Here is a 229,943-nt window from a genome sequence, read left to right as displayed (position 1 = left end):
ATGGGCGACGACTTCCCGCCCGAGATGCCCGCGTTCCTGAACGTGTACTTCACCGTCCCGGACTGCGACGCGGCCGTGGCGAAGACGACCGAGCGGGGCGGCGCGCTGCGGTACGGGCCGATGGACAGCCCCTTCGGCCGGTTCGCGGCGCTCTCCGACCCGCAGGGCGCGACGTTCTCCGTGATCGACGTGACGAAGACGGAAGGCGAGATGCCGGCGACGAGCCCGGCCGCCTGACCCCCGCCACGGCCCCCAGGAGCCCCCGGACCACCCCGATCCGGGGGCTCCGTACGATCCTCCGAGAACCTCTCATCTGCCATGGATAATCGCCTCAAGGGTGACAAATGCGAGCCCAGTTGGCCTAGCGTGTCGTACATGCAGTCCTACACAATCGGTCAGGCAGCACGACTTCTCGGCGTCAGCCCCGACACCGCCCGACGCTGGGCGGACGCCGGCCGGGTCGCGACCCATCGCGACGAGACCGGCCGACGGCTGATCGACGGTCGTGCGCTGGCCGCCTTCTCGATCGAGGTCGGCCAGGGCGCCGCGGGCGAGGAGGAGACCCCGTACACCTCGGCGCGCAACGCCTTCCCGGGCATCGTCACCGCGGTGAAGCTCGGCGATGTCGCGGCCCAGGTCGAGATCCAGGCGGGCCCGCACCGGCTCGTCTCCCTCCTGACCCGGGAGGCGGTCGAGGAGCTGGGCCTGGAGGTCGGCATGCAGGCGACCGCCCGGGTGAAGTCGACCAGCGTGCACATCGACCGCACCTGAGCCCTTGCGCCCGGCCGCCCCCACCGCCGGGACCGGGTCTGCTGCCGAGCGCTGCCCGCAGGCCCGTACGCCCGTACGTCCTGCCGTGGGCCCGCAGGTCCCGCACCACCGGACCACCTCTCGTACGCCCCCCACACGCCCACGCGCCCCGCGCGAACTCGTCCCTGCCCGGACGGCACCCCGCCGACCGGGCTCGCAGCCAAGGAGCCCCGCCCTCATGTCCCTCCTACTCACCCGCCGCCGTACCGCCGCCGTCCTGACGGCCGCCCTCCTCGTCCCGCTCGCCGCCTGCGGCAACGACGGATCCGGCACGGAGAAGGACAGCGCCTCCAGCGCCAAGCCCTCCGACTCCGCGCCCGCCTCCGGCGCCCCGGCCGCCGAGCTGACCGTGCTGGCCGCCGCCTCGCTGACCGACGTCTTCAAGGAGGCGGGAGCGGCGTACGAGAAGGAGAACCCGGGCACGAAGGTGAAGTTCTCCTTCGCGGGCTCCCAGGAGCTGGCCGCCCAGGTCAAGCAGGGCGCCCCCGCCGACGCCCTGGTCACCGCCGACACCAAGACGATGGACGGCCTCTCCGCCGAGACCGGCACCCCGACCGTCATCGCCAAGAACCGCCTGGTCATCGCCGTCGGTGAGGGCAACCCGGAGAAGGTCGGCAGCCTCAAGGACCTGGCCGACACCAAGCTCAAGGTGGTCCTGGCCGCCCCCGAGGTGCCGGTGGGCCGCTACAGCAAGCAGATCCTCGACGCACAGAAGATCGAGGTGAAGCCGGTCTCCCAGGAGCCCAACGTCCGCGCGGTCCTCAGCAAGGTCGAGCTGGGCGAGGCGGACGCGGGGCTCGTCTACAAGACGGACGCCGAGACCGCCCCCGACGAGGTCGACGCGATCGACATCCCGGACGCGGAGAACGCCGTCGCCTCCTACCCGGCCGCCACGCTGAAGGCGTCCAAGCACAGCGAGGCCGCCGCCGCGTTCGTCGCCTGGCTCTCCACGCCCGCCGCGCAGAAGATCCTCCAGGGCGCGGGCTTCCAGCAGCCGTAACCTGCGCTCCGGGCCGACCGCCGCGCCTCGGGCCGCACCCCGGCCCGGCGGCCCCGTAACCGCACCGCCCCACGTCCCGGCAGGCCCGTACCGTCCGACGGGCCTGCCGGGCACCCGCACCTCCAGCCGCCCCACGAGGTCACCATGAAACGACCGGCACTCCGCCGTACGCCCGGGGTCCGCGCCCCGCTCCTGCTGACGGTGCCCGCGCTGCTGGCCGTGGCGTTCCTGATGCTGCCGCTCGTCGGCATCCTGGCCCGTACCTCCTGGGGCGACCTCGGCGCGCACCTCACCGCCGAGCCGACCACCCAGGCGCTCCGCCTCTCCCTCCTCGTCTCGCTCTGGTCGCTCGGCCTCTCGCTGCTCTTCGGGGTGCCGCTGGCCTGGCTGCTGGCCCGGGTGCCGTTCCCCGGCAAGGCGTTCGTGCGCTCGCTGGTGCTGCTGCCGATGGTGCTGCCGCCCACGGTCGGCGGGGTGGCGCTGCTGCTGGCGTTCGGGCGGCGCGGTCTGCTCGGGCCGTGGCTGGAGGACACGTTCGGGATCACGCTGCCCTTCCACACCTCGGGGGCGGTGCTGGCGGCGACGTTCGTCGCGATGCCGTTCCTGGTCATCTCGCTGGAGGGCGCGCTCGGTGGTCTGCGCCCCCGGTACGAGGAGACGGCCGCTTCGCTGGGAGCCTCGCCGGTGCGGGTGTTCCTCACCGTGACCCTCCCGATGGTGGCCCCCGGGCTGATCGCCGGGGCGGCCCTCACCTGGGCGCGGGCGCTCGGGGAGTTCGGCGCCACCATCACCTTCGCCGGGAACCTCCCCGGCACCACGCAGACCCTGCCGCTCCAGGTCTATCTGCTGCTCCAGGAGTCGCCGGAGGCCGCCACCTCGGTCTCGCTGCTGCTCCTGGCCATCGCCATGGTCGTGCTCATCGCGCTGCGCGGCCGGTGGACGGGCACCCCCGGCGACCACCAGCGCGCGCGGTCCGCCCCCCGCCCGGAGGAGCCGACGTCCGCCGCCGCACCGGACGCCCTGCCGGAACCAGCCGCGTACGTACGGGACGAGGCCGCCCGGGACGCCCTCGGCAAGGCACCCGGCCACGTCCTGGAGAAGGCCCCCCGGGAGCGCTGGCCCCTGCACGCCGACGTCACCGGTTTCACCCGGCTCACCCTGGCCGCCGACCCCGGCACCACCATCGCGGTCGTCGGCCCCAACGGCGCGGGCAAGACCACCCTCCTGCGTGCCCTCCTCGGCCTCACCCCCCGCGCCCACGCCGCACTGCGCCTGGGCGACAGCGACGTCACCGCCCTCCCTCCGCACCGCCGGGGGGTCGCCTGGGTCCCCCAGGACGGGGCGCTCTTCCCGCACCTGAGCGCCCTGTCCAACACGGCGTACGGGCTCCGCGCCCATGGCGTCCCCCGTTCGGAGGCCCGGCGCGAGGCGCAGGCCTGGCTGGACCGGCTCGGCGTCGGCCACCTGGCCCACCGCAGGCCCGGCCAGCTCTCCGGGGGCCAGGCCCAGCGGGTCGCCCTGGCCCGTGCGCTGGCCGCCCGCCCGCGCCTGCTGCTGCTGGACGAACCGCTCGCCGCCCTCGACCAGACCACCCGGGCCCATGTCCGCCACACCCTGCGCCGCCACCTCGCGGACTTCGGCGGGGTCTGCCTGATCGTCACGCACGACCCGGTCGAGGCGGTCTCGCTGGCCGACCGGGTCCTGGTCCTGGACGACGGCCGGGTCCTCCAGGACGAGCCGCCCGCCGAGGTGACCCGCCACCCGCGCTCCCCCTGGGTGGCCCGCATGCTCGGCCGCAACGCCTGGCCCGGCACGGCCACCGCCGACGGCCTGGACCTGGCGGGCGGCGGCCGGCTCGTGGTCGCCGAGCCCCTCGCCCCGGGCACGGAGGCCCTCGCGGTCATCGCCCCCGAAGCCGTCTCGGTACACCGCGAGAAGCCCACCGGCTCCCCCCGCAACGTCTGGCCCGGCACGGTCCGCGAGATCGCCTCGGGCGGCAGCCGCCTCCGCCTCCTCATCACCTCCGACCGGGCGCCGGACCTGGTCGCGGAGATCACCCCGCAGGCGGCGGCCGACCTGCGCATCGCGGACGGCACGGAGGTCTGGACGGGCGTGAAGGCGACCGAGGTGACGGTGGTCCCGCTCTGACCCGCCCTGTCCCCCGAAAGCATGGCGCGGGGCCCAGCGGGAACCAGGACTCGGGAACCAGACAACTGCCGTACGCGTACTCATGTGCGACAGATCCGAGAGACGGGGCATCCATGGCACTGTTCGGCAACGCGCACACCATCGACCCGGCCACCGCCCAGCAGGACTACGAGCGGCTCCTCGGCCAGGGCGAGCAGGTGCACGCCGCGTTCCTGCTGATCCGCGACACGATCCTGTTCACCGACCGTCGGCTGATCCTCGTCGACAAGCAGGGCATCACCGGCAAGAAGACCGAGTACCACTCCGTGCCGTACCGCAGCATCACGCACTTCGCGGTGGAGACGGCCGGGACGTTCGACCTGGACGCGGAGCTGAAGATCTGGATCTCGGGCAGCTCGACCCCGCTCCAGAAGACGTTCACCAAGGGCGTCGACATCTACGAGGTGCAGGCGATACTGACCCAGTTCGTGGCGCGGTAACCGGGCCTGGGCGGCCCTCAGAAGTACGGGCGAAGCCGGGAGTTCGCCGCGTTGCCCGGGGTGGAGTCGCGCATCCGGGCCACCCGCTCGCGCAGCTCCGGCAGCAGCCCGTACAGCGCATCGCCCGGGCAGCGGGTCTCGAAGCTGTCGCGGTGGCCCGAGATGACGTTCAGCCGGGCCACCTGGCCCTCGTCGAAGCGGCTCTCGGCGTTGGTGGAGACCAGCTCGACGGTGGCGAGCGGATCGACGCCGGGCCGCAGCTTCCAGGCGGCCAGCTCGACCAGGGCGTCCATCATCGGCTCCGGCACCTCGGCGCCCGCCCCGAAATTGCCGATGGCCGCGATGCCGACGGTGTCCGCGTTGAACCCCTTGGTGTGGGCGCCGAGCACCGACCGCCCCACACCGCCCGCCCGGCCCTCGTAGATGGTGCCGCAGCGGTCGACGAGGAAGTTGTAGCCGATGTCGTCCCAGCCGTCCTTCTCGACGTGGTCGCTCTGGACGGACCGGATCAGCTCGGGGGCGTCCGCGCAGTCGTAGTCGTTGGGGTTGCCGGTGTGGTGGACGAAGACCGCCTCCGCCGCTCCCGTGTACTGCGGCTTCTCCCGGACCAGCCCTTCGTCCGCATGCCACTCCTGGCGGCTGACGACGGCGGGCTGCGGGAGCCCGCGCGGCGGCCGGGGTCCGGTGGCCAGCTCCCGGTGCTGCTCGTGGAGCGCCGGGCCGTCCCGGAAGACCAGGAGGACCAGGGGCAGCAGCAGGGCGCCCAGGACGATTCGGCGGGACCACATGGACTCCACCCTGCGCCCCGGCCTCGGCCTTCGCAGAGGAGCTGGCCGATCGGGTGACCCTCACCCCTGGGGGCTTTCCGCCCGGAATGCGCTCTTCTGAAGGTGTTCCTACGATGAGGTCCGGATCATGCGCCGCCCCCTGCGGCGAACCCGGCCGGATCGAGGAACCATGTCCCACGACGCTGTGCAGGACGGGGAGGGCGGGCGGCAGGGCGGCTCGGCGGTCGGCCTGAAGCCCAACGCCATCGGGTTCGTCGACGCTCTGGTCATCGGCCTCAACGCGACCTCCCCCGCCTACTCCCTGGCCGCCGTGATCGGCCCCATCGTGGCCCTGGTGGGGATCTACGCCCCGGGCGTCATGTTCGCCTCCTTCGTCCCGATGCTGCTGATCGCCTCGGCCTTCTACTACCTCAACAAGGTCGACCAGGACTGCGGCACGACCTTCTCCTGGGTGACCCGGGCGATGGGCCCGTGGGCGGGGTGGCTCGGCGGCTGGGCGATCACCATGACCGGGGTGCTGGTGGTCGGTTCGCTGGCCGATGTGGCGGTGAGCTTCACCCTGCTGGCGGTCGGTCTGGACAGCTGGGTCGCCAACGACTTCGTACGGCAGCTGCTCACCGTGCTGCTGATCATCGTGATGACCGGGCTCTGCGTGATCGGCACCGAGCTGTCGGCCAAGGTGCAGAACGCGCTGATCCTGGCGCAGGTGGCGTTCCTGCTGGTCTTCGTCGTGGTGGCGCTCTACCGGGTGTACGCGGGCACCACCGGCTTCGACTCCATCGAGCCGTCCCTGAGCTGGCTGGACCCGTTCGGTGCCGGTGGGGCCGCGCTGACCGGCGGGCTGCTGCTCGGGGTGTTCATCTACTGGGGCTGGGAGTCGGCGGTCAACCTCACCGAGGAGACCGAGAACTCGGCGAGCGCGCCGGGCAAGGCGGGGCTCTGGTCCACGGTGGTGCTCCTGGTGACCTATCTGTCCGTGGCCGTGGCCGTGGTCGCCTTCGCGGGCACGGCGTTCCTGGCCGAGAACGCCGAGGAGGAGGAGTTCATCTTCGCGCAGCTCGCCGGGGACGTACTGGGCGGCTGGGACTGGATCCTGCTGCTGGCCGTCGCCACCTCCGCGATCGCCTCCACCCAGACCACGATCATCCCTGCCTCCCGGACCGCCCTGTCGATGGCCCGGCGCCGGGCGCTGCCGCAGCACTTCGGTCACATCAGCCCCCGGTTCCGTACCCCTGACGTCAGTACGTGGTGGGTCGCCGCGATCGCCATCGCCTGGTACCTGGTGGTCAACCAGATCTCCACCACCGCCCTCTTCGACTCCCTCACCGCGCTCTCCCTCCTGATCGCCTTCTACTACGCGCTCACCGGCGTGGCCTGCGCCGTCTACTACCGGCGCCATCTCACCGAGAGCGTGCGGAACTTCGTCCTCATCGGGCTGGGCCCGGTGGTCGGTGCCGGGCTGCTGGCCTGGCTGCTGGTGCGGTCGGTGATGGACATGTCCGACCCGGCCAACTCCTACAGCGGCACCTCCTGGTTCGGCCTCGGCCCGCCGCTGGTCATCGGCATCGTGATCTCCCTCGTCGGCGTGATCCTCATGGTGGTGTGGCGGCTGCGGGACGCGGTGTTCTGGCAGGAGCGGCCGGGGGTCGCCGACCCGGAGCTGGTGCACGCCACGACCGCGAAGCCCGCCGACCGGAAGGAGCGCTGAGATGTCGGTCGTCCTCGGCTACGACGAGTCCCCCGGCGCCGCCCGCGCCCTGCGCATCGCGATCGAGGTGGCGGCCGCGTACGGCGAGGAGCTGGTCCTCGTCTACGGCGCCGCCGCCCCGGGTCTGCGCGACGGCGCGGAGTACCGCAGCCACTACGACGCGATCCGGCAGGCCGGCCGCGCCGGCCTGGAGCACGCGCTGACGGCCGCCGAGGAGGCGGGGGTCCCGGCCCAGGTGGAGGTGCTGGACGAGAGCCCGGCGCAGGCCCTCCTGGACGCGGCCGAGCGGCACGCGGCCCGGGTCATCGTGGTCGGCACCTGGGGCGAGAGCCCGATGCGCGGCGCCCTCCTCGGCTCGACCCCGCACAAGCTGCTGCACATGTCCCCCGTCCCGGTGCTGTGCGTCCCGACGGAGGACGCCTCCTGACCGCCGTACGCCCTCCCCCTCCCCCCCCGTCACCACGCCTCCCCCCTCACCAGACGCGCCCCTCACCACGCCTCCCCGCTCTCCGCCGCCCGGCTCGGCGCCCCCGCCCCCGTGCCGCCCTCCTCCTTCCGCAGCAGCCGGAACGCCAGCAGCGGGAACGTCAGCACCGACACCATCGCGGCGGCTACCAGCGCGGCGGCCTCCCCCGCCCCGATCACCTTCTCGTCCAGGCCGATCGCGGTGATCGCCACCACCAGCGGCAGACACGTGGAGGAGAACAGGGCCAGCGCGGACCGGGACGCGCGCCCGGTCAGGTCGCGCGGGGCCAGGAGGTACGCCGGCACGCCCCGGACCAGCAGGAAGAGCAGCAGGAACACCGGCAGGAGCAGCAGCGGGCGGCCACCGTCCAGGAGCGCGGCCAGATCGAAGTCGATGCCCGTGACGACGTAGAAGAACGGGACCAGGAAGCCGAACCCGATGGCCTCGATCTTCCCCAGGATCTCCCCGCTGCGCTCGGGCACCGCCCCCTGGAGGACCAGCCGGGTCAGCATCCCGGCGGCGAACGCGCCCAGCAGGGTGTCCAGGCCGAAGACATGGGCCAGGCCCAGCATCCCGGCGAGCAGCAGCATCACGAAGCGGACGGCGAACTGGCCGCTGCTGTGCAGGGTCAGGGCGATGATCCGGGCGAACCACGGGGGGCGGGGCCGCATCGCCCAGAACACCGCGCCCACGGTGATGACGGCGAACACCGCGAGCACCGCGCTCGCCGCCCCCGGGCTCCGCCCGCTGAACAGCAGGGCCATCGCCACGATCGGCCCGAACTCGCCGACCGACCCGAACGCCATCACCACCGACCCGAACCTCCCCTCCAGCCGCCCCGAGTCCCGCAGGATCGGCAGCACCGCCCCCAGGGCCGTACTGGTGAGCGCGGTGCCGATCACCAGGCTCCTGGCCAGGTCCGCGCCGCTGAGGAGCAGGGCCACCCCGAGCCCGGCGGCGAACGAGCAGATCCAGGCCCCGCCGGCCCGGCGCAGGGTGGAGCCCCGGACCTCCGCGAACCGGATCTCGTACCCCGCGAGGAAGATCAGCATCGAGAGGCCGAGGTCGGACAGGGCGTCGATGACCTGGTCATGGTGGGCCCAGCCGAGCACATCGGGACCGACCAGGATGCCGAGCACGATCTCGAAGATGACGACGGGAACGGACAGCCACCGCCCGGTCGCATAGCCGAGCAGCGGGGCGAGAACCGCCAGGGCCATGATCAGGACGAGGGTCCCGGGGTGCTCCATCGCTCGTGTATAGCAAGGAATGCCCCTTTATCACCCGGTATGACACCCTGCTGTCGGCACCTCTCAGTCCCGGCAGTGGGTGTCCCGGGCGGGCCGCTCGCCGGTCACCAGGAAGTCGCTGACCACCCGGTCGCCGCAGGCGTTGCCGTTGCCCAGGTACATCCCGTGCCCGCCCCTCTCGACGGTCACCATCCGGGCCCGCTCCCCGAGCGCCGCCCGCATCTTCAGGGCCCCGGCCAACGGGGTGGCCGGGTCGCGCAGGCTCTGGATCATCAGGACGTTCGACGGGCCGTCGTCGGATATCCGGGTGGGCCGCGGCTCCTGGTCGTGGGTCCAGTAGGCGCACGGGCTGATGTTGACCGGCATCCCGGCCGTCAGCGGATATCGCGCCCGGTCGGCGGCGACCCGACGGGCGTACCCGGAGTCCGGCCCCGGCCACCGCACGTCGTTGCAGACGGCCGCGACCGTCATCGACGCGTCCGCGTCCGGCAGCGGACCGGCCAGCTCGGGCGGGAGGGCCGGGCGGCCCTGCGGATCCTGGGCCGTCTTCACCAGGCGGGCCAGCGGGGCGAACGCCGCATCGCTGTACAGCGCGTTCTGGAGCGCCTGCCGCAGCAGGTTCCCGGTGAGCGGGGTGGAGGGCACGTCCGAGGCCCTGGGCCGGCTGTCCAACTCCCGTGCCAGCGCCAGGAACAGCGGCCGTACGTCCCCGGGGCGGCGGGCCAGCCGCAGTCCCTCGGCCTCCCGGGCCGGATCCGCGGCCCAGGCCGCGAAGTCGGGGAACCGCTCGGCGGCGCCCGGCGCCATGTTGGCCAGCCAGCCGTGCGCCACCCGGCCCGGGTCCGGGTCGCCGGTGCTGTCCAGGACCAGTCGGTCGACCCGGTCCGGGTGGATCTGCGCGTACACCGCGCCAACATAACTCCCGTACGAGGAGCCCCAGACCGACACCTTCCGCTCGCCCAGCACCCCGCGCAGCCGGTCCAGGTCACGGACCTCGTTCGCCGTGGTGAAGGACCGCAGCACCGGGCCGCCGTTGCGGGCGCAGAGCTCGGCCGTGCGGCGGGAGCGGTCGGCGTTCGCCGCGATCGAGCCGTCCGGCGCGGGCCAGGACCGCAGCGTCACCAGGTGCCGGTCGGCCTCGGGTAACCCGCAGCTCGCCCGGACCGAACCACCGACCCCGCGCGGGTCCAGACTGACCAGGTCGTACGCCCCCTCGGTCGCCGCCCGCAGCGCCTCGCCCTTCTGTGCCAGGCGCTGCACCCCCGAGCCGCCGGGGCCTCCGGGGAGCACCAGCAGGGTGCCGCGCCGGGCCTCCGGCCGGTCGGTGCGCAGCCGCGTGACGGCCACCGCGACCGTCCGGCCGCCGGGGTCGCGGTAGTCCAACGGCACCCGCAGCTCGGCACACTCCTGCCCTGCTGCCGGGACCCGCCCCGCGGCGTCCGGCTCACAGGGGTGCCAGGCGAGCGCGGGCGCGGCACGGCCCGCCGGGCGGCCGTGCGCGACGGGCGTCACGGCGGGGGTCAGGGTGGCGGCCATCGCGGTCGCGGAGAGGGTGAGCAGGAGAGCCGTACGAGTCCAATGCGTCATGGCACAAGCCTGGTTGACCCGAACCCCGCCGCCCATCCGGGAAGCCGGTCGACCCGAGGTGGGGCCACCCCCCATACCTCCCTGCGGCCCGCACCCGTCACCCGTTCTCCCGCGCCGGAGTGCCGGGTGGTGGAGGGAGCCGTTGAATGCGAAGTCCCGACGCCTGGACGCGGAATCCCGACGCCTCGGCCGGAGGAGCCTTCACAGCGGGGGCGGAACAGGACAGGGAGCCGTATGCCGTCGTCACAGGCCCGCACCGACCGGGAGGCCGCCCCACGCCGTGACCGGGGAGCCCTGCGCCGCACCGGCGAGTGGTGCGCCCGGCACTTCGTGACCGTCCTCGTGCTGTGGGTCGCCGCGCTCGCCGGGCTCCAGGTCCTCCAGCACGCGTACGGCGGCGACTACTCCGACGACTTCTCGCTCCCCGGCACCCAGTCGCAGGACGGCCTCGACGTCCTGAAGGCGCATGCCCCGCAGGCGGGCGGCTACAGCGCCCAAGTCGTCCTGCACGACGCCGGCAAGCCGCTCACCTCGGTCTCCGACCAGGTCGCCACGGCCGTCGCGGACCTGGAGAAGCTGCCCGACGTGCTCTCGGCGCAGAACCCGCTGCCGTCCTCCGGTTCCACCCCGCCCTCACCCCCCGACCCCAACACCGGGCCGCTCTCCACCGATCAGAAGACCGCCTACATCACCGTCCGCTTCAGCGTGCAGCCCTCCACCTTCGACCCCTCCTACCTGGACGGGGTCGACGCGGCGGTCCAGCCGCTGCGTTCGGCGGGGGTGGATGTGGAGTACGGCGGTCCGCTCGGTGAACTGGCCCGGCCCGAGCCCAGCGACCGCACCAGCGAGGCGATCGGCTTCGGGGTGGCGATCGTGGTGCTGCTGATCGGCTTCGGCAGCCTGCTCGCCGCCGTGCTGCCGCTGGTCACCGCGCTGATCTGCGCCCTGTGCGGGCTCGCGCTGCTCGGCCTGTTCGCCGCCGCCGCGACCTTCGCGACCGTCTCCCCCACGCTCGCCACGATGATCGGCATCGGCGTCGGCATCGACTACGCGCTCTTCCTGGTCACCCGCCACCGGCAGAACCTCATCGACGGCCGGGACCCGGTCACCGCCGCCGGGAACGCCGCCGCCACCAGCGGCCACGCGGTGCTGCTCTCCGGCTGCACGGTGATCATCGCGCTCTCGGGGCTCTGGGTCTCCGGGATCGGGTTCATCGGCAAACTGGGCCTGGCCGCCGCGGTCACCGTGGTCACGGCGGTGCTCGGCGCCCTCACCCTCGTACCGGCGTTCCTCGGGCTCATCGGCCGCCGCATCGACCGGGTGCGGGTACGGAGACCGGTGGCCGAGACCGTACCGGCGCGGGAGGGCTCGGAGGCGGGGGGCTGGCACCGGTACGCGCAGCGGGTGGAGCGGCGGCCGTGGTGGTTCCTGGCGGGCGGGGTGGTGCTGCTGGCGGTCCTCTCCTTCCCCGTCCTCTTCATCCAGCTCGGCCACATCGGTGACGGCGCGGACCCGAAGTCGTTCACGGACCGGCGCGCCTTCGACCTGATGTCGGACGCCTTCGGGCCCGGCTCCAACGGCCCGCTGACCCTGGTCATCGACCAGAGCAACGTGCCGTCGGCCGACCGCTCGTCCCTCGCCGACCAGGCCCAGAAGGCGCTGACCAACGTCCCGGACGCGGCCGTGATCACCCCGCTCACCGCCACATCGGACGGCGACGTGCTGACCGCCACCGCCTACTCGGTGGCCGCCCCGCAGGACGAGCGGACCACCTCCCTGGTGAACCGGCTCGTCGACGACGTCCTGCCGCAGGCCGTCTCCGGCACGGACGCGAGCACGTACGTCACCGGCACCACCGCCGCCCAGGTCGACTTCCTGGACATCGTCTCCAGCCGGCTGCCCCTGATCATCGCGGTCGTCGTGGCCCTGGCGTTCCTGGTGATCCTGGCCGTCTTCCGGGGCCTGCTCGTCGCGGTGAAGGCGGCCGTGCTCAACGTCCTGTCGATCGCGGCCTCGTACGGGGTCGTGGTGGCCGTCTTCCAGTGGGGCTGGGGCGGTCCGGCGCTGGGCGTGTCGGGGAAGGTGCCGATCGAGAGCTACGTCCCGATGATGATGTTCGCCATCGTCTTCGGGCTGAGCATGGACTACGAGATCTTCCTGCTCTCCCGCATCCACGAGGCGTGGGTGCGCACCGGCGACGCGCGGGCGAGCGTGGCGCACGCGCTGGAGATCACCGCCCGGGTCATCACCTGCGCGGCGCTGATCATGGTCAGCGTCTTCGCCGCGTTCGTGATCAGCGACAACATCGTGGTGAAGATGCTGGGCCTGGGGCTGGCCGCCAGCGTGCTCATCGACGCCACCGTCGTACGGCTGCTGCTCGTCCCGGCGGTGATGACGCTGCTGGGCCGCTCCGCCTGGTGGATCCCCGGCCCGCTGGATGGGATCCTGCCGCACCTGGACGCGGAGGGAGGCGCGGAGGGAGGCAGAGCCTCGGCCTCCCCGGCGGACGCGTCCGCGCGTTGAGGGGTCGGAAACATGCGGCGGGGCCGGGCAGTGTCTGCTGCCCGGCCCCGCTCCGCGTACGGCGCTCTGCGTCTCCCGCCGCGCCTTTGACGGACTACGCGGCCCGGTTCGCCCTGCGCTGGGCGGCGGCCGCGCGTGCCTCGCCCGTCGGCAGGTCCGGGCGGCGGCGCCGGGCCGGGGCCCCGCCGCCGCGCTTGGTGCCGCGCCCCATGAACGCGCCGCCGCCACTGCGGCCGGAGCGCTCCTTGGGCGGGGCGGTGATGACGACCGGGACGCCCGAGGGCGCCTGCGCACCGGTGATCCGGCTCAGCTCGGCCTCGCCGGAGCGGACCTGGGCGATCTGCGGGGTGATCCCGGCGTCCGCCATCAGCCGGGTCATCTCGCGGCGCTGGTTGGGCAGGACGAGCGTGACGACGCTGCCGGACTCCCCGGCGCGCGCCGTGCGGCCGCCGCGGTGCAGGTAGTCCTTGTGGTCGCTCGGCGGGTCCACGTTGACGACGAGGTCCAGGTTGTCGACGTGGATGCCCCGGGCGGCGACGTTCGTGGCGACGAGGACCGTGACGTGCCCGGTCTTGAACCGCTCCAGGGTCCGCGTGCGCTGCGGCTGGGACTTGCCGCCGTGCAGCGCGGCCGCCCGGACCCCGCTCTGCAGCAGGTGGTCGGTGAGCTTGTCGACGGCGTGCTTGGTGTCCAGGAACATGATCACGCGCCCGTCCCGGGCGGCGATCTCCGTGGTGGTGGCGTACTTGTCGGCGCCCTGGACGTAGAGCACGTGGTGCTCCATCGTCGTGACGGCACCGGCGGCCGGGTCGACGGAGTGGACGACCGGGTCGTTGAGGTAGCGCCGCACCAGCAGGTCGACGTTGCGGTCGAGGGTGGCCGAGAAGAGCATCCGCTGCCCCTCCGGGTTCACCTGGTCGAGCAGCTCGGTGACCTGCGGCATGAAGCCCATGTCGGCCATCTGGTCGGCCTCGTCGAGGACGGTGACGGTGACCCGGTCAAGCTTGCAGTCGCCGCGCTCGATGAGGTCCTTGAGCCGGCCCGGGGTGGCGACGACGACCTCGGCGCCGCCGCGCAGCGCGCTCGCCTGACGGCCGATGGACATGCCGCCCACGACGGTGGCGAGCCGCAGCTTCAACGACCGGGCGTACGGGGTCAGCGCGTCGGTGACCTGCTGGGCCAGCTCACGCGTCGGTACGAGCACGAGGGCCAGCGGGCGCTTGGCATCGGCGCGGCGCCCCTCGGTGCGGGCCAGCAGCGCCAGGCCGAACGCGAGGGTCTTGCCCGAGCCGGTCCGGCCGCGGCCGAGGACGTCCCGGCCGGCCAGTGAGTTCGGCAGGGTGGCCGCCTGGATCGGGAACGGCACGGTCATGCCCTCGGCGACGAGCGCCGCCTTGAGCGTGGCGGGCATCTCCAGCTCACCGAAGGTCTCGGCGGCGGGCAGGGCCGGGGTGACGGTCACCGGCAGGGCGAACTCGCCCTTCGGCGCGGAGCCGCGGCGCCCGGCCCCACCACCGGAGCGCCCGCCACCGCCACCGGAGTACCGGGGTCCGCCGCCGAACCCGGCGGCACGGCGCTCGCCGCCACCGGAGTGCCTCGGCGCCCCGCCGCTACGGCTGCCGGAGGAGGGGGAGCCCGAACGGGTGCGGGCGAATCGGTCGTTCGAGCGGGGGGTGCGTTCGCGGTTCATGCAGAACCTTTCCTCGATGGGGCACGTATCGAGGGATTCTTTTCAGGGGAATAAACCGTGAACGGCACCCAGAATCGCAAGAACGAGCCGATGAAATGACAAAGGGGCGCGGAGACATGCTCCGCGAGCCCCGGAAACAGCAACGAGCTGGGGCCCGCACCCCAAGGTGCGGGCCCCAGCTGCGTAGTTCCGCCCGAGCGATCGGACGGTCCCGAGTGATCAGGCGCCCGAGCGATCGGGCAGACCGGATGATCAGGCAGGGACGATGTTCTCGGCCTGCGGGCCCTTCTGGCCCTGCGTGACGTCGAAGGAGACCTTCTGGCCCTCCTGCAGCTCACGGAAGCCGGAAGCGGCGATGTTCGAGTAGTGGGCGAAGACGTCAGCGCCGCCACCGTCCTGCTCGATGAAGCCGAAGCCCTTTTCCGAGTTGAACCACTTCACGGTGCCAGTAGCCATGTCATATCTCCTTAGGGGAGGGGCAGTGCCCGTGGGCCCACACCTTGTGGACCCCACGTCGCCGCGATGATTACCCCGTCCGGAAGAGCACCGGAAAACTTGTAAGTTTTTGGGAACCACAACTGCAACTGAGATCAACAGTAGCACGGAGGTCCCGGGCCGGGACGAACGAAATATCACGCACGGCGCGGGAACAAAACAGCGTGAGGAAAAGCCTCATCGCCATTGCGTGAAATTCTGCGCCGGCGAATACAGATATGTTCCGGGCATGCCGCCAGGACTCGGGGCCCGGGGGCACCCCTCCAGGGCTCGCGGCGCCCCTCCGGGCCTCAGGGCCCGGGCGGGCGGCTCAGCGCTCGGCCCGGCCGTCGCGCAGCTCCTCGTTGAGGCGGAGCGCCTCCTCGAGCTGGTCCTCCAGGATCACGATGCGGCAGGCGGCCTCGATGGGCGTGCCACTGTCGACGAGTTCGCGGGCGCGGGCGGCGATACGCAACTGGTAGCGGGAGTAACGGCGGTGGCCGCCCTCGGACCGCAGCGGCGTGATCAGCCGGGCCTCACCGATCGCCCGCAGGAAACCCGGCGTCGCCCCGATCATCTCGGCGGCGCGCCCCATGGTGTAGGCGGGGTAATCGTCGTCGTCGAGCCGATCGATGGCGTGCGAGGGGGTCTCCGGGGGCATCTGCACCTCTTCTGTCACACATGTCTGTCACACGTGACGGAGGGCCCGGGGCGCCGTACGCCTGCGGGGTGCCCCTCTGCCGCGTACCGCTGTTTCGCCTGACTGCACAAGAAACCCTAATCGCCCGGCAAGGTCATGTCTATCGCGGCTGGGGCAGCTTTCGGCCACCGGCGGCGCCGCGATGGCCGACGCGCCGATGGAACTGACCGACTGGTCAGTTGTCGTCGGGCGGACCGCGGGGCCATAATGCAGGCGTAGCCCTTCACGCATCCCCCGTCGTGAAGGGCTACACCCCTGTCCGGGACCGGTGCGGGCGCCGGGCCGGGACCGGTGCGGGCGCCCCTGTCCGTACCGGGCGCGGGCACCCGTCCGAGCCGGGCGCAGGCACCATCCCGTACCGGGGCGCGGGCGCCATGGGTCATCACGGGCAAGGCACTCCCCTCGTGGCCCCCTGCCCGTGTTTTTTCGAGTTAACAGTGACGTAGAGTGTTTGCGCAAGCTCAGTTCCGACTCCGAGGTGAGCGTGGAGGACCGGATGGCCAAGGTCGACGGTGACGAACCCGGTGCGGAACGGAACGAACCACCCCGCCCGACCGGCCCGCCGCCCCTGAACTCGCTGCGGGAGAAAGTCGAGTACATGGTCGAGAAGACCTTCCCCGGCCAGAAGATCTCCGGCCGGGTCTTCGCGGAGCTGGTGCGGGAGCGGGGCGGCTCCCTCTCGCACAGCTACTTCTCCAACATCCTCGCCGGCAAGGTCACCCAACCGTCGGAGGAGATCCTCAAGGCCCTCGGTCTGGGGTTCGGCGTGGACTGGCGCTTCTTCAAGGAGGAGTCCGAGGTCGTCGACGACGTCGTCGCGGGGCTCCAGTTCCTGGCCAAGCGGCGGACCGGGGAGATCAGCGGGGTGGCGGGCCGGGGGCTGGACGACGAGGGGCTGCCCCCGGAGTTGCTGCAGTTCGCGCTCTCGCTGCTGGAGGACGCGGCGCGGGACACCACACGGGAGAGTCGGGACACCTCACCGAAGAGCGTGGGGGAAACCTCGCGGAACCGCCCGCAGGACACGTAGCGTCGGTGTCATGTCCCTGCGGAAGCTGCGCAAAGAGTGCGAGGCACAGCTCGCCGACCTGCCCATCCCGGTCCCGTTCTCGCTGACCGGGCTGGTCGCCAACATGGAGGCGGCGCGCGGCCGTACGATCCGGCTGCACGAGATGCCGGACCGCCTCGCCCGCGTCAACGCAGCCTGCGGGCTGCGCCTGAAGGCGGGCGCCACCAGCCTCGTCCTCTACCGCCGCAGGCCGACCGCGTACCAGACCGAACACGTCATCCTCCACGAGCTGTGCCACGAGTGGTTCGACCACGGCACGACCCTCGACGCCGAGCAACTGCGCACGCTGCTCCCGGTCTTCGACACCTCGCTGATCGCCCGGATGATCTCCCCCGAGGCCGCCGCGTCCTTCGCTGCCGGGGGCTCCACCGTGCAGGCCCGCGCGCAGTACGCGACCCATGACGAACGCATGGCCGAATTCGGTGCCTCCCTCATCCCCCGGATGGCGCGGGACCTCACCACCGATGACATGGTGGGGCGGCTGAGCGACTCCCTCTCCCGCCCGGTGGCCCACCGCCGACGCGGACTGTTCCCCCGGATCGGCCGGAGGGGGCCCTCGGACGGCGCGTGACCCCGGAGTGTGCCGCTCTCCGTGACACGTGCCACCACCGCCCCTTCCCCCCACCGGCCGTGCCCCCGACACCCGAGGACGAGACCGCTGTGACCCCCCTCGATCTCGCCGGTTACCTGATAGCCGGCCTGATGACAGCCGTTGCCCTGTGGCGTATGCCCGCTGCCCTGTGGGGAGACGAGGAGGACCGCAGACGGCGGGCCCTGTGGGGCTGCTACGCCGGATTCGCCCTCGCCCTGTGGACGAAGACCGAGGCGGTGCGCATCGGCCTCAACAACAGCGCCGTCACCGATCTCGCCGTCCTCATCAAGCACTACACCGCGACGGTGGCGATTCTGGCCATCCTCAGCTACATCGTCGCCATCTACGGCAGCTACCCGGAGGCGGGCGCCGTCCCCCGCCACGTACGGTTCGCCCGGCTCGTCCAGCAGGTCGCGGCGAAGGCCTCCGTGGCCACACTGATCCTGCTGACCGTCCTCTTCTTCACCGTCGTCGACCGCTCCGAGCCCTCGGACCGCTTCGTCTCCGACCACGCGGGCGAGTGGGGCGCCACGCTCTACATGAGCGTCTTCTACCTCTACCTCGGCGCCGCCTCCGCCGTCTGCGCCTTCCAGTGGGCGCTGGCCACCGCCGACGCCCGGCGGCGCCATCTGCGCATCGGGCTCGGGATGATGACGTTCGCGATGTTCATCGGCGTCGGCTACACCGTCAGCCGGACCCTGTTCCTCTGGATCAGCGTGGTGGACGAGCCGAGCGCGACGTTCGCCCTCCGCTTCGACCAGGTGACCGAGGCGGCGCAGCTGGTCCTCTTCGCCTTCTTCGCCCTCGGCGCGTCCGTCCCCGCCTTCAGCACCGGCGCACGCCGGGTGCGGCTCTGGCGGGCCCAGGTCCGGCTGCACGCCCTCTGGTACGAGCTGATGACCGCCTTCCCCGACCAGCCCTTCGACCCGCCCGCCTCCCTCGCCCGGGAGCTGACCCGGTTCAACGCCCCGGCCGACCTGCGCGTCGACCGCTGGGCCGCCGACATCGCGGACGCGGTGGAGAAGCTGCGCCACTACGTCCCCGACGGGCTGGTCGCCGCCGCCGGGGAGGCCGCGGGCCGGGAGACCGCCGATGCCCGCCGGTCGGCGGCGCTCGGTGACGCGTACTGGATCAGGGCCGCCCTGCTGGCCAAGGAGTCCGGCGCCCCCGCGGGCCCCGCCGCGGCGGTGGCGGCCCAGCAGGCGGCGGACCAGGACGGCGAGGTGGCCCGGCTGGAGCGGGTCGCCGCCGCCTACCGGACGGTGACGGCGGAGCGCGCCCGCGAGGTGCTCACGGCGGCGACCACACCCCGTACGGCACAGCAGGAGACCACGCCCCGCGCGGCACAGCAGCAGACGGAGCAGCCCTCATGACCAACAGCAGCACCACGGGCACCGGCAGTACCACCTGCGCCGGGGACGCCACCCCCGACGACACCACCCGCCGCACCTCCGTCGCGCGCACGGTCACCGACGTGCTGCAGCCCCGCAACGCCCTCCTCGCGGGCATGCTCGGCATCGGGCTCGCGGCAGCCGGTGAGTGGTCCGGGCTGCTCTGGGGGTTCCTCGGGGCGCTCTGCGCGGGGCTGATCCCGGCGGGGTACATCGAGTGGGAGCGCGGGCGCGGCACCTGGGGCGACCGCCATGTCGTCGACCGTACGAAACGGGCCCCGATCTTCTTCGTCATCCTCGGCTCGATCGGGGCCGGTTCGGTGGTGATGGTCCTCGGGAACGCGCCGGCCGGGATCCTCGTCGCGATGCTCGCGCTCTGGGTGATGACGATCGGGCTGCTCGCCGTCAACACGGTGTGGAAGATCTCGGTCGACTCGGCGGTGGCCTCCGCGGTGGTCTCCCTGCTCGCGGTCGTGCACTCCCCCTGGTGGCTGGCCGCGTACGCGCTGACCGTGGCCGTCTGCTGGTCACGCGTGGCCCTCGGCTACCACACGCTCGCGCAGACCGTGGCGGGCGCGGGGCTGGGGGCGGCGACGACGGTGGCGTACGCGTTCGGGGGCTGAGGAGCCACCAGGAAGGGAGCGTACGGGCCCGGCGTACGCGGACTGACGGCAAGGCACGGGAACGGCCTACGCGTACGCGGGCTGACGAAGGCTCACGCGGGGGGGGCGGGGTGCACGGCGCACCCCGCCTCCCCGCGCCTGCGCGCCCCGGCTCACACCCCCGCGCACTGCCCCGTGCGCGGCCCGCGGACCTCGTTCGGCCGTCCCGTGTTCTCCGGCGCCGGAACGTTGGCGGAGCACGCGACGGGCCCGGTCACCGTGTTGGCGGCGAGCTGGACGCCCCCGGTGTTGCCGGTCAGGACGACGGCCCCGGTCACCGCGTTGGCGGTGCAGCCCGGCCCGCCGAACCGGACGGTCCCGGTGGTACGGCTGATGACCAGCGGCCCCGTGAGGCTCGACCCGCACACCTGGACGGCGGCGGCACGGTCCGACTGGAGCGGGCCCTCCAGCGTGGAGCCGGTCAGGACGAGGGCGGCTCCGGCGCGTACGGTGACCGGCCCGCGCAGGGCGGCGCGGTCGACGCAGGTGACGCCGTCCGTGACGGTCAGCGGCCCGTTGCGTACGCCGGTGATCTTCGTGGTGCACGCGGGCGCGCGCCCCACCGTGGCCTTGTACGCGAGCGATTCGGCCAGCTTGCCCGGCTTGGCGTCCGTCAGGGGCTTGCTCAGCTTGGCGAACTCCCCGCCCGTCTCCTTCTTGCCGCCGTTCCACTCCGCGATCCGGCCCAGCTGCCCGGCGGTCTTCCCGTCGTCGACGACCGCGTCGGCGTCGAGCGCGGCCATCGACTTCGAGGCGCTCTTGACCAGGTCGAGGTAGGGCCCGGGGGAGGTGAGGTCGTACGCGGACGTGTCGTGCTTCCCGCGCAGCCAGGAGCCCCACGAGAACTCCAGGAACTCCGTGGCCCCGTCCGGGACTTCGTAACCGATGTCCCGCGTGAAGTAGACGAGGCTGCGGTACGGGTCGTCGCGGAAGTGCGTGATGCCCAGCCGGCTCGGCAGCTGGTCCACGCCCAGCGGGCGGTTGTTCTCGTCGCGCAGCCACACCTTCTTCTCGGCCGTCATCCGCTGCCAGAACGCGGCGGTGGACAGGGAGCTGAAGTTGTTGGTGCCGCGGAGCCGGACCGGCAGCCGGGCGGAGCCGTCCGGGCCCTCCAGGAAGGACGTCAGGGTGTGGTGCCCGTCGGTGAGGTAGAGCTTCCCGCCGGGGCCGATGACGGCCGTCTTCATCGGCGCGATCGACTTCTCGGTCTCCTGGCCGAGCGGCACGGTGCAGGTGAAGCTCGCCGGGTCGTCCAGCCGGGCGCCCGGGCCCACCGAGGCTGCCTCGCCCTGGCCGTTGGTCTCGCACCAGTCGTCGAAGCGCTTGTTGAAGCCGCCCGCCGCCTCGTCGCGGTCGCTGCCGTAGCGGCCCAGCTTGTAGAAGACCTGGTCGAAGCCGAGGACGGCCTGGGTGGGGTGGAGTTCGCCCAGGGTGACGTCGATCAGGTCGCCCGGCTGCGCACAGGCGCGCGGCAGCGGCCCGCTCCCGGCGCACGCCCCGGCGCTCCCCGGGGCCGCGCTCCCGGGGCCCGCGCCGCCCGGTCCCGCGGCGGCCGCCGTGCCCGTGCCCGCTCCGACGACGACCGTGCCCGCGGCCAGGACTCCGGCCAGCAGCCGGGCCCCGCGCCGGGGCAGGCCGGCAGCCTTCGATCTGTTCATGGACGACCTCTCCGTACGGGCGTTTCTTCCGCTGTCCGCGCTTCCGCCGTTCCGCGCTTGCGCTCTTCCGCGGTGACGATCGCAAGGCACGGCGACGCGGGCACGGACGGGGCGTGAACGCGCGATGACGCTGTCATGCCACGGCAACGGGGCCGCCGCCCCTCCGCGAGGGCGCAGCCGTCCGTTTGCGGGGGCGGCGGACACCCGGTTACGTGGAGGACGCCGGTCTACGTGGAGCACGCCGGTCACGGAGGACGCGACCCGGACCATCTGGAGGTACCTCCCATGGCGAAGAAGAACCGTTCCGCTCCCGCCAAGGGCCTGCGGGGCAGCAAAGCGGGGCTGGCGCTGAGCCTGGGCAGCAGCGCGCTCGCCGTCATCAGGGCGTCCAAGCAGGTACGCCGGGCCAGGAGCCGCCACGACAAGCTGAGCACCGCCGACGCGGTGGCGGGGATCCTGCCGCTGATCACCTCGGCCGCCCTGATCCTGCGGCAGCTGCGCGGCCGGAACCGGGAGAACACCCCGGAGACGGCGTGAGCGCGGAGCGGTACGCGAAGCCGTACGGGGAGCCGTACGGGGAGCAGTACGGGACGGTCACCCCGACGGCGTAACGACCGATCACTGAACCGCCCGGCCCCGGGGTACGGCTGTACCGTGCCGAACCTCGCCGAGAACACCTTCGAGATCGCCGCCGCGAGCGCCGAGGACATCGTCCTGCTGGGCGAATGGGCCCACGAGGAGTCCTGGAACCCCGGCCTCACCGACGGCCGGATCTTCTTCCCGACCGACCCCGGCGGCTTCCTGATCGGCCGCCTCGACGGCGTGCCGGTCACCTCCGTGTCCGTCGTACGGTACGGCCCCGACCACGGCTTCCTGGGCTTCTACCTGACCCGCCCCCAGCTGCGCGGCCAGGGGTACGGGCTGCGCACCTGGCAGGCCGGGACGGCCCGGCTCGCCGGCCGCACCGTCGGGCTGGACGGGGTCCCGGCCCAGCAGGACAACTACCGCCGCTCCGGCTTCCGCACCTGCTGGAGCAACGCCCGGTACGAGGGCACCCCGCCGCCGGACATCGCACCGCCCCCGGGCACCACGCTCGTCGACGCCCGTTCCGCCCCGTTCGCTCAACTCGCCGCGTACGACCGACGGTTCTTCCCGGCGCCCCGGGACGGCTTCCTGGCGTCCTGGATCACCGCCCCCGGGCGTACGGCGCTGGCGGCGGTGCGGGACGGGGAGCTGCACGGGCTCGCGGTGGTACGGGAGTGCCGCGCCGCCTCCCGTATCGGACCGCTGTACGCCGCGTCCCCGCAGGTGGCGGCGGCCCTGGTGAGCGCACTCGCGACGACGGTGCCGGACGGGCCGGTGGCCATCGACGTACCCGACCTGAACCCGGCTGCGGTACGGCTCGCGGGCGAGCTGGGGCTGACCCCGTCGTTCGACACGGCCCGGATGTACACGGGCCCGCAGCCGGTGATCGACCGGGACGGCTACTACGGCATCACCAGCCTCGAACTGGGCTGAGAATCCGGGGACTTACGAGGGCCGGCCGGTCCGCGTACGACCAACCGGCCGGTCCGCGTACGGCCCGTACCAGTGCCTACGCGGAACCGCCCGGCCTACGCGGAACCGCCCGGCTTCCGCTGCACCGGCGGATCCTCCCTGATCCGGGAGGCCAGCACCGCGATGTCGTCCTCCGCGTCCCCGCCGAACCGGTCCAGCACCCGGTCGAGCAGCTCCTCCAGGCTGCCGCCGGAGGGCAGGGTCAGCGAGGCCAGCCGGGCGACGGAGACGTCGATGTCCTCGCCCCGGCGCTCCACCAGACCGTCGGTGTACATGAAGAGCACGGTCCCCGGGCCGCAGGGCACGGAGCTGGTCCGGTAGCCGCCGAAGCCGGTGCCGAGCGGAGGCCCGGACTCCACCGGGACGATATGGGCCCGCGAGGCCCCCGGGTCGATGAAGACCGGCGGCAGATGCCCCGCGCTGGCCACCTCGCAGACCCCGCCGAACCGGTCCACGACGGCGAGCAGACAGGTGGCCGCCCGGTCGAGCCCCGACCGCTCCACCATCGTGTCGAGCCGCTCCAGGATCCGGTGCGGCGGCAGGTCCTCGGCGGCCAGCAGCCGCAGCAGCGAGCGGTAGTGGCTCATCGCCACGGCGGCCTCCACGCCGTGGCCCATCACGTCGCCCATCGCCTTGAGGTGGCGGCCGTCCTGGAGCGGTACGACGTCGAACCAGTCGCCGCCCACCAGGACGCCCCGCTCGGCCGGGAGGTAGCGGGTGGCGATCTCCACGTGCGGGTGGGGGCCGCGGGGTTCGGAGAGCAGGGAGCCCTGGAGTTCGCGGGCGATGCTGTGCTCGCGGTCGTAGCGGCGGGCGTGGTCGAGGTCGACGGCGGCGCGGCCGGCGAGTTCCCGGGCGACGACCACGTCCTGGTCGCTGAAGGCGGGCGAGCCCTCCGCCCGGACCAGGCTGAGCGTGCCGAGCTGACGGCCGCGGGCGATGAGCGGGACGATGAGCGCCTGGCGCAGTCCGAGGGCCAGGGAGGCGGCGATCCGCTGCGAGGTGAAGGCGGAGCGGGCGCTCCGGTGTTCCTCCCAGTCGTCGAGGACCGGCTCGTTCTCGGCCAGGCAGCGGGTGACGGCGGAGTCCGCTGCGAAGTCGACGTACTCCCCCGGGTGCCCGAACCGCTGCATCTGCTCGTCGAGCGGCCCCCGGCCCCGCAGCGCGGCCCGCCGCAGCCGCAGGACACCGGGTTCGGCACGGCGTACGGGATGTCCCACCTCGGGCGGGAAGACGTCGACGGCGGCCACGTCGGCGAAGGGCGGCACGACGAACTCGGCCAGCTCCCGGCAGGTGGTGTCCATGTCGAGCGTGGTGCCGATCTTCACGGCGGCCGTGGAGAGGAGGGTGACATGGCCCCGGGCCTCCTCCAGCTCCGCCCGCTGCCGGGCCACATCGCTGATCTCGACGACGATCACCATCAGCCCGCACACGTCCCCGCCGGTCTCCAGCCGGTGGTAGGTGGCGCGCCAGAACCGGGGGCCGCCGGAGGCTGCGGCCCAGGTCCGGCCGCTGATCGTCTGCTCGCGGGGTTCACCGTCGCGCAGCACGTTGCGCAGGACGGCGGCCTGGCCGCGCAGCCCGGGCAGCACCTCGGAGAAGGTGCGGCCCAGGTGGGACCCGGCCCGCAGGCCGTTGAGCCGTTCGAGGGCGGGGTTGACGTAGGTGTAGCGGAGGTTCGCGTCGAGTACGGCCACTCCCGCGGGGTTCCCGTCGAGCAGGGCGGCCACGGTCGCGGGGTCGAAGGACGACGGCATACCGTCGCCGCACGCTTCGGCCTGCAAGGGGGTCTCCTCCGCCGTAGATCGGCCTCCGGATCTCCATCGTGAGCGGCCGCACCCGGCACCGCATCCGCAGCACGGCGGCCCACCCGCCCGGGGTGTACAGGCCCCCCGGGGACGCGGACCTCAAGGGCTCGGCCGGCCTCAGGGGCTCGGCTGGAGTCCGGCCGGGCCCCGCCGGGGGCGCAGCCGGTCGAGGTCGAGGGTCCCCTCGGTGGGCTCGGCGGTCGGCGGCAGGCCGAGGGCGGCGGTGACGGGCTCCGGCAGACTGCCGGTACCCAGCAATCCGGTGACCAGGGTGGTCGTGAGGCGGTGCCAGGCCGGGGCGCGCCGGATCATCGCGTGGTCGCCGCCCCGGACGGTGACCATGCAGGTACGGGCCCCGGCGCGGCGGGCCCGGGTGGTGAGGGACTGGGTGGCCTGGGGGCTGGTGATCCGGTCCCGGCTGCTGTGGACGAGGACGACGTCACGGCCCGCGAGCTGGGTCACCGGGTCGCCCGGCGGGCACCAGGGGGCGAGGCCGACGACTCCGCGTACGAGGGGGTGCCCGGCGGCGAGCAGGGCGGCACGGGCGCCCATGGAGTGGCCGAGCAGCACCACCGGCACACCGCCGGCTTCCCCGGACCCCCCGGCCTCCTCGCCGAGGGCGTCGAGCGCGGCCAGGGCGTCGTGGAGGGCGTCGGCACGGGACCCGTTCCACCCCCGGTGGGCGTACCGCACCTGCCGTACGAGGACGCCCGCACCGCTCTCCGGGCCGCTCTCCGGTGCGCTTTCCGGTGCGCGGGTGGCGCGGCGCAGGGCGCGGACGAAGGGGCGCATCCGGGTGCCGGGGAGGTTCAGGAGGCCGGGAGGCGGCGGCTCCGTACCGTTCTCGTAGCCCCCGTGCAGGACGAGAACCGCTGCCGACAGGGATCGTGGGGCCACACGTACCTCCAGGTCCGGGTGAGGGGCGGGAGAAGGGCCGGGCGCCCCGCCCCGTACGTATTCGGTCTTACGTATTCGGTGCGGACCCCGTTCCGGATGGGCCGAACGTGTCAACGGGCGGAAAGTGCCGTTCACTGTACGGGCAACGCCCCCACCCTCGTACGCACCACGAACGCACAAGAAGGAGTCGTCATGGCGGCAGGACCTCCCCTCTCCACCCCGGCACCGGACTTCACGCTCCCCGGCGGTGTCCTGTCCGGGGACACCTTCGACCGCGCCGACTACACCCTCTCCGCCGCCCGCGGCCGGGCCCTGGTGCTGGCGTTCTACCCCGGGGACAACACCACGGTCTGCACGAAGCAGCTGTGCTCGTACTCCTCGGGCATGGAGACCTTCGAGGGGCTCGACGCGGAGGTCTGGGGCATCAGTCCACAGGGTGTGGACAGCCATGAGTCGTTCGCACGCATGTACGGGCTCCGGATGCCGCTGCTGGCGGACGAGGGCCGGGAGATCGCCAGGGCGTACGGAGTCGCCGCCCCCGGCATCGGCGTACGGCGGGCGGTCTTCCTCATCGGCCCCGACGGCGTCCTGCGCTGGAAGCACGTGGCGTTGCTGGGTGCGACCTTCCAGTCGCTTTCCACCCTTGCTGATCAGTTGTCCGGCATCAAAACCGCGTAAAGATTGCCGGGTTCCGGCAGTGCTACGAACCGGACATCTATGGGATCATCCAGCCAGTTCGACGGAAATAGCCGGGGGAAGTCGAAGAGCAGGGGAGTGATCAGGTGACCTTCTTTCTCGGTCTCGGCATTGCGGGGATCGTCCTGCTGGCCCTGTCCCTGATCTTCGGCGGCGTCCTCGAAGGGCTGCTGGACGGGGTGCTCGACGGCCTCTTCGACGGGCTGCTCTCGCTCCCGGTGATCGCCGGGTTCATCTCGATGCTCGGCTTCGGCGGGGCGATCGTGCTCGGCACCACGGGCGCCGGGCCGGTCGTGGCCACCGCCGTCGGCCTCGGGGCCGGGGTCGTCGCGGGCTGGCTGACGTGGAAACTCAGCAAGGCCCTGATGCGGGACCAGACCTCGTCCACCCCGCGCGGAGGCGACCTCGTCGGCACGTCCGGGACGGTCGTGACGGCCATCCCGGCCGGCGGCTACGGCGAGGTGATGCTGCGGCTGGCGGGCCAGCCCGTCAAGTACGCGGCGAAATCCCCGGAGCCCGTCGTCCGGGGCACCGAGGTCTGGGTGGAGGCGGAGCTGTCGACGACGTCGGTGGCGGTCCGCCCGGTGGACCGCTGAGGCCACCCGCCCACCGCACCCCTTTCAACTCAACGAACCGACCACCCCACCCCACCCCACCCACACAGCACCTGGCACCACAACAATCTGCCGTCCCCCAACCGGGAGGCAGGGGGGACCTTTCTCATGAGTCCAGTAGCCATCGCCGTCATCGGCATCGTCGTCCTGCTCGTCCTGCTCGGCCTGGTCGTCATCACGCGGTACAAGGTCGCCGGGCCCAGCGAGGCGTTCATCATCACCGGCCGCCGCGGCAAGAAGTCGGTCGACCCGGTCACCGGCCTCACCAGCATCGACAACAGCGGCCAGAAGGTCGTCGTCGGTGGCGGCGTCTTCGTCGTGCCGTTCGTCCAGCAGAAGTTCACCCTGGACCTCTCCAGCCGGCACATCCCGATCGCCGTGCGCGGCGCGGTCACCCTGCGCGGGGTGAAGTCGAACCTCGAAGGCGTCGCGATCGTCAAGGTCGGCGGCAGCGAGGACGCCATCCGGGCCGCCGCGCAGCGCTTCCTCCAGCAGCAGGACGGCATCGTCGGCTTCACCCAGGAAGTGCTCTCCGGTGCGCTCCGCGCGATCGTCGGCCGGATGTCGGTCGAGGACATCATCCGGGACCGGGCCGCGTTCGCCGGGCAGGTCGCGGAGGAGGCCGAGACCAGCCTCTCCGGCCAGGGCCTGATCCTGGACGCCTTCCAGATCCAGGACATCACCACCGAGGGCTCCTACCTGGAGGACCTCGGCCGTCCGGAGGCCGCCCGCGCCAAGCAGGAGGCGGACATCGCCGAGGCGATCGCCAAGCGCGCCTCGGAGCAGGCCCGGCTGAAGGCGGCCGAGGAGATCGCCATCGCGGAGCGGACGTACTACCTGAAGCAGGCCGAGATCAAGGCCGAGACCGAGGCGGCCGCCGCCAAGGCCAACGCCGCCGGTCCGCTCGCCGAGGCCGCCCGCCAGCAGGAAGTGCTCCAGGAGCAGGAGAAGGTGGCCGAGCGCCAGGCCGCGCTGACCGACCGCGAGCTGGACACCAAGGTCCGCAAGCCCGCCGACGCCGCCCGCTACCAGGCCGAGCAGGAGGCGGAGGCCCGCCGTATCGCCCTGGTCAAGGAGGCCGAGGCGGACGCGGAGCGCTCGCGCCTGACCGGTGAGGGTGAGAAGCTCCACCGCTCGGCGCTGGCCGACGCGGTGCGCATCGAGGGTGAGGCCGAGGCCGCGTCGATCGCCGCGAAGGGTTCGGCGGAGGCCGAGGCCATGCAGAAGAAGGCCGACGCGTTCGCGCAGTACGGTGACGCGGCCGTCCTCCAGATGCTGGTCGAGGTCCTGCCGCAGGTCGTCGCGAAGGCCTCCGAGCCGCTGAGCGCGATCGACAAGCTGACGGTCGTCTCCACGGACGGCGCCAGCCAGCTGGCCCGTACGGTCACCGACAACGTGGCCCAGGGCATGGAGCTGCTCAGCTCCACGACGGGTGTGGACCTGGCCGCTCTCCTGGAGAACCTGAAGAACCGCACGACGGGCGAGACCGCCGGTGCCGCGCCGGAGAAGAGCACCACCACCGCCTCCGACAAGAACAAGGACACGGACAGGATCGAGATCACGGACTGAGGCGCACCGCCTCGGCTCCCTCTCTCCGTGCCCGGCGACCGGGCGGGCGTACGACACCTCCGTACGCACCCGCCACGGTCGCCGGGCACAGCCGTGTCCACGGCCCCACCGAACTGCGGAAACCGGCCAACTACCGTTCGTCGGCGCTCCCGGACACCCCGTGCGCGGCGGCCGCAGCGGCGAGGCGCCCCCGCCACCCGTTCGGATCGCGCCCGGCCTCGACCGCAGCGGCGGCCTCTTCCGCGAGATCGACACCCAGGTCGGCGGCCCGCCTCTCGGCCCACCGCGCCCAGGCGGCGGCCTGCTGACAGTCGGGGCACAGCTCCTCCCCGCCCCAGGATCGGAAGACATGCTCGGTGCCGGGCCCCTCACAGGTGACAAGGGGCGGCGGAACATAGGGAGTTGCGGTCCCCGCCTCCGCCTCCGCACCCGCCTCCGCACCCGTATCGGCGCCCGAAGCGGAATCCGCAGCGGCGGACGAGGACTCCGAAGGGGCAGCGGCTCCCTCCCCCCGCTCCTCCCGGCTCCGGCGCGCCTCGGGCATCTTGTGCTCCAGCCGGTGCCGCAGGAACCCCACGGCGGACCGCACCCGCCCCGGGGGCAGATCACTGCTCAGCACCCGTCGGAGCTCGACCCCCGACACCCCGCGCCGCAACCACTCGACGGCCTGGGCAACCAGGGCCCGCGCCTCGACGACACCCAGCCGCAGATCGGCGCGGACGTCCCGAAGGGACAACAAAACCCGCTCGACCACGGCCTCTTCACTCATCAATTCACCCAAACCACGAGCCCTCGCCGGAACTTCGACACCGGCTTCGGTGGGTGGGCGGGAAGAGTTCTCCACCCGTTCTTCATCTACCGGTAGTTGATGACCGGCGCTCCGGGGGCCCGGCTGACCGACGGTCGGAGACCGCTCACTCGGAGACGGCTCCGCCTCCGCACCGGCCTCCCGCCACACGGCACGGGCCTCGTCGTCGCTCAACGGGACATTGGAGAACAGCTGCTGGGTGGCCCAGCGGCCCCGCTCCCCCACGACCCGCCACTCATGCACGAATCCGTTGACGACCAACTGGCCTTTGGCGATCTGGAACTTGCGCCCCGTGATACCGACCTCGCGAGCAAGCTCGGACAGGGCTTTTCCGGCCCGTTCATCGGGCAGCCCCTGGACGTAGGCGATCAGGACCTTCGCGTCACTGCCGAGACGCGGATGACGCATGACGTCGTGCGAGACCTTCGTGTAGCGCCGAACAGGCGCGATAGCATGCCGAAGCATCCTGGGTGGACCTTTCTCCACTGCGGGGTGAAGGCCCTCGGTCAGGTGCTGTGAACACCGCCGGGGGCCGCCCCATGTGTGCGCACATAAACGCACACACAGAGCGTGATGACACGATCACGGTACAACAGGCGCGCGGGCGCCCGTGCCCAAATCAACCCGAGACGGCCTCAAGTCCCCCTACAGAGGCACGTGATCGTCCGACACCGCCCCAGCTGTTGAACTGTCAAGTTGTCGCAATCTCGATGCCGCCCACCAGCACGGCTGAGACGCTGGTCCCCATGACCACGCCACTGACCGCCCGCCAACGCCTTTCCGAGCTCCACCGCTATGCGGCCGTTAGCGGCGAGGACTTCACCCACCAGAACCTCGCATCCACGCGCACGAACCAACTCCGCTTCGCCCGCTGCTCCTTCGCGGGCGCGGACCTTCGCTACGCGACCCTCGAAGGCTGTTGGTTCAAGTTCTGCGACTTCACCGGCGCCGACCTCCGCGGAGCCTCCCTCCGCGGCGCGGTCCTCGCCGGCTGCAACCTCCGCGACGCCGACCTCCGCGACACCGACCTCACCGGCGCCCGCCTCAGCACGGTCAACACCGGCATCCCGCGCCTGGGCCCGACGGACATCACCGGCGCCCGCTTCGAGGGAACGTCCCTGCGCAACGTCCACGCGGAGGACGTCATCGGCTGGCCGCCGGGGCCGGTGCGGAGCGAGTAGCACCTGCATCCGTCCGTGAGATGGTCGTGGTCATGATCGAGTCATGGACGTTCGAGCCGGAGGGCACCGCCCCGGTGTCGCCCGACTCGGTGCCGGCCGCACTGCGGAAGAGGATCGCCGGGAACCGGTTGGAGACGTGGCTGACCAGTTCCTCCGGGCGATCCCTGGCCGTCGTGACGAACACCGAGCGGGCGATGGTGGTCCTGCTCGACGGCCCGGACGACCCCGGCGAGCACGCGGTGACCCCCGGGGCCGAGGGCTGGAGCGACGGGTTCGTCCTCTCCAACGGGCAGGACGACGCGTACCCGGACGAGGACACCGTGCCCATCGATGAGGCTTTCGGGCTCGTGGAGCACATCGTCCGCACCGGACACTGGCCGACGGACGCCACCTGGGTCTCCGACCGCTGAGGACACCGCACCAACCCCGGCACGGGAGCCCCGGACTCCCCCCCTCGGCCACCGTGTGTGCAGTCATGCCGGCCGGGTGGGAGCGAAGGCCGCGTGACCACGAGAGGGCATCGATGTTCGCGGAACCTGACGACCCGGCCGCCGTCGACCGGATGCGGGCGGCCCGCGCCATGGCGTGCGCCGCCCTGGGCGTCACCGCTCCGGGGGTCACCGCCCTGGGCGTCACCGCCCCCGCCCCTCAGGCACACAGCGGCACACGCGAAGCGTGGGGGTGGCGGGGGCGCACCCTCGGTGGGCCCGTCCTCGGTCCGTACGGGCTCGGGTGGTTGCGGGTCGTCCACAGCCCGGTGGAGAAGGCGAACGGCAAGCTGTGGACCGGGCCGGAGGAGGCCGAGCGGCTGGTGGGCCCGCAGGTTCCGCGTCCCCGTCTCCATCTCGTACGGGAGTGGGCGGAGGGGCGGGACGCCTACCGGGCCGAGCTGTACGACCACGTCGAGGGCCGGGCCGTCTCCCCCACCCCCGTACTCACCGAGGCGCCCGGCCTGTCGGCCGCCTGGTGGAGCGGTCTGCGTACGGCACTCGGCCGTCTCTCCGCCGTGCGCACCGTACGCGCGGCCGTACGCCAGGCGTACCTGGACCGGGCCATGCCGAAGTACCTCGCCTTCCTCCCCGGCCCCGTCCCCACGGTCCCACCCGCCTGGTCCACCGCCCACGGCGACCTGCACTGGGCCAACCTCACCGGGCCCCAACTCGCCATCCTGGACTGGGAAGGCTGGGGCACCGCTCCCGCCGGCCACGACGCCGCGCTCCTCCACGCCTACAGCCTCGCGGTCCCTGAGGCGGCGCAGCGCGTACGGAAGGAACTGTCCGGCACCCTCGCGAGCGACGCCGGGCGCTTCGCGGAGCTGGTGGTCATCACCGAACTCCTGCAGAGCGCCGAGCGAGGGGACAACCTGGAGCTCGTTCCCGTGCTACGGCAGCGGGCGGGAGAAATCGGCAACTCAATCGGTGTCGGCCGCGCGGGGTGAGTTTTCGGCCGGAATGCGCGGGAGGGCAGGAATCAGGAATGTGGTTCCTGACCCCCTACCAACCCTCTGTACAGCGCGCGTTGGCTGTAAAGGCAGCTCTACGACACCTTCGCTTCTTCACATTTTCCGCGCCTGCCGTGCTGTGCGCTGTGGGACGGTAGGTCGACTGGCGGCTCGGTCGGCCGAGCGTCCGCGTAGGGGGGACCTTCATGCGTTTTCGTACCGTCGCGGCCTCCGCCGCGCTCGTCCTGGGTGCCGCGACAGGTGTTGCCGCCTGTTCGTCCCTGCCGGGTGGTTCCGAGAGTTCCCGGCCTGCTGCGCCCGGGCCGTCCGTGAGCCCTTCCCCCGTGGACGGCATGACGGGGGACATCGAGACCGGGAAGCGTCAGGCGGGGCCGCCCCTGATGGAGGGGCAGAGCGAGGAAGGTGCCACTCAGTGCGCCGGGGCGGTGGAGGAGATTCCGGCGGAGTGCGCCCTTGATCTTTCGTTCGCCGAGAGCAGCGACGGGGAAGCGGCACCCCGCGCGCCCGAGGCGCAGTAGATCCGGAACTACCTCAGCGGCAGGGACCGACACCCTTCGGTGTCGGTCCCTGCCGCTGTGTAGTCACAACTTCCCACGCCCCCGGAGATCCCTTAGCCTCACAACCTGTTCACAATCAGCAATGAGTGACTTCTCAACAGGGGTCAGGTGCGGGGGTAGTGAAATATGCGTGAGAACCGGCGCATAAAGGTGGGCGTTCTCGCCGGGGTGTCAGCGCTGGCGTTCTCGGTTCTCACGGGGGCTCCCGCGCTGGCCGACGGACCGGCCGACGGGCTTCAGGAAGTGGAGATGCCCGCGGGGGTCCGGATCGTCGAGGGGCTGGCTCCGGGGGCGGGGGGCGATGTGCCGTCCCTGGAGGACGAGGCCGACGCACCCGTCATGTCGATGGCCGCCGCCAAGGCCGCCCCCGCCGCCAACACCTGCCTCGGCACCACCGCCGCCTACGGGGCCAAGGGCTGCTTCCAGCACAACGGGGACATCGTCTGGGCCGGTGACACGCAGAAGGACGGCATGTCCGCGGCCGTCGGCGTCTACACCGACTACGGGCGCGCGCCCGAGGTCTGCATCAACCGGCTCGGCGTGAACACGTGGGCCACCTGCGACAAGGACTACCGCGAGACCGGCAACGTACGGATGCGGGTTCTGCGCTACGACGGTGACACCGGGAAGTTCTACCAGCCCGAGTCGTGGTCCGGGTGGATTCCCGTCGACGGGAAGTACTGAGGAGCGCCGGGGGCGGTCCCGGCTTCCGCCCTCGTAGGTCTTTTCCGGCTCGTCGATCCTTTCCGGCCTGTCGCTAAGGTACTGGCCTGATAAAGACATCAGCTGTGCGCCGAGACACCGACGCACGTCTCGGGAGGTAGTCATGGGGACCCGTCGCACGTCGCTGCCCGGAGTCGGCGCTCAGTACGATTTCACCACCGAGACGGGGCAGCACATCTCCGTCGTCGTCCACCACGACGGGCGGCGGTTCATCGGGTTCTACGATCAGGACGACCCTGATTCGTGTCGGCTCTCCGTGCCGCTGACCACCACCGAGGCCACCGCGCTGGCGCACCTCATCGACCCGGCGCCCATCGACGCCGTACGGACCGAGGGCATCGACCTGGTAACCGAGCACATCCCGCTGGGGTTGCGATCCCCTTACGGGGGGCGGCTGTTGGGGGAGACGCGGGCGCGGACCCGGACCGGGGCGTCCATCGTGGCGGTGCTGCGTACGCACAGCGCGCACCCCTCGCCGGAGCCGGACTTCCGGCTCGCCATCGGGGACACGCTCGTCGCCGTCGGTACGCGTGAGGGCGTCGACGCGCTCTCCGAGATCATTGCGGAGGGCTGATCGTGCATGACACGACCGCACTGCTGGTGGAGCTGGGCGCCGTCATCCTGGGGCTCGGGCTCATCGGGCGGGTCGCCGGGCGGATAGGGCTCTCGCCGATTCCGCTCTACCTGCTCGCGGGGCTCGCCTTCGGCCACGGTGGGCTCATCCCGCTGGACGCCAGTGAAGAGTTCACCATGGTCGGCGCCGAGATCGGCGTCATCCTGCTGCTGCTCCTGCTGGGGCTGGAGTACAGCGCCTCCGAGCTGGTGACCAGCCTCAAGACGCAATATCCGTCCGGGGCCGTCGACTTCGTGCTGAACGCGACTCCCGGCGCCGTCGCCGCGCTCGTCCTCGGCTGGGGGCCCGTCGGGGCCGTCGCGCTCGCCGGGGTCACCTGGATCTCGTCCTCCGGCGTCATCGCGAAGGTGATGACCGACCTCGGGCGGCTCGGCAACCGCGAGACCCCCGTCATCCTCGGCGTCCTCGTCATGGAGGACCTGGCGATGGCGGTCTACCTGCCGCTGCTCACCGCCATGCTCGCCGGGGTCAGCCTGGCCGGCGGCAGCCTCGCGCTCGTGATCGCCCTCGGGACCGTCGGCTTCGTGCTCTACCTGGCCCTGCGCCACGGGCGCCTCATCAGCCGCGCGGTCTCCTCCGACAACCCGGAGATGCTGCTCCTGGTCGTCCTCGGCCTCACCGTGCTCGTCGCCGGGGTCGCCCAGCAGCTCCAGGTGTCGGCCGCCGTCGGCGCGTTCCTCGTCGGCATCGCGCTCTCCGGAGAGGTCGCGGAGGGCGCCCGTAAGCTCCTCACCCCGCTGCGCGACCTGTTCGCCGCCGTGTTCTTCGTCTTCTTCGGGCTCTCCACCGACCCGGCCGACATCCCGCCCGTCCTGCTGCCCGCCGCCGTCCTCGCCGTCGTCACCGTGCTCACCAAGATCCTCACCGGCTGGTACGCGGCCCGCCGCGCCGGAGTCGGATCGCGCGGGCGCTGGCGGGCGGGCGGAACGCTCGTGGCGCGCGGGGAGTTCTCCATCGTCATCGCCGGTCTGGCCGTGGCCACCGAGCCCCGGATCGGGCCGCTGGCCACCGCGTACGTCCTCATCCTCGTCATCGTCGGTCCGCTCACCGCCCGTTGGACCGAGCCCGCCGCCGCGAAGATCCAGGCCCTGCGGGGTGCGAGGTCCGGTGGCGCGGTGGCGGAAGCGCCGCCGAAGTCCGCTCCCGAGCGCCGGGCCACCGCCTCCCACGACGACCTCACCCCGGAACCCGCGGGCGAGGCTCGCGGCGACTGACCGACGTACCGACGCATTTCGAGCAACGGCCGGTCCGGCCTCCGTCAACACGGCGGGCCGGGGCGGCCGTTGTGCTGTCGAGGAGTGGGGGCGGTACGCACGGGCCGACGAGGGGCAGAGGGTGTGAACCCGGAGCGGGGGGCCACCGGTCCTGCTAGTTTCTACACGTCTGTAGAGTTTCTTTTGTTCCGGCATTGCACCGCAACGTATGGAGATGTCATGGCCCTGTGGGATCGGATCAAGGAATCGGCTTCGTCTATGCAGGCGCAGCTGGAGGCGAAGAAGAACGACCTGAAGTCGGGGGCGTTCCGCGACGCGAGCATGGCCATGTGTGCTCTGGTCGCCGCCGCCGACGGCCAGATCGACCCGTCGGAGCGTCAGCGCGTGGCCGCGCTCATCGCCAGCAACGACGTCCTGAAGAACTTCCCCGCGGACGACCTGCAGCGGCGGTTCAACGACTACCTGAACAAGCTCACCGCCGACTTCGACTTCGGCAAGGTCAGCGTGCTCCAGGAGATCGCCAAGGCGAAGAAGAAGCCCGCCGAGGCGCGTGCCGTCATCCAGATCGGCATCATCATCGGCGGCGCCGACGGCGACTTCGACAAGACGGAGCAGGCCGTCGTGCGCGAGGCGTGCTTCGCCCTCGACCTGCCGCCGCACGAGTTCGACCTGTAAAACGGTTTCGACCTGCGAAAGCGCTTCGCTCCGGAGAAGCGTGCGGTACGGGCCGGTCGGGGCGCTTCACAGCTCCTTGGCCGGCCAGTCCAGCAGGCGGGCGCCGATGACGGCCGTCTGCAGGCTGTAGCGGTGCATCGGGTCCGCCGGGTCGGAGCCGGTGAGCTGGTGGATGCGTTCCAGGCGGTACGTCAACGCCCGTACGCTCAGCGCCAGGCGGCGGGCCGTCTCGGCCGCCACACACCCCGCGTCGAAGTAGACCGCGAGCGTCTTCAGCAGCGGCTCCGCGCCGCCCCGCGCATTCTGGAGCGGGCCCAGCTCGCTGCGGACGAGATCCGCCATCGCCTGCCGGTCCCGGGTCAGCACCGGGTAGACCAGGAGGTCCGAGGCGTAGAGCACCGGGTCCTCCATCCCCATCCGCTCGGCCAGATCGAGGGCTTCGAGCGCCTCGTCGTAACTGTGGACCACCCCGCCCGGGCCCTTGTGCGGGCGTCCGACCGCGACCTGCCCGCCGTCCGTCGCCGCGTGCGACTGCTTGGCGAAGTAGCGCAGGACGTCGGGCTGGCTGCCGGGCGCGATGCAGACGATCCGCCCGTCCTTCGTCGTCAGCAGGATCTTGCGCCCGCTGAACCGGGTGAGCAGCGCCGCCTCCACGCTCCGCGGCACCGCGTCCGTCTCCGTGTACGCCTCCGGGCCCGACGCCACCGCCACCGCGTGCGCCCGGGAAAGCCTCAGGCCGAAGCGGGTGGCCCGCTCCGCCAGCCGCACCAAGTCGCTCCGCCCGTACAGGAGATCGTCAATGAATTCGCGGCGCGCCGCCTCCTCCCGCCGGACCGTCAGACGCTGTGCGCGCTCGAAGCCTTCCGCGAACGCGTCGACCGCCTGCTCCACCGCGGCCAGCACCGCATCCACCGTGGCAGGGCTGTTTCCGGCAGCCGCGCGTGGCCAGGCCTCGCGCGTCTGGGCCAGATGCATCGTCACCAACGCCCGCAGCTGGTGGCCCGCGTCGGCCGCCTCACGGCCCTGCGCCCGTCGCATCTCCAGTTCGTCACGCGTCAGACGGCGTCCCGTTGTGGCGACTTCAGCCAGAATGTGGGCATAATTTCCCAGCATTTCCTCGGGCATCCTTGGCTCGGCCACGCACACTCCTTCAGCCTTGCAACAGTCCTGTCATTTCACCAACGCACACCAGGCGGTGCCGGTGCCCGGCATTAGCAAAGCGTAAAGATTGCCGGAATCCGGCAATGCAGCGGGTGGGGTCCCGATGACAGGATCAGGTCAGCAACACACGGGGGAACCCCACGGGAGACCGAGGGGATACGGGGGAAATCGGGGGACGAAGGAACGGGGAAACGGGGGAACGGGGGAGAACAGGCGGCCCGCCGGACAATCCACGGGGGATCCACGGGGGATTCGGGATTCGACGGCGGCGCCTGAGGGGAACGACCCGGCGCTGCGGCGCCGTTCGCTGCGCACCGGCGCCGGGCCCCGTCATCACCACCGATCCGCACGCCCCGGTCCGTACGCCCCCGGGGTGACCGGGCCGGACGACCTCGGGCAGCAGCCCGGCGACCCGGTCGCCACTCCCCCCGTACCGCAGGACGAAGGCCGCGCCCGACCATCGGGCCGGCGCACGGAACAGCAGAGGGGGTGGGACCTGTGGGCGAGTTCCTGGACGCGGCACTCAGCTTCCCCGCCGTCATCTTCGGCGCGGCCCTCGTGGTCGTCGTCGGCTTCTGGCTCCTGGTGCTCGTCGGCGCCGCCGACCAGAACTCCTTCGACTCGGACGTCAGCACCGGATCCGGGGCCGGGAGCGGGGCCGATTCCGGCTCGGTCGGCTTCGGCGGGGTGCCCGTCACCGTCTCCGTATCGCTGCTCGTCCTCGTCGCCTGGTTCGGCAGCCTGAGCGGTACGGTCCTGCTGCACCGGGCCGGCGCGGCCGGGGCCACCCGCGCGGTGCTCGCCGTCGCCGTACTCCTCGGCTCGCTCCTCCTCGCCTGGGGCGCCGTACGCCTTCTCGCACACCTCTTCCGCCGGTACTTCCCGGCGGAACCTCCGCCATCGCGAAAGGACTTCGTCGGGCGCGTGTGCACCATCCGCACCGGCTCCGTCACCGCCGTCTTCGGCCAGGCCGAGGTCGCCGCGGCCGACGGTTCGACGGCCGTCGTCCAGGTCCGCCAGGCCCCCCGGGGGCCGCACCCCGCCGCGCCGCACGCCGAGGAGATCCTCGTCCGGGGCAGCACGGGGCTCCTCTACGCGTACGACGAAGAGGGCGAGTTCTTCTGGGTGTCGCCGTACGACGCGGCCCTCGACCCGGGCCCGAAGGAGAAACCGGGCGGGCTGCTGGGACTGCCGGAAGCCGGGGACGGCTGAGCCTGCCGGTCGTCCGGTGCCGGTGCCCGGGTGCGGTGCGGCTCGACCGGACGGTGTGTGCCTGCGTGCCTGCTGCGGTACGTGCCCGGGTCGGTGCGGCCCGGCCGGTGCGTGGCCGGGCCTGTGCCCGAGGTCCGACGCCCGAGGTCCGATGCCAGTGCCCGATGCCGATGGCCGCCGTGGCCTCTGTCCTTCCTCCTTCCTCTTCGCTCTTCTTCTTCGCTTCGCCTGACTTCCTTCCGTACCTTCCAGCCGCCAAGGACTCTTATGGATGCCATCTCCCTGGGCGTCGGCGTACTCATCGCCGTTGTCCTGCTCATCGTCATCACCATCGCCTTCGTCATCACCCGGCTGTTCCGCAAGGTCGAGCAGGGCAAGGCGCTGATCATCTCCAAGACCAAGAAGGTCGACGTGACCTTCACCGGTGCCGTCGTCCTGCCCGTGCTCCACAAGGCCGAGACGATGGACATCTCGGTGAAGAAGATCGAGATCCACCGTGCCGGACGCGAAGGGCTGATCTGCCAGGACAACATCCGCGCCGACATCCAGATCACCTTCTTCGTCCGGGTCAACAAGACCGTCGAGGACGTCATCAAGGTCGCGCAGTCCATCGGCACCGAGCGGGCCAGCGACCGGGCCGCCATCCAGGAGTTCTTCGCCGCGAAGTTCTCCGAGGCCCTCAAGACCGTCGGCAAGCAGCTCGACTTCGTCGACCTGTACACCAAGCGCGAGGAGTTCCGGGACCGGATCATCCAGGTCATCGGGACCGACCTGAACGGCTACCACCTCGACGACGCCGCGATCGACTTCCTCGAGCAGACCCCGATGTCCCAGCTCGACGGCTCCAACATCCTCGACGCCCAGGGCATCCGGAAGATCACCGAACTCACGGCGATCGAGCACGTGCGCACCAACGAGTTCCAGCGCACCGAGCAGAAGGAGATCACCCGGCAGGACGTCGACGCCCGCGAGGCCATCCTGGAGCTGGAGCGCCGGCAGGCCGAGGCCGAGATCAAGCAGCGCCGCGAGGTCGAGACCCTGCGCGCCCGTGAGGAGGCGGCCACCGCCCGGGTGCAGGAGGAGGAGCGGCTCGGCGCGCAGACCGCGTTCATCAAGACCGAGGAGCAGCTCGGCATCCAGCGCGAGAACCAGGCGCGGGAGATCGCCGTCGCGCAGAAGAACCGCGAGCGCGTCATCGCCGTCGAGAGCGAGCGCATCGAGAAGGACCGGATGCTGGAGGTCATCGGGCGCGAGCGCGAGACCGAGCTGAACCGGATCGCCGCCACCAAGGAGGTCGAGGCCGAGCGCCGCGAGGTCGCGGACGTCATCCGGGAGCGGATCGCGGTGGACCGTACGGTGGCGGAGCAGGAGGAGTCGATCCTCACCCTGCGCGCCGTCGAGGACGCCGAGCGGGCCCGTAAGTCGGTCATCATCGCCGCCGAGGCCGAGGCCCAGGAGAAGCTGGTCAAGGACATCAAGGCGGCCGAGGCGGCGGAGGCGGCCTCCGCGCACCTGGCGGCCGAGCAGCTCACGCTCGCGGAGGCGCGGCTCAAGACGGCCGACCTGGACGCGCAGGCCAAGCTGCGGCTGGCCGAGGGTGTGCAGGCCGAGTCGGCCGCGCCGGGGCTCGCGGCGGTGCAGGTCCGGGACGCGGAGGCCGAGGTCATCGAGAAGGCCGGTCTCGCGGAGGCCGAGGCCACGGCGGCCCGGCTCAAGGCCGAGGCGGAGGGCGCGCGGCTCAAGGCGCTGGCCACGGCCGAGGGTACGCAGGCCCAGGCCACGGCGGACGCGGCGGTCATCGGCGAGAAGCTGAAGGCGGAGGCTGCGGGGCTCACGGAGAAGGCGGCCGCGATGGCGGCGCTGGACGAGGCGTCCCGTACGCACGAGGAGTACCGTCTGCGGCTCGACGCGGAGAAGGAGATCCGGCTGGCCGGTCTCGAAGTGCAGCGGCAGGTTGCCGAGGCGCAGGCGACGGTGCTGGCGACGGGTCTGGAGAACGCCGACATCGACATCGTCGGCGGGGAGTCCGTCTTCTTCGACCGGCTCGTCTCGTCGATCTCGCTCGGCAAGGCGGTGGACGGGTTCGTGGACAACTCCCAGACCGCGCAGGCGCTGGCGGGGCCGTGGCTGGACGGTTCGTCCTCGTTCACGGACGACCTGAGCCGGGTGCTGGGATCGGTCTCCACGGGGGATGTGCAGAACCTGACGGTGTCGGCGCTGCTGATGCGGCTGATGGGGTCGTCGGGTGCGGCCTCGGGGCAGGTCGAGCAGTTGCTGGCGGCGGCGAAGGAGCTGGGGCTGGCGGATCTGCCGGTGTCCTCGGTTGGGGTCGGCGCTCCCGCGAGGGATGTGGCGGTCCGCAACGGGGCCGGTGCCGGGGCCGTGGGGTAGGGCCACCGCCCCCTCGCGGGCCGGTAACTCCGGCCCGCACGCTGGGGTGGGCCGGCAGCTCCAGCCCGCCCGGCGTTTGAGGGCGGAACCCTCAGCCGGAGGGCCAGGACCGGGCAGGTGGGGTGCCCCACGGGGGTGGGCGCCTCCCCGGCCGGGACAGGCAAGCAGCTCCAGCCCGCCCGGCGTTTGAGGGCGGAACCCTCAGCCGGAGGGCCAGGACCGGGCAGGTGGGGTGCCCCACGGGGGTGGGCACCTCACCGGCCGGGAAAGGCCCACCGGGGCCAGGGTTCCGTCCTCGAACGCCGGACGGGCTGGATGGGTGCGGGCGGGCCGGACGGGGGCCGGACCGGCCTTGTGGGGCGCCCCACCAGGGTGGGTGCCGGACGGGCCGGCACTGAGGCCGCGGCCGGGACATGACGAAGACACGTAGGGAGCCGTACGCATGGACAGCGACATCACCGCCACCACCACCCCGCCGCAGGGCGCGGAGGGCGATGTGGATGCCGGTGCCTACGAGGTGCTGCGGCGGCGGCTCTCCGCGCAGGCCGGGGAGCTGGTGCGGCGGGCCGAGGCGCTGAACGCGCGGCGGACCGAGGAGTTCGGCTCGACCGGGCTGCGGCTCCTCGCCACCGAGCAGGTGCGCACCGGGCACCCCGCCGTCCCGCGCGATCTCGTCGGTCTCGGCGGGCAGTTGCTCTTCGGGTTCGAGCGGGGGCCGGGGGCCCGGGGCGAGGCCGGGGTCGACGACGTACTCCTCGTACGGGATGCCGGTGCCGAGGACACCAGGGCGGACGAGCACGCGCCCCAGTCCCAGGGCACCCTCCCCGACGGCGGCACGCCCGCGCCCCAGCCCACCCTCCTCGACGACGACGCCTTCCGGCGCGAGTTCTCCTCGCTCCACCGGTACTTCCGCGACGCCCGGCTGCTCCGGCTGCGCCGCGTCAACGGCAAGCTGCTCGCCGTCTTCCGCACGGGCAAGGACGCAGAGGACATCCGCGTGCTGCGCTGGACGCTCGGGGCGGACGGGACGCCGGGGGCGTTCCTGGACGCGCAGGGCGAGCGGGACCATGTGTTCCCCGCGTCCCACGACTTCGACTGGACCGCCGCCGGGCGCGAGGCCCACCGCCCCGGCCGCCACCCGCACATCGCCATCGGCAAGGGCGGCGGGCTCTTCGTCGACACGCTCGGCGGCACGCTCACCGTGAAGGTCACCGATGACACCGAGTCGCCGGACGGGATCTACGAGGAGCCCGTCGACGAGCCGTTGCAGTCGCTGGCGGACGCGGACGTGGAGTACGCGGAGGTCGGGCCGCTGACGCTGCTGCGCGTGCGGCCGTACAAGGAGGAGAGTTGGCGGCATCTGGTCTTCAACTCCCTCCTCGGGAGCGTCCAGCGGCTCGACGGGATCGGACCCGCCTGCCACCGGCTCCCCGAGGACCAGGGGATCATCTTCCCCGGCGGCTACTACCTGACCACCGGCACCGCGAAGACCTTCGACACCGCGGAGGAGCTGAGCGAGCCGGTCTTCGAGGGCGCGGTGCGCTCGCCCAACGGCGAGGACGTGCTGTACGTCTTCCGCTCCCGCGACGGCGTACGGAGCCTGCTCCTCCCCTACAACCTGATCCGCCAGGAGGTCGCCACCCCGCTCACCGGACGCGGCCACGCGCTGCTCGACGACGGAACGCTGATCCTGCTCCGAGACAACCCGGACGGCCCGGACGTTCCGGCGCGCGTCCACCCGTTGCAGCGGTGGCAGACGCCGTACGTCTCCGACACCTACGCCGCCTCCCGCCCGGCCGGGACCGGGCCGCTCGCGCGGACGGGCAACGCCGATCTCGTACGCGGGATTTCGGACTGTCTGGCGCTCGCGCACGGGGTGCGGGAGATGACGCCGACGACCGCCGTGTACGGGCAGCTCGCCGCCGACTGTGCCCGCGCCCAGGACCGGTACCACTGGCTCTCCGACCCCGAACTGGGTTCGCTGGGCGAGCCCTTGGCGGAGCTGCGGGCCACGGCCCAGCAGGTGCTGGCCGAGTTCACCGCCGTACAGGAGCTGACACAGCGGGCCGCCGACGCGCTGGAGGAGACCGCCACTCGCATCACCGCGCTGGTGCGGCGGGTGCGTGGCGAGGTGCCGGGGTCGGCCGCCGCGTGGGTGGAGCGGCTGACCGAACTCCGGCAGGCACACGGCCACTTGGCGACCATCGCGGAGATGCGGTACGCCGATGCCGAGCGGATCGCTGAGCTGTCGGCCCGGACCGAGGACGACATCGCCTCGGCCGCCCAGCGGGCCGTCTCCTTCCTCGCCCGTGAGGACGCCTTCGACGGGTACCACGAGGAGATCGCCGGGCTCGTCGAGGACGCGGGCGCGCTGGCGACCGTACGGGACGCCTCGGCCGTCTCCGACCGGCTCGCCGCGATGACGGACGGGCTCGCCACCGTCACGGACGTGGTGGCCGGGCTGGAGATCGGTGACGCGACCGTCCGCACGTCGATCCTGGAGCGGATCGCGGAAGTGCTGGGCGGCGCCAACCGGGCCCGCGCCACGCTGGACGCGCGGCGGCGGGAGCTGCTGTCGAAGGAGGGGCGGGCCGAGTTCGCCGCCGAGTTCGCGCTGCTCGGACAGGCGGTGACGGGCGCGCTGGCCGCCGCCGACACCCCGGAGCACTGTGACGACCAACTCGCGCGGCTGCTGCTCCAGTTGGAGAACCTGGAGTCGCGGTTCGCGGAGTTCGACGACTTCCTCTCGGAGCTGGCCGAGCGCCGGAGCGAGGTGTACGAGGCGTTCTCGGCCCGTAAGCAGACGCTCCAGGACGAGCGGGCGCGGCGGGCCGAGCGGCTGGCCGGGTCGGCGCAGCGGGTGCTGGAGACCATCGGCCGACGGGTGGCCGCGCTGGACGATCTGGACGCCGTCCACACGTACTTCGCCTCCGACCCGATGGTCGCCAAAGTCCGCCGCACGGCTGACGAACTGCGTGAACTGGGCGACCCTGTACGGGCGGAGGAGCTGGACGGGCGGCTGAAGGCGGCCCGTCAGGAGGCCGGGCGCGCCCTGCGGGACCGCAGCGAGCTGTACGCGGACGGCGGGTCCGTCATCAAGCTGGGGCGCCACCGGTTCGCGGTGAACACCCAGCCGTTCGACCTCACGCTCGTGCCCTCCGGGGACCGGCTGGCCTTCGCGCTGACCGGGACCGACTACCGGGCCCCGGTCACCGACCCGGCGTTCGAGGCGACCCGGCCGTACTGGGAGCAGCTGCTGCCCTCGGAGTCGGCCGCCGTCTACCGGGGCGAGTATCTGGCGGCCCGGCTGCTGGAGGAGCGCGGTGCCGACCGCCTCGGCGCGCTGAGTGACGACGAACTGGCTGCGCTCGTACGGGAGTCGGCTTCCGAGGCGTACGACGAGGGGTACACCCGGGGCGTTCACGACGAGGACGCCACCGCCATCCTGCGCGCCCTGCTGCGGCTGCACGCGGGTGCGGGGCTGCTGCGTCACGAGCCCGCCGTCCGCGCGGCCGCCCAGCTCTTCTGGGCGTACGGCATCGAGGAGGCGCAGCGCGCCTCGTGGACCCGGCGTGCCGTCTCCCTGGCCCGCGCCCGCGACACCTTCGGGCTCGCCCCGGCCATCGCGGTGCTCCAGGAGGAGTGGGCTTCCGCCATCGGTGAGTTCGGGGGCGACGGTGACTTCGGGGGCGACGGTGAGGGGCGGGCCGCCGCCGTCGCCGCGTACCTCTTCGAGGAGTTGACCGGCGGGCCCGGCGGGTTCGTCGTGGGCTCCGGGGTCCGTACCTTCCTGGCCGGCTTCCACCGGGCCGCCGGGCCCGGCGCGTACGCGGACGACCTCGCCGCCCTCGGCGGTGACCTGGCCGCCCGCAAGCAGCTCGTGGAGGGGTGGCTGACCCCGTACGCGCAGTCCTCCGGCGAGGCGCCCACGGACGGCGACCTCGCGGAGGCCGTGGCGGTGGAGCTCTGCCCGGAGCTGGAGCGGTACGGGTGCGACGCCCCGCTCACCGAGCGCGTGGAGGGCCTTCTCGGGGACCACCCGCGCATCGGGAGCGGCGGGAGCCTCACCGTACGGATCGATGAACTGCTCGCACGGACAGGGGGGTTCCGGGCGCGGACCGTGCCCGGGTTCCGGGCCTACCAGCGGCTGCGCACCTCCCTGGTGGACGCCGAGCGGGGGCGGCTGCGGCTGGACGACCACCGGCCGCGCGTGATGTCGGCGTTCGTCCGCAACCGGCTGCTGGACGAGGTGTACCTGCCGCTGATCGGGGACAGCCTGGCCAAGCAGCTCGGCACCGCCGACGCCGACCGGCGCACCGACTCGCAGGGCCTGCTGCTGCTCGTCTCGCCGCCGGGCTACGGCAAGACGACGCTGATGGAGTACGTGGCGGACCGGCTCGGGATGGTCCTGGTCAAGATCAGCGGGCCGAACCTGGGCCACGACGTGACCTCGCTCGATCCGGACCGGGCGCCGAGCGCGACCGCGCGGCAGGAGGTCGAGAAGATCAACTTCGCGCTGGAGGCGGGCAACAACACGCTGCTCTACCTGGACGACATCCAGCACACCTCGCCCGAACTCCTTCAGAAGTTCATCCCGTTGTGCGATGCCACGCGCCGCATCGAGGGCGTACGGGACGGGCAGCCGCGCAGCTACGACCTGCGGGGCAAGCGGTTCGCGGTCTGCATGGCGGGCAACCCGTACACCGAGTCCGGCGAGCAGTTCCGGATCCCGGACATGCTCGCCAACCGGGCCGACGTGTGGAACCTGGGCGAGGTGCTGAGCGGGCGCGAGGACGTCTTCGCGCTGAGCTTCGTGGAGAACGCGCTGACCGCCAACCCCGTGCTCGCCCCGCTCGCCGGGCGTTCGCGCGACGACCTGGCGCTGCTGGTGCGGCTGGCGGGCGGCGGCGACCCCTCGGCCCGCGCCGAGCACCTGGAACACCCGTACTCTGCAGTGGAGTTGGACGCCGTACTGGCCGTGCTGCGGCATCTGCTCACGGCCCGGGAGACCGTCCTCGCGGTCAACGCGGCGTACATCGCCTCGGCCGCGCAGACGGACGCGACGCGCACCGAGCCGCCGTTCCGGCTCCAGGGGTCGTACCGCAACATGAACAAGATCGCGGAGCGGATCGTGCCCGTCATGAACGACGCCGAACTCTCCGCCGTCGTCGACGACCACTACGCGGGCGAGGCCCAGACGCTCACCACGGGCGCCGAGGCCAATCTGCTGAAGCTGGCGGCCCTGCGGGGGACGCTCACCGCCGAGCAGGCCGAGCGGTGGGCCGCGATCACCTCCTCGTACGTGCGTACGCAGGCGCTCGGCGGCCCGGACGGCGACCCGATGACCCGGGCGGTGGCGGCGCTCGGGCTGCTCGCGGACCGGATCGCGGCGGTGGAGACGGCGATCCAGCGGGCGGCCGACCCACGCCACCTGTTGGCGGGACCGCCGAACCACGGGGGAACGCAGGCTCCCTCGAACCACCAGGGAACCGCGAACCACCAGGGAACCGCGAACCAGCCAGCGGGAGATCAGAACCGGCCAGAGCTTCAGAACCACCGTGCGAAGATCACAAACATTCCACAGTGAGCGGGAAGACCGAGCCGGAAGGATCACGGCATGCTGGGTTTCGTGCCCCCACTTCCTCAGCAGCCGGGACGCCCGCCGACGGGACGACCACAGCCCGGGCGTCCGCAGCCGGGACGTCCCCCGTCCGCCGGTCACATGATCGTCTGCGGCGACGACGCGCTGGCGCGCCGGCTCGCCGTGGAGCTGCGCTTCGTCTACGGCGAACGGGTCACCCTCCTCCTGCCGCCCGGCCGCGACGCCAACAGCCCCGAGACACCGCTGACCCAACGGGGCCGCGCGGCTGCCCTGTTCGGCCGGATGTCGGCGGCGATGAACCGAACGGCGGGGAACGCGAACGGCGGAACGGGCGGCGCGAGCAACGACACCAACGCCGGGGTCGAGGCCGTCCGGATCATGGAGGCGCCCGAACCCTCCGACGACGTGCTGGAGGAGGCGGGCGTCGACCGGGCCGCCGCCCTCGCGCTCGTCTACGAGGACGACGAGCGCAACATCCGCGCCGCCCTGACCGCCCGCCGCCTCAACCCCCGCCTACGGCTGGTGATCCGGCTCTACAACCGCAAACTCGGCCTGCATCTGGAGGAGTTGCTCGACCAGGCGGCGGCCGTCGCCATGCCCGGCATCGACCCGGCGACGCTGGACGCCTCCACCACCGTCCTCTCCGACGCCGACACCGCCGCTCCCGCTCTCGCCGCGACCGCCGCCACCGGCAGCAGCAAGGTCATCCAGGCCGAAGGGCTGCTCCTGCGCGCCGCCGAACGCCCGCCGCCGGGGCCGGGCGAGACCGCCGATCCGGGTCTCTGCACGCTCGCCCTGCTCTCCTCCACCACCAACAACCCGGGGGGGACGGAGGGTTCGGACAGCAGCGGCGACGAAGGACCCGAACTCCTCCCGGACGACCGGTCCGTGGCCGCCGCCACCGGCCGCGGGACCGTCGTCCTGGAGGCCATCAGCCGCGCCGATCCGGACCGCCCCGCGACCCGGATGGGCGGCAGGGGCGCCCCGCTCGCCCAGGTCTTCTCCCGCCGACTGCGCTGGTCCGCCCTGGGTTTCGCGCTGGCGGCGGTCGCCCTGGTGGTCGTCTCGGTCCTCACCACCGAGGACACCCTGCTGCACTCCGCCTACCTCATCCTGCTGGACCTGCTGAGCATGAACGACCCCTCGGAGGACGGGTCGACGGCCCGGAAGATCATCCAGATCTTCTCGGGCATCGCCGGGATCCTGTTGCTCCCGCTGCTGATCGCCGCCGTCCTGGAGGCGTTCGGCACCCTGCGCACCGCCTCCTCGCTGCGCCGCCCGCCGCGCGGTCTGTCGGGGCACGTGGTGCTGCTCGGGCTCGGCAAGATCGGCACGCGCGTCCTCGTACGCCTCCGCGAACTCGACATCCCCGTCGTGGTCGTGGAGGAGGACCCCGAGGCGCGGGGCATCCCGCTGGCCCGCTCCATGCACGTACCGACCGTCCTCGGCGACGTCACCCAGGAGGGCGTCCTCGAAGCCGCCAAGATCCGCCGCGCCCACGCCCTCCTCGCGCTCACCAGCATCGACACGACGAACCTGGAAGCGACGCTGTACGCGCGGTCGGTCAAGCCGGACCTGAGGGTGGCTCTGCGGCTGTACGACGACGAGTTCGCCACCGCCGTCTTCCGCACCCTGCGCACCGCGCACCCCCAGGCCCTCACCCGCTCCCGGTCCGTCTCCCACCTGGCCGCCCCCTCCTTCGCCGTCGCCATGATGGGCCGCCAGATCCTGGGCGCGGTGCCGGTCGAGCGGAAGGTGATGCTCTTCGCGGCCCTGGAGGTGGCGGGCCATCCGCAGTTGGAGGGCCACACGGTGGCGGAGGCGTTCCAGGAGCACGCGTGGCGGGTCCTGGCCATCGACGCCACCCCGCCCGCCGACCGCAACCCGGACCTGGCCGCCGTCCCCCCGTACCCCCCGGAAGGCGGCACTCCGCCGCCCTCCGGCCTGGTCTGGGACCTGCCCCCGGGGTATGTCCTGCGCGCCCAGGACCGGGTGGTGATCGCGGCCACCCGGCGCGGGCTGGCGGAGCTGCTGCGCCGACAGCGGTCGGTGGTGCCGGGGCAGTGAGGGGGCGGGTTGCCCGCCGGCCGAACGGCAGTGAGAAGGCAGTTGCCGGCCCGGTGACCCGCTGCCGGAACCGGCGGTGAGGAGGCGGCTGCCGTCCCGGTGGCCGCTAGCGGAACGTGCCCATCGCCTCCCGTACCTCCTCCAGGGTCCGTTCCGCGAGCGCGGCGGCCCGCTCGTTGCCCGCGCGCAGGACCGACCGTACGTACGTGAGGTCCGCCGCGTACTCCGCCCGCCGGGCCCGGACGGGGGCCAGGTGGCTGTTGACCGCCTCGGTCACCGTCCGCTTGAGGGCGGCCGCACCGCCGCCGCCGATCTCCACCGCGACCTCGTGCGGGTCCTGGTCCAGGCAGAGGGCGGCCAGCAGGACGAGCGAGGAGACACCGGGGCGGGTCTCGGGGTCGTAGGTGATGTGCCGGTCGGCGTCGGTGGTCGCGCCCCTGATCAGGCGGGCCGTCTCGTCGGCGGTGGCGCCGAGCGGGATGGAGTTGGCGCGGCTCTTGCTCATCTTGGTGCCGTCCGTGCCGAGGAGCAGGGGTGCGGCGGAGAGCAGGGCCTCGGGTTCCGGGAAGAGGTTCCCGTACCGCTCGTTGAAGCGGCGGGCGATCGTCCGGGTGAGTTCGAGGTGGGGCAGCTGGTCCTGGCCCACGGGGACCACGTTGCCCTTGCAGAAGAGGATGTCGGCCGCCTGGTGGACCGGGTAGGTGTACATCAGCCCGCTCACCGCCGACTGCCGGGAGTGCGCGATCTCGTCCTTCACCGTGGGGTTGCGGCCCAGCTCCGCGACGGAGACGAGGCTGAGGAAGGGCAGCAGGAGCTGGTTGAGCGCGGGGACGGCGCTGTGGTTGAAGACGGTGGACCGGGCGGGGTCGATGCCGAGGGCCAGATAGTCCAGGAGCAGGCCGTCGGTGTACTCCTGGAGCCGCTCGGCGGTGTCCCGGTCGGTGAGCACCTGGTAGTCGGCGATCAGGACGAAGACCTCCACGCCGAGGTCCTGGAGGCGGACCCGGTTGCGCAGGGTGCCGAAGTGGTGGCCGAGGTGGAGGGGGCCGGTGGGGCGGTCGCCGGTGAGGACCCGGAAGCGGGCGGGGTCCCGGGCGATCCGGTGCTCCAGCTCGGTGCTGCGGAGGTGGGCGGTGGTCGCCGCCGGGGTGGGGGAGGGAGTGGCGGTGATCGTCATGGTGGGGCTCCTCGCGGTGGTGGGTGCGGTGCGCAAAGGACGGCCCGGAGAGGGGTGGAGCAGGCATACGAAAGGGCCGTCCATGGTGAACGGCCCTGGGTTCCGTGCAGACAGATGCTGTGGCCGCTCCTAGAAGGAGCGCCACCAGTTTCGGCACGGTACGGAGGTCACACGGTGAGTGTAGCGATCACGGGCTTACGGGGCGGGTGAATAAGGCCGGGCCCGCCGGACGCGTCCCCCCGCTGTTCCCTCGTTGTCCGCTGCTCGTCGGCTACTTGTCCGCGTGGCCACCCACGTAGAAGAGGATCCAGACGAAGCCCGCGAAGAGGTGCGTCACGAAGACATAGACGAAGACGCGCAGGGCGACTCCCCGTGCCTTCCAGCTCTCGATGTCCCTGCCACCCATGGAATCCGCCTCCCTCAGCGCGCATGGCGGCCCCCGCAGTGCGCAGGGACAGCCCCCTCAGTGCGCAGGACAGCGTACGCCTGGTTCGAACGGACAGTGCGGTGATGTGACGATATGCACCTTATGCACGCTTCAGCTCTACTGGGCTTCCATGAGCCACCTCCCGTTCGACGACACCGCCGACTTCACGAACGCCGACCGCGGCTTCGTCACCGCGCTCGACCCCGCCGTGATCACCGCCGACGACGGCCGGGTGATCTGGGACAACGACAGCTACGCCTTCCTCGACGCCCCGTGCCCCGACACCGCCCACCCGAGCCTCTGGCGGCAGGCCCGACTCTGTGCGCGGCAGGGGCTGTACGAGGTCACCGAGGGCATCTACCAGGTGCGCGGGCTCGACCTGTCGAACATGACCCTGGTCGAGGGCGAGCGCGGGGTCGTCGTCATCGACCCGCTGATCTCCGCCGAGACCGCGGCCGCCGCGCTGGCGCTCTACCGGGGCCACCGGGGCGACCGGCCCGTCACCGCGCTGATCTACACCCACTCGCACGGCGACCACTTCGGCGGCGCGCGCGGAGTCCTGCCCCCGGGCACGGAGGCGGGCGTTCCGGTGCTCGCCCCCGCCGGCTTCCTGGAGCACGCCGTCAGCGAGAACGTCTACGCGGGCAACGCCATGCTCCGGCGGGCGATGTTCATGTACGGCGACAGCCTGGCGAAGGCCCCCGACGGCCAGATCGGCGCCGGGCTCGGCATGACGACGTCCACCGGGACGCTGACGCTGATCCCGCCCACGGTGGACATCACGCACACGGGCCAGGAGGAGGTGCTCGACGGCGTACGGATCGTCTTCCAGCTCACCCCGGGCACCGAGGCGCCCGCCGAGATGAACTTCCTCTTCCCGGACCACCGGGCGCTCTGCCTGGCCGAGAACGCCACCCACACCATGCACAACATCGTGACCCTGCGCGGGGCCGTCGTCCGCGACGCGCGCGTCTGGTCGCGCTATCTGGACGAGGCCGTCGAGCTGTTCGGGGACACGGCGGACGTCGCCTTCGCGTCACACCACTGGCCCACCTGGGGCCGGGAGAACGTACGGGAGTTCCTCACCACCCAGCGCGACCTGTACGCGTACCTCCACGACCAGACCCTGCGCATGCTCAACGCCGGGCTGACCGGACCCGAGATCGCGGAGAGGATCAAGCTGCCGCCCGCCCTGGAGAAGTGCTGGCACGCACGCGGCTACTACGGCTCGCTCAGCCACAACGTGAAGGCGGTCTACCAGCGCTACCTGGGCTGGTTCGACGGCAACCCGGCCCATCTGTGGGAGCACCCGCCGGCGGAGTCGGCCGAGCGGTACGTGGAGTGCATGGGCGGGGCCGACGCCGTGGTGGCGAAGGCGCGCACGTACGCGGAGGCGGGCGATCTGCGGTTCGCCGCGACCCTGCTGAACCATGTCGTCTTCGCGGACGCCTCGCACCGGGCGGCCCGCACCGAGCTGGCCGGGGTCTACCGGCGGCTGGGCCACGGCGCGGAGAACGGCCCGTGGCGCAACTTCTACCTGATGGGCGCCAAGGAGCTGGAGGAGGGCGTGGGGACCCTGGCGCTGGACTCCGCGAGCCCCGAGATGGCGATGGCGCTCACCGTGGAGCAGCTCATCGACTCGCTCGCCGTACGCGTCGACGGGCCGCGTGCCTGGGACATGGAGCTGGTGATCGACCTGGTCGTGACCGACGGCTCCGCCACCGCCCCCGTCCGCCACCGGCTCACGCTGCACAACGGGGCCCTCACCCACCGCACCGCAGGGCCGGGCGCCGGTTCCTGGGCCCCGGCGGGGCTGACGCTCACCCTCAGCAAGCCGCAGCTGCTCTCCGTCCTCGCGGGCGAGGGGCCGGCCGGGATCGAGCAGAGCGGTGACGCGTCCCTCCTCGGTGAGCTCGTCTCCGTACTCACGGAACCGGACAGGTCGTTCCCGATCGTGACGCCGTAGAACCCACGGAAGCCACGAAGCCTTGGGGCGAGCCATGGAGGAATAGGTCGCGGGGGCGGCCCGTTGTAGGGTGTAGTTCAACATTCAACCAACTATGGATCACCCCGCGACCCTCAGGAGGCGGACGCCATGCAGTTCGGGATCTTCACGGTCGGAGACGTCACCACCGACCCGACCACCGGCCGGACGCCGACCGAGAACGAGCGGATCAAGGCGACCCTGGCCATCGCGCAGAAGGCCGAGGAGGTCGGCCTGGACGTCTTCGCGACCGGCGAGCACCACAACCCGCCCTTCGTCCCGTCCTCCCCGACGACGACCCTCGGCTACATCGCCGCCCGTACCGAGAACCTGATCCTGTCCACGTCCACCACCCTGATCACCACCAACGACCCGGTGAAGATCGCGGAGGACTACGCCACCCTCCAGCACCTCGCGGACGGCCGCGTCGACCTGATGATGGGCCGGGGCAACACCGGACCGGTCTACCCCTGGTTCGGCAAGGACATCCGCCAGGGCATCCCGCTGGCCATCGAGAACTACGCCCTGCTGCACAAGCTGTGGCGCGAGGACGTCGTGGACTGGGAGGGCAAGTTCCGTACGCCGCTGCAGTCCTTCACCGCCACCCCGCGCCCGCTGGACGGCGTCCCGCCGTTCGTCTGGCACGGCTCCATCCGCTCCCCCGAGATCGCGGAACAGGCTGCGTACTACGGGGACGGGTTCTTCCACAACAACATCTTCTGGCCGATGGAGCACACCAAGAAGATGGTCTCGCTGTACCGGCGGCGGTACGCCCACTACGGTCACGGCACCGCCGAACAGGCCATCGTCGGGCTCGGCGGCCAGGTGTTCATGCGGAAGAACTCGCAGGACGCGGTACGGGAGTTCCGCCCGTACTTCGACAACGCGCCGGTCTACGGCCACGGCCCGTCCCTGGAGGACTTCACCCGCGAGACCCCGCTGACGGTGGGCTCCCCGCAGGAGGTCATCGAGCGGACGCTGACGTTCCGGGACGCGGTCGGTGACTACCAGCGGCAGCTGTTCCTGATGGACCACGCGGGGCTCCCGCTGAAGACGGTCCTGGAGCAGCTCGACATCCTCGGCGAGGAGGTCGTGCCCGTACTGCGCAAGGAGTTCGCCAACCTGCGGCCGGCCGGAGTGCCGGAGTCCGCGCCCGTCCACCCGGCGGTGACCGCCGCCCGGGCCGCCCGGAAGGAGGGCTGACCCCGATGTTCGCCACCTCGCCCCTGCGCATCGTCGCCGTATCGGCCGGTCTCAGCCAGCCGTCCTCCACCCGGCTGCTGGCCGACCGGCTGGCCGCCGCCGCCCGGGAGCGCCTCGCGGCGGACCAGGACCGGAACGTCGAGGTCCACTTCATCGAACTGCGCGACCTCGCCGTGGACATCGCCAACCACCTGGTCAGCGGGTTCCCGCCGACCGCGCTGCGGGAGGCGATCGACGCGGTGACGGAGGCGGACGGGCTGATCGCCGTGACGCCCGTCTTCACCGCCTCGTACAGCGGTCTGTTCAAGTCGTTCTTCGACCTGATCGACCACACCGCCCTGACCGGCAAGCCCGTCGTGATCGCCGCGACGGGCGGCACGGCCCGCCACTCGCTGGTCCTGGAGCACGCGCTGCGGCCGCTCTTCGCCTATCTGCGGGCCGTCACCGTACCGACCTCCGTCTACGCCGCCTCCGAGGACTGGGGCGCCTCCGGCGACGAGTACACCGAGGGCCTGCCGTCCCGGATCCGGCGCGCGGGCGGCGAGCTGGCCTCGGCGGTCCTGGGCCGCACGGTCTCCGGGGCCTCCCGGACGCCGGGCCTGGACGACGGGGAGGACGCGCTCGTCCCCTTCGAGCAGCAGCTCGCGGACCTGCGGCTGGACTGACTCTTGGGCCTGCGGCTGGGTCGGCTTCCGGGCCTGCGGCTGGGCTGACTCGCGGACCTGCGGGCTGGGGCTGGCTCTCGGGCCTGTGGCTGGGCCGGAGGGACCGACCGGCCTGATTGTCCCGTTTGATTACAGTGAAGCGGACGCTGTACGAGGAAGCCGGACGCTGTACGAGCCGGAGCGAGCTAGCGAGCTGGAGGCAGACATGGGCAGGATCGTCGTGGGCGTGGACGGGTCCGATCCCTCGATCAAGGCACTGCACTGGGCCGTCCGTCAGGCCGAGCTGACCGGTGACACCGTGGAGGCCGTCAACAGCTGGGAGTACCCCGCGACCAGCTGGGCCTCGATGATGCCGGGCCTGCCGGAGGACTTCGACCCGCAGGCGCTGGCCACCGTCTCGCTCAACGAGGCCCTGGAGGAGGCCCTGGGCGAGGAGGGGGCCGCCAAGGTCACCAAGGTCGTGGTCATCGGCAACCCCGCCCAGACCCTGCTGGACCGGGCCAGGGGCGCCAACCTGCTCGTCGTGGGCGCCCGGGGCCGCAGCGGCCTCAAGGCGACGCTGCTCGGCTCGGTCAGCCTGCACGTCACGCAGCACGCCCCGTGCCCGGTGACGGTGGTACGCGACTGACGTCGTGCCTCGCCCCGCGCCGCGTGGTGCGGGGGTGCCCCCTTTCCCTCCAGAGCCCACGGCTTTCCTTCCGGAGCCCACGGCCTCTGACGGCTTCGGCCCGGTGGGAAGGGGGGCACCGGCCGTTCACGGGTCGGTGGAGGGGCTGTTGTCAGTGGGTGCTCCTATCGTGTGGTCATGACCCCTGCTCTGTTCGGGCGCGACCACCCCGCAGGCATCCTCCGCTCGGAGATCGTCCGGGCGACGGAGAGCCACGGCGGGCTGGTGCTCGTCACGGGCGAGGCCGGTATCGGGAAGACCACCCTCGTCACCGACGCCGCGCACGAGGCCCGGCGGCGCGGCGCGCTGGTGGTCGGCGGCTCCTGCTGGGACTCCGGGAGCACCCCCGGCTACTGGCCCTGGGTGCAGGTGCTGCGCGGACTGCGCCGCTCCGCCACGGCGGCCGAGTGGGCGGCGGCCCAGGAGGCGTCGGACGGCCGCCTCGGCATCCTCCTCGGCGACCCGTCGGGCGACGGCCGGGCGGAGGGCTGGGGCGGGGGCGCCGGTGTCGAGGCGGCCGGGGCATCTGGGGCAGTGGGGACAGCCGGCGGCGAGGGGTCCGGTGTCGGTGCGTCCGGTGTCGGTGTCGGTGCGGCCGGTATGGGTTCCGCCGGTGTCTCCGGTTCAGCCGGGGCGCCCGGTTCTGCCGGAGTCTCCAGTTCATCCGGGGCGCCCGGTTCCGCCGGAGTCTCCAGTTCATCCGGGGCACCCGGTTCCGCCGGAGGTACGCCGGACGGGGTCGAGGCCTTCGGGCTGTACGACGCGGTGACCACCGCCCTCGTCACCATCTCCCAGAGCCGCCCGCTGACCGTGGTCCTCGACGACCTCCACAGCGCCGACCCCGCCTCGCTCCGGCTCCTCGAATTCGCCGCCCAGCACGCCTGGTTCGAGCGGCTGCTGCTCCTCGGCACCTACCGGGACGTCGAGGTGGAGGCCCCCGGCCACCCGCTCCAGCAGCTGATCCTGCCCCTCGTGGCGCGCGCCTCGGCCACCCTCACGCTGACCGGCCTCGGCCGGGACGAGGTGGGGGCGCTGATGGCCGTGACCACGGGCCGCGAGCCCGCCCCGCACCTGGTCGACGAGGTCCACCGGCGCACCGGCGGCAACCCGTTCTTCGTCGAGCAGACGGCCCGGCTCTGGCACAGTGGCAGCCCCGTCTCCACCATCCCGCCCGGCGTGCGGGAGGCCGTCCGGCAGCGGCTGAGCCTGCTGCCCGGGGAGGTCGTCTCGCTGCTGACGTCCGCCGCCCTGCTGGGCCGGGAGTTCCGCCGGCAGGTGCTGGCCGTGGTGCACGGCTCCCCAATCCCCCGGGTGGAGCGGCTGCTGGAGTCGGCGGTCATCGCCCGGGTCGTCGTCCCGCGCCCCTCCGGGAGTTACGCCTTCGCCCACGACCTGCTCCGCGAGACGCTGTACGCCTCCCTCGGTGAGGCGGAGGCCCGCCGCCGCCACGCCGCCGCCGTACGGGCGCTGGACGCGCACGGCGGCCTCGACGACGCCGTGCGGCCCGGGGACCTCGCCCGCCACGCCCACCTCGCCGGGGGAGAGCTGGAGCGCGACCGCCGGATCGATCTGCTGCTCGCCGCCGCCCGGGACGCCTCGGGGCGCCTGGCCGACGAGGAGGCAACCGGCCACTACCGCCGGGCCCTCGCGGTCGCCTCGGGCGAGGAAGGCGAGACGGGCGAGGCGGGCGAGGAGTCGGAGACGGGTGGCGCGACGGAGGGGGGCGGGGAAGCGGATACGGGCTCCGGGCCGGGGGCTTCGCCCGGAGCGGCCGGGGAAGCGGCAGCGGCGGGCACGCCGGGGCGCGGGGCCGACGGCCTCCCGGCCCATGACCGCCGCCGGGTCGCGCTCATCTGTCTCGACCTGGGCGAACACCTGCGGCACACCGGGGAGCCCGCCGAGGGGGAGCGCCTGCTGGACCGGGCGGTCGCCCTGGCCCGGGAGCTGGACGACCCCGAGCTGGTGGCCCGGGTGGCGATCACCCTCTACCGCCAGGGCGCCTTCGGCGGCAGCGAGGCGTTCATGGTGGCCTTCCTGAGCGAGGCCCACCGCAAGGTCACCAGCAAGGACGGGCAGGACGGCCTCTCCGCCGACCGGCTCGCGCAGGAGCTGGCCATCCACATCATGGCCCTCGCCCGCGACGGCTCGGACGACGAGGCCCTCGCCTTCTCCCTCTGGGCCCGCCACGACTCCGTCTGGGGCCTCGGCTCGGCGGTGGAGCGGCTGGGGCTGACGGACGAGATGGCCGTCCTCGGCCGCCGCACACAGAACCTGGACATGGAGCTGCACGCCGCCTCCATGCGGTGGGTGACCCTGCTGGAGCTGGGCGACCCGGCCTTCATCGATCAGTTCCGCACCTTCGTCCGGGCCGCCGAGCGCTCCGAGCTGCCCCGGTTCGCCGTGTCCATCGCCGTCGACAGCAGCCTGATCGCCGCCCTCCAGGGCCGGTTCGGCGAGGCGTCCGAGGCGCTGCGGGACGAGGTGCTCGGCCCCGAGGGCGAGGAGCACGAGGCGTTCGGCTTCATGCGGTCCCATCTCCGCTGGTCCCTGTATCTGCTCCAGGGCCGGTTCGCGGAGGCGGAGAAGGTCCTCGCCACACTCCCGGGCGTCCGGTATCCGTACCCCCGGCTGCTGGAGGCGCTCACCGCGGTCGAGCAGGGCGACGCGGCCCCGGCCCTCCGCCTGATCGCCGAGCAGTCGGACCGCTCCGCCCCCTACCCACGGGTGTTCATGCCGCTCTGGCTCCGGCTGCTGGCCCGGACCGCTGCGGCCACCGGCGACCGGCACGTCATCGCCCGCGCGGAGGACGAACTCACCCCCTACACGGGCCAGTGGATCGTCTCGCTGTACGGGTGCGACATCAGCGGCCCCGTCGACCTCTGGCTCGGGATGCTCGCCGCCGCCCGCCACGACCGGGACGCGGCGGTGGCCGCGCTCACCGAGGCCACCGCCTCCGCGGACCGCCTCGGCGCCCGCCCCTGGGCCGTACGCTCCCGGCTGGACCTGGCCCGCTCCCTCCTCGCCCGCGCGGAGCCGGGCGACACCGGCCGGGCCCGCGCGATCCTCACCGAAGCGGAGCGGGAGGCGGCCGAGCTGGGCCTGCACCACCTGACCTCCGAAGCGGCCTCCATCCGCACGGCCCCCTGGCCCACGGCCCGGCGCCCAGCCGCCGCACCCCCGGAACTCGCCTTCCCCGCCGACACATCCGGAGCAGCCACACCAACCACCCCCGCCTTCCCCTCCCCTGACACCACCTCCACCACCACGCCTTCCGAGCCCGGCTCCGGCTCGGGCTCCGGCGAAGCCCCCGCCCCGGCCGCCGAGTTCCGTCGCGACGGGCCCGTCTGGCAGCTGCGCTGGGACGGGCGGACCGTGCACATGCCCGACGCCAAGGGGCTGCGGGACCTGCACAGCCTCCTGGGGCTCCCCGGCGCGGACGTCCCGGCCGTACAACTGCTCGCCCCCCAGGGCGGCAGCGCCGTGGTCGCCGCCGGGCAGCTGGGCGGTGACCCGGTGCTCGACGAGGAGGCCAAGCGCCGCTACAAGGAGCACCTGGACCGGCTGGACGCCGAGATAGACCGTGCGGCGGCCCGGGACAACACCCGGCAGGTGGAGGCGTACGACCGGGAGCGGCAGGCCCTCCTGGACCAGCTGCGCACAGCGGCGGGCCTCGGTGGCCGGAGCCGCCGCCTGGGCGACCAGACCGAGCGGGCCCGCAAGACGGTCACCGCCCGGATCCGCGACACCCTGCGCAAACTGGACTCCCTCCACCCCGAACTGGCGGCGCATCTGCGGGAGTCCGTGACCACGGGGACAACCTGCGCCTACCGCCCCGGCCGCACCCCCGACTGGCGGCTGTGACCCGACGCCGAGTCACAGCCGCCACCGGTCACTTCCGGTTGTAGAGCCGCATCGTCACGGCGCCGAAGACGAGCATGATCACTCCGGCCCACCCCAGCGACCAGGCGAGATCCGCGACGGGCCAGTCGCCCGCCATCAGCCCGCGCACCGCCGAGACCAGGTGGGTGATGGGGCTGTTGTTCACGAACGCCTGCAGCCAGCCCGGCATCGTGCTCGGGAGGACGAAGACATTGCTGAGGAAGGTCAGCGGGAAGATCACCATCATGCTGACGCCCATCACGGACTTCTCCGTGCGCAGCATCAGCCCGAACATGGTCCAGATCCACGAGAACGCGAACGAGAACACCAGCAGCAGGGCCACCCCGGCCAGCACCCCGAGCACCCCGCCCTCCGGCCGGAAGCCGATGATCATGCCGACGGTGAGCATCACCACCGAGGCCAGCAGATAGCGCAGGACGTCCCCGAGCAGATAGCCGACCATCGGTGCGGGCCGCCAGATCGGCAGCGTACGGAACCGGTCGAAGACGCCCTTGGCGATGTCGGTGTTGACCGCGATGCCCGTGTACATCGTGATCATCACGACGCTCATCACCAGGATGCCGGGCAGCAGGAACTGGATGTACTCCTGCGTGGAGCCGGCCAGCGCCCCTCCGAAGAGGTACGTGTACATCAGGACGAGCATGATCGGAAAGGCCGTCACGTCGAAGAGCTGCTCCGGCACATGCTTGATCTTCAGCATGGCCCGCCAGCCGAAGGTGAGCGAGGCCGAGAGCGCGCTGGGCCTCGGCGGCCGGTCCAGACCGACCAGGAGAGCCGACAGGCGCTCCGCGTCCGGCGCCGCGAGCGCGACGTCCTCCAACTCGGTCTTGGTGGTCGTGGTGCTCATGCCGCCACTCCCTTCTTGTCCGTGAGGGCGAGGAAGACCTCGTCGAGGCTGGGCTGTCCCAGCGAGAAGTTGTCGACCGTGATGCCGGACCGGGCCAGCTCGGCCAGGGCCCGTGCTGCCTGTTCCGCCGCGCCCCGGTCGGAGCCGTGGGCATCGATCCGGGCGGTCAGCGCCACCGGGTCCGCGTCCAGCAGGACCGAGGCGTCCAGCGCCCGGGAGAGCACCCGCTCGGCCTCGGGCCGCTGGGCGGCGTCGCGCAGCCGCAGGTGGACCGTGCCGGAGCCGACGGATGCCTTCAGCTCGCCCTTGGTGCCCTCGGCGATCACCCGGCCGTGGTCGATCACCGCGATCCGGGAGGCCAGCTGGTCGGCCTCGTCCAGATACTGCGTGGTCAGCAGGACCGTGGTGCCCTGGGCGACGACCGCGCGCACGATGTCCCAGACCTGGTTGCGGCTGCGCGGGTCGAGTCCGGTGGTCGGCTCGTCCAGGAAGAGCAGGTCGGGGGTGTTGAGGATGGAGGCGGCGATGTCGATGCGGCGCCGCATGCCTCCCGAGTAGTTCTTCACCTGCTTGCCCGCCGCCTCGCTCAGCCCGAACCCTTCGAGCAGCTGGGCCGCCCGGTCGCGGGCCGCGGGCTTGGAGTGGCCGAGGAGGCGGGCGAGCAGGACCAGGTTCTCGATGCCGGTGAGGTCCTCGTCCACCGAGGCGTACTGCCCGGTGAGGCTGACCCGGCTGCGGACCGCGTCGGGGTCCTTCATCACGTCCTTGCCGAACACCCGGGCCGTCCCGCCGTCGGGGCGCAGCAGCGTCGCGAGCATCCGTACGGTGGTGGTCTTCCCGGCACCGTTGGGTCCGAGGACCCCGTAGACGGTGCCGGTCGGGACCGCGAGGTCGACGCCGTCCACCGCGCGGTTCTCGCCGAAGACCTTCACCAGCCCCGCGGTCTCGATGGCCAGTTCAGTGCTCATGAATCCATTCCTTGTAGGTCGTCGTCGTTGTCTCGGCGTGTGCCGTCGCCGTCCCGGCCGTCAGGAGACGTACGGGCGGACCGCCCGGGCCTCGCGCAGGGCCCGGCCCCACCAGCCGAGCTGGTCGAGCATCAGCCCGACCGCCCGGTCCCGCGCGCAGGCTCCGGCGTGGTCCTCCAGCGGTGTGTGCAGGAAGTCGAGCGCGACCCCGTTGCGCAGGGTCACCGTGTGCAGCTCCGTGAAGACCGAGCGGAGCTGCTCCACCGCGTAGAGCCCGGAGGAGCCGTGGCCGTAGCTCACGAAGCCGACCGGCTTGGCCTGCCACTCGTCGTAGGCGAAGTCGATGGCCTGCTTGAGGGAGGCGGGGAAGGAGCGGTTGTACTCCGGGGTGACCACGACGAAGGCCTCGGCCCTCCCGATCGCTCCGGTGAACTCGGTCATCTGCTCCGTCGCCCGCTGCGGGTAGTGCACGGGGAAGTCGAACTCCGCGAGGTCCAGCACGGCGAGGTCCAGCTCGTCCCGTGCCCGGGCGCGCTCCATGAACCAGCGGCCGACCGCGTCGCCGATCCGTCCTTCGCGCGTGCTGCCGATGATCACCGCCACCCGCAGCGGCTCGTCGTCCGTCATCGCTCCCGCCTCCTCCCGCTCGTTCTCCGGTGCCCTCACCCCTGGGGCGCCAGATGCCGGGGCGCGGCCGCCAGATCGGATCTGGCGGCCGCGCCCCACGGGCGGAACGCACTGCTGGACGGGGCCTCGCGGCCGGCTCCGGCGTCAGGGCTCCCGTGAGTAGAAGAGGTAGAACGTGGCCAGGAAGACACCCGCGCCGACCACCAGCCCCAACCCGGCGGACCGCAGCACGCTGGTGTCCGTGAGGCTCACCAGGAAGCCGATCGCACAGGCGGTCAGAGCGCCGTACGCCACGGCCCGCAGCCCGTGCCGCAGATCGCGCTGGATCCGGCCCAGCGCGAAGCAGAGAGCCGCCAGCGCCGCTCCGGAGACCAGGCCCAGCACGACCTGTCCGCCGGTGCTGGGACCGCCGTCACGGCGGATGAACGCGGCGTAGAACCCGTAGATGATGCCGAGCGCCAGCGGCACCCCCACGGCGTACGGACTGAGACTGCGGGGCCGTGCGTGTGCTCCGGCCCGCTTCCTGCCGGGCATGGCTGCGTGTGTGACCATCGCGGACAGCTCCTTCCGTCACCCCCGTCACGCGCTCCCGTCCCTCCAGAGCACACCCGCCCGCGCGCCCCGGCAACTCGAACGGCGTACGGTCCGCAGCGGCCCGGCTCCGGAGGGGATTCCCTGGAGGGGTGCGGACCTCTCACTCGGCGGACTCGGCCGGCCCGGCGGCTTCGACGGCCCGGGGGATCCCGGCGGGCTCGGTGGCCCTCTCGGCCGTCCTGCTCGTCCTGCTCGCGGTCCTGGTGCCGTTCAGCGCGCTCTCGGCCTGGGCCGACCTGGAGATCGACGACACCGACCGCTATGTCGCCGCCGTCTCCCCGCTCTCCTCCGACCCGGCGGTGCGGAGCACCGTCGCGGACCTGGTCACCGAGAAGGCCATGGAGCAGATCGATCTCGGCCCGCTCCAGGAGACCGTCCGGGACTTCCTGCACGAGACCGTGCGCTCCTTCACCTCCACCGAGGCCTTCCGCGCCGCCTGGGACACCGCGAACCGGGCCGCCCACCAGGCCGTGACCACCGCCCTGGACGGTGACAGCGGCGAGGCGGTCACCATCGACCTGCGGCCGGTGATCGAGCAGGTCAAGCAGGATCTGGTGCGCCAGGGGGTGCCGTTCGCGGATCAGATCCCGGTCGAGCGGACGGAGATCACGGTGATCGGCGCCGACCGCGCGGACACCCTCCGGGACTCGTTCCGCTGGCTGCGCTACTGCAGCATCTGGCCGGCCGTCGCCACCCTGGTGCTGCTCGTCCTGGTGGTGGGCATCGCGACGGTACGGAGAGGGGTCCGGGCCGGGCTGACCGCCACGGCGGCGGTGGGCGCCGGGTTCGTCCTCGGCGCGATCGTGATGCGGATCCTGGTGGCCGTCGGCCGGAGCCGGGTGCTGGACGAGGTGCCCGGCGATGACCGGGACGCGGCCGCGGCGGTGGTCGACGCCCTGACCGACTCGCTGCGGACCACGGTGTGGGTCGTGCTGGTGGTGGGCACGGTCCTGCTGGTGGGGGCGGTGGTGGCCCGGGTGCTGCTGGGACGCCGGAGGGCCGGATAGCCCGGAGCGGCCCGTCCCCCGCAGTTTCACGTGAAACAGCGGGACGGCACCCCGCAGGGACCGCCACGGGGCCGTGGCTCGGCTCAGCGCTCCGGCGGGCGGCCCTGGAGGCGCTCCATCTCGCGGCGGTCCCGCTTGGTCGGGCGGCCCGCGCCCCGGTCCCGTACCGGAACCTGGATCGCCAGCTCGCGCGGCGGCGGGGGCGGACTGTTGTCGACGAAGCACTCGACGGCCACCGGCGCCCCGACCCGCTTCTTCACGATCTTCGAGACGACGACCACCCGGTCCCGGCCCGCGTGGCGCAGCCGTACCTCGTCACCGACCCGGACGGCCTGCGCGGGTTTGGCCCGCTCGCCGCCGACCTTCACATGCCCGGCCCGGCAGGCGGCCGCCGCCTGCGCACGGGTCTTCGTCAGCCGGACCGACCAGATCCACACGTCGACCCGGACGCTTCCCTGAGCCTGCGCCGCATCACCGGAAACCATGGGTCCGACTCTAGTCCGGCGCATGTCCGGATCGGCGTGCGTTTCCCGGGAGAACGGGCCAGCGGCCGGGACGGTCAGGGCCCGGCCGCCGATCACCTCGCTCATGTGGTGGCTGTGCAGCTCCCGCCTGCGGCCGGGGCAGGAGGTGCTGGGGGCGTACTCGCTGGACGCGAGGTCGTCGCTCGCCCGGCAGACCCGATGGCTGACCGCCGGATCGGGGCCGTGGACGGAGGTGCTCCCACAGGCCGCCTCCCACCCCGGCGTGCGGTTGGCCCGCTCGATCAGGCCCGCACCGGATGGGCACAGGCCTGATGGGCGGTCATCCCGGAGGGAGCCGGGGTCACACCCCGATGTCGCGTCCGTCCTTGCGCCAGACCGCGACGACGGAGGGCCGGACGATCTTCCCCGGGCCGTCGGGCCAGGTGCTCGCGGGCTTCTCCACCGAGGCGCCGTCGACCTCGCCCGGGTGCTGGACGGCGACCAGGACCCGGCGGTCCTGGATGACCGGGCCGCAGGTCTCCGCGCCCGTCGGGACGGTGAGGAACTGCTTCAGCTCGCCGCGCCGGTCGCCCTGGGTCGCCACGCCGAAGAGGCCGTCGTGCGAACCGAGCCGGTTGCCGTCCGTGGAGATCCACAGGTTGCCGTGGGCGTCGAAGGCCACGTTGTCCGGGCAGGAGATGGGGCTGACGCGCTCCTTGGGGAAGCCGGCGAAGTACGTCGACGGGTCGTTCGGGTCGCCCGCCACGAGGAAGAGCCGCCAGGCGAACCCGTCGCTCGTCGGGTCGTCCCAGTTCTCCGCCAGCTCCAGGACCTGCCCGTGCTTGTTGCCGTTGCGCGGGTTCGCCTCGTCGGCCGGGGCCTTGCCCTCCTTGCCGCGGTCGGAGTTGTTGGTGAGCGCGACATAGACCCGGCCGGTGCGCGGGGAGGGCTCGACGTCCTCGGGGCGGTCCATCTTGGTGGCGCCGACCTTGTCACCGGCCAGCCGCGTGTAGACGTACACCTCGTCGGCGGTCATGCCGGGCACGTGCGAGGTGGTGCCGGTGGCCAGCGGGATCCAGACGCCGCTGCCGTCGAACTCGCCGTCGTTGGGGAGCTTTCCGCTGCCGTCGATCTCGGCGGCCGGGGAGTCGCCGGTCAGCTTCGCGACGTACAGCGTGCCCTCGTCCAGCAGCGTCAGGTTGTGCTCGCGGGCGGCGCGCGAGGTGCCCTTCTTCATCCGCTTGCTGGAGACGAACTTGTAGAGGTAGTCGAACTTCTCGTCGTCGCCCATGTAGACGACCGGGCGCCCGTCGGCCGTCAGCCGGGGCTCGGCCGCCTCGTGCTTGAAGCGGCCCAGAGCGGTCCGCTTGCGCGGGGTGGAGTCGGGGTCGTACGGGTCGAGTTCGACGACCCAGCCGAAGCGGTTGGCCTCGTTGGGCTCCTTCGCCAGGTCGAACCGCCGGTCGAACCGCTCCCATTTGCGCTCGGTGGCGCCGGAGCCGATCCCGTACCGCTTGTGCATGGCGGTGGTGCCGTTGGCGAAGTACTGGTTGAAGTTCTCCTCGCCGTGCAGCGTGGTGCCCCAAGGAGTCGTGCCGCCCGCGCAGTTGTTGAGGGTGCCGAGCACCTTGCGGCCGGTGCGGTCGGCGGAGGTACGGAGGAGGGGGCTGCCCGCGGCCGGTCCGGTGACCCGGAATTCACTCGTGGCGGTGAGGCGGCGGTTCAGCGGGTGACGGGTGACCGCGCCCAGCTTGCCGGTGCGGCTCTCCTCCTGGACGACGACCACGGAGAGTCCGTGCGCGGCCCAGGCGATCTCCACCTGCTCCCGGGTGGGGTTGGCCGGATCGTAGCCACGGAACATGAGGATCTCGTCCGTGTACTCATGGTTGGCGACCAGGACCTGACGGCCGCGCTCGCCGCGGAGCGGGAGCAGCGAGAGGAAGTCGTTGTTGTAACCGAACTGGCCCGCCTGCGCCTTGGCGGTCTGCTTCTCCGGGTTGAAGGCGGGCGCCCCGCGCAGGATCGGCTCGCCCCAGCGGATCACCACGTTCTGGCCGTAGCCGTCGGGGACGGTGACCTTGTCGTTCTTGTTGGGCGCGACCGGCGAGAACCGCAGCCCCCGGGCGCCGGACGGGGCCGGTTTGTGGGGCGGGTGCGGTTTGTGGCCGTGGCCGGCGAGCGCGGCGGCCTCCGCCTGCGGGGCGTTCGGACCGGTCAGCGCGGTCGTACCGGCCGCGGCGGCGACCGTCACGACGGCGGCCGTGCGCATCATCGAGCGGCGCGATACGGCACGGGCGATGATGTCACCCGCGTACTCGTTGTCGCTGGTGTTCGGGGTCTCCTTGAAACAGGCGTCCCCGCAGCGGAAGCGGCAGGTCAGCGCGGAACGGCCGCCCGGGTGGGCGCTGTGGGAGCTGATGAGCGGCAGCAGGTTGCGCACGTGGATTCCCTCCGTCGGTGTGTCGTGCGTGACGGTAGGGGCGGACCCACGCGGTCCGAGGGACTCCCGGTGAACGGCGGGTGAAGTCCGGGCCACCGCTGTTCCTTTGAAGCCGTACGGGAACGGGGCCGGGTGACACGTGGAACGCGCGCCGGACTCGGTCCGGGATCGGTTTCGGCTCGGTTGACGCACGGGTGGGCCGGACCGGCGTACGGCCGGATCCGGCCGCTAACCTTACGTATCCGTCCTGGCCAGGGATGAAATCACCCAGGTCGGACATTCCCCGCACCCAACTCATGCGAAAGGCCTCGCTCATGGGCATTCGGAGCTTGCTGCGTAAGGTGTTCGGCCGCACGGAGCAGGACGAGCCGACCACGGCCACCGTCCCGCCCCAGGCCGAACGCACCCCGTCCACGGAGCCGGAGGCCGGGGCCACTTCGGCGGCGGCCGGGCCCGAGGCGTCCGATGCGAAGCCCGCCGAGCCGAAGGCGGCCGAGCCGAAGGCGGCCGAGCCGAAGGCGTCGATTCCGGCCCCGGCTTCGCCCGTTGCGGAGACCACCGACAGTGACGCCGGTGCCGCGGACCTGGTGGCCGCGGCATTCGACAAGGCGGCCACCTCCTCGACGCCCGCCCCCGCGCCGACCGTCCCCGCCCAGGGCTCGGGCCCGGACGCGGAGCAGGAGGTGAAGCCGGTCGCTGAGCCGGTCGCGGAATCGGTGACGGAGCCGGAGGCAAAGCCTGAGGTGGAGCCCGCTGCGGAGGCGAAGCCCATCGCGGAGCCGGTTGCGGGACCGGTCGCCGAGACCGCCACCGAGCCCGTCGCGGAGCCGGTTGCCGAGACCGCCGCCGAGCCGGTGAAGGCGGAGGAGCCGGTCGAGACCGCTGGGCCCGCCGCCGAGCCCGTCGAGGTGGAGGAGCCCGCCTCCTCCCCGGCCACGGAGCCCGCCCCCATCACGATCGACCTCGACCTGGACGCCGACCCGGCCCCGGCCGCCGAGGCCACGCCGCAGCCCGCCGCCGAGCGGGCGCCGAAGCCCGACCCGGAGCCCGTACCGGAACCGGAAGCGAAGCCGGTCGCGACGACCGAGGCCGCGACCGCCCCGGAGACCACCGCCGAGGCGACCCCCCAGCCGGAGCCCGTAGCCGCGACGCCCGAGCCGGAAGCCGCGACCGCCCCGAAGCGGAAGCGGAAGCGACCGCCACCCCGGAGCCGGAGGCCACCCCCGAGCCCCCGGCAGCGACGACGGCAGCCGCAGAGAGCACGGCGCCCGCTGCCACCCCCGCCCCCACGGCGAAGACCACCGCCAAGCCCGCCACCACCCTCGCCCGGGTCACCTCCCGCGCGCCGCAGCTCGTCGCCCCGTACAAGGCGGCGCAGGCGGCGCTCAAGGGGCACGGGCTGACCGGACTGCGCGCCCGCGTCTACCTGGTGCTCGACCGCTCGGGCTCGATGCGGCCGTTCTACAAGGACGGCAGCGCCCAGCACCTGGGCGACCGCGCCGTCGCGCTCGCCGCCCACCTGGACGCCGACGCCACCGTCTCCGTCGTCTTCTTCTCGACCGACATCGACGGCACCGGCACCATCGAGCTGGCCGCCCACGAGGGCCGGGTCGACGAGCTGAACGCCGGTCTCGGACGGCTCGGCCGCACGAACTACCACCGCGCGATCGAGGAGATCGTGGCGGACCACGAGAAGACGGTGGGCGAGAAGGCGCAGGACGCCGGTCCGGCCCTGGTGATCTTCCAGACGGACGGCCCGCCGGACGCCAAGCAGCTCGCCCGCCAGGCGCTGGCGGACGCGGCCCGGCTGCCGCTGTTCTTCCAGTTCGTCGCGTTCGGTGAGCAGGACGGGAAGGGCTTCGACTTCCTGCGGAAGCTGGACGCCCCCAACGCCGGTTTCTTCCACGCCGGCCCGGCCCCGCGCGAGATCGCGGACGCCGAGCTCTACCGGGAGATCCTCGCCGGGCTGCCGGCCTGGATCGCGGCGCGCGAGAAGCGCTCCGAGGGCTGATCAGCAGGCCGGTCGACGGACTGATCGACCGGCAGCCGTACGGTCACGGCGAGACCGCCGCCCCCCGGGCCCGGGACCGCCGTGACCGTACCGCCGTGGGCCACCGCGATCGACCGCACGATCGACAGCCCGAGCCCCGACCCCGGGCCCATCCGGTCGCGGCCCTCGCCCCGCCGGAACGGCTCGAAGAACCCCGCGATATCGGCCTCGGAGACCACCGGGCCGGTGTTGCGCACCACCAGGGCACCGTCCTCCGCCAGCGTGATGTCGATCGAACCGCCCGGCACGTTGTACGTCACCGCGTTGGCCAGCAGGTTCGACACCAGCTGGGAGAGCAGCAGCCGGTTGCCCCGGACCGGACAGGGCGCCACGTCCACACTCACCGCGGGCCGCCCCGGCCCCTCCGCCCGCGCCCCCGGCCGCCGGGCCGTCTCCTCGGCCACCACCCGGTCGAAGCGGACGTCCTCGCGCTCGTCGGCGGCCAGCCCCCGTTCGCTGCGGGCCAGCACGAGCAGCCCCTCGATGAGCCGCTCGCTGCGCCGGTTGGTGTCCAGGAGCGTCTGCCGGGTGCGGACGAGGTCGTCGGGGCTCGGGTTGTCCAGCCCCACCTGGATCGCGGCGCGCTGGGTGGCGAGCGGGGTGCGCAGCTCGTGGGAGGCGTTGGCGATGAACCTGCGCTGGCTGTCGAACGCCTTCTCCAGCCGGGCCAGCAGCGCGTCCAGCGTCTCGCCCAGCTCCTTCAGCTCGTCGTCGGGCCCGCTGGAGGCGATCCGCTCGTGCAGGGTCCGCTCGGAGAGGCTGCGGGCCTTGGCCGTCATCGCGTGGACGGGCCGCAGCACCCGGCCCGCGATCCACCAGCCGACGCCGACCGCGCCCGCCGTCATCACCAGGAGCGCGGCGATGGACCAGTACATGTGCTGTTTGCTGGCCGCGTCGCTGACGTGGTCGGTCAGTTCGTAGACGGTGGGCCCGTCGGCCGAGCTGCGGGCGATGAACGGGCCGTTGACGGTGTAGCCGGGCGGGACGACGGCGGAGGAGGCGATGGCGCGCGCCTCGGAGTCCGTACCGGCACGGGAGGCCAGGTTGACGGTGGTGAGCAGGGCCGTGCCGAGGACGAGGAAGACCCCGCCGTACACGAGGGCTATGCGCGTCCTGATCGTCGAGTGCGGCAGCTTCGACGCGGTCACCAGCCGCCGCAGCCGGGCCCGGGGGCTCACAGCGCGTACCCGACACCCTGGACGGTACGGATCAGCGCGGGCTCCCCCAGTTTGGCGCGGAGTTTGCTCATGCAGACGCGTACGGCACCGGTGAAGGGGTCGGCGTTGGCGTCCCAGGCCCGTTCCAGCAGCTCCTCGGCGCTGACGGTCCCGCCGTCCGCCTCCAGGAGCAGCTGGAGCACGGTGAACTCCTTGGGCGAGAGATCCAGCTCACGACCGTCGCGGAGCGCGGAGCGCCGTACGGTGTCGAGCCGGATGCCGTGCCGTTCCAGCTGGGGCGGTACGGGGCGGGCGCTGCGGCGGCGCAGGGCGCGGACCCGGGATACCAGCTCGGGGAACTCGAACGGTTTGCTGACGTAATCGTCGGCGCCGAGGTCGAGCCCGGCGACGCGGTCCTCCATCGTGCCGGAGGCGGTGAGCATCAGGATCCGCGTCCGGGAGCCGGAGGCGACGAGCCGCCGGGCCACGTCGTCGCCGTGGACGCGTGGGAGGTCGCGGTCGAGCACGACGACGTCGTAGTCGTGCAGCCCGAGGTAGGCGAGGGCCGCGTCCCCGCTGTAGACGGTGTCGACGGCGAAGCCGGCGCGGCGCAGCCCGGTGGCGACCAGTTCCGCGAGGATCTCCTCGTCCTCGGCGACCAGTACCCGCATGGTGATGTCCCCTGCCTCGTGCACGCTTGTCCGCTCCCTCCCAGGATGCGACTTTCCTGCGGGAAGCATTACGGGAAGGGGTGTTTCGCAAAGCTCTCCACCGAGGACCTGCCGGGGAGCACCCCCCGGGGCCCCGCTTATCGATGTGAGTGGATCTTCAACTGACCGTTAGGATTTCGACCATGGCGGCCACTGGATCCGAGAAGCAGGGGGCGACGGCGTACTACGTCTCGACCCCCATCTACTACGTCAACGACGCTCCTCACCTGGGCCACGCCTACACGACCGTCGCAGGCGACGTGCTCACGCGCTGGCACCGCCAGCGCGGCGAGAAGGTGTGGTACCTCACCGGCACGGACGAGCACGGTCAGAAGATCATGCGCACGGCCGAGGCGAACGACGTCACTCCGCAGGCTTGGTGCGACAAGCTCGTCGAGGAGGCGTGGAAGCCCCTTTGGGAGCATCTGAACATCGCGAACGACGACTTCATCCGGACGACGGAGAAGCGGCACACCGACCGGGTGCAGGATTTCGTGCAGGACCTGTACGACAAGGGCGAGATCTACAAGGGCGGGTACGAAGGCCCGTACTGCGTGGGCTGCGAGGAGTACAAGCTCCCCGGCGATCTGATCGACGGCGAGGGCGAGTTCGCCGGACAGAAGCTCTGCCCGATCCACAAGAAGCCGGTGGAACTCCTCAAGGAGGAGAACTACTTCTTCAAGCTCAGCGAGTACGGCCCGAAGCTGCTGGAGTTCTACGCGGCGAACCCGGACTTCATCCAGCCCGAGTCGGCGCGCAACGAGGTCGTGAACTTCGTCGAGCAGGGCCTCCAGGACCTGTCGATCTCGCGCTCGACGTTCGACTGGGGCGTCCCGGTGCCGTGGGACCCCAAGCACGTCATCTACGTCTGGGTCGACGCGCTGCTCAACTACGCGACGGCGGTCGGGTACGGCGCCAACCAGGAGAAGTTCGACGGTACGTTCCCGGCGAACGTGCACCTGATCGGCAAGGACATCCTCCGCTTCCACTCGGTGATCTGGCCCGCGATGCTGATGGCGCAGGGCCTGCCGCTCCCCGGCAAGGTCGTCGCCAACGGCTGGCTGATGGTCGGCGGCGAGAAGATGTCCAAGTCGAACCTGACCGGCATCAAGCCGCAGGACCTGACCTCGCACTTCGGCGTGGACGCGTACCGCTGGTACTTCCTGCGGGCCATCTCGTACGGCAGCGACGGCTCGTTCTCCTGGGAGGACTTCTCCGCCCGCTACACCTCCGAGCTGGCCAACGACTACGGCAACCTCGCCTCACGTGTGGCCGCCATGGTCGGCAAGTACTTCGGCGGTTCGCTGCCGGAAGCCACGGCCGCAGGTGACGCCGAGCGGGCCGTGCAGGAGGGCCTGGCGAAGGCCGTCGCGACGGCCGACGCGAAGATCGGCGAGGAGCTGGACTTCCAGGGCGGCATCCTGGCGATCTTCGACTTCGTGAAGCAGGTCAACGGCTACATCACGGAGCAGGAGCCGTGGAAGGTGGCCAAGGACACCACCCCGGAGGGCCAGGCCCGCCTGGCGACCATCCTCTACACGGCCGCCGAGTCGCTGCGCGGTGTCGCGGTCCTGCTGAACGCCGTGATGCCGGAGACCTCCCAGAAGCTCTGGGAGTCCCTGGGCGCCGAGGAGTCCCTGGGCGCCCTGGCCGACCAGAAGGTCCAGGACGCGGGCGCCTGGGGCACCCTGCCCGCCGGCGCGACGGTGACGAAGGGCGCGGTGCTGTTCCCCCGCCTGGAGGAGAAGCCGGCGTAGTACGCACACGAGGAGCCCGGGACCACCGTCCGTGGTCCCGGGCTCCTGCCGTACGCGTACGGCGTCGGGTCACCGCACCCAGTTCTTCAGCGGCTCGGTGTCCAGCTCGATCCCGACCGGGTCGGGGAGGGTGACGGTCTTTCCGTAGGGCACCGTCACAACCTGCTCGTAGCGCACGCCGTCGGGCTGCGAGTGGACCTTCACCTCGCAACTGTCCCGGTCGATCAGCAGGTAGACGGGGATACTGGTCTCGGCGTACGCACGGGGCTTCTCGACCCGGTCGCGGCGGTCGGTGTCCTCGTCGTACGAGGTGACCTCGACGACCATGAGGACGCCGTCGGGGCTGGCCCATTCGCCTTGGCCTGCGAAAGTGCCGCTGGGGGCGAAGCTGCCGTCGGGCCGGGCGTTGCCCTTGCGATACGCCTCGATGCGCAGGCCCTGCTCGGCGTAGAGCCACCGGCTCGGATCTGCCTGCATGCACAGACGCGTCAGCCACTCGATGATCCGCCCGTGGTCCCCGTCCGGAACAGCCTTGACCCCCAGTTTCCCGTTCACGAACTCCAGCCTTAGCGCCTCCTCCGCGCGTATGGCGTGACGGGCCAGGTCCTCGAAGACGTCCTGCGTCAGGACGCGGTCCTCGACCACGCTCACAACGACCTCCTCCTGCACCGGGCCACCGGGTCGCTCGTACCGGAAAACACCTTCAGCGTACGGCCAACGATCCTCGCCCGTCCCCCAGATCACCGCTCCAGCGACTCCGCGTCCCCCATCACGATGACCGGGTTCATGGCCGGGTCCAGGGTGCGGAGGAGGTCCTCCATGCGGTTCTCGGGGATGGAGACGCAGCCCTGGGTGGGGCCGCCGTGGTCGACGTGGATCCAGATGCCGCCGCCGCGTTCGAGGCCGAGGGGGCGGGTGCGGTCGAGGGGGGTGACGCCCTCGGTGCGGTTGTAGTTGATCGCCACGACGTAGTCGAAGGAGCCTTCCAGGGGCTCCCCGAAGAACCCCACGCCGTCCACCGCGAACCGGGGGTGTTCGTCGTACGGGAGCAGGGCGCCCGGGTCCGGGAGGCGGCCGCCCGCGTCGGTGAGGGTGTAGACGCCCGTGGGGGACCTCAGGTCGCCCGCCACATGGTGGTCGGTCCAGCCCTTCATCCCGTTGTGGGCGTCCCAGGGGCCGGCGACCGCCGCCCAGCCCTCCGCCGGGTCCTCGCGGGCGTACAGGACCGCGCTGGACCGGTTGGCGTCCTCGCCCTCCCCGGTGACCACGAACGCCTGCCGGGCCTCCTCCGGGATCTCCGCCCGGGTCTGCGGCCCGAGCCCCGGGATCTCGGCGGGGCTCGGCTCCGGCTCCGGGGAGGCCCGGCGTACGGAGGCGGCGTCGGACTCCGGACCCGCGGCGCCCTGGCCCGGGGCGCCCACGGGGGCCTTCGCGGGGGCGGAGCCGGAGGTGCAGCCGGTGAGGAGCAGGGCCAGGGCGAGGAACAGGGCGGCGAGCAGCGGTACGGGCGGGCGGAGCGGGACGGACACGGTGACGGGCTCCTCGGATGACGGCACGGCGGTGCGGCACGGGGTGCGAGAGGGGTGTCTCGGTGCCAGTCTTTGCCGCACCCGGCGCCGCCGAATCCGATCCGGGGCCATCCGGCTGTACGGCGTCGCCCGGTCGCCCCGGCCGTCCGGGGTGCTCGCGCTCATGCAGTGAAACAGCCCCCGATCAGGTGATCGGGGGCTGTTTCACGTGAAACGTCCGCAGAGCGGAGAAGGCTGCGAGAGCCCTCGGAGGTGACGCCTACTTGTCGGCGGGCTTCTCCGAGGCGCCCTTCGCCGCGACCGGCTTGCGGAGCTGGATGTTCAGCTCGCGCAGCCGGGTCTCGTCCAGCTCGGTCGGGGCGCCCATCATCAGGTCCTGGGCGTTGCCGTTGAGCGGGAAGGCGATCGTCTCGCGGATGTTGGGCTCGTCGGCGAGCAGCATCACGATGCGGTCGACGCCCGGGGCGATGCCACCGTGCGGCGGGGCGCCGAGGCGGAACGCCCGGAGCATGCCCGCGAACTCCTGCTCCACGGTCTCGCGGTCGTACCCGGCGATCTCGAAGGCCTTGAGCATCAGCTCGGGCTCGTGGTTACGGATGGCGCCCGAGGACAGCTCGATGCCGTTGCAGACGATGTCGTACTGCCAGGCCAGGATGTCCAGCGGGTCCTTCTCCTCCAGGTCGGCCAGGCCGCCCTGGGGCATCGAGAAGGGGTTGTGCGAGAAGTCGATCTTCCCGGTCTCCTCGTCCTTCTCGTACATCGGGAAGTCGACGATCCAGCAGAACCGGAAGACGCCCTCCTCGAAGTGGCCCGCGCGCTTGGCGGCCTCGACCCGGACGGCCGACATGATCTTGGAGACCTCGTCGAACTCGCCCGCGCCGAAGAAGACCGCGTGGCCCGGGACCAGCGAGAGGCGCTCGGTGAGCGTCTTGACGTCGGTCTCGGTGAGGAACTTGGCGATCGGGCCGGCCAGCGTGCCGTCCTCGCCCACGCGCACCCAGGCCAGGCCCTTGGCGCCGTGCTCGACGGCGTACTCACCGAGGCCGTCGAAGAACTTGCGGGACTGCCCGGCGGTGTCCGGCACCGGCAGCGCGCGGACGTGCTTGCCCGCGAACGCCTTGAACCCGGAGTCGGCGAAGACGTCCGAGATGTCGACCAGCTCCAGCTTGGCCCGCAGGTCCGGCTTGTCGTTGCCGTACTTCAGCATCGACTCGCGGAACGGGATGCGCGGGAACGGCGAGGTGACCTCGCGGCCGTTGCCGAACTCGGTGAAGAGCTCGGTCATCAGCTTCTCGATCGGCTGGAAGACGTCCTCCTGCTCGACGAAGGACATCTCCACGTCGAGCTGGTAGAACTCGCCCGGCGAACGGTCCGCGCGGGCGTCCTCGTCGCGGAAGCAGGGCGCGATCTGGAAGTAACGGTCGAAGCCCGAGATCATCAGCAGCTGCTTGAACTGCTGCGGGGCCTGCGGCAGCGCGTAGAACTTGCCGGGGTTCAGCCGGGACGGGACGACGAAGTCACGGGCGCCCTCGGGGGAGGTCGCGGTGAGGATCGGGGTCGCCATCTCGTTGAAGCCGAGGGCCACCATCTTGGCGCGGATGGCGGCGATCACGGCCGAGCGCAGCATGATGTTGCGGTGCATGCGCTCACGGCGCAGGTCGAGGAAGCGGTACTCCAGCCGCCGCTCCTCGTTGACGCCGTCCTCGGTGTTGATCGTGAACGGCAGCGGGGCCGCCTCACCGAGCACCTCGACCTCGGTGACCTCGATCTCGATCTCACCGGTCGGCAGCTCCGGGTTGACGTTCTCGGCGCCGCGCGCGGAGACCTTGCCGTCGATGCGGACGACGGTCTCCTTGGTCAGCTTCGCCAGGGCCTCGTTCCCGGGGGTGCCGGGACGGGCGACGAGCTGCACCAGACCGTAGTGGTCGCGCAGATCGATGAAGAGGATGCCGCCCAGGTCTCGGCGATTGTGCAGCCAGCCGCTCAGCCGGACGTCGGTGCCGACGTCAGAGGCGCGGAGCTCGCCGCAGGTGTGGGACCTGTACCGATGCATCGTCGTTCATCCAGTCTTCGCGATTCGGGGTGGATTGAGCCTCCCCAGGCTACCGCCCGGGGCCGGGCCCCTTCATTTCGCTTTCCCGCCCGCCTCCGGCGACGGCCCGCACTCGGCGTCCCCTCGGTGGCGTGCGGAGAGCACATCTTCCTAAAGTGGGGCAATGCGCACCGAGGACGTCCTGGCCGCGATCGCGACAGGCCTGTGGCGCTGGGACAACGCAGCCGGCACGGTCACGCTCGACGCGGAGGCGGCCCGGCTGCTCGGGCTGCCCCCCGAGCCCGGCGTCTACCGGGAGGCGGCGGTGCGCTCCCGGTTCCACCCGGTCGACTGGAACGAGATCTACGGGGTCGTGAACCTGGCCGTCACGGAGGGCACCCTCGCCGAGGCCCGGCTGCGGATCGTCGACGAGCGGGGCCAGGTGCTCCGTACCGTACGCAGCCGCTCCAAGCCGGTCGTCCCGGCGGACGGGGACACCGAGAGCTATGTCCTGATCGGCACGCTCCAGGAGGTCGCGGAACCCCAGCCGGGCTCGTCCGCCGCAGACACGCCCATCACCGGGGACTGGCGCCGCTCCCGGGAGGCGTTCCTGCTGGACGCCGGGCGGGCGCTGGCCGAGGCCCGGTCCACGGAGGAGGTGCTGCGGGTCGCGGCCTCCCTCTCCATGCCCGGCTTCTCCCCGGACGGACTCGCGGTCTTCGGCTCGGCGGGCGAGCGGCTGACGATCATCGGCCACCACGGGCAGAGCGCGGGCGAGGAGGACCCCTTCACCGACATGCCCCTGGACACCGACTACCCGGCCGCCGAGGTGGTCCGCACGGGCCGCGCGATCTACCTCCCCTCCCCCGAGGAGTACCGCCGCCGCTACCCCGCCACCTGGCCCCTCGCCCGCCGGTTCGGGCGGCAGTCGTGGGCGTACCTCCCGCTCGTCTCCTCCGGCCGCACGATGGGCGCCTGGATGGCCGCGTTCCAGCACCCCGTGCGCTTCTCGCCGGACGAGCGCGCGGTGCTCTCGACGGTGGCCCGGATGCTGGCCCAGGCGCTGGCCCGCGCCGGGGTCGCGGAGACCGAGCGGGAGCTGTCGCTCGGCCTCCAGCGCTCGATGATGCCGACGCTGGGGCCGGACATCCCCGGGATGACGGTGGCCGCGCGGTACGTGCCGACCGGCGGCGGGCTCCAGGTGGGCGGCGACTGGTACGACATGATCCCGCTGCCCAACGGCCGGATCGCCCTGATCATCGGTGACGTCCAGGGCCATGACGTACGGGCCGCCGGGCTGATGGGCCAGCTCCGCATCGCCCTGCGCGCGTACGCCTCCGAGGGCCACCGCCCGGACGCCGTGCTCTCCCGGGCCTCGCGCTTCCTCTCCGGGCTGACCGACGCGTACGAGGGGGTGGCGGGCGACGACGAACCCGCCGCGCCCCGCTTCGCGACCTGCCTGTACGCCGAGGTGGACCCGGACGCCGGGACCCTGGACATCGCCCGGGCGGGCCATCCGGACCCGGTGGTGGTGAGCGCCGACGGCACGGCGGTGATCCGGCAGACCGCGGGCGGGCTGCCGCTCGGCATCGAGACGGACTCCGACTACCCCACCACCCGGGTCGTCCTGGAACCCGGCGAAACGATCATGCTCTGCACGGACGGGCTCATCGAGACCGGCGGCCACGACATGGCCACCGGCTGGACCCGGCTGCGCCCGGTCCTGGAGGAGCCCACCGAGGACCTGGAGGAGCTGGCCGACGCCCTGGTCCAGGCCGTGCACGGGCCGACCTCGCACTACACGACCGGGCCGCTCGCGGACCGCCGCGAGGACGACATCGCGGTGCTGGTGCTGCGGCGGGAGAGCGGCCGGGCGCCGGAGACTCCGGCCCGCCGCAGCGTGCTGACCATCGCGCAGGCCGAGCCCGAGCGGATCTCGGTGGGCCGCCAGCTCGTCCGGGAGCTGCTGCACGACTGGAAGGACCCCGAGCAGGTCGACTCGGCGGTCCTGATGGTCTCGGAGATGGCCACCAACGTGTTGGTCCACACGGACGGGGACGCGCTGATGGCGGCGGAGGTCTCCGGGGAGCGGGGCGAGCGGCGGCTGCGCGTTGAGGTGGCCGACGCGAGTGACGAGCTGCCGCACAAACGGCGGCCGGGGGAGATGGCGTCCAGCGGGCGGGGGCTGGTGCTGATGGAGATGCTGGCCGATGCGTGGGGGGTGGATCCGCGGGGGGAGGGGAAGTCGATCTGGTTCGAGCTGTACGAGGGGGGTGGGGCGGGGGTGTAGGCCCGGGTGGGTGCGGGGTCCTCGGGGGTGCGGGCCCCCGCCGTGAGGGTTCCGTCCTCAAACGCCGGACGGGCTGGGTTCACCGCCCGACGGGCCGGGATCGCCCCCGGAAGGGCTGGTATGGCTGCCGGACGGGCCCTCCGGCGGGCTCGAGTGGCGCCGCAGCTCCCCCAGGACCCCGAAGGCCGCCGCGCAGAGAGGGACGGCGAGCAGCATGCCGAGGAGGCCGGCGACGCTCGCTCCGGCCGTCAGCGCCACCATGATCATCGCGGGGTGCATCTGCACCGTACGGCTCTGGATCACCGGCTGGAGCACATGCCCCTCCAGCACCTGGACCGCCAGCACCACCCCCAGCGCCCAGAGCGCGATCACGAACCCCCGGTCGGCCAGCGCGACGAGCACGGCGACCGCGCCGGAGATGAAGGCCCCGAGGTACGGGATGTAGGCGCCGACGAAGACCAGCGCACCCAGCCCCACCGCCCCCGGCACATCCAGGATCAGCAGGCCCACCGTGATGCAGACGGCGTCGATCAGCGCGATGAACGTGGTGCCGCGCATGAACCCCTCGACGGCCTCGAACGCCCGCCGCCCCATCGCCTCCACCAGGTCACCGGTGCCGCGCGGGGCCACCGCGTGGGCGAGGTGGACGGCCCGGTCGGAGTCGCGCAGGAAGAAGAAGGTCAGCAGGAGCGCCAGCACGCTGGTCGCCACCAGTGTGCCGACCAGGCTGATCCCGCTGAGCAGGCCGCCCGCGGCGCTCGCCCCGAACCGGTCGACCAGGTTCTTGGCGTTGTCGGCGAGGCTGTCGACGTCGGTGTTGCCGCCGATGTCCAGGTGGTCGATGACCCACTGTCCGGCGTCCTTGAGGGAGCGGACGATCTGGTCGCCGGAGTCGACGAGGGCGGTGACCACGATGTACCCGGCCCCGCCCACCACCGCGACCAGCGCCGCGCAGGTGAGCCCGGCGGCCAGCGAGCGGTTGAGCCTGCGGGCGATGAGCCAGCGGTGCACGGGCCCGAGCAGCGCGGTGCCGAGGAGCGCGAGCAGCACCGGCGTGACCGCGGTCTTGAGGGCGACGACCAGCCAGATCCCGACGGCGGCGACCCCCACGACCAGCAGGACGACACCGCACCAGGCGGCCGTGCGGCGGGCGCCTTCGGGCAGGAGGGGCTTGGAAGCGGGCACCCTCCCACCCGATCACGGCCCGGGCGGCCGGGCCCGCCGACGTACACCGCACGGGTGACGGGCCGTCACCTGACGCGGCGCCCGTCTCCGTACGCCGTACGCGCGCGGGGACGGCACCCATCGCGCGCGGCGGGCCCTGCCCCGGGTCGCCTGCCGCGCACGACGCGTACCGCCCCAGCGCCCGTCGTCACATGCCGTGAACAGCCGGGACGGTCCCCAGGCGGCCCGCCTGGAAGTCCTCGAAGGCCTGCTTCAGCTCGGCCTGACTGTTCATCACGAACGGCCCGTAGTGCGCCATCGGCTCCCGGATCGGGCGGCCGCCCAGGAGGACGATCTCCAGGTCCGGGGTGTGCCCGTCCTGCTTCTCGTCCGCGCGGACGGTCAGCGAGGAGCCGCTGCCGAACACCGCGGTCTGCCCGAGGCGGATGGGCCGGCGCTCCTGGCCGACCGAGCCGCGCCCGGCCAGGACGTACGCGAGGCCGTTGAAGTCCTCGCGCCAGGGCAGGGTCACCTCGGCGCCGGGCCGGACGGTGGCGTGGATCATCGTGATCGGGGTGTGGGTGATGCCGGGCCCCTGGTGCCCGTCCAGCTCACCGGCGATGACCCGGAGCAGCGCGCCGCCGTCGGGGGAGGCGAGGAGCTGGACCTCGCCGCCGCGGATGTCCTGGTAGCGCGGGTTCATCATCTTGTCGGCCTTGGGCAGGTTCACCCAGAGCTGGAGGCCGTGGAAGAGCCCGCCGGACATGACGAGCGACTCCGGCGGCGCCTCGATGTGCAGCAGCCCCGACCCGGCGGTCATCCACTGGGTGTCGCCGTTCTCGATGGTGCCGCCGCCACCGTTGGAGTCCTGGTGGATGAAGGTCCCGTCGATCAGGTACGTGACGGTCTCGAAGCCGCGGTGCGGGTGCCAGGGGGTGCCCTTGGGCTCTCCGGCGGCGTACTCCACCTCACCCATCTGGTCCATCATGATGAACGGGTCGAGGTGCTGGTAGTTGATCCCCGCGAACGCGCGGCGGACGGGGAAGCCCTCGCCCTCGAAGCCGCTCGGCGCCGTGGTGACGGCGAGCACGGGGCGGGCCACGGCGTCACCCGGAGCGGCCACCTTGGGCAGGGTCAGCGGGTTGTCGACGGTCACTGCGGGCATGGGAGCCACCTCCGGGCGAGTCTGCTGCACTGAATTTAGTTGAATGCTGAACATCCTGCAAGGCGTGCGGCATTCCCGGCCCGTCCAGGACGGCGCACAGCCGCTGCTGCGGACGACAGCGAGGGCCCGCGCCGGAAGCGGCGCAGGCCCTCACCCGTACAAGAAGAACCGCAGGTCAGCGACCCACGGAAAGCGGAACCCCTACCCGTACATCCGCCGCATCGCGAAGTCGACCATCTGCTCGACCGCCTTGGCGTCGAAGACCATACGGTGATCGCCCTCCATGTCCAGGACGAAGCCGTACCCCGTGGGCAGCAGGTCGATCACCTCGGCTCCGGTGATCACGAAGTACTTGGACTCCTTGCCCGCGTACCGCCGCAGCTCCTTGAGCGTGGTGAACATCGGGATCACGGGCTGCTGCGTGTTGTGCAGCGCCAGGAAGCCGGGGTTGTCGCCGCGCGGGCAGTACACCTTCGACGTGGCGAAGATCTGCTGGAAGTCCTCGGCGGAGAGGGAGCCGGTGGTGAAGGCCCGGACCGCGTCGGCCAGGGAGGGCGGCGAGGGCTCGGGATACAGCGGCTGCTCCCCGTAGCCGCCGCCCATCTGCCCCATCTGGCCCATCTGACCCATCTGCTGCTGAGCACCAGGGTTCTGGTCGTAGCCGTACATGCTGCAAAGAGTAATCGGACACATCTACGGCTTGAGGGGTTGCGCCTTATTACTGACGGGTAGCATCATCGTAGAGGTCAGCTGATACACCCACGTCTGCCTGTACCGAATGCCTGCCTGTCGCCCGACCCGCATCACTCCCCGGGGCGCTGCGCGCCACTGCTATTGATTACGGAGCCTTCCCATGGGGCACTACAAGTCGAATCTCCGCGACATCGAGTTCAACCTCTTCGAGGTGCTCGGGCGCGACAAGGTGTACGGCACCGGTCCGTTCGCGGAGATGGACGTCGACACCGCGAAGAGCATCCTGGAGGAGATCGCCCGTCTCGCGGAGAACGAGCTGGCCGACTCCTTCGCCGACGCCGACCGGAACCCGCCGGTCTTCGACCCGGAGACCAACACCGCGCCGGTCCCGGAGAGCTTCAAGAAGTCGTACCAGTCCTTCATGGACTCGGAGTACTGGCGCCTGGGCCTGCCCGAGGAGATCGGCGGCACCACCTCGCCCCGCTCCCTGATCTGGGGTTACGCGGAGCTGCTGCTCGGCTCGAACCCGGCCGTGTGGATGTACTCCTCCGGCCCGGCGTTCGCCGGCATCCTCTTCGAGGAGGGCACGGAGGAGCAGAAGAAGGTCGCGGAGATCGCCGTCGAGAAGCAGTGGGGCTCGACGATGGTGCTGACCGAGCCGGACGCCGGCTCCGACGTCGGCGCCGGGCGGACGAAGGCCGTGCAGCAGGAGGACGGCTCCTGGCACATCGAGGGTGTGAAGCGCTTCATCACCTCGGGCGAGCACGACATGTCCGAGAACATCCTCCACTACGTGCTGGCCCGCCCCGAGGGCGCCGGCCCCGGCACCAAGGGCCTCTCCCTCTTCCTGGTCCCGAAGTACCACTTCGACTGGACCACCGGTGAGCTGGGCGAGCGCAACGGTGTGTACGCGACGAACGTCGAGCACAAGATGGGCCTCAAGGCCTCCAACACCTGCGAGATGACCTTCGGCGACCGCCACCCCGCCAAGGGCTGGCTGATCGGCGACAAGCACGACGGCATCCGCCAGATGTTCCGCATCATCGAGTTCGCCCGCATGATGGTCGGCACGAAGGCCATCGCCACCCTCTCCACGGGCTACCTGAGCGCGCTGGAGTACGCCAAGGAGCGCGTCCAGGGCACCGACCTGTCGCAGTTCATGGACAAGACGGCGCCCAAGGTAACCATCACGCACCACCCCGACGTGCGCCGCTCGCTCATGACGCAGAAGGCGTACGCCGAGGGCATGCGCTCCCTCGTGCTGTACACGGCCACCGTCCAGGACGCGATCCAGGAGAAGGAGGCCGCGGGCGAGGACGCCAAGGCGCTCAACGGCCTCAACGACCTGCTGCTCCCGATCGTGAAGGGGTACGGCTCGGAGAAGTCCTACGAGCAGCTGGCGCAGTCGCTCCAGACGTTCGGCGGCTCCGGCTACCTCCAGGAGTACCCGGTCGAGCAGTACATCCGGGACGCCAAGATCGACACCCTCTACGAGGGCACGACGGCGATCCAGGGCCAGGACTTCTTCTTCCGGAAGATCGTCCGCGACCAGGGCGCCTCGCTCAACACGCTCTCCGAGGAGATCAAGAAGTTCCTCGCGGGCGCCCAGGGCAACGAGGAGCTGGCCCCCGCGCTGGACTCCCTCGCCAAGGCGGCCGTGGACCTGGAGGCGATCGTCGGCACGATGATCACCGACCTCACCGCCACCGGCGAGGACGTCAAGAACATCTACAAGGTCGGCCTGAACACGACCCGCCTGCTGATGGCCTCCGGCGATGTCGTCGTCGGCTATCTGCTCCTCAAGGGCGCGGCCGTGGCCGCCGAGAAGCTGCCGACCGCCTCCGCCAAGGACGTCGCCTTCTACCAGGGCAAGATCGCCGCCGCGAAGTTCTTCGCCGCGAACGTCCTGCCGGGCGTCTCGACCGAGCGCGCGCTCGCCGAGAACATCGACAACTCCCTGATGGAGCTGGACGAGGCCGCCTTCTAGGTCCCGCCCGCACCGCTGGTACGCGAGCGCCGTCATCCGGACATCCCGTCCGGGTGGCGGCGCTCGCGTTTCGGCCGCGCGGGACGGGTCCGCGGTCGGGCCCGGCCGCCGTACGCGGCCGGGCCCGGCGGTCACCGGAATCCGGAGCCGGGTCCCTCGATACAGTGAAGACCATGAGTTCTCGCCACCGGTTCGACCGTGCGCACACCGATGATCTGATGTCCTTCCTGGCGGCGAGCCCGTCCCCGTACCACGCCGTGGCCAACGCGGCCGCCCGGCTGGAGGTGGCCGGATTCCGTCAGGTCGAGGAGACCGCCGCCTGGGACGCGAGCCCCGGCGGGAAGTACGTGCTCCGCGGCGGGGCGATCATCGCCTGGTACGTGCCGGAGGACGCGGCGGCGCACACCCCGTTCCGGATCGTCGGCGCGCACACCGACTCCCCGAACCTGCGGGTGAAGCCGCTGCCCGACACCGGGTCGCACGGCTGGCGCCAGATCGCCGTCGAGGTCTACGGCGGCACGCTGCTGAACACCTGGCTCGACCGGGACCTGGGCCTAGCCGGCCGGATCTCGCTGCGGGACGGCACCGACCGGCTGGTCAACATCGACCGGGCGCTGCTGCGGGTGCCGCAGCTGGCCGTGCACCTGGACCGCTCGGCCAACACCGACGGCCTCAAGCTCGACCGGCAGCGCCACATGCAGCCGATCTGGGGGCTCGGGGAGGTGGCCGAGGGCGATCTGATCCGCTTCGTCGCCGAGGAGGCGGGCGTCGACCCGGAGGACGTCACCGGCTGGGACCTCATGCCGCACGCCATCGAGCCGCCGTCCTATCTGGGCCGGGACCGCGAGCTGGTCGCCGGGCCGCGGATGGACAACCTGCTCTCCGTGCACGCCGCGACCGCCGCCCTGGCCGCCGTCGCCGGTCAGCCGGACGACGAACTTCCGTACATTCCCGTCCTGGCCGCCTTCGACCACGAGGAGAACGGCTCCCAGTCCGACACCGGCGCCGACGGCCCGCTCCTGGGCACGGTGCTGGAGCGCTCGGTCTTCGCCCGGGGCGGTACGTACGAGGACCGCGCCCGCGCCTTCGCCGGGACGGTCTGCCTCTCCTCCGACACCGGCCACGCCGTGCACCCCAACTACGCCGAGCGGCACGACCCGACGCACCACCCGGTCGCCAACGGCGGGCCGATCCTCAAGGTCAACGTCAACATGCGGTACGCCACCGACGGCAGCGGCCGCGCGGTGTTCGCCGCCGCCTGCGAGAAGGCGGGGGTGCCGTGGCAGACGTTCGTCTCCAACAACTCGATGCCCTGCGGCACGACGATCGGCCCGATCACCGCCGCCCGGCACGGCATCCGGACCGTGGACATCGGGGTCGCGATCCTCTCCATGCACAGCGCCCGTGAACTGTGCGGGGCGGACGACCCGTATCTCCTGGCCAACGCGCTGACGGCGTTCCTGACGGACTGACACCGGCCGGGAGCGGGAACGGCACCGACGCCCAACGGCCGCCTCGGACATGGTTGTTGCCGGGCCGGGTACGCGACCCGTACACCGGTCCGGATACACCGGACCGTCGAGGAGGCGGGAATCATGGGACTCGGAGGATGCATTCTCCTGATCGGTGGCGGCGCGATCCTGGCGTTCGCGACCGACTGGAAGGCCGACAGCATCAACCTCGACCTGGTCGGCTGGATCATGATGCTCGTCGGCCTCATCGGGGTCTTCGTCTACATGAGCATCGCGCGCCGCCGCCGCATGGTCGTGCCGCCGACCACGACGGTCGTCCAGGACGACGAGCACCGCTACCACTGACGCCGTCCCGCCGAGGCCCCCGGCCCCGGCGGGCGGTGATCGCCTCAGCCCTGCTCGTCCATCCCCGCCAGGACCAGCGGCAGCCGGGCGGCGCCCTCGGGGGTCACCCGGACCGGTACGCCCCAGTCCTGCTGGTGGACATGGCAGGCCGGGTACTCGTTGGCCGGGTCGTCGTCGCAGGACGCGGCCATCGCGGAGACGTGCAGAACGCCCTCGGTGACCCCGTCCGCGAGGACCAGGTCGCGCCCGAGGTCGGTGCCCGCGCCGGAACCGTCCGCCAGCAGCTCGGGCGGGGTCGAGGAGACCAGGAGCCGGGTGGAGGGCCCGTAACGGGTGTCCAGCTTCTGCCCGGCCGGCGCCTGGAAGACCACGTCCAGCCGGAGCGTGCCGGGGGCGATCTCGGTGGCCGCGCGCTGGGTGCGGTGCGCCTGGTCGGGGACGCGTACGGCCTCCTCGGGCAGCCGCAGGCGGGTGAGGCGGTGGCGGGCCGACTCGACGACCACCAGGTCCCCGTCGACCAGCACCGCGTCGCTGGGCTCGCGGATGTCGGTGGCGAGCGTGGTGACCTCGCCGGAGGCCGGGTCGTACCGGCGCAGGGCGTGGTTGTACGTGTCCGAGACCGCCACGGACCCGTCGGGCAGCGCGGTCACGCCGAGCGGGTGCTGGAGGAGCGCCTGGGCGGCGGCCCCGTCACGGTGGCCGAAGTCGAAGAGGCCGGTGCCGACGGCGGTGTGCACGTGGCCGTCCCGGCCGACCCAGCGCAGGGCGGAGGTCTCGGAGTCCGCGACCCAGAGCCGCTCGCCGTCGGCGGAGACCGCGAGCCCGGACGGCTGGGCGAACCATGCCTCGGCGACCGGTCCGTCGACCAGGCCCTCGTTGGTGGTCCCGGCCGCGACGCCCACGCTCCCGGCCTCGGGGTCGTACGTCCACAGCTGGTGCACGCCCGCCATGGCGATCCAGAGCCGGTCACCGAACCAGGCCAGGTCCCACGGCGAGGAGAGGTCCACCTCGCGCGCCGGGCCGCTGGTCGGGCTCCCCTGCCACCACTGGCGGCCGGTCCCGGCGAGGGTGGTGACCACCCCGGTCGTCAGGTCCAGGGCGCGGATCGCGTGGTTGACGGTGTCCGCGACGGCGATGCGGCCGTCGGGGAGGACGGCGAGCCCCTGCGGCTCGCTGAACCGGGCCTCGTCCGGGCCGCCGTCGCTCAGCCCGCGCTCACCGGTGCCGAAGTGGCGCCGTACGGTCTCGCCGTCCGCGTCCAGCTCGACGAGGCGGTGGCGGGTGGTGTCGGAGACCAGGAAGCCGCCGTCGGGCAGGAGCAGCGCCTTGCCCGGGAAGCGGAGGTGCGTGGCGACGGGCTCGGGCGCCACGTACGGGCCGTCGCCCCGGCGGAGCGTGCCCTTGGCCGCGTGCTCGGCCTCCAGCTCCTCGACCAGCTTCTCGATGGCGTGGGCGTGCCCCTCGCCCGCGTGCTGGGCGACGACATAGCCCTCGGGGTCGATGACGACGAGCGTCGGCCAGGCCCGTACGGCGTACTGCTTCCAGGTGGCCAGCTCGGGGTCGTCGAGCACCGGGTGGTGGACCTCGTACCGCTCGACGGCGTCGACGACGGCCTGGTGGTCGGCCTCGTGGACGAACTTCGGAGAGTGGACGCCGATGATCACCACGGTGTCGCGGTGCTTCTCCTCCAGCTCCCGCAGCTCGTCGAGCACGTGGAGGCAGTTCACACAGCAGAAGGTCCAGAAATCGAGGATGACAATGCGTCCTCGCAGCTCGGAGAGGGTGTACTGCCGGTCGCCTGTGTTGAGCCAGCCGCCCTTGCCGATCAGTTCGGGGGCGCGGACGCGTGCACGTGTTGCCATGCCACCAGTCAACACCGCCACCGCCTGCACGCATTCCGCCGGGGGCCGGGGGAACCTGTGTCCCATGAGACTTCTCGTACGTGAGCGGCTGTTCGCCATCGGTGACGACTACTGGATCGAGGACACCGAGGGCCGCAAGCTCTTCCTGGTCGACGGCAAGGCCATGCGGCTGCGCGACACCTTCGAGCTGAAGGACGCCGAGGGCCGGGTCCTGGTCGAGCTGCGCCAGAAGCTGGTCAGTCTGCGCGGCACCATGCTCATCGAGCGCGGCGGCGAGGAGCTGGCCCAGGTCAAGCGCAAGCGGCTCTCGCTGCTCCGCAACCACTACCGGGTGACCCTGGTGGACGGTACGGAGATGGACGTCAGCGGCAAGATCCTGGACCGCGAGTTCGCCATCGAGTACGACGGTGAGCTGCTGGCCCAGATCTCGCGCCGCTGGCTGACGATCCGGGACACGTACGGCATCGACGTGGTGCGGGAGGACGCGGACATCGCGCTGCTGATCGCCGTGTCGATCTGTGTGATCGTGCTGGCGGAGAAGGAGTAGGCGGGCTGAAGCCCGTTGTCCTGCACGGAGGTTGCTCGTTTCACGTGAAACACGGCGGTGTGCCGTAGTTGCCGGTTTCACGTGAAACACGGTGTCCGGGCAGCATGCTCAGCGCGGCGGCGTTGCGAGCCCCAGACGGCGGTCCTTGAGCGCCGGGAACTCCTCCCGCGTCGCACCCACCTTGGCCGGGTCGAACTCCACGGTGAGCACCTCCTCCTCCGCCCCCGCCTGGGCCAGCACCTCGCCCCACGGGTCGACGACGATGCTGTGCCCGGCCTGCGGGACGTCCGCGTGACTGCCCGCCGTGCTGAGGGCGAGGACGTACGCCTGGTTCTCGACGGCCCGGGCCTGGGCAAGGAGGGTCCAGTGGGCGCGGCGGCGCTCGGGCCATCCCGCCGCCACGACGAGCGTCTCGGCGCCCGCGTCGACGAGGCCGCGGAACTGCTCGGGGAAGCGCAGGTCGTAGCAGGTGGCGAGGCCCAGAGTGGTCTGCGGCAGGGCAACGGTCACCAGCTCCTCGCCGGCGCCCATCATCACCGCCTCGCCCTTGTCGAAGCCGAAGCGATGGATCTTGCGGTAGACGGCCGAGCGCTCCCCGTCCGGGGCGAAGACCAGCGTGGTGTTGTAGAGGGTGCCGTCCGGTGCGCGCTCGACGAACGAGCCCGCGTGCAGCCAGACCCCGGCCTCGGCCGCCGCCTTCGCCATCACCTCGTGGGTGGGGCCCTGGAGCGGCTCCGCCTCCTGCTCGAAGACGGTGTAGGCGAACGCCCCGACCGGCCACAGCTCGGGCAGGACCACCAGGTCGGCGCCGCGCTGGGCGAGGACCAGGGAGGCCGCTCGCTCCCGCCGGGCCTCGACGGATTCGTCCGGGTCTACTGCGATCTGGATGAGGGAGGCGCGCACACTACCACCGTCCTGGCATTCGAGCCGTCAACACGGGCCTACGATCGTCACACGAAAGCACTGCCGGGGTGCCTGCTCGCAGCGTAACTTAGCCACCGAACCTCCCACGCAGCTCGCCGACAGCGCCGTCAGTGCCCGCCCGCCCGTGACAGCACTCCCTGCTCGCCAGCCCATGCACCGAGAACCGCCGAGGGGTCCCGTGACGCTCCATCCCAGCCTCCAGAACTACGCCGACGCCGCGACCCACTCCATCGAAGCGATATCCGACCTGGTCAAGCCGCTCGCGGAGGGGGAGTGGAACCGCCGTACGCCGTGCCCCTGGTGGTCGGTGCGGGACATCGTGTCGCACGTCATCGGCATGGAGTGCGAGATGCTCGGGGACCCCCGCCCCATCCATACGCTGCCGCGCGACCTCTACCACGTACAGAGCGACTTCGCGCGCTACATGGAGATGCAGGTCGACGTCCGGCGCCACCACACCGCCCCGGAGATGACGTCCGAGCTGGAGTACGTCCTCATCCGCCGCGCCCGGCACCTCCGCAACGAGTCCCGCGCCCCCGAGACGACGGTCCGCGCGCCCCTGGGTGCCGAGCAGACCCTCGAAGTGGCCTACAACATGCGGGCCTTCGACCTCTGGGTGCACGAGCAGGACCTGCGGGCGGCGCTCGGGCAGCCGGGCAACCTGGACTCCCCCGGCGCCCTCATCACCCGGGACGTGCTGCTCACGGCGCTGCCGAAGGTGGTCGCCAAGGACGCGGGCGCCCCGCCCAACTCGGCGGTGGTGCTGGACGTGCACGGCCCGGTGGAGTTCCTGCGGACGGTCCGGGTCGACGCGGAGGGCCGCGGTTCGATCGACGGCTCGCCCTCGCTGGGCCCGGCGGTGACGCTGTCCATGGACTGGGAGACGTACGTACGCCTCGCCTGCGGCCGGGTCCGTCACACGGCCGTGGCCGACCGGATCAAGGCCGAGGGCGACCAGGAGCTGGCCACGGCGATCCTGGACCACTTCGCCGTGACCCCGTAAGTCCGTCAGCCCCTCATCGGCGGCGCCCGCCCCGGAGTTCACGGGCGGGCGCGCCGCCGCCGTATGTACGACGCACCGCAAGCGCCTACGCGGGTACGTGCACGGCCTCCACGCGGCTCACCACATGGTGGTCGCGCTCCCGGAGGGCCGCACGGCGGCGCAGCCGCAGGATCTGGGCGACGCCGAGCGCCTGGAGGACGAAGACCGAGGCGAAGGCGGCCCGGTAGTTGCCGCCCGTGGTGTCCAGCAGGACCCCCACGGCGAACAGCGTCACCATGGAGGCGGTGAACCCGCCCATGTTGACGATCCCCGACGCGGTGCCCTGACGCTCCGGCGGGTTGGCCGGCCGGGCGAAGTCGAAGCCGACCATCGAGGCGGGGCCGCAGGCGCCCAGCACCAGGCAGAGGATCGTCAGCAGCCACACGGGGGTGTGGGCGGCCGGGTAGAAGATCGCGCAGGCCCAGAGGAGGGCGGTCGTCCCGATCGTGCCCAGGGCGATGGGGGCCCGTGCCTCGTGGTGGCGGGCGATGACCTGCCCGTAGACGAGCCCCACCACCATGTTGGAGAGCACCACCAGGGTGAGCAGCGTGCCCGCCGTCCCCCGGCTCAGCCCCTGCGCCTCGACCAGGAACGGCATCCCCCAGAGCAGCAGGAACAGCATCGCCGGGAACTGGGTGGTGAAGTGCACCCACATCCCGAGCCGCGTCCCCGGCTCCCGCCAGGCGGCGGCGATCTGCTTGCGTACGTACGTGGCTCCGGCGTGCTCGGCCGGTGGCGGCTCGTGGCCCTCGGGGTGGTCCTTCAGGAAGAGCAGGAGCAGCACCAGCACGACCACACCGGCCAGCGAGCTGCCGACGAAGGTGGTGGTCCAGCCGAAGCTGTGCAGGGCGCGGGCGATGAAGAGGGTCGAGACCAGATTGCCCGCCATCCCGAAGAGGGCGGCGACCTGGCCGATCAGCGGGCCGCGCCGGGCGGGGAACCAGCGGCTGCCGAGCCGCAGCACGCTGATGAACGTCATCGCGTCGCCGCAGCCGAGCAGGGCGCGCGCGGCGAGCGCCATCCCGTACGACGGCGAGAGCGCGAAGCCGAGCTGGCCGACCGTGAACAGGACGACCCCGATGGTGAGGACCCGCTTGGTGCCGAGCCGGTCGACCATCAGCCCCACGGGTATCTGCATCCCCGCGTAGACGAGGAGCTGGAGGATGGAGAAGGTCGAGAGGGCGGAGGCGTTGACGTCGAACCGGTCGGCGGCGTCGAGCCCGGCGACCCCCAGGCTCGTACGGAAGATGATGGCGACGAAGTAGACGGCGACGCCGATGCCCCAGACCCAGGCGGCACGCCGGCCCCCGGGTGGGTCACCGGGCAGCGGGAGGGTGGGCGCGGCCCCTGAACTCACCGGTCCTCACCCCTGACCAGCTCCCGCACGCGCCCGACATGACGCCGCACGACCTGCGCGGCCTCCTCGGGGTTCCCGCCCCGGATCGCCTCCAGCAGCTCGGCGTGCTCGGTGATGTTGGCCTCGATCCGCCCGGGATGGGCCTCCATCACCGCGACGCCCATCCGCAGCTGACGGTCGCGCAGCTGGTCGTAGAGGCGCGAGAGGATCTCGTTCCCCGCGTACTTGACGATCTCCGCGTGGAAACACCGGTCCTTGACGGCCACCGCCGCCAGATCCCCGGCCTCCGCCAGCTGCCGCTGCTCCTCCAGGAGCTGTTCGAGCCGCGCGATCAGCCGGGGCGAGGCGGGCACGGCCTTGCGCGCCGCGAACTCCTCCACCAGCAGCCGGGTCTCCACCACGTCCTTGATCTCCTGCGCGGAGACGGCGAGGACGAGGGCGCCCTTCTTCGGGTAGAGCTTGATCAGCCCCTCGACCTCCAGCCGCAGCAGCGCCTCTCTCACCGGCGTACGCGACACCCCTACCGCGTCCGCGAGCCCCCCTTCGGTGAGCAGCGTCCCGCCCTCGTAACGACGGTCCAGGACGGCGTCCTTGACGTGCGTGTAGACCCGCTCGGCGGCGGGCGGCTGCTTGAGGGAGGTGGTGGTCGGCGGCTGTGCGGGGGCGGCGGAGGGTGCGGCAGGCATGCGCACAGCATAGATACAACATGCGCGCATGAGGAGCGGCGTCCGGATCCTGGACCTTGGCAGACTCCGTACGCCTGCTCACGCGACCCACCTGCTCCGACACGCTCCTGTCCGGGAGGCGGGCACGCTCCCGCCCGGCCCGCGTCCGGGGCCCGGAGGCGCTCAGGAGAAGTCCAGCACCAGCCGCCCCCGCAGACCGCCCGCCTCCAGCAAGCGGTGCGCGCGGGCCGCCTCCCGCCACGGCAGCACCTCCGCGACGCGCAGCGTGAGCGCCCCGCTCCCGGCCAGGCGGCTCAGCCCGCCCAGCAGGTCGGTGTCGGACATGACGTCGGACACCATCACCGGGTGCAACCGGATGCCCCGCCCGGCCGGTCCGGACCAGCCCCGCAGTTCCGCCATCGCCCCGCCGTCGGCGAGGGCGGGCAGGAGGCCGGCGGTCTGCATCGACCCGTCGACCAGCCCGGGGACACCTGCGGGGTACAGCTCCCGGACCCGGTCCGCGAAGCCCGGCCCCCGCTCGACCACCCGGTCGGCCCCGAGGCCGAGCACCAGGTCCCTGTCGCGCGCGGACGCGTCGGCCACGACCGTCAGGCCGTCCGCCCTGGCCAGCTCCACCGCGAACCCGCCGACCGCCCCCGCCGCCCCGGTGACCGCGACCACGCCGCCGCCCGGCACCGCCAGCCGGTCCAGAGCCGGCCGGGCGGTCGCGGCGTTCATCAGCAAGGCGGCCGCCTCCGCGAACGACGCCCCTACGGGCCCGGGCACCACGGACTCGGCCGGCACCACGATCTGCTCGGCATAGGCCCCGCCACCGGGCCCCGTGAACGGCACCAGCGCCACCACCGGTTGCCCCACGGCCAGCCGATCACCGACGCCGGGCCCGAGCTGGTCGACGACGCCCGCTGCGTCCATACCGGGCACATACGGCGGCTCGACGCCCTCCATCCGTACGGCATGGCCACCCATGCGCAGCAGAACATCCGTCGGGTTCACGGCAGCCGCGTGCACCCGGATGCGCACCTCGCCCTCGCCCGCCTCCGGCTCCGGAAGTTCCAGCACCCGCAGGACCTCGGGTCCACCGAACGCGTCGAGTCCGATCGCTCTCATGACAGGGCCAACTGCCCGTCTTCAGGCCTCATTCCGCAGGGGCCGCCCCGGGGACGGAGTGCTTTCCGCGGCCGCCTGGGTCGAGCCTGTGCAAATTCACCCGTTGGGGCACGCATCCTTTCTCCCTCCCCGGGAGTCTCATCATCGAGCGGCACCCTTATGTGGCCGCATATCAGGGGCATTTGGAGCGTTCAGTTGAAAATCGGGATCAAGCGCATCAATCGCGTGACCATCACGAGCACCGTGGTCCTCACCGCGGGCGCGGTGCTGGCGAGCGGTGCCTTCGCCTCGGCGGCCCAGGCCGCCACGGCGCCGCCGGCTCCGTCGATCGTCGCCAAGGGCGGCTTCGTGATGAACAGCGGCACCGGAAAGGCGCTCTACAGCAAGACCGCGGACACCCGCCGCTCCACCGGCTCTACCACGAAGATCATGACCGCCCTCGTGGTGCTCAAGCAGAAGAACGTGAACCTGAAGTCCCAGGTCACGATCCAGAAGGCGTACAGCGACTACATCGTCTCGAAGAACGCCTCCTCCGCCCGGCTCATCGTCGGCGACAAGGTCACCGTCGGCCAGCTCCTCTACGGCCTGATGCTCCCCTCCGGCTGCGACGCGGCGTACGCCCTGGCCGACAAGTTCGGCACCGGCAAAACCCGTGACGCCCGCGTGAAGTCGTTCATCGGCAAGATGAACGCCACGGCGAAGAGCCTCAAGCTGAAGAACACCAACTTCGACTCGTTCGACGGCATAGGGAGTGGGAAGAACTACTCGACCCCCCGCGACCTGACGATCATCGCCCGCGAGGCGATGAAGAACTCCACGTTCCGCACGGTCGTCAAGACCAAGTCCACGAAGCAGACGGTCACCATGAAGAACGGTGGCAAGCGCGTCATGGCGTGGACCAACACCAACAAGATGCTCAGCAGCTACAGCGGCGCCATCGGCGTGAAGACGGGCTCCGGCCCGACCGCCAAGTACTGCCTGGTCTTCGCCGCCACGCGCAACGGCAAGACGGTCATCGGCACGGTGCTCACGTCGACCAACGAGTCGACCCGCACGGCCGACGCGAAGAAGCTGATGGACTACGGCTTCAAGCGGTAGCCGATCCGCGCGTACGAGCAAGGGGCCCGGCCCGCACGGTGTGTGCGGCCCGGGCCCCTTCGCCGTTCACGTGACGGCGTACGGGCCTACGGCTGCCGCCGGCGCAGGTCGGCCGTGAAGGCGCCCCAGGCAGCGGGCGCGACGGTGACGACGGGGCCACCCGGGCGCTTGGAGTCGCGGACGGCGACGGTACGGGGGATGTTGCGGGCGACCTCGACGCACTCTCCGTCGCCACTGCTGTGACGGGACTTCTCGAAGCGGAAGCCACTCACTCGCATGGACCTTCTCCGGCGCTGTCCCGCAGCAGCGTTGCCTGGAAAGCGCCCCAGGCGACGGGGGAAACGGTGAGGACGGACCCACTCGGATCCTTGGAGTCGCGAACGGCTACGGTGCGCGGAACGTTGCCCGCGACCTCGACGCACTCGCCGTTCGGCTCGCTGTAGCTGGACTTCTTGAAGCGGAACTTACTCATTCGTTCCTCCTCTTGAGGGTGCTTACCCGCGAACGATCAGAACTGCTGGCGCAGGTCGGCCGTGAAGGCGCCCCAGGCGGCGGGCGTGACGGTGACGACGGGGCCACCCGGGCGCTTGGAGTCGCGGACGGCGACGGTGCGGGGGATGTTGCGGGCGACTTCCACGCACTCCTGCCCAGCATTACCGCCGCTGTAGCTGGACTTGACGAATTTGTACGCGGGCACAGGCCTACAACTCCTTGAGAATGCCGTCGATCAGTCTGACCGAGCTGCGCTGCGCGAGCCCCAGACGACTGATGCGGTCGAAGAGCTGCGCGTGGCGGTCGGCATCATTATCGCTCTCCAGCCAGAGCGTGCTCGACGTCGTATCCATGTGGACCACATCGAGGGCCCCGGGATCAGCGAACGACACGATGGTGAAGGCGCTCGTCATTCCGGGGTGAGCACCCGCCAGGTAGGGCACGACCTGGAGCTTCACGTTCGGCTGCCGGGCCTTGTCCAGCAGGTGGCCGAGCTGCTCCCTCATCACCTGCCGCCCTCCCACCAGTTGACGCAGAGCACTTTCATGCACCACCGCCCACAACTCCAGCTGACGGTCACCGGTCAATCGAACCTGTCGTGCCATCCGAGCCTCGACGAAGGGTTCGATCTCGTCAGGATCCTCCCAGGAGCCGTTCCCCACCGCCAGTGCCCTGGCGTAGTCGGCCGTCTGCAACAAGCCAGGAACGATGGCGAGTTGCCAGGTACGCAGGCTGCTGGCGATGTCCTCCAACGCCACGTACTCGACCATGGACCCAAGCCCCGGGTACTGGTTCCACCAGCCGCTCGCCTTGCGGCGCTCGCGGTCCGCCTTCGCCAGGGCCAGCAGCCTGTCGACGGTGTCGGCGTCGGTCTCGCCGTACAGATGGCACAGGGCCCGGATGTCGGGGTCCCGTATCGGTACGAGGCCCCGCTCGATCTTGGCGACCTTCGCGACCGACGCCGTCAGCGCGTCCGCCGCGTGCGACTGCCGCAGGTCACGCGCCTCCCGCATCCGTAGCAACTCACCGCCGAGACGGCGTCCCAGCACGGTGGAGACCGTCCGGCCTCGATCCGGATTACTGCCTGCCACGTCGCATCCCCTCAGCCGAGTGGACCAAGTCTGGGACTCGCAGCCTTCGAACACCAACTAGGGCAGAGAATTTTCTGCTCGAACTTGTTGCTGCGCGAGCAGCTACACCACTACCGTCGGTGTTCCGCCGCTCGCACAGCGGAGCCGTCACGGCGGAAGCGCACCGCCCTGCCCAGGCGCAGGCGCGGCAGAGCCACCGCCCACCCCACCCGGAGGCACGCGACCATGACCGCAGCCAAGGAGATCCCCACCCCCGCCCCCGAACCCGTCCTCCGTGAGGATCAGGTCGACTACACGCCCACCGCCCGCAGCGTCTCGCTCAGTCGGCATCGGGCGGCCCGGCTCGTGCTGCAGTGGGGGCATCCGCTGATGGCCGGTGACGTGGCGCTCGTCGTCAGTGAGCTGGCCACCAACTCGGTGATGCACGGGGCGGTCCGGGGGCGGCTCTTCCGCGTGCACCTGACGCTCACCGAGTTCGTGCTGCGGGTGGCCGTCAGTGATCCGCGGGGGAGCGGTTGCCCCGGCTCGGCCGGTCCGGGGACGACGAGTGCTTCGGGCGCGGGCTCCTGGTCGTGGCCCAGCTCGCGGACCGGTGGGGCGTCGAGCAGCGTGACGTCGGGAAGACCGTGTTCGCCGAGCTGTCCGTACGGTGACCGGGGCCGGACATGGCGGTGGGCCCGGACGTCACGGAGACGTACGGGCCCACCACACGTACTGCTACGCCCAGGTGATCAGGCGCTTCGGCTGTTCCAGGATGGCCGCCACATCGGCCAGCACCTTGGAGCCCAGCTCGCCGTCGACCAGGCGGTGGTCGAAGGAGAGGGCCAGCGTGGTGACCTGACGCGGCTTCACCTTGCCCTTGTGGACCCACGGCTGGAGCTTGATCGCGCCGACCGCCAGGATCGCGGACTCGCCCGGGTTCAGGATCGGGGTGCCGGTGTCGACGCCGAAGACGCCGACGTTGGTGATGGTCACCGTGCCGCCCGCCATCGCCGCCGGGGAGGTCTTGCCGTCCCGGGCCGTGGCGACCAGCTCGCCCAGCGCCTCCGCGAGCTGCGGCAGCGTCTTGTCGTGCGCGTCCTTGATGTTCGGCACGATCAGGCCGCGCGGGGTGGCGGCCGCGATGCCCAGGTTGACGTAGTGCTTCTGCACGATCTCCTGGCTGGCCTCGTCCCAGGCCGCGTTGACCCCGGGGTTCCGCTTGATCGCGACCAGGAGGGCCTTGGCGATGATCAGGAGCGGGTTGACCCGCACCCCCGCCATGTCCTTGTCCTCCTTCAGCTCCGCCACGAGCTTCATCGTGCGCGTCACGTCGACCGTCACGAACTCCGTGACGTGCGGCGCGGTGAAGGCGCTGCCCACCATCGCCTGCGCGATCGCCTTGCGGACCCCCTTGATGGGGATGCGGGTCTCGCGGGCGGAGACCGTGGCCTCCGCCTTGTCCGCAGCGGCCGTCACCGGCTCGGCGGCAGGAACCGGAGCCGGAGCAGCCGCCTGGGCCGGGGCCGCCGCCGCGTGCACGTCCTCGCGGGTGATGATGCCGTCCTTGCCGGTCGGCACCACGCTCGCCAGGTCCACGCCCAGGTCCTTCGCCAGCTTCCGTACCGGCGGCTTGGCCAGCGGGCGGGTCACCGGAACCTCGGGCTCAGGAGCGGCGGGTGCCCCGTGGCCGTTCAGCTCCGCCTGGACCGCCGCCGCCACGGCAGCCGCCTCGGGGGCGGCTCCCTTGCGCGGGCGGCGCTTCGTGGAGGACTCCGCCACCCCGTAACCGACCAGGACCGGCGTACGGCCCTTCGGCTCGTCAGCAAGAGCAGCAGGAGCCTCGGGAGCGGCAGGAGCAGCCGAGGCGGCAGGGGCCGGAGGGGCCTCCTCCGGAGTACCCGGCGCCACGTCCACCGTGATGATCACCTGGCCGACATCGACCGTCGTGCCTTCACCGAACCGCAGCTCGTGCACCACGCCGTCGAACGGGATCGGCAGCTCCACCGCCGCCTTCGCCGTCTCGACCTCGCACACGACCTGGCCATCGGTGACCGTGTCACCGGGCTGGACGAACCACTTGAGGATCTCGGCCTCGGTGAGGCCCTCGCCCACGTCGGGCATCTTGAACTCGCGGAAGCGAGCGGACGTCTGGGTCATCGTCGTCACGTCCCCTTCCCTCAGTACGCCAGCGAGCGGTCGACGGCGTCGAGCACCCGGTCCAGACCCGGAAGGTACTCCTCCTCCAGCCGCGCCGGCGGGTAGGGCGCGTGGTAGCCGCCGACCCGCAGGACGGGGGCCTCCAGGTGGTAGAAGCTGCGCTCGGTGATCCGGGCGGCGATCTCCGCGCCGGAGCCGTAGAAGACGGGCGCCTCGTGGACGACCACGAGCCGGCCGGTCTTCTCTACCGAGGCCTGGACGGTGTCGAAGTCGATCGGGGACATCGAGCGCAGGTCCAGGACCTCGATCGACTTGCCCTCCTCCTGCGCGGCCGCGGCCGCCTCCAGGCAGACCTTGACCATCGGGCCGTACGCGACGAGCGTCAGGTCGCTTCCCTCGCGGACGGTGACGGCCTTGTGCAGCGGGCCCGGGATGGCGTCGGTGTCGACCTCGCTCTTGTCCCAGTAGCGCCGCTTGGGCTCGAAGAAGATGACCGGGTCGTCGCTCTGGACGGCCTGCTGCATCATCCAGTAGGCGTCGCTCGCGTTGGACGGCGAGACGACCTTCAGCCCCGCCACGTGGGCGAAGAGCGCCTCGGGGGACTCGGAGTGGTGCTCGACCGCGCCGATGCCACCGCCGTACGGGATACGGACGACGACCGGCAGCTTGATCTTGCCGAGCGCGCGGGCGTGCATCTTGGCGAGCTGCGTGACGATCTGGTCGTACGCGGGGAAGACGAAACCGTCGAACTGGATCTCGACGATGGGGCGGTAGCCGCGCAGGGCCAGGCCGATCGCGGTGCCGACGATGCCGGACTCCGCGAGCGGAGTGTCGATCACCCGGTCCTCGCCGAAGTCCTTCTGGAGGCCGTCGGTGATCCGGAAGACACCGCCGAGCTTTCCGACGTCCTCACCCATGATGAGGACCTTGGGGTCGGTGTCGAGAGCGTGGCGCAGCGACTCGTTGAGCGCTTTCGCGATGGACATCTTCTCCACGGCCATGGCTACTTGCCCTCCTCGGCGGAGTCTGCGAACGATGCCTGGTAGGCGGCGAACTGGGCACGCTCCTCGTCGACGAGCGAGTTGCCGTCGGCGTAGCCGTGCTCGAAGAGGGACATCGGCTCCGGGTCGGGCATCGCCCGTACGACCTCGCGTACGCGCTTGCCGAGGGCCTCGCTCTCCGTCTCCAGCTCGGTGAAGAACGCCTCGTCGGCGTGGCCGGACTTCTCCAGGTACGTCCGCAGCCGCAGGATCGGGTCCTTGGCCTCCCAGGCGGCGCGCTCGTCGTCCGCGCGGTACTTGGTCGGGTCGTCGGAGGTGGTGTGGGCGCCCATGCGGTACGTGAACGCCTCGACCAGGGTCGGGCCCTCACCGCGGCGGGCGCGCTCCAGCGCGGAGCGCGTCACGGCCAGACAGGCGAGTACGTCGTTGCCGTCGACGCGGACGCCGGGGAAGCCGTACCCCTGCGCGCGCTGGTAGAGCGGCACGCGGGTCTGGCGCTCGGTGGGCTCGGAGATGGCCCACTGGTTGTTCTGGCAGAAGAAGACGACCGGGGCGTTGTAGACGGCGGAGAAGGTGAACGACTCCGCGACGTCGCCCTGGCTGGAGGCACCGTCACCGAAGTACGCGATCACGGCCGAGTCGGCGCCGTCCTTGGCCACGCCCATGGCGTAGCCCGTGGCGTGCAGGGTCTGCGAGCCGATGACGATCGTGTACAGGTGGAAGTTGTTGGTGGTCGGGTCCCAGCCACCGTGGTTCACCCCGCGGAACATGCCCAGCAGGTTGGTGGGGTCGACCCCGCGGCACCAGGCCACACCGTGTTCGCGGTAGGTCGGGAAGACGTAGTCGTCGTCGCGCAGCGCCCGGCCGCTGCCGATCTGCGCGGCCTCCTGGCCCAGCAGCGAGGCCCACAGACCCAGCTCGCCCTGGCGCTGGAGGGCGGTCGCCTCGGCGTCGAAGCGGCGGGTCAGCACCATGTCGCGGTAGAGCGCGCGCAGCTCCTCGGCGCTCAGGTCGATGCTGTAGTCCGGGTGCTCGACGCGCTCGCCCTCGGGCGTCAGCAGCTGCACGAGCTGGGGCTCGGAACTCTGCGGCTTCTTCGCGGCGCTGGTCCGCTTACTGGCGCGTCGCGGTTTACGCGCGGCGGCAGTGCTCTCCACGGTCACGTGCGTGCTCCTCCGTCGGTCCGGCCCCCGGGGTCTGCCGGGAGACCAGTGCGGCTCGCCTGTGTCCGGACCCGTGCACGGGGTGGGTGCTTCTCGGCCGGGATACAGGCGTGACAGGTGCCCCGGCGAGCGCCCTGTCATAGGCACGTTACCCAGTGCATCGCATAACTGCGAAACCCTATCTGACCTGCGATTTTGCTTGGATTTCCAAGTAAATCGAAAAAATCGCGAAGCTCTGCTGGTCACAGCACTGGGAACAGCCTTGCAGGCCGCCGGAACAACGGCACGTTATCCCGCGGATCAGCGGCTGGGAAGAGCGGAGGAGTGGCGAGTATGTGAGACTGCGATCGTGCGCGAAGATGGAAAAATCACGGTATTTCTGCTCGACGATCATGAGGTCGTCCGGCGCGGTGTCCATGAGCTGCTCGCCTCCGAACCGGACATCGAGGTGGTCGGCGAGGCGGGGACGGCCGCCGATGCCCTGGTCAGGATTCCGGCGACGCGTCCCGATGTGGCGGTGCTCGACGTACGGCTGCCCGACGGCAGCGGTGTGGAGGTGTGCCGCGAGGTCCGTTCGCTGGACGAGAACATCAAATGCCTGATGCTCACCTCGTACGCCGATGACGAGGCCCTTTTCGACGCGATCATGGCCGGGGCGTCGGGATATGTGCTCAAGGCGATCCGCGGGAATGAACTGCTCAATGCCGTACGGGATGTCGCCGCCGGAAAATCCCTGCTGGATCCCGTGGCCACCGCCCGGGTGCTGGAGCGGCTGCGCGACGGCGGGAACGGCCGGGGTGACGACAAGCTCGCCGGGCTGACGGAGCAGGAGCGCAAGATCCTGGACCTGATCGGGGAGGGGCTGACCAACCGGGTGATCGGGGAGCGGCTGCACCTCGCGGAGAAGACCATCAAGAACTACGTCTCCAGCCTGCTGTCCAAGCTGGGGATGGAGCGCCGCTCGCAGGCCGCCGCGTACGTCGCCCGGCTCCAGGCCGAGCGCCGCTGAACCGGCGACCGGCCGCGCCGGAAAGCCGCGCCGAGGCCCCGGGGGGAAGGCCCCGAGGGACTTTGGTCCCGGGCCACCCGGGGCCGGGGACTCTTACCCGGTCCCTACACCTGGCGCAGAGTGGTCCGTATGCCCTCCGATGAACACCGCGCACCGGGACCGCCCCCGCAGGCCGCCGCCGCGATCGAGCTGCTGCGCCGGGTCCCGTACGGCCGCCTCGCCACCAGCATGCGCGCCCTGCCGTTCCTGGCGGTCGCCCGGCACGTGGTGTGCGACGGCCGGATCCTGCTGCGGATGCACAGCGGCTTCGGCTACCACGAGGCGTGCGACGGCAGCGTCGTCACCTACGGGGCCGACAACTACAACGCGGCCACCGCCGGAGAGGGCGGCGACGACCTGTGGTCCGTGCAGTTCACCGGGCCCGCCAAGATCGTCCATCCCGGCCCCGAGCAGGCCGGACTCTTCGGCACCGCACCCGCCCGCGCCAACGGGGAACCCTTCGCTCCGGCCTACCTCCGGGTCGACCCGCACTTCGTCACGGAGCACACTCTGGGCTTCGGCGCAAGTCCGCTTGTCCGCCACGCTGCGTGATCTACCATTTGGTAAGTGCCGCGCTCATATGTAACCCGCCCACCAGTTCCTCCGGTCGGCGAGGTGCTGCGCCGCTACCCGGACGTGGGTGAACCGCTCGCCTGCGAGCCGATCACCAAGGGCCTGCTGAACCACGGATACCGCGTCTCCACCACCCGCGGCTCCTACTTCCTCAAGCACCACCTCGACAAGAAGCACATCGACGACGCCACCGGCGAACGGGCCACGATCGTGCGCCAGCACCACGCCACCCAGCGCCTCGCCTCCCTCGGGGTGCCCGTCGTCCCGCCGTTGACCGATGCGGAGGGCACCACGGTCACGGTGATCGGTGACCGCTGCTACGCCCTGCACCCCTGGGTCGACGGACTGCACCGGGTCGGGTCCCAGCTCACCCCCCACCAGTCCCGGCGTCTCGGGACGCTCCTCGGAGCCGTACACACCGCTCTTGAGCAGGTCATGCCGGTGATGGACGCGGATGGCGAACGCGGTTCGCCCGACGGGCCGTTACCCGCCGGCTACGGCAGCCCGCACGCCGCCGACACCTTCGCGCTCATCGACGAACTGCTGGCCGCCGCCCGGGGGGAGCGGCCCCGGGACACCCCCCGCGACGCCTTCGACGAACTGGCCGTGCACCGGCTCGTGGAGCGCCGGGCCCTGCTCGAACAGCACGCCCACCGCAGGCCGCCCACCCCGGACGGGCCCGCCACCGGGTGGGTGCACGGGGACTTCCATCCGCTCAACCTCCTTTACCGGGGCGCCGATCCGGTCGCCATCGTGGACTGGGACCGGCTGGGGGTGCAGCCGCGCGCCGAGGAGGCGGTCCGGGCGGCGGCCATCTTCTTCGTGCAGCCGGGCGGGGAGCTGGACCTGCCGAAAGTACGGGCGTACGCCCGCGCGTACCGGCGTGCGGCGGGGGCGGACGCGGCCGAACTGGCCGCCGCCGTGCACCGGGTGTGGTGGGAGCGGCTCAACGACTTCTGGATACTCCGCTGGCGCTACCGCCTGGACGACCGAAGGGCCGACCCGCAGTTCCCTGCGGTGTCGGCCCTGGCGGTGTGGTGGACGCGCGAGTACGAGGCGGTCTGCGCGGCGTTCACGGAGTGAGGCGGGGTCCCCGGGGGCGTGCCCCCGGGGGCGTGAGGCTGGTGCCTGAGGCGTGCCCCCGGGCGCGGCCTACGGGGTCGCGCCTCCCCCGGGGCCGGCCGTGTCTCCCGTACCGCTGTTGCCCGCGTTCCCGCCGTTCGCGCCCTCGGAGGCACCCGCCTCGCCGCCGTTGCCGCCCCCCGGGTTGCCGGACGTGCCCGGGTCGGTGGTCGGGGGCGTGGGGTCGCCGCTCGGCTCCCCGCTGGTGCCCTCGTTGGTGGTGCCGTCCGTCGCCCCGGCGTCCGTGTTGTCGGACGGGGTCGGGGACGGGCTGAACGACGGCCGGCTCGGCGTCGGGTCCGGGGTCCACGGCGGCGGGTTGGGCTGCGTCTGGCCACCGCCCGAGGAGTTGCTCGGCTGCTCCGGCTCCTCGGACTCCTCCTCGGACGGCTCATCCGAGGGCTCCTCCTGGGTCGAACTCACCGAGGTGGACGGCTTGACCGGCTCCTTCTCCTTGCCGTCGTCCTTCGTCGCGTTGAGGGCGAAGGCGACCCCGGCGCCGATCGCGACCAGGGCGAGCAGCACGAAGAGCCACATCTTCGAACGCCCGCCGCCGGGCCGCTGACCGCCGCCGTCGTAACCGCCGTCGTCCGGGTTGAGCGGCGGCAGGATCGGGCCCTGCGAGGTGTCGCCGTGGACCGGGTAGCCCATGGCCCGGGTCGAGCCGGTCGTCCCGTGCGGCGGGGTCTGGCCGCCCTCGTGGAGGGCCACCGGGCCGGTGTTCCACGTGCCGGTGTGGCCGCCCTGCACCTGGAGCATCTGCAGGCTGTACTGGACCAGCCCGCGCATCTCCTCGGCGCTCTGGAACCGGTCGTCCGGGTCCTTCGCCAGCGAGCGCATCGCCAGCCCGTCCAGCTCCGGCGGCACCGCGTCCAGGACCTCGGACGGCGGCACCGGCATGTCCTGGACGTGCTGGTAGACCACCGAGAGCGGGGTCTCGCCGGTGAACGGGGGCCGCAGCGCCAGCAGTTCGTAGAGCAGGCAGCCGGTGGCGTACAGGTCGGAGCGGTGGTCGACGGCCTTGCCGAGCGCCTGCTCGGGGGAGAGGTACTGCGGCGTGCCCATGACCATGCCGGTCTGGGTCATCGTCGACTGGGCGCCGTGCAGCGCCCGCGCGATGCCGAAGTCCATCACCTTGACCGCGCCCGAGTCCGTGATGATCACGTTGGCGGGCTTGATGTCCCGGTGCACGATGCCGTGCTGGTGCGAGTAGGCCAGCGCCTCCAGCACCCCGGAGACGATGATGAGCGCCTGCTCGGGCGGGGGCGCCTCGGCGGTCAGCAGGAGGTCGCGGATGGTGCGGCCCTCGACCAGCTCCATCACGATGTACGGGACGGTCTGGCCGCCCACGACGTCCTCGCCGGAGTCGTACACGGCGACGATCGCATGGTGGTTGAGACCGGCGACTGACTGTGCCTCACGCGTGAAGCGGGCCTTGGAGACCGGGTCCTCGGCCAGGTCGGAGCGGAGCAGTTTGACCGCGACCGTGCGTCCGAGCCGGACGTCCTCCGCCGCGTACACCTCCGCCATGCCGCCGCGGCCGAGCCGGTAGGTCATCCGGTAGCGTCCGTCGCCGACGACGCCGCCGACACCCCAGGCGTCGGAGCCATCCGAAACTCCGCCGCCGTTTGCTTCGGAATCGGGTGCCATCAGTCCTCGCCGTCGTATCTGTCCGCGCGTCCGCGGGTTCTCACGATGCCTTGCTGCATTGCCACGTCACGCTACAGCCTCCGCCGGACACCCAGGTTCCGCACCGGACCGATCATCCGACCGCCCGGCGCGCCTCCCACCCCTCCGCCAGGGGATTCCTGTAACGCTTCCGAGACGCTTCTTGTGCGGAGGGTCACGGAACGGGCACCCGGCTTGACGTGTCGGACCCCTCGGGCAGACTTGGCGCGTAATCGCGTAGTACGGAACGCCGTACGGAACACGGAACCAGGTCGCACGCGACCGCGTCCTACAGAAACATGCGTGGGCAGCACAGCGGCACAGCAGCGTGTGCGGCCCACCGGATGTCGGGGTCGCGCCGCCGAGGGGGAAGCAAGTCATGAGCCAGGACGGCGCACGGGGCCGCTATGCGGGCGGAGCGGTGGCAGGCGGCCGCTACCAGCTGCGCGACCTGCTCGGCGAGGGCGGGATGGCCTCCGTCTACCTGGCCTACGACTCCGCCCTGGACCGCCAGGTCGCGATCAAGACCCTCCACACCGAGCTGGGGCGCGAGCAGTCGTTCCGCGAGCGGTTCCGGCGCGAGGCGCAGGCCGTCGCCAAGCTCCAGCACACCAACATCGTCTCGGTCTTCGACACCGGCGAGGACGAGCTCGGCGGCGCGCTGATGCCGTACATCGTCATGGAGTACGTCGAGGGGCAGCCGCTCGGCTCGGTGCTCGCCGCCGACATCCGGCAGTACGGGGCGATGCCCGCCGACAAGGCGCTCAAGGTGACGGCCGATGTGCTGGCCGCGCTGGAGACCAGCCACGAAATGGGCCTGGTCCACCGCGACATCAAGCCCGGCAACGTGATGATGACCAAGCGCGGCGTCGTGAAGGTCATGGACTTCGGCATCGCCCGCGCCATGCAGTCCGGTGTCACCTCGATGACGCAGACCGGCATGGTCGTCGGCACCCCGCAGTACCTCTCCCCCGAGCAGGCCCTCGGCCGTGGTGTGGACGCCCGCTCCGACCTGTACTCGGTCGGCATCATGCTCTTCCAGCTGCTCACCGGCCGCATCCCGTTCGACGCGGACTCCCCGCTCGCCATCGCGTACGCGCATGTGCAGGAGGAGCCGGTCGCGCCCTCCAGCATCAACCGGTCGGTCACCCCCGCGGTGGACGCCCTGGTGGCCCGCGCCCTGAAGAAGAACCCGAACGAGCGCTTCCCCAGCGCCGCGGCGATGCGGGACGAGATCGCCCGGGTGCTGAACGCCTCGGGCGGCCAGACCGGCGCGCCGATGATCGTGGCGGGCGGCGGGCCGGCCAACAGCGGTGCGGGCGTGGGCTCGGCGGTGTTCCCGCCCGTCGACCAGGCCACCCCGGCCCCGCCGAGCGTCCAGACGCCGTACCAGCCGCACCCGCCCCAGCACCCGGGGCAGCCCGGGCACCCGGGGCCGTACAACCAGCCGGCCCCGACGCCCGCGCCGAGCTACGGCTACCCGCAGGCGGCCCAGAGCTACCCGACGCCGGGCCCGCTCGCCCACCAGACCCCACCGCCGTACACGATCAACCCGCAGCACCAGACGGTCGCCGGGTCCACGGGAGGCGGCTCCTCCAAGCGGAACATGCCGGTCATCGTCGGCGCGATCGTCGTCGCGCTCCTCGCCGTCGGCGGCCTGGTCACCGCGCTCGCCCTGCAGGACAAGGGCAAGGACGACGAGGCGGGCAAGGGCGGCGACCCCGGCACCAGCGAGAACTCCACGGACGAGGGCTACCGGCCGCCGGAGCGCAACCGGACGATGAAGACCACGGCGTGCACGAACGCCATGGAGGACTCCAACGACCCGAAGAAGGTCCAGGCGCCCAGCTTCGTCTACAAGGACATCCTCTCGGCGAAGGCCTGCGCGGAGGCGGCCGGCTGGACGATCAAGGAGATCGAGGAGCCGGGCAACACGTACGCGGAGGGCCAGGTCGTCGGCCAGTTCCCGTCCTCGGGTGCGGCGGTCTCCGAGCGCGGCGCCCACTTCGAGCTGAAGGTGTCGACGGGGCGGGCTTCCTGAGGGGTCCCTCAGGTTCCTGGGGGGGTCCCGCAGGGGGCGCCGGGCTTCTTCCGTCTCGGGCTTCGGCTTCGCGATGTGCTCGTTTCCGATCACCGCGAGGGCTGCGGATCTTCATTACGGGTCGGCAGTCGACCCGTAACGGTCGGTTATCTCCTTCCCTCCCGTCCGGGATGCCGGATGGGAGACCCCGTGTGACGCTGATCCCATGGCTACAGGACTTCCGGCCGTGTGGTCGTCGAGGTGCGCGGTCTGTCTGCTGGTGGCGGCCGGCTCGGCGCTGGGGCCGTGGGGGCCGCTGAACCCGCCGGGCGGGACCGCCCACGCGTCGTCGGCCGTGGCGGACGGGCCTTCGGCCGGGGCCTCGCCCTCCGGGACGTCGGGGACTCCCGGGGCCTCCAGCCCCGCTGCCACACCCGTCCCGTCTCTCCCGTCGAGTACGCCGTCGGGGTCCGTGTCCTGGTCCGTGCCGGGTTCGCCCTCAGGTACGGGCCCCTCCTCCGCACTGCCCTCCGGGCTGCTGCCGTCCGGAGTGCCGGGTTCCGACGCGGCGGAGCCGGGTGACGGGCTCTCCCCGGACTCCGTGTACGTCGACGGCGCCGAGGCCCCCGCAGACGCCGACTCCCCCTCTCCCAGCCGTTCCGCTTCCGTCGAGGTGTCCGGCTCGACCGCACCGCTGGCCGGGCGCGAGGCCGGGGCGGGCAAGGCCCGCCCCGGGCGTTCGCTGACCCCGCTGGAGCTGGCACAGGCCGAGAACCGGGCCGAGCGGGAACCCCCGCAGGAAGCGGTGGAAGAGGCGGACGAGCCGGACACCGCCCCGGCCGGCCTGCAGGACTTCACCCCGCCGCCCGACGCCTTCACCGATCCGGAGGCCCGTGCGGCACGCGCCCTGGACGCCGCCGCCGTACGGCAGGTCCAGCAGGTCTCGCTGGGCACGGGCATCGCCCTGGTCGGGCTCGGACTCGCCTTCCTCGCCTTCCGCTTGCGCCGTGTGAACTGACCGTTCCACCCCGTAGCCGTACCGTCCGGGTGACTTGCCAAGGCCGACATACTCGGTATACATACTCAGTATGTCGATCCGCCACGGGCTGCTGGCCCTCCTGGAACGGGGCCCTCGTTACGGCTCCCAGCTCCGCACCGAGTTCGAGTCGCGCACCGGCTCCACCTGGCCCCTGAACGTCGGCCAGGTCTATACGACCCTCAGCCGCCTGGAGCGCGACGGCATGGTCGTGCAGGACGGGGCCGACGAGGCCGGGCACGACCTCTACGCGATCACCGACGACGGCCGCACCGAGCTGCGCAGCTGGTTCGGGACCCCGGTGGACCGCACCAACCCGCCCCGCGACGAACTGGCCATCAAGCTCGCCATGGCCGTGGGGGCCCCGGGCGTCGACATCCGTGAGGTCATCCAGTCCCAGCGCCACCACACCCTCAAGGCCATGCAGGACTACACCCGGCTCAAGGCCCAGGCCCTGGCCGACGTCCCGACGAACCGGGACGAGGTCGCCTGGCTGCTCGTGGTGGAGCAGCTGATCTTCCAGGCGGAGGCCGAGGCCCGCTGGCTCGACCACTGCGAGTCGCGCCTCGTCCGCCTCGCCGAGGCCGCCGCCACCGAGCCCCCGGCCGCACCCGGCCCGGCGGCCGCCCGGGGGCCGGCCCGCACCCTCACCGCCCGCCAGAAGTCCCGCCGCTGAGCCCGCGCGGAACCCCGGGGCTGAGCCCGCGCGGAGTTCCGGCCGCGCCGCACCTGCCCGGGGCCCCGGCGCCCTCAGCCCGCGCGGAATCCCGGGGCGGGCCCGCCCGAAGCCCGGGCGCCCCGGCCCCGCCACCCGGCCGTGGCCCCGCCGCCGCCTCCCGTACCCGAAGACGTACCGGCCGACGTACCAGAAGAACCGACCGCTTCCAGGGGGAACCACCCGCCATGTCCTCGCCCACCGCCACACCGCCACCGTCCTCCGGGGCAGCCGCAGGCGCCCCCGTACTCGAACTGCGGGCGCTGACCCGTACCCACGGCTCCGGCGTCGCGGAGGTGCACGCCCTGCGCGGAATCAGCCTCTCCGTGTACCCGGGTGAACTGGTCGCCGTGATGGGGCCCTCCGGCTCCGGCAAGTCCACCCTGCTGACCCTGGCCGGCGGGCTCGACGACGCCAGCAGCGGCCAGGTGATCATCGAGGGCCAGGACATCGCGTCGCTCGGCCGCAAGGGCGTCGCCGCCCTGCGCCGGCGCAGCGTCGGCTACGTCTTCCAGGACTACAACCTCATCCCGGCCCTGACCGCCGCCGAGAACATCGCGCTGCCCCGCGAACTCGACGGCGTCTCCGTGCGCAAGGCCCGCAAGGAGGCCCTCGCCGCCCTGGCCGAGATGAAGCTGACCGAGATCGCCGACCGGTTCCCCGACGAGATGTCCGGCGGCCAGCAGCAGCGCGTGGCCATCGCCCGCGCCCTCGTCGGGGACCGGCGTCTCGTCCTCGCCGACGAGCCGACCGGGGCGCTCGACTCCGAGACCGGCGAGGCCGTCCTCGCCCTGCTGCGCACCCGCTGCGACCAGGGGGCGGCCGGGGTGATGGTGACCCATGAGCCCCGGTACGCGGCCTGGGCCGACCGGGTCGTCTTCCTCCGCGACGGTTCGATCGTGGACCAGACGCTGACCACGGGCGCCGACGCGCTGCTCACGGCAGCGACCCCGGGAGCCCCGGCGGCCGACCGGGGCAACGGTTCCACCGGAACCCCCGGGAACGCCGAGTGAGCCTCTTCTCCGGCTGGCGCGCCGCCTTCCGCATAGCCCGGCGCGACGCGCTGCGCGCCAAGGGCCGCAGCGCCCTCGTCGTCGCGATGATCGCCCTGCCCGTCCTCGGTGTGACCGCCGCCGATCTGACGTACCGCTCCGCCCTGCCCACCGCCGCGGAGGACCTGACGGCGGATCTGGGCGCGGCGGACGCCCTCTTCATGGACCAGGGGATGGGCCCGGTCCCGCTCTGGCAGATGCCCGACGGCATCATGTGGCAGACGCCCGAGGGCGCCCCGGAGACGTTCTACGACGACGAGCGGAAGCCCGTCGACGTACCGGCCACCTTCCCGAAGGGCTCGCGCTCTCTCACCGAGCAGTCCGTGCCCGCCTCCGTGACGACCCGCCACGGCATCACCGACACCCAGATCACCGAACTGGCCGTCGCGGACCCGATGCTGCGCGGCCGGGTCGAGCTGACCGAGGGCTCCTACCCGAAGGCCAAGGACGAGATCGCGGCGACCGAGGCGTTCCTCAAGGCGGCCGGGCTCTCCGTCGGTGACCGCATCACCGTGCGCGGCCCCCAGCAGGTCTACACCCTCACCGGCGCGGTGGAACTGCCCGCCCAGTTGAAGAACGAGTCCCTGTTCGCCGCCCCGGGCGCGGTCATCGCCCCCTGGCAGAAGTCCGCCGACGGCGACGGGAAGATCCTGCCGCCCCAGGCGAGCGGTGTGAAGTGGCTGGTCCAGGGGCCGCCCGGGGCAGGCGTGACCTGGCCGGACATCCTCGCCGCCAACGAGAAGGGCGTGGTGGTACGGGCCCGCCAGGTCGCCCTGAACCCGCCGCCGGACTCCGAAGTCCCCATGGCCGCGTATATGCAGAGCTGGACGAGCAGCGACGCGGAGCTGACCGCGGCCGCCCTCACCGTGGCCGCGATGGCCCTGCTGGAGATCGTGCTGCTGGCCGGACCGGCCTTCGCCGTGGGGGCCCGCCGGTCCCGTCGGCAGCTGGGGCTGGTCGGCTCGTGCGGCGGCACCCGCGGCCAGGTCCGGGCCGTGGTGCTCGCGGGCGGTGCGGTGCTCGGCGGGGTCGGCGCGGTCGTCGGGGTCGGGGCCGGCTTCGGCCTCACCGTCCTCTTCCGCCCGATGATCGAGGAGTTCAGCGGCCGTCGCTTCGGCGAACTGACCGTCCACCCCTGGGAGATCATCGCCATCGCCGTACTCGGCCTGGTCACCGGCGTCCTCGCCGCACTCGCCCCGGCGATCGTGGCGGGCCGTCAGTCCGTCCTGGAGTCGCTCACCGGCCGCCGCGGCGCCCGTCGCAGCTCCCGCGTCCTGCCGGTCGTCGGCACGGTCGTGCTCGCGGGCGGGACCGCCCTCGCCGTGTACGGCGGTCTGAGCGGCAACACCCGGCTGGTCGCGGCCGGTTCCGTCCTCGCCGAACTGGGCCTCCTCGGCTGCATCCCGGTCATCGTCGGCTTCCTCGGCCGGCTCGGCCGCCGGCTGCCGCTGACCCCCCGGATCGCCCTGCGCGACGCGGCCCGCAACCGGGGCCGTACCGCACCCGCCGTCGCCGCCGTGATGGCCGCCGTCGCGGGCAGCGTCGCCATCGCCACGTACACGGCCAGCACCACCGCCGAGCAGGCCTACGACCACCAGCCCAACCTCACCGCGGGCACCGCCGCGCTGATGGCCGCCGACACCGCCGAGAAGACCGACCTCTCCCGCGCACGGGCCGCCGTCGAGCAGCACTACCCCGTCAGCGGGGCGCCCGCCCGGGTCGGCCGGGCCTGGGCGGGCAGCGACTGCTCCGTGTACTACGAGGAGGAGGACAGCTGCGGGACCCTCGAGATCGTCAAGCCCACCGGGGAGGGCCACTCCTGCCCCCTGAAGGGCAAGGGCGCCAAGGAACTCGCCCTGCGGATCTCCGCCGACGAGCACAAGCGGCTGATGAACTCGCCCGCCTGCGTGGACGAGGACTCCACCACGATCGCCTTCGGCAACGACGACAACAAGATCGTCGTCGGGGACACCGCCCTGCTCACCTCGTACGTCAAGCTCGACGACCCGGAGGCCGCGAAGGCCCTCGCCGCCGGCACCCCCGTCCTGCTCAACTCGGCGTACGCGAAGGACGGCGAGATCACCCTCAAGGCCCGCCACTTCTACAACGAGCGCGACAAGGAGAACCGCGCCCTCCACCCCGGCGAGGCCCGCACCACCACGGACCGGCTGAAGGTGTACGTCGCCCCGGACAGCTACGCGACGACCCCGGGCATCCGGATGGTGCTGCCGCAGCGGACCGCGGACCGGCTCGGCCTGCACTCCCAGGAGACCGGCTCCGTCTACCCCCTGAGCCGCGAGCCGACCGACGCCGAGGAGCAGGCGGCCGACGCGGCGCTGGAGCGGGCCGGCAACCACGCGTACGTGTGGACCGGCAGCCCCGCCGAGGAGCGCGACGACGCGGTGGTCCTGCTGATCCTCGCCCTCTTCGCCGGTGTCGTGACGCTCGGCGCGGCGGCCATCACCACCGGGCTCTCCAAGGCCGACGCGGAGGCCGACCTCGCCACGCTCAGCGCGGTGGGCGCGCCCCCGGGCGTACGGCGCTCACTCTCCGGCTTCCAGTGCCTGGTCGTCGCCCTGACCGGGGTGCTGCTGGGGACGGCGGCGGGGATCGTCCCGGCGGTCGCGCTGCGCCTGACCGACCTGCGGGAGGCCCTGAAGGTCATGCGGGCCGATCCGATGGAGTCGGCGTACACACCGATCGTGATGCCGTGGCCGACCATCGCGCTGCTGGCCCTCGTCGTCCCGGTGCTGGCCGGGCTGCTCGCCGCCGCCCTCACCGGCTCCCGGCAGAAGCTGGCCCGGCGCGCGGGGTAACGCCCGCATCCGGTGCCCCCGAAGACGGTGGATCTTCCGTTTTCGGGGGCACCAACGTGGTGTACGGCATGTGTGCGAGACAATGGCGGCATGGAAATGCCGAGGAATGACCGGTCGCAGGAGCACCCGCAGGTCCTTGTCGTGGGCCAGGACGGAATGGCTGTCGGCGGCGGTGCCAGTGACGACGAGTCGCGCGAGGTCCCGGTGACGGAGATGGTCGAACAGCCCGCGAAGGTCATGCGCATCGGCAGCATGATCAAGCAGCTTCTGGAAGAGGTCAGGGCGGCCCCTCTCGACGAGGCGAGCCGTGTCCGGCTCAAGGAGATCCACGCCAGCTCCGTGAAGGAGCTGGAGGACGGTCTCGCGCCGGAGCTGGTGGAGGAGCTGGAGCGGCTCTCCCTGCCGTTCACGGACGACTCGGTGCCCTCCGAGGCCGAGCTGCGGATCGCCCAGGCCCAGCTGGTGGGGTGGCTGGAGGGGCTCTTCCACGGCATCCAGACGGCGCTGTTCGCCCAGCAGATGGCGGCCCGCGCCCAGCTGGAGCAGATGCGCCGCGCCCTGCCGCCCGGAATGGCCCACGAGGACGAGGAAGGCGGCGGCGGTGACCCGCACGGGCCGATCCGCTCGGGACCGTACCTGTAGATCCGACAGCAGCTCAGCAGCGGCCCTGTGCACATCGACGTGTGCGCAGGGCCGCTGTGTGTTCTCCGCGTCCGCGCTGCTACCCGTTCGCGCTGCTACGCGTCCGTGCCGTCACGCGTTCGGGGTGATCAGCAGCACCTTGCCGACATGGGCGCTGGACTCGAGCACCCGGTGCGCCTCGGCGGCGTCCGCCATCGGCACCGTACGGTCCACGACGGGACGAACCACCCCGTCCGCGATCAGCGGCCACACATGCTCGCGTACGGCGGCGACGATGGCGGCCTTCTCCGCGATCGGGCGGCCCCGCAGGGAGGTCGCGGTGACGGCGGCCCGCTTGGCCAGCAGGGCGCCGAGGTTCAGCTCGCCCTTGACCCCGCCCTGGAGGCCGATGATCGCAAGGCGGCCGTTGACGGCGAGCGCCTGCACATTCCGGTCCAGGTACTTGGCGCCGACGATGTCGAGGATGACGTCGGCCCCCGCCCCGGCGGTGTTCTCGCGCACCTCCTCGACGAAGTCCTGCTCGCGGTAGTTGATCAGGATGTCCGCCCCCAGCTCGGCGCAGCGGGCCAGCTTCTCCGGGCTGCCCGCCGTGACCGCCACCCGGGCGCCGACCGCCTTCGCCAGCTGGATCGCCATGGTGCCGATCCCACTGGAACCGCCGTGGATCAGCACCGTCTCACCGGGGCGCAGGTGCGCCACCATGAACACGTTCGACCAGACCGTCGCGGTGACCTCGGGCAGCGCCGCCGCCACCGTCAGCTCCACGCCGTCCGGTACGGGGAGGAGTTGGCCGACCGGTACGGCGACCTTCTCCGCGTAGCCGCCGCCCGACAGCAGCGCGCACACCGCGTCCCCGACCGCCCAGCCGGTCACCCCCGGGCCGAGCGCCGCGATGCGTCCCGCGCACTCCAGACCGGGGTAGGGGGAGGCACCGGGCGGCGGGTCGTAGAAGCCCTGCCGCTGAAGGACGTCGGCACGGTTGACGGCACCGGCGACGACCTCGACGAGGACCTCGCCGTCGCCGGGTACGGGATCGGGCACCTCGGCCCAGACGAGCGCCTCGGGGCCACCGGGTTCGGGGATCGTGATCGCATGCATGGCCGCGAGGCTACTCCCGCCGCCGCCCGCCCGTGCGTGCGCCGGTCCACGTGCCGTCCCGCGCGCCGCCGCTCGGCGGGGTGGCTTCCGGCGCCTGGATTCCGGGTCCGGCTTCCAAGTTCCGGGCCCCAGGTTCCGTCCTTCGGGCTTCCTCGCGTTCCTCAGGGTCGGTGGTGCGGCGGCATCGGCAGATGGGGCAGGGACGGGCCGTCGCCGGACGGCCGGGTCGCGCGCACGATGGTGATGAGCCGGTCCGTCAGCTGCAGTGGACTGGCCGCCGGGTCGTCGTAGCCGAGCAGCCGGTGCCCGCGCAGCACACTGACGACCAGGTCCTCGGTCTCCCGGACGCTCTTGCCCACCTCGGCCTTTATCACCGGCCGTTCGACGAGATCGAGACCGCTGCCCTGCTGGATCAGATCCTCCATCACCGTGCCCGCGCTCGGACTGAGGACGGAGAGACCGAGCAGCCGGCCGGCGGCGCTGGCGCTGGTGATCACCGCATCGGCGCCGGACTGCCGCAGCAGGGGCGCGTTCTCCTCCTCGCGGACCGCCGCCACGATCTTGGCGCCCCGGTTCAACTGACGCGCGGTCAGGGTGACGAGGACGGCGGTGTCGTCCCTCTGAGTGGCGATGATGATCTGGCGGGCCTTCTGCAGCTCGGCGCGGAGCAGCACGTCACTGCGGGTGGCATCGCCGACCACACCGGTGTAGCCCTCGGCATTGGCTGCGTCGATCACTTTGGAGGCCGGGTCGACGATGACGATCTGTTCCTTCGCCAAGCCGGTGGAACGGAGGGTCTGAATCGCCGAACGGCCCTTGGTACCGAACCCGACGACGACGGTGTGGTCACGCAAGTTGGATCTCCAGCGTTTGAGCCGGAAGTCCTCGCGGGTCCGTTCCGTGAGGACTTCGAGGGTGGTACCGACCAGGATGATGAGGAACACCACGCGCAACGGCGTCACGAGGACCACGTTGAGCAACCTGGCACCATCACTCTGCGGAACGATGTCACCGTATCCGGTGGTGGAGAGGGTGACCGTCGCGTAGTAGACAGCGTCGAGCAGGTCGACCTTGCCGTCGGCGTTGTCCGTATACCCGTCACGGTCAAGCCAGACGATCATCACCGTCGTGGCCAGTACGAGCAGCGCCATCAGCAGCCGTTTGGCGACCTGGCGCCCAGGACGGTCGACGACCCTGCGGGGCAGCAGGACCCTCGTGGGGACGACTTGTTCCTCTGCCCGCCTGGCCATCGCGTCGTGGCCTGGAAGTTTCACGTGAAACACCCTTCCGTCCACGGTGTCGCCGGGGCCCATGGGAGATCGAGGATCTCCACCTCGGTGCCGGACCGTACCCCGCCGGCGGGCACCACGGCCAACCCGTCCGCCGCGGCGATCCCGCGCAGCATGGCGGGTCCGTTGTAGCGCAGGGGCGCCACATGGTCCCGGCCGCCCGCCCGGCCCGCGCGGTGGACCACGGGGACGAGGCGGGTGTCGTGCGGATGGCCGGGCACATCGGCGTGGACGAGCGCCCGGTACGCGTCCTGGGCCGGGCGGCCCGCGAGCCCCGCCAGCAGCGGTTCCGCGAGAGTCAGGAGCCCGGACACGGCGGCGAGCGGGTTGCCGGGGAGGCCGACCACATGCGGCCCGTCGGGGGAGAGCCGCGCCAGGAGCATGGGGTGGCCGGGGCGTACGGCGACGCCGTGGACGAGCAGTTCGGCGCCGAGGGCGGCCAGCACCGGGTGGACATGGTCGACCGGGCCGGAGGCGGTGCCCCCGGTGGTGATGATCACGTCGGCGTCGGAGGAGGTGAGGGCCGTGCGCAGGGCTTCGGCGTCGTCCCCGAGGCGGCGGGGGGCGGAGACCTCGGCGCCCAGGGCCCGCAGCCAGGGGGCGAGCATGGGGCCGAGAGCGTCGCGGATGAGGCCGTCGCGCGGAAGGCCCGAGGCGAGGAGTTCGTCACCGAGGACGAGGACATCGACGCGGGGGCGGGGAACGGCGGGGAGGGCGTCGTATCCGGCGGCCGCGGCGAGCCCGAGCACCGCCGGGGTGACCACGGTGCCGGCCGGGACCAACTGGTCGCCCGTACGGCACTCCTGGCCCCGGGGGCGGATGTCCTGGCCGGTGACGACGGGCCGCCGGGCGGAGAGCAGCCGCCGGGCCGCGTCGGCGTGGGCGTGCTCGCTGCGGATGACCGCGGTGGTGTCGGCGGGCGTACGGGCGCCGGTGGCGATGCGTACGGCGGTGCCGTCGGGGAGCCGGGCGTCCTGGCCCCCGGCGAGGAGGCCCGCGCCCTCGTCGTACGTCCAGGGGCCGGGCCCGGCGACGGCCCAGCCGTCCATGGCCGAGGTGTCGAAGGGCGGCAGGTCGGTGAGGGCGGCGAGCGGCTCGGCCAGCACATGCCCCAGGGCCCGGTCGAGCGCCAGCCGCACCACGGCCTGCGGCCCGCCCCGCCCGGCCCGCGCGGCAACGGCCCGCGCCCGCTCCCAGGGCAGGTCCACGACGGGGGACCTCGGGGCGGGAGCGGGTGCGGACGCGGACGCGGGTTCGTCGGTGGGCGGGGAGCCTGGAGCGGCAGCCGATGCGGGGCCGTCGGGTGCGGAATCGGTGTACGGGGAGGGGCCTGCGTACGGGGACGGGCTCGCGTATGGGGAGGGGCCCGGCTCGTCCGCCGCACCCGGGCTTCCGGTGGGTGTCTGGCCGCGCGGCGCCCGGCCGTTCGCCTGGTCGCCGGACCGGCCGGGCGTGGGGCCGGTGGCCCGGGTGCGGTCGTGTCCGGGGGCCTGGGAGCCGCTGCCCACCAGCGCCAACGCCTGCTCGACGGCCAGCTCTTCGGCCTCCGCCGCGCGCGCCTCGGCGCTGTCGGGGGCGGTGGGGCCGGTGGTTCCGGCTGGGTCGGTCGCACTGTTTCCACCACGGGAAACATCGCAGCCGGACAGGTCGTCACCACCGAACAGGTCGTCACCGCCGCCGAACACGTCGCTGCCGGAAAGGCCGTCCCCGGTCATGGCGTCCCGGCCCCTTCACCGCTCGGCTCCGCACGGGGCTGCTCCTCCGCCGCCTCCGCCTCCCAGCGCAGGGCGAGCGCGGTGGCCTTGCGGGCCGCCTCGGCGACCGCGGCCGCGGCTTCCTCCGGGCCGGCGGCCGCCGCGCTCGCCCGGGCGGCCGCGTACCCGACCAGGAAGGTCGTGAGCGGTGCGGCGGGCCGCGCGACTCCGTGCGCGGCGTCGCGGGCGAGGTCGAGCAGGACGTCGGTGTCGACGTCGAGTTCGATTCCCAGTTCGTTCTTGACCGAGGTGATCCATTCGTCCAGCACGGCCCCATGCTCCCTGATCCGGGCGCGGGCGGCGGCGATGTCCTCCCAAGTGTCGCAGTCGAACGCGGCATGGGGCCCGGCATCGACCCGGACGAGGTCCAGCTCCCCCGTCAGCAGCCGGAGCGGCAGGCCCGCCAGCGAGCCGTGCTCGGTGGCGAGCAGGGCCAGCTCCCGGCGGAGCGGCTCCGCGCGGTAGACGGCGAGGAGCGGCTGGTCGCGACCGTCGGGGTCGGTGCAGAGCGCGCCCTCCCTGCCGTTCTCACCGCCACCCCCACCGACGGCGGTGAGCAGCGCGTCGACCGTGGCGGGGCCCAGGAACGGCAGGTCGGCGGAGAGCACGAGCACCCGCTCCGCCGTCGTCAGCCGCACCCCCGCACCGAGCGCCGCCAACGGACCGCCGCCCTCCGGGACTTCGCGGGTCCAGACGACCGGCCGGGAGGTGGGCCTGCGGCCACCCACCACGACGGTGACACCCGCTCCGGCGCAGGCGGCGAGCACCCGGTCGAGCAGCGCACGGCCGCCGACCCGCACAGCGGGCTTGTCGGCGCCGCCGAGCCGCTTGGCGGCCCCACCGGCGAGGACGATCACGTCGTAGGCGGTCATACGTCGAGTATGGGCGGCACGGTCGGCCGACGGCCCCTCCGGGGTGGCCGGCAGAGCCGGGTCCGGAGGGGCACGTCCGAGCAACCACCCGTACCTACGGGCCCTGCGGGGCGACGAACAGGCCCTACAGGGTGCGCAGCAGCACCGCAGGCTGCTCCACGCAGTCGGCCACGTACCGGAGGAAGCCCCCGGCCGTTCCGCCGTCGCACACCCGGTGGTCGAAGGTGAGCGAGAGCTGGACGACCTGACGTACGGCCAGCTCACCGTTGTGCACCCAGGGCTTGGGCATGATCCGGCCGACGCCGAGCATCGCCGCTTCGGGGTGGTTGATGATCGGCGTCGAGCCGTCGACCCCGAACACCCCGTAGTTGTTCAGCGTGAACGTGCCGCCGGTCAGCTGGGCCGGGCTGAGCTTGCCGGTACGGGCCAGTTCGGTCAGCCGGGCGATCTCGGCCCCGATCGACTCGGCGTTGCGGGTGTGCGCGTCGCGGACGACCGGGACGACGAGGCCCCGCTCGGTCTGCGCCGCGAACCCGAGGTGCACACCGGGCAGTCGCACGATCTCGCGCGCGGCCGTGTCCACGGTGGAGTTCAGCTCGGGGTACCGGGCCAGCGCCGCCGTGCAGATCCGGGCCAGCAGCGCCAGGACCGACACCTTGGGCCCGCCGGACGGGCCCGACGCGGCGTTCATCGCGGCGCGGGCGGCCATCAGCTCGGTGGCGTCCGCGTCGACCCAGCAGGTGGCGTCCGGGATCTCGCTGCGGCTGCGCGACAGCTTGTCCGCGACCGCTCCCCGGACCCCGCGCAGCGGAATCCGCTCGGCGGCAGCGGCCGGTGCTGCCGCACCCGCCGTTGGAGCCTCCGCCACGACGGGCCCGTCGGCAGTCGTACGGGTCTGGGCCCGCGCGGCCTCCTCGGCCCGCCGGATCGCGGAGTCCACGTCGGCCCGCAGGATCAGTCCGTCGGGGCCGGAGCCCGCCAGCCGCCGCAGGTCGATCTCGTGCTGGCGGGCCAGCCGCCGCACGAGCGGCGAGACCACGGCCACGGGCCCCTGCCGGCCGTTCACCTCACCGGCTGCGGCGGGCACGGCCACCGGCACCGGCTCGTGCTCGACCACAGGCGCGGGTGCGGGTGCGGGCGCGGCGGAGGTGCCGACCCGCTCCGGCCGGATGCGCCGACGCCGGGCGGCCGGGGCGCCGGTCCCGTACCCGACGAGCACGTTCCCGGACCCGGCGGAGGGCTCCTCAGCGGCAGGCGTGCCCGCCGAGGAAGCCGACGAAGCCGAAGAAGTCGAGGGAGCCGGAGAGGCAGGCGCCTCCGTCGCGCCCACCGCCACCGTCAGCAGCGGTGCGCCGACCGGGAGTTCGGAACCCTCCTCACCGAACCGCGCGGTCACCACACCCCCGTACGGGCACGGCACCTCCACCATCGCCTTGGCCGTCTCGACCTCGACGACGGGCTGGTCGATGGCGACGACATCGCCGACCTCCACCAGCCAGCGCACGATCTCGGCCTCGGTCAGCCCCTCACCGAGGTCCGGCAGCTTGAATTCGAGGACCTGGGCCATCAGCTGTCCGCCTCCCACTGCAACCGGGCCACCGCGTCGAGCACCCGGTCGACTCCCGGCAGATGGTGCCGCTCCAGCATGGGCGGCGGATACGGGATGTCGAAGCCCGCCACCCGCAGCACCGGGGCCTCCAGGTGGTGGAAGCACCGCTCGGTGATCCGGGCCGCGATCTCGCCGCCGGGGCCGCCGAAGCCGGGGGACTCGTGGACGACGACCGCGCGGCCGGTGCGCCGCACCGAGGCGGCCACCGTCTCGTCGTCGAACGGCACCAGCGAGCGCAGGTCCACGACTTCGAGGTCCCAGCCCTCCGCGACGGCCGCCTCGGCGGCCTCCAGACAGACCGGCAGGGACGGGCCGTACGTGATCAGCGTGGCGCTGCGCCCGGTGCGGCGCACCACGGCCCTGCCGATCGGCTCGACGGCGGCCGGGGCCTCCGGCGACCAGTCGGCCTTGGACCAGTAGAGCCGCTTGGGCTCCAGGAAGACCACCGGGTCGTCGGAGGCGATGGAGGCCCGGAGCAGTCCGTAGGCGTCGTCCACCGTGGCCGGGGTGACGACATGGAGGCCGGGGGTGGCCATGTAGTAGGCCTCGGAGGAGTCGCTGTGGTGCTCGACGCCGCCGATGCCGCCGCCGTAGGGCACGCGCACGGTGATGGGGAGCGGCATGGCTCCCCCGGTGCGGTTGCGCATCTTGGCGACATGGCTCATCAGCTGCTCGAACGCCGGGTAGGCGAACGCGTCGAACTGCATCTCCACCACGGGCCGCAGCCCGTACATCGCCATGCCGACCGCCGCCCCGAGGATGCCCGCCTCGGCCAGCGGGGTGTCGGTGCACCGGTCGTCACCGAACTCCTTGGCCAGCCCGTCGGTGATCCGGAAGACCCCGCCCAGGGTGCCGACGTCCTCACCGAGCACGTGCACGGTCGGGTCCTCGGCCATCGAGTCGCGCAGGGCGCGCCCGAGGGCCTGGGCCATGGTGGCCGGTTTCGCCTTCGCCGTACGGGTGCCGGCCCTGGTCGCCGCCGTGGTCATCGGCCTTCCTCCGCGCTGTGCTCGTGGTCCTGCTCGGCGTCCAGCTCGGCGCGCAGGGCGGCGGCCTGCTCACGGAGCTGGCTGGTCTGCTCCGCGTAGACATGGGTGAAGAGGTCCATCGGCGCCAGCTCCGGGTCGGCGTTCATCCGGTCGCGGAGGGCGGCGGCCATGCGCTCGGCGGCCTCCTTCGCCCGCTCGATGCCCTCGTCATCGAGGAGACCGCGCTCGGTCAGCTCGCGCTCGATGAGCTGGACGGGGTCGTGCGCCCGCCAGGCCTCGACCTCGCTGTCGACCCGGTAGCGGGTGGCGTCGTCGGCGTTGGTGTGGGCGTCCATGCGGTAGGTGACGGCCTCGATCAGCGTGGGGCCCTCGCCGCGCCGGGCCCGGGCCACGGCCTCGCCGAGCACCTGGTGCACGGCGGCCGCGTCGTTGCCGTCGACGAGGCGGCCGGGCATCCCGTATCCCACGGCCTTGTGGGCGAGGGAGGGGGCGGCGGTCTGCTTGGCGAGCGGTACGGAGATGGCGAAGCCGTTGTTCTGGACGAGGAAGACCACGGGGGCTTTCCAGACGGCCGCGAAGTTCAGTGCCTCGTGGAAGTCGCCCTCGCTGGTGCCGCCGTCACCGACCATGGCGAGCGCCACCACGTCGTCGCCCTTGAGCCGGGCGGCGTGAGCCAGGCCCACCGCGTGCGGGAGCTGGGTGGCGAGCGGGGTGCAGAGCGGGGCGATGCGGTGCTGGTGCGGGTCGTAGCCGGTGTGCCGGTCGCCGCGCAGCAGGGTCAGCGCCTCGACCGGGTCGAGGCCGCGCGCCACGGCCGCCAGCGTGTCCCGGTAGCTGGGGAAGAGCCAGTCCCGCTCTTCGAGCACCAGGGCGGCGGCGATCTCGCACGCCTCCTGGCCGGTGCTGGAGGGGTAGACGGCCAGGCGGCCCTGCTTGGTCAGCGCGGTGGCCTGCGTGTTGTACCGCCGGCCGCGGACCAGCTCGGCGTGGAGCCTCAGCAGCAGCTCGGGGTCGACGTCCGCGACCGCGTCCGTGCCGAGCACCCGGTAGGGCTCCGGGTCCGGGAGCAGCGGGGCGGGGTCGGTGATCGGCTTCCAGGCCGGGGGCGGCGTGGGCCGGTAGGCGGCCGCGCCGGGCAGCTCTTGGACCGTCATGGAAAGCACCTCCAGGCATCGGTGGAGATCAAGAGATCGAGGGTGTCGATAGGGAACGGGATGTCAAGAGATGTCGCGAGGGTGTCGCGGGACGTGCGAGGCACCGGTGTGGTGTGCCTCACCTACCGATTGTTCGGTCGTGGGCGCATTTTGGCTACAGGCACCTTCACCCTGTGGACAAACGGTTCTCCACAGCCTGAGATAGAGGCAGGTCGTCCACTTCGGGGAGGCGCGGGCAGATGGCAGCTGAACAAATGGCCGGATCGGGTGAGGACCCCGGCCGCCCCGCACCTCCGGCCGCGGCACCGTCGGCCACGACAGCACCACCCGTCCCGACCGGCCCGGAGCCCGTCGCGCTCCCGCCCGCGCGCCCCCTGGACGCCATCGACCGCGACATCCTGCGCATCCTCCAGACGGACGGCCGCGCCTCGATACGGTCGGTGGCCGAGCGGGTCCATGTCTCGCGCGCCAACGCCTACGCCCGGATCAACCGCCTGGTCGAGGACGGCGTGATCCGCGGTTTCGGGGCGCGGGTGGACCACGAGCGGGCCGGGCAGGGCGCGTCGGCGTACATCACGCTCCAGATCGTGCAGAACTCCTGGCGCACCGTGCGCGAGCAGCTCCAGGCGCTGCCGGGCGCCACGCACATCGCGCTGGTCAGCGGGGATTTCGACGTGCTGCTGCTGGTGCACACGCCCGACAACCGGGCGCTGCGCGAACTGGTCCTCACCCGGATCCAGTCGATCCCCGAGGTGCTCTCGACCCGCACGCTGCTGGTCTTCGAGGAGACGGACCTCGGCCCCCGCCCGGACCGCCCGGCGGAGCTGGCCTGACCACCCGGCTGAGCCCACCCGCCGGGGCCGGGCTCAGCGGTCCTGGTCGCCGGTCGCCCGCATCCCCTCGAAGGCGAGCTGGACCACGGTGTCCGCGAGCTGTTCCTCGCCCGGGAAGCCGCCCGGCTGCGGCCGGTACCACTCGACCAGCGAGTTGACCATGCCGAAGAGCAGCCGGGTGGCCAGGCGTATGTCCACATCGGCCCGGAGATCGCCCTCGGCCACGGCGGCCTTCATCAGCTCCGCCACCCGGTGGTCGAACTCGCGCCGCCGCTCCAGCGCCCAGCGCTCGGTCTTCGTGTTGCCGCGCACCCGCAGCAGCAGCGTGACGTACGGGACCTCCGCCATCAGCACCTCGACGGTCCGGCGCGTGACGTACTCGACCCGCTCGATCGCGCGCCCGCGCTGCGCCCCCGGCTCGTCGAGGACGGCGAAGAGCCCGTCGAGCGCCCGGCTCACGGCCCGGCGCAGCAGCTCCTCCTTGCCCGCCACATGGTGGTAGATGGAGGACTTGGAAATACCCGCCGCCTTGGAGAGGTGCTCCATGGAGGTGCCGTCGTAACCGCGCTCGTTGAAGACACGGACGGCGACGGTGAGCAGACTCTCCGGGGTGTACGTGTCCCGCTTGGCCGTGGTCATGTCCGCGATCCTCCCCCATCAGGGATCAGCCCCGCACAGGCGGGGACCGCCGAAGTTGTCCACAGGTTCCCCGAGGGCCCCTTGTCCCGACCGATCGTTCGGTTACTCTAACTCCGTCCGTACGTCCCTGCCCGGCTCGATGAGGAGTTGGTCCGCCATGGCCGCCGCGCTCACCCCCCAGCAGCTGTCCGAGACCCACCGGCCCACGCTCGACCAGGCCCTCGAAACGATCGGTACGCGCGCGTACTGGTCGCCGCACCCCGAGCACCCGAAGGCGTACGGCGAGGGCGGCGCCCCCGGCAGCCTGGGCGCGGCCGAGGGCAAGGCCGCGTTCGACGCGGTGCTGAACACCCGGTTCGACCTGGACCAGCCGGGCACCGACGGCTGGACGGGCGGGGAGGTGTCGCCGTACGGGCCGGAGCTCGGCGTGGAGTATCCGCACGCCGACATCGACGTCCTGCTCCCGGCGATGAAGGCTGGCACGGCCGCCTGGCGGGCGGCGGGCCCCGAGACCCGGGCCCTGGTCTGTCTGGAGATCCTGTCGCGGATCAGCGCCCGCACCCACGAGCTGGCCCACGCGGTCATGCACACCAGCGGCCAGGCCTTCATGATGGCGTTCCAGGCGGGCGGCCCGCACGCGCAGGACCGCGGTCTGGAAGCCGTCGCGTACGCCTACCAGGAGCAGGTGCGCACGCCGGGGAGCGCCGACTGGTCCAAGCCCCAGGGCAAGCGCGATCCGCTGAAGCTGACGAAGACGTTCACCACGTCCGGGCGCGGGATCGCGCTGGTCATCGGCTGCAACACCTTCCCCACGTGGAACGGCTACCCGGGCCTGTTCGCCTCGCTCGCAACCGGCAACCCGGTGCTGGTGAAGCCGCACCCGAGGGCCGTGCTGCCGCTCGCGCTCACCGTCCGGATCGCCCGTGAGGTGCTGGCCGAGGCGGGCTTCGACCCCAACCTGGTCGCGCTCGCCGCCGAGCGCCCCGGCGAGGGCATCGCCAAGACCCTCGCGGTCCGCCCCGAGATCCGCATCATCGACTACACGGGCTCCACCGCCTTCGGCGACTGGCTGGAGGCCAACGCCCGCCAGGCGCAGGTCTACACGGAGAAGGCCGGCGTCAACACGATCGTCGTCGACTCCACCGACGACTACCGGGGCCTGCTCGCCAACGTGGCGTTCTCCCTCTCGCTCTACAGCGGCCAGATGTGCACCACCCCGCAGAACCTGCTGATCCCCCGCGACGGCATCACCACGGACGCCGGCCCCAAGTCGTACGACGAGGTGGTCTCCGACATCGCGGCGGCCGTCAACGGTCTCCTGGGCGACGACGCCCGCGCGGCGGCCCTGCTCGGCGCCCTGGTCAACCCGGACGTCAAGGCCCGGGTGGAGGCCGCCGGTGAGCTGGGCGAGGTGGCCCTCCCCTCCCGTACGGTCGCCAACGCCGAGTTCCCCGACGCCGTCGTCCGTACGCCGGTCGTCGTCAAGCTCGACGGGACGAAGACCGACGAGGACGCGGCGTACCTCTCGGAGTGCTTCGGCCCGGTCTCCTTCGCCGTGGCGGTCGAGTCGACGGACGCCGCTCTGGAGCTGCTGCGCCGCACGATCCGCGAGAAGGGCGCCATGACCGTCGGCGCCTACACCACCTCCCCCGAGGTGGAGCGGGCGATCGAGGACGTCTGCCTGGACGAGTCGGCCCAGCTCTCGCTGAACCTGACCGGCGGGGTGTACGTCAACCAGACGGCCGCCTTCTCCGACTTCCACGGCTCCGGCGGCAACCCGGCGGCCAACGCGGCCCTGTGCGACGCGGCCTTCGTCGCCAACCGCTTCCGCGTGGTGGAGGTCCGCCGCCAGGCGTAGGTGTCCTACCGGCGGGGGTCGGGGATGTCGGCGTAGCGCTGCACCCAGGCGTGCATGGCGATGGCCGCCGCGGCCCCCGCGTTGATGGACCGGGTCGAGCCGAACTGGGCGATCGAGCACACCATCGAGGCGTGCTCGCGCGCCTCCTCGGTCAGCCCCGGCCCCTCCTGCCCGAACAGCAGCACACAGCGGCGCGGCAGCTCGGTCCGCTCCAGCGGTACGGCCCCGGGGAGGTTGTCGATCCCGATGATCGGCAGCCCCTCGGCGGCCGCCCAGGCGGTCAGGTCCGCCGTGTCCGGGTGGTGGCGCACATGCTGGTAGCGGTCGGTGACCATGGCGCCGCGCCGATTCCAGCGCCGTCGGCCCACGATGTGGATCTCCTTGGCCAGGAAGGCGTTGGCGGTCCGGACCACGGAGCCGATGTTGAAGTCGTGGCCCCAGTTCTCCACGGCCACATGGAAGTCGTGGCGCCGCAGGTCCAGGTCCGCGACGATCGCCTCGCGCGTCCAGTAGCGGTAGGCGTCACCGACGTTGCGCCGGTCGCCGTGGGCCAGCAGCTCGGGGTCGTACCGCTCGCCCTCGGGCCACGGCAGCGGGTGCGGGCCGACGCCGATCTCCTGGCCGTAGCCGTCGTCGTACTGAAGGGGCTCTGGGATACCGCCGGTGCTGCCGGGCTCGCTGCTCACCCGACGAGCGTATGGCCCCCGCCGGTGCCGTGCGGCGGGGCCTCCCCCGTACCGCCGCGTTCCTTCCCCGTACCGCCCCGGTCGTCGGGTGCCGTGCGGGCGGCGGGCACCTCCGGCGGGCCGCCGCCCTCGGGGGAGCGCGGCCGTCCCGGCAGCAGTCCGAGCAGCCGCTCCCGGCCCAGCGTGGCCCGGCGGCCCAGCCAGAGCAGGAAGACCGTCGGCAGGAACACCGCGTCCGCCGCGATCATCGCCATCGAGAAGAACGGCAGCCCCAGCAGCAGGGCGATCCCCGCGTGCTCGCCGATCATGATGACCAGCAGGACGTTCTTGAGCCGCCGGTTGAACAGGGTGAACGGGAACGCGACCTGGACGATGACCGTCGCGTACGTCAGCACCATCACCACGAGCCCGCTGGAGGCGAGCACGTCCGACAGGGCGGGCCACGGGGTGAAGTAGTCGAGCTTGAGCGGGTAGTAGAGCGCGGTGCCGTCCTGCCAGCGCGAGCCCTGGATCTTGTACCAGCCGGCGGTCGCGTAGATCAGGCAGACCTCGATCATGATCACGACGAGCGCGGCGTTGTGCACGAGGTTGGCCAGCACGTCGAGCAGGGAGCGGAGCTGCCCCCGGGGCGCGTGCCGGTTCACGTCCCACCAGGCCGCGGCGGAGAGCCAGAGCAGCCAGAGCAGCACGCGCAGCCACCAGGTCCCGCCGAGCCCGTCCATCACGGTGGCGACGATCAGGACCGGGCCGAGCAGCGCCCAGAGGACCGGGCCCACGACGTCCCGCCGGGGCGGCAGCCCCGCGGCGGCCCGCTCGACCTTCCGGGCCGCGCGCCGGGCGTCCAGCGACCAGACCTGGGCACAGCGCGTCAGCACGAGGTAGATCGCCATGAGGTGGATGACGTTGTCGCCGCCGTCGCCCATGAAGACGCTGCGGTTCTGTACGGAGAGCACGCCGACCATGAAGAGGACGGACATCGTCCGGGTGCGCCACCCCAGGAGCAGGGCGGCGGCGGAGAGCACGGTGAGCGCGTACACCGCCTCGAACCAGAGCACGTTGTCCGTCCAGAGCAGGACGGAGAAGGCCTCGTTGCCCGCCGTGAGCTGCCGGGCCAGGTCCCAGTGCCACGGGCTGTCGGGGCCGTACAGCTCGTGGCGGTGCGGCACCTCGCGCAGCAGGAAGAAGAGGTACGTGGCGGCGAAACCGATCCGGATGACGGCGCTCTGGTACGGGCCGAGGGCCGATGCGGTGATGCGCTGGAGGCCCCGGGCGAGCGCGACTCCGGCGGCGCCGATCCGGTCCTGCGGGGGGCCGGGGCGGGGGGCGTGGGCCGGAGTGTAGGCGGGAGCGTGGCTCGGGCTGCCGTGCGCCGGGGCGCCGTGGCCCGGGGTGCCCTGGCTCGGGGCGCTGTGTGCAGGGGCCTCGTGGGCCGGGGCGGGCCGGTCGGAGTGCGGTGGGGTGGGCGGGGTGGCGGTCACTTCTCCCCCTCCTCGCCGCGCGCCGCGTCACGCGGTGCGGGCAGATCGTCGGGGGTCACGTCCCACCAGGGCAGGACGCGGTAGCTCGGCCGGGTGTTGGCCTTCTCGTCGGACCACGGGGGCGGGGCGACCAGGCTGGAGGCCGACCTCAGCTGGATGCGCTCGACCGTGCCGCCCAGATCGCGTCCGTCGAGCCGCAGCATCGCGATGCGCCGGATGTAGCGCTCGGAGAGTTCGCCGCGCAGCCCGTTGGGCTTGTCCTGCTCGTCGTGCGAGTTCAGGTAGAAGTCCCAGCCGCGGCGCAGCTCGTTCTGGTGCACATGGCTGGGGAGGAGGCTGCCGCGTATCGCGTCGCCGTCCTCGCGGCTGAGGCTGATCCAGTCGGTGGTGCGGCGCCCGTCGGCCCCGGCCACCTCGGCGCGGACGTGGACGGCGATGTTCTGCTGGAGCGGGTTGGGGGCGAAGAGCTTCCAGTTCTGCTCGAACTCCGGGTAGATCCAGTCGTCGATCGTCTTCCCGTGCTGCTTGGTCACCGTGTTGGACGGGGCCACGTGGAGGAAGACCATCGCCACGTGTGCGCAGGCCAGGAGTCCGATGAGGGCCAGGGCCAGGGCGGCGACGAGCTGGTGGCCGAACGGGAGGCCGGCTATGCCGGGGACGGCCGCGGGGGGATCGGGGACCGGCGGTGGAGCGTCCGGTTCCGCGGAGTGGTGGCTCGCCGCCTGCGGCCGGACGTCCTCGTGCACGCTCCCGGACACCCCGCTGCCGGAGCCTCCGTCGTGGTCCGCACCCATCCCGCCCCGCTCACCATCGATCACCGCTCGGTTATCCACAGGGTTGACACCCTACGGGCCTCCGACCGACCATTGAAGTCAGTGAACCGAACGATCGGTCGGTAGGGAGCCCGGGATGGCGGCAGTGACTGCGGACCAGAAGACGCAGAGCACCTCAGGCACGGCGAAAGCGGCAGGGACAGGGGCAGGCCCGGCGGCGGGCACCGCCCCCGAGGCGGCCGACGCGGCACTCCTCGCCGCCTTCGACGCGGCGGTGGCCGCCGACGACCGCATCGAGCCGCGTGACTGGATGCCCGAGGCCTATCGGGCCACGCTGATCCGCCAGATGGCCCAGCACGCCCACTCGGAGATCATCGGGATGCAGCCCGAGGCCAACTGGATCACCCGCGCGCCCTCGCTGCGCCGCAAGGCGATCCTGATGGCCAAGGTCCAGGACGAGGCAGGCCACGGCCTGTATCTCTACAGCGCGGCCGAGACGCTCGGCACCAGCCGCGAGGAGCTGCTCGACAAGCTCCACGCCGGGCGCCAGCGCTATTCGTCGATCTTCAACTACCCCACCCTGACCTGGGCCGACGTCGGCGCGATCGGCTGGCTGGTGGACGGCGCGGCCATCACCAACCAGGTGCCGCTCTGCCGCTGCTCCTACGGCCCCTACGCCCGCGCGATGGTCCGCATCTGCAAGGAGGAGTCCTTCCACCAGCGCCAGGGGTACGAGCTGCTCCTCGCCCTCAGCCGAGGCACCGAGGCCCAGCACGCGATGGCCCAGGACGCGGTGGACCGCTGGTGGTGGCCGTCGCTGATGATGTTCGGCCCGCCCGACGACGCCTCGTCCCACTCCGAGCAGTCGATGGCCTGGAAGATCAAGCGGCACTCCAACGACGAGCTGCGCCAGCGCTTCGTGGACATCTGCGTGCCCCAGGCCGAGGCGCTGGGCCTCACCCTGCCGGACCCCGACATCCGGTGGAACGAGGAGCGCGGACAGCACGACTTCGGCGCGATCGACTGGACGGAATTCCAGCAGGTCCTGAAGGGCAACGGCCCGTGCAACGAGCAGCGGATCACCCAGCGGCGCAGGGCCCACGAAGAAGGCGCCTGGGTCAGGGACGCGGCCGCCGCGTACGCCGCCAAGCACACCACCCCGTCCACCTGGACCGCACAGCCCGCACAGCACGTGGAGGAGACGGCATGAGCAGCTCGACCGACTGGCCGCTGTGGGAGGTGTTCGTGCGCTCACGGCGCGGGCTCTCCCACACCCACGCGGGCAGCCTCCACGCCCCCGACGCCGAGATGGCCCTGCGCAACGCGCGCGACCTCTACACCCGCCGCTCCGAGGGCGTCTCGATCTGGGTCGTCCCGTCCACGGAGATCACCGCCTCCTCGCCCGACGAGAAGGACTCGTTCTTCGAGCCGGCCGCGGACAAGCCCTACCGCCACCCGACCTTCTACGAGATCCCGGACGGGGTGAAGCACCTGTGAGCGCCGCCCTCGCCCTCGGCGACGACGCGCTGGTGCTCTCGCACCGGCTGGGGGAGTGGGCGGGTCACGCCCCCGTCCTGGAGGAGGAGGTGGCCCTCGCCAACATCGCCCTGGACCTGCTGGGGCAGGCGCGGGTGCTGCTCTCGCTCGTCGGTGACGAGGACGAGCTGGCCTACCTCCGCGAGGAGCGGGCCTTCCGCAACCTCCAGCTGGTCGAGCAGCCCAACGGCGACTTCGCCCACACCATCGCCCGCCAGCTCTACTTCTCCGTCTACCAGCACCTGCTGTACGAGCGGCTGGCGGCCGGGGACGGCGAGTTCGCGGAGCTGGCGGCGAAGGCCGTCAAGGAGGTCGCCTACCACCGGGACCACGCCGAGCAGTGGGTCCTGCGGCTCGGGGACGGCACCGCCGAGAGCCATGAGCGGATGCAGGCCGGCCTGGAGGCGCTCTGGCGCTTCACCGGGGAGATGTTCCAGCCGATCGAAGGACTCGACGCCACAGGCACCACGGGCGCCACCGACACCGCAGGCACGACGGGCACCACCGACACCGCAGGCGCCACGGGCACCAGCGGCTCCGGCTCCGGTGTCGACTGGGCGGAGCTGGAGAGCGTCTGGCTCTCCGCCGTCACCGCCACCGTGGAGCGGGCCACGCTGACGCTCCCCACCGGCCCCCGGACCGGGGCATGGGCGGCGGGCGCGGGCCGGCAGGGCCTGCACACCGAGCCGTTCGGCCGGATGCTCGCCGAGATGCAGCATCTGCACCGCAGCCACCCGGGGGCGTCATGGTGACCGACACCCCGCTGGAGGCGGAGCTGCGCTCCCTCGCCGGGTCCGTCCCCGACCCCGAGCTGCCGGTGCTGACCCTGGCCGAGCTGGGCGTCCTACGGGGCGTGGACGTGGAGGGCCCGGGCCGGGTGACGGTCCGGCTCACCCCGACGTACACCGGCTGCCCGGCGATCGAGGCCATGTCCGCCGACATCGAGCGCGTGCTCCACGAGAACGGGGTGCCCGAGGTCTCCGTGGTCACAGTGCTCGCACCGGCCTGGTCGACCGACGACATCAGCGCGGAGGGGCGCCGCAAGCTCGCCGAGTTCGGCATAGCGCCCCCGCGCGCCCACAGCGCCGACGGCGGCCCCGTGCCCCTGACGCTCTCCGTGCGCTGCCCGCACTGCGGCTCCACGGAGACGGAGCTGCTCAGCCGGTTCTCCTCCACGGCGTGCAAGGCCCTGCGCCGCTGCGTCGCCTGCCGCGAACCGTTCGACCACTTCAAGGAGTTGTAGATGTTCCATCCGCTCCGGGTCAGCGCGATCGAACGGATCACGGACGACGCGGTGGCCGTCACCTTCGCCGTGCCCGCCGAGCTGCGCGAGACCTTCCGCCACACGCCGGGCCAGCATCTGAACGTGCGCTTCACCGTGGACGGCAAGGAGATCCGCCGCTCGTACTCGATCTGCGCACCGGCCGCCGAGCAGCCCGCCGAGCCGGTGGTGCGGGTCGGCATCCGGGGGGTCGAGGGCGGGGCGTTCTCCACCTACGCCCTGAAGGAGCTGGCCGTCGGGGACCAGGTGGAGGCCATGCCTCCGATGGGCCGCTTCGTGCTGGAGCCGCGCCCGGGGCTCTTCGCGGCGGTGGTCGGTGGCAGCGGGATCACCCCGGTGCTGTCGATGGCGGCCACGCTCCTGGCCCGGGAGGAGAAGGCGCGGTTCTGTCTGATCCGCAGCGACCGCACGGCGGCCTCCACGATGTTCCTGGACGAGGTGGCCGACCTCAAGGACCGCTATCCGGACCGCTTCCAGCTGATCACGGCGCTCTCCCGGGAGGAGCAGTCGGCCGGACTCCCCTCCGGCCGTCTGGACACCGAGCGGCTTCTCTCGCTGCTGCCCGCGGTGCTTCCGGTGGCGGAGGTCGACGGCTGGTTCCTGTGCGGGCCGCTCGGTCTCGTACGAGGGACGGAGAAGGCCCTGCGTGCGCTGGAGGTCGACCGGACCCGGGTCCACCAGGAGATCTTCCACGTCGACGACGGCCCGTCGGACGTCACGGTGGTCAAGGTCGCCGCCCCCTCCGACGCCACGCTGACGGCCACCCTGCACGGTCGCTCCGGCAGCTGGCCCGTGCAGGACGCGGAATCCCTGCTGGAGACGGTGCTGCGGAGCCGCTCGGACGCTCCGTACGCCTGCAAGGGCGGGGTGTGCGGCACCTGCCGGGCGTTCCTCGTCTCGGGCGAGGTCCGGATGGAGCGGAACTTCGCGCTGGAGCCGGAGGAGACGGACGCCGGGTTCGTGCTGGCCTGCCAGGCGCATCCGCTCACCCCGGAGGTGGAGCTGGACTTCGACCGCTGACGCCGCCTCCCCTCCCGTAGAACCTGTTCCCTTCTCCTAGAACCTGTTCTATCTTGACGGCCCGCCAGGACTGCCAACGGGAGGCCGGGACAGTGGACTTCACCTTCACCGAGGAACAGCGGGCGGCCGTGGAGGCGGCCCGGGCGGTCTTCTCCGGGGTCGCGCCCGACGGCGTGCCCAGCCCCGCCCTGACCCCGGGCGCGGTGGCCGAGGACATCGACCGCAGGCTCTGGGGCGCGCTGACGGCCTCGGATCTGCTCGGCCTCACGCTCCCCGAGGAGTACGGGGGCGCGGGCCTCGACCCGGTCGCGCTCTGCCTGGTCCTGCGCGAGTCGGCCAAGGTGCTGGCCAGGGTCCCGCTGCTGGAGAGCTGCGCGGTGGCAATGACGGTCGGGCGGTACGGGGAGCGCGCCCTCGCGGCGGAGCTGCTGCCCCGGGCCGTGCGCGGCGAGCTGGTCCTGACCGCCGCAGCCAACGGCAGCACCGGCCACGCCCCGGCCGAACGCGCGGTCACCGCACGGCCGGAGGGAGCGGGCTCAACAGCCTCCGGCTGGGTGCTGGACGGCGTGCAGTCGGCGGTCCCCTGGGCGCAGGCGGCCGACCGGATCGCCGTCCCCGCCCACACCGCCGACGGCCGGACCGTCCTGGCCCTCGTGGACCCCGCAGGCGCGGGCGTCACCCTGGCCGACCAGGTCTCCACCAACGGCGAACGCCTGGCGGAGGTGCGGCTCGACGGCGTGCGGGTCGAGGCCCACGAAGTGATCGACGCGGCCGGGGCCTGGGAGTGGCTGCGGTCCCTGCTCACCACGGGGACCTGCGCGCTGGCGCTCGGCCTGGGCGAGCGGGTGCTTGCGATGACCGCCGAATACACCGGCAAGCGTGAGCAGTTCGGGTTTCCCGTCGCCACGTTCCAGGCGGTGGCGGTGCAGGCCGCCGACCGGTACATCGACCTGCGGGCGATGGAGGTGACGCTCTGGCAGGCCGCCTGGCGGATCTCCACCGGCGCCGGGGGCCCGCTGCCCCCGGCGGGCGACATCGCCGTGGCGAAGATCTGGGCCTCCGACGGGGTGCGGCGCATCGTGCAGACCGCCCAGCACCTGCACGGCGGCTTCGGCGCGGACACCGACTACCCGCTGCACCGCTTCCACGCCTGGGCGAAGCAGATCGAACTCTCCCTCGGCCCGGCGGCGGCCCACGAAGCGGCGCTGGGCGACCTGCTGGCCGACCACCCGCTGTCCTGACACCGCCCCCGGAGAACCGGGGCGGGCCGGACCGGGACGATCCGGACCGAGGCGATCCAGATCAGGGCGGGCCGGACCAGGGTGATCCGGATCAGGGCGGGCCGGACCGGAAAGAGCCTCAGAGGACGAAGGCCGAGGCCCCGTTGTCCGTGACCATCGGGCGCCCGGCCCCGTCCCAGGCGAGCATGCCGCCGTCGATGTTCACGGCGTCGATCCCCTGCTGGACCAGGTACTGCGTGACCTGGGCGGACCGGCCGCCGACCCGGCACATCACATGGACGCGGCGGCCGTCCTCGGCGGCCTCGGTCAGCTCACCGAACCGGGCCACGAAGTCGCTCATCGGGATGTGGAGCGCGCCCTCGACATGACCGGCCGCCCACTCGTCGTTCTCGCGCACGTCCAGGACAAGGCCGTCCGACGGCACCTGGGCGACGTCCACCGAGGGCAGCGGGGCGAAATTCATGGGTCATGCCTTCTCTCGTACGTACGCGGCCACGTCACCGGGAACGCTACTGCACCAGCTCCGCCAGTTCGGCCTCCCGCCGGGACACCTCGCCCAGCAGCTGGTCCCCGATGTCCTCCAGCAGCTGGTCCGGGTCGTCCGGGGCCATCCGGAGCATCGAGCCGATCGCGCTCTCCTCCAGCTCCTTGGCGAGCACCGTCAGCAGCTCCTTGCGCCGACTGAGCCACTCCAGCCGGGCGTACAGCTCCTCGCTCTCGCTCAGCGGCGGCAGCGGCTTCGCCGGGCCCGCGGCCCACTCCGCCGCCAGCTCCTTGAGCAGCTCCACGTCCCCGCGTCCGTAAGCGGCGTTCACGCGGGTGATGAACTCGTCCCGGCGCTCCCGCTCCGGCTCGTCCTGGGCCAGGTCGGGGTGGGCCTTGCGGGCCAGCTCCCGGTAGAGCCGGCGGGCCTCCTCGCTCGGCCTGACCCGCTTCGGCGGCCGCACCGGCTGCTCGGTGAGCATGGCGGAGGCCTCGGGGGAGAGCCCGTCGGAGTCCATCCAGTCGTGGAAGAGCTCGTCGACGCCGGGCATCGGCAAGACGATGTCCCGGGCCTCCTTGGCCTTGCGCAGATCCTCGGGGTCACCGGTCCGCGCGGCCCGCGCCTCCGCGATCTGCGCGTCCAGCTCGTCGAGGCGGGCGTACATCGGGCCGAGCTTCTGGTGGTGCAGCCGGGAGAAGTTCTCGACCTCCACCCGGAAGGTCTCCACCGCGATCTCGAACTCGATCAGCGCCTGCTCCGCGACCTGCACGGCCTTGGCCAGCCGCGCCTCGGGCCGCTCATCGCCACCCTGCGGACCACCGTCCGAGGAGTCCGAGGAGGAGGCGGCGGAGGAGGAGGCGGCACCGGCCTCCCCGGCGGAGGCGTCCGAGGTGTCCGCGGAGTCCGTCGCTTCCGGCGCGGTCTGCGGCTCGGCGGGCCGGGCGTCGTCCGGCCGGTCGTCATCGTTCCGGGTGGGAGGCACCCTGGCGGCTTCGTGGGTCACCCGTCCAGCGTATGGCCCCCGCCGCCCGCCCCGTACCGCACGGCTCCCGGCCGGCCCCCCGTACGGACGAGGACCCGGCCTCCCGGACCCCCACCCGCCCCCGCTACACCCGTGCGCGGCTCATATACCCCGCTCGGCGGCCACCCGGCCCGACTTGATCGCCCGCTCCAGCTCCGCGTGGTCCGCCTCCGTACGGTCCGCGTACGCCACCGCGAAGTCGGCGATCGCCGCGTCGAGTTCGTCGTTCTTGCCGCAGTACCCGGCGAGCAGCCGGGGGTCGGCGCTGTGGGAGTGAGCGCGGGCCAGCAGGGCCCCGGTCATCCGCCCGTAGTCGTCGACCTGCTCGACGGTGAGCGCGGCCGGGTCCACACTGCCCTTGCGGTTACGGAACTGGCGTACCTGGTACGGCCTGCCGTCCACGTCCGTCCAGCCGAGCAGGATGTCGCTGACGACCTGCATCCGCTTCTGGCCGAGCACCACCCGGCGGCCCTCGTGACCCTCCTGCGGCGGCTCGAAGCCGACCGCGGGCAGATACGGCGCGAGCGCCGACGGACGCGCCTCCTTCACCTGGAGGACCAGCGGCTCGCCCCGGTGGTCGAGCAGCAGGACGACGTACGAGCGGGTCCCGACGCTGCCGGTGCCGACCACCCGGAACGCCACGTCGTGGATCGCGTACCGCGCCAGCAGCGGCAGCCGGTCCTCGGAGACCGTGGACAGATAGCCGCCGAGCCCGGCCGCCACCGCCGCGGCCTCCGCGTCCGGCACCCGGCGCAGCACGGGCAGCGCGTCGACGAAGCGCCGGCCGCCGTCCGGGCAGTCCTCCGTGGAGCGGGCGGCGAACCGGGCGCTGGTGTTCCTGCGGGCCTTCTCGGAGACCCGCTCCAGGGTGCCGACCAGATCGCGGGCGTCCGTGTGCGAGACCAGCTCCTCGTCCGCGATGGCGTTCCAGGCGTCGAGCGCGGGCAGCCGCGCCAGCAGCCGCATGGTGCGCCGGTAGGCGCCGACGGTGTCGTACGCGCCCTTGCGGCAGGTCTCCTCGTCCGCCCCGGCGACCCGGCCCGCCAGCACGAGCGAGGTGGCGAGCCGCTTGAGATCCCACTCCCAGGGGCCGAAGACGGTCTCGTCGAAGTCGTTGAGGTCGATGACCAGGCTGCCCCGGGCATCGCCGTAGAGGCCGAAGTTGGCCGCGTGGGCGTCACCGCAGAGCTGGGCGCCCACCCCGGTGACCGGGGTCCCCATCAGGTCGTGGGCCATCAGCCCGGCCGAGCCGCGCAGAAAAGCGAAGGGCGAGGCGGCCATCCGTCCCACCCGGATCGGCGCCAGTCCCGGCACCCGGCCCCGGTTGGACTCCTCGACGGCCCGCACCGCGTCGGGACGGCCCGACGGCAGGACAAGCGAGCTGTGCGCGGAGCGCGGGACCCGGCCGCGGAGCGCCTTGCCCGCCGCCCTCGGTGATCCGGCCTCCGCGCGCCGGGCGAACCCGGGCACCACCGGAATACGGGCATCGGCCCCGGCACCAGAAGACCCCGCACTCACGTCCGAGCCGGCACCCCCGCCCGTACGCGCACTCGAGTCCGTACCCCCGGCAAGCCCCGCGTCTCTGTCGACGCCCGTGCCTTCGATGACGCCCATGGAGCGTCGCCTCCCCCACCCTCGTCAGCTCTCCGGCCGGCCCGGTCACCCGCCCCGGCCGACGGTGCTGCTCACCAGCGACCGAGCACGACCGTACCGCCGTTCCCCCGCACCCGTCCGCCCCGGATGATTTTGTCCAGAATTACCTGGAGAAGCTGCTCGCGAGCGCGCAAGCCACTGAACGTTTCACGTGAAACGTCCGAGACGTCAGACCAGACCACCGGCCGTCACCCCGGCCCCGGCAGGCTCGTCGGCGCCTTCGCCCTCGGGCTGGTCTCGCGTACTGCGAGCCGCCCCGCCGCCACGGTGGGCGCCCCCGCTGTTCCGGCCGGCCGCCGCCGCCCCACGGGCCGCCTCCGCCGCCGCGGCGATCTCCCGGGCCTCCCGCTCGGCCTGCTCCGCCTTCTCCCTCGCCTGGGCCGCGAGATCCACCCGGCCCTCCGGTTTGATGTGGGCGATGACACCGGGGTTGGCGATCGAGGGAAGGATGTGCCGCCACATCTCGGCCACCTGCTCACGCAGATCCGCACGCCCCGAGTCGGCTTCCGATATCAGCTGGATACCCGTGAAGGAGGCCACGATGACCTTGGCGGAGATCATCGGATCGACATGGGGCAGCACCTCGCCCCGCTCCTTGCCCAGCTCCAGCATCCGGGCCGTCGCGTCGATCCAGTCGCCCCACGGGTGGGGGCCGCCGAGGAAGACGCCTTCGATGGAGAGGCGGGTCCCGGCCCGCGCCATCGAGTTGTGGCGCAGTGCGAAGGCGAACTGCTGGCCGCCGTCGACCAGGGACTGGAGAGGCGATCCCTCCTGGACGAAATCGACCGTGGAGGTCTGCTCGTCCATGATCGCCTGGGCGATGGCCTCCTTGGAGGCGAAGTGGAAGTACAGCGCCCCCTTGGTCACCTTGGCCCGGCGGAGGATCTCCGAGATGGCGGCGCGCTCGTAGCCGTAGTCGTCGAAGACACTCGCCGCGGCATCCACGATCGACCGCCACGTCTGCACCGCGCGAGCCTGCTTCGCCATTCCTGCCTCCGGGACGTTCTGTGCGCTCAGCCCTTCACTGCCGAGCAGCCGTCGATCCAGCCTCTACGGCCAGCGTATGCATGTATGCCGCCTCGCAGACCATCGGTCTGTCCGGAAACCGCTCCGGCAACCGCCCCGGAGACGCCCCGCCGACCGCCCGGTCCACCGCCGGACCATACCGACCGCCCTGCCTGTTTACCCCGGCACCCCGGGACCGACACAGCTCACGGAACAACACGGAAAGGCTGCGGACAGAGCGCGCGGACACAGCAGGAAGAGAGGCATACAGCGGGAAACAACGAAGAACCCCCGCTCCGGATCTCTCCGGAGCGGGGGTTCTCCCGATTCAACTCGACGGTCGCAAGCGACTGTCGCTGTGCGCGAGGGGGGATTTGAACCCCCACGTCCCTAAGGACACTGGCACCTGAAGCCAGCGCGTCTGCCGTTCCGCCACTCGCGCAAGAGTGGTGTTTCCAGACTCTCTCTCACCTGTGTGGTGCGAGCGCCTGGCGACATCCGGAAGATTAGCACGCTGGACAGGGTGGATTCACATCCGTTGTTTCGCCCACCCCGGGACGGGAATCGGGAACGCGGAGCCGTCGCCCCCACTCCTCCAGAGAGCATCGCGTGTGCGGGACACTGTGAGGAGGCCCCCTCTACGATCCGTGTGAGGGGTGACACTCATCCACAGGGCAGAGAAGGGGAACCAGCCGATTTCCCGACGCGTGGATACGATCAGTAAGCAGTACAGGGACGATGACACCGGAGGAGGTGCCCCATGGGGGTCATGAAGCGTTTCGAGCAGCGCCTCGAAGGGCTGGTCAACGGCACCTTCGCCAAGGTCTTCAAGTCCGAGGTGCAGCCGGTGGAGATCGCCGGCGCCCTCCAGCGGGAGTGCGACAACAACGCGACGATCTGGAACCGCGAGCGGACCGTCGTCCCCAACGACTTCATCGTCGAGCTGAGCACCCCCGACTACGAGCGGCTCAGCCCGTACTCGGGCCAGCTGGGCGACGAGCTGTCCGGCCTGGTGCGCGACTACGCCAAGCAGCAGCGCTACACCTTCATGGGGCCGATCAAGGTCCACCTGGAGAAGGCCGACGACCTCGACACCGGTCTCTACCGGGTGCGCAGCCGCACCCTGGCGTCGAGTTCGTCACAGCCGGACCAGCCCGATCCGTACCAGCGGCCCGCCGCCCCGCAGTCCCCCGGTGGCTACGGGTACCCCCCGGCCGCCGCCCCGCCGATGCCCACGGCCCCGCCGCCCGGCGGTGGACGGCCCCCGGCCCTGGGCGACCGGCGCCCGCCGACCGGCCCCGGCTCGATGCCGGACGCCCAGGTGCGGCGCTGGATCGAGATCAACGGCACCCGCCATCAGATTTCCCGCCCGACGTTGGTGATGGGACGATCCACCGACGCCGACGTGCGGATCGACGACCCCGGCGTATCGCGCCGGCACTGTGAGATCCGGACCGGAACGCCCTCGACGATCCAGGATCTCGGGTCCACCAACGGCATCGTGGTGGACGGGCAGCACACCACCCGCGCTACGCTCCGCGACGGCTCGCGGATCGTCGTGGGCAGCACCACCATCGTTTACCGGCAAGCCGAAGGGTGAAGCGGGGGCAATGTCAGAGCTGACCCTGACGGTCATGCGGCTAGGTTTCCTGGCCGTTCTGTGGCTGTTCGTCATCGTGGCCGTCCAGGTCATCCGCAGCGATCTGTTCGGAACGCGCGTCACGCAGCGCGGCTCACGCCGCACTGCCGGTGACACGCGCCCGCAGCAGGGCCGCCAGCAGCAGGCGGCACCGCCCCAGCAGCGCCAGCAGTCCGGGCGCCAGCGCCGCGGGGCACCCACCAAGCTGGTCGTCTCCGAAGGCACCCTCACGGGCACCACGGTCGCCCTCCAGGGACAGACCATCACCCTGGGCCGGGCACACGACTCCACGATCGTGCTGGACGACGACTACGCGTCCAGCAGGCATGCCAGGATCTACCCCGACCGGGACGGCCAGTGGATCGTGGAGGATCTCGGGTCCACCAACGGCACCTATCTGGAGCGGACCCGGCTCACCACCCCGACGCCCGTTCCGCTGGGCGCGCCGATCCGTATCGGCAAGACCGTCATCGAGCTGCGGAAGTAGTACGACAATGAGCGAGCGGAGCGAGCGAGCCGCGGCGGCCCGGACGACGGACGCGGCCCGGTTCCCGACCGGAGGGTGGGCAGTGTGGCTCGAGACAGGCTGTACCCCGACGGGGCGTCGACCGGGCAGGTGCGCATGAGTCTGTCCCTGCGCTTCGCCGCCGGATCGCACAAAGGCATGATCCGGGAGGGGAACGAGGACTCCGGCTACGCCGGCCCGCGTCTCCTCGCCATCGCCGACGGCATGGGCGGCCAGGCGGCCGGTGAGGTCGCCAGCTCCGAGGTGATCTCCACGCTCGTCCAGCTCGACGACGACGTCCCCGGCTCGGACATCCTCACCTCCCTGGCCACGGCGGTGCAGCGGGCCAACGACCAGCTGCGCGTCATGGTCGAGGAGGACCCCCAGCTGGAGGGCATGGGCACCACGCTCACCGCCCTGCTCTGGACCGGCCAGCGGCTCGGTCTGGTGCACGTCGGCGACTCCCGCGCCTATCTGCTGCGCGACGGCGTCCTGACGCAGATCACCCAGGACCACACCTGGGTGCAGCGCCTGGTCGACGAGGGCCGGATCACCGAGGAAGAGGCCACCACCCACCCGCAGCGCTCCCTGCTGATGCGCGCGCTGGGCAGCGGCGACCACGTCGAACCGGATCTCTCCATCCGCGAGGTCCGGGCCGGCGACCGCTATCTGATCTGCTCCGACGGCCTCTCCGGCGTGGTCTCGCACCAGACGATGGAAGAGACCCTGGCCAGCTACCAGGGCCCGCAGGAGACCATCCAGGAGCTGATCCAGCTCGCCCTGCGCGGCGGCGGCCCCGACAACATCACCTGCATCGTGGCCGACGTCCTGGACGTCGACAACAACGACACCCTGGCGGGCCGGCTCAACGACACCCCGGTCGTCGTGGGCGCGGTCGCGGAGAACCAGACGGTCCTCAACGACGGCGGGGCCATGCAGACCCCCGCCGGGCGCGCGGCCGGTCTCGGCCGCGCCGTCCCGCCCGCCTCCGGCGGCTTCGGCCCGCCCGGCAGCGGTGAGGCCGACTACGGCTCCCTGCCCGACGGTTCATACGACTCCTACACCGACGACGACCTCCCCAAGCCGCGCGGCGGCCGTAAATGGCTCAAGCGGTCCGTTTTCACGGTGCTGGCCCTGGCGGTGATCGGCGGCGCTCTCTACGGCGGCCACCGCTGGACGCAGACCCAGTTCTACGTCGGCGTGCAGAACGACAACGTGGCGCTGTTCCGCGGCATCAGCCAGGACCTCGCCTGGATCTCGCTCTCCGAGGTCGAGAAGGACCACCCCGAGATCGAGCTGAAGTACCTGCCGCCGTACCAGCGCAAGCAGGTCGAGGCCACGATCGCCGAGGGCAGTCTCGCCGAGGCCCGCAAGAAGGTCGACGAACTCGCCGCCCAGGCCTCGGCCTGCAAGAAGGACGCGCAGCGCCGCGCGGCCGAAGCGGAGGCGGAGACCTCCGCCACGCCCCCCGCCACGGGGACCAAGCCGACCACCGCGACTCCCACTCCCGGCCCCAGCCTCTCGGAGGAAGAGAAGAAGCTGGTCCCGCAGTGCGGTAAGCAGTAAGCCGTAGGGGGCCTTCAGCACCATGAGCGTTGTCACCAACACGACCACCATCGGCGCGATCGACGCACCGAGCCGCCGCAACACCGAGCTGGCGCTGGTCATCTTCGCCGTCGCCATCTCGGTGTTCGCCTATGCCAACGTGGGCCTCGCCCTCAACGGCGAACTGCCCTCGGGCATGCTCGGTTACGGGGCGGGGCTCGCCCTGCTCGGCGGCGTCGCCCACCTCGTGGTGCGCAGATTCGCCAAGTACGCCGACCCGCTGCTGCTGCCGCTGGCCGTGCTGCTGAACGGGCTGGGGCTGGCGCTGATCTGGCGCCTAGACCAGTCGGAGCGGTTCCAGGCCCTCAAGACGTTCGCGCCCGCCGCCACGAAGCAGCTGCTGTTCTCCGCGATCGGCGTGGCCCTGCTCGTCGCCGTCCTGGTCGTCCTGAAGGATCACCGCATCCTCCAGCGCTACACGTACATCTCGATGGTCGTGGCGCTGGTCCTGCTGATCCTGCCGATGTTCTTCCCCGCGGTGAACGGCGCCAAGATCTGGATCAAGATCCCGGGCGTCGGCACGATCCAGCCCGGCGAGTTCGCCAAGATCATCATCACGGTGTTCTTCGCGGGCTACCTGATGGTCAAGCGGGACGCGCTGGCGCTGGCCAGCCGCCGGTTCATGGGCCTGTACCTCCCCCGCGGCCGTGACCTGGGCCCGATCCTGATGGTCTGGGCGTTCTCGATCCTGATCCTGGTCTTCGAGACCGACCTCGGCTCCTCGCTGCTCTTCTTCGGCATGTTCGTCGTGATGCTGTACGTCGCCACCGAGCGCACCAGCTGGATCGTCTTCGGTCTGCTGATGTCGGCGGTCGGCGCGGTCGGCGTCGCCACGTTCGAGCCGCACGTCCAGCAGCGCGTCACCGCCTGGCTCGACCCGTTCGCGGGCTGGGGGGAGCAGGCGGCGAGCGAGCAGATGGCCAAGTCGCTGATGGCCTTCGGCTCCGGGGGGACCCTCGGGACCGGCCTCGGCCAGGGTCACTCCGACCTGATCGGCTTCGCCGCCAACTCCGACTTCATCCTCGCCACCGTCGGCGAGGAGCTGGGGCTCGCCGGGATGATGGCCGTGCTCCTCATCTACGGTCTGATCGTCGAGCGCGGCGTACGCACCGCGCTCGCCGCCCGCGACCCGTTCGGCAAGCTGCTCGCGATCGGCCTCTCCGGCTCGTTCGCCCTTCAGGTGTTCGTCGTCGCCGGCGGTGTGATGGGCCTCATCCCGCTCACCGGTATGACCATGCCGTTCCTGGCGGCCGGCGGCTCCTCCGTACTCGCCAACTGGGCGCTGATCGCCATCCTGATCCGGATCAGCGACACCGCCCGCCGTCCCGCCCCGGCGCCCGCTCCCACCACGGACGCCGAGATGACCCAGGTGGTCCGACCGTGAACAAGCCGCTCCGCCGGATCGCGATCTTCTGCGGGATCCTCGTCCTCGCCCTGCTGATCCGGGACAACTGGCTCCAGTACGTCCGGGCGGACGAGCTGAACAGCCACAAGTACAACCGCCGCGTCCAGATCGAGCGCTACGCCCACGAGCGCGGCGACATCATCGTCGACGGCAAGGCGATCACCGGCTCCGTCGAGACCGAGGACAGCGACTTCAAGTACAAGCGGGTCTGGAAGGACGGCCCCCTCTGGGCCCCCGTGACCGGCTACTCCTCGCAGGCCTTCGACTCCTCGCAGCTGGAGAACCTGGAGGACGGCATCCTCACGGGCAACAGCGACCAGCTCTTCTTCGACCGGACGCTGTCGATGTTCACCGGCAAGAAGAAGTCCGGCGGCAACGTCGTCACCACCCTCAACGGCGCCGCGCAGAAGGCGGCCTTCAACGGGCTCGGCAACAAGAAGGGCGCCGTCGTCGCGCTCGACCCGCAGACCGGGGCCGTCCTCGCCCTGGCGAGCACCCCCTCGTACGACCCCTCGGTCTTCGCCGGGAACTCCATGAAGGACTCGGACGCCCGGCAGAAGCTCCTCAAGGACGAGGACAAGCCCATGCTCAACCGGGCGCTGCGCGAGACCTATCCCCCCGGCTCCACCTTCAAGGTCGTCACCGCCGCCGCGGCCCTGGAGAACGGGCTCTACGACGACATCGACGGCAAGACGGACTCCCCGCTGCCCTGGACGCTGCCCCAGTCCACGGTGCAGCTCAAGAACCAGGGCGACCTCCCCTGTGAGGACGCCTCGCTGCGCGAAGCCCTGCGGGTCTCGTGCAACACCGTCTTCGGGAAGATCAGCGACGATCTCGGCAACAAGAAGATGATCGAGCAGACGGACAAGTTCGGCTTCAACAAGGAAGTCTTCACGCCCGTCCGCGCCGACGCGAGCATCTACCCCGAGGACAACCGGCCGCAGAACGCGATGGCCGGCATCGGCCAGGCGTCCAACCGGACCACCCCCCTCCAGATGGCCATGGTGGCCGCCGCCATCGCCAACGACGGCAAGCTGATGCAGCCGTACATGGTGGCCAAGCGCCAGGCGCCCGACCTGGACGACATCTACACCCACGAGCCCGAGGAGCTCAGCCGGGCGATGTCGGGGGAGAACGCCCAGAAGCTCCAGCAGATGATGGAGACCGTCGTCAACGACGGAACGGGAACCAGGGCACAGATCCCCGGCGTCACCGTAGGCGGCAAGACCGGTACCGCCCAGCACGGTCTGAACAACAGCGAGAAGCCGTACGCCTGGTTCATCTCGTACGCGAAGACCGACAGCGGCTCCCCGGTCGCCGTCGCCGTCGTGGTCGAGGACGGCAACGCCAACCGGGGCGACATCTCGGGTGGTGGGCTGGCCGCCCCGATCGCGAAGAGCGTGATGAAGGCGGTCGTCGACAACAAGTAGTGAGCCCCGTCACTACGGCCGTCGGCCCATACCGGACATCGGATACCGGTCGGATATCGGCTGCCGGGTGCGGGCTGATCACTCCACCCGTGCCCGGTAGCGTATGCGCGAACAGCGCACCGCCGGACCACACACACGGGTGCGGTCAGGACTGACGGAGAGGGCTGGAACAGTTATGGAAGAGCCGCGTCGCCTCGGCGGCCGGTACGAGCTGGGCTCGGTGCTCGGCCGTGGTGGCATGGCCGAGGTCTACCTCGCCCACGACACCCGGCTCGGCCGCACCGTAGCGGTGAAGACGCTCCGGGCCGATCTGGCCCGCGACCCGTCCTTCCAGGCCCGGTTCCGCCGTGAGGCCCAGTCGGCCGCCTCGCTCAACCACCCCGCGATCGTCGCCGTCTACGACACCGGCGAGGACTACGTCGACGGGGTCTCCATCCCGTACATCGTGATGGAGTACGTCGACGGGTCGACCCTGCGGGAGCTGCTGCACTCCGGACGCCGGCTGCTGCCCGAGCGCACGCTGGAGATGACGGTCGGGATCCTCCAGGCCCTGGAGTACTCGCACCGCGCCCAGATCGTCCACCGCGACATCAAGCCGGCCAACGTCATGCTGACGCGCACCGGCCAGGTCAAGGTGATGGACTTCGGCATCGCCCGGGCCATGGGCGACTCCGGCATGACGATGACGCAGACCGCCGCGGTCATCGGCACCGCCCAGTACCTCTCCCCGGAGCAGGCCAAGGGCGAGCAGGTCGACGCCCGCTCCGACCTGTACTCCACCGGCTGCCTCCTCTACGAACTCCTCGCGGTCCGGCCCCCGTTCGTCGGGGACTCGCCCGTCGCCGTGGCCTACCAGCACGTGCGCGAGGAGCCGCAGCCGCCGAGCACCTTCGACCCCGAGATCACGCCCGAGATGGACGCGATCGTGCTGAAGGCGCTCACCAAGGACCCGGACTACCGCTACCAGTCCGCCGACGAGATGCGGGCCGACATCGAGGCCTGCCTCGACGGCCGGCCGGTCGCTGCCGCGGCCGGGCTGGGTGCCGCCGGGTACGGGGGGTACGACGGCTACAACGCCGACCAGCCCACCACCGCCCTGCGCGCCACCGACCCCAACAACCAGCAGACGTCGATGCTGCCGCCGGTCAACCCCGACGACGGCGGCTACGGCTACGACGACCGCGCGGGCCGACGGCGCCAGCAGCCGCAGAAGAAGAGCAACCTCTCGACGATCCTGCTGGTCGTCGCGGGCATCCTGGTGCTCATCGGCGCGATCCTGATCGGCAAGGCCGTCTTCAGCGACTCCGGCACCGACGCCCAGATCTCCGTGCCCAACCTGGTCGGCTCCACCGTCGAGGAGGCGGAACAGCTGGCCGAGAGATCGGAGATCGTCCTCAAGGTCGGCGGCGAGGAGCCGTGCGAGCAGCAGGAGAAGGGCAAGGTCTGCTCGCAGGACCCGAAGGACGGCACGATGGAGAAGAACGGGACCGTCACGGTCATGGTCTCCTCCGGTGCCCCGAAGGTCGAGGTGCCCGACGTCCTGGAGAAGTCCGAGGACGGCGCCCGCAAGGCCCTGGAGGACAAGGGCTTCAGCGTCAACGTCACCGCGGTCGAGTCCGACAAGACCGAGGGCACGGTCATCGAGCAGAAGCCCAAGGGCGGCAGCGAGGCGGAGGACGGCTCCGAGGTGACCATCACGGTCGCCAAGAAGGAGACCCTGGACCTGCCCGACATGCGCACCCGTACCTTCGCGGCCGCGGAACAGCAGTTGCGGGGCATCGGCTTCACCAACATCTCGCGGACCGACGTCGACTCCGAGGAGCCGAAGGACACGGTCATCGAGCAGACCCCGCAGCCCGGCAAGCACGCCAAGGACGCGCAGATCGTGCTCAAGGTCTCCAAGGGCCCGACCGAGCCGCCGGAGCCGGAGAAGACCCAGGTCCCGCAGATCCAGGGCATGAAGCTCGGAGAGGCCAAGGCGAAGCTCCAGGAGGCGGGCCTCCAGGTCGGCAACGTCCAGGGCTCGCAGGACGACAACGCCATCGTGGCCGTCGTCCAGCCGGGGGTCGGTGAGACCGTCGACAAGAACTCCGCGGTCAACATCTTCGCCACCCCGGGCGGCGGCGGGGACCAGGGCGGCGGCGGCATCTTCGGAGGCCCGTCGGGCCGGTAGCCCGCAATCCGTACGGGGAAGGGCCCCGGTCACCATGATGGTGACCGGGGCCCTTCGTCGTGGGCGGGAGGCTGAACGGGAGGCCCTAGAGCAGTTCCACCGGCTTCGTACGGTCCTTGTCGACCTTCTCCGTACGCTCCAGCTCGCCCCAGACGATGTAGCGGTACTTCGAGGTGTAGACCGGGGTGCAGGTCGTCAGCGTGATGTAGCGGCCGGGCTTCTTCACGCCCGACTCCTCCGGGACCGGCTGGATCACGTCGACGTTGAACTTCGAGGTCTCGGGGAGCGTCTTGTAGACCTTGTAGACGTACCAGGTGTCCTTGGTCTCGAAGACGACCGGGTCGCCGTTCTTCAGCTTGTGGATGTTGTGGAACTTGGCGCCGTGCCCGTCCCGGTGGGCGGCCAGCGTGAAGTTGCCCTCGTCGTCCCAGGGGAGGGCGGAGGGGACCGGGTCCGTGTAGTAGCCCGCGATGCCGTTGTTGAGGGTCTTGGGGTCGGTGCCCTTCTTGACCAGCACCTCGCCGTTCTCCATGGCGGGGACGTGCAGGAAGCCGATGCCGTCCTTGGTGTCCAGCGCACCGGGCCCGGCGTCCGCCCAGTTCTCCCGTACGGTGTCGCCCTGTCGGCCCGCCTCGCGGTCGGCGAGCACGTTGGTCCACCAGAGGGAGTACGCGACGAAGAGCGCGAGCACCAGGCCCGCGGTGATCAGCAGCTCACCGAAGACACTGACGGCCGTGGCGATCGGGTGCCGGGCACGGCGGGGTGCCGGGGGCGTGGACGCGGGTGCGCCGGTCCGCTCGTCGTGCTCGGTCCTCGCTGCCACCGCACCGCCCCTGTCCTGATGATGTTCAGCCCACGAGCGCCTTGGGCTTTCCCTCGTCGCGCGGCCGTTCGTCGACCATCTTGCCCCAGACGATCAGCCGGTAGGTACTCGTGAACTCCGGGGTGCAGGTCGTCAGCGTGATGTACCGGCCCGGCTCGGTGAACCCGGAACCGGCCGGGATCGGCTCGATCACCGAGATGTTGGACGGCGAGGTCTGCGGCAGGATGCTGGTCATCTCGTACGTGTAGTACGCGTCCCTCGTCTCGACCACGATCGGATCGCCGGGGACGAGCTTGTTGACGTAGCGGAACGGTTCCCCGTGGGTGTTGCGGTGGCCGGCGACGGCGAAGTTGCCCTGCTCGTCCTCGGGCATCGCCGTCTTCAGCTTGCCCTCGCCGTAGTGGCCGAGCATGCCCCGGTCGAGGACCTTCTCCTTGTTGATGCCCTCGGCGATCGGGACGACGACGTCCAGCTTGGGGATGTGCATGATGGCGAAGCCCTGGCCCGGCGCGAACACCCCGGGCTTGCCCGCCCCGTTGGCCCACTCCTCCTGGATCCTGTCCGTCTCCTTGCCCGCGATCTGCTCGGCCCGGACGTTGGTCCACCAGAGCTGGTAGGTGACGAAGAGCAGCATCAGGACGCCGAGCGAGATGAAGATCTCGCCGACGGCCCGGCTGGCGACGACGGCCGGACTGTCCTTGGCGGCCTTCGCCGCGCGCCGCGCCTCCATCCGGGTCATGGGGGCGGCGGGGGTGGAGGCCGCCGGGGCCGCCGGGCCGGAACGGCGCCCGCGCCCCTTGGCCGCCCGCCGCCGCTCGGCCCGCCCCCCGGTGACCGGCTCGGCGGACTCGGGGCGGGTGGGGGGCTCGTACGGATCGGTGGCGGCCTCGTACGCTTCGGCCTGCTCGGGCCGCCCGGCGGAGACCGGCCGGGCGGTCGGCGCGTACGGATCCGTGGCGGTCCGTTCCCCTGGGGGCGCGTACGGCTCCGGAGCGGGCTCGTACGGATCGGCGGGGTCGTACGGCCGGGGCACGTCGGTCGGCGCGTACGCCTGGGGCGGATCAGGCCTTTCGCCCGGGTCTGTGACTATTCGGCGGGTGTCGGCGGTCCGCAGCCCGATGGTCTCATCGGCCGGAGCGGGCGCGGGAGAGGCCGCAGGGGCCTGCTGGGGGCCGTACCAGTCCCGCTGGTACCCGTCGGGGTCGTACCACTCGCCCGGGGCCTCCTGCGCCTGCTCAGGGCCGTACGCCTGCGGGCGGGCGGCGGCCGGACCGCCCTCCCCCGGGGTGGCCTCGCTCCGGAACCACGGGGAGGTGTGCTGCCCCGGCAGCGGGTCGCCGAGCGGGTCCGCGAGTCCTTCCACCGCCGACGTGAACGCCCCGTCGGCCCCGTACGTCCCTGGCACGTACGGGCCCTGGAGTCCGGGGCCGTCCTCGGGGCGGGGTTCGGTCACGCCGCGGCCTTGCCCACCACCGGCGCGAGCCCCGCCGACCGCGCCACGGCCCCCTGGTCACCGCACTGCTCCAGCCAGTTGGCGAGCATCAGGTGGCCGTACTCGGTGAGCACGGACTCGGGGTGGAACTGCACGCCCTCCACGGCCCGGTCCCGGTGGCGCAGGCCCATGATGATGCCGTCGGCCGTGCGGGCCGTGACCTCCAGCTCGGGCGGGAGCGCGGCCGGTTCGGCGGCGAGCGAGTGGTAGCGGGTGGCGGTGAAGGGGGAGGGCAGCCCGGCGAAGACGCCCTTTCCTTCATGGCTGACCGGCGAGGTCTTGCCGTGCAGCAGCTCGGGGGCCCGGTCGACGACACCGCCGTACGCGACGGCCATGGACTGCATCCCCAGGCAGACGCCGAAGACCGGAACGCCGGTGTCCGCGCAGTGGCGCACCATCTCCACGCAGACCCCCGCCTGCTCGGGCGTGCCGGGGCCGGGGGAGAGCAGGACGCCGTCGAAGCCGTCCTGGGCGTGGGCGGTGGTCACCTCGTCGTTGCGCAGCACCTCGCACTCGGCGCCGAGCTGGTAGAGGTACTGGACGAGGTTGAAGACGAAGCTGTCGTAGTTGTCCACGACGAGGATGCGTGCGCTCACTGCCCGGCTCCTGCCCCACCGGCGCTGTCGCCGTCGACGGTCACGTCACCGAACGGGAGCAGCGGCTCCGCCCAGGGGAAGACGTACTGGAACAGCGCGTAGACCACCGCCAGAACCAGCACGAGCGCGATGATGCTCCGCACCCACGCGTTGCCCGGCAGATGCCGCCAGATCCAGCCGTACATGCTGACCCCTCCATTCGGTACTCGCACCAGATTAGAGGGCTGCGGCCGGAGAGTGGGTCAGCCTGTGGAAAACCCCGGCCCGGCCCAGGTCAGGCGGTAAGCTCCGGCGGCTTCCCCGCGCCCACCGGCCGGGTCGCGTCCAGGTGGGCCCAGGCGATCAGCCGGTGGCTGCTGCCCCACTCGGGCTCGCAGGTGGTGAGCGTCAGATAGCGGCCCGGGCCCTCGAAGCCGGAGCGCCGGGGGACGGGGTCGACGACGGCGGTGTCGGTGGGCACGGTCCGGTAGGGCTCGCGGGCGACGCGGTACGTGAACCAGGTCGTGCCGTCGTTGACGATCACCGCGTCCCCGGGGCGGAGCCGGGGGAAGTCCTTGAAGGGGTCCCCGTACGTCCGCCGGTGCCCGGCCACCGCGAAGTTGCCGGTCTCCCCCGGGCGGGCGGTCCCGCTGTAGTGGCCGAGCCCCTTCTGCAAGGTCCTGGCCTCGGTGTTCTCCAGCACCGGCCACTCCCATCCGGCGCCGAAGCGGGGGACGTACATCGTCGCGAACGGCTTCCCGTCCTCGTACGGGGGCGGGGAGGCGATGGCGGAAGGGGCCGCGGGCCGCTGCTGGGCCCAGCGGCTGTGGAGCGTCGCGATCTCGCCCTCGGCCGCGTCGGCGGCCTTGACGCCCGTCCATGACAAGACGTAGGCGACGAACAGGATGATCAGGGCGCCCACGGTGATGCACAGCTCGCTGAAGGTCCTGACGACGAGCCGTAACGGGACGGGCGGTACCGATCGCTCCGACGGTCGTGACGACACCGGACGGCCTCCCGGGGGTCAGCCCGGGCTCACTCCACGGGCTTCGCGTAGTGGAGGTCCACTGTGCCCGAGTAACCGGGAAGAGTCACCGCGTCGTCCTCCTCGACTTTCCAGCCCAGCCCGTACGCCTTCACGTACAGCTGGTAGTTCTGGATCGCGGTGGAGTTGTCGAGCGCCTTCCTCAGCTTGCCCGGGTCACCCACGGCGGTGACCTTGTACGGCGGGGAGTAGACGCGGCCCTGGAGGATCAGGGTGTTGCCGACGCAGCGGACCGCGCTGGTGGAGATCAGCCGCTGGTCCATGACCTGGATGCCGCGCGCCCCGCCCTGCCACAGGGCGTTCACGACGGCCTGGAGGTCCTGCTGGTGGATGACCAGGTCGTTGGGCTGGGGCTCGGGGTAGCCGGGGTTGGCGGTGGCGTCCGGCGGGGCGTCGTTGAGTGTGACGCTGACGGCGTCGCCGGTGATCTTCGTGGTGCCGGCCGCCTTCTCCAGGGCCTTCAGCTTGGCGTCCTCGGCCTCGGTGGAGCCGTCGTCGCGCTGGGCGAGGGCCTCCACGTCCGCGCGGGCGGCGGCGACCGAATCGTTCAGCTCGGCGTTGTTCTCGCTGCGCTCCCGGATCAGGTCGGAGAGCTTGAGCAGGGAGGAGTCGCTGCGCAGATTGGTGCCCTTGGCCGTGTTGGCGCTGGTGACGAAGATGAGCCCGGCGAGGGCGAAGACGGCAGCGGTGAGCCCCCGGGCCGCCCACACGGAGGTGGACCGGGCCGGACCTTCGGGAGAGTCGGCAGAATTGCTCAACGTACCCTTATCTCATCGGGCGCCATGGAAGCACTACGCTAACGGACGCCCGGGGGCGGCAGCATTCCCCCTGGCGCCCCGCCCCGGCGCCCGCCACAGATCCCTGCGCGGTCACGCAGCGCATCGACAGGAGAGTCCCTCGTGCCGAAGTCACGTATCCGCAAGAAGGCCGACTTCACGCCGCCCCCGGCGAAGCAAGCAACGGCGATCAAGCTGACCAACCGCAGTTGGGTGGCTCCGGTGATGCTGGCCCTGTTCCTCCTCGGGCTGGCCTGGATCGTGGTGTTCTACGTGACCGAAGGCAGTCTGCCGATCGACGCCCTGGGCAACTGGAACATCGTGGTCGGCTTCGGCTTCATCGCCGGCGGCTTCGCCGTGTCGACCCAGTGGAAGTGACGGACCCCTCCGCGCAAGCCCTGCCCTGAGTTACCCACAGAGTTATCCACAGCTGGGGGAAAAGGTCAGACGATCTGTGGATAACCTCCACTCAAGTTGACGCCGGTGTGACTGCAGCCCCCCTCTCCCGAGGGGGGCTGCGCCGTGTGCTACCACGGGAAAACCCAGCTCAGCGACGGTGGGCACAGATGTTCCCCTTGCCATGCACAGATCCTGCCCCCACTGTGGACAACTGTGGTCTGTCCTGGGGGCGAACCGTTCCCCAGGGACTCAGGTGAGGGACATCGTGCGGGCGACGACGATCGCCACCGAGGCCAGGAACACCAGCGCACAGGTCCCGGCCTGCACCGCCGTACGCCGCTCACGCGGGGCGTGCACCAGGCCGACCGCGATCAGGGCGCCCGCGACGAGACCTCCGACGTGGGCCTCCCACGCGATGCCGCCCATGGTGAAGGTGAAGACCAGGTTGATCGCGAGCAGCACCAGCACCGGGCGCATGTCGTAGTTCATCCGGCGCATCAGCACGGCGGTGGCGCCGAACAGCCCGAAGACCGCGCCGGACGCGCCCAGCGAAGGCTGGTTCGGCGCGGCGATCAGATACATCAGCGCGCTGCCCGCGAACCCGGAGAGCAGATAGAGCGCCAGGAAGCGGACCCGGCCGAGCGCGGCCTCAAGCGGCCCGCCGAGCCACCAGAGCCCCAGCATGTTGAACCCGATGTGCCACACCTCCTGGTGCAGGAACATCGAGGTCACCAGGCGATACCACTGCCCCTCGGCGACACCCTCGATCGAGCCCGGCGGCGGCGTCGGGTCCCAGGCCCGGCCGAGCAGCACCAGATCGTCGAGCAGGGACTCCGGGGCAGCCGCGACCACGACGAAGACCACGAGATTGATGCCGAGCAGGATCTTGGTGATCAGTCGCGGGTCGGCGGCCACGGTCCCGCCCGCCAGCGTGCGCGGCCGACTGGCCGCCGGGTGGTGGCCGGTGCCGGAGCCCTGGCGCACGCAGTCGGGGCACTGGAAACCGACGGAGGCGCTGACCATGCACTCGGTGCAGATCGGCCGCTCGCAGCGCGTGCAGCTGATCCCGGTCTCCCGGCCCGGGTGCCGGTAGCAGCTCGGGAGGGCCTGACCGCCTTCCGGTACGCCCCGGTCCGCCGGCGGCTGCTGGTGCATCGGTCCTGGCCTGCCTCTCGGTCTCACCCCGGGCGCCGCACACACGGACGCCCCGCTGGTCCGCTATGTATCACTACGGACGGGCGGGGCGGTTGGTTCCCGTCGGGGCGGGCGGTCAGCGGGTCTCGACGACCACGGACTCGATGACCACGTCGTTCAGCGGACGGTCGGTGCGCGGGTTGGTCTCGGTGGCGGCGATGGCGTCGACGACCTTGCGGCTCGCGTCGTCGGCGACCTCGCCGAAGATGGTGTGCTTGTTGGTCAGCCAGGCGGTGGGCGAGACGGTCAGGAAGAACTGCGAACCGTTGGTGCCCGGGCCCGCGTTGGCCATGGCCAGCAGATACGGCTTGGTGAAGGCCAGGTCCGGGTGGAACTCGTCCGCGAACTTGTAGCCCGGACCGCCGGTGCCGTTGCCCAGCGGGTCGCCGCCCTGGATCATGAACCCGCTGATGACCCGGTGGAAGACGGTCCCGTCGTAGAGCCGGTCCGTGGACTTCTGCCCGGTCTCCGGGTTGGTCCACTCGCGCTGTCCGGTGGCCAGCTCGACGAAGTTCTTCACCGTCTTCGGGGCGTGGTTCGGCAGGAGCCGGATCTCGATGTCGCCCTGGTTGGTCTTCAAGGTGGCGTAAAGCTGCTCGGCCACGGTCTGCCTTCCCTCGTCCTTCGCTGAGCTGACGTACGCCGAATCCTCCCACGTACCGGGGAATGTACGGCCGGATGCCTGATGGAGCGGCGCGTTCCGCACCGAACCGTGGCATGGTCGTCGGAACGCTTCACTTGCACCGTTCTCCCGACTTGAAACGTCTTGAGACGCCTTGAGCAGTTCTGACGGAAATAGTGACCATGACCCGGATGCCCGTCCTGCGTGCCGGACATGGCCGTGACAGGCATGATTTCGAATTGGGCGGAAAGGCGGAGTACCTACCCGCCACCAAGGAGGAGGATCCCGTGACCCGCATCGACAGCGTGCGCGCCGCAACCGACTCGGCCAGGGACAGCGCGCAGCACGCCGCGGAAGTGGTGGCGCCGTACGCCGACTCGGCCAGGGAGCAGGCTGCCCACTATGCGCACGAGGCCCGCGTACGGCTCGCGCCCAAGGTGACGAAGGCGGCCAAGCAGGCCCGTGTCCAGTACGAGTCCCATCTCGCCCCGCGCCTCGAACAGGCCCTGACCCATGTGCCGCCGAAGGTCGACGAGGCCGCGCAGCGCGCCGCCCACTCGACCCGGAAGGCCGCCAGGACCGCCGCCGAGTACACCGCGCCGCGCGTCGAGCAGGCCCGGGCGGTGGCCCAGCCGGTGGCCGAGCAGGCCTCGGCCCGCAGCGCCGCGGCGCTCGCCGCGCTCCGGAGCAACGTCACGGCCAAGGAGATCCAGAAGCTGGCCCGCAAGCACGAGCGGCGGGCCAGGGCCGGCCGGGCCACCAAGGGGCTCCTGGTGCTGGGCATCCTCGCCGGTGGCGCCTACGCCGCTTGGCGCTGGTGGGACAAGCAGGCCAACCCGGACTGGCTGGTCGAGCCGCCGGTCGCCACCGAGGTGGGCGACGAGCGCGCGCCGCTCGGCACGGTCGACGGCAGCGGCCGGGCCGTGCTCGACCCGGAGGTCGAGGCCAAGCAGGCCGAGGCGGAGGCCGAAGGGGACGTCCCGGGCCACGACGACCGCGCCTGACGGCGGGCGCCGCCCCGTACCCGTAACCCCACAGCCGTAGAAGCGACAACAAGAGGACGCCGGTCCGCCGCAGCCCCCGAAGGTCTGCGGCGGACCGGCGTCCTCGTCGTGCCCGTACCTGGAGGGAGCGGCCGGACCCCGTATCCGGGCAGGACGGGCGCTGGTGTAGCTTCCGGAGGACCGGAGGAGTCGAACGTACGGGCTCCTCCCCACGAAAGGTCCCTGCTGTGGTGCGAGTCCCCCGCGCGCGGAAGGCCGCCGTCGCGGTGGCGGCCGTCGCCCTGACCGCCGGTGCCCTGGTGTCGTGCGGCGCGGACTCCCCCGGCGAAGGCGTCACCTCCGCCCCGCACGCAGGGGACGCGGCCTGCAAGCGGTTCGCCGCCGGCTACCCGGACCGCCTCGGCGGACAGAAGCTGACCTTCACCGACCGCCCCGGGGTCGCCGTCTGGGGCGAGAACGCGATCGTGCTGCGCTGCGGCGTCGAGCTGCCCGAGCCGACCATCGACCCGTGCGCGACCGTCGACGGCGTGGACTGGGTCTTCCGCGAGGACCGCTCCGAGGACGGCGGCAAGGTCGTCGTCACCTACGGCCGCGACCCGGCCGTGGAGGTGGCCGTCACCGAGGAGATCACCGCCGTGGACGACGTCCTGGTCGGCCTGTCCGCGCTGGTCGAGCCCGTGAAGCCGTACACGAAGTGCGTGGGCATGGACGACGTACCGGCCCCGGCACCCTCCGGCTGAGGCCCGTTCTCACCGGCGAATCGGCTCCGGGGCGGCCCTGACCTCATCCACGGGCACAGGCATCGGCATGGGCACAGGCGTGGGCATGAAAAATGCCCTCCAGGACCTTGTTTTCCAAGGTCGGAGGGCACTTCACCTGTGGAGCCTAGGAGATTCGAACTCCTGACATCTGCCTTGCAAAGGCAGCGCTCTACCAACTGAGCTAAGGCCCCGGGAACAGCGGAAACGACGACAGAAGCGAACACATCCGGGCCACTGCCACCGTCGCAGAACAGAGTACCGGGTGCTCCCCCCTATCTTGCAAAAGGATAGGGACTCCCCGTGGGCGACCACGCTCCGTAAGATGCTCGACGAGGTTCGCAGCAGCGAAGCCGCAGCGAAGGGGAGACGCAATGGACGCAGCGCAGCAGGAAGCGACGGCAAGAGCCAGAGAGCTTCAGCGCAGTTGGTACGGGGAGCCGCTGGGGGCGCTCTTCCGTCGGCTGATCGACGACCTGGGCCTCAACCAGGCACGGCTCGCCGCGGTTCTCGGGCTCTCCGCCCCGATGCTCTCCCAGCTGATGAGCGGCCAGCGGGCCAAGATCGGGAACCCTGCGGTCGTCCAGCGCGTCCAGGCACTCCAGGAGCTGTCCGGCCAGGTCGCGGACGGCAGCGTCAGCGCGGGGGAGGCCACCGACCGCATGGAGGAGATCAAGAAATCGCAGGGCGGGTCCGTCCTGACCGGCACCGGTCAGACCACCACGACCGGGGGCGCTCCCACCGTCCGCCGCGTGGTGCGCGAGATCCAGTCCCTGCTGCGGTCGGTCGCGGCGGCCGGCGACATCATCGATGCCGCCGACTCCCTCGCCCCGACCCACCCGGAGCTGGCAGAGTTCCTCCGGGTGTACGGGGCGGGCCGCACCGCGGACGCGGTCGCGCACTACGAGGGACACCAGAGCTAGCGGCTCGGGGCGGACGAGAGCACGACGGCACCACACAGCACGACGGCACAACTGCACGACAAGCACCACAAGAACGACGAGCACGACGAGCACGACGACGGAACAAGGGCCTCGCACACCGCCGGGGCCCCTGGTCCCCCGGGAGCCGCGGCGACAACAGGGACGGAAAGCGGGCACAGCGCAATGGGTGAGGTCTTCGCCGGTCGGTACGAACTGATCGATCCGATCGGGCGTGGTGGGGTCGGCGCCGTCTGGCGGGCCTGGGACCACCGGCGCCGCAGGTACGTCGCGGCCAAGGTCCTGCAGCAGAGCGACGCGCACACGCTGCTGCGCTTCGTCCGCGAGCAGGCGCTGCGCATCGAGCACCCGCACGTCCTGGCCCCGGCCAGCTGGGCCGCCGACGACGACAAGGTCCTGTTCACCATGGACCTGGTGAGCGGCGGTTCGCTCGCCCATGTCATAGGCGACTACGGGCCGTTGCCCCCGCGCTTCGTCTGTCTGCTCCTGGACCAGCTGCTCTCCGGCCTCTCCACGGTGCACGCCGAGGGGGTGGTCCACCGGGACATCAAGCCGGCCAACATCCTGATGGAGGCGACCGGTTCAGGCCGCCCGCATCTGCGCCTCTCCGACTTCGGCATCTCGATGCGCAAGGGCGAGCCCCGGCTGACCGAGACCAACTACGTGGTCGGCACACCCGGTTACTTCGCCCCCGAGCAGATGATGGGCGCCGAACCCGACTTCCCCGCGGACCTCTTCGCGGTCGGCATGGTCGCCCTCTACCTCCTCCAGGGCCGCAAGCCCGACTCCCAGGCGCTGGTGGAGCACTTCGCCGCCCACGGCACCCCGAGCGCCCCCGAAGGCATCCCCGAGCCGCTCTGGCAGGTGCTCGCCGGGCTGCTCCAGCCGGACCCGCAGGCCCGGTTCCGTACGGCGACGGGGGCGCGCAAGGCGCTGAACGCGGCGGTCGAGATGCTGCCCGAACCGGGGCCGGACGACGAGCCGGTGGAGGTGTTCGACCAGATCGGCCCGCTGCCCCCGGGGTTCGGCCCCGACGGCCCCGAGGCGCCCGCGAGGCCCGTCGATACGCCCCAGGCACCCCAGGAGCCCCAACCGCCCCTGACGACGCCTCAGGCGCCTCAGGAGCCGTCAGCGTCGACGCCCCGACCGCCCGCCCAGGAGCCGTCCGTACCGGCGCCGCCGCCCGTCTCCATGTCCGAGACCGGCAGCTTCCACCTGGCACCCCCGCCCCAGCAACTCCAGCCCCGCACACCGGCGCCCGCACCGGCCCCGCCGCAGCACCAGCCCCCGTTCCACCAGCCCGCACCCACGCCGGCGGCGCCCCCGAACCCGTACGCCGTCGGAGCCCAGGATCTCGCCCAGGCACCGACCTCCGGCGTACCCCAGGACGCGTCGGCCACCCGGCCCTACACGGCCCAGCAGCACCACCCCCTCGCGGCGCACGCGCACACCCCCGCGCCCGCCCCCTCGCCCGCCCCCGCGCGGCAGGCACGGCAGACGCGGCCGGGACCGCCCCCGAAGGTGGCGGTCCCGGTGCTGGTCGTGGCGCTGATCTGCTTCGCGGTCGGCATCTGGGCGCTGACCCAGATGTAGGCGGGTGCAGCGGGAGTGTCGGGGCGGGCCCGTCACCAGCCCTGCTGCGGCGGCCCTCCGTAAGGCGGCTGCTGGTGCCCCGGAACCGGCCCACCGGGTGCCCCGGGTCCACCCGCCGCCGCTGCGGCCGCCCGGCGGCGGGCCAGCAGCGTCCAGCCGCCGAGGCCGAGCACCAACACGGCGCCCGTCCCGAGCGCCCCTGCCGCGACCACCTGCATCGTGGCGCTCTTCGCGGCCTTGGGAGCGCTGTCGCCGCTCTGGGCCAGCTCCTTGTCCTTCTCGGTCACGGCGAAGATCCCGGGGTCGCCCTCGTACGGCGACGCACCGGCCTCGTTCTTCACCTGGACCGTCATCGTCAGCGCGATCGGGTCCTTGCCGTAGCTCTCGGCGACCTTCGGGCTCAGCGTCACCGACAGGTAGTACCAGCCCGCGAACCGCATCGCGCCGACCTGGGAACTGAAGTCATACCGGTTGCGGTACTCCACCGGCGGCAGCGGCTTCAGCGCCGTGGTCGCGGACTTGCCGGAGTACGAGAGGGACGTGTCCACGACGTGGCCCTGGGCCGGGTTGTCGAGCGAGAGGGTGAGCGCGCTGCCGATGAACTCGCTGCTGTCGCCCGGGGAGTTGCTGAGTGCGGCGGAGGCGTAGATCTGCTGCCCCCAGTCCACCGGCACCCGGTAGAAGCGGGTCTGGCCCGGGGCGATGGCGTCGACCCACTCGCCGGTCTCCAGGCTGGTGGCGTCGTAGTAACTGGTGCCGCCCGTACGCTTCTGCGCCTCGGCGTCCGGCGGGGCGGGTGTGGCGGAGGGCCAGTCCTTCGGCGCGGACGTCTCCGTGGGCCCGCCGCCGCGCAGCCCGGGCTCCTGCACGAAACGCAGCTCCAGGTCCCAGGCTTCGGGGCTGGATTCGTCCTTGCTCTCGCGCTCGACGAGGACATCGTAGGTACCGGCTTCCCGGCAGGTGGTGCTCGTCCCCTTGCCCATGGTGCGGTAGGCGTACGCGGCGATCGGCCGGGGGGTCTCGCCCGAGCCGAAGGTGTTCCGGTTGGAGCTGCACCGGGAGTCGTTGAGGTCCCGGATGCTGACCGTGATCCCGTCCCCGTACGCCACCGAGCCGTCGCTCTTGGGCACGGCGACGGCCGAGACATAGGAGTCGGTGGCGCTGTCGAGCTTCACCCGGTAGTAGAGCTTCTGGCCCGGCTCGATCGAGCTGCGGTACACCGCCCCCGGCTGGAGGACGGACGCCTCGGCGTTGCGTTCCGCGCCCTGCACCCGCTTGGCGTCGGGATCGAAGGCGTACGCCGGCGGCCCGGCCGCGTACGCCTGCCTCGGCAGCGCCACCACCGCGCACACCGCGGCGAACGCCGCCAGCATCGCCCGCCCCCTGTTGCGCTGCCTCTTCACGCGGTTCCCCTCGTCGTCGCCATGGCCGCAATGCCGGTCCATCCTGCCCCGCCCGCACCGCTGCTGTCTCCGGCCGGAACCGGATTGCCCCGCTTGTCCGGGTACCGGCCGTGACCGCCGAGGAGCAACCCCGTCCATTTGCTCCAGCAAGCTACTGATTTGCTCAGGCGAACTCAAGGCGGACGCCGTCACGGTCGCGCAACAACGCATCCCCGCGCGAGCACTGCATGAAGAAGAACCCGGACAGCACGAAGCCCCGGCCGCTTCAGCGACCGGGGCCCGTAACAGAGTCTGTCGTCTCACACACCCGAACCTGCGGGCACGGAGTCGGTCGCCTCCGTCCACAGGTCCTGCTCGGCGCGATCCGCCTGGATCTGGCGGTACACGAGGAGCCCGCCGATGGCAGCCAGTGCGACCAGGAGAAGCTTCTTCACCGCGCGACCTCGTCTTTCCTTGGAATAGGGGCCTTCTGCCGCCGACTATACACACCGGCCGATACCGATCGGTGACCTGCCTGGAACCCGAAAGCAGCCCGTTCCCGGCCCTCCGGCGGACCCCTGCCGACCCTCCTGGCACGTTCCGGACGGCCTGTCAGGCCCGGTTGCACCATACGAGTGGTGTTAATCCGAAAATCGGCGCAGCGCGGGCGTCGCTCCCCGGAATCCCGGCGCGGATCCACATGATCGGAGAAGTCAGCAACCGGACCACCCGAAAGCGAGGGGCCATGAGCACCTTCACGCCCAAGAGCATCTGGACCGCCTTCATCACCGCCTTCTTCGCCCTGCTGGCCTCGCTGGGCCTCGCCACCGCCACGGCGAACGCCGCGAACGCCACGAACGCCCCGGCGCAGCCGAGCACCACGACCCAGGAGCACACGGGTGCCACGGCGGCAACCCCACTCGCCCCCTCGGTGCGATGGACCCTTCCGCGTGACCGGGCCCTGCCGCCCACGATGAAGCAGCGCATCCGGGCCGAGGCCCACGGCTCCTCCCCGGCCACCCGCCACCTGTCGGCCGACCCGGCGACCACCGTCCGCACCACGGCCCCGCACCACACCGCCCCGGAAGGCGACTCCCCGGTGCCACCTCCCTGATCCTCCCGGCGCCCACCGCACTCCGGGGCCCCTGGTCCGGTTCACACCGGCCGGGGGCCTTTCCGTGTGCCCGGCGTCCTACCCGGCGAACCGCCCCAGGAAGGCGGCGACCGGCACGGGCACCAGCAGGAGGACGCCGACGCGGACCAGGCAGGGCGCGAGGACGGCGATCACCTCGGAGGGGCCGGTCGTACGGAAGAGGTCCCGCCACCGCAGCACCTCCCCCACACAGCACGCCCAGAAGAACAGCCCGGTCAGCAGAGAGACCGCGCCGGCCACGAGACCCAGGAAGGCGACCGCCTCCAGCAGGTCGGTCCGGGCGTCATCCCGCAGGACGAGGGCGGTGACGGTCAGACAGACCGCCGCCCCCGCCCCGTACACCGCTCCCCGCGCCACGACCCCGCCCAGTCGCAGCCGCGGTACGGAAATTTCCCTGCCCACACCGCACCTTCCCCGTCACGCCGAGAGGCCCTTCCCGTGCGGGAAGGGCCTCTCGGTAACTGCTGTGCACTGTGGGGCTAACAGGATTTGAACCTGTGGCCTCATCCTTATCAGGGATGCGCTCTAACCAACTGAGCTATAGCCCCGCCGCGCTGTGCTGCTCTGCGCTGACTTCTGAAGATTAGCGCACGTCGGGGCCAGTCCCAAAATCGATACCCGCCGGACTACTCGTCCTCCGCCAGCGTCAGCTCGACGCCGCCCACGAAGCCCGCCGACAGGTTGTAGATGAAGGCTCCCAGCGTGGCCAGCGCGGTGGCCAGGACCACGTCGATCACGGCGATGACCGAGGTGAAGATGAGCACCCGCGGCAGCGAAAGGAACGACTGCAGATCGAAGCCGTTGCTCTCGTTGGAGCCGGTGGCCTCGCTGATGGTGCCGCCCACGGTGGAGAAGACGCCCATCGCGTCCATGACCATCCACAGGATCGCCGCCGCCACCACCGTGCAGATGCCCAGCGCGATGGAGAGCAGGAAGCTGACCTTCATCACCGACCACGGGTCGGCCTTGGCCACCCGCAGCCGGGCCTTGCGCGTACGCGGAGTGGTGCGCGCCCCCGTGCGCGGCTTGCGCGTCGCCTGCGCGCCGCCCAGGGTGCCCCCGCCGCCCGGTCCGGGGCGCTGGCCGCCCTGGGTGCCGCCGCCGGGCGCCTGGTACGCCTGGGGCGGGTGGTACGGCCCCGACGGCCCCGGTGCGGGCTCACGCTCGCCGGGCAGCGGCCCGGTCGCGTAACCCTCGTACTGGGGCTGAGGCCCTCGTGTGTCCGTCACAGTGCCCCCTTGGGAGTCCGTGGCAGGGCCACGGGCACCGTTCGCTCCTGCTCCGGAAGCGGCCGAACCGGCGCCCGTGGCTCCACTCACTCTTACTCCTCGTGCTCCCCGGTCGAGGACTCCGTGCCCTCGACAGTGCCCTCTACCACGCTCGTGGCGTGGGCCTCGGCCGTCTCGCCCTCGGCGTCATCGGTCCCGTCGACCTCTTCCGCCTCACGACCGGCCTCGGCATTGCGCGCGATGCCGACGACGGCATCCCGCTTGCCCAGATTGATCAGTTGGACGCCCATGGTGTCACGGCCCGTCTCCCTGACTTCATTGACTCGCGTACGAATCACACCACCGCCGAGCGTGATGGCGAGGATCTCGTCCGTCTCCTCGACCACCAGCGCACCGACGAGCGAGCCCCGGTCCTCGACGATCTTGGCAGCCTTGATGCCGAGGCCGCCGCGGCCCTGGACGCGGTACTCGTCGACGGGGGTGCGCTTGGCGTACCCGCCGTCGGTAGCGGTGAAGACGAACGTACCGGGCCGGACGACATTCATCGAGAGCAGTTCGTCTCCCTCGCGGAAACTCATGCCCTTGACGCCCGAGGTGGCACGGCCCATCGGACGGAGCGCGTCGTCCGTCGCGGTGAACCTGATCGACTGCGCCTTCTTGCTGATGAGCAGCAGATCGTCCTCAGCCGACACCAGCTCGGCACCGATCAGCTCGTCGTCGCCGCCGTCCGCCGTCTCGCGCAGGTTGATCGCGATGACACCGCCCGAGCGCGGCGAGTCGTAGTCCTTGAGCGCGGTCTTCTTCACGAGACCGCCCTTCGTCGCCAGGATCAGGTACGGCACGGCCTCGTAGTCGCGGATCGCGAGGATCTGGGCGATCTTCTCGTCCGGCTGGAAGGCCAGCAGGTTGGCGACGTGCTGGCCGCGCGCGTCCCGGCCGGCGTCGGGAAGCTCGTACGCCTTCGCCCGGTAGACCCGGCCCTTGTTCGTGAAGAACAGCAGCCAGTGGTGGGTGGTGGAGACGAAGAAGTGGTCGACGATGTCGTCTTCCTTGAGCTTCGTCCCGCGCACGCCCTTGCCGCCGCGCTTCTGCGAGCGGTAGTCGTCCGTCTTCGTACGCTTCACATAGCCGCTGCGGGAGATCGTGACGACGATGTCCTCCTCGGCGATCAGGTCCTCGATGGACATGTCGCCTTCGAAGGGCACCAGCTTGGTGCGCCGGTCGTCGCCGAACTTCTCGACGATCGCGGCCAGCTCCTCGCTGACGATCCCGCGCTGCCTGGCGGGCGAGGCCAGGATCTCGTTGTACTCGTTGATCTTCGCCTGGAGCTCGTCGTGCTCGGCGGTGATCTTCTGGTGCTCCAGCGCGGCCAGCCGGCGCAGCTGCATCTCCAGGATCGCGTTGGCCTGGAGCTCGTCGATCTCCAGCAGGCTCATCAGGCCCTCACGCGCGATCTCCACGGTGTTGGAGCGGCGGATGAGGGCGATGACCTCGTCGATGGCGTCCAGGGCCTTCAGCAGGCCGCGCAGGATGTGCGCCCGCTCCTCGGCCTTGCGCAGCCGGAACCTGGTCCGCCGGACGATGACCTCGATCTGGTGCGTCACCCAGTGGCGGATGAACGCGTCGATCGAGAGCGTGCGCGGCACCCCGTCGACCAGCGCCAGCATGTTGGCGCCGAAGTTCGTCTGGAGGTCGGTGTGCTTGTACAGGTTGTTCAGGACGACCTTGGCGACCGCGTCCCGCTTGAGGACGACGACCAGGCGCTGTCCCGTACGGGAGGAGGTCTCGTCGCGGACGTCCGCGATGCCGCCGACCTTGCCGTCCTTCACCAGGTCGGCGATCTTCTGCGCGAGGTTGTCGGGGTTGGTCTGGTACGGAAGCTCCGTGACGACCAGGCACTGGCGGCCCTGGATCTCCTCGACCGCGACGACGGCGCGCATGGTGATCGAGCCGCGCCCGGTGCGGTACGCCTCCTCGATGCCCTTGCGGCCCACCACCAGCGCGCCGGTGGGGAAGTCGGGGCCCTTGATGCGCTCGATCAGCGCGTCCAGCAGCTCCTCGTGCGAGGCCTCGGGGTGCTCCAGGTACCACTGGGCACCGGCGGCGACCTCGCGCAGGTTGTGCGGCGGGATGTTGGTCGCCATGCCGACCGCGATCCCGGCGGAACCGTTGACCAGCAGGTTCGGGAAGCGGGCCGGGAGGACCGTCGGCTCCTGGTTGCGGCCGTCGTAGTTGTCCTGGAAGTCGACGGTCTCCTCGTCGATGTCCCGGACCATCTCCATGGACAGCGGCATCATCTTGCACTCGGTGTACCGCATGGCGGCGGCCGGGTCGTTGCCCGGGGAACCGAAGTTGCCGTTGGAGTCCACCAGCGGCATCCGCATCGACCAGTGCTGCGCGAGGCGCACCAGGGCGTCGTAGATGGAGGAGTCGCCGTGCGGGTGGTACGTACCCATGACGTCACCGACGACGCGGGCGCACTTGTAGAAGCCCTTCTCGGGGCGGTACCCGCCGTCGTACATCGCGTACAGCACCCGGCGGTGGACGGGCTTGAGGCCGTCCCGTACGTCGGGGAGCGCACGCGAGACGATGACGGACATCGCGTAGTCGAGGTAGGAGCGCTGCATCTCCGTCTCGAGCTGGACGGGCTCGACACGCATCCCGACGCCGGGGACGGTGTCCTCCGCCTCGGGTGTCGCGGGTTCGGGTGTCACGGGGGTGTTCTCGTCGGCCATTGCTGGTCAAAGTCCTTTCGAGCTGCGGCTGGCTGGTACGGCCGACTCAGATGTCGAGGAAGCGGACGTCCTTGGCGTTGCGCTGGATGAACGAGCGCCGCGCCTCGACGTCCTCGCCCATGAGCACCGAGAACAGGTCGTCGGCCTGGGCCGCGTCGTCCAGCGTGACCTGGCCGAGCACCCGGTGGTCGACGTCCATGGTGGTGACGCGCAGCTCCTCGGCGTTCATCTCGCCGAGGCCCTTGAAGCGCTGGATCGAGTCTTCCTTGATCCGCTTGCCGTTCTGCTTGCCGAGCGCCACGAGCGCGTCGCGCTCCCGGTCCGAGTACGCGTACTCGAAGTCGTCCCGGCCCCACTTGATCTTGTAGAGCGGCGGGCGCGAGAGGTAGACGTGCCCGGCCTCGACCAGCGGCTTCATGAAGCGGAAGAGGAAGGTCAGCAGCAGGGTGTTGATGTGCTGGCCGTCGACGTCGGCGTCCGCCATGAGAATGATCTTGTGATAGCGGAGCTTCTCGATGTCGAAGTCCTCGTGGACCCCGGTGCCGAAGGCCGAGATCAGCGCCTGGACCTCGGTGTTCTGGAGGATCTTGTCGATCCGCGCCTTCTCGACGTTCAGGATCTTGCCGCGGATGGGCAGGATCGCCTGGTACATCGGGTTGCGGCCGGACTTGGCCGAGCCGCCTGCGGAGTCACCCTCGACGATGAAGATCTCGCACTTGGTGGGGTCGTTCGACTGGCAGTCACTGAGCTTGCCGGGCAGCGAGGCGCTCTCCAGGAGCCCCTTGCGCCGCGTCAGGTCGCGCGCCTTGCGGGCCGCCACCCTGGCGGTCGAGGCGGCGATGCCCTTGCGGATGATGTCGGCCGCCTCGTTGGGATTGCGGTCGAACCAGTCCGTCAGCTGCTCGTGCACGACCTTCTGCACGAAGGTCTTGGCCTCCGTGTTGCCCAGCTTGGTCTTGGTCTGGCCCTCGAACTGCGGCTCGCCCAGCTTCACCGAGATGATCGCGGTCAGACCCTCGCGGACGTCCTCGCCGGTGAGGTTGTCGTCCTTCTCGCGCAGCAGCTTCTTGTCGCGCGCGTACCGGTTGACCAGGGAGGTCAGCGCGGCGCGGAAGCCCTCCTCGTGCGTACCGCCCTCGTGCGTGTGGATCGCGTTGGCGAAGGAGTAGACCCCTTCGGTGTACTGCGTGTTCCACTGCATGGCGATCTCGGCCGAGAGGAGGCGGTCCTTGTCCTCGGCCTCGATGTCGATCACCGACTGGTGAATGACGTCGCCCTTGCGGGAGTTGAGGTACTTGACGAAGTCGACGATGCCGTTCTCGTAGTGGTACGTGACGGACCGGGTCGTCTCCTCCTCGGGGACCTCGGTGGCCTCGGCGCTGTCGGCGCCCGCCGTGGCCTTGGCCGACTCGCGCTCGTCGGTGAGCTTGAGGGTGAGGCCCTTGTTGAGGAACGCCATCTCCTGGAAGCGGCGCGAGAGGGTCTCGAAGCTGTACTCGGTGGTCTCGAAGATGTCCCCGTCGGCCCAGAAGGTGACCGTCGTACCGGTCTCGTCCGTGGCCTCCTGCTTGGCCAGCGGGGCGGTCGGGACACCGAGCTTGTAGTCCTGGGTCCAGCGGTATCCGTCGCGCTTGACCTCGACCGCGACCCGGGTGGACAGGGCGTTGACGACGGAGACGCCGACGCCGTGAAGACCGCCGGAGACCGCGTAGCCGCCGCCTCCGAACTTGCCGCCCGCGTGCAGCACGGTGAGGACGACCTCGACGGCCGGCTTGCCTTCGGACGGCACGATGTCGACCGGGATGCCACGGCCGTTGTCGATGACGCGCACGCCGCCGTCGGCCAGGATCGTGACGTCGATCGTGTCCGCGTGGCCGGCCATCGCCTCGTCGACCGAGTTGTCGACGACCTCCTGCACGAGGTGGTGCAGGCCGCGCTCACCGGTCGAGCCGATGTACATGCCGGGTCGCTTGCGGACCGCGTCCAGCCCCTCCAGCACGGTGATCGCGCTGGCGTCGTACGAGGCGGTGACCTCGCCGTTCTCACCGGCTGTGGACGGGATGTTCTCGTTGGGGTTGCCGGAATCGGCCACGAAGCGCCCTTTCTGGCACAGCACAGGCCGTCCTCCGGACAGGCGGGGTCGGCTGCGTCGTTCGGCTTGTATCGACGACTCCCGCCTCATCGGCGGGATTACCCACCAGTCTACCGGTAGCACTGACATGAATGGGGGTTTGCCGGTACCTGAGTGCGCATGTGCCGCTCTGAATCAGCGGTTGACGACTCCCCATATTCAGGGAGGGGCCCCAAGAGGCCCTGACGGGCATGGAGCGCTTCTGACTGTCAACCTCCCGCTACGGTGAGGGACGCTCCGTCCGTACCACCCGGTTTCCGCCGGAACAAACCCTGGCGAACCGGCGGCTCCCGGCACCTCGAAGCAGCACCGAAGCACCCTCCGAACAGCACTCTCGCAGATCAGGGACACGACAAGATTCAGTCAAAAGTGCAGCTCAGGGTTGTGCTGCGGCTGTTCGATCAGCGAACGGAAGGCGCGGAAGGCCTCACCCGTAGGTGTCGCCGGGCCCCTTGCTGCCGGGCGCCCGCAGCGGCCCGAAGCGGCGCTCCCCGCCTCCCGGGCCGACCACCTTGATCATCCGTACGGTGCCCTGACCCAGATCCGCGTTGAGCCGGGCCACCAGCTGCGGGGCCAGCAGCCGCAGCTGCGTCGCCCAGGCCGTGGAGTCGCAGCTCACAGTGAGCACCCGCGCGGCCGGGTCCTCGTCGTAGCGCAGCGGCACGCAGTGGTTGGCCAGATCCTCGCCCACGATCTGCGGCCACCGCCCCATCACACCGCCCACCACCGCCGGGGTCTCCCAGCCGCGCTCGGTGATCAGCCGGTTGATCGCGGAGCCCAGCGGCTGCGGATCGCGCCCGTCCGAGCGGGCCCCGGAGCGCAGCCCGCCGCCCCGCCGGGCCTGCTTGCGCTGCTGGGCCGCCGCCCCCCGCGCCCTGGCCTGCTCCTTCGCCGCCCGCAGCGCGACCCGGGCGAGATCCACCCCGGACGGCTCGGGCGGCTTGGCGGCACTGCCGGTCGTCGACGTACTGGCGGAAGCGCCGCCGGAGGCGCCGGTGGTACGGGCCTCGGGCCCCGTACCACCGGAAGCGCCGCCGTCATCGGTACGGGGCCTGCGACCCGCGCCACCGGAAACACCATGCGCCCCCGGGGCGCCGTGCGCGCCGGAGGCTCCCGGGCGTCCCGGCTCCTCGCCCCGGCCGGTCATGCCCGCTCCACCTCGCCCGCCGACACCGCGTACCGCGCACCCGCCAGCGCACCCGGCACGTCCTCCGCCACCGCAGCCGTCACGAGCACCTGCTCGCCCGGGGCCACCAGCTCCGCCAGCCGCTCCCGGCGGCGGGCGTCCAGCTCGGCGAAGACGTCGTCCAGGACGAGCACCGGCTCATTGCCCTCGGCGCGGAGCAGTTCGTAGCTGGCCAGGCGCAGCGCCAGCGCGTAGCTCCAGGACTCGCCGTGGCTCGCGTACCCCTTCGCGGGCATCCCGCGCAGGCTCAGCACCAGGTCGTCCCGGTGCGGGCCGACCAGCGTCACCCCGCGCTCGATCTCCTGCTTCCGGACCCCGGCGAGCGCCGCGATCAACTGCTCGTACAACTCCTCGCGGGTGCGGCCCGCCGCCACGTCCTCGCCCACCGAGCTGCGGTACTCCAGCGTCACCGGTCCTCCGCCCGGTGCCACGTCCCCGTACGCCTTGTCGGCCAGCGGCTGGAGCGTGGCGATCAGGTCCAAGCGCTGCGCGAGCAGCTCGGCGCCGGCCCGGCCCAGGTGCTGGTCCCAGACGTCGAGGGTGGACAGGTCCATGGAGCGGCCGCCGTGGCGACGGGCCATCGCGGCGGACTTCAGCAGGGTGTTGCGCTGCTTGAGCACCCGCTCGTAGTCGGAGCGGACCCCTGCCATCCGGGGCGAGCGCGCGGTGACCAGCTCGTCCAGGAACCGCCGCCGCTCCCCGGGGTCGCCCTTGACCAGGGCCAGGTCCTCCGGGGCGAAGAGCACCGTCCGGACGATGCCGAGCACGTCACGCGGTCTGACCTGCGAGGACCTGTTGATACGGGCCCGGTTGGCGCGGCCGGGGTTCAGCTCCAGCTCGATCAGCTGGGAGCGCTCGCCCTGGGTCACCGCCGCCCGGATCACGGCCCGCTCGGCGCCCATCCGCACCAGGGGGGCGTCCGAGGAGACCCGGTGGCTGCCGAGGGTGGCGAGATAGCCGATCGCCTCGACGAGATTGGTCTTGCCCTGCCCGTTGGGCCCCACGAACGCGGTGACGCCCGGGTCGAGAGGCACCTCGACCCGGGCGTACGAGCGGAAGTCGGCCAGCGAGAGATGCGTGACGTGCATGGTGGCCGACCTCTCCCGACAGTGTTTCGCAGGTTGTTGTGTGCCGGCGCGCGGCCGGCGGACCGATCAGTTCTCGGGCTTGGACTCGACCGCGTGGCCGCCGAACTGGTTGCGCAGCGCGGCGATCATCTTCATCTGCGGGGAGTCGTCCTGGCGCGAGGCGAACCGGGCGAACAGGGACGCCGTGATCGCGGGCAGCGGCACCGCGTTGTCGATGGCGGCCTCCACCGTCCAGCGGCCCTCGCCCGAGTCGGCGGCGTACCCCTTGAGCTTGTCCAGGTGCTCGTCGTCGTCCAGGGCGTTGACCGCGAGGTCGAGCAGCCAGGAACGGATGACCGTGCCCTCCTGCCAGGAGCGGAAGACCTCACGTACGTCGGTGACGGAGTCGACCTTCTCCAGCAGCTCCCAGCCCTCGGCGTAGGCCTGCATCATGGCGTACTCGATGCCGTTGTGGACCATCTTCGCGAAGTGGCCGGCGCCGACCTTGCCCGCGTGGACGGAGCCGAAGTCGCCCTCGGGCTTGAGCGCGTCGAAGATCGGCTGGACCTTCGCCACGTTCTCCTCGCTGCCGCCGTACATCAGGGCGTAGCCGTTCTCCAGGCCCCAGACACCGCCGGAGACGCCGCAGTCGACGAAACCGATCTCCTTGAGACCCAGCTCGACGGCGTGCTTCTCGTCGTCGGTCCAGCGCGAGTTCCCGCCGTCGACGACGACGTCGCCGGGCGAGAGCAGCTCGGCCAGCTCGTCGATGGTGGACTGGGTCGCCGCACCGGCCGGGACCATGACCCAGACGACCCGCGGGCCCTTCAGCTTGCCCACAAGCTCTTCGAGGCTGTGGACATCGGAGACATCCGGGTTGCGGTCGTAACCGATGACGGTGTGGCCTGCGCGGCGGATGCGCTCGCGCATGTTGCCGCCCATCTTGCCGAGGCCGACGAGACCGAGCTCCATCAGAGATTTCCTTAAGCGTCGTGGCGATAGCGTCGGGGCGTTGCCCGCCCGGGTCCGAGCCTACGCCCGACGGGCCGGAGCACGGCCTGGACAGCGCGGTGGGCCCGCTCCGTGACGGACGGGCCCACCGGAAAGCGTCCGATCAGCCGGAGAGACGCACCGGCATGATCAGGTACTTGTACGCGTCGTCCGCCTCGGCGTCCACGGCCGGGCGCCCGCTCAGCAGGGCGGGCTTGGTCGACGTGGTGAAGGAGAGCTGGGCGACCGGGGAGTCGATCGCGCTCAGCCCGTCCAGCAGGAACGTCGGGTTGAAGGCGATCGAGATGTCGTCGCCCTCCAGCACCGCGTCGACGCGCTCCACAGCCTGTGCGTCGTCGCTGGAACCGGCCTCCAGGATGAGCACGCCCTGCTCGAAGCTGAGCCGGACGGGGGTGTTGCGCTCGGCGACCAGGGCCACACGCTTGACGGCCTCGACGAAGGGGGCCGTCTCGATGACCGCGACCGAGTTGAACTCGGTGGGGAAGAGCGTGCGGTACTTCGGCAGGTCGCCCTCGAGCAGCCGGGTGGTGGTCGTGCGCCCCGCGCCCTCGAAACCGATCAGCCCTTCACCGGCACCGGAGCCGGAGAGCGCCAGGGTGACCGTGTCACCGCTGGTGAGCGCCTTGGCGGTGTCCAGGAGCGTCTTGGCGGGCACCAGGGCGACCGCGGACGCCTCCGGGTCCTCCGGCTTCCAGAGGAACTCGCGGACCGCGAAGCGGTAGCGGTCGGTGGAGGCGAGGGTGACGGTGTCGCCCTCGATCTCGATGCGCACACCGGTGAGCACCGGCAGCGTGTCGTCGCGGCCCGCGGCGATGGCGACCTGGGCGGCGGCCGAGGCGAAGACCTCACCGGGGACGGTTCCCGTGGCGGTCGGCATCTGCGGCAGCGCCGGGTACTCCTCCACAGGCAGTGTGTGGAGGGTGAAGCGCGAGGAGCCGCAGACGACCGTGGCCCGGACGCCGTCGGTGGAGATCTCCACCGGGCGGTTGGGGAGGGCGCGGCAGATGTCGGCGAGCAGCCGGCCGGAGACGAGCACCGTGCCGTCCTCGTCGACCTCCGCGTCCACGGAGACCTTGGCCGAGACCTCGTAGTCGAAGCTGGAGAAGGAGAGAGCGCCGTCCTCGGCCTTCAGCAGAAGGCCCGCGAGAACGGGCGCCGGCGGACGGGCCGGGAGGCTGCGGGCCACCCAGGCCACCGCCTCCGCGAGTACATCGCGCTCCACCCGGATCTTCACCGGAACCGCCTCCTGCTGTTGCTCGCTCGCCCTGCTGGCCTTCGTCGTCTGGACCGGAGCCTCCTGCCGACGGCGGGGTGGGCTCCGGGGACCAGTCTGACGCACAGCACCGACAGTCGTTGCTGCTCGGGGTCAAGTCGAGCCGAACGAGGTGAAGCGGCCGCCCCTCGAGTTGTACACAGGCCCCACTTCGAAGCGGATTCCTGGCTAACTCTGAGTGGTAGTAGTAGTAGGCCTTGTGGAAACCGTGGATAACGGTGTTTGCGCAGGTCAGCACCGGTTTTTTGTCCACCGGCCCTGTGGGCGGCAGCAGTGGACAACCGGGTGCTTCTGTGGACAGGCGGAAGTTGTGCACACCTGATGCACAGGAGGGGTCTGCTTCTCCCCAGGCCTGTCCCCAGCTTTACCCACGTTCCCCACAGCCCAATCAGGCAGCTTGGTGTGACGCCTTTCACTCCGGGCGGTGAGAGCGGATGTTGCGTTGCCGAACAGTGGACACAGGTGTGGAGAAGCCCGGTGAAGCTGGGGACAACATCATCCAGCCTGTGGGCTGCCGGTGGACAACCGGGAGAGCCCCCTGTGGACGAGGATTCTGTCCACAGGCTGTGGATCAAGGTTGACCACAAGTCCCCAACCACGTGACCTGGCCTGATGGAGTATTTGCTCCCTGGCCTGTGGACGCAATATGGACAACTTCCCGGTCCCCAGGTTGTGGACGGAAAAAAGTTCACACATCTGTGGAGAAGGGCCCCTGAGCAGGCCCTATTCGAACAGCGCCGGTCCGGACGGGGGGCGGTGCGAGGGCGCCGGGAACCTCCCGGGGACTCCCGGAGGGGCCCGGAAGCGCCGCGGAAGGGCTCGGCGCACGCGTCGGAGAGGGCCCGGGAGAGCCCCGGCGCCCTCGGGAAGACCCGGGAAGGGTCCGGGAAAGGTCCTACAAGGCCCCGGGAGGCTCCGGGGCTGGCTTGCGGAACGGCGAAGGGCGCCTCGCGCGGACCGTGGAGGCCGTTGCGAGGCGCCCTTCGAGCGCACGGAGGGCCGGCGAGGCGCGCGGCGGCTGCCGAGCCGTGCCGCGGGCCGGTGTCAGCCGTTCTTGATGCGGTTGGTGAGTTCGGTGACCTGGTTGTAGATGGAGCGGCGCTCCGCCATCAGCGCCCGGATCTTCCGGTCCGCGTGCATCACCGTCGTATGGTCGCGTCCGCCGAACTGCGCGCCGATCTTCGGCAGCGAGAGATCCGTGAGTTCCCGGCAGAGGTACATGGCGATCTGGCGGGCCGTCACCAGGACCCGGCTGCGCGAGGATCCGCAGAGATCCTCCACGGTGAGGCCGAAGTAGTCCGCGGTGGCCGCCATGATGGCCGGAGCCGTGATCTCCGGGGCCGACTCCTCGCCGCCCGGGATCAGGTCCTTGAGCACGATCTCGGTCAGCCCGAGGTCCACCGGCTGCCGGTTGAGCGAGGCGAAGGCGGTCACCCGGATCAGGGCGCCCTCCAGCTCACGGATGTTGCGCGAGATCCGCGAGGCGATGAACTCCAGCACCTCCGGCGGCGCGTTCAGCTGCTCCTGGACCGCCTTCTTACGGAGGATGGCGATCCGGGTCTCCAGCTCGGGCGGCTGGACATCGGTGGTCAGGCCCCACTCGAAGCGGTTGCGCAGCCGGTCCTCCAGCGTCACCAGCTGCTTGGGCGGCCGGTCCGAGGAGAGCACGATCTGTTTGTTCGCGTTGTGCAGCGTATTGAAGGTGTGGAAGAACTCCTCCTGCGTCGACTCCTTGCTCGCCAGGAACTGGATGTCGTCGACGAGCAGGATGTCGACATCGCGGTACCGCTTGCGGAAGGTGTCGCCCTTGCCGTCGCGGATCGAGTTGATGAACTCGTTGGTGAACTCCTCCGAGCTGACGTACCGCACCCGGGTGCCCGGGTAGAGGCTGCGCGCGTAGTGCCCGATGGCGTGCAGCAGATGGGTCTTGCCGAGCCCCGACTCCCCGTAGATGAAGAGGGGGTTGTACGCCTTCGCCGGTGCCTCGGCCACCGCGACGGCCGCGGCGTGGGCGAACCGGTTGGAGGCGCCGATGACGAAGGTGTCGAAGAGGTACTTCGGGTTCAGCCGGGCGTGCGGCTCACCGGGGCCCGGCGCGGGCGCCGGCTGGGCGCCCATCGGACCGGGGACCGAACCGCCGGTGCGCCCGGGACCGGGGCCCGGACCGCCGGGGCGGTGCTGCTGGTCGTGCGGGTCGCGCTGCTGCTCGTACCCCTGGCGCTCGGGCGGCTGCGGCCGGTAGTCGTGCTGCGGCTGCTGCGGGCGGCCGGTGCCGTAGGGCTCGCGCCACTGCTCGGCGGGCTGGTCGCGGTAGCCGTCCGAGGGCTGCTCGCGGTACGGCTCGGCCTCGCGGTAGCTGTCGGACGCGGGCTGCTCGCGGTCCCGGTACCCCCCGTGCTGCGGCTGCTGCCAGGAGAGGTCCTCCTGGGTACGCGGCCAGGCGCCCGGCTCGGGGCGCTGCTGCTGGTAGTCGGGGTAGGCCGGGCGGGCCGTCGGCATGCCGTCGTCGGAGGGCCGGTGGCCGTAGCCGTCGTACGTGTCGTTGTGCGCGTCCTCGCGCTGCTGCCCCGGGTAGCGGTGGCTCTGCTGGCTCTGGTGCATCGGGGGTGCCGGCGGGGCGGGCGGTTCACCGGCGGAGTCGTCGACGGTGATCGCGATCCGGATGGGGCGGCCGCACTCGCGGGTCAGCGTCTCGCTGATGAGCGGCGCGAGACGACCTTCCAGCACGCGCTTGCCCCATTCGTTGGGGACGGCCAGCAGCGCGGTGTCGGCGACGAGTGCCAGTGGCTGGCAGCGCTCGATCCACTGCTTGTCCTTCGGCTCGATGCCCTGCTGGCCCTCCCCGAGGAGTTGTTCCAGCACTCGTGGCCACACTGCGGCAAGATCGGCAGGTACGTCAGCCACAAGGCACGCTCTCTCGCATGTCCCACGAATGTGTGGTTCTCGGGACGGGATGGGTCGGGATGGGGGAGGTCCGGCAGTCGGGAAGGAAAAGAATCCGGAGTTCAGCCACGGTAGTCAGGCCGGGGCGCGCGGTTCAAGTTGTTGTCCACAGCCTGTGCACAATGGGGGGCCGCGCGGAGCTGGTTTGACCGGATGGCGTAGCCGCGCGTACCGTGACCAGGTCGAGTTGTCGATGGCTGCTGCCGCCTGCCTCCGATGGGCAAAGATCACGATCCTGTGATTGTGAAGCGGTGCACTAAGGCGTTTACGCGAGTTCCTCGTGGGCGCACGGTGACAGCCAGGCGATGTCCCGCCAAGACACGAATCATTTCTGGAGCCCCCGAGTGAGCAAGCGCACCTTCCAGCCGAACAACCGCCGTCGCGCCAAGACCCACGGCTTCCGTCTGCGCATGCGTACCCGTGCCGGCCGTGCGATCCTCGCCAACCGCCGTGCCAAGGGCCGCAGCAGCCTGTCCGCCTGATCGCTCACAGGTCCATGCCGTGCTGCCTACCGAGAATCGGCTGAGGCGGCGCGAGGACTTCGCGACCGCGGTACGACGAGGACGCCGAGCCGGGCGTCCCTTGCTCGTCGTCCATCTACGCAGCGGTGAAACGGACCCGCACGTGACGGGGGAGACTCTCCCCGCGCCGCGTGCGGGTTTCGTTGTCAGCAAAGCGGTGGGAGGTGCGGTCGTCCGCACCGCGGTGAAGCGGAGGCTTCGCCACCTGGTCCGCGACCGGCTGGCACAGCTGCCCCCCGGTAGCCTTGTTGTCGTACGAGCGCTGCCCGGTGCGGGCGACGCCGACCATGCACAGCTGGCCCGAGACCTGGATGCCGCCCTTCAGCGGTTGCTGGGAGGGGGCGCGAGATGAAGTACCCGCTGCTTGCCCTCATCAAGCTGTATCAGTGGACGATCAGCCCACTCCTCGGGCCTGTATGCCGTTATTACCCGTCGTGCTCCCACTATGGATATACGGCTATCGACCGGCACGGTGCGATCAAGGGAACAGCGCTGACCGCCTGGCGCATCCTGCGGTGCAATCCGTGGTCACCCGGCGGTGTGGACCATGTCCCGCAACGCAAGCGTCCGCGGTGGCACCAGCTGCTGCGCAACGGTCTGCGCGGCGGCAAGGGCGGGGAGCCCGCCACTGATGTGCCGTCCGGGGGGTCGGTCTCCGAACCTCCGAGCCCGGCCACAGAGACCTCGCCCAATGCTCAAGGAGCCTGATTAGTGGACACGATTGCCAGTCTGTTCAGCTTTATCACCACGCCCGTCTCATGGATCATCGTCCAGTTCCACAAGGTCTACGGAGCGATCTTCGGCGATGACTCGGGGTGGGCCTGGGGCCTGTCCATCGTGTCCCTGGTGGTGCTGATCCGGATCTGCCTGATCCCGCTCTTCGTGAAGCAGATCAAGTCGACCCGCAACATGCAGGTGCTCCAGCCGAAGATGAAGGCGATCCAGGAGCGCTACAAGAACGACAAGCAGCGTCAGTCCGAAGAGATGATGAAGCTGTACAAGGAGACGGGCACCAACCCGCTCTCCTCGTGTCTTCCCATCCTGGCGCAGTCCCCGTTCTTCTTCGCCCTGTACCACGTGCTGTCGTCCATCGCCTCGGGCAAGAAGATCGGCGCGATCGACCAGCAGCTTCTCGACAGCGCGCGTGAGGCGCACATCTTCGGTGCCCCGCTGGCCGCCAAGTTCATGGACAGCGCCGCCAAGGTCGAGTCGCTCAACGCCTCCCTGACCGATGTCCGCATTGTCACGGCGCTGATGATCGTGCTGATGTCCGCGTCGCAGTTCTTCACCCAGCGCCAGCTGATGACGAAGAACGTCGACCTGACGGTGAAGACCCCGTACATGCAGCAGCAGAAGATGCTGATGTACATCTTCCCGGTCATCTTCGCCGTGATGGGTGTCAACTTCCCCGTCGGTGTCCTCGTCTACTGGCTGACCACCAACGTCTGGACCATGGGTCAGCAGATGTACGTGATCAACCAGAACCCGACGCCGGGCAGCAAGGCGCAGGACGCCTACCTCCAGCGGGTTCTCAAGCGGGTGGAGTCCAGCGGCCAGGTCCGTGGCCGGACCCAGCGCAGGACCGTCAAGGCGATCGTCGCCAAGGGCCCCGACCGCAACGACATCGAGCGCAAGTTCATCACCGGGCTGAGCAAGCTGGGCCTCGTGGCCCAGGAGGACGGCACCGTCAAGAAGGGCGAGGTCCTTCCCGAGGGTGAGGGCTCGGCCCACAAGCGTCAGCAGCCCAAGCGCCAGACCAAGGCGAAGCGCCAGACGACCGGCCACACCCCTGCCTCCAGCAGCGCCAAGGACGAGTCCGCGGCCGACTCCAAGACCTCGCTGGAGAAGCGGGACGCATCGCAGGACGACAAGCCGACGTCGGCGGGCAAGTCCGCCTCCGGCTCCTCACGCCAAGCCAAGTCCGGACAGCGCAAGGGCCCGCAGCGGCCCAAGCACCCGTCCAAGAAGTAAGAAGGAGTCCACCCGTGACGGAAGGCACCACCTCCAAGGCCGCCGCCGAGGGGAGCGACACTCTGACCCGCCTGGAACAGGAGGGGGAGATCGCAGCCGACTACCTCGAAGGCCTGCTCGACATCGCCGACCTCGACGGCGATATCGACATGGACGTCGAGGCGGACAGGGCCGCGGTATCGATCATCAGCGACTCCCCGCGTGAGCTGCAGAAGCTCGTGGGCCGCGACGGTGAGGTGCTGGAGGCGCTTCAGGAGCTGACCCGGCTCGCGGTCCACCGGGAGACCGGCGACCGCAGCCGTCTGATGCTGGACATCGGCGGTTTCCGGGCCAAGAAGCGGGAGATCCTTGCCGAGCTGGGTGCCAAGGCCGCCAACGACGTCAAGAGCTCGGGCCAGCCGGTCAAGCTGGACCCGATGACGCCGTTCGAGCGCAAGGTCGTGCACGACGCGATCGCCGCAGCCGGCCTCCGGAGCGAGTCGGAGGGCGAGGAGCCGCAGCGCTTCGTCGTCGTTCTCCCGGCCTGACCGGATCCTTGTACTGTCGGCCCCGTCTGTTCGCAGGCGGGGCCGATCTTTGTCAGCCTGATAGTCAGCCACCCACAGTGCGCTAGTGCGGTACGGAAGGACGGTCCCCGTGACGGATGCTGCAGAGCTTCCCCAGGCACCTGAAGAGGCGCAGGCGGTATTCGGAGCGCTCTTCCCGGAGGCTGTCCGGTACGCGGAGCTTCTCGCCGATGCCGGGGTGAAGCGCGGTCTGATCGGACCGCGCGAGGTGCCGCGGCTCTGGGAGCGCCACCTGCTGAACTGCGCGGTGCTCTCCGAGGTGGTGCCCGAAGGCGTCACGGTCTGCGATGTGGGCTCGGGCGCCGGTCTGCCCGGAATCCCGCTGGCCCTGGTCCGCCCCGACCTCAAGATCACTCTGCTGGAGCCGCTGCTCCGCCGGACGAACTTCCTCCAGGAGGTCGTCGAGCTGCTGGGCCTGGACCATGTGACGGTGGTACGCGGAAGGGCCGAGGAGGTCCTCGGGACGCTTCAGCCCGTCCATGTGGTGACCGCCCGTGCCGTGGCGCCGCTGGACCGGCTGGCCGGCTGGGGTGTGCCCCTGCTGCGTCCGTACGGGGAGATGCTCGCGCTGAAGGGCGACACGGCCGAGGAGGAGATCAACGGCGCCAAGGCCGCTCTGAGCAAGCTCGGCGTGGTGGAGACCGAGGTGCTCCATGTCGGTGAGGGCGTGGTCGATCCGCTGTCCACGGTGGTGCGTGTGGTGGTGGGCGAGAGCCCGGGCGGTGTGAGGTTCGCCGCAAAGAGGGCCAAGGCTGCGCGCGTGGGGCGCACCCGCCGACGCCGCTGACCGCGCCATGACGGTCCCGGCCGGGAGAGGTCCGGCCGGGACCGGTGCGGACAATCTCCGTCGCCTAGCAGGGAAATGCCGGGTATCTAGCCATTCGTACCCCCTGCGGAGTGTCGTGGCCTGGTAGTTGCGCCGCAGGGGCATCGTGTTTCACGTGAAACGTCGCTCTCTGCTGCAGGGAATCATCGGCCGCGGTCGTGCGGCTGCCACACCGCGCGACCGGAAACCCGTACGGGTTACCGAGTTGTCCACACACGCCGATTCATCCACAGATCAGCGGGCCTCGCTGGTTCACGACCCCGAAAGCATGGCAGGCTCTGCTCATTGCGAGCCTGAAGTCGAGGAGAGTGAACCGTTGCGGTCCGACGCCAACATCGCGGGACCGATGACCGATCCGGTCCCCGGTCCCCGAACCGAGTCCCTGGGAGACGGTGTTTCACGTGAAACACCGCCGCCGATGGACGACACACCCATCGGTCGTGCCGCCCAGCTGGCGGTCGAGGCCCTCGGCCGCGCCGGTGAGGGGCTGCCTCGCCCCGACCGGACCCGCGTCATCGTGGTGGCCAACCAGAAGGGCGGGGTCGGTAAGACGACCACGACGGTCAACCTCGCTGCCTCGCTGGCCCTGCACGGCGCGCGTGTCCTGGTGGTCGACCTCGATCCCCAGGGCAATGCCTCCACGGCCCTGGGGATCGACCACCACTCCGAGGTCCCCTCGATCTACGACGTCCTGGTGGAGAGCCGCCCGCTCTCCGAAGTGGTCCAGCCCGTCCCGGACGTCGAGGGTCTCTTCTGCGCCCCCGCCACAATCGATCTCGCCGGTGCGGAGATCGAACTGGTGTCGCTGGTGGCGCGCGAGAGCCGCCTCCAGCGGGCCATCCAGGCGTACGAGCAGCCGCTGGACTACATCCTCATCGACTGCCCTCCCTCCCTGGGCCTTCTCACCGTGAACGCGATGGTGGCCGGGGCGGAGGTGCTGATCCCCATCCAGTGCGAGTACTACGCGCTGGAGGGCCTGGGCCAGCTGCTGCGCAACGTCGACCTGGTACGGGGCCACCTGAACCCCGAACTCCATGTCTCGACGATCCTGTTGACCATGTACGACGGCAGGACCAGGCTCGCCTCCCAGGTCGCCGAGGAAGTCCGCACCCACTTCGGCAAGGAAGTGCTGCGGACGAGCATCCCGCGGTCCGTGCGTATCTCCGAGGCGCCGAGTTACGGGCAGACCGTGCTGACCTACGACCCCGGGTCCAGCGGCGCGCTCTCCTACCTCGAAGCCGCCCGGGAGATCGCCCTGCGGGGCGTCGGGGTGCACTACGAGGCCCAGCACGCCCACCCGGGCCTGCAGAACAGCCAGCAGAACGTTTCGGAGGCATTCAGTGAGTGAGCGACGTAGAGGGCTGGGGCGTGGGCTCGGTGCGCTGATCCCCGCCGCTCCCCAGGAGAAGCAGGTGCCGGGCCCCGGTGGCGGTCCGGCCGGGCCGGTGCTGACGGCGGAGCGGGGTGTGGCGGCCGCGAAGGTGACCGGGCTCCCGTCCTCCCCGGTGGTGCCGGAGCCGGCATCCGCGCCGGAGCAGGAGACCGGGACGTCCGGCGCGTACTTCGCCGAGCTGCCCGTCGGTTCGATCACGCCGAACCCCCGCCAGCCCCGTGAGGTGTTCGACGAGGACGCTCTGGCCGAGCTGGTCACCTCCATCAAGGAGGTGGGCCTGCTCCAGCCGGTCGTCGTCCGCAAGCTGGGGGCTGACCGCTACGAGCTCATCATGGGTGAGCGCCGTCTGCGGGCTTCCCGCGAAGCCGGGCTGGAGCGGATTCCGGCGATCGTCCGGGACACGGAGGACGAGAAGCTCCTCCTGGACGCGCTGCTGGAGAACCTGCACCGGGCTCAGCTGAACCCGCTGGAGGAGGCTGCCGCGTACGACCAGCTGCTCAAGGACTTCAAGTGCACCCATGACCAGCTGGCCGACCGGATCGGGCGGTCCCGGCCCCAGGTCTCCAACACGCTGCGGCTCCTGCGGCTCTCGCCGCCGGTGCAGCGGCGGGTGGCCGCAGGCGTTCTCTCGGCCGGTCACGCCCGCGCCCTGCTGTCGGTGGACGACTCCGAGGAGCAGGACCGGCTGGCCCACCGCATCGTGGCGGAGGGGCTCTCGGTCCGCGCGGTCGAGGAGATCGTGACGCTCATGGGGTCGCGCCCCACCAGCTCGCCGAAGCCGAAGGGTCCCCGGGCCGGTGGGCGGCTGTCGCCCGCGCTCTCCGACCTGGCGACCCGGCTCTCCGACCGCTTCGAGACCCGGGTGAAGGTCGACCTGGGCCAGAAGAAGGGAAAGATCACCGTCGAGTTCGCCTCGATGGAGGATCTGGAGCGGATTCTCGGCTCCCTCGCCCCGGGCGAGGGAAAGGTGCTGGAGCGTGGGCTCGCCGAGGCGGCCGACGACGGCGAGAGCTGACCTCCAGGAGTCTTGTGCCTGCGGGAAGCAGATGAAGGGCGGGCCGTGTCCCCGGTGCATACCGGAACACGGCCCGCCCTTTGCCCTCTCTCGGTGTCCGCATCACCTCTGGGTGGATACGATGCGATCTGGGATGGCCCATCCACGGTGATCGACCTCGAAGGAGGGCGGGGACCTTGCGAACAGTGAGCCGCAGCCGGCTGGTGACGGTCGGGCTGGGCCTGGGAGCCGTCGGGGGATTCGTCGGCAGCCTGTTCCACGAACGGAACGCGCTGGCGGCCGCACGCGATGCGGCAGGCGAGAGAAGTGAGGAATCGCCGCCATGGGGCGTCGGCTTGTACCGCTCACCTTGGACAACCTTCAGGATCTCCCCGAACGCTGCCGAGCGTGCGTCTTCTGGGAGCTTGACCCGGTCAGCGGGGAAGCCGCGGTAAAGGCGGGCAAGTCGGAGCTGGAGAAGGAGGCATGGATCTCTGCGGTGCTCCTGGAGTGGGGCTCCTGCGGCCGGGTGGTCTATGTGGACGATGTCCCGGTGGGGTTCGTTCTCTATGCGCCGCCCGCCTATGTTCCGCGCTCGACGGCCTTCCCCACCAGCCCGGTCTCCCCCGACGCCGTTCAGCTCATCACTGGTCTGATCGTTCCGGGGTACCAGGGCCAGGGGCTCGGCCGCGTCATGGTGCAGACGGTCGCCAAGGACGTACTGCGCCGGGGCTTCAAGGCGATCGAGGCGTTCGGGGACGGCCGCGCGGAGCAGTTCGGCTGTGTGCTCCCGGCCGATCATCTGCTGGCGGTCGGCTTCAAGACCGTGCGCCCCCACCCCCGGTACCCGCGGCTCAGGCTGGAGCTACGGACGACGCTCTCCTGGAAGGAGGACGTCGAGATGGCTCTCGACCGCCTTCTGGGGGCGGTGCAGAAGGAACCGGCGCTGCGCCCGCTCTGACGGCGCCCCGGCCGCTACGCGAACGGTCCCACCCCCGAGTGCGGGGGTGGGACCGTTTCACGTGAAACATCGCGCTGGGCGCGCGATTACTTGGCGCTGATGAAGCCTTCGAGGTCGCGGAGGATCGCGGCCTTCGGCTTGGCGCCGACGATGGTCTTGGCGACCTCGCCGCCCTGGTAGACGTTCAGCGTCGGGATGGACATCACGCCGTACTTGGCGGCGGTGGCCGGGTTCTCGTCGATGTTGAGCTTGACGATCTCGATCTGGTCGCCGTGCTCCGCCGCGATGGCCTCCAGCGAGGGGGCGATCTGACGGCACGGGCCGCACCAGGCAGCCCAGAAGTCGACGAGGACGGGCTTCTCGCTCTTGAGGACGACGTCGTCGAACGTGTCGTCGGTAACGTGCTTCAGGTCGCCGGCCACGGCGGCCTCCTTAGTCTCTGGGGGGTGGACGTGCGGTGGGACGTTCAGACGGCCGGGGTCTTCTCCGGCTCGGCGGGCTCGGCGTCGGCCAGCGCGGCGAGGTAACGCTCGGCGTCCAGCGCCGCGGAGCAGCCGGTGCCCGCAGCGGTGATGGCCTGCCGGTAGGTGTGGTCGACCACGTCACCGGCACCGAAGACACCGGTCAGGTTGGTACGGGTGGAGGGAGCCTCGACCTTCAGGTACCCCTCGTCGTCGAGCTCCAGCTGACCCTTGAACAGCTCGGTGCGCGGGTCGTGGCCGACGGCGATGAAGAGGCCGGTCACGGGAAGCTCGGAGGTCTCGCCGGTCTTGGTGTTCCGCAGGACCAGGCCCGAGAGCTTCTGGTCACCCTTGACCTCGGCGACCTCGCTGTCCCAGGCGAACTTGATCTTCGGGTCGGCGAAGGCCCGGTCCTGCATCGCCTTGGAGGCGCGCAGGGTGTCGCGACGGTGGACGATCGTGACGGACTTGGCGAAGCGGGAGAGGAAGGTCGCCTCCTCCATGGCCGTGTCGCCACCGCCGACCACGGCGATGTCGTGGTCCTTGAAGAAGAAGCCGTCACAGGTGGCGCACCAGGAGACACCGCGGCCGGAGAGGGCGTCCTCGTTGGGCAGGCCGAGCTTGCGGTGCTGGGAGCCGGTGGTGACGATGACGGCCTTGGCCCGGTGCACAGTGCCCGCCGTGTCGGTGACGGTCTTGATGTCACCGGTGAGGTCGACGGCGACGACATCGTCGGGGACGAGCTCGGCGCCGAAGCGCTCGGCCTGGGCCCGCATGTTGTCCATCAGCTCGGGACCCATGATGCCGTCCTGGAAGCCGGGGAAGTTCTCCACGTCGGTGGTGTTCATCAGGGCACCGCCGGCCGTGACCGCGCCCTCGAAGACCAGCGGGTTGAGTGAGGCACGAGCGGTGTAGAGCGCGGCGGTGTACCCGGCCGGTCCGGAGCCGATGATGATCACATTACGGACGTCGCTCACGGGTTTCTTCCTCGTCTCTGCAGACTGCCTACTGCCTACGGGGGGCTGTACAACGACTCTCACCCCACCCAACGGATCCTACGGGTGAAGCATTCCCGATACGCCGTAGCGGTCCTCAGGGGCGGTCGTACGCCTCCGTGAGCAGCAGCCGACCGGTCGACCCGGGAGCGGTGTCCACGCAGGAGGCGGCCACGACATAAGCCTGCACACGGGTGGCGTCGCTCGCGTGCGGGAGGACGACGAGGAAGGCGTCCGTCCCCTGATAGGTCCCCTCGTCGAGGGCGAGCGCCGGAGTGGTACGGCCGGTCGCCTGCTGCACGCACGGAGGTACGGCGACGGCGGGGGCGCTGAGCGGGTTCCTGGAGGCGGTGGCGTCGGGGGTGCCCCCCTCGGGCACCGCGTGTTCGTCGACGTGCGGCGACCGCTTCTGCCCGGTGAAGTCCTCGGTGCCCGCCCCGCCGGCCAGCAGGTCCCGGACCCTGGTCTCCAGCGTGTCCTGCGAGTAGCTGTGCGCCGCGTTCTCGGAAGCGCTGATCGCCCGGTCGGCCGACATACCCGCCGAGTCCGGGGACGACGAGAGGTTCTGGAGGAAGAACACGCTCAGGCCGATGACGGCCGCGCCGCACGCGGTGCCCAGGAACACCGCACGGCGGCGGCGCCGGGCGGTACGGCGGCCGGGTCCCGTGGCTCCCTGGGGGCGTCCGGCGGGACGGCCCGGGGAGGAGCCGGTGCGGGGCGTCGAGGGCGAGGCACCGCTGGTCTCCGTGCTCTCCGTTTCACGTGAAACATCGGCGTCGCGGGAGACGGCTCCGGCGTGGGAGGCGTCGGTCGCTTCGTCGGCGGGAGCTTCCGTCCGGGCCTCGGCGGCGAGTGCCGCGTCGATGCGGGTGGCGATGTCCTCGGGCATCGGCCCGGGCTCCGGCAGGGTGCCGAGCAGCCCGCGGATCTCCTCCAGGGAGTCCCGTACCTCTGCGCACGGCTCGCACTCCGCGAGGTGGTCGCGGATCTCGTCGGCGCGGGAAGCGGGCAGCAGCCCCTCGGTCAGATCGGAGATCTCGGAGACCTCCGGGTGCTGAGCCGTGTCGGTCGTGGATGTCACGGGCGTCCACCTCCTCCCTTCGCAGCGGCCGGGTCGTTCGCTTCCGTGTCCTGGGGTCCTGACGCCGGTGGGACGGATGGGCCGGGCGTCCGGTTCCTTCCGGTGTCCGGGGCCTTCCCATCGGGGTCCTCGCTCCCGTTCCCGCCGCGCAGGTGCCGGACCAGGGGGGCCAGTCTCGCCCGCCCCCGGGCGCACCGGCTCTTCACGGTCCCGGTCGGCACGTCCAGGATGCTGGCGGCCTCGGCCACGGGGTAGCCCTGCATGTCGACCAGGACGAGGGCCGCGCGCTGTTCGGCGGGGAGGGTGGCCAGGGCGGCGAAGAGCTGGCGGTGCAGATCCTGCCGTTCGGCGGGGGCCTCGGCCGACTCGTGCGGCTCCAGGAGCTGGTCGAGCCGGTCCGCGTCGTCCACCGGTGACGTCTTGCGGGAGGCGGCCTTGCGGACCCGGTCGAGGCAGGCGTTGACGGTGATGCGGTGCAGCCAGGTGGTGACGGCGGACTGGCCGCGGAAGGTGTGGGCGGCCCGGAAGGCGGAGACCAGGGCGTCCTGGACGGCATCGGCCGCCTCCTCCCGGTCCCCGAGAGTGCGCAGCGCCACGGCCCACAGCCGGTCGCGGTGGCGGCGTACGAGTTCACCGAAGGCGTCGGGGTCGCCCGCCACATGGCGGGCGAGAAGGTCCGAGTCGCTCGGTGCCTCGGGTGGAACGGAATCCACCGTGCTCCCCCTCCGAACCGGATCCGATGTCGTGTGCCACATTAACCGGCCGGGCGCCCGGTGATCAGGGCCGGTGCGGAGTCTCCACACCGGCTCCCGATCAGCCGAGGACGGAGATGTCGGTGATCCCGCCGCGGTAGCCGCCGGTGCCGTCCGCGGGCAGCTCCGTGATGTGGATCAGGACGTAGCGCGTCCGTACGGGCTTCTCCAACTCCTGCTTGAGCGTCTTTCCGGCGACCTGCTTCTCGGCGATCCGCTGGGGGAAGTCCGCCGACGAGGACGGTGACGTGGCGTCCGGATCCGCTGCGAACACCGCGGTCGTCTGACCGGAGCGGTACATGTCGATGTCGACGGAGCGCACGTCCTGGACCTTGCCCAGGTCGACGATGATTCCGCTGCCCTGCCTGCGCTGGGGCAGGTTGCCGAAGTTGGCGAAGCCCAGGTAGCGGTTGGTGATCCACGCCGTGTTGGAGTCGTCGTCGATGGCGTTCGGTACGCCCTTCGGCTGGATCCCCGAGCCGTCGGGCATGAACTCGGTGGCATCGGCGATGGTCAGCGGCTTGGGCGGGGCGGGCGGCGGCTTCTCGTCGTCGGTGGGCTGGGTGAGGCCGGGGTCGTCGGAGCCGTTGCGCTGGTCGAGCAGGATCTCCGCGAGCTGCCAGCTGCCGAGGCCGAGAGCTGCGATGAGGAGCGCCGAGACGCCCCACTTGAGAACCCGTCCGGTCCAGCTCTGCAGCGGGGCCGGAGGGGCTGTCAGCACCGGCTGGGTCACGGACGACGGGACGGTGGACGGCCGCCCGTAGGTGCCTTGCTGATAGGTCGTCCGCTGGTAGGCGGGCTGCTGGTACACGGGCTGGGCGGCGAACGTGGGCTCCGGCGGCCGGACGCGCGGCATGGCCGCGACGGCCTTGGCCAGCTCCTCGGGCGTCGTGCAGGGCGGCTCCTGCCGGGAGGCGGTGGCCCCGTCGTTGGCGAGCGCGCGCATGGCGAGTTCGGAGAGGCCGCGGTGGACGCCGGCGCGGACCTGGTCCGGGGCGATGAGGCCCATGCCCTTGGGCAGCCCGGAGAGGCCGTACGCGTCGTTCTCGTACGGCCAGCGCTTGGTCAGCGCCGCGTACAGGAGCGCGCCGATCGCCTCGGTGTCCTGGGCCAGGGGGCGGTCGGAGACGACACCGCGCAGGGCGGCGTTCACGGCGAGGCCGCGGATCCGGTACTGGCCGGTCGAACTGCGCAGTACGGCGCCGGGGGTGAGGCGCAGATGGGTGAGGCCTTCGCGGTGGGCGGCGGCCATCGCGTGGGATAGCTGGCTGACGAGCTGGTAGGCGTCGTGGGCCTCCATCGGTCCGGCGGCCAGCAGCGCGGTCAGCTCGGTGGCGTCGGGGAGCCATTCGTGGACGACGTAGACGAGGTCGTCCTCCTCGACGGCGTCGAGCACCTGGACGAAGCGGGGATCGCCGAGCAGGGCGGACGAGCGGGCCGCCGCCAGTACGGAGCGGGCCCGGGGGTGGTTGGCGGGCAGCAGGTGGACGCCGACCGCGCGGCGCAGTTTCTCGTCGACGGCCCGCCAGCTGCTGAAGCCGTCCAGCCGGGTGACGCACTCCTCCAGGCGGTAGCGCCCGGCGAGTTTGTGGCCGCTGTGGACGTCGGGGGTGGCCGGAACGGCCTCGGAACGTGCCCGCCCGCCGTCCTGGCCCTTGGGGTTCTCGGGCTTCTCGGGGCTCGCGCCCTCGGTCTCCTCGGCCTGCGCCGTTCCGTCGTTCGTGGTCTCGTCCGCCTTGGCGGCCGACGGCTCGTCGCCGCCGTTGTGGGCCACGTCGACGGCAGCCGTGCTACGTTCCGCCACCGTCGTTCCTGCCTCCCATCCGTTGCGCGAAGCCGGCCAGCTCGCCACAGTCACGCCAATTGTGCCCACACTCCGGCGCTATGCACGACACGCGGAGTCCCGGGATGGTTGTGCGACCGTGCGCTCATTCAGCGACCGAGCCGTCCACGGACCATGCCGACCAGGCCGTTGACCTCTTCGATGCGCATCTTCTTCGCCGCGACGAAGAAGATGCCCAGGAGGACGATGCCACCGCAGATCAGTGCGGCCAGCGATCCGGCGGCGCCGGAGCCGAGCAGTTCGAGGATCGCGTAGCCGACGCCGCCGCCGATCAGGGCCGCGGGGACGGCCGCCATGCAGAGCCGGGCGTAGGTCCGTACGACGTGCGCGCCGTCCAGGTCGCCGCCGAGCCGGGTGCGCAGCCGGCGCCAGGCGACGCCGACGCCGACCGCGTAGGCCAGCCCGTAGGAGAAGGCCATGCCGACGACGGCCCAGCGGGCCGGGAGGACGACGTAGCAGAGGGCGGAGGCGGCGGCGTTGACGGCGGCCACGATGACCGTGTTGTAGAAGGGGGTCCGCGTGTCCTCGTACGCGTAGAAGCCGCGGAGGACGACGTACTGCACGGAGTACGGGATCAGGCCGAGGGCGAACGCCATCAGGATGAAGCCCATGGAGCGGGCGGCCTCCGCGCCGCTGGAGGCGTACAGCAGGGTGCACATCGGCAGGCCGAGCGCGAGGAAGGTGAAGGCGACCGGGACGATCGCGACGGCGGAGTTCCGCAGCCCCTGCGAGATGTCGTCGCGGACCGCGCCGGGGTCGTTGTCGTGGGCGGCCCGGGAGATGCGGGGCAGCAGCGCGGCCATGACGGAGACGGTGATGATGGCCTGCGGCATGCCCCAGATCAGCTGGGCGTTGGAGTAGGCGAGGAAGCCGGTGCCGTCCTTGTCGGACAGCTTGCCCGCCGCGGTGGCGAGCTGGGTGACGACCAGGACGCCGGCCTGGTTGGCCAGGACGAACAGCACGGTCCACTTGGCCAGCTTGACCGTCTTGCCGAGCCCGTGGCCCTTCCAGTCGAACCGGGGGCGGAAGCGGAAGCCCGCCTCGCGCAGGTAGGGGATCATCGCCAGCGCTTGGACGACCAGCCCGAGCAGGGTGCCGATGCCCAGCAGCCGGACGCCCTCCGGCGGGATGGTGTCCACGCCCATCCGGGATTCGGCGGAGGTGCCGTAGACCCAGATGAAGAGGCCGAACGTGATGATCATGACGATGTTGTTGAGGACCGGGGTCCACATCATCGCGCCGAACTTGCCCCGGGCGTTGAGGATCTGACCCATCACCACGTGCACGCCCATGAAGAAGATGGTGGGCAGGCAGTACCGGGCGAAGGTGACGGCGACGCTGTTGGCGGCCACGTCGTCGGCGATGGTGCTCGACATCAGCTGGATCAGCACCGGCGCGACGAGGACCGCGATGGCCACGATCAGGCCGAGCGCGACCATCACCAGGGTCAGCAGCCGGTTGGCGAAGGCCTCGCCGCCGTCCTCGTCGTCCTTCATGGCACGGACGAGCTGCGGAACGAAGACCGAGTTGAGACCGCCGCCGACGGTGAGGATGTAGATCATGGTCGGCAGCGTGTACGCGATGGTGAAGCTGTCACCGAGCAGCGCGGCACCGAGGGCCGCGGTGATCACCAGGGACCTGATGAAGCCGGTGAGCCGGGAGACGAGGGTGCCGGCCGCCATCAGGGCGCTGGACTTCAGTACGCCGGAGACCCGGCCGCCGGACTTCGGCGGGACGGGGGCGGGCGCGGGCTCCGGCTCGGGCGGGCCCGGCGGCTTCCCGGCCCCTTCCTGGTCCCGGAAGAGGTGGGCGAAGGCGTCCGGCTCCTGCCGGTCGTCCGAGGCCTGGGTCACGAGGGCGTCGACGCCGACGAACTGCGTGGTTGCCGGGCGGTCGCCGTACGGGAGGTGGCGTGAGGGCCCCGAGGGCTCGGGGGCGGTGTCTGGGCCCAGATGCGCGGGTCGGGGGCGTGCGGGGCCGCGGGCGGCTGCTGGTACAGCGCCTGCGGATCCTGGTAGGTGCCGGGGGGCGGCGGAGGGTGGGACGCCCGGTCGTAGAGCGCCTCGCCCACCGGGTCCTGGGCCGCGAGGTCCTGGGCCCGGTAGGGGTCGTCCTCGTAGGCGTGCTGGAGGTACGGGTCGGGCGGCACCTGGCCGCCCTGGCCCGCGCCCGGGGGGACCGGGGGGCCGGACGGAGACCCTGCTCCGCCGGCACCCTGGCCGCGGTCACCGTCGTACGGCGCGTTCATCGAAAACCCCTACCTCATCGTCCCCGGCCGACCGGCCACGACAGACATCGCTTCAACGGTCCACTTTCTCACCCGTTCCCGACGGGGCCCCGCTTTCCGGTCCGGTGTCCGGGGTCGGGTCACTCGGCTGCTCGGGTTCGCCGCCGTCGCCGTTCGCCGTGTCGCTTGCCACCGCGCGCTTGCGGGCTGTGTACATCCGGACCCCGGCCAGCACCAGAAGCAGCAGGCCACCGGCGATGACGAGCAGGACGGTGGGGGTGACCTCGGAGACCTTCACGGTGAAGGTCATTTCCTCGCCGTACGGTGTGCCGTCCTCGGTGAAGAGCCGGGCGGTCACCTGGGCGCGTCCGTTGGCGCTGGTCGCCGTGTCGAACTTCACCGACTGGCTGTGCCCGCCCGCGATCCTGACCGGCAGCTCGGCCTTCGTACCGTCGTCGTTGAACTTCAGCCGGATGTTGTCCGAGGACAGCCGCAGGACGAGCCGGTCGACGCCCTGCACCAGCTTGTTCTGCACCGTCACCGGGATCGTCGCGCTGCGGCCGGAGAGGGTGACGTCCGACTTGTCGATCAGCTGGACCTCGCCGGTGAGGTCCTTCAGATAGGTGAGCACGGCGTCCCGGTACTCCCGCGCCTCCGGGGCGCGGCCCCGCCAGGACGTCGACATCGAGCGGTTGACCGCGTTGCCGAACGGCGTCACCACGCGCTCGGGCTGGGTGAGGATGGTCTCGAAGCTGTCGACGGATCCCTGGGTGGTCCGGATGTCCTGGAACGCCTGGGTGGGCAGCTCCTGGCTGCGGAGCTTCTTCGGGTACGCGGAGGCCCGCGGCACCTTGGTGGTCGCCAGGGGGTCCGGCTTCACCTCGGCGGCGGCCACCAGCTCCTGCGGCTGCGTCCAGCGGTCGCCCGACAGGGCCTGGAGGGCGCGGGCCATCGACTGCGCCTGGGCGGCCGTGGGCATCCGTTGGGGTGCCACGACGATGGAGCGCTCGTTGTCCGGAGCCTGCTCGTTGAGGGCGAGGCTCTGGGCGAGGAACTTCTGGACCGCGAGGGTCGAGGCGCCCGCCCGGAGCATGCTGCCCTCGAACGCGGTGGAGAGCCGGGCGTCGGCGACGACCGCGGTGGTCCCCCCGCCGATCGGCCGGGCGGCCGTCGGGGTGTACGGCAGGTTGCCGGTCTCCCGGAGGCTGTCGCTGCGGGCGATCACGTTGTGGGCGCCCGCGGAGGTCGCCACGTCCACGATGCCCGGGTCGACCGCGCCGTTCACGGGCCAGGCGAAGTCGGTGGACGGCTTCACATGGAGGATGGTCTCGACCGTGGTGGCGCCCACCGTGGAGGCGTTCTGCAGATGGCTGAGCGTCCCGGAGACGCCCTTGCCCCGGTGGGCGATCGAGGCCAGGTCCGGGTCGCCGAACGGCAGCGCGATCACCTTGCCGTCCTCCACCACCTTCTCCAGGGCGGTGAGCCACTGCCTGGCCACGGCCTGGTTCGTGCCCGGGACGGTGCTCTCGCCGGACTTCACGTGGTAGGAGCCGGCCATCGCGGCGGCGCTCGCCAGCAGGTCCGGGTCGATCACCCAGGTGACGGGGAGGCGGCTGCCCAGGGCGACCATCTGCTCCAGCCGGCCGCCGGGCGCCAGCTCCTTCGCCAGGGAGTCGTCGGTGAAGACCGGCGTCTGCTGTTCGTCGGAGCGGGTCTGCGCGGTGACGTGCGGGGAGGCGATCAGCGGCCAGAGGAAGGTGAGCTTCGTCCGCTTGTCGCTCTTCCCGGGCTGCCAGGGGAGGTACGAGCGCTGGATGCCCAGCACCTGCTCGTAGGAGGAGGAAGAGGTGCGGCCGGAGACCGACACCCCCAGCTGGTAGACGCCCGAGGCGTCGAGGTCCAGCTTGTCGACGGGGACGGTGAGCGTGAAGTTCTGGCTGATCCCCTTGCGGAGCGCGGGCAGCTTCACCGCGAACTTGTCGTCGATCGGGGCCGGGTCGGCGCCGGGGAGATACCCCTTGCGCTTGGCGGCGTCGTCGACCTCGCCCCGCCCGGAGAGGCGCGGGCCCACCCGCAGGTCGACCTCCGCGTCGTCGATCGTCTCCTTGCCGTGGTTGGTGAGCGTCCCGGAGACGGTCAGGGTGTCCCCCTCCACGGGGGCGGCGGGGGAGAGCGTGTCCAGGGACACATCGACCGTACGGGAGCCCGTGGGGGCCTTCACGGCCGTCACGGGCTCGGCCGCCCCCGCACTCCCGGCGGCCGGAACGGCCAGCAGACCGGCCAGCAGAGGTGCCCCGATGAGGCCGGAGGCTGTGCGCCGCAGCCACCGGCGGGCAGGAGAGGGACGCATCCCCTGGATGTCTGCCGCCTGGGCCACGCGTCTACCCGTTCCTCGTCGTCATCGGAGTCCGTCGGTCGTTGTCGGTCCTGCGTCCCCGCATGGTAACGAGGTGCGGAGCGCCGAAGTGCTGGGGTCCGGCTCACATGATCGCGGGAAGTCCGCAGGGCCGGGATAAACGGTGACGCCACGGCCGGTCCGTGCACGTACCCTTTTCTGTTGTGCCGAACGCCAACGAAGAGAACGCCAGTGCCCTGAACCAGGTGCAGCATCGCGCGGTGAGTGAGCTGCTGCGTGTGTCCCCGGTCGCCGACGACCTCGCCCGCCGCTTCCGGGAGGCCGGATTCGGCCTCGCGCTGGTCGGCGGCTCGGTCCGCGACGCGCTGCTCGGCAGGCTCGGGAACGACCTGGACTTCACCACCGACGCCCGCCCCGAGGACGTACTGACCATCGTCCGTCCGTGGGCCGACGCGGTGTGGGAGGTCGGGATCGCCTTCGGCACCGTCGGCTCCCAGAAGGACGGCTACCAGATCGAGATCACGACCTACCGGTCGGAGGCGTACGACAGGACCTCGCGGAAGCCGGAGGTCTCCTACGGCGACTCCATCGAGGAGGACCTCGTACGCCGTGACTTCACGGTCAACGCGATGGCCGTCGCACTGCCGGAGAAGGAGTTCATCGACCCGCACGGCGGTCTGAAGGACCTCGCCGACCGTGTGCTGCGCACCCCGGGGACGGCCGAGGCGTCCTTCTCGGACGACCCGCTGCGCATGCTGCGTGCCGCCCGGTTCGCGGCGCAGCTGGACTTCGAGGTGGCCCCCGATGTCGTCACCGCGATGACGGAGATGGCCGGCCGGATCGAGATCGTCTCCGCCGAGCGGGTCCGCGAGGAACTGAACAAGCTTCTTCTCTCGGCCCACCCCCGTAAGGGCCTGGGTCTCCTCGTCGACACCGGGCTCGCCGACCACGTACTGCCCGAACTCCCCGCACTGCGGCTGGAGAGTGACGAGCATCACCGTCACAAGGACGTCTACGAGCACTCGCTGACCGTGCTGGAGCAGGCCATCGACCTGGAGGAGGACGGCCCCGACCTCGTCCTGCGGCTGGCCGCGCTGCTCCACGACATCGGCAAGCCGAGGACACGGCGCTTCGAGAAGGACGGCCGGGTCTCCTTCCACCACCACGAGGTGGTGGGCGCGAAGATGACCAAGAAGCGCATGACCGCGCTGAAGTACTCCAACGACCTGGTCAAGGACGTGTCGAGGCTGGTTGAACTCCACCTGCGCTTCCACGGGTACGGAGACGGCGAGTGGACCGACTCCGCCGTCCGCCGGTATGTGCGGGACGCCGGGCCGCTCCTCGAACGCCTCCACAAGCTGACCCGGTCCGACTGCACGACCCGGAACAAGCGCAAGGCGAACGCCCTCTCCCGGACCTACGACGGCCTGGAGGAGCGGATCGCCCTGCTCCAGGAGCAGGAGGAGCTGGACTCCATCCGCCCGGACCTGGACGGCAACGAGATCATGCAGATCCTCGGGGTCGGCCCCGGTCCGGTGATCGGCAAGGCGTACGCGTTCCTGCTGGAGCTGCGGCTGGAGCACGGCCCGCAGGAGCGCGACGCTGCCGTGGCGGCGCTCAAGGAATGGTGGGCGGGGCAGAGCTGAGCCGGTGCGGGTGATGTTTCACGTGAAACATCACCCGCACCGAGCCTGTCATCGGGCCCGTCGAGGGGCGTTGTTTCACGTGAAACAACGCCCCTCGACGCATCCCCTTCCGGCTCACCCGCCGCTGCTCGCGTATCGCCAGCGGGACATCGCCACCGCGACGGCCGCGTACAGCACGGCCACCCCCACGATCACGGCGGTGGACTGTCCGTCGGGCGGGAGCATCAGCGCTGCCACCCCCGCCGCGCTCACGAACGCGACGTTGAAGAGCACGTCGTAGAGGGAGAAGACCCGGCCGCGGAAGGAGTCGTCCACCGAGGTCTGGACGACCGTGTCCGTTGCGATCTTCGGGCCCTGGGTCACGACACCGAGCACGAAGGCGGCGACCAGCATCGGTACGGGGGTGAAGGAGAGGCCCAGCGCCGGTACCAGGACGGCCGCCGATCCGGCGCAGACCACGATCCAGCCGTACCGCCCGAACCGCCCCACGGCCCAGGGGGTCACCACGGCGGCGGTGAAGAAGCCCGCGCCGGAGACCCCGACGGCCAGGCCGAGGAGCGCCAGCCCGCCGGACTCGTCGTCCGACCAGGCGTACCGGCAGAGCATGAGCACGGTCACGGTGAGCGCGCCGTAGCAGAAGCGGAGCACCGTCATGGCGGCCAGCGCCCGGGCCGCGTGAACCCGTTCTCCCAGGTGGCGCAGTCCGGCGACGAGCCCGCGGGCGGTGATGGCCAGGGCGGCCCGCAACCGGAGGGGCGTCCCGTCGGGGTCGGGCCCCAGCAGCGTCCGGGGCAGGCTCAGCGACGCCAGCGCGGAGAGCAGATAGAGCATGGCCCCCAGGAGCACCACCGCCGCGTCGGACTCGTCAGCCACCAGCCGTACGGCGAAGGCGAGCCCGCCCCCGGCGGTGGCCGCGAGAGTACCGGCCGTCGGAGAGAGCGAGTTGGCGACGACGAGCCGCTCCTCGTCGACCACCCGTGGGAGCGCGGCGGATAGCCCGGCCAGGACGAAACGGTTGACGGCGGTGACGCAGAGGGCCGAGGCGTAGAAGAGCCAGTCCGGCACGGCGGCGAGGATCAGCAAGGCCGTGCAGGAGGCGAGGCAGGCCCGCAGGAGGTTCCCGTACAGGAACACCTGGCGCCGGGGCCAGCGGTCCAGCAGGACGCCGGCGAAGGGGCCGATCAGGGAGTACGGCAGGAGGAGCACCGCCATGGCCGAGGCGATGGCGGCCGCCGAGGTCTGCCTCTCCGGGGAGAAGACGACGTACGCGGCGAGGGCGACCTGGTAGACGCCGTCGGCGCACTGGGAGAGGAGCCGCACGGTGAGCAGGCGGCGGAAGTTCCGCAGGCGCAGCAGGGTGCCCAGATCACGCGCGACAGACATGGGAGCAAGCGTCACACACGTCGGGGGTCCGCGGGCGGATTGCCCGGGGACCCCCGACGTGCGGCAGGAGGAGGTGAGCGTCGCCGCTCAGTTCTCCGGTGGAGCGGTCAGGCGGTGGGAGCCGGTTCAGCGCTCGGTCTCGCCCTTGATGAACTTCTCGACGTTCTCGCGGGCCTCGTCGTCGAAGTACTGCACGGGCGGCGACTTCATGAAGTAGCTGCTCGCGGAGAGGATGGGGCCGCCGATGCCGCGGTCCTTGGCGATCTTCGCCGCACGGACGGCGTCGATGATGACACCGGCCGAGTTCGGGGAGTCCCACACCTCGAGCTTGTACTCCAGGTTCAGCGGGACGTCACCGAAGGCGCGGCCCTCGAGGCGCACGTACGCCCACTTGCGGTCGTCCAGCCAGGCCACGTAGTCCGACGGGCCGATGTGGACGTTGCCGTCGCCCAGCTCCCGGTCACGGATCTGCGAGGTGACGGCCTGCGTCTTCGAGATCTTCTTGGACTCCAGGCGCTCACGCTCGAGCATGTTCTTGAAGTCCATGTTGCCGCCGACGTTCAGCTGCATCGTGCGGTCCAGGATGACGCCCCGGTCCTCGAAGAGCTTCGCCATGACGCGGTGCGTGATGGTGGCGCCGACCTGGGACTTGATGTCGTCGCCGACGATCGGGACACCGGCCTCGGTGAACTTGTCCGCCCACTCCTTGGTGCCGGCGATGAAGACCGGGAGGGCGTTGACGAAGGCGACCTTGGCGTCGATGGCGCACTGCGCGTAGAACTTCGCGGCGACCTCGGAACCGACGGGCAGGTAGCAGACGAGGACGTCGACCTGCTTGTCCTTGAGGACCTGGACGATGTCGACCGGGGCGTCCGCGGACTCCTCGATCGTCTCGCGGTAGTACTTGCCCAGACCGTCGTGGGTGTGGCCGCGCTGGACGGTGACGCCCGTGTTCGGCACGTCCGCGATCTTGATGGTGTTGTTCTCGCTGGCGCCGATGGCGTCCGCGAGGTCGAGGCCGACCTTCTTCGCGTCGACGTCGAAGGCGGCGACGAACTCGACGTCGCGGACGTGGTAATCGCCGAACTGGACGTGCATCAGACCGGGCACCTTGCCGGCCGGATCGGCGTCCTTGTAGTACTCGACGCCCTGCACCAGCGAGGCGGCGCAGTTGCCCACGCCTACGATGGCTACGCGAACCGAACCCATTCCGGTTGCTCCCTGTGTTATCGGTGTTTCCGATGAAGTCCCCGCGGAACGCGGTGACTTCACTTGGTGGTGTCGTCGGACGGATCCGGCGGGGTGTCACCCCGGCGCCGGGGCAGGCCGCCCGTCTCTCCTGATGTGTCCTGCTGAGCAGAGCCCTCGGGCGAGGATCGTCTCCGATCCCGTCCCGACCGCTCGCTCTCGATGAGCTCGTTCAGCCAGCGCACTTCGCGCTCCACGGACTCCATGCCGTGTCGCTGCAGCTCAAGTGTGTAGTCGTCGAGTCGTTCACGCGTGCGGGCGAGAGAGGCGCGCATCTTCTCCAGCCGCTCCTCCAGCCTGCTGCGTCGCCCTTCGAGCACCCGCATCCGCACCTCGCGTTCGGTCTGGCCGAAGAAGGCGAAGCGAGCGGCGAAGTGCTCGTCCTCCCAGGCGTCCGGACCGGTGTGCGAGAGCAGCTCCTCGAAGTGCTCCTTACCTTCCGCCGTCAGCCGGTAGACGATCTTGGCCCGGCGGCCTGAGAGCGAGGACGCCGGGGCGCTGTCCGCCTGGTCACCGGCGGGCTCCTCGATCAACCAGCCGTTGGACACCAGCGTCTTGAGGCAGGGATAGAGCGTCCCGTAGCTGAACGCGCGGAAGATGCCCAGCGAGGTGTTGAGGCGTTTGCGCAGCTCGTAGCCGTGCATCGGAGACTCGCGGAGCAGCCCGAGAACGGCGAACTCGAGGATGCCGGAGCGTCGGCTCACGTGCGTCTCCTCCTTCTGCCGCCGGTTCCGCGGGGAGCCGCTGCCGGACCCACTGACGTACTTATGCCGCACTGATGTATCGACTCGATACATCAGCACGATAGATCGCGTTCACGGGATCGACAAGGGTGACCTTCGTGAGCGGCGTCACATCGTCAATTCGTAGGAAGCGACTTGCGTTGTTTGGGGTGAAGTTCGGCCCTAGGCGGGTTTTGACCGTGCGTAGTCTGTGCGGCATGCAGACCACCGGGAACCGCGAGGCGCCACTGCGCGTCAGTCATCGAGGACTGCCGGGCGGGCTGCGGATGAGCCTTCCGCAGGGCTGGTCCGTAATTCGGGGGGACCGGATCTCAACTGCCGCTTCCAGGCGCTCTCGCCTGCCCGAGGAGTAGTCGTTCCATGAGCGAGCACCGTCGCAAATCGTCTCAGCCGCAGGGTGGCGGGCGGGCCGCGGCCAGACGAGCCGCCCAGCAGTCCACAGGGCGCCGTGCGGCTCCGTCACGCAGAGCTACGTCCGAGTCACCTTCCGAATCGTACGGGGGGGAGCGCCAGCACGGGACCCGTGCGGAGGCCCGTCGTGCGGCTCAGCGCGGCGGAGGCCGGCGGCGGGGCGGGGGCGACGCCGGCCCTCCCGGCAAGAAGAGGGTCATCGACTACCCGCGGTACGGCAAGTACGGATTCCGTCGGTGGGTGCCCTCGTGGAAGCTGGTCTCGGGGCTCTGCATCGGCTTCCTCGGCCTGCTCATGGGCGTGGCGGGCGTCTCGTACGCCCTGGTGAGCAAGCCGAGCATCCAGGACGCGGCCAAGGCGCAGAACAACGTCTACTACTGGGCCAACGGCGAGCAGATGGTGGCGACCGGCGGTGTGGTCAACCGCCAGGAGATCAGCTACGAGCAGATCCCCGAGGCGATGCGGAACGCCGTGGTCTCGGCCGAGAACAAGAGCTTCTGGAGCGACCGGGGCATCGACCCCAAGGGCATCGGCCGGGCCGTGTTCAACATGGCCACGGGCGGTCAGACCCAGGGTGGTTCGACCATCACCCAGCAGTACGTGAAGAACTCGCGGCTCAACCAGGACCAGACGTTCACGCGTAAGTTCAAGGAACTCTTCATCACCCTCAAGGTGGCCGGGGAGGAGGACAAGCGGGACGTCATGGCCGGCTACCTGAACGTCTCGTACTACGGACGCGGCGCCTCCGGTCTGCAGGCCGCGGCTCGTACGTACTACGACAAGGACGCCACGGACCTGAACCCGAGCGAGTGCGCCTTCCTGGCGACGCTGCTCAAGGGGCCAGTTACTACGACCCGGCCGGCGCCGTCGAGATCGACAAGAACGCGACACCCGAGGCCAACACCAAGCGCGCCAAGGACCGCTGGGAGTGGATCCTCGACGAGCAGGTCAAGGACGGCCGGATGACGGCGGCCGACCGGGCGAAGTACACCGAGTTCCCGATGCCCAAGCCGCCGCGGAAGAACGCGAAGCTGGGCGGTCAGACCGGTTACCTGGTGGAGCTGGCGCGCAAGTACTTCCTCGCCAACAACACCGAGAACATCACCGCCAAGGACATGGAGCTCGGCGGTTTCGAGATCCACACCACCTTCGACAAGAAGAAGGTGGACCAGCTGGCCGCTGCGGTGGACAAGGTCTACAAGGCCAAGATCCGCCCGGAGGAGCGCCCCAAGACGGACACCCATGTGGAGTTCGGCGGGGCCTCGGTGGACGCCCAGACCGGCGCCATCCTCGCCACGTACGGCGGTCAGGACGCCACGAAGCACTTCACCAACAACGCCGACGCGACCGGCGCCCAGGTCGGCTCGACCTGGAAGCCCTTCGTCCTGGCGGCGGCGATGCAGTACGGCGCCCGCGACCCGAACCTCGGCCCCGAGCAGAACGAGTCCCAGCGCACCATCGTCTCCCCGGAGAGCGTCTACAACGGCGACAACAAGCTGCGGATCCGGAACTACAACGGCGAGGTCTGGAAGGGCAAGGACGACCAGGAGTGGCTCCAGACCAACGACGGCCAGCAGGACTACGGTGACATCGACCTGCGGTACGCCATGGAGAAGTCGGCCAACTCCCCCTTCGTACAGCTCGGTATGGACGTCGGGACGGACAAGGTCAAGGACGCCGCCGTCGCGGCCGGTCTGCGGGACGACGGCATGATGGCGGACTCCACCGTTCCGTCGTTCTCCATCGGTACGTCATCGCCCAGCGCCATCCGCATGGCGGGCGCCTACGCCACCTTCGCCACGAGCGGCCAGCAGAACCCGACGTACTCGGTCACCGAGGTGAAGCAGGAGGGCAAGGTCGTCTTCAAGCACAAGAAGCAGTCCAAGCGCGCCTTCTCCCCGCTCATCGCGGACAACATCACGGATGTCCTGAAGGGCGTGGTGGAGAAGGGCACCGGAAAGCCCGCGAAGCTCGAAGGGCGCGAGGCGGCCGGCAAGACCGGTACGACGGACGGCAACAAGTCCGCCTGGTTCGTCGGCTACACCCCCCAGATCTCGACGGCGATCAGCATGTTCCGGCTGGACGACGACGAGACCAACAAGGACCGCACGTTCGAGGAGATGTTCGGCACCGGCGGCGAGGCGAAGATCCACGGAAGCTCGTTCCCGGCGACCATCTGGCACGACTACATGACCGCGGCGATGAAGGGGAAGAAGGCCGTCAAGTTCCCCGAGGCGCAGCCGATCGGTGAGACGGTCTGGGGCGGTGGCGCGGCCAGCCCGACCCCGACGCCCAGCCCGACGCCGTCCCCGTCGCCCTCCAGCGAGGAGCCGGAGCCGCCGACACCGTCCCCGACGCCCACGACCCCGACGCCCACGCCGAGCAAGAGCTGCGACACCTGGGACTGGGACTGCCACAACAACCCCAACGGTGGCGGTGCCAACGCCGGTGCCGACGGCGGAGCCAACGCGGGAGCGGCCGACGGCGGTGCCAACGCCGGAGCGAACGGCGGAGCCGACGGCGGTGCGAACGCGGGAGCGGACGGGGGTGCCAACACCGGTACCACCGAAGGCACCACCGAAGGTGCCGCCAACGGCGGCAACGGGGCCAACGGTGCCAATGGCGGGAACGGCGGCTGGTGGACCGGCGGCTAGCCGTAGCGCGGCAGGGGCCGTGACGGGCCCCGGACGCCCGCAGTACGAGGGCCGTCGCCACCCGGAAAGGGTCGCGGCGGCCCTCGTCGTCTCCCGGCCGCGCCGGGCCGCCTGCGGTGTCCTGGGCCCGGTCCGCCCCGGGCCACAGCCCCGTACGGCAGGATGTGCGGCATGCCAAGCCCCAGTGCAGAGGACACGAGCGTGCAGCAGCAGGAGCGGCCCGTCGTGCGGCCCACCGATCAGGACGAGGTCGCGGCGGCCGGCAGTGAGCTGTTCGGCGGGCGGGTGGGCCGCTGGGCGCGGCTCGGCGACGGGCCCCTGACGCCCGTACGCGTCGTCGCCCTGACCATGATCGGGATGTTCGCCCTGGGCATGGTCCAGAAGATCCCCTGCTACGAGTGGGCCTGGTTCCGCGGCGCCACCTCGCAGTACACGCACGCCTGCTACTCCGACATCCCGCACCTCTTCCTGGGGCGCGGCTTCGCCGACGGTCTGATCCCGTACTTCGACCGGCTGAGCGGCGACATGCAGTACCTGGAGTACCCCGTACTGACCGGGGTGTTCATGCAGATCGCCTCCTGGCTGACGCTGACCCCGGACAGCGACCCGATCCAGCAGCGCGAGCAGATGTACTGGATGGTCAACGCGGGCATGCTGATGATCTGCGCGGTGATCATCGCGGTGTGCACCGTACGGACGCACCGGCGTCGCCCCTGGGACGGCCTGCTGGTCGCGCTGGCCCCCGCCTTCGCTCTTACTGCCACCATCAACTGGGACCTGCTGGCCGTCGCGCTGACGGCTGCGGCGATGCTCATGTGGTCGCGGGGCCGGGTGCTCGCGTTCGGCATCCTCATCGGCCTCGCGACGGCCGCCAAGCTCTACCCCGTCCTGCTGCTCGGTCCGCTCCTGGTGCTCTGCTGGCGGGCGGGGCGGTGGCGCGAGTACGGCACGGCGCTGCTCGGCGCGGCGGCGGCCTGGCTGGTGGTCAACCTGCCGGTGATGCTCTACGCCCCCGAGGGATGGCGGAAGTTCTACACCTTCAGCCAGGAGCGGCCGATCGACTTCGGTTCGTTCTGGCTGATCATCACCCAGCGCACCGGCAAGCCCATCGATGTCGAGACGGTCAACACCGCCTCCGTGGTCCTGATGGTGGTCTTCTGCGCGGGCATCGCGGGGCTGGCGCTCACCGCCGCGCGCCGGCCGCGCTTCGCCCAGCTGGCGTTCCTGGTGGTGGCCGCGTTCATCCTGACGAACAAGGTCTACTCACCGCAGTACGTGCTCTGGCTTATCCCGCTCGCCGTACTGGCCCGGCCGCGCTGGCGCGACTTCCTCATCTGGCAGGCCTGCGAGGTCATGTACTTCCTGGGGATCTGGTTCTACCTCGCGTACACCAGCGGCGGCGACAAGCACCAGGGGCTGCCGCAGGAGGGGTACCAGCTCGCGATCGCCCTGCACCTGCTGGGCACGCTCTACCTGTGCGCCCTGGTCGTCCGGGACATCCTGCTGCCGGAGAAGGATCCGGTGCGCCGGGACGGGTCGGACGACCCGTCGGGCGGGGTGCTCGACGGGGCGCCGGACGCGTTCGTGCTGGCACCCGATGCCCGGGCGTCCGGGCAGCATCAGGCCCGGACGGTCACGGAGACCCAGGTGGAGTGGGGCGTGGCCCGGGAGCGCTGACCCGGGCGGCCCGCTCAGCGGTCGACGAGCCGGTCGTACTGCGTGGTCGTGTGGCGCAGATGGGCGACCAGCTCGTCACCGACCCGCGGCTCCTGCGCGTCCGAGGGCACGAACAGGATCGACACCTGCATGTGCGGCGGCTCGGCGAACCAGCGCTGCTTGCCCGCCCAGACGAACGGCGACAGGTTGCGGTTGACCGTGGCCAGCCCCGCGCGCGCGACGCCCTTGGCCCGCGGCATCACCCCGTGCAGCGCCTTGGGCGCCTCCAGGCCGACCCCGTGCGACGTACCGCCCGCGACGACGACCAGCCAGCCGTCGGACGCGGCCTTCTGCTGGCGGTAGCCGAACCGGTCACCCTTGACGACGGGTGTGACGTCCAGGACGGCGCCCCGGTACTCGGTGGCCTCGTGGTCGCCCAGCCAGAGCCGGGTGCCGATCCGGGCGCGGAAGCGGGTCTGCGGGAACTGCTGCTGGAGCCGGGCCAGCTCCTCGGCGCGCAGATGGCTGACGAACATGGTGTGCAGGGGCAGCCGGGCGGCGCGCAGCCGGTCCATCCACCCTATGACCTCCTCGACGGCGTCCGAGCCGTCGGTGCGGTCCAGCGGCAGGTGCAGCGCGAAGCCTTCGAGCCGTACGTCCTCGATCGCCGCGTGCAGCAGCCCCAGCTCCTCCTCCTTGACGCCGTGGCGCTTCATCGAGCTCATGCACTCGATGACGACCCGGGCGCCCACCAGGGCGTGCACCCCGTCGACGGAGGAGACGGACCGGATGACCCGGTCCGGCAGCGGGACGGGCTCCTCGCCCCGGCGGAACGGGGTCAGGACGAGCAGGTCGCCGCTGAACCAGTCCTTGATCGTGGCGGCCTCGTAGGTGGTGCCGACGGCCAGGGTGTCGGCACCGAAGCGGATCGTCTCGTCGGCGAGCCGCTCGTGGCCGAAGCCGTACCCGTTGCCCTTGCAGACCGGTACGAGGCCGGGGAACTGGTCGATCACGGACTTCTGGTGCGCCCGCCAGCGCGCGGTGTCGACGTAGAGGGAGAGCGCCATGGCCGGCCCGGAACCTTTCTGGTGGCTGCGGTGAGTTTCGGAGGACGAACGGGGTTGTACGGGGAGGGGTGCCGAAGCGGGTCAGCGGCGCGACATGTAGATGTCGAGCGCCTTGTGGAGCAGCTTGTTGAGCGGGAAGTCCCACTCGCCGACGTACTCCACGGCCTCGCCGCCGGTGCCGACCTTGAACTGGATCAGGCCGAAGAGGTGGTCGTTCTCGTCCAGCGAGTCGCTGATCCCGCGCAGGTCGTAGACGGTGGCGCCCATCGCGTAGCTGTCGCGGAGCATCCGCCACTGCATGGCGTTGGACGGCCGGACCTCGCGCCCGATGTTGTCGGAGGCTCCGTAGGAGTACCAGACGTGCCCGCCGACGACGAGCATGGTGGCGGCGGAGAGGTTCACACCGTTGTGCCGGGCGAAGTAGAGCCGCATCCGGTTGGGGTCCTCGGAGTTGAGGACCGTCCACATGCGCTGGAAGTACGAGAGCGGGCGCGGCCGGAAGTGGTCGCGGACGGCCGTGATCTCGTAGAGCCGCTGCCACTCGGCCAGGTCCTCGTAGCTGCCCTGGACGACCTCGACACCGGCCTTGTCGGCCTTCTTGATGTTGCGGCGCCACAGCTGGTTGAAGCCCTTGAGGACGTCCTCCAGGGAGCGGTTGGCCAGCGGCACCTGGAAGACGTAACGGGGCTGTACGTCACCGAAACCGGCGCCCCCGTCCTCGCCCTGCTGCCAGCCCATCTTCCGCAGCCGGTCCGCGACCTCGAAGGCGCGCGGCTCGATGTGGGTGGCCTCGACGTCGCGCAGCCGCTTCACGTCCGGGTCCTGGATGCCGGACTTGATGGCGGCCGAGTCCCAGCGGCGGATGACCACCGGCGGGCCCATCTTCACGGAGAAGGCGCCCTGCTGCTTGAGGTGGGCGAGCATCGGCTGGAGCCAGTCGTCCAGGTTGGGCGCGTACCAGTTGATGACCGGGCCCTCGGGGAGGTACGCCAGGTAGCGCTTGATCTTGGGCAGCTGGCGGTAGAGGACGAGGCCGGCGCCGACGATCTCGCCGTTCTTGTCGAACCAGCCCAGGTTCTCCGAGCGCCACTCGGTCTTCACGTCAGCCCACGCCGGGACCTGGCAGTGACTGGCCGAGGGCAGGCTCTGGATGTATGCCAGATGCTGCTCTCGGCTGATGGTCCTCAGGGTCAGGCTCATGCGGGGCGCTCCTCGGCAGGTGTGTCCCCATGGGTCAGGGGCTCCGGCTCTCGCGCCGAAGCCTACTGTGGCCGAGGGGCACCTGGCCTGGCCGCGTAGGGCCGGATCGCACCCGGTGGACCGACGCGACCGCGTGAGCGGCCGCGCCGGACGGTGCGCCGCTCAGGTGATGACGCCGCCGAAGAGGCCGCCGTGCGCCATCCCGAGGTAGAAGCCGACCGCGGAGGCACCGATCCCCACGATCAGACCGAACCTCTCCCAGGTGGTCTTCGAGATGTACTGGCCGTAGAGGCCGGTCAGGATGCCGACCAGCCCTGCCCACGAGCTGATCAGGTGCAGATGGTGGAACATCGCCGTCACGAAGGCGAGGATGCCGAGGACCCCGGTCACCACCATCAGGACGTCCTGGACGGGGTGCGGCCTGCCGTCCGTCGCGAAGAGCGAGCCGGTGGCGGGGCGGCCGGTCGTGGACCGGGAGCCGGCGGGGCGGATGGTCTGTGCCATGGAGTACCTCCTGGCCGGACGGGCGGTGGAATGTAGCGCCTCTCACACCGCATCTGTCTCCGATTGTGCCCCCGGGGCCCCGGATCTGCCCTCCGGGCCCGCCCCGCCCTGCCCCGGGGCCGGGCCGCGGGTGCCCGCTGACCTCCGGATTTCAACCGGAAGCCGGTCTACGGGTAGTCTGTACGGTCTGCACCGGTGTCTGCCCAGGCCGGCACGGCGAGCCCCCTCCTCCAGGAACATCCCGGGAGCGGGTTGTCAGTGCCGGGTGTTCTCCTCGGGGACACCGTTGCTCACGCATCACGACCCTCCTGCCACGGAACGACCGTGGCCGCTGAGTCCAAAGGAGGTGGGTTCCACATGCGTCACTACGAGGTGATGGTCATCCTCGACCCCGATCTCGAGGAGCGCGCAGTCTCCCCGCTGATCGAGAACTTCCTCTCCGTCGTCCGTGAGGGCAACGGAAAGGTGGAGAAGGTCGACACCTGGGGCCGTCGTCGGCTCGCTTACGAGATCAAGAAGAAGCCCGAGGGCATCTACTCGGTCATCGACCTGCAGGCCGAGCCTGCGGTCGTCAAGGAGCTCGACCGCCAGATGAACCTGAACGAGTCGGTCCTCCGGACCAAGGTCCTCCGTCCCGAGGTCCACTGAGCATTCCGCTCAGCGGTTTTCGGGTCCGAGTAGCAGCAAGCAGCCAGAAGCAATCCCGCCGAGAGGTTCACCCATGGCAGGCGAGACCGTCATCACGGTCGTCGGCAATCTCGTCGACGACCCCGAGCTGCGCTTCACCCCGTCCGGTGCGGCGGTCGCGAAGTTCCGTGTCGCGTCCACTCCCCGCATCTTCGACCGGCAGACCAATGAGTGGAAGGACGGCGAAGGCCTGTTCCTGACCTGCTCGGTCTGGCGTCAGGCGGCGGAGAACGTCGCGGAATCGCTCCAGCGTGGCATGCGCGTCGTCGTGCAGGGCCGGCTGAAGCAGCGGTCCTACGAGGACCGTGAGGGCGTCAAGCGCACGGTCTACGAGCTGGATGTCGAGGAAGTCGGCCCCAGCCTCAAGAACGCCACGGCCAAGGTCACCAAGACCACCGGTCGCGGCGGTCAGGGCGGCCAGGGCGGATACGGCGGCGGTGGCCAGCAGGGCGGCGGCAACTGGGGCGGCGGTCCCGGTGGCGGTGGCCAGCAGGGCGGCGGCGGTGCTCCCGCCGACGACCCGTGGGCGACCGGTGCGCCTTCCGGCGGCCAGCAGGGCGGCGGAGGCGGCTGGGGCGGAAACCCCGGCAACTCCGGCGGCTCCGGCGGCGGCTACTCGGACGAGCCTCCCTTCTAGGGCGGGCTCGTACCCCACTTCTTGATCACACAGGAGAAACACCATGGCGAAGCCGCCTGTGCGCAAGCCTAAGAAGAAGGTCTGCGCGTTCTGCAAGGACAAGACCCAGTACGTGGACTACAAGGACACGAACATGCTGCGGAAGTTCATTTCCGACCGCGGCAAGATCCGTGCCCGCCGCGTCACCGGCAACTGCACGCAGCACCAGCGTGACGTCGCCACGGCAGTCAAGAACAGCCGTGAGATGGCGCTGCTGCCCTACACGTCCACCGCGCGATAAGGGAAGGGTGACAACAGCATGAAGATCATCCTCACCCACGAGGTCTCCGGCCTCGGCACCGCCGGCGACGTCGTCGACGTCAAGGACGGGTACGCCCGTAACTACCTGGTTCCGCGTGGCTTCGCCATCCGCTGGACCAAGGGCGGCGAGAAGGACGTGGCGCAGATCCGCCGCGCCCGCAAGATCCACGAGATCGCGACGATCGAGCAGGCCAACGAGGTCAAGGCCAAGCTCGAGGCCGTCAAGGTCCGCCTGGCCGTTCGCTCCGGCGACGCCGGCCGGCTCTTCGGCTCGGTCACCCCGGCCGACATCGCTTCGGCGATCAAGGCCGCCGGTGGTCCCGAGGTCGACAAGCGCCGCGTCGAGCTCGGTGCGCCGATCAAGACGCTCGGCGGGCACCAGGTGTCCGTCCGTCTGCACCCCGAGGTCGCGGCGAAGCTCGGCGTCGAGGTCGTTGCTGCCTAAGGGCAGGACTCGGCAGAGCAGGTGAAGGGCCGCACCCCGTTGAGGGGTGCGGCCCTTCACTGTGCACCGGGTGCCGGGCACGCCGGGCGCTGACGTTTCACGTGAAACAGCGTGGCCGGGGTCGAACGATGAGGCGGAGCGTTTCACGTGAAACAGTCGTGGCCGCCGTACCGGATCCGTCCGTCAGCGAGTCGCTCCGGTGACGATCCACCGCCCGGAGCGGGTACGCACCCAGAGGGTGATCAGCCGGACGGCCATCATCAGCGTCATCGCCCACCAGAGCGCGGTGAGGCCGCCGCCGAGAGTCGGCACCAGAAGCGCGACGGGGGCGAAGACTGCCAGCGTTACCAGCATGGCCCACGCCAGATAGCGTCCGTCCCCCGCGCCCATCAGTACGCCGTCGAGGACGAAGACCACTCCGGCGATCGGCTGCGACACCGCCACGACCAGGAGCGCGGGGAGCAGGGTCTCCTTCACCGCCGGATCGCTGGTGAAGAGCGGGATGAAGAGAGGCCGGGCGAGCATGATCAGCACCCCGAGCGCGATACCGCAGCCGATGCCCCACTCGACCATGCGGCGGCAGGCCTCGCGGGCCCCCTTCTCGTCGTTCGCCCCCAGGTAGCGGCCGATGATGGCCTGCCCCGCGATGGCGATGGCGTCGAGCGCGAACGCGGTCAGGCTCCAGAGGGAGAGGATGATCTGGTGCGCGGCGATGTCGGCGTCGCCGAGCCGGGCCGCCACGGCGGTGGCGATCATCAGGACGGCTCGGAGCGAAAGGGTCCGGACCAGGAGGGGGACACCCGCGCGGGCGCTGGCCCTGATGCCGACGGCGTCGGGGCGCAGGGAGGCGCCGTGTCTGCGGGCTCCGCGGACGACGACGATCAGATAGGCGACGGCCATGCCGACCTGAGCGATCACCGTGCCCCAGGCGGATCCGGCGATGCCGAGCCCGGCCCCGTAGACGAGGACCACATTGAGGATGCCGTTCGCCGTGAAACCGCCGATCGCGACGTACAGCGGGGTCCGGGTGTCCTGGAGCCCGCGCAGTACGCCGGTGGCGGCGAGGACGACGAGCATGGCCGGGATGCCGAAGCTGGAGATCCGCAGGTAGGTGACGGCGTACGGGGCGGCGGTGTCAGAGGCGCCGAAGACGTCCACGAGCCAGGGGGCCGAGGGGATGGCGAGCGCGACGACGACGGCACCGAGCAGCAGGGCGAGCCAGATCCCGTCCATGCCCTGGCGGATCGCGGCGGGCAGATCGCCCGCGCCGACCCGTCGGGCCACGGCGGCCGTGGTGGCGTAGGCGAGGAAGACGAAGATGCTGACGGCGGTCATCAGCAGGGCCGCTGCGATACCGAGGCCGGCCAGTTGCGGGGTGCCGAGATGTCCGACGATCGCGCTGTCGACCATGACGAACAGGGGCTCGGCGACCAGCGCGCCGAACGCGGGTACGGCGAGGGCGACGATCTCGCGGTCGTGCCGTCGGCGGCCTGTTCGCGGAGTGGTGGGGGCCGGGGTCATGGGGGTCAATCTAATCTTCCACAGGTAAGAGATGCAATGGCCTATTGTCCCTTACGTATATTCCCTCGGGTCGTTCGTCCGTGCGCCGTTCGCAGGGATCTTGAAATTGGGACGAAAGTTTTTCTCCCCCACAGTCAGTGGACTGAGAACATGCAGGTCAGGCGGGTGATGGTGGTGTGGCTATGAGTTTGTCCACAGTGCTGTCCCCTGTTCCGTGCACAGGTTCCGAGGAGTTCTCCACAGCATCTGCTCCGTCGTCCACATGCCCTGTGGATAACCAGATTGGCTGACGGTGGAGACGGGCCTACCGTGGTCCGGCGCCCGCACTCCGTTCCGGCACCGGAATCAGCAGAACCAGACGCGCCGGAAGCGGAGTCGGGCGACTTGTTTGTCGGTGCCGTGCCGTAAGAAAGAGTGGCACGGCTAGGTCCGCGAAGCGGACGGGAGGAGGTGGGCCGGGTGAGCATCCCCGAGCCTTTGGACGACCCCTGGACCGAGACCGGTCCCGGCGACCGTCTGCCTGTATCCCGCCAGCGCCGCGGAGAGCGCAAGGGCAGCCGCGAGGACCGGCACGACCGGGGCTCGGACGGCGGCTGGGACAGTGGCTGGGACGGCGGCGGCCCCGCCGGCTTCGAGCGGGTGCCTCCCCAGGACCTGGACGCGGAGCAGTCGGTCCTCGGCGGCATGCTGCTCTCCAAGGACGCCATCGCCGACGTCGTGGAGATCATCAAGGGCCACGACTTCTACCGCCCGGCGCACGAGACCGTCTACACCGCGATCCTCGACCTCTATGCCAAGGGCGAGCCGGCCGACCCGATCACGGTCGCCGCCGAGCTGGTCAAGCGCGGGGAGATCACCAAGGTCGGCGGAGCACCGTATCTGCACACCCTGGTGCAGTCCGTCCCGACCGCCGCCAACGCCTCGTTCTACGCGGAGATCGTCCACGAGCGCGCGGTCCTCCGGCGGCTCGTCGAGGCCGGCACGAAGATCACGCAAATGGGATACGCGGCCGACGGGGACGTCGACGAGATCGTCAACTCCGCCCAGGCCGAGATCTACGCGGTCACCGAGCAGCGCACCAGCGAGGACTACCTCCCCCTCGGCGACATCATGGAGGGCGCGCTCGACGAGATCGAGGCCATCGGTTCGCGCAGCGGCGAGATGACCGGTGTCCCGACGGGCTTCACGGACCTCGACGCCCTGACGAACGGCCTGCACCCCGGCCAGATGATCGTCATCGCGGCCCGCCCCGCCATGGGTAAGTCCACGCTGGCGCTGGACTTCGCCCGCGCGGCCTCGATCAAGAACAACCTGCCCAGCGTCATCTTCTCCCTGGAGATGGGGCGCAACGAGATCGCGATGCGTCTGCTCTCGGCCGAGGCGCGGGTGGCCCTGCACCACATGCGCTCCGGCACGATGACGGACGAGGACTGGACGCGGCTCGCGCGCCGGATGCCCGAGGTCTCGGCCGCCCCGCTCTACATCGACGACTCCCCCAACCTGTCGATGATGGAGATCCGCGCGAAGTGCCGTCGCCTCAAGCAGCGCAACGACATCAAGCTCGTGATCATCGACTATCTGCAGCTGATGCAGGCCGGTGGCTCGAAGCGGTCCGAGAGCCGTCAGCAGGAGGTCTCGGACATGTCCCGAAACCTCAAGCTGCTGGCCAAGGAGCTGGAGGTCCCGGTGATCGCGCTCTCGCAGCTGAACCGTGGCCCCGAGCAGCGTACGGACAAGAAGCCCATGGTCTCCGACCTGCGTGAGTCCGGCTCGATCGAGCAGGACGCCGACATGGTCATCCTGCTCCACCGCGAGGACGCGTACGAGAAGGAGTCCCCGCGAGCGGGCGAGGCCGACATCATCGTCGGCAAGCACCGTAACGGCCCGACGGCCACCATCACCGTGGCCTTCCAGGGCCACTACTCGCGCTTCGTGGACATGGCGCAGACCTGAGGGCGGTCCTCCGCGGGCGACCCCACAGGGTCAGCCGACCGGGATGATCCGTTCCACGACCGCGTCCACCAGCGCCTCCAGGGCGGTGTCGCCGAGCATGTCCGGCAGGGTGAAGTGCTCCAGGAGTACGCCGGTCATCGCCAGGTAGAGGACGAGGAACGCGGTGTGGTCGCCGGGGAGGTTCCAGTCGCGGTGGAAGGCCGCGCTCTCCTCGAAGGCCGTGCGGACCGTCGTGGTCAACTGGGCCCGGAGTTCCGGGCGGCGGGTCGCCTCCAGGCGGAGTTCCAGCAGGGCGAGGTAGCCCGTCCGGTCGTCGGTCATGCGGCGGACCAGCCAGTGCATCAGCTCGGCGACCAGGGCGCGGGAGGGGGCGGGGAGCATCGCCTCTTCGACCTGGGCCGGGTCCGGGGTCATCCGGCTGTGGATGCGGGCGCCCGTCTGCATGAACAGGTCGTCACGGCTGCTGAAGTAGTTCGACGCGGTGCCCACCGGCACGCCGGCCCGGGTGTCCACGGCACGGAAGGTGAGGCCGCGGGCGCCCTCCTGGGCCAGGACCTCGATCGCCGCGTCCGTGAGCGCCACCCTGCGCTCGGGGTTTCTCGCCATCGGTCTCTTCTCCCTGTTGTTGTACGTCGGAAAAACAGGTGCGCAACCACTACAGGTGAAGCACTATAGGTGGAGTGGTTGGAGCGTCTTCTGGGCCGTCGGCCCGCGCCGACTCGCGGAATGGGGAACACATGCGCAAGCTCACGTACTTCATCGCCTGTTCGATCGACGGCTTCATAGGTGACCCGAAGGGCGATGCCACGACGATGATGTCCTTCGTCGACGAGGAGTTCCTCGCCTATCTCAAGGAGGAGTACCCGGAGACCATCTCGGCCGAGGGGCGCGGCCTGCTCGGGCTCGGTGATCTGGAGCACCGGCGGTTCGACACGGTGATCCAGGGGCGGGGCAGCTACCAACTGGCTCTGGACACCGATGTGACGAGCCCTTACGGCCATATGCGGGAGTTCGTCGCCTCCCGGAGCCTCACCGAGTCGCCGGACCCGAACGTCGAGCTGATCTCCGAGGACCTGGTCGGCCGCGTCAGGGAGCTGAAGGCGGAACAGGGTGAGCTGGGCATCTGGCTCTGCGGCGGGTCACAGCTGGCGGGGGAGCTGATCGACGAGATCGACGAGCTGGTGATCAAGACCTACCCGCTGGTGTACGGCTCCGGGATGCCGATGTTCGGGTCCGGGTTCGCCGCCGACGCGTTCACGCTGGAGGGGGTCCGCACCTTCGGGAACGGGGTTCTCGTACGGACGTACAACCGGAAGCGCTGAGGCCGGGACGGGCCGATCGTGAGGGGCGGGTGTCGAGCCCGGTAATCCCCTCGTCAGGCGGCAGTCCGTCCGGTATGGGTTGACCATGACTTCTCCCAGTGAAGAACTGCTTCCCACGACCCGGCGTTCCCTCGTCCACCGCCTCGCCACCGCCCAGCGGGAGGGCCGGGCACCCTCGCTCGCGGCCGCCGTGCGGCGGGGCGGCCGGATCGTCTGGAGTGGGGGGCGTACGGGCCTGGAGGGGCAGGCCGCCGATGCCGATACGCAGTACCGGATCGGCTCGATCACCAAGACGTTCACCGCGGTGCTGGTCCTGCGACTGCGAGACGAGGGGCTGATCGACCTGGGCGATCAGCTGGAGAAGCACCTTCCCGGCTCCGGTGCTGGCGGCGCGACCATCTTCCAACTGCTCGGCCACAGCGCGGGGCTGAGCGCCGAGGCGCCCGCCCCCTGGTGGGAGCGGACCCCGGGGACCCTGCGGCCCAAGCTCGCCGATGTGCTCGGCGAGCAACCGCAGCTCTATCCGGCGGGTCACCGCTTCCACTACTCCAACCCGGGCTACACCCTGCTCGGTTCGCTGGTCGAAGCGGTGCGGGGGGTCTCCTGGGAGGAGGCGCTGCGCCGCGAGATCCTGGAGCCGCTGGGCATGGACCGTACGACCTACGGGCCGACCGCTCCGTACGCGGAGGGCTGGGCCGTCCACCCCTGGGCCGATGTGGTGGTGAGCGAGCCCGCCGAGGACCTCGGGCTGATGGCGCCCGCCGGTCAGCTCTGGTCGACCGCGGCCGATCTGCTGCGGTTCGCCGCCTTCCTGGTCGAGGGCGACGACCGGGTGCTGTCGGCCGCGTCCGTACGGGAGATGAGGACGCCCGCCTCGCCCGTCGCCGACCCCGGGGGCAACGGCTACGGCCTCGGCCTCCAGATCGTGAAGACCGACAGCCGCGTCCTCTTCGGGCACGCGGGCTCGCTGCCCGGCTTCGTCGCGGGCCTCTGGTTCAGCGTGGACGACGACGTCGCCGCGGTCGCCCTGGCCAACGCCACCTCGGGGCTGCCCGCCGCCACGGTGGCCGCCGAGCTTCTGACCATCGTCGCGGATGCTGAGCCGCGGATCCCTGAGCCCTGGCGCCCGCTGCCGGAGGCGGACGCGGAGCTGGTGGCCCTGACCGGGATCTGGCACTGGGGGACCCACACGTTCACGCTGAAGCTGACCGAGGGCCGGGGCCTCGAGCTGAGGCCGCTGGGCTCCAAGGGGCGCGGAGCGTTCTTCACGGCCCGGCCGGACGGCACCTGGACGGGGCTGGACGACTACTACGCGGGCGAGACCCTCCGCGTGGTACGCCGGGAGGACGGCTCGGTCGACCATCTCGACCTCGGCTCGTTCGCCTTCACCCGTGAGCCCTATGACGCGGACGCGGACGTCCCCGGCGGGCTGGACCCGGCGGGCTGGCGGGGGATCGGCGGCTGAGACCAGGACTGTGACGGCGGGTGGGGTGGGTGTTTCACGTGAAACACCCACCCCACCCGCCGTTGTCGCTCAGAGAACGAGCTTGAAGCCCACATGGCTGGCCGTGAAGCCGAGCCGCTCGTAGAACCGGTGCGCGTCCTGGCGGGTGGCGTCCGAGGTCAGCTGCACCAACTGGCAGTCCTGACGGCGGGATTCGTCGACGGCCCACTGGATCAGCTGGGTACCGAGCCCACTGCCCCGCTCATCGGCGTGGACGCGGACGGCCTCGATGATCGAGCGGGTGGCCCCGCGGCGGGAGAGGCCGGGGATCACGGTCAGCTGGAGGGTCCCGACCACCCGGCCCTCGCGGACGGCGACGACGACGTGCTGGTTGGGGTCGTCGGCCAGTCGCCGGAGCGCCGCGCGGTACGGGGTGAGGTCGTCCGGTGATTCGCGCTGGGCGCCGAGCGGGTCGTCGGCCAGCATGCCGACCACGGCATCGAGGTCGGTCTCGGCCACGGGGCGTATCTCAAGATCACTCATGATCGGCAGCGTACGCGCCACGCCACGGTCAGGCTGTGACCTTCAGCTCCTCGACCGCTTGGACCAGGGGCGCGAGTTCGGGGTTCTCCGACGCCTCGTCGAGCGCGGCCCGCAGGGCGCCGTCGTTGGTTGGCCGGGCCTCGGCGAGCAGGGCGAGGCCGGCCTCGGTGACATCGGTGTAGATGCCCCGGCGGTCGGTGTCGCACAGATACCGCGTCAGCAGTCCCCGGTCCTCCAGCCGTGTGACCAGCCGGGTGGTCGCGCTCTGGCTGAGCACCACGGCGTCGGCCACCTGCTTCATCTGGAGATGGCCGCCGGGGCCGCTGTGCTGCCGGCTCAACACATCGAGCAGCGAGTACTCGCGGACGCTGAGCCCGTGCCCCGACTGGAGGGCGCGCTCGACGCGGGCCTCGATCTTCCCGTGGAGCAGCGAGAGGGCGCACCACCTCTGGGAGAGGGCCGTCAGGGCCGGGTCGGTCGCGGTCATGGTGCCTCCTCCGGGCGGGGCTGCGTGGTTCCAGGATAGGGGACGTTCGCAATAGCCCGCGTTTGCAATTAACCCGCGCATGCAATTATTGTGGACGCTCGTAAAGCGCAGAAGCAACCTTTAGGGAAGGTGAAACCCATGCCGCTCGCGCTCCTCGCCCTGGCCATCGGGGCATTCGGGATCGGAACGACGGAGTTCGTGATCATGGGGTTGCTCCCCGAGGTTGCCGCGGACTTCCAGGTCTCGATCCCGACCGCAGGCTTCCTGGTGACCGGCTATGCACTCGGGGTCGTCCTCGGTGCCCCGCTGATGACGCTCCTGGGCACCCGGGTGACCCGTAAGCGGATGCTGATGCTCCTGATGGGGCTGTTCATCGTGGGCAACCTGGTCTCCGCCCTGGCGCCCGTCTTCGGCGTCATGCTCGCCGGCCGGGTGGTCGCCTCCCTCGCCCACGGTGCCTTCTTCGGCATCGGCTCGGTGGTCGCGGCCGATCTGGTGGCCCCGCAGAAGAAGGCCGGGGCGATCGCGATGATGTTCACCGGGCTCACCGTCGCCAATGTCGTCGGCGTCCCGCTCGGCACCTACATCGGCCAGTCCGCCGGCTGGCGGACCACGTTCCTCGTCGTCGCCTTCCTCGGGGTGATCGGTCTCCTCGGAGTCGCCCGGCTCGTCCCCGAGCAGCCCCGTCCCGAAGGCGTACGCATCCGCCACGAGCTGGCCGCGTTCCGCAATGTCCAGGTCCTGCTCGCGATGGCCATGACCGTCCTGGGCTTCGGCGGAGTCTTCGCCGCGATCACCTACATCACCCCGATGATGACCGGTACCGCCGGGTACGCGCCCTCCTCCGTCACCTGGCTGCTGGTCCTCTTCGGCCTCGGCATGGTCGGCGGCAACCTGATCGGCGGCCGGTTCGCCGACCGCCGTCTGATGCCGATGCTGTACGTCTCCCTCGGCGCGCTCGCCCTCGTCCTCGGGCTGTTCACCGTGACCGCCCACAACAAGGCCGCAGCGGCCGTCACCATCGCCCTCATCGGCGCCCTGGGCTTCGCGACCGTCCCCCCGCTGCAGAAGCGGGTCCTCGACCAGGCGGCCGGGGCCCCCACCCTGGCCTCCGCGGTCAATATCGGGGCCTTCAACCTCGGCAACGCCCTCGCCGCCTGGCTCGGCGGCCTGGCGATCGCCGCCGGTCTCGGCTACACCGCCCCCAACTGGGTCGGCGCCGCCCTCGCCGCGTCCGCCCTGGTCCTGGCCGTGGTCTCCGGCCTGCTGGAGCGCCGTACGTCCGCCGGAGCGGGCCGGATCGTCGCCGGGAGCAGCCCCGAGCCGGTCGCCGTCACGGCCCGCCACTGAGCGCAGTTCCGGGCCTCACCGCATCACCCCGACCTCATCCCCCGCACCGCATCAAGCGACAAGACAGGAGCAGTTCCATGAGCACCACCGTCACCACCGCCGTCGCCCCGCTGACCATCCAGGACGCCGAGACCCTCGTCGAGGCGGCCCGCGGTGCCGCCGAGGCGGCCGGTGTCGCCGTCGCCGTGAGCGTCGTGGACGCGGGCGGGCACCTGCTGGCCTTCCACCGCGACGACCGGGCAGTTCTCATCGCCGGAGAGACCAGCACCCGCAAGGCGTTCACCGCACTGCAGCTCGACGCCCCCACGGCGGACCTGGTCGACGCCGTGCAGCCCGGCAGCCTCTTCCACACCCTGCCGACCGCGCTGGACCGCCCGCTGCTCTTCATCGCCGGAGGCGTCCCTCTGCACCGGGACGGCCGCCTGATCGGCGCCATCGGGGTCGGCGGCGGAGCGCCGGAGCAGGACCACGGGTTCGCGACCGGCGCGGCGGACTCCCTCGTCTGAGGCCGCGCGTCAGCCGGTCGCGACCGTGAGCGGGGCGAACCTGCGACTGGCATCGCCCGGAAGGTCCGCGATGCCGAACGTCATCACCGTGGTCCCGGAGCCCCGTTCGAGACCGCGCTCCACCAGCCAGCCGAGCAACTCCTCGTGGCGCGCGTCCACATCGGCCCGCAACGGCCGGTCCGTGGTCGCGGCCACTGCGGTGACCAGGGCCTTCGCGGTGGCGGTGTCCCGCGCGACGAGCGGGCCGACGGCATGGGCCTCGCCGCTCGGCCAGAGGGCCGCGTACCCGGTCAGCTCGCCGTTCTCCTCCGCGACCTGGATCCGGTCGGCGAAGGCCGGGAGCCGGGCGATGATGTGCGTGCGGTCGATGCCGAAGACCGGCAGGTCGAGCCGGACCATCGCCTGCAGATCGTCGGCGGCGGCCGCACGCGTGGCGACGGCCGAAGGCCGGTCCTCCGGACGGAACCGGCCGAGGACCCGCTGGGTCCGGCCCACCTGGGTGAAGCCCAGCTGCTCGTAGAGCCGCTGTCCCTGGGATGTGGAGTACAGCGCGAGCGGGGTGGGCCCGGCCTCCGCCATCACATGGCGCATGAGCCGTCGGGCGATCCCCTGCCGGGCGTGGCTTTCGGCCACGAGCAGCATGCCGACGGCCGCCAGGCGGGGCCCGTACGACGTCATCACGCAGGCCGCGATCAGGCCCTTCCCCTCGGGAACCGCGATTCCGTACCCCGTACCTGCGGAGAGGAGCAGCCCCCATCGGTGCTCGTCGCGTGGCCAGCCCCGGCTCTCGGAGAGGTCTGCGCAGGAGACCAGGTCTCCCCGGGTGAGGCGCCGTACGGGCAGGTCGACGAGGGACAGGGGTGATGGGCTGTGCATGGGGCCAGGCTGGCCGACGCGATGATCGTCCGTCCAGCGGTTTCCCGGAACTGGCCGGAACCGGAGCGCCCGACGCTCGGTTTCACGTGAAACCGAGCACCCGGTTTCACGTGAAACACGGAGCCCTCGTCGTACGGCAGCCCGATCGTGCAGGGGCCCCACCGTGCAGGGAACCCCACCGGGAGGCCGGAGCCGTCAGCCCAGGTCGGGTGCGTGCATCGCCCGTACGCCTTCGATGTTGCCGTCCAGATAGTGGCGCAGGGAGAGCGGTACGAGATGTACGGCGGCGATCCCGACCCGGCTGAACGGCACCCGGACGATCTCGTACTCCCCGCAGGGCTCGTCGACCTCCGGGCCATGGCGCCGGGTCACGTCCATCGACGCGAGCCGGCAGACGAAGAAGTGCTGGACCTTCACCCCCGTCACGCCGCCGTCGGCGATGTGCTCGACGGTGTCGACGAAGCAGGGCACCACATCGACGATCTTGGCGCCCAGCTCCTCGTCGACCTCGCGGTGCAGGGCGTCGACGACGGTGGCGTCCTCCGGCTCCACCCCACCGCCGGGCGTGAGCCAGTACGGATCGACCCCCGGCTTCGTGCGCTTGATGAGGACGAGGTCGTCACCGTCGAGCAGGATGGCGCGTGCGGTGCGCTTGACCACAGGACGTTCGGTCATGGCAAGAGAGTGGCCCACACGGGCCCGTCTGAAACTCCCCCGGGCCCAAGGGGTGTCCGGCCGAGCCTGCCGGACCGACCGGACACCGCACCGGCCGGACCCCCGAACCCTCTGCCGGACCGACCGGCACCGGGCTAGCGGGCCGCCTCGTCCAACGCCCGCTCGACGTCCGCCAGCAGGTCCTCCGGGTCCTCCGCACCGACCGAGAAGCGGATGAACCCCTCCGGCACGGCGTCGCCGCCCCAGCGGCCCCGGCGCTCGGCGGTGGACCGTACGCCGCCGAAACTCGTCGCGTCGTCGACCAGCCGCAGCGCGTCCAGGAAGCGCTCGGCGGTCCCCCGGTCGGCCAGCTCGAACGAGACCACCGAGCCGAAGCGCCGCATCTGGCGCACGGCCGTCGCGTGCGACGGGTCGGTGGGCAGCCCCGGATACCGCAGCCCGGTCACCTCGGACCGCTTGGCCAGCGCCTCGGCGAGGGCCAGCGCCGTGGCGCACTGGCGCTTGACGCGCAGCTGGAGCGTGGCGAGCGAACGGTGGGCGAGCCAGGCCTCCATCGGGCCCGGAATCGCGCCGACCACCTTGCGCCAGCGCCGTACGTCGGCGGCCAGTCGGTCGTCACGGCAGGTGACATGGCCCAGGAGGATGTCTCCGTGCCCCGTCATACCCTTGGTGTCGCTGGCGACCGAGAAGTCCGCGCCCAGCTCCAGCGGGCGCTGACCGATGGGAGTGGCCAGGGTGTTGTCGACGGCGACCAGCGTCCCCGCCTCGTGCGCCGCCGTCACCAGCCGGCGGATGTCGCAGACGTCCAGGCCCGGGTTGGAGGGGCTCTCGATCCACAGCAGCTTCGCTCCCTCCAGCAGCGCCAGCTGGGCGTCGCCGCCGGTCGGCGCGGTGCGGACCTCGACGCCGAAGGCCGTCAGCTGCTCCCGTACGAGCGGCAGCGCCTGGTAGCCGTCGTCGGGGAGCACCACGGTGTCCCCGGCGCGGAGCTGGGAGAAGAGGACCGCGCTGATCGCCGCCATGCCGGAGGCGAAGACGGTGGTGCTCACCTCCTCGCCGGGCGCCTCCAGCTCGCCGATGGCCCGCTCCAGATGGGTCCAGGTCGGGTTGGTGTCCCGGCCGTAGGTGTAGGGGCCCACCGGCTCACCGGAGAGGTGGAAGTGCGCGGCGAAGACCGGTCCGGGCAGGGACGGTTCGTACTGTTCCGGTGCGGGAAGTCCGGCGCGTACCGCGCGCGTTCCGTCGCCCAGGGTGCTCATGCTGCTCCGTAAGTCGATTCAGGTGGGGGCCGGGCTCAGTCCTCGTCCGGCAGGACCATGTTGAGGGCCCAGGAGACGACCGAGATGATCAGGGCGCCCAGGACCGCGGTCCAGAAGCCCTCGACGTGGAAGCTGAGGTCGAAGACCCCGGCCAGCCAGGAGGTCAGCAGCAGCATCAGGGCGTTGACCACCAGGGTGATCAGTCCGAGCGTCAGAATGAACAAGGGGAAGGTCAGCAGCTGGACCACCGGCTTGACCAGGAAGTTCACCAGGCCGAAGATCAGCGCGACCAGGATCAGGGTGAGGACCTTGCGGCCGGTGGAGCCGCCCTCCAGCGTGATGTTCCCCAGCAGCCAGATGGCCACGGCCAGCGCGCCCGCGTTGGCGATCGTCTTGACTACGAAATTCTTCATGTGTCTGATCGTGGCAGACATGATCGGTGGTGGACACCGACAGCGCAGGCGGAACCCGGAGCACGGGTCACAAGGGGCGGACGGGCCATGAAGGCATTCAGACTGGACGAGCTGGAGGCGGAACGGGCCGCCAACGACGGCGCCTACCTGCAGTTCGTGCGGGAGCGGAACATGTCCGTCGGCCTGTACGCCCTGGACGCGGGGGCGCTCGACCCGCAGCAGCCGCACCAGCAGGACGAGGTGTACTTCGTCGTCAGCGGCCGTGCGTCGATCACGGTCGGGATGGAGACGACCCAGGTCGGCCGGGGGAGCGTCGTCTATGTGCCGGCCGGGGTCGCCCACAAGTTCCACCACATCACCGAGGACCTGCGGGTGATGGTCGTCTTCTCGCCTCCGGAGGGCTGAGGATCCCCGCTGCCTCGGCCCCCGGGTTCCCTAAGGGTTCGATCAGGGGTCTTCAAGGGCTGCGAGGCCCCCGCCGGGGTCCCCCGCGCGCTTAGCATCGAGGCAGCAACCAAGAGAGACGAGGTAGGCGGCGATGGCCATGCGGGAGATATTCGCGGGAATGCCCTGGTGGGTGAAGTGGATCGCGGTGCCCGTCATCGCCATCTTCGTGTTCGGCGGTCTGATCGCCAGCATCATCGGCTTTGTGATCGGTCTGCTCTTCAAGGTGCTGGTCTTCGTCGTGCTGGTCGGCGGTCTGATCTTCGTCGTACGCAAGTTCATGTCCTCGTCGTCCTCACGCGGCGACTGGTAGCGGCTTCGCCGCGGGCCCGTGCGGGATCGGGGGTGCGCACAGGCCTGCGGATTAGCCCAGCTGAGCTAAGTCCCGGAGGAAAACCCCCTCCGATCGGGGTCGGCCGATACAGTGACATACCGCTGCCGCCACCTGGAATGTGACCTTCTGTCACCGAACCGACCGAGTGACCAGTGGTTGGTACGACAGCTGGTGCGGCAGGCCCGTGGGGGCGGCCTCCACGGGAGGGCTGACGGCCCGTCACCATGCCTGGGGGTGACCTTTGACCACGGCATCGAGCACTGCTGTCCCGACGTTGATCGGTTCGGTTCAGCGGGCGTTGAGGCTGCTGGAGGCTGTGGGCACCCATCGGGACGGGGCGCCCGCCAAGCAACTCGCACGTGAGGCCGGCCTACCGCTGCCGACCGCGTACCACCTCCTGCGCACCCTTACCCACGAGGGCTATCTGCGCCGGGAGAACGGCGTCTTCCTCTTCGGTGCCGCCGCCGAGAACCTCGCCGCGGCCCAGGGCGCGAGAAGCCGCCCCGCCACCGTCACCGACTCCCTCGCCCACTGGCGGGACGCCATCGGGGTCCCGGTGTACTGCGCCGTCTACCGCGAGGGCGAGATCGAACTCATCGCGGTCGCGGACGCCCCCGACGCCCCGGCGGTCGACGAGTGGGCCTCCTTCCGCGAGACCGGGCACGCGCACGCGATCGGTCAGTGTCTTCTCGGCCAGCTCGACGAGAAGGACCGCGAGGACCACCTCGACCGGCACCCCGTTCGGCCCCTCACTCGTTACTCAGTGCGAGATCGCGCGGCCCTTCTGGAGCGGCTGCGGACACTGCGCCGGGGTGAACCGGTCATCGAACGCCAGGAGTACGCACTGGGGACCGTCTGTGCCGCCATTCCCGTCACAGCCGGTGCAACCATTGCGGCCATGGCCATTTCCGTACCCCTGGACAGGGAAGAACGGTTGCTGCCCGCAGTCGAACAGCTACGTGGCGAAGTGGCGAGCCTCTTGCGTTCGTTCGTGTTCTCTATCAGTATCTGAAAAATCACTCCTTGTGATCTGCTATCGCGTGCACCACGATGGCGTCAATAGGGCCATGGGGGATCATTCCTGGCCAGTTTCATCTACTGCGGGGTTGAACGATGCGCGAGTCGGTTCAAGCAGAGGTCATGATGAGCTTCCTCGTCTCCGAGGAGCTCTCGTTCCGTATTCCGGTGGAGCTCCGTTACGAGGTGGCTGATCCCTATGCCATCCGGATGACGTTCCATCTGCCCGGCGATGCCCCGGTGACCTGGGCATTCGGTCGTGAGCTGCTGCTGGACGGGCTCAACAGCCCCAGCGGCGACGGCGATGTGCACATCGGGCCCACGGAGCCCGAGGGCCTCGGCGATGTGCACATCCGCCTTCAGGTGGGCGCGGACCGGGCGCTGTTCCGCGCCGGTACGGCACCGCTGGTGGCGTTTCTCGACAGAACCGACAAGCTGGTGCCGCTCGGTCAGGAGCACACGCTGGGTGACTTCGACGGGAACCTGGAGGAGGCGCTCGGCCGCATCCTCGCGGAGGAGCAGAACGCGGGCTGAGCGCCGGCCACGCACGTACAGCACCCCGCCGCACGTCTTCTTCTCACGCCTTACGGCGGCGACCCCTGCCGGTCCGGGCGGGGGTGGCGGCCGTGGACGAGGAGGTGCGGGCGCCCGGGCGGTCCGCGGAGACCACCAGCGCGGCGAGCACCGTCGTCACCGGCACCGAGGCCACCAGCCCGATCGAGCCGACCAGCGTCCGCACGATCTCCTCGGCCACAAGCTCGCTGTTGGCCACCGTCCCCACGCTGCTCTGGGCGATGGAGAAGAGCAGCAGCAGCGGCAGCGCCGCGCCCGCGTACGCCAGCACCAGGGTGTTCACGACCGAGGCGATGTGGTCCCGTCCGATGCGGATACCTGCCCGGTACAGCCCGCGCCAACCCATCCGCGGGTCCGCCTGGTGGAGCTCCCAGACGGCGGAGGTCTGGGTGACCGTCACATCGTCGAGCACCCCGAGCGATCCGATGATGACACCGGCCAGCAGCAGACCGCTCATGTCGATGTCCGGGTAGAGCCCGTGGATGAGGCCGGTGTTGTCGTCGGTGTTGCCGCTCAGGCTCGCCCAGCCGATGAACAGGGAGCCGAGCAGCCCGATCAGCAGCAGTGAGATCAGCGTGCCGATGACCGCGACGGACGTACGGGCCGTCACCCCGTGGCACATGTAGAGCGCCGCCAGCATGATGGCGCTGGCCCCGATCACCGCCACCACCAGCGGATTCGAGCCCTGCAGGATGGCCGGCAGGATGAACAGGGTCAGTACGGCGAACGAGACGGCCAGCGCCACCAACGCCATCACCCCGCGCATCCGGCCCACCGCCACCACCGCCAGCGCGAAGATCGCGGCCAGCAGCGTCATGGGGATCTTCCGGTTGACGTCGGTGACGCTGTACTGGAGGTCGCGGGGCGCGTCGGGGGCGTACGCCACCACCACCCCCTGGCCCTCGCGCAGCTGGCGCGGCGCGTCCGGCTGGACCACCTCGACGAACTGCCGGCCCTTGTCGGCGCCGGTGGTCACCTCGATGGTCGCCTTCGCGCACTCCCCCTCCTGCTCGTTGACCGCCTCCCGGCCCGAGGGCGTGGAGGTGTCACCGGTCGGTGGGACCTGCGCGGCGTTGACGTCGGCGCAGTCGACCTTGACGACTTGGACGACCTTGCCGTCCTGGGTCTGCCGGTCGAATCCGACGCCGGTGCGCTCGTGGTCGGGGACGCCGCCGGGCCAGAACGCGATCAGGCCGACGACGACCGCCGTGGCGAACGGGATCAGGACGGCGGCGATGACCTTGCGCAGGTGTTTGGAGACCGGGGCGGCGGGGCCGTGGCTGTGCGTGTGGCCGTGGGTGTGGCCCTGGGGCGGCGGCTGGGGTGCGGGGTCGCTTTGGGGGGAGGTCACGGGGCGATCATCGCAAGAACGGGAGGGCCCTCTGGTCAGCTCGCCGGAAAGGACGCTAGCGTGGAGGCACCTTTGCACACGCGGGAGCTCGGAGCACCGGGCTGAGAGGGCGCTGATCGCCGTACATCCGTACGGGACATGGCTGCGCCGACCGCCGAACCTGTTACCGGGTAATGCCGGCGTAGGGAGTAGGTCTCATGACCACAGCGGACGCACGCACGCCTGCCTCGAAACAGAACGGAACGCCCGACGGCGCGATTCCGGACGACGGGGCCGGGAAGTCCATCGGCTGGCACAAGGGGTACGTCCAGGGCTCGCGCCCGGACCTCCGGGTGCCGGTCCGACAGGTGCACCTCACCAATGGCAAGGACGTGACGCTGTACGACACGTCGGGGCCGTACACCGATCCCGCCATCGACACCGACGTCCGCCGCGGCCTCGCGCCCCTGCGGGAGAACTGGATCATCGCGCGCGGCGACACCGAGGAGTACGCGGGCCGCCCGGTCCGCCCCGAGGACGACGGGGTCAAGCACACCTCGCCGCGCGGCGGGCTGCGCAACCTCGACGCGGTCTTCCCCGGCCGTCCGCGCCAGCCGCGCCGCAGCCGCGACGGACGGCCCGTCACCCAGCTCGCGTACGCCCGGCGCGGGGAGATCACCCCGGAGATGGAGTACGTCGCGATCCGGGAGAACGTCGAGGCCGAAGTCGTACGCGAGGAGATCGCGGCGGGCCGGGCGGTGCTGCCGGCCAACGTCAACCACCCCGAGATCGAGCCGATGATCATCGGCAAGCGGTTCCTGGTGAAGGTCAACGCCAACATCGGCAACTCGGCCGTCACCTCCTCCATCGAGGAGGAGGTGGACAAGATGACCTGGGCGACGAAGTGGGGCGCCGACACGGTCATGGACCTGTCCACCGGCCGCAACATCCACACCACCCGCGAGTGGGTGCTGCGCAACTCCCCCGTGCCGATCGGAACGGTGCCGCTCTACCAGGCGTTGGAGAAGGTGGACGGCCGGGCCGAGGAGCTGACCTGGGAGATCTACAAGGACACCGTCATCGAGCAGGCCGAGCAGGGCGTGGACTACATGACGGTGCACGCCGGGGTGCGCCTGCCGTACGTCCCGCTGACGGCCCGTCGCAAGACCGGCATCGTCTCGCGCGGCGGCTCGATCATGGCGGCCTGGTGCCTGGCGCACCACAAGGAGTCGTTCCTCTACGAGCACTTCGAGGAGCTGTGCGAGATCCTCGCGACGTACGACGTCACCTACTCCCTCGGTGACGGGCTGCGCCCCGGGTCGATCGCGGACGCCAACGACGAGGCGCAGTTCGCCGAACTGCGCACGCTGGGCGAGCTGAACACGATCGCCAAGCGGTTCGGCGTGCAGACGATGATCGAGGGCCCCGGGCACGTCCCGATGCACAAGATCAAGGAGAACATCGACCTCCAGCAGGAGATCTGCGAGGAGGCGCCGTTCTACACGCTCGGCCCGCTGACCACGGATGTCGCGCCCGCCTACGACCACATCACCTCGGGCATCGGCGCCGCGATGATCGCCTGGTGGGGGACGGCGATGCTCTGTTACGTCACGCCCAAGGAGCACCTGGGGCTGCCCAACCGGGACGACGTGAAGACCGGGGTCATCACCTACAAGATCGCCGCCCACGCCGCCGACCTCGCCAAGGGGCACCCGGGCGCGCAGGAGTGGGACGACGCGCTCTCGGACGCGCGGTTCGAGTTCCGGTGGGAGGACCAGTTCAACCTGGCCCTCGACCCGGACACGGCCCGGGAGTTCCACGACGAGACGCTGCCCGCGGAGCCGGCGAAGACGGCGCACTTCTGCTCGATGTGCGGGCCGAAGTTCTGCTCGATGAAGATCTCCCAGGACATCCGCCGTCAGCACGGCGGTTCGCAGGAGGAGATCGAGGAGGGCATGGCCGAGAAGTCGAAGGAGTTCGCGGCCGCCGGCAACCGGGTCTACCTGCCGATCGCGGACTAGGCCTCACCACGGGGCCGCAGACCGCCCTTCCGTCCTCGATGCCCTGAGGGGCGTCGGGGGCGGTATGGGCTAATTGCCTGCTTGATTACTATCTGTTGGGTTTTCGCGCGTTGTCAGGCGACAGTATGGACACAGTCGTGTGGCAGGTGGATGTACGTTTCGCAGCTGCGTCAACTGGGCTTGACCCGTTCCTTATCTGTGGCTTACTTTCCGGCTTGCTCGGCCGAAATTTGGCGGCCCTCGCACGGGGGCCTGGGGAGGGAAACACAGTGGACTGGTACCTGGCAGTACTCAAGAACTACGCAGGCTTCAGCGGGCGCGCGCGCCGCAAGGAGTTCTGGATGTTCACGCTGATCAGCTTCGTGATCAGCATCGTTCTGTCGATCATCGGTAGCCTGATCGGCACGGAGATCCTCTCCTACATCTACTCCCTCGCGATCCTGATCCCGTCGCTCGCGGTCGCGGTGCGCCGTCTGCACGACACCAGCCGCTCGGGCTGGTGGCTGCTGATCGCGCTGGTCCCGCTGGTCGGTTTCATCGTCCTGATCGTCTTCTTCGCCTCCGAGGGCAAGCAGGAGCCGAACCAGCACGGCACCAACCCGAAGCTGGCTCCGCAGGTGGGCTGATCCACCGCTCCGGCCGGACCGGAGCATCGCACAGGCCGGGCGCGGCACTTGCCGCCCCGGCCTGTGGCGTTGGTGGGGCATCTCAGGGGCGTACGGCGTACGGGGCCGCGTAGGGCATCGGCATACGGGGCCTGCCTGTGTGGGGCGTCGGCTGACGGCCCCGGACCGCGTGCCATGGGCGGGCCTCGGGCACCGGACCCACCGGCTCGCGGCGGCTACTCCGGCCGGTGCTCCGGGCCGCCGAAGTCCGGGCTCGTGAAGTCCGGGCTGGTGAAGGTCGGCCGGGGGCCCGCCGACGGGCCGTCCTCCGGACCGGAGAAGTCCGGCCTGCTGTAGCCGATCTTCGGGATGCGGTTGGGCGAGCGGTGCGGGGTTCGCGCGGCGGGGCCCGCGGTCGGGTCGGCCAGCGCATCCCGGAGGAACGGCAGGATGCCGCGCTCCAGCAGGGCGTGGCGCCAGGCCTCCCGGGCCCGGGCGACCTCCTCCGGCAACTCCTGTTCCTCGTCCTCGGCGGCGAGCGAGGTCGAGCCGTTGCGCAGGGCGGTGACGAGCAGCCCGATGGCGGCGACCAGGATCGCCGCGGCGGCGACGGCCGCGAAGAACCACCCGGCGGCGACCATGCTGTCGCCGAAGGCGAGGGACGGGCTGACCGCCTTCAGGAGATAGCCGACGAGCAGGAAGATCACGGCGGCGGTGCCCGCGAGGAGCGGCGTCAGGACCGTGAGGACCGCCCCTATGCCGGCGCCCGGTCCGGTGGCCGACGAGGTGTCCCCGTACTGCTCGCCCTCCGGTACGGTCGCGCTCGCCGCGCGCAGGTCGGCGCGGGCCTTCACGTAGTGCTCGTACTCGGTGGCCGCGGCCGCGGTGATCAGCGCCGTGGCGTTGAGCGCCATGGTGCGCAGCTGTTCGGTGTTGAGCCGGTCACCGACGCCCTCCAGGTCCGGGCGGTCCTGGGCGTGACGCAGGGCGTCACCCAGGATCCGCGCGTACTCGGGACCGTCCTCGGCCAGCAGGTGCGGAGCGCTTGTCATCTGCATCCCCCGATGCTCCGTCGGGCCCGGCTGCCCGGGTCGGCCGGGCGATCGGGCAGAAACGGAGGAGAGCCTGCCACTGATGAGCCGATGGTAGAGCGCCCACGGCACGGGGAGACAGGGTGTTTCCGTAAATAGGCCCGATGATCGGCGCGGTCCGATCGAGGAGCGTCTTCCCCGTCAGCGGTCAGTCATGCAGGGGGAGTTGGACGACCAGTAGCTTTCCGGCCATGGTCACCCCGCCGTCCATGGCGATGGCGAGCCCGTCCGCGTAGACGTGCGGGCCGTTCACCACCGGGCCCGAACCGTCCTCGCCGTCCTCCGTGCCGACCTCGCCCAGGAGGTACGGGATCGGGCTGTGGCCATGGACGATGCGCTGTCCGCCGTACGTGGACAGCAGCTCGCGCACCGCGTCGGCGCCCCCCTCGTCGCGGAAGGCGAACCGCTTGGTGAGCTTGCGGAAGAGGTCCCAGCACTCGTCGGCGTCGTTGCGCGTGAGGATGGCGGTAATCGTGTCGTTGACGTCCTCGATGGTGGAGCCGTAGTCGAGGTAGGCCGTCGTGTCGGAGTGCATCAGCAGATGCCCGTCCTCCTCGACGACCGCGTCGAGCCGGGACATCCACTGGAGGTGCACGTCCTGGAGGCGGTCCATGTCGCTCTTCTGTCCGCCGTTGAGCAGCCAGGCGGCCTGGAAGGTGGCGGTTCCGGCCCCGGAGTTGACGGGGGTGTCGGAGAACCGCTTGGCGCCGATGAGGAGCAGCTCGTGATTGCCCATCAGAGCTTTGCAGTAGCCGCCCGCGGCCGCCGCCTCGGCGGAGAGCCGCATGACGAGGTCGATGACGCCGATGCCGTCGGGGCCCCTGTCGGTGAAGTCGCCCAGGAACCAGAGCCGGGCGTTCCCCGCGGCCCAGTTGCCGTCGGCGTCGATGAGTCCCTGGGCGGCGAGGGCGGCCACCAGCTCGTCCAGATAGCCGTGGACGTCCCCGACGACGTAGAGCGGGCCGCGACCCTCCCCGGTCTCGGGGCGCGCCTCGGGGACGGTCTGGATCCTGACGGTGTCGCCGCGGTTGATGACGGGGAGGTCGCGCTCGGTGGGGGTGTACCCCTCCGGGGGCTCGTCACCGACGGCCGCGTTGCCGGGGTGGGGCGGCGCCTGGTGCGGTGCGGGCGCGTCCGGGGGCTCCACGGTGGCCGGCGGCGCGGGGGGCGTGGGCGGGTGCGACGGGGGCACGGCGGTGTGCGGCGCGGGCGCGGTCGGCTCCGGCGCGTGCGGGGGTGGTGTCGGGGGCGGCACCGCGCCGGGCGCCTGCGGTGGTACGGGCGTCTGCGCATACGGCGGAACCCGGAAGTCACGCAACGTCGCCGTCCGCACCACGGGTTCCTGACCGGCCCCCTGAGTCATCGACCCCTCCACCACCGTCGCGCCGCCGTACACCTGACGGTCCTGCCTGGCAGAGGTGGTCCGCGGTGTCGTGCGCCCATCATAGGAATGCGGATCGATCTGTGTGACGCACCAGGGGTGGTGAATCCGGGCGCACGTACGGTTCACCGGCCGATTGGTCCGAAAAGAGCCGATCAGTCCCTGCTGGGGGAGCGCGGCGCGCTGACCGTCGTGCGCGGCGGACGGCGTTGCGAGGAGGTCCGGACGATGAGCTCCGTCGGTATCACCTGCTCCACCGGACCGTCGTGCTCGACCCCTTCGATGGCGTCGATCAGGAGCTGGACGACGGCGGTGCCGATGTGGCGGGGCTTCAGCGAGAGCGTCGTGATGGGCGGCTCCGTGGCCGCGTACACGGTGGATTCGCTGCAGCAGACCAGCAGCAGGTCCTCGGGGACCCGCAGGCCGTAGCGGCGGGCGGCCGCGAGGAGGTCGGTGCCGTTGGGGTCGAAGAGCCCGTAGACCGCGTCGGGGCGGTCCGGGCGGGCGAGCAGCCGGTCGGCGGCGACCGCGCCCGCGCACGGGTCGTGCGCCGGGTAGGACTCGTAGACGGGATCCTGGCCGACCCGCTCGCACCAGTGGAGGTAGGCGGTGGTGGAGAGCCGGGTGTACGTATCGGTGGTGGTGCCGGTCAGCAGGCCGATGCGGCGGGCCCCGGCGGCGGCGAGGTGGTCGAGGAGGTCGAGCACGGCGGCCCGGTGGTCGTTGTCGACCCAGGCGGTGACGGGGAGCGCTCCGGCGGGGCGGCCGTCCGAGACGACGGGGAGCCCCTGGCGGACGAGTTCGGTGACGACCGGGTCCTGGTCGGAGGGGTCGATGACGACGGTGCCGTCGAGCGCGACGTTCGACCAGACGTCGTGCCGGGACGTGGCGGGGAGGATGACCAGGGCGTAGCCCCGGGCGAGCGCCGCCGAGGTCGCGGCTCTCGCCATCTCCGCGAAGTACGCGAACTCGGTGAAGGTGAAAGGTTCATCCCCGTACGTGGTCACGGTCAGGCCGATCAGCCCCGACTTGCCGGTACGGAGGGTTCGGGCCGCTGCGGAGGGGCGGTAGCCCAAGCGCTCTGCGACCTCGCGGACATGGCTGCGGGTGGCGTCCGGGAGCCTGCCCTTGCCGTTGAGCGCGTCGGAGACGGTCGTGATCGAGACTCCGGCCGCGGCGGCCACGTCACGGATCCCCGCCCGTCCTGGCCGGCCGCTGCGCCGGGGGGTCTCCGTCCGGCTCACCTGGTGCTTCCCTGCTGCTGTCATGGCGAGCCGATAGTAGGGCTCCGAGGGGCGGTCGGTCCGGTCGCATATGCACCCTTCGGCAGGCACGTTTCTGCAAGGTTATTGCCCATCAGATCCCGTGCAATGCAAGGTTGTTGATCCATTTGGCATTGGTGTATCAGGTGTGGATGGCTGACGGCCTGCTGAATGGTCGATGTCTCGAAGAGGTCTCAACTCACCACTTCGGGGGACGCGCGCCACGGCGTGAGACACGGGCGCGCGCTGGGACCGAATGCGCTCCCCCCTGGAAGCTCCCCGGAGGGGCCCTGCGAAACCCCCGGAGGGGCCTTGAGGGCAGGCCATTCCCGGCACTGCGGGAGATTCCGCGCCCGGGCCATTCGCAGCGGAGCCCAATCCTCATAAGGTGTGCAGTATTGCTGTGAACGGACGGTCGAGGAGGACCTGCGGTGAGCGAGACGAGCCCCAAGCTGCGCGCCGAGCTGGACGGCGTTCCCGCCTATGTGCCGGGCAAGCCGGCGGCGGCCGGCGGACCGGTCGCGTACAAGCTGTCCTCCAACGAGAACCCCTACCCGCCGCTGCCGGGGGTCCTGGAGTCGGCGCTCGCTGCGGCGGGCAGCTTCAACCGCTACCCGGACATGGCGTGCACCGGGCTGATGAACGAGCTGGCCGACCGCTTCGGGGTGCCCGTCTCGCACCTGGCGACCGGCACCGGATCGGTCGGGGTGGCCCAGCAGCTGCTCCAGGCGACCTCGGGCCCGGGCGATGAGGTCATCTATGCCTGGCGCTCCTTCGAGGCGTACCCGATCATCACGCAGGTGAGCGGCGCGACCTCGGTGAAGGTCCCGCTGACCGACGGTGAGGTGCACGACCTCGACGCGATGGCGGAGGCGATCACCGACCGGACCCGGCTGATCTTCGTCTGCAACCCGAACAACCCCACCGGGACCGTGGTGCGCCGGGCCGAGCTGGAGCGGTTCCTGGACCGGGTGCCGGGCGATGTGCTGGTGGTGCTCGACGAGGCGTACAAGGAGTTCATCCGCGACGCCGAGGTGCCCGACGGCATCGAGATCTACCGGGACCGCCCCAATGTCGCGGTGCTCCGGACCTTCTCCAAGGCGTACGGGCTGGCCGGGCTGCGGGTCGGGTTCGCCGTGGCCCATGAGCCGGTGGCCGCCGCGCTGCGGAAGACCGCCGTCCCCTTCGGCGTCAGCCAGCTCGCCCAGGACGCGGCGGTCGCCTCGCTGCGCGCCGAGGACGAGCTGCTGGGCCGGGTCGGTTCGCTGGTCGCCGAGCGGAGCCGGGTGAGCGAGGAGCTGGTGCGCCAGGGCTGGGCCGTGCCGGAGTCGCAGGCCAACTTCGTCTGGCTGCGCCTGGGCGAGCGGACCCTCGACTTCGCCGGGGCCTGTGAGCGGGCCGGTGTGGTGGTGCGCCCGTTCAAGGGCGAGGGCGTACGGGTCACGATCGGCGAGAGCGAGGGCAACGACCTCTTCCTGAAGACGGCGGAGGCGTTCCGCGCGGAGCTGTAGCGGTACCGGCGCCCGCTGCGGCGCCCGAACGAACGGCGCGCCCGCCGGGGCGCCTGCGTACGGCCGGTGCGTCCATTGCAGCGCCCGTGTACGACCGGTGTCCCCGCCGCGGCGCGCCGACAGCCGGTGGCCCCGGACCTCGAACGACGAGGTCCGGGGCCTTTCGCATGGGCGCCTGGCTCGTCCGTACGAGCCCGGGGCCGAAAAGGGGTACCCCCGGCGAAGGGTCCGAAAGCGTGTGCGCCATAATTGCTTGTGAATGTGAACGCGTTCACAAGCGTGTCCTGTTTGCCCGCCATCAAGCGGATTGGCAGGGCGGAGTGCCCGGTGCGACCACGGAGACGTGGCGTCACCACGGCGACGTAAGGAGAAAGACGACGTGGACCTCGCTCTGGCGCCGGAGACCTTGGCGCGATGGCAGTTCGGCATCACCACCGTCTACCACTTCCTCTTCGTTCCGCTGACGATCTCGCTCGCCGCGCTCACCGCCGGCCTGCAGACCGCCTGGGTGCGGACGAACAACGAGAAGTACCTCAGGGCGACCAAGTTCTGGGGCAAGCTGTTCCTGATCAACATCGCCATGGGCGTGGTGACGGGCATCGTCCAGGAGTTCCAGTTCGGCATGAACTGGTCGGACTACTCGCGCTTCGTCGGGGACATCTTCGGTGCCCCGCTCGCCTTCGAGGCGCTGATCGCCTTCTTCTTCGAGTCCACCTTCATCGGACTGTGGATCTTCGGCTGGGACCGGCTGCCGAAGAAGATCCACCTCGCCTGCATGTGGATGGTCTCGCTCGGCACGATCCTCTCCGCCTACTTCATCCTGGCGGCCAACTCCTGGATGCAGCACCCGGTCGGCTACCGCATCAACGAGGAGCGCGGGCGCGCGGAGCTCACCGACTTCTGGCGGGTGCTCACCCAGGACACCGCGGTCACGCAGTTCTTCCACACCATCACGGCGGCCTTCCTGGTCGGCGGGGCGTTCATGGTCGGTATCGCCGCCTTCCACCTCGCGCGCAAGAAGCACATCCCGGTGATGCGGACCTCGCTGCGGCTGGGACTGGTCACGGTCGTCATCGCCGGACTGCTCACAGCGGTCAGCGGCGACATGCTCGCCAAGGTGATGTTCCGGCAGCAGCCGATGAAGATGGCCGCCGCCGAGGCGCTCTGGGACGGCCAGGACCGCGCACCGTTCTCGATCTTCGCGTACGGGGACGTCAGCCAGGGCCACAACTCCGTCGAGATCTCGCTCCCCGGGGTGCTCTCCTTCCTCGCCAACAGCGACCCGAACTCGTATGTCCCCGGCATCAACGACATCAACAAGACGCTGGAGGAGAAGTACGGCCCCGGCGACTACCGGCCCAACATCCCGGTCGCGTTCTGGAGCTTCCGCTGGATGATCGGCTTCGGGATGGCCTCCTTCGGCCTCGGCCTCCTGGGGCTCTGGCTGACCCGGAAGAAGTTCCTGCTGCCACCGGCGATGCGGACCGGTGAGGACGAGGTGCCGAATCTGGTCCTCTTCCGGAACAAGGCGCTCAGCCCGAAGCTCACCAAGCTCTACTGGCTGACCGCGCTCTGGACGCTGCTCTTCCCGCTCATCGCCAACTCCTGGGGCTGGATCTTCACCGAGATGGGCCGCCAGCCGTGGGTGGTCTACGGGGTGCTCCAGACCCGCGACGGGGTCTCCCCCGGTGTATCGCAGGGCGAGATCCTCACCTCGATGATTCTCTTCACCCTCATCTACGCGATCCTCGCGGTCATCGAGGTCAAGCTGCTCGTGAAGTACATCAAGGCCGGGCCGCCGGAACTCACCGAATCCGACCTCAACCCGCCCACCCGGATCAACGGCCACGACGACGAAGACGCCGACCGGCCCATGGCCTTCTCGTACTGAGAGCACAGGAGCTGAGAGATGGAACTCCACGACATCTGGTTCGTGCTCATCGCCGTCCTCTGGATCGGCTACTTCTTCCTGGAGGGGTTCGACTTCGGCATCGGGGTCCTCACCAAGCTGCTCGCCCGCGACCGCAAGGAGCGGCGGGTCCTCATCAACACCATCGGGCCTGTCTGGGACGGCAACGAGGTCTGGCTGCTCACCGCCGGTGGTGCGACCTTCGCGGCCTTCCCCGAGTGGTACGCCACGCTGTTCTCCGGCTTCTACCTGCCGCTGCTGATCATCCTGCTCTGCCTGATCGTGCGCGGGGTCGCCTTCGAGTACCGGGCCAAGCGGACCGGGGAGCGGTGGCAGACCAACTGGGAGACCGCGATCTTCTGGACCTCGCTGATCCCCGCGGTGCTGTGGGGTGTGGCCTTCGGGAACATCGTGCGCGGCGTGAAGATCGACGCCGACATGGAGTACGTCGGCAACTTCTTCGACCTGCTCAACCCGTACGCGATCCTCGGCGGGCTCGTCACGCTCTTCCTCTTCACCTTCCACGGCGCGGTCTTCGCCGCGCTCAAGACGGCCGGGGACATCCGGGTCCGGGCGCGGGCCCTCGCCATCAAGCTGGGTCTGGCCACGGCGGTGCTCGCGCTGGGCTTCCTGCTCTGGACCCAGGCCGCCAGCGGTGACCGCTGGAGCCTGATGGCGCTGATCGTGGCGGTGGTGGCCCTGGTGGCGGCGATCGGCGCCATCGCCAAGGGGCGTGAGGGCTGGTCCTTCGCCTTCTCGGGGCTGACGATCGTGGCGGCCGTGGGCATGCTGTTCCTGACGCTCTTCCCGAACGTCATGCCGTCCTCGCTGAACGAGGCGTGGAACCTCACGGTCACCAACGCCTCCTCCACGCCGTACACGCTGAAGATCATGACCTGGTGCGCCGGTATCGCCACACCCATGGTGCTGCTGTACCAGAGCTGGACGTACTGGGTGTTCCGTAAGCGGATCGGCACCCAGCACATCGCGGACGCCCACTGATCCGCACCGGCCCCGCCGGGCTGTGTTTCACGTGAAACACGGCCCGGCCCGCTCCGTCGACCCTGCTGAGGGATGTTTCACGTGAAACCCATCGACCCGCGTCTGCTGCGGTACGCCCGGGCCACCCGCCTCTTCCTGGCGGCCGTGGTGGGCCTCGGTCTGGTCGGTGCCGCACTGGTGATCGCCCAGGCGATGCTCATCGCGGAGATCGTGGTGGGCGGGTTCGAGGACGGGCTCACGGTCACCCAGCTCCGTACTCCGCTGCTCCTGCTCGCGGCGGTCGCCGTCGGGCGCGCCCTGGTCGCCTGGCTCACGGAGCTGGCCGCCCACCGGGCGAGCGCGGCGGTCAAGTCCGAGCTGCGCGGGCGGCTCCTGGAGCGGGCCGCGCAGCTCGGCCCCGGCTGGCTGAGCGGCCAGCGCACCGGCTCCCTGGTGGCGCTGGCGACCCGTGGGGTCGACGCGCTCGACGACTACTTCGCGCGCTATCTTCCGCAGCTCGGGCTCGCGGTCGTCGTGCCGGTGGCGGTGCTGGCCCGGATCGTCACCGAGGACTGGGTCTCGGCGGCGATCATCGTGGTCACCCTGCCGCTCATCCCCCTCTTCATGATCCTGATCGGCTGGGCCACCCAGTCCCGGATGGACCGGCAGTGGCAGTTGCTCTCCCGGCTCTCCGGCCACTTCCTGGACGTCGTCGCCGGGCTGCCGACGCTCAAGGTCTTCGGCCGGGCCAAGGCCCAGGCCGAGTCGATCCGCACCATCACCACGCAGTACCGGCGGGCCACCCTCCGCACCCTGCGGATCGCCTTCCTCTCCTCGTTCGCCCTGGAGCTGCTGGCCACCCTGTCGGTCGCCCTGGTCGCCGTCACCATCGGAATGCGGCT

At 71.2% G+C, this 229,943-nt stretch carries 201 protein-coding genes, 3 tRNA genes and 3 pseudogenes (2 of these 207 only partly in view); 105 read left to right on the top strand and 102 right to left on the bottom strand.

Annotation, left to right across the window (positions count from 1 at the left end; translation table 11 throughout):
- The 5 genes from DJ476_RS17860 to DJ476_RS17840 form a co-directional block, all read left to right on the top strand.
- Positions 1-237 carry the end of a VOC family protein gene (locus DJ476_RS17860; RefSeq protein WP_112491012.1) on the top strand. It extends 564 nt beyond the left edge of the window, so the window shows 237 of its 801 coding nt (coding positions 565-801); the start codon falls outside the window, past its left edge; its stop codon occupies positions 235-237.
- 138 nt (positions 238-375) lie between these two features.
- Complete coding sequence (locus tag DJ476_RS17855) at positions 376-771, top strand: TOBE domain-containing protein (RefSeq protein WP_026237824.1); 396 nt, start codon at positions 376-378, stop codon at positions 769-771.
- A 217-nt stretch (positions 772-988) separates the two neighbouring features.
- On the top strand, positions 989-1,810 hold the full coding sequence (modA, locus tag DJ476_RS17850) for a molybdate ABC transporter substrate-binding protein (protein WP_112491011.1): 822 nt from the start codon (positions 989-991) through the stop codon (positions 1,808-1,810).
- A gap of 144 nt (positions 1,811-1,954) precedes the next feature.
- On the top strand, positions 1,955-3,958 hold the full coding sequence (locus DJ476_RS17845; protein WP_112491010.1) for an ABC transporter permease: 2,004 nt from the start codon (positions 1,955-1,957) through the stop codon (positions 3,956-3,958).
- 113 nt (positions 3,959-4,071) lie between these two features.
- The gene (locus tag DJ476_RS17840) at positions 4,072-4,437 is read left to right on the top strand and encodes a PH domain-containing protein (protein WP_103419662.1); all 366 of its coding nucleotides are present in this window, start codon (positions 4,072-4,074) and stop codon (positions 4,435-4,437) included.
- A gap of 17 nt (positions 4,438-4,454) precedes the next feature.
- Here the strand turns inward: DJ476_RS17840 and DJ476_RS17835 are convergent, their stop codons facing one another.
- Positions 4,455-5,225: a peptidoglycan recognition protein family protein gene (locus DJ476_RS17835; RefSeq protein WP_112491009.1), complete on the bottom strand. Its 771-nt coding sequence runs from the start codon at positions 5,223-5,225 to the stop codon at positions 4,455-4,457.
- Between the two features lie 169 nt (positions 5,226-5,394).
- Here DJ476_RS17835 and DJ476_RS17830 point away from each other — a divergent pair, with 169 nt between their 5' ends.
- Positions 5,395-6,933: an APC family permease gene (locus DJ476_RS17830; protein WP_112491008.1), complete on the top strand. Its 1,539-nt coding sequence runs from the start codon at positions 5,395-5,397 to the stop codon at positions 6,931-6,933.
- 1 nt (position 6,934) lies between these two features.
- Positions 6,935-7,360, top strand: coding sequence for a universal stress protein (locus DJ476_RS17825; RefSeq protein ID WP_070200570.1), 426 nt, complete (start codon positions 6,935-6,937; stop codon positions 7,358-7,360).
- Between the two features lie 62 nt (positions 7,361-7,422).
- Here DJ476_RS17825 and DJ476_RS17820 read toward each other — a convergent pair whose 3' ends face one another.
- Together DJ476_RS17820 and DJ476_RS17815 are read right to left on the bottom strand one after the other, a co-directional pair.
- Complete coding sequence (locus tag DJ476_RS17820; RefSeq protein ID WP_103419665.1) at positions 7,423-8,649, bottom strand: cation:proton antiporter; 1,227 nt, start codon at positions 8,647-8,649, stop codon at positions 7,423-7,425.
- 63 nt (positions 8,650-8,712) lie between these two features.
- The gene (locus DJ476_RS17815) at positions 8,713-10,236 is read right to left on the bottom strand and encodes an alpha/beta hydrolase (RefSeq protein ID WP_208853510.1); all 1,524 of its coding nucleotides are present in this window, start codon (positions 10,234-10,236) and stop codon (positions 8,713-8,715) included.
- A gap of 234 nt (positions 10,237-10,470) precedes the next feature.
- Between DJ476_RS17815 and DJ476_RS17810 the strand changes: the two genes are divergently transcribed.
- Entirely contained in the window at positions 10,471-12,759 is a 2,289-nt protein-coding gene (locus DJ476_RS17810) for an MMPL family transporter (protein ID WP_112491006.1), read from the top strand.
- A gap of 94 nt (positions 12,760-12,853) precedes the next feature.
- Here DJ476_RS17810 and DJ476_RS17805 read toward each other — a convergent pair whose 3' ends face one another.
- From DJ476_RS17805 to DJ476_RS17795, 3 genes are all read right to left on the bottom strand, one after another.
- Positions 12,854-14,449, bottom strand: coding sequence for a DEAD/DEAH box helicase (locus tag DJ476_RS17805; RefSeq protein ID WP_103419668.1), 1,596 nt, complete (start codon positions 14,447-14,449; stop codon positions 12,854-12,856).
- Positions 14,450-14,701: 252 nt separating this feature from the next.
- Positions 14,702-14,905 carry a cold-shock protein gene (locus DJ476_RS17800; protein WP_018489699.1) on the bottom strand — a complete coding sequence of 68 codons (204 nt, stop codon included), beginning with the start codon at positions 14,903-14,905 and terminating at the stop codon, positions 14,702-14,704.
- 349 nt (positions 14,906-15,254) lie between these two features.
- Entirely contained in the window at positions 15,255-15,584 is a 330-nt protein-coding gene (locus DJ476_RS17795; protein WP_103419669.1) for a MerR family transcriptional regulator, read from the bottom strand.
- Between the two features lie 490 nt (positions 15,585-16,074).
- Between DJ476_RS17795 and DJ476_RS17790 the strand changes: the two genes are divergently transcribed.
- The 4 genes from DJ476_RS17790 (at position 16,075) to DJ476_RS17775 (ending at position 19,295) form a co-directional block, all read left to right on the top strand.
- Entirely contained in the window at positions 16,075-16,650 is a 576-nt protein-coding gene (locus tag DJ476_RS17790; protein WP_112491005.1) for a hypothetical protein, read from the top strand.
- A 10-nt stretch (positions 16,651-16,660) separates the two neighbouring features.
- Complete coding sequence (locus tag DJ476_RS17785) at positions 16,661-17,260, top strand: toxin (RefSeq protein WP_070200931.1); 600 nt, start codon at positions 16,661-16,663, stop codon at positions 17,258-17,260.
- Positions 17,261-17,349: 89 nt separating this feature from the next.
- Complete coding sequence (locus tag DJ476_RS17780) at positions 17,350-18,654, top strand: MAB_1171c family putative transporter (RefSeq protein ID WP_318294725.1); 1,305 nt, start codon at positions 17,350-17,352, stop codon at positions 18,652-18,654.
- Positions 18,651-19,295, top strand: a complete 645-nt coding sequence (locus DJ476_RS17775; protein ID WP_103419672.1) for a phosphatase PAP2 family protein — start codon at positions 18,651-18,653, stop codon at positions 19,293-19,295. Before DJ476_RS17780 ends, DJ476_RS17775 begins: the two co-directional genes overlap by 4 nt.
- Positions 19,296-19,447: 152 nt before the next feature.
- Here DJ476_RS17775 and DJ476_RS17770 read toward each other — a convergent pair whose 3' ends face one another.
- On the bottom strand, positions 19,448-20,992 hold the full coding sequence (locus DJ476_RS17770) for a ParB/Srx family N-terminal domain-containing protein (protein ID WP_112491004.1): 1,545 nt from the start codon (positions 20,990-20,992) through the stop codon (positions 19,448-19,450).
- A 285-nt stretch (positions 20,993-21,277) separates the two neighbouring features.
- Here DJ476_RS17770 and DJ476_RS17765 point away from each other — a divergent pair, with 285 nt between their 5' ends.
- On the top strand, positions 21,278-21,529 hold the full coding sequence (locus DJ476_RS17765; RefSeq protein WP_103419674.1) for a hypothetical protein: 252 nt from the start codon (positions 21,278-21,280) through the stop codon (positions 21,527-21,529).
- 117 nt (positions 21,530-21,646) lie between these two features.
- Positions 21,647-22,510: a GNAT family N-acetyltransferase gene (locus DJ476_RS17760; RefSeq protein ID WP_112491003.1), complete on the top strand. Its 864-nt coding sequence runs from the start codon at positions 21,647-21,649 to the stop codon at positions 22,508-22,510.
- 95 nt (positions 22,511-22,605) lie between these two features.
- Here the strand turns inward: DJ476_RS17760 and DJ476_RS17755 are convergent, their stop codons facing one another.
- Together DJ476_RS17755 and DJ476_RS17750 are read right to left on the bottom strand one after the other, a co-directional pair.
- Entirely contained in the window at positions 22,606-24,306 is a 1,701-nt protein-coding gene (locus DJ476_RS17755; protein ID WP_112491002.1) for a SpoIIE family protein phosphatase, read from the bottom strand.
- A gap of 168 nt (positions 24,307-24,474) precedes the next feature.
- Complete coding sequence (locus DJ476_RS17750) at positions 24,475-25,254, bottom strand: alpha/beta fold hydrolase (RefSeq protein ID WP_103419677.1); 780 nt, start codon at positions 25,252-25,254, stop codon at positions 24,475-24,477.
- A gap of 192 nt (positions 25,255-25,446) precedes the next feature.
- Here DJ476_RS17750 and DJ476_RS17745 point away from each other — a divergent pair, with 192 nt between their 5' ends.
- From DJ476_RS17745 to DJ476_RS17735, 3 genes are all read left to right on the top strand, one after another.
- Positions 25,447-25,932, top strand: a complete 486-nt coding sequence (locus tag DJ476_RS17745; protein ID WP_112491001.1) for a peroxiredoxin — start codon at positions 25,447-25,449, stop codon at positions 25,930-25,932.
- A gap of 104 nt (positions 25,933-26,036) precedes the next feature.
- A complete protein-coding gene (locus DJ476_RS17740; RefSeq protein WP_112491000.1) occupies positions 26,037-26,546 on the top strand; it encodes an NfeD family protein in 510 nt (169 codons plus the stop codon).
- A 126-nt stretch (positions 26,547-26,672) separates the two neighbouring features.
- Positions 26,673-28,133 (top strand): flotillin family protein, encoded by a 1,461-nt coding sequence (locus DJ476_RS17735; protein ID WP_112490999.1) that lies wholly within the window; start codon positions 26,673-26,675, stop codon positions 28,131-28,133.
- 130 nt (positions 28,134-28,263) lie between these two features.
- Here the strand turns inward: DJ476_RS17735 and DJ476_RS17730 are convergent, their stop codons facing one another.
- Positions 28,264-29,406, bottom strand: a complete 1,143-nt coding sequence (locus DJ476_RS17730) for a hypothetical protein (protein WP_112490998.1) — start codon at positions 29,404-29,406, stop codon at positions 28,264-28,266.
- 281 nt (positions 29,407-29,687) lie between these two features.
- Between DJ476_RS17730 and DJ476_RS17725 the strand changes: the two genes are divergently transcribed.
- The 8 genes from DJ476_RS17725 (at position 29,688) to DJ476_RS17690 (ending at position 35,387) form a co-directional block, all read left to right on the top strand.
- Positions 29,688-30,122 (top strand): pentapeptide repeat-containing protein, encoded by a 435-nt coding sequence (locus DJ476_RS17725; protein WP_029395756.1) that lies wholly within the window; start codon positions 29,688-29,690, stop codon positions 30,120-30,122.
- 32 nt (positions 30,123-30,154) lie between these two features.
- Positions 30,155-30,532 (top strand): hypothetical protein, encoded by a 378-nt coding sequence (locus DJ476_RS17720; protein ID WP_103419722.1) that lies wholly within the window; start codon positions 30,155-30,157, stop codon positions 30,530-30,532.
- Positions 30,533-30,645: 113 nt separating this feature from the next.
- The gene (locus DJ476_RS17715; protein WP_112490997.1) at positions 30,646-31,560 is read left to right on the top strand and encodes a phosphotransferase family protein; all 915 of its coding nucleotides are present in this window, start codon (positions 30,646-30,648) and stop codon (positions 31,558-31,560) included.
- Positions 31,561-31,907: 347 nt separating this feature from the next.
- Entirely contained in the window at positions 31,908-32,102 is a 195-nt protein-coding gene (locus DJ476_RS35635; RefSeq protein WP_241565684.1) for a hypothetical protein, read from the top strand.
- Between the two features lie 165 nt (positions 32,103-32,267).
- Positions 32,268-32,825, top strand: a complete 558-nt coding sequence (locus DJ476_RS17705; protein ID WP_112490996.1) for a hypothetical protein — start codon at positions 32,268-32,270, stop codon at positions 32,823-32,825.
- A 142-nt stretch (positions 32,826-32,967) separates the two neighbouring features.
- Positions 32,968-33,438 (top strand): cation:proton antiporter regulatory subunit, encoded by a 471-nt coding sequence (locus tag DJ476_RS17700; protein WP_103419683.1) that lies wholly within the window; start codon positions 32,968-32,970, stop codon positions 33,436-33,438.
- A 2-nt stretch (positions 33,439-33,440) separates the two neighbouring features.
- Entirely contained in the window at positions 33,441-34,712 is a 1,272-nt protein-coding gene (locus DJ476_RS17695) for a cation:proton antiporter (RefSeq protein WP_103419684.1), read from the top strand.
- Positions 34,713-34,931: 219 nt separating this feature from the next.
- Positions 34,932-35,387 (top strand): tellurite resistance TerB family protein, encoded by a 456-nt coding sequence (locus DJ476_RS17690; protein WP_029395753.1) that lies wholly within the window; start codon positions 34,932-34,934, stop codon positions 35,385-35,387.
- A 66-nt stretch (positions 35,388-35,453) separates the two neighbouring features.
- On the opposite strand, the gene DJ476_RS17685 is transcribed toward DJ476_RS17690, so the two are convergent.
- The gene (locus tag DJ476_RS17685) at positions 35,454-36,527 is read right to left on the bottom strand and encodes a PucR family transcriptional regulator (RefSeq protein WP_112490995.1); all 1,074 of its coding nucleotides are present in this window, start codon (positions 36,525-36,527) and stop codon (positions 35,454-35,456) included.
- Positions 36,528-37,046: 519 nt separating this feature from the next.
- Here DJ476_RS17685 and DJ476_RS17680 point away from each other — a divergent pair.
- From DJ476_RS17680 to DJ476_RS17665, 4 genes are all read left to right on the top strand, one after another.
- On the top strand, positions 37,047-37,760 hold the full coding sequence (locus DJ476_RS17680; RefSeq protein ID WP_112490994.1) for a hypothetical protein: 714 nt from the start codon (positions 37,047-37,049) through the stop codon (positions 37,758-37,760).
- A 267-nt stretch (positions 37,761-38,027) separates the two neighbouring features.
- Positions 38,028-40,151 carry a flotillin family protein gene (locus tag DJ476_RS17675; protein ID WP_112490993.1) on the top strand — a complete coding sequence of 708 codons (2,124 nt, stop codon included), beginning with the start codon at positions 38,028-38,030 and terminating at the stop codon, positions 40,149-40,151.
- Positions 40,152-40,593: 442 nt separating this feature from the next.
- Positions 40,594-45,738, top strand: a complete 5,145-nt coding sequence (locus DJ476_RS17670) for a DNA repair ATPase (protein ID WP_112490992.1) — start codon at positions 40,594-40,596, stop codon at positions 45,736-45,738.
- 30 nt (positions 45,739-45,768) lie between these two features.
- Positions 45,769-47,820, top strand: coding sequence for an NAD-binding protein (locus DJ476_RS17665; protein ID WP_112490991.1), 2,052 nt, complete (start codon positions 45,769-45,771; stop codon positions 47,818-47,820).
- A 106-nt stretch (positions 47,821-47,926) separates the two neighbouring features.
- Here the strand turns inward: DJ476_RS17665 and trpS are convergent, their stop codons facing one another.
- Complete coding sequence (gene trpS / locus DJ476_RS17660; RefSeq protein ID WP_112490990.1) at positions 47,927-48,997, bottom strand: tryptophan--tRNA ligase; 1,071 nt, start codon at positions 48,995-48,997, stop codon at positions 47,927-47,929.
- 271 nt (positions 48,998-49,268) lie between these two features.
- Positions 49,269-49,403, bottom strand: a complete 135-nt coding sequence (locus tag DJ476_RS35630) for a DUF6126 family protein (protein ID WP_019766779.1) — start codon at positions 49,401-49,403, stop codon at positions 49,269-49,271.
- Between the two features lie 151 nt (positions 49,404-49,554).
- Here DJ476_RS35630 and DJ476_RS17655 point away from each other — a divergent pair, with 151 nt between their 5' ends.
- The 5 genes from DJ476_RS17655 (at position 49,555) to DJ476_RS17635 (ending at position 57,804) form a co-directional block, all read left to right on the top strand.
- Positions 49,555-51,390 carry an alkyl/aryl-sulfatase gene (locus tag DJ476_RS17655; RefSeq protein WP_112490989.1) on the top strand — a complete coding sequence of 612 codons (1,836 nt, stop codon included), beginning with the start codon at positions 49,555-49,557 and terminating at the stop codon, positions 51,388-51,390.
- A gap of 129 nt (positions 51,391-51,519) precedes the next feature.
- Entirely contained in the window at positions 51,520-52,611 is a 1,092-nt protein-coding gene (locus tag DJ476_RS17650) for an LLM class flavin-dependent oxidoreductase (protein WP_103419692.1), read from the top strand.
- A 5-nt stretch (positions 52,612-52,616) separates the two neighbouring features.
- The gene (locus DJ476_RS17645) at positions 52,617-53,276 is read left to right on the top strand and encodes a CE1759 family FMN reductase (protein ID WP_103419693.1); all 660 of its coding nucleotides are present in this window, start codon (positions 52,617-52,619) and stop codon (positions 53,274-53,276) included.
- Between the two features lie 205 nt (positions 53,277-53,481).
- Positions 53,482-53,904, top strand: coding sequence for a universal stress protein (locus tag DJ476_RS17640; protein WP_070200910.1), 423 nt, complete (start codon positions 53,482-53,484; stop codon positions 53,902-53,904).
- 177 nt (positions 53,905-54,081) lie between these two features.
- Positions 54,082-57,804, top strand: coding sequence for an AAA family ATPase (locus tag DJ476_RS17635; RefSeq protein WP_112492551.1), 3,723 nt, complete (start codon positions 54,082-54,084; stop codon positions 57,802-57,804).
- A 28-nt stretch (positions 57,805-57,832) separates the two neighbouring features.
- Here DJ476_RS17635 and DJ476_RS17630 read toward each other — a convergent pair whose 3' ends face one another.
- The 4 genes from DJ476_RS17630 to DJ476_RS17615 form a co-directional block, all read right to left on the bottom strand.
- Positions 57,833-58,690 carry an ABC transporter permease gene (locus tag DJ476_RS17630; protein ID WP_070200909.1) on the bottom strand — a complete coding sequence of 286 codons (858 nt, stop codon included), beginning with the start codon at positions 58,688-58,690 and terminating at the stop codon, positions 57,833-57,835.
- The gene (locus DJ476_RS17625; RefSeq protein WP_103419694.1) at positions 58,687-59,658 is read right to left on the bottom strand and encodes an ATP-binding cassette domain-containing protein; all 972 of its coding nucleotides are present in this window, start codon (positions 59,656-59,658) and stop codon (positions 58,687-58,689) included. The genes DJ476_RS17630 and DJ476_RS17625 overlap by 4 nt, the downstream gene beginning before the upstream one ends.
- 60 nt (positions 59,659-59,718) lie before the next feature.
- Positions 59,719-60,285, bottom strand: a complete 567-nt coding sequence (locus tag DJ476_RS17620) for an NADPH-dependent FMN reductase (protein ID WP_070200907.1) — start codon at positions 60,283-60,285, stop codon at positions 59,719-59,721.
- 144 nt (positions 60,286-60,429) lie between these two features.
- A complete protein-coding gene (locus tag DJ476_RS17615; protein ID WP_070200906.1) occupies positions 60,430-60,837 on the bottom strand; it encodes a hypothetical protein in 408 nt (135 codons plus the stop codon).
- 131 nt (positions 60,838-60,968) lie between these two features.
- On the opposite strand from DJ476_RS17615, the gene DJ476_RS17610 reads away from it, so the two are divergent.
- Positions 60,969-61,886, top strand: coding sequence for a hypothetical protein (locus tag DJ476_RS17610; protein ID WP_318294724.1), 918 nt, complete (start codon positions 60,969-60,971; stop codon positions 61,884-61,886).
- Between the two features lie 83 nt (positions 61,887-61,969).
- Here the strand turns inward: DJ476_RS17610 and DJ476_RS17605 are convergent, their stop codons facing one another.
- The gene (locus tag DJ476_RS17605; RefSeq protein ID WP_029395183.1) at positions 61,970-62,371 is read right to left on the bottom strand and encodes an RNA-binding S4 domain-containing protein; all 402 of its coding nucleotides are present in this window, start codon (positions 62,369-62,371) and stop codon (positions 61,970-61,972) included.
- A 340-nt stretch (positions 62,372-62,711) separates the two neighbouring features.
- The gene (locus DJ476_RS17600) at positions 62,712-64,790 is read right to left on the bottom strand and encodes a PhoX family protein (protein ID WP_103419696.1); all 2,079 of its coding nucleotides are present in this window, start codon (positions 64,788-64,790) and stop codon (positions 62,712-62,714) included.
- Positions 64,791-65,104: 314 nt separating this feature from the next.
- Between DJ476_RS17600 and DJ476_RS17595 the strand changes: the two are divergent.
- Positions 65,105-66,801: pseudogene (locus DJ476_RS17595) on the top strand (VWA domain-containing protein).
- Here DJ476_RS17595 and DJ476_RS17590 read toward each other — a convergent pair.
- Both DJ476_RS17590 and DJ476_RS17585 read right to left on the bottom strand, forming a co-directional pair.
- Entirely contained in the window at positions 66,735-68,018 is a 1,284-nt protein-coding gene (locus DJ476_RS17590; protein ID WP_112490988.1) for a sensor histidine kinase, read from the bottom strand. The pseudogene DJ476_RS17595 and the gene DJ476_RS17590 overlap by 67 nt on opposite strands.
- A complete protein-coding gene (locus DJ476_RS17585) occupies positions 68,015-68,668 on the bottom strand; it encodes a response regulator transcription factor (protein ID WP_026237833.1) in 654 nt (217 codons plus the stop codon). The genes DJ476_RS17590 and DJ476_RS17585 overlap by 4 nt, the downstream gene beginning before the upstream one ends.
- A gap of 182 nt (positions 68,669-68,850) precedes the next feature.
- Here DJ476_RS17585 and metG point away from each other — a divergent pair, with 182 nt between their 5' ends.
- On the top strand, positions 68,851-70,464 hold the full coding sequence (gene metG / locus DJ476_RS17580) for a methionine--tRNA ligase (RefSeq protein WP_112490987.1): 1,614 nt from the start codon (positions 68,851-68,853) through the stop codon (positions 70,462-70,464).
- A 69-nt stretch (positions 70,465-70,533) separates the two neighbouring features.
- Here metG and DJ476_RS17575 read toward each other — a convergent pair whose 3' ends face one another.
- From DJ476_RS17575 to aspS, 3 genes are all read right to left on the bottom strand, one after another.
- Positions 70,534-71,115: a Uma2 family endonuclease gene (locus tag DJ476_RS17575; RefSeq protein ID WP_103419699.1), complete on the bottom strand. Its 582-nt coding sequence runs from the start codon at positions 71,113-71,115 to the stop codon at positions 70,534-70,536.
- Between the two features lie 89 nt (positions 71,116-71,204).
- Positions 71,205-71,993 carry a L,D-transpeptidase family protein gene (locus DJ476_RS17570; protein ID WP_112490986.1) on the bottom strand — a complete coding sequence of 263 codons (789 nt, stop codon included), beginning with the start codon at positions 71,991-71,993 and terminating at the stop codon, positions 71,205-71,207.
- A 259-nt stretch (positions 71,994-72,252) separates the two neighbouring features.
- Entirely contained in the window at positions 72,253-74,046 is a 1,794-nt protein-coding gene (gene aspS, locus DJ476_RS17565) for an aspartate--tRNA ligase (protein ID WP_112490985.1), read from the bottom strand.
- Between the two features lie 163 nt (positions 74,047-74,209).
- On the opposite strand from aspS, the gene DJ476_RS17560 reads away from it, so the two are divergent.
- Positions 74,210-76,315 carry an ATP-binding SpoIIE family protein phosphatase gene (locus DJ476_RS17560; RefSeq protein WP_112490984.1) on the top strand — a complete coding sequence of 702 codons (2,106 nt, stop codon included), beginning with the start codon at positions 74,210-74,212 and terminating at the stop codon, positions 76,313-76,315.
- A gap of 57 nt (positions 76,316-76,372) precedes the next feature.
- On the opposite strand, the gene DJ476_RS17555 is transcribed toward DJ476_RS17560, so the two are convergent.
- The 3 genes from DJ476_RS17555 to DJ476_RS17545 form a co-directional block, all read right to left on the bottom strand.
- Complete coding sequence (locus DJ476_RS17555; protein WP_112490983.1) at positions 76,373-77,500, bottom strand: AI-2E family transporter; 1,128 nt, start codon at positions 77,498-77,500, stop codon at positions 76,373-76,375.
- A 187-nt stretch (positions 77,501-77,687) separates the two neighbouring features.
- Positions 77,688-78,644, bottom strand: a complete 957-nt coding sequence (locus DJ476_RS17550; RefSeq protein ID WP_053560402.1) for a pirin family protein — start codon at positions 78,642-78,644, stop codon at positions 77,688-77,690.
- A 201-nt stretch (positions 78,645-78,845) separates the two neighbouring features.
- The gene (locus tag DJ476_RS17545) at positions 78,846-79,313 is read right to left on the bottom strand and encodes an SseB family protein (protein WP_006125898.1); all 468 of its coding nucleotides are present in this window, start codon (positions 79,311-79,313) and stop codon (positions 78,846-78,848) included.
- Between the two features lie 184 nt (positions 79,314-79,497).
- Between DJ476_RS17545 and DJ476_RS17540 the strand changes: the two genes are divergently transcribed.
- The 3 genes from DJ476_RS17540 to DJ476_RS17530 all read left to right on the top strand — a co-directional run bounded on the left by DJ476_RS17540 (position 79,498) and on the right by DJ476_RS17530 (position 83,141).
- Positions 79,498-81,324, top strand: a complete 1,827-nt coding sequence (locus DJ476_RS17540) for an acyl-CoA dehydrogenase (RefSeq protein WP_112490982.1) — start codon at positions 79,498-79,500, stop codon at positions 81,322-81,324.
- 173 nt (positions 81,325-81,497) lie between these two features.
- A complete protein-coding gene (locus DJ476_RS17535; protein ID WP_103419726.1) occupies positions 81,498-82,796 on the top strand; it encodes a M18 family aminopeptidase in 1,299 nt (432 codons plus the stop codon).
- Between the two features lie 123 nt (positions 82,797-82,919).
- Entirely contained in the window at positions 82,920-83,141 is a 222-nt protein-coding gene (locus DJ476_RS17530) for a DUF6458 family protein (RefSeq protein ID WP_019763057.1), read from the top strand.
- Between the two features lie 44 nt (positions 83,142-83,185).
- Here DJ476_RS17530 and DJ476_RS17525 read toward each other — a convergent pair whose 3' ends face one another.
- Entirely contained in the window at positions 83,186-85,003 is a 1,818-nt protein-coding gene (locus DJ476_RS17525) for an NHL domain-containing thioredoxin family protein (RefSeq protein ID WP_112490981.1), read from the bottom strand.
- 64 nt (positions 85,004-85,067) lie between these two features.
- On the opposite strand from DJ476_RS17525, the gene DJ476_RS17520 reads away from it, so the two are divergent.
- Complete coding sequence (locus DJ476_RS17520) at positions 85,068-85,550, top strand: LURP-one-related/scramblase family protein (RefSeq protein WP_019763055.1); 483 nt, start codon at positions 85,068-85,070, stop codon at positions 85,548-85,550.
- A 108-nt stretch (positions 85,551-85,658) separates the two neighbouring features.
- On the opposite strand, the gene DJ476_RS17515 is transcribed toward DJ476_RS17520, so the two are convergent.
- Positions 85,659-86,453, bottom strand: a complete 795-nt coding sequence (locus tag DJ476_RS17515; protein ID WP_103419705.1) for a carbon-nitrogen family hydrolase — start codon at positions 86,451-86,453, stop codon at positions 85,659-85,661.
- Positions 86,454-86,652: 199 nt separating this feature from the next.
- Here DJ476_RS17515 and DJ476_RS17510 point away from each other — a divergent pair, with 199 nt between their 5' ends.
- A complete protein-coding gene (locus DJ476_RS17510) occupies positions 86,653-87,477 on the top strand; it encodes a maleylpyruvate isomerase family mycothiol-dependent enzyme (RefSeq protein WP_103419706.1) in 825 nt (274 codons plus the stop codon).
- An 85-nt stretch (positions 87,478-87,562) separates the two neighbouring features.
- Here the strand turns inward: DJ476_RS17510 and DJ476_RS17505 are convergent, their stop codons facing one another.
- From DJ476_RS17505 to DJ476_RS17495, 3 genes are all read right to left on the bottom strand, one after another.
- Positions 87,563-88,873: an MFS transporter gene (locus DJ476_RS17505; RefSeq protein ID WP_103419707.1), complete on the bottom strand. Its 1,311-nt coding sequence runs from the start codon at positions 88,871-88,873 to the stop codon at positions 87,563-87,565.
- On the bottom strand, positions 88,870-89,559 hold the full coding sequence (locus tag DJ476_RS17500; protein ID WP_103419727.1) for a GntR family transcriptional regulator: 690 nt from the start codon (positions 89,557-89,559) through the stop codon (positions 88,870-88,872). Before DJ476_RS17500 ends, DJ476_RS17505 begins: the two co-directional genes overlap by 4 nt.
- Before the next feature lie 162 nt (positions 89,560-89,721).
- Entirely contained in the window at positions 89,722-90,666 is a 945-nt protein-coding gene (locus DJ476_RS17495; protein WP_112490980.1) for an NADP-dependent oxidoreductase, read from the bottom strand.
- 195 nt (positions 90,667-90,861) lie between these two features.
- Here DJ476_RS17495 and DJ476_RS17490 point away from each other — a divergent pair, with 195 nt between their 5' ends.
- The gene (locus tag DJ476_RS17490; protein ID WP_103419709.1) at positions 90,862-91,764 is read left to right on the top strand and encodes a D-alanyl-D-alanine carboxypeptidase family protein; all 903 of its coding nucleotides are present in this window, start codon (positions 90,862-90,864) and stop codon (positions 91,762-91,764) included.
- Positions 91,765-91,850: 86 nt separating this feature from the next.
- On the opposite strand, the gene DJ476_RS17485 is transcribed toward DJ476_RS17490, so the two are convergent.
- From DJ476_RS17485 to DJ476_RS17470, 4 genes are read right to left on the bottom strand one after another with little or no spacing between them, the layout of a single operon-like run.
- Complete coding sequence (locus DJ476_RS17485; RefSeq protein WP_112490979.1) at positions 91,851-92,042, bottom strand: DUF397 domain-containing protein; 192 nt, start codon at positions 92,040-92,042, stop codon at positions 91,851-91,853.
- Positions 92,033-92,236 carry a DUF397 domain-containing protein gene (locus DJ476_RS17480; RefSeq protein ID WP_112490978.1) on the bottom strand — a complete coding sequence of 68 codons (204 nt, stop codon included), beginning with the start codon at positions 92,234-92,236 and terminating at the stop codon, positions 92,033-92,035. Before DJ476_RS17480 ends, DJ476_RS17485 begins: the two co-directional genes overlap by 10 nt.
- Before the next feature lie 36 nt (positions 92,237-92,272).
- On the bottom strand, positions 92,273-92,461 hold the full coding sequence (locus DJ476_RS17475; protein ID WP_112490977.1) for a DUF397 domain-containing protein: 189 nt from the start codon (positions 92,459-92,461) through the stop codon (positions 92,273-92,275).
- Positions 92,462-92,465: 4 nt separating this feature from the next.
- A complete protein-coding gene (locus tag DJ476_RS17470) occupies positions 92,466-93,347 on the bottom strand; it encodes a helix-turn-helix domain-containing protein (RefSeq protein WP_112490976.1) in 882 nt (293 codons plus the stop codon).
- Between the two features lie 515 nt (positions 93,348-93,862).
- On the opposite strand from DJ476_RS17470, the gene DJ476_RS35625 reads away from it, so the two are divergent.
- Positions 93,863-94,000 carry an ATP-binding protein gene (locus tag DJ476_RS35625; protein ID WP_318294723.1) on the top strand — a complete coding sequence of 46 codons (138 nt, stop codon included), beginning with the start codon at positions 93,863-93,865 and terminating at the stop codon, positions 93,998-94,000.
- Positions 94,001-94,064: 64 nt separating this feature from the next.
- On the opposite strand, the gene DJ476_RS17460 is transcribed toward DJ476_RS35625, so the two are convergent.
- Genes DJ476_RS17460 through pdhA (DJ476_RS17450) form a run of 3 tightly spaced genes read right to left on the bottom strand, consistent with a single transcriptional unit; the run spans position 94,065 to position 97,650 of the window.
- Positions 94,065-95,495 (bottom strand): dihydrolipoamide acetyltransferase family protein, encoded by a 1,431-nt coding sequence (locus DJ476_RS17460; protein WP_112490975.1) that lies wholly within the window; start codon positions 95,493-95,495, stop codon positions 94,065-94,067.
- An 11-nt stretch (positions 95,496-95,506) separates the two neighbouring features.
- Positions 95,507-96,487 carry an alpha-ketoacid dehydrogenase subunit beta gene (locus DJ476_RS17455; protein WP_103419712.1) on the bottom strand — a complete coding sequence of 327 codons (981 nt, stop codon included), beginning with the start codon at positions 96,485-96,487 and terminating at the stop codon, positions 95,507-95,509.
- A gap of 2 nt (positions 96,488-96,489) precedes the next feature.
- Positions 96,490-97,650, bottom strand: a complete 1,161-nt coding sequence (pdhA, locus tag DJ476_RS17450) for a pyruvate dehydrogenase (acetyl-transferring) E1 component subunit alpha (protein WP_019763044.1) — start codon at positions 97,648-97,650, stop codon at positions 96,490-96,492.
- Between the two features lie 349 nt (positions 97,651-97,999).
- On the opposite strand from pdhA (DJ476_RS17450), the gene DJ476_RS17445 reads away from it, so the two are divergent.
- From DJ476_RS17445 to DJ476_RS17435, 3 genes are all read left to right on the top strand, one after another.
- Positions 98,000-98,659 (top strand): response regulator, encoded by a 660-nt coding sequence (locus tag DJ476_RS17445; protein ID WP_026237839.1) that lies wholly within the window; start codon positions 98,000-98,002, stop codon positions 98,657-98,659.
- A 129-nt stretch (positions 98,660-98,788) separates the two neighbouring features.
- Positions 98,789-99,250 carry a pyridoxamine 5'-phosphate oxidase family protein gene (locus DJ476_RS17440; RefSeq protein WP_103419714.1) on the top strand — a complete coding sequence of 154 codons (462 nt, stop codon included), beginning with the start codon at positions 98,789-98,791 and terminating at the stop codon, positions 99,248-99,250.
- Between the two features lie 63 nt (positions 99,251-99,313).
- Positions 99,314-100,354 carry a phosphotransferase gene (locus tag DJ476_RS17435; protein ID WP_103419715.1) on the top strand — a complete coding sequence of 347 codons (1,041 nt, stop codon included), beginning with the start codon at positions 99,314-99,316 and terminating at the stop codon, positions 100,352-100,354.
- Positions 100,355-100,423: 69 nt separating this feature from the next.
- Here DJ476_RS17435 and DJ476_RS17430 read toward each other — a convergent pair whose 3' ends face one another.
- The gene (locus DJ476_RS17430) at positions 100,424-102,043 is read right to left on the bottom strand and encodes a protein kinase domain-containing protein (protein ID WP_103419716.1); all 1,620 of its coding nucleotides are present in this window, start codon (positions 102,041-102,043) and stop codon (positions 100,424-100,426) included.
- 397 nt (positions 102,044-102,440) lie between these two features.
- Here DJ476_RS17430 and DJ476_RS17425 point away from each other — a divergent pair, with 397 nt between their 5' ends.
- The 6 genes from DJ476_RS17425 (at position 102,441) to DJ476_RS17400 (ending at position 110,342) form a co-directional block, all read left to right on the top strand.
- Positions 102,441-104,102, top strand: a complete 1,662-nt coding sequence (locus DJ476_RS17425) for a protein kinase domain-containing protein (protein ID WP_112490974.1) — start codon at positions 102,441-102,443, stop codon at positions 104,100-104,102.
- Positions 104,103-104,553: 451 nt separating this feature from the next.
- On the top strand, positions 104,554-105,099 hold the full coding sequence (locus DJ476_RS34945) for a hypothetical protein (RefSeq protein WP_240676632.1): 546 nt from the start codon (positions 104,554-104,556) through the stop codon (positions 105,097-105,099).
- Between the two features lie 70 nt (positions 105,100-105,169).
- Positions 105,170-105,793 carry a PadR family transcriptional regulator gene (locus DJ476_RS17415; protein WP_112490973.1) on the top strand — a complete coding sequence of 208 codons (624 nt, stop codon included), beginning with the start codon at positions 105,170-105,172 and terminating at the stop codon, positions 105,791-105,793.
- Positions 105,794-106,020: 227 nt separating this feature from the next.
- Positions 106,021-106,845: an ABC transporter ATP-binding protein gene (locus tag DJ476_RS17410; protein ID WP_112490972.1), complete on the top strand. Its 825-nt coding sequence runs from the start codon at positions 106,021-106,023 to the stop codon at positions 106,843-106,845.
- Positions 106,842-109,700: an FtsX-like permease family protein gene (locus DJ476_RS17405; RefSeq protein ID WP_112490971.1), complete on the top strand. Its 2,859-nt coding sequence runs from the start codon at positions 106,842-106,844 to the stop codon at positions 109,698-109,700. The genes DJ476_RS17410 and DJ476_RS17405 overlap by 4 nt, the downstream gene beginning before the upstream one ends.
- 90 nt (positions 109,701-109,790) lie before the next feature.
- Positions 109,791-110,342 (top strand): bacterial proteasome activator family protein, encoded by a 552-nt coding sequence (locus DJ476_RS17400; protein WP_079167237.1) that lies wholly within the window; start codon positions 109,791-109,793, stop codon positions 110,340-110,342.
- Between the two features lie 111 nt (positions 110,343-110,453).
- Here DJ476_RS17400 and DJ476_RS17395 read toward each other — a convergent pair whose 3' ends face one another.
- The 7 genes from DJ476_RS17395 to pdhA (DJ476_RS17365) form a co-directional block, all read right to left on the bottom strand.
- Entirely contained in the window at positions 110,454-111,440 is a 987-nt protein-coding gene (locus tag DJ476_RS17395) for an NAD(P)H-quinone oxidoreductase (protein WP_103418415.1), read from the bottom strand.
- Positions 111,441-111,601: 161 nt separating this feature from the next.
- Positions 111,602-112,753 carry a potassium channel family protein gene (locus tag DJ476_RS17390; RefSeq protein ID WP_070200877.1) on the bottom strand — a complete coding sequence of 384 codons (1,152 nt, stop codon included), beginning with the start codon at positions 112,751-112,753 and terminating at the stop codon, positions 111,602-111,604.
- Entirely contained in the window at positions 112,711-114,444 is a 1,734-nt protein-coding gene (locus DJ476_RS17385) for a molybdopterin molybdotransferase MoeA (RefSeq protein WP_318294722.1), read from the bottom strand. Before DJ476_RS17385 ends, DJ476_RS17390 begins: the two co-directional genes overlap by 43 nt.
- Positions 114,441-115,355 (bottom strand): DUF6457 domain-containing protein, encoded by a 915-nt coding sequence (locus DJ476_RS17380; protein WP_103418417.1) that lies wholly within the window; start codon positions 115,353-115,355, stop codon positions 114,441-114,443. Before DJ476_RS17380 ends, DJ476_RS17385 begins: the two co-directional genes overlap by 4 nt.
- 124 nt (positions 115,356-115,479) lie before the next feature.
- Complete coding sequence (locus DJ476_RS17375; protein ID WP_112492548.1) at positions 115,480-116,922, bottom strand: dihydrolipoamide acetyltransferase family protein; 1,443 nt, start codon at positions 116,920-116,922, stop codon at positions 115,480-115,482.
- Positions 116,922-117,953, bottom strand: coding sequence for an alpha-ketoacid dehydrogenase subunit beta (locus DJ476_RS17370; RefSeq protein WP_112490970.1), 1,032 nt, complete (start codon positions 117,951-117,953; stop codon positions 116,922-116,924). Before DJ476_RS17370 ends, DJ476_RS17375 begins: the two co-directional genes overlap by 1 nt.
- Positions 117,950-119,107, bottom strand: a complete 1,158-nt coding sequence (gene pdhA / locus DJ476_RS17365; RefSeq protein WP_053560375.1) for a pyruvate dehydrogenase (acetyl-transferring) E1 component subunit alpha — start codon at positions 119,105-119,107, stop codon at positions 117,950-117,952. Before pdhA (DJ476_RS17365) ends, DJ476_RS17370 begins: the two co-directional genes overlap by 4 nt.
- Before the next feature lie 239 nt (positions 119,108-119,346).
- On the opposite strand from pdhA (DJ476_RS17365), the gene DJ476_RS17360 reads away from it, so the two are divergent.
- On the top strand, positions 119,347-119,940 hold the full coding sequence (locus DJ476_RS17360; protein WP_404827515.1) for an Lrp/AsnC family transcriptional regulator: 594 nt from the start codon (positions 119,347-119,349) through the stop codon (positions 119,938-119,940).
- Between the two features lie 33 nt (positions 119,941-119,973).
- Here DJ476_RS17360 and DJ476_RS17355 read toward each other — a convergent pair whose 3' ends face one another.
- On the bottom strand, positions 119,974-120,579 hold the full coding sequence (locus DJ476_RS17355; RefSeq protein ID WP_019762370.1) for a TetR/AcrR family transcriptional regulator: 606 nt from the start codon (positions 120,577-120,579) through the stop codon (positions 119,974-119,976).
- 157 nt (positions 120,580-120,736) lie between these two features.
- On the opposite strand from DJ476_RS17355, the gene paaN reads away from it, so the two are divergent.
- Positions 120,737-122,437, top strand: coding sequence for a phenylacetic acid degradation protein PaaN (paaN, locus tag DJ476_RS17350; protein WP_103418420.1), 1,701 nt, complete (start codon positions 120,737-120,739; stop codon positions 122,435-122,437).
- A 5-nt stretch (positions 122,438-122,442) separates the two neighbouring features.
- Here paaN and DJ476_RS17345 read toward each other — a convergent pair whose 3' ends face one another.
- Genes DJ476_RS17345 through DJ476_RS17335 form a run of 3 tightly spaced genes read right to left on the bottom strand, consistent with a single transcriptional unit; the run spans position 122,443 to position 125,395 of the window.
- Positions 122,443-123,123 carry a TrmH family RNA methyltransferase gene (locus DJ476_RS17345; protein WP_103418421.1) on the bottom strand — a complete coding sequence of 227 codons (681 nt, stop codon included), beginning with the start codon at positions 123,121-123,123 and terminating at the stop codon, positions 122,443-122,445.
- Entirely contained in the window at positions 123,120-124,601 is a 1,482-nt protein-coding gene (locus DJ476_RS17340) for an HTTM domain-containing protein (RefSeq protein ID WP_103418422.1), read from the bottom strand. The genes DJ476_RS17345 and DJ476_RS17340 overlap by 4 nt, the downstream gene beginning before the upstream one ends.
- Positions 124,598-125,395 (bottom strand): DUF5819 family protein, encoded by a 798-nt coding sequence (locus tag DJ476_RS17335; protein ID WP_103418423.1) that lies wholly within the window; start codon positions 125,393-125,395, stop codon positions 124,598-124,600. Before DJ476_RS17335 ends, DJ476_RS17340 begins: the two co-directional genes overlap by 4 nt.
- A gap of 115 nt (positions 125,396-125,510) precedes the next feature.
- Here DJ476_RS17335 and paaA point away from each other — a divergent pair, with 115 nt between their 5' ends.
- The 6 genes from paaA to DJ476_RS17305 all read left to right on the top strand — a co-directional run bounded on the left by paaA (position 125,511) and on the right by DJ476_RS17305 (position 130,453).
- On the top strand, positions 125,511-126,584 hold the full coding sequence (gene paaA, locus DJ476_RS17330; protein ID WP_103418424.1) for a 1,2-phenylacetyl-CoA epoxidase subunit PaaA: 1,074 nt from the start codon (positions 125,511-125,513) through the stop codon (positions 126,582-126,584).
- The gene (gene paaB / locus DJ476_RS17325; protein ID WP_018489793.1) at positions 126,581-126,871 is read left to right on the top strand and encodes a 1,2-phenylacetyl-CoA epoxidase subunit PaaB; all 291 of its coding nucleotides are present in this window, start codon (positions 126,581-126,583) and stop codon (positions 126,869-126,871) included. The genes paaA and paaB overlap by 4 nt, the downstream gene beginning before the upstream one ends.
- The gene (gene paaC, locus DJ476_RS17320) at positions 126,868-127,662 is read left to right on the top strand and encodes a 1,2-phenylacetyl-CoA epoxidase subunit PaaC (protein WP_112490968.1); all 795 of its coding nucleotides are present in this window, start codon (positions 126,868-126,870) and stop codon (positions 127,660-127,662) included. Before paaB ends, paaC begins: the two co-directional genes overlap by 4 nt.
- Positions 127,656-128,153, top strand: a complete 498-nt coding sequence (paaD, locus tag DJ476_RS17315; RefSeq protein WP_019762360.1) for a 1,2-phenylacetyl-CoA epoxidase subunit PaaD — start codon at positions 127,656-127,658, stop codon at positions 128,151-128,153. The genes paaC and paaD overlap by 7 nt, the downstream gene beginning before the upstream one ends.
- Complete coding sequence (locus tag DJ476_RS17310; RefSeq protein WP_112490967.1) at positions 128,154-129,212, top strand: 2Fe-2S iron-sulfur cluster-binding protein; 1,059 nt, start codon at positions 128,154-128,156, stop codon at positions 129,210-129,212.
- Positions 129,213-129,304: 92 nt separating this feature from the next.
- The gene (locus tag DJ476_RS17305; protein WP_112490966.1) at positions 129,305-130,453 is read left to right on the top strand and encodes an acyl-CoA dehydrogenase family protein; all 1,149 of its coding nucleotides are present in this window, start codon (positions 129,305-129,307) and stop codon (positions 130,451-130,453) included.
- 118 nt (positions 130,454-130,571) lie between these two features.
- Here DJ476_RS17305 and DJ476_RS17300 read toward each other — a convergent pair whose 3' ends face one another.
- From DJ476_RS17300 to DJ476_RS17280, 5 genes are all read right to left on the bottom strand, one after another.
- Positions 130,572-130,916 carry a rhodanese-like domain-containing protein gene (locus DJ476_RS17300; protein ID WP_018489798.1) on the bottom strand — a complete coding sequence of 115 codons (345 nt, stop codon included), beginning with the start codon at positions 130,914-130,916 and terminating at the stop codon, positions 130,572-130,574.
- A 46-nt stretch (positions 130,917-130,962) separates the two neighbouring features.
- Positions 130,963-131,940, bottom strand: coding sequence for a J domain-containing protein (locus DJ476_RS17295; protein ID WP_112490965.1), 978 nt, complete (start codon positions 131,938-131,940; stop codon positions 130,963-130,965).
- A gap of 120 nt (positions 131,941-132,060) precedes the next feature.
- Positions 132,061-133,572, bottom strand: a complete 1,512-nt coding sequence (locus DJ476_RS17290) for a DUF2252 domain-containing protein (RefSeq protein ID WP_241565575.1) — start codon at positions 133,570-133,572, stop codon at positions 132,061-132,063.
- A 207-nt stretch (positions 133,573-133,779) separates the two neighbouring features.
- Positions 133,780-134,598 (bottom strand): ScbR family autoregulator-binding transcription factor, encoded by an 819-nt coding sequence (locus DJ476_RS17285; protein ID WP_112490964.1) that lies wholly within the window; start codon positions 134,596-134,598, stop codon positions 133,780-133,782.
- Between the two features lie 377 nt (positions 134,599-134,975).
- Positions 134,976-135,058: transfer RNA gene (locus DJ476_RS17280), tRNA-Leu, on the bottom strand.
- A gap of 318 nt (positions 135,059-135,376) precedes the next feature.
- Here DJ476_RS17280 and DJ476_RS17275 point away from each other — a divergent pair.
- The 6 genes from DJ476_RS17275 (at position 135,377) to pknB (ending at position 143,373) form a co-directional block, all read left to right on the top strand.
- Positions 135,377-136,216: an FhaA domain-containing protein gene (locus tag DJ476_RS17275; protein WP_112490963.1), complete on the top strand. Its 840-nt coding sequence runs from the start codon at positions 135,377-135,379 to the stop codon at positions 136,214-136,216.
- 10 nt (positions 136,217-136,226) lie between these two features.
- Positions 136,227-136,742, top strand: coding sequence for an FHA domain-containing protein FhaB/FipA (locus DJ476_RS17270; protein ID WP_019762355.1), 516 nt, complete (start codon positions 136,227-136,229; stop codon positions 136,740-136,742).
- Positions 136,743-136,877: 135 nt separating this feature from the next.
- Positions 136,878-138,326 carry a Stp1/IreP family PP2C-type Ser/Thr phosphatase gene (locus DJ476_RS17265; protein ID WP_103418431.1) on the top strand — a complete coding sequence of 483 codons (1,449 nt, stop codon included), beginning with the start codon at positions 136,878-136,880 and terminating at the stop codon, positions 138,324-138,326.
- A gap of 22 nt (positions 138,327-138,348) precedes the next feature.
- Positions 138,349-139,749 carry an FtsW/RodA/SpoVE family cell cycle protein gene (locus DJ476_RS17260; protein ID WP_053560361.1) on the top strand — a complete coding sequence of 467 codons (1,401 nt, stop codon included), beginning with the start codon at positions 138,349-138,351 and terminating at the stop codon, positions 139,747-139,749.
- The gene (locus tag DJ476_RS17255; protein ID WP_103418432.1) at positions 139,746-141,200 is read left to right on the top strand and encodes a peptidoglycan D,D-transpeptidase FtsI family protein; all 1,455 of its coding nucleotides are present in this window, start codon (positions 139,746-139,748) and stop codon (positions 141,198-141,200) included. The genes DJ476_RS17260 and DJ476_RS17255 overlap by 4 nt, the downstream gene beginning before the upstream one ends.
- A gap of 175 nt (positions 141,201-141,375) precedes the next feature.
- The gene (gene pknB / locus DJ476_RS17250; protein WP_103418433.1) at positions 141,376-143,373 is read left to right on the top strand and encodes a Stk1 family PASTA domain-containing Ser/Thr kinase; all 1,998 of its coding nucleotides are present in this window, start codon (positions 141,376-141,378) and stop codon (positions 143,371-143,373) included.
- Between the two features lie 85 nt (positions 143,374-143,458).
- Here the strand turns inward: pknB and DJ476_RS17245 are convergent, their stop codons facing one another.
- From DJ476_RS17245 to DJ476_RS17220, 6 genes are all read right to left on the bottom strand, one after another.
- A complete protein-coding gene (locus tag DJ476_RS17245) occupies positions 143,459-144,196 on the bottom strand; it encodes a class E sortase (protein ID WP_093749626.1) in 738 nt (245 codons plus the stop codon).
- Between the two features lie 25 nt (positions 144,197-144,221).
- Entirely contained in the window at positions 144,222-145,649 is a 1,428-nt protein-coding gene (locus DJ476_RS17240; protein ID WP_112490962.1) for a class E sortase, read from the bottom strand.
- Complete coding sequence (locus tag DJ476_RS17235) at positions 145,646-146,284, bottom strand: aminodeoxychorismate/anthranilate synthase component II (RefSeq protein WP_019761818.1); 639 nt, start codon at positions 146,282-146,284, stop codon at positions 145,646-145,648. Before DJ476_RS17235 ends, DJ476_RS17240 begins: the two co-directional genes overlap by 4 nt.
- Complete coding sequence (locus DJ476_RS17230) at positions 146,281-146,469, bottom strand: hypothetical protein (protein WP_018489811.1); 189 nt, start codon at positions 146,467-146,469, stop codon at positions 146,281-146,283. The genes DJ476_RS17235 and DJ476_RS17230 overlap by 4 nt, the downstream gene beginning before the upstream one ends.
- Before the next feature lie 89 nt (positions 146,470-146,558).
- Entirely contained in the window at positions 146,559-147,269 is a 711-nt protein-coding gene (locus DJ476_RS17225; protein ID WP_112490961.1) for a class E sortase, read from the bottom strand.
- Between the two features lie 29 nt (positions 147,270-147,298).
- Positions 147,299-148,066: a DUF881 domain-containing protein gene (locus DJ476_RS17220; protein ID WP_241565576.1), complete on the bottom strand. Its 768-nt coding sequence runs from the start codon at positions 148,064-148,066 to the stop codon at positions 147,299-147,301.
- Between the two features lie 141 nt (positions 148,067-148,207).
- Between DJ476_RS17220 and crgA the strand changes: the two genes are divergently transcribed.
- Positions 148,208-148,462, top strand: a complete 255-nt coding sequence (crgA, locus tag DJ476_RS17215; protein ID WP_018489814.1) for a cell division protein CrgA — start codon at positions 148,208-148,210, stop codon at positions 148,460-148,462.
- Positions 148,463-148,732: 270 nt separating this feature from the next.
- Here crgA and DJ476_RS17210 read toward each other — a convergent pair whose 3' ends face one another.
- Positions 148,733-149,638, bottom strand: a complete 906-nt coding sequence (locus DJ476_RS17210; protein ID WP_019761820.1) for a rhomboid family intramembrane serine protease — start codon at positions 149,636-149,638, stop codon at positions 148,733-148,735.
- A gap of 115 nt (positions 149,639-149,753) precedes the next feature.
- Complete coding sequence (locus DJ476_RS17205) at positions 149,754-150,281, bottom strand: peptidylprolyl isomerase (protein ID WP_070200854.1); 528 nt, start codon at positions 150,279-150,281, stop codon at positions 149,754-149,756.
- Between the two features lie 305 nt (positions 150,282-150,586).
- On the opposite strand from DJ476_RS17205, the gene DJ476_RS17200 reads away from it, so the two are divergent.
- Positions 150,587-151,303 carry a DUF5324 family protein gene (locus tag DJ476_RS17200; protein ID WP_112492547.1) on the top strand — a complete coding sequence of 239 codons (717 nt, stop codon included), beginning with the start codon at positions 150,587-150,589 and terminating at the stop codon, positions 151,301-151,303.
- A gap of 227 nt (positions 151,304-151,530) precedes the next feature.
- Complete coding sequence (locus tag DJ476_RS17195; protein ID WP_112490960.1) at positions 151,531-152,043, top strand: DUF3515 family protein; 513 nt, start codon at positions 151,531-151,533, stop codon at positions 152,041-152,043.
- A gap of 139 nt (positions 152,044-152,182) precedes the next feature.
- Here the strand turns inward: DJ476_RS17195 and DJ476_RS17190 are convergent.
- Positions 152,183-152,255, bottom strand: a tRNA-Ala gene (locus tag DJ476_RS17190).
- Positions 152,256-152,435: 180 nt separating this feature from the next.
- On the opposite strand from DJ476_RS17190, the gene DJ476_RS17185 reads away from it, so the two are divergent.
- Both DJ476_RS17185 and DJ476_RS17180 read left to right on the top strand, forming a co-directional pair.
- Entirely contained in the window at positions 152,436-152,984 is a 549-nt protein-coding gene (locus DJ476_RS17185) for a helix-turn-helix domain-containing protein (protein WP_018489819.1), read from the top strand.
- Positions 152,985-153,167: 183 nt separating this feature from the next.
- Entirely contained in the window at positions 153,168-154,595 is a 1,428-nt protein-coding gene (locus DJ476_RS17180; protein WP_112490959.1) for a serine/threonine protein kinase, read from the top strand.
- A 32-nt stretch (positions 154,596-154,627) separates the two neighbouring features.
- Here the strand turns inward: DJ476_RS17180 and DJ476_RS17175 are convergent, their stop codons facing one another.
- Entirely contained in the window at positions 154,628-155,968 is a 1,341-nt protein-coding gene (locus DJ476_RS17175; protein WP_208853581.1) for a hypothetical protein, read from the bottom strand.
- 329 nt (positions 155,969-156,297) lie between these two features.
- Positions 156,298-156,432 (bottom strand): DLW-39 family protein, encoded by a 135-nt coding sequence (locus DJ476_RS34555; protein ID WP_003958712.1) that lies wholly within the window; start codon positions 156,430-156,432, stop codon positions 156,298-156,300.
- Between the two features lie 290 nt (positions 156,433-156,722).
- Here DJ476_RS34555 and DJ476_RS17165 point away from each other — a divergent pair, with 290 nt between their 5' ends.
- Positions 156,723-157,091: a DUF6344 domain-containing protein gene (locus DJ476_RS17165; RefSeq protein ID WP_103418439.1), complete on the top strand. Its 369-nt coding sequence runs from the start codon at positions 156,723-156,725 to the stop codon at positions 157,089-157,091.
- A gap of 78 nt (positions 157,092-157,169) precedes the next feature.
- On the opposite strand, the gene DJ476_RS17160 is transcribed toward DJ476_RS17165, so the two are convergent.
- The 10 genes from DJ476_RS17160 to dnaA form a co-directional block, all read right to left on the bottom strand.
- A complete protein-coding gene (locus DJ476_RS17160) occupies positions 157,170-157,532 on the bottom strand; it encodes a DUF6336 family protein (RefSeq protein ID WP_318294721.1) in 363 nt (120 codons plus the stop codon).
- Between the two features lie 72 nt (positions 157,533-157,604).
- A tRNA-Ile gene (locus DJ476_RS17155) sits at positions 157,605-157,678 on the bottom strand.
- 78 nt (positions 157,679-157,756) lie between these two features.
- A complete protein-coding gene (locus DJ476_RS17150; RefSeq protein ID WP_018489824.1) occupies positions 157,757-158,359 on the bottom strand; it encodes a DUF3566 domain-containing protein in 603 nt (200 codons plus the stop codon).
- A gap of 92 nt (positions 158,360-158,451) precedes the next feature.
- Positions 158,452-161,094 carry a DNA gyrase subunit A gene (gyrA, locus tag DJ476_RS17145; RefSeq protein WP_103418441.1) on the bottom strand — a complete coding sequence of 881 codons (2,643 nt, stop codon included), beginning with the start codon at positions 161,092-161,094 and terminating at the stop codon, positions 158,452-158,454.
- 46 nt (positions 161,095-161,140) lie between these two features.
- The gene (gyrB, locus tag DJ476_RS17140; RefSeq protein WP_103418442.1) at positions 161,141-163,210 is read right to left on the bottom strand and encodes a DNA topoisomerase (ATP-hydrolyzing) subunit B; all 2,070 of its coding nucleotides are present in this window, start codon (positions 163,208-163,210) and stop codon (positions 161,141-161,143) included.
- A 442-nt stretch (positions 163,211-163,652) separates the two neighbouring features.
- Positions 163,653-164,147 carry a DUF721 domain-containing protein gene (locus DJ476_RS17135; RefSeq protein ID WP_053562889.1) on the bottom strand — a complete coding sequence of 165 codons (495 nt, stop codon included), beginning with the start codon at positions 164,145-164,147 and terminating at the stop codon, positions 163,653-163,655.
- A gap of 221 nt (positions 164,148-164,368) precedes the next feature.
- Positions 164,369-165,499, bottom strand: coding sequence for a DNA replication/repair protein RecF (gene recF / locus DJ476_RS17130; protein WP_103418443.1), 1,131 nt, complete (start codon positions 165,497-165,499; stop codon positions 164,369-164,371).
- A 66-nt stretch (positions 165,500-165,565) separates the two neighbouring features.
- Entirely contained in the window at positions 165,566-166,450 is an 885-nt protein-coding gene (gene gnd / locus DJ476_RS17125; protein ID WP_103418444.1) for a phosphogluconate dehydrogenase (NAD(+)-dependent, decarboxylating), read from the bottom strand.
- A gap of 142 nt (positions 166,451-166,592) precedes the next feature.
- The gene (dnaN, locus tag DJ476_RS17120; RefSeq protein ID WP_015609839.1) at positions 166,593-167,723 is read right to left on the bottom strand and encodes a DNA polymerase III subunit beta; all 1,131 of its coding nucleotides are present in this window, start codon (positions 167,721-167,723) and stop codon (positions 166,593-166,595) included.
- 1,083 nt (positions 167,724-168,806) lie between these two features.
- Positions 168,807-170,666 (bottom strand): chromosomal replication initiator protein DnaA, encoded by a 1,860-nt coding sequence (dnaA, locus tag DJ476_RS17110; RefSeq protein WP_112490957.1) that lies wholly within the window; start codon positions 170,664-170,666, stop codon positions 168,807-168,809.
- A gap of 383 nt (positions 170,667-171,049) precedes the next feature.
- Between dnaA and rpmH the strand changes: the two genes are divergently transcribed.
- From rpmH to DJ476_RS17065, 9 genes are all read left to right on the top strand, one after another.
- Positions 171,050-171,187, top strand: coding sequence for a 50S ribosomal protein L34 (gene rpmH / locus DJ476_RS17105; RefSeq protein ID WP_018489831.1), 138 nt, complete (start codon positions 171,050-171,052; stop codon positions 171,185-171,187).
- A 19-nt stretch (positions 171,188-171,206) separates the two neighbouring features.
- The gene (gene rnpA / locus DJ476_RS17100) at positions 171,207-171,578 is read left to right on the top strand and encodes a ribonuclease P protein component (RefSeq protein WP_079167220.1); all 372 of its coding nucleotides are present in this window, start codon (positions 171,207-171,209) and stop codon (positions 171,576-171,578) included.
- Positions 171,575-171,934, top strand: coding sequence for a membrane protein insertion efficiency factor YidD (gene yidD, locus DJ476_RS17095; RefSeq protein ID WP_078562473.1), 360 nt, complete (start codon positions 171,575-171,577; stop codon positions 171,932-171,934). Before rnpA ends, yidD begins: the two co-directional genes overlap by 4 nt.
- 3 nt (positions 171,935-171,937) lie before the next feature.
- Positions 171,938-173,197 carry a membrane protein insertase YidC gene (yidC, locus tag DJ476_RS17090; protein ID WP_070200769.1) on the top strand — a complete coding sequence of 420 codons (1,260 nt, stop codon included), beginning with the start codon at positions 171,938-171,940 and terminating at the stop codon, positions 173,195-173,197.
- A gap of 14 nt (positions 173,198-173,211) precedes the next feature.
- Positions 173,212-173,724 carry a Jag family protein gene (locus tag DJ476_RS17085; RefSeq protein WP_028415813.1) on the top strand — a complete coding sequence of 171 codons (513 nt, stop codon included), beginning with the start codon at positions 173,212-173,214 and terminating at the stop codon, positions 173,722-173,724.
- Positions 173,725-173,833: 109 nt separating this feature from the next.
- Positions 173,834-174,550: a 16S rRNA (guanine(527)-N(7))-methyltransferase RsmG gene (gene rsmG / locus DJ476_RS17080; protein WP_028415812.1), complete on the top strand. Its 717-nt coding sequence runs from the start codon at positions 173,834-173,836 to the stop codon at positions 174,548-174,550.
- Between the two features lie 307 nt (positions 174,551-174,857).
- Positions 174,858-175,937: a ParA family protein gene (locus DJ476_RS17075; RefSeq protein ID WP_078562472.1), complete on the top strand. Its 1,080-nt coding sequence runs from the start codon at positions 174,858-174,860 to the stop codon at positions 175,935-175,937.
- Positions 175,930-176,997, top strand: coding sequence for a ParB/RepB/Spo0J family partition protein (locus DJ476_RS17070; protein ID WP_079167219.1), 1,068 nt, complete (start codon positions 175,930-175,932; stop codon positions 176,995-176,997). Before DJ476_RS17075 ends, DJ476_RS17070 begins: the two co-directional genes overlap by 8 nt.
- A 322-nt stretch (positions 176,998-177,319) precedes the next feature.
- On the top strand, positions 177,320-177,937 hold the full coding sequence (locus DJ476_RS17065) for a GNAT family N-acetyltransferase (RefSeq protein ID WP_103418445.1): 618 nt from the start codon (positions 177,320-177,322) through the stop codon (positions 177,935-177,937).
- 86 nt (positions 177,938-178,023) lie between these two features.
- On the opposite strand, the gene trxA is transcribed toward DJ476_RS17065, so the two are convergent.
- The 7 genes and pseudogenes from trxA to DJ476_RS17030 all read right to left on the bottom strand — a co-directional run bounded on the left by trxA (position 178,024) and on the right by DJ476_RS17030 (position 187,673).
- Positions 178,024-178,359 (bottom strand): thioredoxin, encoded by a 336-nt coding sequence (gene trxA / locus DJ476_RS17060; protein ID WP_018489839.1) that lies wholly within the window; start codon positions 178,357-178,359, stop codon positions 178,024-178,026.
- A 44-nt stretch (positions 178,360-178,403) separates the two neighbouring features.
- Positions 178,404-179,375, bottom strand: coding sequence for a thioredoxin-disulfide reductase (trxB, locus tag DJ476_RS17055; protein ID WP_029395808.1), 972 nt, complete (start codon positions 179,373-179,375; stop codon positions 178,404-178,406).
- A gap of 115 nt (positions 179,376-179,490) precedes the next feature.
- Entirely contained in the window at positions 179,491-180,474 is a 984-nt protein-coding gene (locus DJ476_RS17050; protein WP_112490956.1) for an anti-sigma factor family protein, read from the bottom strand.
- Positions 180,471-181,187 (bottom strand): RNA polymerase sigma factor SigM, encoded by a 717-nt coding sequence (gene sigM / locus DJ476_RS17045; protein WP_070200765.1) that lies wholly within the window; start codon positions 181,185-181,187, stop codon positions 180,471-180,473. The genes DJ476_RS17050 and sigM overlap by 4 nt, the downstream gene beginning before the upstream one ends.
- 100 nt (positions 181,188-181,287) lie before the next feature.
- The gene (locus DJ476_RS17040; protein WP_112490955.1) at positions 181,288-183,030 is read right to left on the bottom strand and encodes a protein kinase family protein; all 1,743 of its coding nucleotides are present in this window, start codon (positions 183,028-183,030) and stop codon (positions 181,288-181,290) included.
- A 128-nt stretch (positions 183,031-183,158) separates the two neighbouring features.
- Positions 183,159-185,317, bottom strand: a pseudogene (murJ, locus tag DJ476_RS17035) (murein biosynthesis integral membrane protein MurJ).
- Positions 185,318-185,369: 52 nt separating this feature from the next.
- Positions 185,370-187,673 (bottom strand): DUF6049 family protein, encoded by a 2,304-nt coding sequence (locus DJ476_RS17030; protein WP_103418450.1) that lies wholly within the window; start codon positions 187,671-187,673, stop codon positions 185,370-185,372.
- Positions 187,674-187,855: 182 nt separating this feature from the next.
- On the opposite strand from DJ476_RS17030, the gene DJ476_RS17025 reads away from it, so the two are divergent.
- Positions 187,856-189,298 (top strand): CCA tRNA nucleotidyltransferase, encoded by a 1,443-nt coding sequence (locus tag DJ476_RS17025; protein WP_053560337.1) that lies wholly within the window; start codon positions 187,856-187,858, stop codon positions 189,296-189,298.
- 114 nt (positions 189,299-189,412) lie between these two features.
- Here the strand turns inward: DJ476_RS17025 and DJ476_RS17020 are convergent, their stop codons facing one another.
- The 3 genes from DJ476_RS17020 to DJ476_RS17010 all read right to left on the bottom strand — a co-directional run bounded on the left by DJ476_RS17020 (position 189,413) and on the right by DJ476_RS17010 (position 192,633).
- Complete coding sequence (locus DJ476_RS17020; RefSeq protein ID WP_112490954.1) at positions 189,413-190,681, bottom strand: MFS transporter; 1,269 nt, start codon at positions 190,679-190,681, stop codon at positions 189,413-189,415.
- Positions 190,682-190,807: 126 nt separating this feature from the next.
- Positions 190,808-191,890, bottom strand: coding sequence for an inositol-3-phosphate synthase (locus DJ476_RS17015; protein WP_026237848.1), 1,083 nt, complete (start codon positions 191,888-191,890; stop codon positions 190,808-190,810).
- Positions 191,891-191,949: 59 nt separating this feature from the next.
- Entirely contained in the window at positions 191,950-192,633 is a 684-nt protein-coding gene (locus DJ476_RS17010; protein WP_019767186.1) for a PadR family transcriptional regulator, read from the bottom strand.
- A 399-nt stretch (positions 192,634-193,032) separates the two neighbouring features.
- On the opposite strand from DJ476_RS17010, the pseudogene DJ476_RS17005 reads away from it, so the two are divergent.
- Together DJ476_RS17005 and DJ476_RS17000 are read left to right on the top strand one after the other, a co-directional pair.
- Positions 193,033-195,737: pseudogene (locus tag DJ476_RS17005) on the top strand (transglycosylase domain-containing protein).
- A 171-nt stretch (positions 195,738-195,908) separates the two neighbouring features.
- Positions 195,909-197,414: a glycosyltransferase family 87 protein gene (locus tag DJ476_RS17000; RefSeq protein WP_103418453.1), complete on the top strand. Its 1,506-nt coding sequence runs from the start codon at positions 195,909-195,911 to the stop codon at positions 197,412-197,414.
- A 14-nt stretch (positions 197,415-197,428) separates the two neighbouring features.
- Here DJ476_RS17000 and DJ476_RS16995 read toward each other — a convergent pair whose 3' ends face one another.
- From DJ476_RS16995 to DJ476_RS16985, 3 genes are all read right to left on the bottom strand, one after another.
- Positions 197,429-198,460, bottom strand: coding sequence for an alanine racemase (locus DJ476_RS16995; protein WP_018489852.1), 1,032 nt, complete (start codon positions 198,458-198,460; stop codon positions 197,429-197,431).
- A gap of 81 nt (positions 198,461-198,541) precedes the next feature.
- A complete protein-coding gene (locus tag DJ476_RS16990) occupies positions 198,542-199,660 on the bottom strand; it encodes a lipid II:glycine glycyltransferase FemX (RefSeq protein WP_103418454.1) in 1,119 nt (372 codons plus the stop codon).
- A 162-nt stretch (positions 199,661-199,822) separates the two neighbouring features.
- Positions 199,823-200,164, bottom strand: coding sequence for a hypothetical protein (locus DJ476_RS16985; protein WP_019767190.1), 342 nt, complete (start codon positions 200,162-200,164; stop codon positions 199,823-199,825).
- A 357-nt stretch (positions 200,165-200,521) separates the two neighbouring features.
- Between DJ476_RS16985 and rpsF the strand changes: the two genes are divergently transcribed.
- The 4 genes from rpsF to rplI all read left to right on the top strand — a co-directional run bounded on the left by rpsF (position 200,522) and on the right by rplI (position 202,233).
- Complete coding sequence (gene rpsF / locus DJ476_RS16980) at positions 200,522-200,812, top strand: 30S ribosomal protein S6 (RefSeq protein ID WP_006126011.1); 291 nt, start codon at positions 200,522-200,524, stop codon at positions 200,810-200,812.
- A gap of 73 nt (positions 200,813-200,885) precedes the next feature.
- Positions 200,886-201,488 (top strand): single-stranded DNA-binding protein, encoded by a 603-nt coding sequence (locus DJ476_RS16975; protein WP_053560333.1) that lies wholly within the window; start codon positions 200,886-200,888, stop codon positions 201,486-201,488.
- 43 nt (positions 201,489-201,531) lie between these two features.
- Entirely contained in the window at positions 201,532-201,768 is a 237-nt protein-coding gene (gene rpsR, locus DJ476_RS16970; protein ID WP_003967857.1) for a 30S ribosomal protein S18, read from the top strand.
- An 18-nt stretch (positions 201,769-201,786) separates the two neighbouring features.
- A complete protein-coding gene (gene rplI / locus DJ476_RS16965; RefSeq protein WP_019767192.1) occupies positions 201,787-202,233 on the top strand; it encodes a 50S ribosomal protein L9 in 447 nt (148 codons plus the stop codon).
- A gap of 183 nt (positions 202,234-202,416) precedes the next feature.
- Here the strand turns inward: rplI and DJ476_RS16960 are convergent, their stop codons facing one another.
- The gene (locus DJ476_RS16960; RefSeq protein WP_103418455.1) at positions 202,417-203,754 is read right to left on the bottom strand and encodes an MATE family efflux transporter; all 1,338 of its coding nucleotides are present in this window, start codon (positions 203,752-203,754) and stop codon (positions 202,417-202,419) included.
- 459 nt (positions 203,755-204,213) lie between these two features.
- On the opposite strand from DJ476_RS16960, the gene dnaB reads away from it, so the two are divergent.
- Positions 204,214-205,707 carry a replicative DNA helicase gene (dnaB, locus tag DJ476_RS16955; RefSeq protein WP_026237850.1) on the top strand — a complete coding sequence of 498 codons (1,494 nt, stop codon included), beginning with the start codon at positions 204,214-204,216 and terminating at the stop codon, positions 205,705-205,707.
- Positions 205,708-205,737: 30 nt separating this feature from the next.
- Here the strand turns inward: dnaB and DJ476_RS16950 are convergent, their stop codons facing one another.
- Positions 205,738-206,313 carry a TetR/AcrR family transcriptional regulator gene (locus DJ476_RS16950; RefSeq protein WP_112490953.1) on the bottom strand — a complete coding sequence of 192 codons (576 nt, stop codon included), beginning with the start codon at positions 206,311-206,313 and terminating at the stop codon, positions 205,738-205,740.
- Positions 206,314-206,444: 131 nt separating this feature from the next.
- Between DJ476_RS16950 and DJ476_RS16945 the strand changes: the two genes are divergently transcribed.
- Positions 206,445-207,029 (top strand): dihydrofolate reductase family protein, encoded by a 585-nt coding sequence (locus DJ476_RS16945; RefSeq protein WP_112490952.1) that lies wholly within the window; start codon positions 206,445-206,447, stop codon positions 207,027-207,029.
- Positions 207,030-207,114: 85 nt separating this feature from the next.
- The gene (locus DJ476_RS16940) at positions 207,115-208,494 is read left to right on the top strand and encodes a serine hydrolase domain-containing protein (RefSeq protein ID WP_112490951.1); all 1,380 of its coding nucleotides are present in this window, start codon (positions 207,115-207,117) and stop codon (positions 208,492-208,494) included.
- Positions 208,495-208,563: 69 nt separating this feature from the next.
- On the opposite strand, the gene DJ476_RS16935 is transcribed toward DJ476_RS16940, so the two are convergent.
- Positions 208,564-209,016 carry a GNAT family N-acetyltransferase gene (locus DJ476_RS16935; protein WP_112492545.1) on the bottom strand — a complete coding sequence of 151 codons (453 nt, stop codon included), beginning with the start codon at positions 209,014-209,016 and terminating at the stop codon, positions 208,564-208,566.
- 28 nt (positions 209,017-209,044) lie between these two features.
- The gene (locus DJ476_RS16930) at positions 209,045-209,503 is read right to left on the bottom strand and encodes a MarR family winged helix-turn-helix transcriptional regulator (protein WP_112490950.1); all 459 of its coding nucleotides are present in this window, start codon (positions 209,501-209,503) and stop codon (positions 209,045-209,047) included.
- A 138-nt stretch (positions 209,504-209,641) separates the two neighbouring features.
- Here DJ476_RS16930 and DJ476_RS16925 point away from each other — a divergent pair, with 138 nt between their 5' ends.
- Positions 209,642-210,853 (top strand): MFS transporter, encoded by a 1,212-nt coding sequence (locus DJ476_RS16925; RefSeq protein WP_112490949.1) that lies wholly within the window; start codon positions 209,642-209,644, stop codon positions 210,851-210,853.
- Positions 210,854-210,930: 77 nt separating this feature from the next.
- Complete coding sequence (locus DJ476_RS16920) at positions 210,931-211,359, top strand: GlcG/HbpS family heme-binding protein (protein ID WP_112490948.1); 429 nt, start codon at positions 210,931-210,933, stop codon at positions 211,357-211,359.
- Between the two features lie 9 nt (positions 211,360-211,368).
- Here DJ476_RS16920 and DJ476_RS16915 read toward each other — a convergent pair whose 3' ends face one another.
- From DJ476_RS16915 to DJ476_RS16900, 4 genes are all read right to left on the bottom strand, one after another.
- Positions 211,369-212,235, bottom strand: coding sequence for a GNAT family N-acetyltransferase (locus DJ476_RS16915; protein WP_112490947.1), 867 nt, complete (start codon positions 212,233-212,235; stop codon positions 211,369-211,371).
- A 195-nt stretch (positions 212,236-212,430) separates the two neighbouring features.
- On the bottom strand, positions 212,431-212,910 hold the full coding sequence (locus DJ476_RS16910; RefSeq protein WP_053560325.1) for an NUDIX domain-containing protein: 480 nt from the start codon (positions 212,908-212,910) through the stop codon (positions 212,431-212,433).
- Positions 212,911-213,044: 134 nt separating this feature from the next.
- Positions 213,045-214,169 (bottom strand): cystathionine gamma-lyase, encoded by a 1,125-nt coding sequence (locus tag DJ476_RS16905; protein ID WP_112490946.1) that lies wholly within the window; start codon positions 214,167-214,169, stop codon positions 213,045-213,047.
- 35 nt (positions 214,170-214,204) lie between these two features.
- Positions 214,205-214,582: a phage holin family protein gene (locus DJ476_RS16900; RefSeq protein ID WP_019767207.1), complete on the bottom strand. Its 378-nt coding sequence runs from the start codon at positions 214,580-214,582 to the stop codon at positions 214,205-214,207.
- Positions 214,583-214,669: 87 nt separating this feature from the next.
- On the opposite strand from DJ476_RS16900, the gene DJ476_RS16895 reads away from it, so the two are divergent.
- The 4 genes from DJ476_RS16895 to DJ476_RS16880 all read left to right on the top strand — a co-directional run bounded on the left by DJ476_RS16895 (position 214,670) and on the right by DJ476_RS16880 (position 216,911).
- Positions 214,670-214,987, top strand: coding sequence for a cupin domain-containing protein (locus DJ476_RS16895; protein ID WP_015609880.1), 318 nt, complete (start codon positions 214,670-214,672; stop codon positions 214,985-214,987).
- A 139-nt stretch (positions 214,988-215,126) separates the two neighbouring features.
- Positions 215,127-215,339 carry a DUF5326 family protein gene (locus DJ476_RS16890; protein ID WP_026237854.1) on the top strand — a complete coding sequence of 71 codons (213 nt, stop codon included), beginning with the start codon at positions 215,127-215,129 and terminating at the stop codon, positions 215,337-215,339.
- 262 nt (positions 215,340-215,601) lie between these two features.
- Entirely contained in the window at positions 215,602-216,372 is a 771-nt protein-coding gene (locus tag DJ476_RS16885; RefSeq protein ID WP_277627676.1) for an IclR family transcriptional regulator, read from the top strand.
- A gap of 101 nt (positions 216,373-216,473) precedes the next feature.
- Complete coding sequence (locus DJ476_RS16880) at positions 216,474-216,911, top strand: SsgA family sporulation/cell division regulator (protein WP_015609883.1); 438 nt, start codon at positions 216,474-216,476, stop codon at positions 216,909-216,911.
- A gap of 43 nt (positions 216,912-216,954) precedes the next feature.
- Here DJ476_RS16880 and DJ476_RS16875 read toward each other — a convergent pair whose 3' ends face one another.
- Positions 216,955-218,301 (bottom strand): YibE/F family protein, encoded by a 1,347-nt coding sequence (locus tag DJ476_RS16875; RefSeq protein WP_112490945.1) that lies wholly within the window; start codon positions 218,299-218,301, stop codon positions 216,955-216,957.
- 197 nt (positions 218,302-218,498) lie between these two features.
- Between DJ476_RS16875 and thiC the strand changes: the two genes are divergently transcribed.
- Positions 218,499-220,301: a phosphomethylpyrimidine synthase ThiC gene (gene thiC, locus DJ476_RS16870; RefSeq protein WP_103418466.1), complete on the top strand. Its 1,803-nt coding sequence runs from the start codon at positions 218,499-218,501 to the stop codon at positions 220,299-220,301.
- 269 nt (positions 220,302-220,570) lie between these two features.
- Positions 220,571-220,927, top strand: coding sequence for a DUF805 domain-containing protein (locus tag DJ476_RS16865; protein ID WP_103418467.1), 357 nt, complete (start codon positions 220,571-220,573; stop codon positions 220,925-220,927).
- A gap of 215 nt (positions 220,928-221,142) precedes the next feature.
- On the opposite strand, the gene DJ476_RS16860 is transcribed toward DJ476_RS16865, so the two are convergent.
- The 3 genes from DJ476_RS16860 to DJ476_RS16850 all read right to left on the bottom strand — a co-directional run bounded on the left by DJ476_RS16860 (position 221,143) and on the right by DJ476_RS16850 (position 224,646).
- Positions 221,143-221,964, bottom strand: coding sequence for a hypothetical protein (locus DJ476_RS16860; protein ID WP_103418468.1), 822 nt, complete (start codon positions 221,962-221,964; stop codon positions 221,143-221,145).
- A 181-nt stretch (positions 221,965-222,145) separates the two neighbouring features.
- Positions 222,146-223,360: a metallophosphoesterase gene (locus tag DJ476_RS16855; protein WP_103418498.1), complete on the bottom strand. Its 1,215-nt coding sequence runs from the start codon at positions 223,358-223,360 to the stop codon at positions 222,146-222,148.
- Between the two features lie 173 nt (positions 223,361-223,533).
- Positions 223,534-224,646: a LacI family DNA-binding transcriptional regulator gene (locus tag DJ476_RS16850; RefSeq protein ID WP_078507715.1), complete on the bottom strand. Its 1,113-nt coding sequence runs from the start codon at positions 224,644-224,646 to the stop codon at positions 223,534-223,536.
- Positions 224,647-225,071: 425 nt separating this feature from the next.
- Here DJ476_RS16850 and hisC point away from each other — a divergent pair, with 425 nt between their 5' ends.
- The 4 genes from hisC to cydD form a co-directional block, all read left to right on the top strand.
- Entirely contained in the window at positions 225,072-226,151 is a 1,080-nt protein-coding gene (gene hisC / locus DJ476_RS16845) for a histidinol-phosphate transaminase (protein ID WP_112490944.1), read from the top strand.
- A 379-nt stretch (positions 226,152-226,530) separates the two neighbouring features.
- Complete coding sequence (locus DJ476_RS16840; RefSeq protein WP_103418469.1) at positions 226,531-228,042, top strand: cytochrome ubiquinol oxidase subunit I; 1,512 nt, start codon at positions 226,531-226,533, stop codon at positions 228,040-228,042.
- 18 nt (positions 228,043-228,060) lie between these two features.
- Positions 228,061-229,062 carry a cytochrome d ubiquinol oxidase subunit II gene (gene cydB, locus DJ476_RS16835; RefSeq protein WP_103418470.1) on the top strand — a complete coding sequence of 334 codons (1,002 nt, stop codon included), beginning with the start codon at positions 228,061-228,063 and terminating at the stop codon, positions 229,060-229,062.
- Between the two features lie 81 nt (positions 229,063-229,143).
- Positions 229,144-229,943, top strand: partial view of a thiol reductant ABC exporter subunit CydD gene (gene cydD, locus DJ476_RS16830; RefSeq protein WP_112490943.1) — the beginning only. The gene runs 2,767 nt beyond the window's last position; 800 of the gene's 3,567 nt are visible here — the first part of the coding sequence; its start codon is at positions 229,144-229,146; its stop codon lies beyond the right edge, outside the window.

The sequence above is a fragment of the Streptomyces bacillaris genome (genome assembly GCF_003268675.1).
Lineage (GTDB): Bacteria > Actinomycetota > Actinomycetes > Streptomycetales > Streptomycetaceae > Streptomyces > Streptomyces bacillaris.
The sequence above is the reverse complement of the archived record's forward strand: the minus strand, read 5'-3'. Positions and strand labels throughout refer to the sequence as shown.

Excerpts from the sequence above, each read along its gene's own strand:
- DJ476_RS17855 (WP_026237824.1), top strand. The coding sequence starts at position 376 with ATGCAGTCCTACACAATCGGTCAGGCAGCACGACTTCTCGGCGTCAGC.
- modA (WP_112491011.1), top strand. The coding sequence starts at position 989 with ATGTCCCTCCTACTCACCCGCCGCCGTACCGCCGCCGTCCTGACGGCC.
- DJ476_RS17845 (WP_112491010.1), top strand. The coding sequence starts at position 1,955 with ATGAAACGACCGGCACTCCGCCGTACGCCCGGGGTCCGCGCCCCGCTC.
- DJ476_RS17840 (WP_103419662.1), top strand. The coding sequence starts at position 4,072 with ATGGCACTGTTCGGCAACGCGCACACCATCGACCCGGCCACCGCCCAG.
- DJ476_RS17835 (WP_112491009.1), bottom strand. The coding sequence starts at position 5,225 with ATGTGGTCCCGCCGAATCGTCCTGGGCGCCCTGCTGCTGCCCCTGGTC.
- DJ476_RS17830 (WP_112491008.1), top strand. The coding sequence starts at position 5,395 with ATGTCCCACGACGCTGTGCAGGACGGGGAGGGCGGGCGGCAGGGCGGC.
- DJ476_RS17825 (WP_070200570.1), top strand. The coding sequence starts at position 6,935 with ATGTCGGTCGTCCTCGGCTACGACGAGTCCCCCGGCGCCGCCCGCGCC.
- DJ476_RS17820 (WP_103419665.1), bottom strand. The coding sequence starts at position 8,649 with ATGGAGCACCCCGGGACCCTCGTCCTGATCATGGCCCTGGCGGTTCTC.
- DJ476_RS17815 (WP_208853510.1), bottom strand. The coding sequence starts at position 10,236 with ATGACGCATTGGACTCGTACGGCTCTCCTGCTCACCCTCTCCGCGACC.
- DJ476_RS17810 (WP_112491006.1), top strand. The coding sequence starts at position 10,471 with ATGCCGTCGTCACAGGCCCGCACCGACCGGGAGGCCGCCCCACGCCGT.
- DJ476_RS17805 (WP_103419668.1), bottom strand. The coding sequence starts at position 14,449 with ATGAACCGCGAACGCACCCCCCGCTCGAACGACCGATTCGCCCGCACC.
- DJ476_RS17800 (WP_018489699.1), bottom strand. The coding sequence starts at position 14,905 with ATGGCTACTGGCACCGTGAAGTGGTTCAACTCGGAAAAGGGCTTCGGC.
- DJ476_RS17795 (WP_103419669.1), bottom strand. The coding sequence starts at position 15,584 with ATGCCCCCGGAGACCCCCTCGCACGCCATCGATCGGCTCGACGACGAC.
- DJ476_RS17785 (WP_070200931.1), top strand. The coding sequence starts at position 16,661 with ATGTCCCTGCGGAAGCTGCGCAAAGAGTGCGAGGCACAGCTCGCCGAC.
- DJ476_RS17775 (WP_103419672.1), top strand. The coding sequence starts at position 18,651 with ATGACCAACAGCAGCACCACGGGCACCGGCAGTACCACCTGCGCCGGG.
- DJ476_RS17770 (WP_112491004.1), bottom strand. The coding sequence starts at position 20,992 with ATGAACAGATCGAAGGCTGCCGGCCTGCCCCGGCGCGGGGCCCGGCTG.
- DJ476_RS17765 (WP_103419674.1), top strand. The coding sequence starts at position 21,278 with ATGGCGAAGAAGAACCGTTCCGCTCCCGCCAAGGGCCTGCGGGGCAGC.
- DJ476_RS17755 (WP_112491002.1), bottom strand. The coding sequence starts at position 24,306 with ATGCCGTCGTCCTTCGACCCCGCGACCGTGGCCGCCCTGCTCGACGGG.
- DJ476_RS17745 (WP_112491001.1), top strand. The coding sequence starts at position 25,447 with ATGGCGGCAGGACCTCCCCTCTCCACCCCGGCACCGGACTTCACGCTC.
- DJ476_RS17735 (WP_112490999.1), top strand. The coding sequence starts at position 26,673 with ATGAGTCCAGTAGCCATCGCCGTCATCGGCATCGTCGTCCTGCTCGTC.
- DJ476_RS17730 (WP_112490998.1), bottom strand. The coding sequence starts at position 29,406 with ATGCTTCGGCATGCTATCGCGCCTGTTCGGCGCTACACGAAGGTCTCG.
- DJ476_RS17725 (WP_029395756.1), top strand. The coding sequence starts at position 29,688 with ATGACCACGCCACTGACCGCCCGCCAACGCCTTTCCGAGCTCCACCGC.
- DJ476_RS17720 (WP_103419722.1), top strand. The coding sequence starts at position 30,155 with ATGATCGAGTCATGGACGTTCGAGCCGGAGGGCACCGCCCCGGTGTCG.
- DJ476_RS17715 (WP_112490997.1), top strand. The coding sequence starts at position 30,646 with ATGTTCGCGGAACCTGACGACCCGGCCGCCGTCGACCGGATGCGGGCG.
- DJ476_RS17705 (WP_112490996.1), top strand. The coding sequence starts at position 32,268 with ATGCGTGAGAACCGGCGCATAAAGGTGGGCGTTCTCGCCGGGGTGTCA.
- DJ476_RS17700 (WP_103419683.1), top strand. The coding sequence starts at position 32,968 with ATGGGGACCCGTCGCACGTCGCTGCCCGGAGTCGGCGCTCAGTACGAT.
- DJ476_RS17690 (WP_029395753.1), top strand. The coding sequence starts at position 34,932 with ATGGCCCTGTGGGATCGGATCAAGGAATCGGCTTCGTCTATGCAGGCG.
- DJ476_RS17675 (WP_112490993.1), top strand. The coding sequence starts at position 38,028 with ATGGATGCCATCTCCCTGGGCGTCGGCGTACTCATCGCCGTTGTCCTG.
- DJ476_RS17670 (WP_112490992.1), top strand. The coding sequence starts at position 40,594 with ATGGACAGCGACATCACCGCCACCACCACCCCGCCGCAGGGCGCGGAG.
- DJ476_RS17665 (WP_112490991.1), top strand. The coding sequence starts at position 45,769 with ATGCTGGGTTTCGTGCCCCCACTTCCTCAGCAGCCGGGACGCCCGCCG.
- trpS (WP_112490990.1), bottom strand. The coding sequence starts at position 48,997 with ATGACGATCACCGCCACTCCCTCCCCCACCCCGGCGGCGACCACCGCC.
- DJ476_RS35630 (WP_019766779.1), bottom strand. The coding sequence starts at position 49,403 with ATGGGTGGCAGGGACATCGAGAGCTGGAAGGCACGGGGAGTCGCCCTG.
- DJ476_RS17655 (WP_112490989.1), top strand. The coding sequence starts at position 49,555 with ATGAGCCACCTCCCGTTCGACGACACCGCCGACTTCACGAACGCCGAC.
- DJ476_RS17650 (WP_103419692.1), top strand. The coding sequence starts at position 51,520 with ATGCAGTTCGGGATCTTCACGGTCGGAGACGTCACCACCGACCCGACC.
- DJ476_RS17645 (WP_103419693.1), top strand. The coding sequence starts at position 52,617 with ATGTTCGCCACCTCGCCCCTGCGCATCGTCGCCGTATCGGCCGGTCTC.
- DJ476_RS17640 (WP_070200910.1), top strand. The coding sequence starts at position 53,482 with ATGGGCAGGATCGTCGTGGGCGTGGACGGGTCCGATCCCTCGATCAAG.
- DJ476_RS17635 (WP_112492551.1), top strand. The coding sequence starts at position 54,082 with ATGACCCCTGCTCTGTTCGGGCGCGACCACCCCGCAGGCATCCTCCGC.
- DJ476_RS17630 (WP_070200909.1), bottom strand. The coding sequence starts at position 58,690 with ATGAGCACCACGACCACCAAGACCGAGTTGGAGGACGTCGCGCTCGCG.
- DJ476_RS17625 (WP_103419694.1), bottom strand. The coding sequence starts at position 59,658 with ATGAGCACTGAACTGGCCATCGAGACCGCGGGGCTGGTGAAGGTCTTC.
- DJ476_RS17620 (WP_070200907.1), bottom strand. The coding sequence starts at position 60,285 with ATGACGGACGACGAGCCGCTGCGGGTGGCGGTGATCATCGGCAGCACG.
- DJ476_RS17615 (WP_070200906.1), bottom strand. The coding sequence starts at position 60,837 with ATGGTCACACACGCAGCCATGCCCGGCAGGAAGCGGGCCGGAGCACAC.
- DJ476_RS17605 (WP_029395183.1), bottom strand. The coding sequence starts at position 62,371 with ATGGTTTCCGGTGATGCGGCGCAGGCTCAGGGAAGCGTCCGGGTCGAC.
- DJ476_RS17585 (WP_026237833.1), bottom strand. The coding sequence starts at position 68,668 with ATGCGGGTACTGGTCGCCGAGGACGAGGAGATCCTCGCGGAACTGGTC.
- metG (WP_112490987.1), top strand. The coding sequence starts at position 68,851 with ATGGCGGCCACTGGATCCGAGAAGCAGGGGGCGACGGCGTACTACGTC.
- aspS (WP_112490985.1), bottom strand. The coding sequence starts at position 74,046 with ATGCATCGGTACAGGTCCCACACCTGCGGCGAGCTCCGCGCCTCTGAC.
- DJ476_RS17560 (WP_112490984.1), top strand. The coding sequence starts at position 74,210 with ATGCGCACCGAGGACGTCCTGGCCGCGATCGCGACAGGCCTGTGGCGC.
- DJ476_RS17550 (WP_053560402.1), bottom strand. The coding sequence starts at position 78,644 with ATGCCCGCAGTGACCGTCGACAACCCGCTGACCCTGCCCAAGGTGGCC.
- DJ476_RS17545 (WP_006125898.1), bottom strand. The coding sequence starts at position 79,313 with ATGTACGGCTACGACCAGAACCCTGGTGCTCAGCAGCAGATGGGTCAG.
- DJ476_RS17540 (WP_112490982.1), top strand. The coding sequence starts at position 79,498 with ATGGGGCACTACAAGTCGAATCTCCGCGACATCGAGTTCAACCTCTTC.
- DJ476_RS17535 (WP_103419726.1), top strand. The coding sequence starts at position 81,498 with ATGAGTTCTCGCCACCGGTTCGACCGTGCGCACACCGATGATCTGATG.
- DJ476_RS17530 (WP_019763057.1), top strand. The coding sequence starts at position 82,920 with ATGGGACTCGGAGGATGCATTCTCCTGATCGGTGGCGGCGCGATCCTG.
- DJ476_RS17525 (WP_112490981.1), bottom strand. The coding sequence starts at position 85,003 with ATGGCAACACGTGCACGCGTCCGCGCCCCCGAACTGATCGGCAAGGGC.
- DJ476_RS17520 (WP_019763055.1), top strand. The coding sequence starts at position 85,068 with ATGAGACTTCTCGTACGTGAGCGGCTGTTCGCCATCGGTGACGACTAC.
- DJ476_RS17500 (WP_103419727.1), bottom strand. The coding sequence starts at position 89,559 with ATGCCTGCCGCACCCTCCGCCGCCCCCGCACAGCCGCCGACCACCACC.
- DJ476_RS17495 (WP_112490980.1), bottom strand. The coding sequence starts at position 90,666 with ATGAGAGCGATCGGACTCGACGCGTTCGGTGGACCCGAGGTCCTGCGG.
- DJ476_RS17485 (WP_112490979.1), bottom strand. The coding sequence starts at position 92,042 with ATGCGAGTGAGTGGCTTCCGCTTCGAGAAGTCCCGTCACAGCAGTGGC.
- DJ476_RS17480 (WP_112490978.1), bottom strand. The coding sequence starts at position 92,236 with ATGAGTAAGTTCCGCTTCAAGAAGTCCAGCTACAGCGAGCCGAACGGC.
- DJ476_RS17455 (WP_103419712.1), bottom strand. The coding sequence starts at position 96,487 with ATGGCCGTGGAGAAGATGTCCATCGCGAAAGCGCTCAACGAGTCGCTG.
- DJ476_RS17440 (WP_103419714.1), top strand. The coding sequence starts at position 98,789 with ATGCCCTCCGATGAACACCGCGCACCGGGACCGCCCCCGCAGGCCGCC.
- DJ476_RS17430 (WP_103419716.1), bottom strand. The coding sequence starts at position 102,043 with ATGGCACCCGATTCCGAAGCAAACGGCGGCGGAGTTTCGGATGGCTCC.
- DJ476_RS17425 (WP_112490974.1), top strand. The coding sequence starts at position 102,441 with ATGAGCCAGGACGGCGCACGGGGCCGCTATGCGGGCGGAGCGGTGGCA.
- DJ476_RS17415 (WP_112490973.1), top strand. The coding sequence starts at position 105,170 with ATGTCGATCCGCCACGGGCTGCTGGCCCTCCTGGAACGGGGCCCTCGT.
- DJ476_RS17410 (WP_112490972.1), top strand. The coding sequence starts at position 106,021 with ATGTCCTCGCCCACCGCCACACCGCCACCGTCCTCCGGGGCAGCCGCA.
- DJ476_RS17400 (WP_079167237.1), top strand. The coding sequence starts at position 109,791 with ATGGAAATGCCGAGGAATGACCGGTCGCAGGAGCACCCGCAGGTCCTT.
- DJ476_RS17395 (WP_103418415.1), bottom strand. The coding sequence starts at position 111,440 with ATGCATGCGATCACGATCCCCGAACCCGGTGGCCCCGAGGCGCTCGTC.
- DJ476_RS17390 (WP_070200877.1), bottom strand. The coding sequence starts at position 112,753 with ATGGGCCCCGGCGACACCGTGGACGGAAGGGTGTTTCACGTGAAACTT.
- DJ476_RS17385 (WP_318294722.1), bottom strand. The coding sequence starts at position 114,444 with ATGACCGGGGACGGCCTTTCCGGCAGCGACGTGTTCGGCGGCGGTGAC.
- DJ476_RS17380 (WP_103418417.1), bottom strand. The coding sequence starts at position 115,355 with ATGACCGCCTACGACGTGATCGTCCTCGCCGGTGGGGCCGCCAAGCGG.
- DJ476_RS17375 (WP_112492548.1), bottom strand. The coding sequence starts at position 116,922 with ATGGCCCAGGTCCTCGAATTCAAGCTGCCGGACCTCGGTGAGGGGCTG.
- DJ476_RS17370 (WP_112490970.1), bottom strand. The coding sequence starts at position 117,953 with ATGACCACGGCGGCGACCAGGGCCGGCACCCGTACGGCGAAGGCGAAA.
- pdhA (WP_053560375.1), bottom strand. The coding sequence starts at position 119,107 with ATGACGGTCCAAGAGCTGCCCGGCGCGGCCGCCTACCGGCCCACGCCG.
- DJ476_RS17360 (WP_404827515.1), top strand. The coding sequence starts at position 119,347 with ATGGCAGCTGAACAAATGGCCGGATCGGGTGAGGACCCCGGCCGCCCC.
- DJ476_RS17355 (WP_019762370.1), bottom strand. The coding sequence starts at position 120,579 with ATGACCACGGCCAAGCGGGACACGTACACCCCGGAGAGTCTGCTCACC.
- paaN (WP_103418420.1), top strand. The coding sequence starts at position 120,737 with ATGGCCGCCGCGCTCACCCCCCAGCAGCTGTCCGAGACCCACCGGCCC.
- DJ476_RS17335 (WP_103418423.1), bottom strand. The coding sequence starts at position 125,395 with ATGGGTGCGGACCACGACGGAGGCTCCGGCAGCGGGGTGTCCGGGAGC.
- paaA (WP_103418424.1), top strand. The coding sequence starts at position 125,511 with ATGGCGGCAGTGACTGCGGACCAGAAGACGCAGAGCACCTCAGGCACG.
- paaB (WP_018489793.1), top strand. The coding sequence starts at position 126,581 with ATGAGCAGCTCGACCGACTGGCCGCTGTGGGAGGTGTTCGTGCGCTCA.
- paaD (WP_019762360.1), top strand. The coding sequence starts at position 127,656 with ATGGTGACCGACACCCCGCTGGAGGCGGAGCTGCGCTCCCTCGCCGGG.
- DJ476_RS17310 (WP_112490967.1), top strand. The coding sequence starts at position 128,154 with ATGTTCCATCCGCTCCGGGTCAGCGCGATCGAACGGATCACGGACGAC.
- DJ476_RS17300 (WP_018489798.1), bottom strand. The coding sequence starts at position 130,916 with ATGAATTTCGCCCCGCTGCCCTCGGTGGACGTCGCCCAGGTGCCGTCG.
- DJ476_RS17290 (WP_241565575.1), bottom strand. The coding sequence starts at position 133,572 with ATGGGCGTCATCGAAGGCACGGGCGTCGACAGAGACGCGGGGCTTGCC.
- DJ476_RS17285 (WP_112490964.1), bottom strand. The coding sequence starts at position 134,598 with ATGGCGAAGCAGGCTCGCGCGGTGCAGACGTGGCGGTCGATCGTGGAT.
- DJ476_RS17275 (WP_112490963.1), top strand. The coding sequence starts at position 135,377 with ATGGGGGTCATGAAGCGTTTCGAGCAGCGCCTCGAAGGGCTGGTCAAC.
- DJ476_RS17270 (WP_019762355.1), top strand. The coding sequence starts at position 136,227 with ATGTCAGAGCTGACCCTGACGGTCATGCGGCTAGGTTTCCTGGCCGTT.
- DJ476_RS17265 (WP_103418431.1), top strand. The coding sequence starts at position 136,878 with ATGAGTCTGTCCCTGCGCTTCGCCGCCGGATCGCACAAAGGCATGATC.
- DJ476_RS17260 (WP_053560361.1), top strand. The coding sequence starts at position 138,349 with ATGAGCGTTGTCACCAACACGACCACCATCGGCGCGATCGACGCACCG.
- pknB (WP_103418433.1), top strand. The coding sequence starts at position 141,376 with ATGGAAGAGCCGCGTCGCCTCGGCGGCCGGTACGAGCTGGGCTCGGTG.
- DJ476_RS17230 (WP_018489811.1), bottom strand. The coding sequence starts at position 146,469 with ATGTACGGCTGGATCTGGCGGCATCTGCCGGGCAACGCGTGGGTGCGG.
- DJ476_RS17210 (WP_019761820.1), bottom strand. The coding sequence starts at position 149,638 with ATGCACCAGCAGCCGCCGGCGGACCGGGGCGTACCGGAAGGCGGTCAG.
- DJ476_RS17185 (WP_018489819.1), top strand. The coding sequence starts at position 152,436 with ATGGACGCAGCGCAGCAGGAAGCGACGGCAAGAGCCAGAGAGCTTCAG.
- DJ476_RS17180 (WP_112490959.1), top strand. The coding sequence starts at position 153,168 with ATGGGTGAGGTCTTCGCCGGTCGGTACGAACTGATCGATCCGATCGGG.
- DJ476_RS17175 (WP_208853581.1), bottom strand. The coding sequence starts at position 155,968 with ATGCTGGCGGCGTTCGCCGCGGTGTGCGCGGTGGTGGCGCTGCCGAGG.
- DJ476_RS17165 (WP_103418439.1), top strand. The coding sequence starts at position 156,723 with ATGAGCACCTTCACGCCCAAGAGCATCTGGACCGCCTTCATCACCGCC.
- gyrA (WP_103418441.1), bottom strand. The coding sequence starts at position 161,094 with ATGGCCGACGAGAACACCCCCGTGACACCCGAACCCGCGACACCCGAG.
- recF (WP_103418443.1), bottom strand. The coding sequence starts at position 165,499 with ATGCACGTCACGCATCTCTCGCTGGCCGACTTCCGCTCGTACGCCCGG.
- gnd (WP_103418444.1), bottom strand. The coding sequence starts at position 166,450 with ATGGAGCTCGGTCTCGTCGGCCTCGGCAAGATGGGCGGCAACATGCGC.
- yidD (WP_078562473.1), top strand. The coding sequence starts at position 171,575 with ATGAAGTACCCGCTGCTTGCCCTCATCAAGCTGTATCAGTGGACGATC.
- DJ476_RS17075 (WP_078562472.1), top strand. The coding sequence starts at position 174,858 with ATGGCAGGCTCTGCTCATTGCGAGCCTGAAGTCGAGGAGAGTGAACCG.
- DJ476_RS17065 (WP_103418445.1), top strand. The coding sequence starts at position 177,320 with ATGGGGCGTCGGCTTGTACCGCTCACCTTGGACAACCTTCAGGATCTC.
- DJ476_RS17020 (WP_112490954.1), bottom strand. The coding sequence starts at position 190,681 with ATGTCTGTCGCGCGTGATCTGGGCACCCTGCTGCGCCTGCGGAACTTC.
- DJ476_RS17015 (WP_026237848.1), bottom strand. The coding sequence starts at position 191,890 with ATGGGTTCGGTTCGCGTAGCCATCGTAGGCGTGGGCAACTGCGCCGCC.
- DJ476_RS17000 (WP_103418453.1), top strand. The coding sequence starts at position 195,909 with ATGCCAAGCCCCAGTGCAGAGGACACGAGCGTGCAGCAGCAGGAGCGG.
- DJ476_RS16995 (WP_018489852.1), bottom strand. The coding sequence starts at position 198,460 with ATGGCGCTCTCCCTCTACGTCGACACCGCGCGCTGGCGGGCGCACCAG.
- DJ476_RS16990 (WP_103418454.1), bottom strand. The coding sequence starts at position 199,660 with ATGAGCCTGACCCTGAGGACCATCAGCCGAGAGCAGCATCTGGCATAC.
- DJ476_RS16985 (WP_019767190.1), bottom strand. The coding sequence starts at position 200,164 with ATGGCACAGACCATCCGCCCCGCCGGCTCCCGGTCCACGACCGGCCGC.
- rpsF (WP_006126011.1), top strand. The coding sequence starts at position 200,522 with ATGCGTCACTACGAGGTGATGGTCATCCTCGACCCCGATCTCGAGGAG.
- DJ476_RS16975 (WP_053560333.1), top strand. The coding sequence starts at position 200,886 with ATGGCAGGCGAGACCGTCATCACGGTCGTCGGCAATCTCGTCGACGAC.
- rpsR (WP_003967857.1), top strand. The coding sequence starts at position 201,532 with ATGGCGAAGCCGCCTGTGCGCAAGCCTAAGAAGAAGGTCTGCGCGTTC.
- rplI (WP_019767192.1), top strand. The coding sequence starts at position 201,787 with ATGAAGATCATCCTCACCCACGAGGTCTCCGGCCTCGGCACCGCCGGC.
- DJ476_RS16960 (WP_103418455.1), bottom strand. The coding sequence starts at position 203,754 with ATGACCCCGGCCCCCACCACTCCGCGAACAGGCCGCCGACGGCACGAC.
- DJ476_RS16950 (WP_112490953.1), bottom strand. The coding sequence starts at position 206,313 with ATGGCGAGAAACCCCGAGCGCAGGGTGGCGCTCACGGACGCGGCGATC.
- DJ476_RS16945 (WP_112490952.1), top strand. The coding sequence starts at position 206,445 with ATGCGCAAGCTCACGTACTTCATCGCCTGTTCGATCGACGGCTTCATA.
- DJ476_RS16940 (WP_112490951.1), top strand. The coding sequence starts at position 207,115 with ATGACTTCTCCCAGTGAAGAACTGCTTCCCACGACCCGGCGTTCCCTC.
- DJ476_RS16935 (WP_112492545.1), bottom strand. The coding sequence starts at position 209,016 with ATGAGTGATCTTGAGATACGCCCCGTGGCCGAGACCGACCTCGATGCC.
- DJ476_RS16930 (WP_112490950.1), bottom strand. The coding sequence starts at position 209,503 with ATGACCGCGACCGACCCGGCCCTGACGGCCCTCTCCCAGAGGTGGTGC.
- DJ476_RS16925 (WP_112490949.1), top strand. The coding sequence starts at position 209,642 with ATGCCGCTCGCGCTCCTCGCCCTGGCCATCGGGGCATTCGGGATCGGA.
- DJ476_RS16920 (WP_112490948.1), top strand. The coding sequence starts at position 210,931 with ATGAGCACCACCGTCACCACCGCCGTCGCCCCGCTGACCATCCAGGAC.
- DJ476_RS16915 (WP_112490947.1), bottom strand. The coding sequence starts at position 212,235 with ATGCACAGCCCATCACCCCTGTCCCTCGTCGACCTGCCCGTACGGCGC.
- DJ476_RS16910 (WP_053560325.1), bottom strand. The coding sequence starts at position 212,910 with ATGACCGAACGTCCTGTGGTCAAGCGCACCGCACGCGCCATCCTGCTC.
- DJ476_RS16905 (WP_112490946.1), bottom strand. The coding sequence starts at position 214,169 with ATGAGCACCCTGGGCGACGGAACGCGCGCGGTACGCGCCGGACTTCCC.
- DJ476_RS16900 (WP_019767207.1), bottom strand. The coding sequence starts at position 214,582 with ATGAAGAATTTCGTAGTCAAGACGATCGCCAACGCGGGCGCGCTGGCC.
- DJ476_RS16895 (WP_015609880.1), top strand. The coding sequence starts at position 214,670 with ATGAAGGCATTCAGACTGGACGAGCTGGAGGCGGAACGGGCCGCCAAC.
- DJ476_RS16890 (WP_026237854.1), top strand. The coding sequence starts at position 215,127 with ATGCGGGAGATATTCGCGGGAATGCCCTGGTGGGTGAAGTGGATCGCG.
- DJ476_RS16880 (WP_015609883.1), top strand. The coding sequence starts at position 216,474 with ATGCGCGAGTCGGTTCAAGCAGAGGTCATGATGAGCTTCCTCGTCTCC.
- thiC (WP_103418466.1), top strand. The coding sequence starts at position 218,499 with ATGACCACAGCGGACGCACGCACGCCTGCCTCGAAACAGAACGGAACG.
- DJ476_RS16860 (WP_103418468.1), bottom strand. The coding sequence starts at position 221,964 with ATGCAGATGACAAGCGCTCCGCACCTGCTGGCCGAGGACGGTCCCGAG.
- DJ476_RS16855 (WP_103418498.1), bottom strand. The coding sequence starts at position 223,360 with ATGACTCAGGGGGCCGGTCAGGAACCCGTGGTGCGGACGGCGACGTTG.
- DJ476_RS16850 (WP_078507715.1), bottom strand. The coding sequence starts at position 224,646 with ATGACAGCAGCAGGGAAGCACCAGGTGAGCCGGACGGAGACCCCCCGG.
- cydB (WP_103418470.1), top strand. The coding sequence starts at position 228,061 with ATGGAACTCCACGACATCTGGTTCGTGCTCATCGCCGTCCTCTGGATC.